The following is a 230,686-nucleotide window of genomic DNA, read 5'->3' on the forward strand; positions in this document are numbered from 1 at the left end:
ATCCCCCGCGACACCCTCGTCACCCGGCCGTCCTGCCCGCTGGAGTCGGGCGGTTCGACGGCGGTGGCGTACAACGTGATGTTCAACAGCGCGTACGCGGTCGGCGGCCCGGTCTGCGCGGTCAAGACCGTCGAGTCGATGACGGACGTCCGCATGGACCACTACATCGAGATCGACTTCTCCGGCTTCGCCAAGCTCGTCGACGCGCTCGGCGGCGTCACGGTCACCACGGACGAGGACATCGACGACGAGGACAGCCATCTGAGCCTGCGGGCCGGCACCCACCACCTGGACGGCGAGCAGGCTCTCGCCCTCGCCCGCACCCGGCACGGCATCGGCGACGGCAGCGACCTCGGCCGCATCGGCCTCCAGCAGAAACTGGTCAAGGCCCTCCTGGACCAGATCTCCTCGACCGACCTGCTGACCAACCCCGCCCGGCTCTACCGTGCCGCCGACGCGATCACCGGAAGCCTGACGACGGACACCGGCCTGGACTCCCTCACCGAACTGACCGGCCTGGGCGAGAGCGTGCGGGGCCTGTCCTCCGCCGCCACGCGGACCGTGATGATGCCGGTGGTCACGGCCCCGTACGACAGGAACCGGGTGGTGGCCGACGAGCCGGAGGCGAGCCGACTGTGGGAGTCGCTGAGGTAGGGGCGAAAAAATTCTCCGGGAAATCCGTCGGCCGTGTCGATCCGGGGTGCGGTCGTTCGACGCATGGGTGAGAGTCGGGGACAGGCCCCGACCGCCGATGCCGTAGGAGTCACCATGCCGCGCTATCTGTCGCTCGTCCAGATCGACGAGAAGACCGCTCCCGCCGAGGGCCCCAGCCCCGAGCTGATGCAGCGGATGGGGGAGCTGCTGGAGGAGATCACCAAGGCGGGGGTGATGCTCGACACCGCCGGACTGACGCCGACCGCGCAGGGGACGCGGGTGCGCTGGGAGGGCGGGAAGATCTCCGTGACGGACGGGCCGTTCACCGAGTCCAAGGAGGTCGTCGGCGGCTACGCGCTGATGCAGTGCAAGGACATGGCCGAGGCGATCGAGTGGACCAAGCGGTTCCTGAAGGTGCACGAGGAGCACTGGACCGTCACGTGCGAGGTGCGGGAGATCATGGAGGGCTGAGCCCGCCGGGCGAGGCCGTCTGGCGAGGCCGCTTTCCGGGCGTCGGAGCCGTCGTGTCTGATGGTGGGCTGTGACCTCACAACCCACCACAGACCCGGACACGGCCGTCGAGACCGTCTTCCGGATCGAGTCGCCCAGAGTGATCGCCGGTGTCGCACGGATCGTGCGGGACGTCGGGATCGCGGAGGAACTGGCGCAGGACGCGCTGGTCGCCGCGCTGGAGCAGTGGCCGAGGGACGGGGTGCCGGACAACCCGGGGGCCTGGCTCATGACGACCGCCAGGCACCGGGCGATCGACCTCGTGCGCCGCCGGGAGCGGTACGCGCGCAAGCTCGCCGAGGTGGGGCGGGACCTGGAGGCGGCGGGACCGTACCTCGACCAGCCGTCCGACCCGGACGACATCGACGACGACCTGCTCCGCCTGGTCTTCACCGCCTGCCACCCGGTGCTGTCCGCCGAGGCCCGCATCGCCCTCACCCTGCGCCTGCTCGGCGGCCTGACCACCATCGAGATCGCCCGCGCCTTCCTGACCCCCGAGCCGACGATCGCCCAGCGCATCGTCCGCGCCAAGCGCACGCTGGCCACGAAGAACGTCGCCTTCGAGGTGCCCTACGGCCCCGACCGCGAGGCCCGCCTCGACTCCGTCCTCGAAGTCATCTACCTGATCTTCAACGAGGGGTACGCGGCCACCGCCGGCGACGACCTGCTGCGCCCCGCGCTCTGCGAGGACGCCCTGCGACTGGCCCGCGTCCTGGCCCAGTTGATGCCCGAGGAGCCCGAGGTGCACGGCCTGATGGCCCTGCTGGAGCTACAGGAGTCGCGGTCGGCCTGCCGTACGGGGCCCGCCGGGGAGCCGGTCCTGTTGCGGGACCAGGACCGCCGCCGCTGGAACCGTCTGCTCATCGCCCGGGGCTTCACCGCCCTCGGCCGTGCCACGGCCGCCGCGCACGGCGCCCCGGGCCCGTACGCCCTCCAGGCGGCCATCGCCGCGTGCCACGCCCAGGCGTACACCTACGAGGAGACGGACTGGCCGAGGATCGCCACCCTGTACGGCCTGTTGGCGGCCCGCGCCCCGTCCCCCGTGGTCGAGCTGAACCGCGCGGTCGCCGTCTCCATGGCCGAGGGCCCCGCCCCCGCCCTGGAGATCGTCGACGCCCTCGCCACCGAACCGGCCCTGCGCGACTACCACTTGCTCCCGAGCGTGCGCGGCGACCTCCTCCACCGCCTGGGCCGCACGGAGGAGGCCCGCACGGAGTTCCTACGAGCGGCCGACCTGACCCGCAACGAGCGCGAGCGGGCGCTGATGCTGGCGCGGGCGCGAGAGGAGTGAACGGGCGGACGAAAGGCGGTTGAGGGGCGGGTGGGAGGCGGCGGGACGTGGAGCGGGGGTGGGTGGCGGCGGGGCGCGGAGCGGGGGTGGGTGGCGCGCTGAGGGCCGCGCGCGGGGTATCCACGCCCGGCTGCTCCGTCTGCGGCGCGCGAGTCCCGCGTGGCGGGGCGAGGTGAGCGCGGCGATGCCGTGAGGCGCTGTCCGGGAGCCGCACGACGGGCTGCTATGGACAGCGACGGTGGCCACGGCTACGGGGCCGGCCACGGTTACGGGGCCGGCTGCGCGTGGCCGGTAACGGCGAGGGCGCGGACGGGCGCCGGTGCCTCCTGCGCCCGCGGCCCGCCTGGCCTGTCCGGCGCCTCCTGCGCCTCCGGTACTCCCGCTACCCCCGGCGCCTCCGGCACTCCCGGCACCTCCGGCGGAGCCGGGCCCCCTACGCCGGGTGGCCGATCAGCATCGTCGGGGCTCCGGCGACGCGGGTCAGGAAGACCGTCGCCGAGTTGCGGCCCTGCGGTTTGACCTTCCTGCGCAGTTCCTCCGGCTCCACGGCCGACCCCCGCTTCTTCACGGTCAGGATGCCGACCTCACGCTCCCGCAGCAGGGCCTTCAGCTTCTTCACGTTGAAGGGCAGCTGGTCGGTGATCTCGTACGCCGCCGCGTACGGGGTGACGTGGTGCTCGTCGGCGGTGACGTAGGCGATCGTCGCGTCGATCAGCCCGCCGTCCAGTTCCTCGGCGACCTCGGCGACCAGATGCGCGCGGATCACGGCGCCGTCCGGCTCGTACAGGTACCGGCCCACGGGACGGACCGGGGGATCGGGCAACATCGTCTCCGGCGTGGCGCGGATGCCGGCCTCGGCGGGCAGCAGCATGGCCCGCCGCGCCCCCGGCGTCCCGTTCGCGCGGAACCAGAGCACGGCCTCCTTCACGTCCCCGCCGTCCGAGATCCACTCGGCCTCGGCCTCCGGCGGGATCGCCTCGTGCGGGATGCCGGGCGCGATCTTCAACGCCCCCAGCGGGGCCTTCAGCGCGGCCGACACGGCCCAGGACAGGGGCGGGGAGTAGGCCTCCGGGTCGAAGATCCGGCCGCGCTTGGAGGAGCGCCGGGCCGGGTCGACGAACACGGCGTCGTACCCGGCCGTCTCCACCTCCGTCACATCCGCCTCGCGCACCTCGATCAGTTTTGCGAGCCCGAGCGCGTCGGCGTTGGCGCGGGCCACCGCCGCGGTCAGCGGGTCGTGGTCCACGGCCAGCACCCGGATCCCGGCCCGCGCGAACGCGATCGCGTCCCCGCCGATCCCGCAGCACAGATCGGCGACCGACCCCACCCCCAGCGCCCGGAAACACTCGGCCCGGTACGTCGCCACGCTCGTCCTGGTCGACTGCTCGACCCCGTTCGGCGTGAAGAACATCCGCCCCGCGTCCGCCGCGCCGAACTTCGCCACAGCCCGCTGCCGCAGCCGGGCCTGCGCCAGCGCCGCCGTGACCAGTTTCGCCGGGTGGTCGCGGCGCAGCCGGGTCGCCACGGCCAGCTCCCGCGCCGGCTCGGTGTCGCGCACCTCGTCGAGGAGGGCGCGGCCCTCGGGGGTGAGGAGGGGGGTGAGGAAGGTGGCAGGGTCCAGGTCGTTCACCGGGCCATTGTCGGTCAGGGGGACGGGGCTGAGGCCAGAGGGAGGGGGCTGAGGCCAGGGGGCGGAGACCGGGGGAGGGGGCTGAGACCAGGGGGCGGAGACCGGGGGAGGGTGTGGGCCAGTCGGTGGATGGTCGGGGTACGGCGGCGGTGTCGGGGTGGTGGAGGCGGGCCGCCCTGCGAGGATGCGGCGCCATGCGATTCGTACGACAAAATGATCTAAACCGTGTCACATGGGTGGCCCTCCGGAGCCGCAGGGGGAGTCGCCAGGGGCGTCGCGGGAGTCGCGGGGGGAGCGGTGCCGTACGGGGTGTCGTCGCCGTGCTCGCCGCGGCGGCCGTCGCGTCCGGGTGTGCCGGGGGCGGTGTCGAGGAGGCCGCGGAGCGGGGCTCAGCCGGGCAGCGAGGCGCCGCCGAGACCGGGGCGGCCGCCGGGACCGCCGAACCCGCCCACGGCCAGCAGCGCGGGCAGCACGGGCGGCACGAGCGGCGTGGCGCGCCGGAGCACGGCGGCCGACGGCAGCTCGACGCGCCCGCCGCCCGCGCCCTCGACGCATACGCCGGGAAAGTGCGCCGGGCGCACGCCGCGCGGGTCGCCGCCGCGAAGCGCTGGGGGCTGGCGAAGGTGCCACTGAGCGCGCCCGCGCCGCCGGCGCGGAAACCGGAGCTCACCACCCGCAAGGGATTCGAGGTCGACGGCCATGCCGAGGACGGCCTCCCCCCGGTCTTCACCACCGTCCCCACCCGTCACAAGGTCGTCTTCCTCACCATCGACGACGGCGCCGAGAAGGACCCCGCGTTCCTGCGGATGATGACCGACCTGCGGATCCCGTACACCGCCTTCCTCAGCGACTACCTGATCAAGGGGGACTACGGCTACTTCGAGCGGATGCGGGACCGTGGCGCCGCCCTCCACAACCACACCCTCCACCACCGCCATCTGCCCCCGCTCTCCTACGCCGCCCAGAAGCGCGAGATCTGCGGGATGCAGGACGTGATCGAGAAGCGGTACGGGACCCGGCCGACCCTCTTCCGGCCGCCGTACGGCAGCTACGACCGGGACACCCTCCGGGCCGCCGGGAGCTGCGGCGTCGAGGCCGTCCCCCTCTGGAACGAGGAGGTCTTCGCCGACCGCTGGGACTACCGGGAGTCGGACCGCGAACTCCGGCCCGGCGACATCGTTCTCAGCCACTTCCGGGGCACGTCCGAGTGGAAGGGCACCATGCCGGACATGATCCGCCGCTTCCTGAACCTGGTCACCGCCGAGGGGTACGCGGTGGCGAGGCTGGAGGACTACCTGTGAGGGCCGAGGGGGAGGCCGGGCGAGGGGCACACCGAAGGACGCACCGGGGAGCCCGCCTCCCACCGGCCCACCCGCCGGCAACTCGTACGCCAGTGCCCTCCATGCCGGCGGCACGTACGCCAGTGGCCCGCCCGCCTGCGGCCCGTAGGTCGGCGGCCCGCACCCTGGCCGCCCTCACGGCCCTCGCCGCACTGCTCCTCACCGGCTGCGCGACCACCACGAGGCCAACCGCCCGCACCACCCCCCTCGCCCCCACAACCCCCCACCCCGGCGCACACGCCCCCTCGCGCCCCCACCCGCACGCCTCCGTGCCCCCGCACCGCCGCTGGGGTCTCCACGCCCCCCTCGCCCCCGCGCCCGAGCACCCCGATCGCCGCCCCCTGCCCCGCGCGGCCGGGGCGGGGCCCCTGCCCGTGGTCGATCGTGTCCCCACGCGGGACAAGGTCGTCTTCCTCACCTACGACGACGGGGCCGAGCGGGACCCCCGGTTCGTCGACATGGTGCGGGAGCTGCGGCTGCCGGTGAGCATGTTCCTGACGGACAGCGTCGTGGGCCCGGGGTACGGCCACTTCGCGCGGCTGCGGGCCGTCGGCGCGACCGTGCAGAACCACACGCTCGACCACACCGCCCTGCGCGGCCTGCCGCACGCCGGACAGCGCGCCGAGATCTGCGGCCAGCAGAACAAGCTCAAGCAGCGCTTCGGTGTCCGGCCGACCCTCTTCCGCCCGCCCTACGGCGTCTACGACACCACCACGCTCCGCGCCGCCGCCGACTGCGGCCTCTCCGCGCTCGTGCTGTGGCGCGCGTCCATGCAGATCCACGACCTGCGCTACGCCGTCGGCGACCGCCTCCGCCCGGGCGACATCGTCCTCGCCGGATTCCGGGGCCCGGACCAGCTGAAAGGCACCACCCTCACGGAGATGACGACCCGGCTGCTGCGCCGTGTCCAGGAGCAGGGACTGACCGTCGGCCGCCTGGAGGACTACCTCTGACGCCCCGCCGCAACCCGCTCGATTAGCAGTCCGCTTGACCGAGTGCTAATCGCGGTCATAGTCTCAGGTCTGGCACTCCCCCCTGGAGAGTGCCAACAACGCGACGGGCAGGTCCGGCACCCGCGACGACGGATCCACCTGGTCGCCACCTCAGACAGTTAACCCCGTGAGATCTCCGAAGGGGGAGGTCGGATCGTGACGACCACCAGCTCCAAGGTTGCCATCAAGCCGCTCGAGGACCGCATTGTGGTCCAGCCGCTCGACGCCGAGCAGACCACCGCCTCTGGCCTGGTCATCCCGGACACCGCGAAGGAGAAGCCCCAGGAGGGCGTCGTCCTCGCCGTGGGTCCGGGCCGCTTCGAGGACGGCCAGCGGCTGCCGCTCGACGTCTCCGTCGGCGACATCGTGCTGTACAGCAAGTACGGCGGCACCGAGGTGAAGTACAACGGCGAGGAGTACCTCGTCCTCTCGGCTCGCGACGTGCTCGCGATCGTCGAGAAGTAGTTCACCCGCTTCCTCGCGAAGCACCTTGCTTTTGAGCTGCGCCCTTGGCCCCCGCGACCACTACAGCCGGGCGTCGGGGGCGCAGTTCGTTTCACCCACGTTTTCCGAGAGGGCTGAACCGCTCCCATGGCGAAGATCCTGAAGTTCGACGAGGACGCCCGTCGCGCCCTCGAGCGCGGCGTCAACAAGCTTGCCGACACGGTCAAGGTGACGATCGGCCCCAAGGGCCGCAACGTCGTCATCGACAAGAAGTTCGGCGCCCCCACCATCACCAACGACGGCGTGACCATCGCCCGTGAGGTCGAGGTCGAGGACCCGTACGAGAACCTCGGCGTCCAGCTGGTGAAGGAGGTGGCGACCAAGACCAACGACGTAGCGGGTGACGGTACGACCACCGCCACCGTGCTGGCGCAGGCGCTCGTCCGCGAGGGCCTGCGCAACGTCGCCGCGGGTGCTTCCCCGGCCGCCCTGAAGAAGGGCATCGACGCCGCGGTCAAGGCCGTGTCCGAGGAGCTCCTCGCGACCGCCCGCCCGATCGACGAGAAGTCCGACATCGCCGCCGTCGCCGGTCTGTCCGCCCAGGACGCCCAGGTCGGCGAGCTCATCGCCGAGGCGATGGACAAGGTCGGCAAGGACGGTGTCATCACCGTCGAGGAGTCCAACACCTTCGGTCTGGAGCTGGACTTCACCGAGGGCATGGCCTTCGACAAGGGCTACCTGTCGCCGTACTTCGTCACGGACCAGGAGCGTATGGAGGCCGTCCTCGACGACCCGTACATCCTCATCCACCAGGGCAAGATCGGCGCCATCGCCGACCTGCTGCCCCTGCTGGAGAAGGTCATCCAGTCCAACGCCTCGCGCCCGCTGCTGATCATCGCCGAGGACGTCGAGGGCGAGGCCCTGTCGACCCTCGTCGTCAACAAGATCCGCGGCACCTTCAACGCGGTCGCCGTCAAGGCCCCCGGCTTCGGCGACCGCCGCAAGGCGATGCTGCAGGACATGGCGACGCTGACCGGCGCCGAGGTCATCTCCGAGGAGGTCGGCCTCAAGCTCGACCAGGTCGGTCTCGACGTGCTCGGCTCCGCCCGCCGCGTCACCGTCACCAAGGACGACACCACGATCGTCGACGGCGCCGGTGACTCCGGTGCCGTGCAGGGCCGCGTCGCCCAGATCAAGGCCGAGATCGAGAACACGGACTCCGACTGGGACCGCGAGAAGCTCCAGGAGCGCCTCGCGAAGCTGGCCGGCGGCGTGTGCGTCATCAAGGTCGGCGCCGCCACCGAGGTGGAGCTGAAGGAGAAGAAGCACCGTCTGGAGGACGCCATCTCCGCGACCCGCGCCGCGGTCGAGGAGGGCATCGTCTCCGGTGGTGGCTCCGCGCTCGTCCACGCCGTCAAGGTGCTGGAGGGCAACCTCGGCAAGACCGGCGACGAGGCCACGGGTGTCGCGGTCGTCCGCAAGGCCGCCGTCGAGCCGCTGCGCTGGATCGCCGAGAACGCCGGCCTGGAGGGCTACGTCATCACCTCCAAGGTCGCCGAGCTCGACAAGGGCCAGGGCTTCAACGCCGCCACCGGCGAGTACGGCGACCTGGTCAAGTCCGGCGTCATCGACCCGGTCAAGGTCACCCGCTCCGCCCTGGAGAACGCCGCCTCCATCGCCTCCCTCCTGCTCACGACCGAGACCCTGGTCGTCGAGAAGAAGGAAGAGGAGCCGGCCGACGCGGGCCACGGCGGTCACGGCCACGCCCACTGACGTACGACGTCGGTAAGCCGTAGGCGAAGGCCCGGCACCCCTGCGAAGGGTGCCGGGCCTTCCCGCGTCACCACCCCCGCTGCTCCCGGTCGCCCGGTCACTTCTCCAGGTCGTCGAGCGCGCCCAACTGCTGCATCAGCCCGAGCCGGTCGTACTCCCACCAGCCCTCGATGATCTTCCCGTCGGGAGCGCACCGGTGAATGACCGTGCCCGTCATCCGGACCGACCGCCCCGTGGCCGCGATCCCGAGGAAGTCCCCCTTGTGGGACGCCTCCCAGGTCCACCGAGTGCACACCCGGTCACCCTGCGCGATCTGGTCCTCCACGGTGAACGCGAAGTCGAAGCCGCGCCGCCACTCCTCACAGGTCCGCCGGAACGCGTCCATCCCGATGGCGTCCGGCTCCCCGGACGGCACGTGGTCGTGGTAGTCCTCCACGAGCAGATCGTCCAGCGGCGGCAGTTCGCCCTCCGTGGCGATGGTCGTGAGGAACCGCCGGGCGGTGGCCGCGTACAACTGCTCGTCGCGCACCACGTCCAGATCCGTGAACGTGGGCATCTCCTCGCACAGCGCCACCATCTCCTGGAAGATCCGCTCCGTCTCCGGCAGCCCGGAGTTGCGCATCGCCTCCTCGTACGACGGGAACTCCACGATCTCCACGAAGTGCGACCCGTCCGAGCGGTCCTTCCCGATCACGCTGTGCGTCGCGGTCCGCTTCCCTCTGGTCTGCTCCACCCAGGTGTCCATCAGCTGGTTCATCTCGTCGAACCGGCTGGTCCTGCAGTCGATGAGCTGCACGAATGTCATGACACACCGCCTCCGACCCCCCTGGGTCCGGATGAACAGCTCCATTGTCCCGCCGGGCCGCCGCGCTCACCCGCTGGACCGTTCCGCGCCCGCTACCGCGGCCCGTACTTCCGTCCCGTCTTCGAGCTGATCCCGCCCAGCAGCCCGCGCGGCACCACCTTCACCACACCCATCAGGGCCTTGTACCGGGGGTCCGGGATCGAGACGGTCCGGCCCCGGGAGAGGTCGGCGAGGGCGGCGGTGACGAGCTTGTCCGCGTCGAGCCACATCCAGGAGGGGATGTTGTCGGTGCCCATGCCGGCCCGCTCGTGGAACTCGGTCCGGACGAAGCCGGGGCACAGGGCCATCAGCCGCACCCCGGTGCCGGCCAGATCGCGCGCGGCCCCCTGGGTGAACTGCACGACCCACGCCTTCGACGCCCCGTACGTGCCGCGCGGCACGAAGGCCGCGACCGAGGCCACGTTCACCACACCGCCCCGGCCACGCTCGCGCATGCCCTCGGTGGCCGCCGAGGTGAGGCGCAGGACCGCCTCGCAGTGCACCTTGAGCATCCGCAGCTCGTCGGCCATGGAGACGTCGAGGTAACGGCCCTTGTTGCCGAAGCCGGCGTTGTTGACCAGCAGGTCGACCGGGTTCTTGCGGTCCGCCAGCCGCCGGGCCACCGACTCGATGCCGTCGTCCGTCGCGAGGTCCGCCGTCAGCACCTCCGCCTCGATGCCGTGCCGGTCGTGCAACTCGGTCGCCTGCTCCCGCAGCCGCTTGGTGTCACGCGCCACCAGCACCAGGTTGTGCCCGTCCGCCGCCAGCCGCCGCGCGAAGGCGGCACCGATCCCCGCGGTCGATCCCGTAATCAGAGCCGTTGTCATGGCGCAAGCGTAGTGACCGGGACTGTGCGGGTCCGCTTGCTCCACCGCACGTTCACCAGCGACTTCGCCGACATTTCGGTGAACATCCGCACCGGGGTGGTGGCTTCACGCTCCCCCTGCCCCGGACCGGCTCGTCACCCGTGCCGCGCCACGTACTTCCGTGCCCACTCCAGCAGCTCCGGATGCAGCGTCTCCTCCGCCGCCAACAGCCGTGGCAGCAGCTCGTGTTCGTTCATCGTGGCGCGGAAGGCGAGGGCCACGGTGACGTCGTGGCCGGGACGGTGGACGATCTCGATCGGATCGCCCGCACTGATCTCGCCCGGCCGGATCACCCGCAGATACGCGCCGGGCGCGCCCTGGCGCGTGAAGCGCTTGACCCAGCCCCGCTCGCCGAGATGGCGCTGGAAGTTGAGGCAGGGGACACGGCCCGAGGTGACCTCCAGGACCACCTCCGAGCCGATCCGCCAGCGTTCGCCGATGAGGGCGCCGGAGACGTCGAGGCCCTCGGTGGTGAGGTTCTCGCCGAAGACCCCGCTCGGCAGGGTGCGGCCCAGTTCGCGCTCCCAGCCGTCCAGGTCCTCGCGGGCGAAGGCGTAGACCGCCTGGTCGTCGCCGCCGTGGTGCTCGGTGTTGCACACCGCGTCCCCGGCCACCCCGCTGGCACCGACCCCCTTGGGCCCCGGAGCCGCCACCCACACCGGCCCGTCCACCGGCCGCTTGTCGATGCCGGTGACCTTCTTCGACTCCTCCACGACGTCGACGGCCTTGGCACGCCCCACATTGAGCGACAGAAGCTTCATACGGGCACGGTAGGCAGCGGACGGTCAAAGCGTCGACGGGATATTCAGCGCGCGCTCCAAGCCCCGCTTATGCTCGACCGCGTGATCGAGGCCCGCCATCTCCGTGTCCTGCGTGCCGTCGCCGCCACCGGTTCCTTCTCGGCGGCCGGACGGGAACTCGGCTGCACCCAGCCCGCCGTCAGCCAGCAGATGAAGGCGCTCGAATCCTCCGTCGGCACCCCGCTGCTGGTCCGCACCGGCCGTGAGATGCGGCTGACCCAGGCGGGCGAGGCGCTGGTGCGGCACGCGGCCGGCATCCTCGCCGGGCTCACCGCGGCCGAGGAGGAGGTCGCCGCCATCGCCGGGCTGCGCGCCGGACGGGTCCGCCTGGTCTCCTTCCCCAGCGGCAGCTCCACCCTCGTGCCCACCGCGCTGGCGGCCCTGCGCGCCGCGCACCCGGGCACCCGCGTCTCACTGGAGGAGGCCGAACCGCCGCGCTCGGTCGAGATGCTCCGCGACGGCGACTGCGACATCGCGCTCGCCTTCCGCTACGAGGGCGCGGCCGGAGCCGAGAAGGGGGAGTGGGACGACCTGGTCGTGCGCCCCCTGCTCACGGACCGGCTCGTCGGGCTCGTCCCGCAGGGGCACCGGCTGGCCCGCGCGGGCTCCATCGGTATCGGGGAACTCGCCGACGAGTCCTGGATCGCCGGCTGCCCGCGCTGCCGGGGGCAGCTGGTGCGGGTCTGCGAGAGCGCGGGTTTCACGCCCCGGATCGACTTCGCGACCGACGACTACCCGGCAGTGGTCGGTCTGGTGGGCGCGGGGCTGGGGGTCGCCGTGCTGCCGGAGCTGGCCGTGGAGTCCGTACGACCGAAGGGGGTGCGGACGGTGTCGGTCGAGCCGGTGGCGCACCGGGAGATCGTGGCGCTCACCCTGCCGGACCTGGCCCTGGTGCCCACGGTCGCGGCGACGCTGGACCGGCTGGCCGGAGCGGCCGCACGCTAGCGCCTGGGGGCACGGCACCTGGTGCCCAGCGCTGAAGAAACGTTCTTTCAGGTGTCCGAACCGGTTTCGCTCCCGGACGCGGACGCCGTCACCAGCCGGTGGCGCGCCCTGCCCATGAGCTCCTCGCGCTCGTCCTCGGTCAGCCCGCCCCACACGCCGTACGGCTCGCGCACCGCCAGGGCGTGGGCCGCGCACTGCGCGCGTACCGGGCATCGCATGCAGACCTCTTTGGCCGAGTTCTCACGAGCACTCCGTGCCGCACCGCGTTCTCCCTCGGGATGGAAGAAGAGCGAGCTGTCGACGCCGCGGCAGGCTGCGAGGAGCTGCCAGTCCCACAGATCAGCGTTCGGTCCGGGAAGGCGGGAGAAATCTGCCATTGCGTGTCCCCTTGTTGCCGTTCTGGGAGGAGATGTTGCCCATGACCGTACATCGACTATCTAAGGAGATGAAAATATGACTCATTGCGAATCTAGCCTCAGACACCAATAAATGGGAACAAAAACGTCTGAATGGGGCATAGGTTGTGATGAAACGTTGAGGGTCCCTTGCGCATGTCTGCACCGTGTCCGGCCCCTCACGTAGAGTGCCGAAGGTGACCAGCCATCCCGTAACTCTTTCGAGTGACCGTCGTTGAGACGGGCGGAGGCGGTTGAAAGAACAAGCGCTCGGGCAGGCGTTCGTGTCCGCTCGTGAGTGTCGACCGCACAGGTGACGATTTCGTACCAGCCTGGAGGCTCAAGGTGACGCGCATCAGCTGCGGAGGGCGGCCATGACATCCGTCCTCGTCTGCGACGACTCCCCGCTCGCCCGAGAGGCGCTGCGCCGCGCGGTGGCCACCGTGCCCGGCGTCGAGCGCGTGACCACGGCGGCCAACGGCGAGGAAGTCCTCCGCCGCTGGGGGGCCGACCGCTCGGATCTGATTCTGATGGACGTACGCATGCCCGGTCTGGGCGGCGTCGAGACCGTACGGCGGTTGCTGTCCGCCGACCCCGGGGCGCGCATCATCATGCTCACCGTCGCCGAGGACCTGGACGGCGTGGCCCTCGCGGTCGCCGCCGGAGCACGGGGCTATCTGCACAAGGACGCCTCCCGCGCGGAGCTGCGTGCCACGGTCACCCAGGCCCTCGCCGACCCGACCTGGCGGCTCGCCCCACGTCGGCTGCGCTCCGCCGAGATGGGCGCCGCGCCGACGCTCACCGCCCGCGAGATCCAGGTCCTGGAGGGCATGAGTCACGGCCGCTCCAACGCCGAGATCGGCCGCGAGCTGTTCCTCTCCGAGGACACGGTCAAGACCCACGCCCGGCGCCTGTTCAAGAAGCTCGGCGCCTCGGACCGCGCGCACGCGGTGGCGCTCGGCTTCCGCTGGGGTCTGGTCCGCTGAGTGGACCGTGCCGGGGGTGGCCCCCCACGAGGGAGGAGCCCCGCCTGCCGCACGGCGGGCGGGGGCGACGAGACGATCCGCCGGGTGCCCGCTGCTCGTTTCGCCGCGGATGCCGCATCCTTGAGGTGTGGAGTTCCTAGGGGAGCAGTCGAACGAGCGGGAGGGGAGGGCGCAGGAGATGAGTTCCGGCGCGCCTGCTCATAACGCTTCGGTGCACAACCATGGACGTGGCGCCACGGACCGGACGGCCGCAAGGCACCATGGACCGATGCGCGACGACGAGACGACAGCGATCGGTGCGCTCGTGCATCGCGCGGTCGACGGGGACGAGCAGGCCACGCACGATCTGCTCGCCCATGTCCACCCCTTGGCGCTGCGCTACTGCCGCACCCGGCTGTCCCGGCTGCCCGGTGACGCGCGGCACTTCGTGGAGGACCTGGCGCAGGAGGTCTGCGTCGCCGTCCTCCTCGCGCTGCCGCGCTACAAGGACACCGGCAGACCGTTCGAGGCGTTCGTGTTCGCCATCGCCGGCCACAAGGTCGCCGACCTGCAGCGGGCCGCGATGCGCCACCCCGGGTCGACGGCCGTCCCCTCGGACGAGATGCCGGAGCGCCCCGACGACTCCCTCGGCCCCGAGGAGCGCGCCCTGCTCAGCAGCGACGCCGAGTGGGCCAAGAAACTCCTGGCCAACCTCCCGGAGAACCAGCGGGAGCTGCTGCTGCTGAGGATCGCGGTCGGGCTCACGGCCGAGGAGACCGGACAGATGCTGGGGATGTCACCGGGCGCGGTCCGGGTGGCCCAGCACCGGGCGCTCAGCAGACTCCGGGCGCTGGCGGAGCAGTAGCCGCACGGGCCCCACGGCTTCTCGGGGCGCCCCGCGTGAACACGCGGGGCGCTTTTTCCGTACGAACATACGAAGCCCGGCAGGACTTCGTACCGTGGAATGTGTGCTCCGCGCTTCCCGTTAGCATGGACATCCGCACCGATCAAGGCCATTTGGGGAAGGTGTCATGACTGCCAACGTCGACGGAGTGCCCGATAAATTCGCGACGCTCGGGCTGACCTACGACGACGTGCTGCTGCTGCCGGGCTCGTCGGACATGGCACCCGACGAGATCGACACCGCCTCGTACGTCTCCAAGAACGTGCGGGTGAACATCCCGCTGCTCTCGGCCGCGATGGACAAGGTCACCGAGTCCCGCATGGCCATCGCCATGGCCCGCCAGGGCGGCGTCGGCGTGCTGCATCGCAACCTCTCCATCGAGGACCAGGCCAACCAGGTCGACCTGGTGAAGCGCTCCGAGTCCGGCATGGTGGCCGACCCGATCACCGTGCACCCGGACGCCACGCTCGCCGAGGCCGACGCGCTCTGCGCCAAGTTCCGCATCAGCGGTGTCCCGGTGACCGACGGCAACAAGAAGCTGCTCGGCATCGTCACCAACCGCGACATGGCCTTCGAGACGGACCGCACGCAGCGGGTCCGCGAGGTCATGACGCCGATGCCGCTGGTCACCGGCAAGGTCGGCATCTCCGGCGTCGAGGCCATGGAGTTGCTGCGCAGGCACAAGATCGAGAAGCTTCCGTTGGTCGACGACGCGGGCATCCTCAAGGGCCTCATCACGGTCAAGGACTTCGTCAAGGCCGAGAAGTACCCGCACGCGGCGAAGGACGGCGAGGGCCGCCTCCTCGTCGGCGCCGCCGTCGGTGTCGCCGGCGACGCCTTCGAGCGCGCCCAGGCCCTCATCGAGAACGGCGTCGACTTCATCGTCGTCGACACCGCCCACGGCCACTCCCGCCTGGTCGGGGACATGGTCGCCAAGATCAAGTCCAACTCCTCCGGCGTCGACGTCATCGGCGGCAACATCGCCACGCGGGACGGCGCCCAGGCCCTCATCGACGCCGGCGTGGACGGCATCAAGGTCGGCGTCGGCCCCGGCTCCATCTGTACGACCCGTGTCGTCGCCGGCATCGGCGTCCCGCAGGTCACCGCCATCTACGAGGCCTCCCTCGCCGCCAAGGAGGCCGGTATCCCGGTCATCGGCGACGGTGGCCTGCAGTACTCCGGCGACATCGCCAAGGCCCTGGTCGCGGGCGCCGACACCGTGATGCTCGGCTCGCTGCTCGCGGGCTGCGCCGAGTCGCCGGGCGAGCTGCTGTTCATCAACGGCAAGCAGTTCAAGTCGTACCGGGGCATGGGTTCGCTGGGCGCCATGCAGTCGCGCGGCGACCGCAAGTCGTTCTCCAAGGACCGCTACTTCCAGGAGGGCGTCGCCTCCGACGAGCAGCTCGTCCCCGAAGGCATCGAGGGCCAGGTGCCCTACCGCGGCCCGCTCTCCTCGGTCGTCCACCAGCTGGTCGGCGGCCTGCGCCAGTCGATGTTCTACGTCGGCGGCCGCACCGTCCCGGACCTCCAGGCCAACGGCCGGTTCGTCCGGATCACCTCCGCGGGCCTCAAGGAGAGCCACCCGCACGACATCCAGATGACCGTCGAGGCGCCGAACTACAGCCGTAAGTAGACAGCGGACCTGGTGAGGGCGGCCTCGGTGCATCCGGGGCCGCCCTCGTCGTGCCCGTCGGCGATACTGGTAGACGCTGAACGCATCAGGGAAAGGCCACAGACGTGACTGAGATCGAGATCGGGCGCGGCAAGCGCGGCCGCCGGGCGTACGCCTTCGACGACATCGCCGTCGTCCCCAGCCGCCGTACGCGGGACCCGAAGGAGGTCTCGATCGCCTGGCAGATCGACGCCTACCGCTTCGAGCTGCCGTTCCTGGCCGCCCCCATGGACTCGGTCGTCTCCCCGGCCACCGCGATCCGCATCGGCGAGCTGGGCGGCCTCGGCGTCCTGAACCTCGAAGGTCTCTGGACCCGGTACGAGGACCCGCAGCCGCTGCTCGACGAGATCACCGGCCTGCCCGACGATGCCGCGACCCGGCGCCTCCAGGAGATCTACGCCGCCCCCATCAAGGAGGAGCTGATCGGGCAGCGCATCAAGGAGGTGCGCGACTCCGGCGTCGTGACCGCTGCCGCGCTCTCGCCGCAGCGCACCGCCCAGTTCTCCAAGGCCGTCGTGGACGCGGGCGTCGACATCTTCGTCATCCGCGGTACGACCGTGTCGGCGGAGCACGTGTCCGGCTCGCACGAGCCTCTGAACCTGAAGCAGTTCATCTACGAGCTGGACGTCCCCGTGATCGTCGGCGGCTGCGCCACCTACACGGCCGCCCTGCATCTGATGCGCACCGGCGCGGCCGGTGTCCTCGTCGGCTTCGGCGGCGGCGCCGCGCACACCACGCGCAACGTGCTCGGCATCCGGGTCCCGATGGCCACGGCGGTCGCCGACGTCGCCGCCGCCCGCCGGGACTACATGGACGAGTCCGGCGGCCGGTACGTGCACGTCATCGCGGACGGCGGGGTCGGCTGGTCCGGCGACATCCCGAAGGCGATCGCCTGTGGCGCGGACGCCGTGATGATGGGCTCGCCGCTGGCCCGCGCGACGGACGCGCCCGGCAAGGGCAACCACTGGGGCATGGAGGCGGTGAACGAGGAGCTGCCGCGCGGCAAGAAGGTCGACCTCGGGACCGTGGGCACGATCGAGGAGGTCCTCACCGGCCCCTCGCACACGCCCGACGGCTCCATGAACCTCTTCGGTGCGCTGCGGAGGGCGATGGCCACCACCGGGTACAGCGAGCTGAAGGAGTTCCAGCGCGTCGAGGTGACGGTGGCGGACTCGACGCACATGCGGTGACGCTGCGCTCGGCTTGAGCGGGGCTTGAGGGCTCGGTTGCCTTGGGGTGACCGGGCCCTTTTGTGTGCCCAAGTGGGGTGGTGGGGGCGTGAGTTGTGGGGGTGGGGGCGTGCGGTTGCGTTCGGGGCGAATGTGGGCCGAACGGGCGTAGCCGGGCGATAGCGTTCGTGTCCGGCGCCCCAGCTTGGCTGGGAGCCCCCTTCCAAGGACACGATCCGGACCTCGCCCTCGGGGCCCGGCCCGATTCCGACGGACCGTCCACCGGGCACTGGGCGGTGTCGTGGAAGGGGGCGCCCATGGGCCGTCACCGCAAGCCCACTCGCTGGGACCGGATCCGTCTGCGGATGGTGAAGTGCCGGAGGAGGTGGATCTTGCGGATTTACGGATGGTGAGCGGCCGCCCCCAAGACAAGTAGGGGCGGACACTCCGTGAACCATCCAGGAGCTCGTCGCAGTGCCCTCTGCGGCGGGCTCCGCCTGTTTCCGTACGGTACCGGTGGAGGCGGGCGGCTGCCAGCGGCCCCGGAGGCCAGGGGTGTGCCGTGCGCCCCCTCTCACAACCTGTGCGCCGCCCCCGTGGGCGTGGCCCCCCGCGTGTCCAGCAGGAGTTGCGCCTTCACCGACAGGCCTTGGAGGTCGTACGTGCGGTGCTGCTGGAGGAGGATCGTCAGGTCGGCCTCGGCGGTGGCCTCGTAGAGGGAGTCGGCGCGGGGGATGGGGCGGTCGAGGACGCTCCAGGTGGGGACGTGCGGGTCGTGGTAGCTGACGTGGGCGCCGAGTTCGATGAGGCGGCGGGCGATCTCGTCGGCGGGGGTGCCCTGTTGGTCGGGGACATCGGGCTTGTAGGTGACGCCGAGCAGGAGGACGCGGGCGCCCCGGGCCGACTTGCCGTGCTCGTTGAGGAGGGTGGCGGCGCGCTGGACGACGTACTGGGGCATGCGGTGGTTGACGCGCTGCGCCAGTTCGACCATGCGGAGGGAGCGGGGGGCGTGGCCCGCGAGGTCCTGGGGGAGCGCGTGGCCGCCGACGCCGGGGCCGGGGCGGAAGGCCTGGAAGCCGAAGGGCTTGGTCTCGGCGCAGCGGATGACGTCCCAGAGGTCGACGTTCAGGTCGTTGCAGAGGGCGGCCATCTCGTTGACCAGGGCGATGTTGACGTGGCGGTAGTTCGTCTCCAGGAGGTGGACCGTCTCCGCCTCGCGCAGGCCACGCGCGCGTACCACCTTGTCGGTGAGGCGGCCGTAGAAGGCGGCCGCCGATTCCGTGCAGGCGGGGGTGAGGCCGCCGATCACCTTGGGGATGTTGGCGGGGCCGTAGGCGCGGTTGCCCGGGTCCACGCGCGCGGGGGAGTAGGCGAGGTGGAAGTCGCGGCCGGCGCGTAGGCCGGAGCCCTCTTCGAGGAGGGGGCGCAGCAGGTCCCCGGTGGTGCCCGGGGGGACCGGGGACTCCAGGATGACCGTGGTGTGCGGGCGCAGCCGGGCGGCCAGGGTGCGGGCGGCCTCCTCGACCTGGGTGAGGTCGAGCGAGCCGTCGGCGCCGAGGGGCGTGGGCGCGCAGATGACCGCCGTACGGACGCGGCCGAGTTCGGCGGGGCTGGTGGTGGGCTTGAAGCCGCGGGCCAGCATGCGGCGCAGTTCGCCGGGGGTGAGCGAACCGGAGTCGGGGCCGGTGCGGTAACCGAGCGTGGCGATGCCGGCGGCGACGGCGGCCTGGGCCAGCGGCAGCCCCAACTGGCCGAGTCCGATCACGGCGAGATCTGCGGGCATGGCGGGGCCGTCCTTCCCAGTAACCGAAGCGGGACAGACGCGCAAGCCCGGTGGTCTGGATGAGCGAGCGCAATGTCACATTAGGCGGAAATATGACCGATATGCGGGATTGGGGGAGTGTTTTTCTGTGCGCGTCCTGCGGAGTTATCCACAGGCTGAGGGCCGGTGGTGGCCGAACTCGGGCAACGCGGTCAGAATTTTGGGCAGGGGATGCGAGAGGGACGAAAGAGCCGGGTCTCGCCTGACGGGCATGGACGGATGAGGCCGACGCGACGGACAGCGGGAGGCAGCGGTGAGGACAGCGGCACTGGGACCGGCGCAGCGCGTCGAGTCACTGGCGGGTATGGCCGAGCGCGAGCTGGACGTGCTGGTCGTGGGTGGTGGGGTGGTCGGTGCGGGCACGGCCCTGGACGCCGTGACCCGCGGTCTGTCCACGGGCCTGGTCGAGGCGCGTGACTGGGCGTCGGGTACCTCCAGTCGGTCCAGCAAGCTGATCCACGGCGGGCTGCGCTATCTGGAGATGCTCGACTTCGCCCTCGTCCGCGAGGCCCTGAAGGAGCGTGGGCTGCTGCTGGAGCGGCTCGCCCCCCATCTGGTGAAGCCGGTCCCCTTCCTCTATCCCTTGCAGCACAAGGGGTGGGAGCGGTGGTACGCCGGCTCGGGCGTCGCGCTGTACGACGGGATGTCCATGGCGCGCGGGCACGGGCGCGGGCTCCCGATCCACCGTCACCTGACCCGTCACCACGCCCTGCGCGTCGCGCCCTGCTTGAAGAAGGACGCGCTCGTCGGGGCCCTGCAGTACTACGACGCCCAGATGGACGACGCGCGGTACGTGGCCACCATGGTGCGCACGGCCGCGTCGTACGGGGCGAAGGTCGCCAACCGCGCGCGGGTGACCGGGTTCCTGCGGGAGGGCGAGCGGGTCGTCGGGGCCAGGGTGCAGGACGTCGAGGGCGGCGGGGAGTACGAGATCCGCGCCCGGCAGGTCGTCAACGCGACCGGGGTGTGGACCGACGACACCCAGGCGATGGTGGGCGAGCGCGGGCAGTTCCACGTCCGGGCCTCCAAGGGCATCCATCTGGTCGTACCGAAGGACCGGATCCACTCCACGACCGGGCTGATCCTGCGGACCGAGAAGTCCGTGCTGTTCGTCATCCCCTGGGGGCGGCACTGGATCGTGGGCACCACGGACACCGACTGGGACCTCGACAAGGCCCATCCGGCGGCGTCCAGCGCGGACATCGACTATCTGCTGGAGCATGTGAACTCGGTTTTGGCGGTCCCGCTGACGCGGGACGACGTGCAGGGGGTGTACGCCGGGCTGCGGCCGCTGCTCGCGGGGGAGTCCGACGCCACCAGCAAGCTCTCGCGGGAGCACATCGTGGCGCATCCGGTGCCGGGGCTGGTGGTCGTGGCCGGGGGCAAGTACACGACGTACCGGGTGATGGCCAAGGACGCGGTGGACGCCGCCGTGCACGGGCTCGACCAGCGGGTCGCGGAGTGCGTCACCGAGGACGTGCCGCTGCTGGGGGCCGAGGGGTACCGGGCCCTGTGGAACGCGCGGGCGCGGATCGCGGCGGACACCGGGCTGCATGTGGTGCGGGTGGAGCATCTGCTGAACCGGTACGGGTCGGCGACCGAGGAGGTGCTCGAACTGATCGCCGCCGATCCGTCGTTGGGGGAGCCGTTGCACGCGGCCGACGACTATCTGCGGGCCGAGGTGGTCTACGCGGCTTCGCACGAGGGGGCGCGGCATCTGGACGACGTGCTGACACGGCGGACGCGGATCTCGATCGAGACGTTCGACCGGGGGACGCGAAGCGCCCGGGAGGCGGCGGAGTTGATGGCTCCCGTGCTCGGCTGGGACAAGGACCAGATCGAGCGGGAGGTGCAGCACTACGAGAAGAGGGTGGAGGCGGAGCGGGAGTCGCAGCGGCAGCCGGACGACCTGACGGCGGACGCGGCACGGCTGGGGGCGCCGGACATAGTGCCGCTGTAGTCGGCTCGCCCCGCAGTCGTTCGGGCTCGCCTCCGCAGTCGTTCGGGCTCGCCCCGCAGACGTTCGGGCTCGCCCCCGTAGACCCTTCGGGCTCGTCCTCGAACGCCGGGCGGGCTCGGAGGGGTGGGCCGGGGGCCCCGGGAATCGGGGCCCCGTTGTGAAGTGTGGGTGGGCGCGGTGAGGGGCCTGGAGGCGGGGTGGCCGGTTGAGGGGGGCCCTGGGCGTGGGGCGGTTGGCGGGTGGGTGACAATGGAGGCTCTGTCAGGGCGGGTTGTATGAGGGGACGCATGTCGGAGGCGGAGCGGGCTGGGGAATCCCGTCAGGACAAGGACGCACGTCTCCTCGCCGGGCGGTACCGGCTGGGAGGGGTGCTCGGTCGCGGCGGCATGGGCACGGTGTGGCGTGCCATGGACGAGACGTTGGGCCGTACGGTCGCCGTCAAGGAGCTGAGGTTCCCGTCGAGCATCGACGAGGACGAGAAACGGCGGCTCATCACGCGCACGCTGCGCGAGGCCAAGGCGATCGCGCGGATCCGCAACAACGCCGCGGTCACGGTGTTCGACGTCGTCCACGAGGACGACCGGCCGTGGATCGTGATGGAGCTCGTCGAGGGCAAGTCGCTCGCCGAGGTCATCCGGGAGGACGGCGTCCTCGAACCGAGGCGGGCCGCCGAGGTGGGGCTCGCCATCCTCGACGTGCTGCGCGCCGCGCACCGCGAGGGCATCCTGCACCGGGACGTGAAACCGTCGAACGTCCTCATCGACAAGCACGACGGCCGGGTCGTCCTCACCGACTTCGGTATCGCACAGGTCGAGGGCGACCCCTCCATCACCTCGACCGGCATGCTCGTCGGCGCCCCCTCCTACATCTCGCCGGAGCGGGCGCGCGGCCACAAGCCCGGGCCCGCCGCCGACCTCTGGTCGCTCGGCGGTCTGCTCTACGCGGCCGTCGAGGGGGTGCCGCCCTATGACAAGGGTTCGGCCATAGCGACGCTGACCGCGGTGATGACCGAGCCGGTGCCGCAGCCCAAGCGCGCCGGGGCGCTGAAGGACGTCATCTTCGGCCTGCTCACCAAGGACCCCGAGCGACGCCTCGACGACGCCGGCGCGCGGGCCATGCTCAACCGCGTGATCCACGCGCCCGATCCGAAGGACGTCGAGTCGGCGGACGCCACGCGGGTCGTGCCGTTGCCGCCGGTGCCGGAGGAGCGCGCGAAGAAGGGCGGTTCCGGGGGCAGGGACGGCGGCGGCGAGCGGACTCGCGCGCCCCGGTGGTCCATGCGGAAGGGCTCGGCCGCCGCTGCGGCCGGGACGGCGGCCGTCGGTGCCGGTGCCGGTGCCGGGAGCGGCGCCGGCGGTGGCAGTGGTGCCGGCGGTAGCAGTGGTGCGGAGGCCGCGCGCGGTGCTTCCGGTGGGGCTTCGGGGGGTGTCTCCGGTGGGGTTTCCGGGGGGTCCCGCGGAGGTTCCGGTGGCTCAGGCGGGGTCTCTGGTGGGGCCGGTGCGAAGTCCTCGGGCTCCAGCCCTGCGGCTGTGACGACGCGGTCCGCCTCCGTCGGGGTCTCGTCCCGTGCCGAGGGCGCGAAGACCGGCGGCGCGGTGCAGCCGGCGGGCAAGCCGGCCGCGTCCGGGGTGCCCGGACCGCGGGCCGGCGGTGCCGGCCAGGGCGCGGGCGCGGGGAACTCCGTGTCGGCGGGGCGGACTTCGGGGTGGCCCGAGATGCCGCCGCCGGATCTGCCGCCGCGGCCGGTGCCCAGGGCGCCGATCACGGACGTGGTGTCGCGTCGGACCCTGGCGGTCATCGCGGTGGCCGTGGCCCTGGCCGTCCTCGGCACGGTGCTGGCGCTCACCCTCGGTGGTGACGACGGCAGTTCGACGGGCAGTAAGGGGGCCGACACCAAGGCCGCGTCCAGCGGGGCGGCGTCGGGGAGCGACGCCGACAGCGAGGACGCGGACAAGGGCACGGCCGACGACGCCGACAAGGCCGCGGGGTCCGACCCCAGCCCGGACGGGGAGACCACGGAGGAAGCCGGTGGTTCGGGCGGGTCCGGGGGCAGTTCGCCGAGTCCCTCGGGCGGGTCCGACGGCTCGGTGGGCGAGGACGGTTCCGGATCCGGCTCGGGGGACATCGCGACCGAGACGTACAAGAGCGCTCAGGGGTTCTCGATCGGGCTGCCCGACGGGTGGAAGTACCAGTCCACGGACGCCGCGGGAGCCCGGTTCTCCGGGCCCGACGGCCAGCGGCTGCTCGTCGGGTGGACGTCCACGCCGAAGAGCGACCCGGTCGCGGACTGGAAGAACCAGGAACAGTTCATGACGCGTTCGCAGTACAAGCGGATCCGAATAGAGGCGGTGAACTACCGGGGCTGGAACGCGGCCGACTGGGAGTTCACCTATGTGGAGAGCGGCACGAAGAACCGGTCGATCGACCGGGGGTTCGTCGTCGACTCGCGGCAGGGGTACGCGCTGATGTACACCGCCAAGGCCGCGAAGTGGAGCGGTGAGCTGCGCAAGGACACCTGGCGGACCTTCACGAAGACGTTCAAGCCGAAGGCATGAGGTGTCGGGCGCCCCGCTCGCGGTTTCGTCCGTGACGGTGAGTGCGGGGGCGCGTGCGGGTGGATGGTGTGCGCCGGGGCGTTGAGGGCCGTGGCTGTGTGCGGGCCCGTGCTTCGGTTCGGGGTGCCGTGCGGGGGCGTGCGGGTGCGCGGGCCGGGGCGAGGCGCCTCCATATGAGCTCGGCTTCGGCAGTTGTGCCCGCCCGGTGAGTTCGGGGGCGGGCCTTCCGGGGAAGATCGGATGCGTTCGAGCGCATTCGAGACGAACGAGATATCGCATCGAGTCAATGTGAGTTGCCTCCGGCACGTATCGTGAAGGGCTGCGGACCGTACGCAATCCAGAACGGAACGGGTCGCTGGGCGAGCGGAATTGACCAACCTGGCGGCCGGGGGAGGGCATCGTGGACGAATACGCGGGGCGAGTACTCGCCGACCGCTATCGCCTGCCGCTGCCGCCCTCCGACGAGTACGAACTCGCCGCCGAGATACGGGCCTTCGACACCTACAGCGGACAGGAAGTCCTGGTACGGCAGGTGCCGTTGCCCGAGGTGGTCGAGGCGGAGGTGCTCGACTCGGACGGTCTGCCCGAGGGGTACGTCGCGCGGGACACCGGGGCACGCCGGGGAACGGCTCGGGCCACGCGCGGGTCCACCGACCCCGCCGTACGGCGGGCCATCGAGGCCGCGCAGGCCGCCGCTCAGATCCCCGACCACCCCCGGCTCGACCAGGTCTTCGACGTGTTCGCCGAGGGCGGCTCGCTCTGGATAGTGAGCGAACTGGTGTCCGCCCGGACGCTGGAGGCGCTGCTCGCCGAGCAGCCGCTGACGCCGTACCGCGCGGCGGAGGTCGCCTCCGACGTGCTCACCGCGCTGCGGGCACTGCACGCGCACGGCTGGGTGCACCGGAACATCACCGCCCGCACGGTACTGGTCTGCGACGACGGCCGGGTGATGCTGACCGGGCTTGCGGCCGGGGCGGCGGAAGAGGCGCTGTGCGGGTACGACCCCGTGCCCGCGCGGGAGTTCGAGGACCGGCCGCCCGCGGCACCCGGCGGTGGCGCGGGAGCGCCGGCCGAGGGGTCCGGCGCGGGGTCCGGTCCGGGGCAGGGGGCGCGGCACGCTCCGGTGCCGCCCGGCGGGGTGCGGGACGCTCGGCGTGACCCGGTCCCGCCCGGCGGCGTTCCCGGTGCTCGCGGCGGTGCGCTGCCCGGCGGCGGCGGTACGTTCGGTGGCGCGGTCGAGGATCCCGAGGCTGCCCGGCGCGCCGCGATAGAGGCTCGGGCCGGGAGCGCGGGGCCGGGGGCGGATCCCTCCGGCGGACAGCGCGCGCTGGAGGCCGGCGGGGACGCGCGGGCGGCGCGGGCGGGTGCCATCGCGGCATACCGGGCGGGCGCGCGGGCCGCGGCCCGTGTGCAGGACGACCATCTCGGCGGGCCGGGCACGGGATTGCCCGCGCAGCGGCCGGCGCCGCAGGACGGGACGCCGGGGGCGGGGCGCGACGGCGGCGCGACGTCGGGTGGCGCGACCCGCCCGGTGCCGCTCCACCAGATCGCCGACCCCTACGGCGTCCTCGCGAACGGCGGCGCCACGAGCGCCTGGCACGGCGCCCTGCCGCGCGGCGGAACGGCTTCGCCCGGCACGGGTGACGACGGTTCGACCGGCGGTGGTACGACCGGCGGTGGTACGACCGGCGGCGGTGCGGCCGGCGGCACGTATGCCGACGCTGTGCCCGGCGGTGTCCCGGTGTCCTCGAGGGTGACGGACGCCGTTTCCTGGGACGGTGCCGGTGGCGGGACCGCTCCTCGGCGGGGGCCCGCGACCGCGCTCGCGGCCGAGCGTGCACGGCAGGCCCGGATGGCCCTGGTGGGGCCGGTCACCGAGCGATGGGCGCCGGAGCAGGCCGGACCGGTGCATGAGAACTGGCAGTTGGCCGCGCCGATCGGACCGGCCACGGATCTGTGGGCGCTCGGCGCGCTGCTGTTCCGGGCCGTGCAGGGACACGCGCCGTACCCGGAGGAGAACACCGCCGAGCTGGTGCAGATGGTGTGCGCCGAGCCGCCCGCGTTCGCCGAGGAGTGCGGACCGCTGCGGCCGGTCGTGGAGTCGCTGCTGCGCCAGGACCCCACCGAGCGACTGGACTTCGAGGAACTGCGCGGCTGGCTGCGCTCCCTGGTGCGGTCGGCGCCCGAACCGGAGGCCGGTACGCACGTCGTGCCCGCGCCGCCCGTCGACGCGAGCCGGCTGCCGATCGTACGGCGGCGGGGCGAACTCGTCCGCAGACGACGGGCCGGGCTGCCCGCGACCAGCGCGCACGCCCGCCACAAGCGCACGCGGCAGGAGAGGTCGCCCCAGCCCCGCAAGCTGGGCCGCACTCTGCTCCTGCTGATACTGCTCGCGCTGGCCGCCGCCATCACGTACGCCATGGTGTTCATGCCGAAGGCGACGCCGAGCAGTGGGGGCGCCGACATCGGCAGCCGCACGGACAGTGTGGGGCAGCCGAGTTCGGCGCCCGAGGCGAGCGGCGACACCCGGCCCGGTCAGAACTCCAGCTCGCCCGACGGGGGCGAGGAGGGCCAGAGCGGCACGAGCCCCTCGCCGTCGGAGTCGTCCGGATCCACCCAGACACAGACCGGCGATCCCGAGGTCGCCCAGGGGTTCACCCTGCGCAAGGACTCCGAGGGCTTCCAGGTCGCCGTCGCCACCGGCTGGGACCGCGGCGGCAGGAACGGGCGCGGTCAGATCGTCTACTCCCAGGGCGGCTTCGAGCTGATTGTCGTCCCCGGGCGGGACACCACGGCGACGTACGGCAGCGATCCGCTGAAGTACCAGCGGGAGGACGAGCGCGAGTTGCAGCCCTTCCGTGACTCGACCTGGGCCACCTCCACCGGTATGCGGCTGGTCGAGGTGGGCGGGGTGACCTCGGCCGAGGGGCAGTTCACCTGGCAGGACTCCGAGGGGCGCGGCGTCTACGTACGCAACCTCGCGATCCTGCTCGACGGGCGATACCACGTGGTGCAGGTGCGCGGGCCGGAGGCGGAGCGGGACGAGGTCACCCGGCTGTACGAGCAGGCGGCGGCCACGTACAAGTCGACCGGCTGAGCCGTCGTCCGGTCGGCGGCGGAAGGTTGCGCTCCGTTCGCAGAAGCGAGAACCGTCACAGTGCGGTCTCTGTGCGGCCAGCCCGGTTCCCCGGGCTGTGGGCCGCTCCCTACTCTGACCCTGTCAAGAACATTGCGGGGCAACGTGAATCAGATGCAGGGCCAGCTCCTCGCGGAGCGCTACCGGCTCGTCGACACGATCGGCAGCGGTGGCATGGGACGGGTCTGGCGTGCGCACGATGAGGTGCTGCACCGGGCGGTCGCGGTCAAGGAGTTGACCGCCGCGCTCTACGTCTCGGAGAGCGAGCAGGCCATCCTGCTGCGGCGGACCCGGGCCGAGGCCCGTGCGGCCGCGCGGATCAACCACTCGGCCGTCGTCACCGTGCACGACGTGCTGGAGCACGACAACCGGCCGTGGATCGTCATGGAGTTGGTCGAGGGTGTCTCGCTGGCCGACGCCGTGCGGGACCGGGGGCGGCTGGAGGCGCGCGAGGCGGCGCGCATCGGGGTGTGGGTGCTGCGCGCGCTGCGGGCCGCCCACCGGGCCGGTGTGTTGCACCGCGACGTGAAGCCGGGGAACGTCCTGCTCGCCGAGGACGGCCGGGTCATGCTGACCGACTTCGGTATCGCGCAGGTCGAGGGCGACACCACCATCACCCGGACCGGCGAGATCGTCGGTTCCGTCGACTACATCGCCCCCGAGCGGGTGCGCGGGAACGAGCCAGGTCCCGCCTCCGACCTGTGGTCCCTGGGCGCCACGCTCTACACGGCGGTGGAGGGCAAGTCGCCGTTCCGGCGCACCACTCCGCTCACCACCATGCAGGCCGTGGTGAGCGAGGAGGTCGCGGAACCGGCGGAGGCCGGGGCGTTGGGTCCGGTCATCAGCGCGCTGCTGTGCAAGGACCCGGCCGTACGGCCCGGTCCCGACGAGGCGGAGCAGTTGCTCGCCGAGGCGGCGGAGGGGCGGCGGCCCCGGGAGGCGCAGGCCTATCTGGCGACTCGGGAGCAGACGGGGGCGGACCGTACGGCCGCGGTCGAGCCTTCGGGCGGGACGGATGGTACGGGCGGTGCCGGCGCGCATGGTGTGCAGGGCATGCAGGGCGCGCTTGGTGTGCCGGGCGTGCACGGTGGCGAGGGAGTTCGGCCGGCTCAGGCTGGAAGCGCGGGCGTCGGTGGGACGGGGGTGCGTGGTTACGGCGCGGAGGGCGCCTCGGGTGCGCTTGGTGCTCCGGGTGCTCCGGGTGCTTCGGTCGCTGGTGCGTCTGGTGCGTCTGGTGCGTCTGGTGCGTCTGGTGCGTCTGGTGCGCCGGTCGCTCCTGGTGCGTACGGCACCGGTGCGCACGGGGCCGAGTACTCCACCGGTGCCGTTGTCGGCTGGGGTGGCGGGTCCGGTGGTTTCGGTGGTCCCGGGATGCCGGGAGCGCCGGGGCCCGGGGGCCATCAGCCAGGCTCCGCCGTGCCCGCCGCCGCGACCCCCAAGCGGCGTCGCCGGGGCCGTACGGTCGCCCTCGTGCTGGTGCTGGCCGCGCTGGTCGGAGGTGGTGGCGCCGTCGCGATGCACTACGCGGACGGCTGGTCCGCCGGCAGCTCCAGCACGGACGGATCGGGCGGGGACCAGTCGGCCGACGGGGTGCCCGAGGGGTGGGAGCGGGTCGAGGACCCGCAGGGTTTCAGCCTCGCGCTGCCCGAGGGGTGGACGCGGCGGGTGGAGGGCTCGCAGATCGACTACACGCCCGACGGCGGCGAGCACTTCCTCCGGATCGCCGTGGACGACTCGCCGGACTTCGACAGCCCGTACCACCACCAGCTCGACCTGGAGGAGCAGGTGCGGACGCGGTCCCGGTACCAGCGGGTGAGCCTGGAGGAGAACATCTTCCGCGACCGGCCGGGCGCGCTGTGGGACTTCACCTGGACCGCGCTGGAGAAGGACACGGAGTTCCCCGGGCCGCGCCGGGCGATCGAGCAGATGTACCTCTCGCGGGACGGCGTCGAGTACACGATCTACATGTCCGCGCCGGCGGCGGACTGGAAGACGGCCGAGGAGCAGTTCTACGCGGTGCTGCGCAGCTGGCGGCCGGCGGAGCGGTGAGCCCCGGCACGGGCCTCCCGACTCCGGGGCGCCGCGCGGCGCTCGCAAGGCGCCTGCAAGGCGCTCGTGAGACGTGTGTGCGGCGCTTGTCGGCCAGCCCGTCGCGCGGCACCGGAGGGTTCGGGTCCGGTGCGGCATGATGGGGCGCATGGGGACCGAGGGGGAGAGCGTCCGTGTCATAGCCGGGCGTTACCGGCTGGAGGCCAGGATCGGCCGCGGCGGTATGGGGATCGTGTGGCGCGCCACCGACCAGCTCCTCGGCCGGCAGGTGGCGGTCAAGGAACTCGCCCTGGACGACTCGCTCCCCGAGCAGCGCTCCCGGGAGCGGCGCGAGCGCACCCTGCGGGAGGCGCGGGCGGTCGCCGGGCTCGGCCACCCGCACATCATCGTCGTGCACGACGTCGTCGAGCAGGACGAACGCCCGTACATCGTCATGGAGTTGATCGACGGCGGCTCGCTCGCGGAGCGGATCGAGGAGCATGGGCCCGTCGACGCGCGGGAGGCCGCGCGGATCGGGATCGCTCTGCTGGGCGCGCTGCGGCGTGCGCACGACGCCGGTGTCCTGCACCGCGACCTCAAGCCCGCCAACGTCCTGCTGGAGAACGGCACCGACCGGGTCGTCCTCACCGACTTCGGGATCGCCCAGGTCGCCGGCGCGACCACGCTCACCGAGAGCGGGTCCTTCGTGGGCTCGCCCGAGTACACCGCCCCGGAGCGGATGTCCGGGCTCCGCACGGGGCCGGAGTCCGACCTGTGGTCGCTGGGCGCGCTGCTGTGCGCCGTGCTCAGCGGTGAATCGCCGTTCCGACGCGACTCGTTGGGCGGGATCCTGCACGCGGTGGTCGTCGACGAGATCCGGCCGCCCGCGCAGGCCGCGCCGCTGCTGCCCGTCGTACGGGGGCTGCTGGAGCGTGATCCGGACCGGCGGCTCGAGGCGGTGGAGGCCGAGCGGCTGCTGCGGGCGTTCCGGGATACCGGCCGCACGCCGCGGACGACGAGGAACCCGCGGACCTCGCCCGGTTACACCCCGACCCGCCGGGACGTGCCGCGCCCCGGCCGGGACGCGTGGCGGGCGGCCGCCGCCGGGGCCGGTGGTGCGGCCGGGGCTTCCGCTGCCGCCGCCCAGGACGCGCCGGCGGCCGGGGGCGGACAGTCGCCGTCGGACGCGGGCGGGGCCGGAGCGGCGGCACCGCGGGAGGAGTCCGGCGAGCGGCGTCCCCCGCACTCCACCCGAAGCGTGCTGGTCGCGGCCGCGCTGGTGGCGGCGATGGCCGGGGCGGGTGTCTCGGCGGCGGCGCTGCTGATGCGGGAGGGCGGCGGCGGGGCCGGCACCCCGGGCAGTACGGCATCGCGGACGCCGGGCGGGTCGAGCACGGCGGGCGAGTCGGGGCCGTCGGGGCAGTCGGGATCGCCGGGCGAGTCGGGACGGTCCGGCACGCCGAGCACCCCGGGCGCGCCGGGCGCGTCGAGCGGCGCGGGCGGGTCCGGAGAGTCCGGCGGTACGTCCGGTGCGTCCGGCACATCCGGTACGTCGGGGGGTGCCACCCCCACCGTGACGCGCTCGCGGGCGGCCACCGCGCCGACCGTGCCCTCGGGATACCGGCTGGCCGCGGACGAGCGGGGGTTCAGCCTCGCGGTGCCGGACGACTTCACCCGGGATCCGCAGGGGGAGCGGGTCTTCTACATGTCGCCGGGGCAGGTGATCCGGATCGGCGTCAAGCTCGACGACCCGGAGGAGGGCGGCCCGGTGGGGGTGATGCGGCGCGCCCATGCGAAGGGGCCCTCCACGAACCCCGGTTACCGCGACGGCCGGGTCACCGAGACCACGCACGACGGGCGGCCGGCCGCGCTCTGGGAGTTCACCTGGGACGGTTTCAGCGCGGCCGAGGGGCCCCGGCACACGTACGACCTGTGCTGGGAGCGGGACGGGCGGCTGTACGACGTGTGGGTGTCGGCCCCGGTCGGGAGGGTGAGCGAGGCGAAGGAGTACTTCGACGTGGCGGTCGGCACCTTCGTTCGTGACTAAAGCGGAGATAAGTGGTGTTCCGCGTCACGGGTCTGTGACCGGAAAGCGACGGGGGTGGATGCCGAAGCGCTTGCCGCGATACAGATGAGCGTATGAGCAGCAACGGGGGCGCCCCTTACGGCACAGGGCCTGGGCCCGGTTACGGAGCCGACGAGCCGACGAGTTTTGGACTGCAACCGCCGCAGCCGAGTGCGCCGTACCCGGGGAACCCGTACGCGCAGCCGGTCGCGGACCAGCCGCCCGCGCCCGCGCCGGCCCCGGCCCCGCAGTCCCAACCGCAGTCGCAGCCCCAACCTCAACCCCAGCCGCAGCCGCAGTCCGTGCCGGCGGCGGGGCCCGCCCCGCTCCCGCAGACGGCACCGCACGCGCAGACGACGCCGCCCGCGCAGTCCTCGCAGGATCCCGGCACCGGGCGGTTGATCGCCGGTCGTTACCGGTTGCTCGCCAAGCTCGGGCACGGCGGGATGGGCACGGTGTGGCGCGCGCAGGACGAGACGGTGGACCGGGAGGTCGCCGTCAAGGAGCCCCGCGTCCCCGACCACCTTCCCGAGCGTGAACGGGCCAACGCCTACGAGCGGATGCGCCGCGAGGCCCGTGCGGCGGCCCGGCTCGATCACCCGTCGGTCGTGAACGTGCACGATGTGGCGGTCGTGGACGGCCGGCCGTGGATCGTCATGGAGTTGGTGCGCGGGCGTTCGCTGGGCGACGCGCTCCAGGAGGGCACCCTCGGCGCCCGCGAGGCGGCGAGAATCGGCCTCGACGTGCTCGGCGCGCTGGAGGCCGCGCACGCGGCGGGCATCCTGCACCGGGACGTCAAGCCGGACAACGTCCTCCTCGGCCGCCACGACCGGGTCGTCCTCACCGACTTCGGCATAGCCCAGATCGAGGGCGAGACGAATCTGACGGACACCGGCGGCTTCGTCGGCTCGCCCGAGTACATCGCCCCCGAGCGGGTGCTCGGCCAGCGCCCAGGACCCGCGTCGGACCTCTGGTCGCTCGGTGTCGTCCTCTACGCCGCGACCGAGGGCGTGTCGCCCTTCCGGCGCAGCAACACGCCCGCGACCCTCCAGTCCGTGCTCAACGCCACGCCCGCGCCGCCCGCTTCGGCCACCGGCCCGCTCGCCGAGGCCATCAACGGCCTGCTGCAGAAGGACCCGGCACGCCGTCCGAGTGCCGCCCGGGTCCGTGAACTGCTGGAGACGACCGCGAACCCGCCCGCGCCCGTCCAGGTGGTCCGGACGATCGCCGGGCCCCGCCCGGAGGACACCAAGGGCATCAGGATCGGCGCCAGGACCCTCGCCGGCGTCGGCGCGGCGGTCTTCGCGGCGGCGGTCGCCGGGCTCGGCGTGCTGGGCGTGGCGGCGGCGGTGACGGCCTACGTGGTGATCGCCGACCCCTTCGCGGGGCCGCTGCCGGACGGCTGGAAACAGCGGGACCTCGGTACGAAGGTCGCCGCGAGCGTGGGCGTGCCCGGGGACTTCGTGAAGGACAAGTTCGAAGCGGACGAGACCGACGGCACGTTCGCGCAGTACAGCGACCCGAGCGGGCTGATCCGGATCAACGTCGACCGGGACATCGAGAGGGACGACAAGGAGAACGAGATCCCGGGGGTCGCGCTGGACCGGGCGTACGCCGACTGGGAGTTGGTCAAGGACGGGGAGTACTCGCTGGACGTCGCCGACACCCCCGCGCCGAAGGGGCGGCCGAAGGAGGCGAAGTTCCAGGACCACGAGGCCGCCCAGAACACGATCAGGTACACGACCACCGACAGCCAGGCCCCGCGCCTGCGTGAGGCGCGGGTCCTGTACTACCGGGCGGGCAACGGTGACATGTACCGGCTCTGGATCGACTATCCGGGCAAGGGGCACTTCACCGAGCAGGGCCGCGAGATCGCCCGCACGGTCATCGCGAACCTGAAGATCGACAAGATGTAGACGCCGCCCGGGAGCGCGCGTTTCATGAGAGCGCCACCGCCAGGTCGTTGGTGACGGTGAAGAAGAAGCGGGCCTGTGGCGAGGCGCCGCCCGGGGTGGCCATGGTGACCGCCGGGTACTTGTCGGTGTCCTTGCGGTCCACGATGTCGTCGAACAACCGGCCGAGCCGGAGGGGTTCGGCGTCGGGCGCGGGGCGCAGGAACAGGTCCCAGATCACCTTGTCCGGGCCGACCGGGTCCGGCAGGGACGTCAGGCGCGCGCGGAACGCGGGTAGCCCGGTCGCGCCTCGCTCCACGGCGCGTGTCGCCGGTGCCTCGAAGTCCGGCACCTCCTCGCCCCGGGCGACCCCCACCAGAGTCGCGCCCTCGCCGAGCACGGCGCCGTGCAGGACGCCCTCGACGGCGATCGAGCCGTCGCCGACGGGCAGCGCGGTGACCTCGGCGTGCGCGGTGCGGTGGAAGGTACGCAGCGCCAGGTAGCCGTCCTTGGTGGGGTACGGGATCCACCACGCGACCGGCGACCGGTCCGGGGGCTCGGCGGTCAACAGGCCCCGCTGCTCGACCGGTCCGGCCCGCAGCCGGCGGCGTGCCCCGTCCTCGCCCCGCTCGACATGCAGGTCCCAACGGCCCTCCGCGAGACTCGTCGCGTCGCGGTCCAGCGTGGCGGTCCAGGGGCTCCTGGCGTCGCCCGGCGTGTCCTGCCGCAGGGGGACGCGGACCTCGTCGCCGGCGTGACGGCGGCGCAGCACGAGCGTCAGGTCCGCCCCCGACACGCCGGACGCCGCGACGGAGACCCGCACCTCGCCGCGCCCGCCGACGCGGCAGCCGGCCTTCGGACGTAAGGGCTTCGGCGCGGCGCTCGCGGCGGAGGGTCTCGCCGCCCAGGGCCCGGCGGCCTCGGTCTCGGCGGGCCTGGCCTCGGTCTCGGCGGGCCTGGACGCGGGCTCGGACGCCCTGCCCTCGGCGGCCCCGGACCTCGGCTCCGGCGCCCCCGGCTTCCCGTCCTTCGTGGACGGGGTCCGGCCCAGTACCCGGCGTAAGCGTCGTCCCAGCTTCACCGTCGCCGGGGTGCGGGCCTCCTGGAGGTCGGCGATCAGGCGTTCGTACTCCGCGGCGATCACGCGGGGCGCGTACCGCTGGACGGTCGTGCGCCCGGCGGTGCCGACGCGCCGGCGCAGTTCCGGGTCGTCGATGAGCCGGAGCAGGCTCGTGGCCAGGGCGTTCGGGTCGTTCGGTGTGACGAGGAGGCCGTCGGTGCCGTCGGTGACGATCTCACCGGGGCCGTGCGGGCAGTCGGTGGCGACCACGGGGACGCCGGCGTGCATGGCCTCCAGGATGGTCATGCCGAAGGACTCCCACTCGGAGCTGACCGCGGCGACGGAGGCCTTGGCCCACTCGGTCTCCAGGGTGGCGCTGGGGCCCATGAGGAACACGTGGTCGTTCAGGCCGAGCGTGTCGATGGCGGCGCGCAGGTTCGCGCGCTCGGGGCCCTTGCCGTAGATCCGCAGCCGCCACTCGGGGCGTTCGGCGACGACCTTGGCGAAGGCCTCGACGAGCAGGTCGTACCGCTTGACCGGGAACAGACGTCCGGCGGCGACCACCAACGGGGCGCGCAGGTCGGAGGGTTCGGCCTTCGGACGGGGCGCGGCATTTCCGATGTCCGTGATGCGGGTGCGCAGCCCGGGCAGGTGCCGGCGGTGGTCGGCGGCGTCCCGCGCGGAGACGGTGACGAAGGCGTCCAGCCGCCCGATCGCCGCGTTCTGCGCCTCGCGCACGCCGGGCACGTGGTTGTCGTACGAGAGATGCTCCTGCCCGATGAGCAGCGGGCCCCGGCGGGTCGTGCCGGACGCGCGCGACGCGCCGGGCGGGCGGCGCGAGCCGACGGAGCCGTGCCCGGCCAGGGCGACCACGAGCGCCGGGCGGGTCGCGACGACCACGTCGGCGTCGGTGGTGTCGAGGAAGGCGCGCAGCCGTTCGTCGGTCAGCGCGGTGTAGCGGTGGGCCAGCACCTCCGTGGGCGGGACCACGGTGGACGGCCGCGACATCAGCTCGTGGCCGCCGTCGTAGGAGGCGGCGTCGGGGCGTTCGTCGACGAGCGGGACCAGACGGACCTTGCCGCTCATGCCGAGCAGAGGGCGTTCCTCGGTGCGTAACACCGAGACCACCTCGACGTCATGACGGGTCGCCAGGGCTCCGGCGAGGTTCAGTGTCGAGCGGACGGTGCCGCCGATGGCGTACGCGTTGTGGAGCAGAAAGGTGATTTTCACGGCGCTCAGTGCGTCCTCTCGGCGATCCAGCCCATGACCCGGTCGGCCACTCCCGGTTCCTTCAACAGTGCTCCGCCGTGCGCGGAACCGGCCACCGTCTCCACCGTGACCCCATTGGGGGGCATGTTGTGGTCGTTCTCCTCGGCGGCCTCGAGGTCGAGCGAGTGCCGGACGGGGACGAAGTCGTCCTCGGAGTGGAGCAGGAACATCGGGGCGTCGTCACCGCCGGAGGCGCGGTGCCTGACGACCATGTCCCGCCAGGTGTCCCGGCAACCCGGGTGCGCGGAGGCCGAGTCGTCCACCGGCTCGGGGTGACAGCGCGCCAGGAGGGTGGCGTTGTCCCGCAGTCGGCGCTGCCTGGCGCTCGCGTCGCCGGCGTTGCCGTCGCGCCAGGCGCGGTACGGGTCGTTCACGGGGGAGAGGGCCACCACGCCGTCGACGCGGGAGCCGCCGGAGCCGTAGGTGGCGACGGCGGTGGCGATCTGTCCGCCGGAGGAGGAGCCCAGCAGGACCAGCCGGTCGGCGTCGACGTCGAAGTCGGCGGCGTGGGCGCGGATCCAGTCGAGCGCGGACAGCGCGTCGGTCCGCTGGGCCGGCCAGGGAGCGTCGAAATTCAGCCGGTGGTCGACGGTGAAGACGGCGTACCCGGCGTCCGCGAAGGTGCGCGACCAGGTGGCCCAGCCGGTGTCCTCGTACCAGTGGCCACCGTGCAGGATCACCAGGCCCGGTTGCTTCCCGCCCCACTCCTCACCAGCGGCGTTCCAGTAGGCGTCGAGGGTCTGGCGGGGGTGCGGACCGTAGGCGTGGGAGCTCTCGTCGCGGCCGGCCGCGGCGCTGTCACGGGCGTCGTGGACGACCAGTCCAGCAACGACAGCAACGCAAAGAATGAGACAACCCCAGAGCCGACGCACGGCTACCCGCCCTTCGAGTGACCTGACGGCAGGCGACGTCGTCCCCGGGCACGGGATCCGACCGAAACATCCACGGCATGGCGGCACCCGCACGGCCTGCTTGCGTGAGCAACCGGACTATAGGCCGCGTGCGCGAACAACCGTCAATCGGGGTAGGTGAGTTGGCCGGACATTTCTGGTCTGAACAACTTGGCGGGGATCGTGGATGACATATGCAAACATCTCCATTCCTGTGGATGGCCCATGGAAGAAGGGGGGTTGACACGCAGATGACGTGGACATTTAGCTTCCCTTTACGTGGCCAGGGGGGTGGATCAGGCCACTCAACGGGGATATAGGGGTGAGTTGTGCGAATACGCACGCGCACAGCGGGGTTGGCCCTGCTGGCTTCCGTCGTCATGTCATCGGGGCTGTTGCCCTCCAGCGTCGCCGGGGTGGCAGCGGCGGCCACCTGCACGGCGGGGACGTCCACCGACTTCAACGGCGACGGCGTCGTCGACACGGTCGTCGCGGACCCGAACGCCGCGGTGGGCGGCGTCAAGGGCGCCGGCCTGGTGCGGGTGATCCTGGGCGGCGGCAAGGGGGTCTTCGAGATCTCGCAGGCCACTCCCGGCATGAACGCGGCGCCCGAGCCCGGTGACGGCTTCGGCACCTCCCGCACGACCTACGACGCCGACGGGGACGGCTGCACCGACCTCGTCGTCGGGGTGCCGTACGAGGACATCACCAAGGACGGGGCGAGGCTCGTCGACGCCGGGGCGATCTACATCGTCCACGGCACGCCCACCGGTATCGGCGAGGGCTCCGTGATCGAGGGCTACAGCCAGTCGGGGCTGGACGCCGACACCACCACCGAGGCGTACGACTGGTTCGGACAGTCCGTCAAGGGCGGCGAGACCGCGAGCGGTGTGCCCTACCTGGTCGTCGGAGTGCCCGGCGAGAACGTCGTCACCGGCGGCACCGACTACGCGGACGCCGGCTGCGTGCACTACATCCAGGGCAGCACCAGGACGACCGTCAACCAGAGCGACCCGGGGGTGCCCGGAACCGTCGAGGCCCACGACCGCTTCGGCTACTCCGTGGCCGGTACCAACCGCTACTTCGGCGTCGGCATCCCGGGCGAGGCCATCGAGGGCGAGACCTTCGCCGGAGGTGTCGCGGTCTTCAACCACACCCTCGCAGGCGGCGTCCCCACCGCCCTGGCCGGATTCGACCAGGACGCCCCTGGGGTGACCGGCACGGCCGAGACCGACGACGGCTTCGGCACCTCGATCGCCATGACCGGCTACCGGCCGAGCGACCAGACGTACAACTCCGACGTCCTGCTCGCCGTCGGCACGCCCGGCGAGGACATCGGCACGGTCGCCGAGGCGGGCGGCGCGGCGGTCTTCCGGATCCAGCCCTCCGGCGCGTACACCGAGACGGCGGCCGTCGACGCCGCGGTGGCGGACGTCGAGGGCGACCCCGTGGCGGGCGACTTCCTGGGCCAGCGCGTGGCCATCTCCAACACCAACACGAATGTGGTGACCACCGCCGACACCGTACGGCTGGCCGTCGGCATCCCCGGCAAGGACGTCGGCGCCGCCACCGACGCGGGAGCCGTCCAGGTCTTCCGGCCGCTGGGCACGATCGGCGCGGCCGACCGGCTGGTCACCCGCGGCTCGGGCCTGCCGGGTAGCGCCACCAGGCGGGACCACCTGGGCATGTCGCTGACCGGTGGCGCGAACAACCTCTACGTCGGGGTGCCCTTCAGCAAGGCCTCCGGCACCACCAAGGGGGTCCTCCACGTCGTGACGTGGGCCGACCTCGACGGCACCACCAGCACGGGTGCCACCACGTACCAGCCGGGATCGGGCGGACTGCCCGACAGCGGCGTCTCGTTCGGCGTGGTCGGGTGACGGACGGCATGGAGACAAGGAAGTACACCGCGATGACGTTCCGTTCGAACAGAGGTGCGGAAGAAGGGGTGGGCGGCAGACGGCCGGTCCGCTCGCTCACCGTCGCCACCGCGCTGACGGCCCTGCTGGTCATGACGCTCGGCAACGCCCCCGCCCCCGAGCCCACGGCCGCGGCCGTCGCCACGGACAAGGCCGCCGAGAAGGCGGGCAAGGGTTCCGCCACGGCCCTCACCGAGGACGCCGCCCAGGACCGTGCCGCGAAGACCGGGAAGAAGGTCGAGATCACCGGCCTTCGCGACGAGCGCAGCACGACGGTCGCCAACCCGGACGGCACCTTCACCGTCACCGAGTACGTGCAGCCGGTCCGCACCCGCAAGAACGGCGCGTGGACCGACATCGACACCACGCTGGTCAAGCGGGACAACGGAACCTACGCGCCCAGGGCCGCCGTCACCGCGATGGCCTTCTCCGGCGGCGGCGACCGCACCTTCGCCGAGATCGAGAAGGACGGGCGCGCCCTCTCCCTCGACTGGCCCGGCACCCTGCCCGAGCCCAGGATCGACGGTTCCACCGCGACCTACCGCGACGTCCTGCCCGGCGTCGACCTCAAGGTCACCGCGAACGCCGAGGGCTTCTCCCACGTCCTCGTGGTCAAGAACGCCGAGGCCGCCGCCCACCCCGACCTCGCCACCCTCGAACTCCCCGTCGACACCACCTCGGTGGAGCTGACGGAGAGCGCCGGCGGCGGTCTGACCGCCACCGACAGCGGTTCCGGCGGCGCGGTCTTCGAGGCGCCGAAGCCGTTGATGTGGGACTCCAGCGAGGGCACCGGCGAACCGGCCGACACCCCCGCGGCCCCCGGCGAGGACATCACGCCGCCCGACGGCGCCACCGTCGAGGACGTGGAGGTGGCCGTCGACTCCGACAGCGTCACCCTCACCCCCGACGCGGACCTGCTCACCGGCGACGACACGGTGTACCCGGTCTACATCGACCCCGTGTTCCGCACCGCCAACCGCACCGGCTGGACCATGGTGTCCTCCGACTCCCCGTCCGACTCCTTCTGGAAGTTCGACGACGACGAGGGCGTGGGCCTCTGCCCCTCCAACGTCTCCTTCCGCTGCTCCAGCGGCAGCGACAGGAAGCGGCAGTTCTTCGCCATCCCGACCGGGGCCTTCGAGGGCAAGGACATCGTCGAGGCGCAGTTCGCCGTGACGCTGGTCCACTCCTACAGCGACTCCGCGCGCGAGGTGCAGCTGGCCCGCGTCAACAGCACCGGCGCGAGCGCGATCAGTTCGAGGACGAACTGGTCCAACCAGCCCCCCTCGAAGGACACGATCACCGCCAAGTCGCCCACAGACACCGCCGGTTCGTGCACCTCGACCAACCAGAACGTGCGCTTCGGCGTGACGGGCACCATCCGGACCGCGGCCGACAAGGGCTGGGACACCACCACGTTCCGCCTCAAGGCCACCAACGAGTCGGACGTCTCGTACTGGAAGCGTTTCTGCGGCAACGCCCACCTCGAAGTGACCTACAACCGGCCGCCGTTGCAGCCGGACCAGGACGCCCTGCAGATGAAGCCGGGCGGGTCCTGCGAGTTCGGCGCGGCCACCGAGCACTACGTCACCGAGGCGCCCCGCGTCAGTGTCGTGCTCAAGGACCACGACCACAACGACACCGGCTCCAACTCCGAGAAGCTCCAAGCCCAGTTCAAGGTCTTCTGGGAGAAGGACGGCCAGACGGTCACGCACTACGCCACGACGGGTCAGCGCGCCACCACCAACGTCAGCAAGAAGATCACCCAGACCGGTCAGGCGACGTTCTTCTACACCATCGGCAGCGACGTCAAGGACGACGGCGAGGCCGGCTTCACCCTCCCGAAGAACACCGTCATCGGCTGGGCCGTGCGCGGCTACGACCAGGAGGCCTACGGCGCCTGGTCCTCCGACGGCACACAGACCCGCTGCGAGTTCATCTACGACCCCACGCAGCCCAAGTCGGCGACCGTCACCTCCGCCGCCTACCCGGACGACGAGGCCTGGCACGTCGGCACCGGCGACTACGGCAGCTTCACCATGGACTCCCCCTCCGCCGACGTCACCAAGTACACGTACCGCTTCACCGGCCCGCACGCGGTGAACACCCCGAAGACGGTGGCCGCCGAGTCCACCGGCGGCCCGGCGACCGTCCGCTGGATGCCGCCGAGCGAGGGCACGTACGCGCTGCACGTCACGGCCGTCGACGGCGCGGGCAACGCGCAGAAGACCCCGACGGTGCACGTCTTCCTCGTCAGCGACGGCCGGGCACCGGTCGCGGCCTGGACCCTCGGCGACGCCAGGGGCTCCACGAAGGCCGCAGGCAGCGGGGACGCGCCCGACGCCACCGCCGGCTCCGGTGTGACCTTCGGCGCCGGGGGACCGCTCGGCTCCGCCGACACCGCCGTCTCCTTCGACGGCACCGAGAACGCCTGGCTCGACGCGGGCGAGCCCGCCGTCGACACCGGCCGCACCTTCTCCGTCGGCGCCTGGGTGATGCTGCCCTCGCTGCCGAAGGAGAACATGACCGTCGTCAGCCAGGACGGCACCGCCCAGCCCGGTTTCGAGCTCGGCTACGACGTGGACTCCGCGTCGTGGACCTTCCGCATCCCCTACGGGGACATCGAGTCGCTCGGCACCTGGAAGGTCTCGGGCGCCGCCGCCGTCCCCGGCAGTTGGACGCATCTCATCGGGGTCTACGACGCCGAGCAGCGCATGATGATGCTGTACGTCAACGGCGTCCTGGTCGCCGACGACGTCCAGGCCCGCCGCACCACCTGGAACGCGGGCGGCGCCGTACAGATCGGCCGCAAGCTGGCCCTCGACGGCTACCTCGGACACCTCAAGGGCACGGTCGCCGACGTCAAGATCCACGACCGGGTGATCCCGCCCGCCGAGGGGCAGGAGCTGGGCGGTATCCGGCCCCACCAGCTCGCCTACTGGCCGCTCGACGCGTCCGCGTCCGGCCTCTCCCCGGAGGTCGACGGCGGCACCGGTCTCACCCTGGGCGGCGGCGCCTCCGTCTACCTGCCCGACGACTCCTGTGACCCCGAGGCCGACCCGGAGTGCGTACCCCCGGCCGAGCCGCTGTGGGGCGACGGGCACCTGGCGCTGAACGGCACGAACGCCTACGCGACCCGCGCCGCCGGCGTGCTCTCCGCGGAGGACAGCTTCACCCTCACCGCCCGCGCCCGGCTCGCCGCGCCCGGCTCCACCGCGGACCAGACGGTGCTCTCGTTGTCCGGCGCCAAGGGCAGCGCGATCACGGTCAAGTACCTGGCCGCGAGCAACCGCTGGCAGCTGAGGGTGACCGACGCGGACGCGGCGGCCCCGGCGGTCACCACGGTTCTCGACAACGGCGACCTGCCGAGCGCGGAGGGCGACGGCGACCATCTGGCGCTCGTCCACAACGCGGTCTTCGGTGACGTGCTGCTCTACGTCAACGGCGTCGCGGTGGCGGAGGCCCCCTGGGACAACACGTGGGACTTCACGACCACGCGCCTCCAGGTCGGCCGCACCCTCACCGGTACGGCCGGGAGCGAGTACTTCTCCGGGGCGGTCGACGAAGTCCGCATGTACCAGGGGCCGTTGGACGCGTCCCTGGTGACGTTGGTGGCGGTCATGCCGTCGGGCTCCAGCATCAGCGAAGGATGACCAGGCCGTTCTTCGTCCGCTGACCGTCCGTGGCTGATCGCGCGGTTCCCCGCGCCCCTCAGGGGCGCGGGGAACCGCGCGAGCGCCCCCACCGGCCGGTGGCCGCGCAACCGACCGACCGCGCCCGCCCGTAGCGCCCCGGCCCCACCCACTCCACCCCTCCCCCTCCACCCCCTCTCTTCCCGATCCCCTCCTGACGGGAGACGTCATGTCCTCGCCCCCCTGGTACCGGTCCCCGAGACCGGCCTGGCGCACCGGCCGACGCCGCGCCGCGCTCGTGCTCGGCCTCGCGCTGTCGATCGGCCTGCTGCCCCAGTACTCCCCCCAGGCCCTCGCCGCGAACGACGGCCTCACCAAGCCCAAGACCCAGACCGAACTCGACGACCCGGTCCGCGGCAAGAACGCCGAGCCCGACAGGTTCAAGCAGGGCGACGACGCCGCGAAGGCCGCCGTCAAGGACGCGGAGAAGACCGCCTGGCCCAAGGCGGCCACCGCCGAAGTCGCCCTCAGCAGCGACAAGGCCACCCGGGCCAAGGGCCTCCCCCTGACCGCCAGGGCCACCGGCGGCAGAGACGCCGCCGACTCCCTCCGCGTCGAGGTCCTCGGCCGCAAGGCCACCACCGCGGCCGGTGTCGACGGCGTCCTGTTCACGGTCGCCCGCGCCGACGGCGAGGACAGCAGGGGCACCGCCCAGGTCGCCCTGGACTACTCGGCCTTCGCGGACGCGTTCGGCGGCGGCTACGGCTCCCGGCTGCGCCTCGCGCAGTACCCGGACTGTGTGCTGACCACGCCGGAGAAGAAGAGCTGCTCGACGCCGACGTTCCTGAGGAGCACCAACAACGCGGCGCAGCAGACCCTCACCGCCAAGGTCACGGCGGCCGGCGACACGGCCGGCACCGGGACCCAGCTGGTGCGGGCCGCGACCGCGAGCACATCCTCGGCGACCGTGCTGGCGGCGACCGCCGGCGCGGAGGGCGACGGCGGCGACTACAAGGCGACGAGCCTGAAGGCGTCCTCCGAGTGGGGAGTCGACACCTCGTCCGGCGCTTTCACCTGGTCGTACCCGCTCACCACCCCGCCCGTCCCCGGGGGCTCGCAACCCAACGTCGGCCTCTCCTACAACTCCCAGTCGGTGGACGGCCAGACCGCGGCCACCAACAACCAGGGTTCGTGGATCGGCCAGGGCTTCACCTACGAGCCCGGCTTCATCGAGCGCAACTACAAGGCCTGCGCCGACGACGGTCACGAGGACACGTACGGCGACCAGTGCTGGGCGTACGACAACGCCACGCTGTCCCTCGCGGGCGGCACCTCCGGCGAGATCGTCAAGGACGACACCACCGGGGAGTGGCGGGTCAGCGGTGACGACAACTCCAAGGTCGAAAAGCTGACCGACGCCACCAACGGCGACAACAACGGTGAGCACTGGAAGGTCACCACGACCGACGGCACCCAGTACTTCTTCGGCCTGGGCCGCCTCCCCGGTTACAGCAGTGGCAAGGAGGAGACCGCCTCCACCTGGACCGTCCCCGTGTACGGCGACGACTCCGGCGAGCCCTGCCACGCCGCGGCCTTCGCCGACTCCCACTGCGTCCAGGCCTGGCGCTGGAACCTCGACCACGTCATCGACCCGCACGGCAATGTCATGTCGTACTACTACGGCAAGGAGACGAACCACTACACGCAGGGTCTGAAGACCGGCGAGAACGGCAAGGCGTACGTCCGCGGCGGGTACCTCAAGCGGATCGACTACGGTCAGCGCGCCGGCAAGGTCTACTCGACCGAGCCGTCCGCCCGTGTCGTCTTCACCACCGCCGAGCGCTGCGTCGGCGACCTCACCGACTGCGAGGCCTCCGACCTCACGGACGCCACGGCCGCCGACTGGCCGGACGTGCCCTGGGACCAGAACTGCAAGGCCGACACCAAGTGCGCCGGGCAGAACTCGCCGACCTTCTGGACCCGCAAGAAGCTCACGAAGATCACCACGCAGATCCGCACCGGTGACTCCACGTACTCGGCGGTCGACGAGTGGGCCCTCTCCCACGACTTCACCGACAACGGTGACGGCTCCAAGTCGCTGTGGCTGAAAGCCATCGACCACACCGGCAAGGTGGGCACCGACGTCCCGATGCCGTCCGTGGAGCTCTACGGCCAGCAGCTCGCCAGCCGGGTCGACGTGGCCGGCGACAACATCCAGCCCTTCCACCGCTTCCGTCTGTCGGCAGTGAAGAACGAGACCGGCGGGGTCCTCAGCGTCAACTACGCGGACACCCAGTGCACGTCGAGCACCCTGCCAGCGGAGGACTCCTCCACCAAGCGCTGCTTCCCGGTCAAGTGGAGTCCGCCGGGTGCCGAGGAGCCGATCGTCGACTGGTTCCACAAGTACGTCGTCGCCTCCGTCGTGGAGCAGGACCTCATCGGCGGCAACGCCGAGAAGATCACCTCGTACACCTACCTCGGCGACGCCGGCTGGCGGAAGGTCAGGCCCGACGGCATCACCACCGCCGAGTTCCGCACCTGGGGCGACTGGCGTGGCTACGGCCGGGTCCGTGTCGAGACCTCCGGCGGCACCAACTCGGCCGCGAACACCAGGGCCGAGCACATCTTCTTCCGAGGGCTCGACGGTGACGTCGACGCCGACGGGGACTCCCGCTCGGCCACGGTCAAGGACTCCGCCGGCACCTCCTACGAGGACTCCGACTGGAAGGCCGGCCAGGAGCTGGAGACGATCACCTACAACGGCTCCGACATCACCCAGCGGGCGGTCACGCTGCCCTGGACCCACGTCACGGCCACCCGCGTGGAGGACTGGGGCACCCGCCGGGCGCGCTACCTCCGCCCCGGCTCCGTCGACACCTACGTCTCCCTCGGCTCCGGCAACTGGCGCCACCTCAAGTCGACCACCGCCTACGACGACGAGGCCGGCCGCGCCATCCGCGTGGACGACGACGGCGAGGTCGGCGTCGCCGACAACGAGTGCACCCGCACCGAGTACGCCGACAACGCGAGCCTCCACCTCTACTCGTACGTCTCCCGCGTGGAGAAGGTCGGCGTCGACTGCTCGACGACGCCGAACCGCAGGACGGACGTCATCTCCGACGAGCTGACCCACTACGACGGTTCGACCACCCTGGGCGCGGCCCCCACCAAGGGCGACGCGACCATGACCAAGAAGCTGTCGGCGCACGACGGCACGACGGCCACGTACCGGACGACCGCGGCGACGACGTACGACGACCACGGGCGCCCACTGGTGGTGAAGGACGCGCAGACGACGTCGTCTGCGACGGCGTACACCTCCTCCACCACCTACACGGACACATACGGTCTGGCGACGAAGTCGACGACCACGAACAGGCTGGGCTGGACGACCTCCACCGAGTACGCCCCCCAGAGGGGTCTGCCCAGCGCGAAGGTCGACCAGAACGGCAAGCGCACCGAGCTGGCCTACGACGGCGCAGGCCGTCTCACCTCCGTCTGGCTGCCGGACCGCATCGGGCTGAGCGCCTCGATCAAGTACCAGTACCTGGTCCGCGGCGACGACGCTCCGACGGCCGTCCACACCCAGCGGATCGAGAACGACGGCACGTCGTACGGCAGTGAGTGGTCTCTGTACGACGGCCTTCTGAGGCCCCGCCAGGTACAGACCGAGGGCGCCGACGGCGGCCGTATGGTCGCGGACACTCTGTACGACGGCTCCGGCCGTGTGATGAAGGTCAACGACACCTACTCCACCGCGGGTGCCCCGTCTGCCACGCTCTTCGAGCCGGTGGACGCCGACCTCGACGCGCAGACGGTGACGGAGTATGACGGGGTCGGCCGTGTCACGGCGACCATCTTCAAGGTCCAGGGCGTCGAGAAGTACCGTACGACGTACGCGTACGGCGGCGACCGGGTCACGACGACCCCGCCCACGGGTGGCACGAAGTCGACCGTCGTGACGGACGCGCGGGATCGGACCACGGCCCGCATCCAGTACCCGGCGTCCGGTGACGCGGTCACCACCACGTACGACTACACAGACGCGGGCCTGCTGTCGCATGTGACGGACAACCAGGGCAACGCGTGGTCCTACACCTACGACCAGCTGGGCCGCAAGAAGTCGGCGGCGGACCCGGACGCGGGTGACACCACGTTCACGTACGACGAACTGGACCGGCAGACCTCGTACACGGTCAACGGCAACAGGACCTCGACCGTGTACGACGAACTGGGCCGCGCTGTCTCGACCTGGGACGGCGATGCCACCACCGGCACCAGGCTCTCGGTCACCAGATACGACACGGTCGCCAAGGGCGAGCTGTACGGCGTCTACACCTACAGGGACGGCGCGGTCTACTCGTCGGTGACCTATCCGACGCTCGACCCGGAGAACGACTACAAGCCGGTCTCGACCAAGTACTTCCTGTCGAAGACGGCCGAGCCGCAGCTCGGTGGCACGTACGAATTCACCACCCAGTACAACGACGACGGCACGGTGCAGGGCCAGGGCCTGCCGGCGGCGGGCGGTCTGACGGGCGAGGCGCTGTCGTACAGGTACGACGAGCTGCAGCGTCCTGTCGCGCTCAACACCTCCCTGGGCGGCGGCAACGGCAGTTATGTGTCGGACGTCACCTACTCCCCGACCTCGAACCTGGAACAACTGGAGCTGTCCACGGGGGACTCGTCGGCCCCCAAGACGTGGATCACCAACACCTTCGAGCAGGGCACGGACCGTCTGACCCGCTCGCGGATGGACGTGCAGGGTGCGCCGAGCGTCGCGTACGACGCGAGATACACGTATACCGCCGTGGGCGACGTCCTCTCCGTCGCTGACACCCCGTCCGGCGGCACGAGCGACGTGCAGTGCTTCGCGTACGACGGTATGCGCCGGCTGACGGACATGTGGACGTCGTCGGTGACTCCCGGCCGCGCGTCGGGCACGGGAGCATCGGAGAGCGCGTGCTCCTCGGGCGCGTCGTCCTCCACGGTCGGGGGAGCGGCCCCGTACTGGACGGAGTACGGCTACGACTCGATCGGAAACCGCACGAGCGACGTGCGGCACGGGCTGAACGGCGGGCCGACGTCGACCCGTTCGTACCGGTACGGAGAGAAGGGCTCAGGCCCGGACGGAGGGACCTCCGGCGCCCACACGGTGTCGTCGATCACCGAGACGACGACGGCGACCGGTACCACTCCGCAGATCACCTCCGAGGACACCTACACCTACGACGCGTCCGGCAACACCAGGACGCGCGTGCTGGACGGGGACACCCAGGCATTGGACTGGGACAGGCAGGGCGAGCTGACGAAGGTCACGAACGCCGATGGGTCGGTGACCTCATACAAGTACGACGCGCTGGGGCAGCGGATCCTGCGGGACACACCCGCCGAGAAGACGTTCTACCTGCCGGGCATGGAGCTCCACCTGGCGAAATCCACCTCCACGGTGACGGCGACGCGCTACTACACCTTCGCCTCGATCACCGTCGCGATGCGGGAGGCGGACGGCGTCCGCTTCCTGGCGGCCGACCACCAGGGCACAGCCCAGCTGGCGGTCGACGCGGGCACGGGCGAGACGACCCGTCGCCGTTCGGACCCGTTCGGCAACGCACGCGACGAGTCCACGTCGTCCTCCACCGGATGGGTCAACGACAAGGGCTTCGTAGGCGGCACGATCCAGGGGTCCACCGGTCTGACGACACTGGGGGCACGCGAGTACGACACGGACACCGGCCGCTTCATCTCGGCGGACCCGATCGTCGACTACACCGACCCACAGCAGATCAACGGCTACGCCTACTCCAACAACAACCCAGTCACCTTCAGCGACGCCTCCGGACTGCGGCTCGCGGAGTGCGTGGGCGGCTGGCAGGAGTGCGGCCCTTGGCCGACCGGCCACAAGCGCGGCGCGGTGTCCGCCAACCCCGACGGCACGGGCGGCCCCGCCCCGGCCGGCAACACCTACACGGCCGCGCAGGCGAAGGCGGACCACGCCCGGGCGGAGGAGGAGGCGGCCAAGCAGCGCGCCATCGCCATCGCCAAAGAACTCGGCAAGATCATCGCCGACGAGCTGGGCATCACGGACGCGTTGGACTGCTTCACCACAGGCAGCCTCGGCTCCTGCGGGGCGACCGCGGTGAACATCGTCACTTCGCTGATCGGCGGCGGTCCCGTCGGCAAGCTCGTCTCGAAGTACTGGTACCGGCTCGACAAGGCCTACGCCCTGGGCAAGCGCGTCGTCGGGCTCGGCAAGAAGCTTTGGAGCGGCTTCAAGGACTGGCGCAAGAGCAAGAAGACGGCCGACGCGGCCGAGTCGGCGGCCTCGTCGTGCAACAGCTTCACGCCCGGCACCCGCGTGCTGATGGCCGACGGCTCGACGAAGAGGATCGAGGACGTCGACATCGGCGACGAGGTCCTCGCCACCGACCCGGAGACCGGGAAGACCCGGGCCGAGAAGGTCACTGCCGAGATCAAGGGCACCGGCTTCAAGAACCTCGTCGAGGTCACCATCGACACCGACGGCGAGAAGGGCACCGGGACCGCCTCGGTCACCGCCACCGACGGCCACCCCTTCTGGGTGCCGGAACTCGGTGAGTGGCTGCGGGCCGAGGATCTCCGGTCGGGCGCGTGGCTGAGCACGAGTGCGGGGACACGGGTCCGGATCACGGCCGTCGAACGCTGGAGCGAGCTGACGGCCACGGTCCACAACCTCACCGTCAGCGAGCTGCATACGTACTACGTGCTTGCCGGCGACGAGGCCCTCCTCGTCCACAACAGGGGCGGTCGCAGCGACCCGGAGCAGGTCTGCCCCATCGGCAACTACGCGGGCGGGTCCATTCCCGCGCGGAGCAAGTCGCAGAGGTTCACGGATGAGGAGCACGACCAGATCGACGAACTGGGCTTCCGGTTCGGATGCCATACTTGCGGCACACTCGACCCGAGCGGTAACGGCAGGTTCGTTCCCGACCACCAGCCGATCAGCTCCTGGGTTCCGGATGGCACGCCCCAGCGGCTCTACCCGCAGTGCCGCCCCTGCAGCAGTCGACAGGGAGGCTGGGCAGGCCGGTTGAAATCGGTGATGAAAGGGCTCTATGAGGCAAAGGGCTATTGAGGGCCGTGAGTGGCTGGAGACGGACGGCGGTCCCTTCCTCCTGGCTCCGGTATCGCTGCTTCCCTCGTGGACGGGATACGAGGGTGACTACGATCTTGTCATCGAGGGGACGGACGCCGGACGGTCGGAGTGCTACCTGCTGCCGGGCCGGAACGTGGTGGTCCTCGGGGACGAACCCCTGGCGACCACGGTCATGGAGGCGCGTTCGCTGATCGTCCAATGGATCCACTCGGACTCCGAGGACGACCTCCGGGTGCATGCCTCCGAGGTCGATCTCGATTCCATTGCCTGGCGGGAGGGCCCGTTGCTGGAGAGTGACGGGTGCCTGGCGCTCATGGACGCTGCGCTCCCGGGGGCCGAGGCGACCGAGGACAGCGTGTTCGTCCTCGAACACGACGCGGGCACATTCCGTGTCGACAGCGCCGAGGTCCCCCTGGCTCCGCACTGCGCCGCGAAGCTCCACCGGCTCGTGCCGGTGAAGGCGAGTTAGCCGGACAACGGGTCCGGTGGGCCACCGCTCGGGTGGCCCACCGGACATCCGCCCGTTCTCCCCGAGGACATCGCTTTGCACCACCCGCTGCCCCTAACATGCCGTGTCAAGTGCATGATCGGCGGCGCGAAGGGCGAGCGAGCGTGGGCATCGAACACCTGGACGTACGGGCGCACGCGAGACAGCGCTGGGCGGCCAGGGCCGCACTGGGCTGCGCGGTCCTCGCCGTGCTGCTGCCCCTCGGCTACGCGCGCGGGGCGAGCCTCCTCCTCGTCGCCGGGGTCGTGCTGGGCGCCGGTCTCACCGCGGCCTCGCTCTGGTGGGTACTGACCCGGCGCGGCCCCGCCCGTGTCGCGGCCGGAGCGTTGGCCGTGGCCGCGCCGGTCGGCGTCGTCTGGTGGTTCGCCGTCGTCAACCTGCTCTGGGTCGTGATCGTCTCCGCCGCCCTGTGGGGCGTCGCCGTCTGGTCCGGCAAGTTCGCCCTCAGCAGCACCAAGTCCCACCTGGTGCACGTCCCCGAGCACCGCGTCCCCGCCCCCACCCGCCCCTTCCTCATCATGAATCCCAGGTCCGGCGGCGGAAAGGTCGAACGCTTCCGGCTGAAGGAGCGCGCCGAACGGCTCGGTGCCACGGTCCACCTGCTCGACCCCGCGCGCCACGAGGACGTCGCCGTCCTGGCCCGGGACGCCGTCAGGAACGGCGCCGACCTCCTCGGCGTCGCGGGCGGCGACGGCACCCAGGCCCAGGTCGCCGCCATCGCCGCCGCCTACGACGTCCCCCTGCTCGTCATCTCCGCCGGCACCCGCAACCACTTCGCCATGGACCTCGGCCTCGACCGCGACAACCCCGCCGCCTGCCTCGACGCCCTCACCGACAAGGGCGTCGAACTCCATGTCGACCTCGGCTACGCCAGCGGCCACCCCTTCGTCAACAACGCCTCGTTCGGCGCGTACGCCGCCGTCGTGCAGAGCCCCGCCTACCGCGACGACAAGGTCCGCACCACCCTGGAACTGCTGCCCGAACTGCTCACGCACCAGCGGGGCCCACGGCTCACCGCCCGCATCGGGGACGCCGTCATCGACGCGCCCCAGGCCGTCCTCGTCAGCAACAACGTCTACCGCAGCGACGACCTCGTGGGTCTCGGCCGCCGCGAACGGCTCGACGCCGGGGTGCTCGGCGTCGTCGGCGTCCGCGTCGACAGTGCCGCCGAGGCCGCGGGAATGGTGCTCGGCCCGAACGCCCCCGGTCTGAGTCTCCTCGTGGCTGACGAGATCGTCGTGGAGGCCGACCGTCCGGAGATCGAGGTCGGCGTCGACGGCGAGGCCCTCGTGCTGCCGACCCCCGTCCACTGCCGGGTCTCGCCGAAGGCCCTTCGTGTCCGGGTGCCCCGCGACCGCCCCGGTGTCCCCGAGCCCAAACCGCCGCTGGACTGGCGCCGGTTGCGCAAACTCGCCGCCGCGGTCGGCCGCACCGCCCTGCCCAAGCACCGCGAACGGTACGGCTGGGCGCAGGAGTTGTGGAACCGCCGTCGCTAGTGCCTGACGCGGCACTAGGACCGCCGGTCCACCGGATCCGCGTCGACAAGCTCCGCCCCCGCACGGTACTGATGGGGCATGAGCGACGACGGCGAACATCCGCACGGCGAACTCCCCTCCGGAGGCAGGGCGTCCCGGGCCACCGGCACCGGTCGTCTGGTCGGCGGCCGTTACCGTCTCGCGGAACGAGTCGGATCGGGCGGCATGGGCACCGTGTGGAGGGCGGTCGACGAACTCGTCGACCGTGAGGTCGCCGTCAAACAGCCCAGACTTCCCGGTGACACGCACGGCTCGGACAGCCCGCACGGCCCAGGCAGCCCGGGCAGTCCCGACGGTCCGGGCGGCCCCGAGCACGACGCCCGGCGGCGGGCCGCCAACCGGCTCTACCGTGAGGCCCGTGCCGCCGCCCGCGTCGACCATCCGTCCGCCGTCACCATCCACGACGTCGTGGTCGAGGGCGGGGCCCCGTGGATCGTCATGGAACTCGTCCGCGGGGAGTCGCTCCACGAGGTGCTCAAGCGCGGCGCCCTCAGCCCCGTCGAGTCCGCCCGTATCGGTCTCGCCGTCGTCGGCGCGCTGCACGCCGCGCACGCGGTCGGCATCGTGCACCGGGACGTCAAGCCCGCCAACGTCCTCCTCGGGCCGCACGGCCAGGTCGTCCTCACCGACTTCGGCATCGCCCATGTCCAGGGCGAGGAATCGCTCACCGTGACAGGGGAGTTCGTCGGGTCGCTCGAATTCGTCGCGCCCGAACGGATGGCCGGCCCCGGCGCCGCCGGCCCGCCCTCCGACCTCTGGTCGCTCGGCGTCCTCCTCTACGCCGCCGTCGAGGGCTGGTCCCCCTTCCGCCGCACCAGCCTGGAGTCCACACTCGCCGCGATCCTCTCCGCCGAGCCTCCGGTGCCGGAACGGGCGGGCCCTCTCGGTCCCCTCCTCGTACGCCTGCTGACCAAGGACCCGGCGCTGCGCCCCGACGCCGAGGAGACCGCCGGGTATCTGCGGGACGTGGCGGAGGAGCGCGTACCCGACGCCCAGACCCCTTTCGGCCTCAGCGAGTTGGGCGAGGACTCGGGGACGTTGCGGCTCGGGGTACGGGGTGCGGATCACGAAGACGCCCGCGACGTACGCGATGCACACGACGTACCCGATGCAAGCGACGTGCGCGACGTGCACGACGTGCACAAGGAAGACGCTCCGGTGGATGCGCCGGAGCGCGCGCCTGAGACGGCGGTTGTGCGCCCCGAGGCCGCAGGTGAAACGGAGGTTGTGCGCCCCGAGCCCCCGAGTGAAACCGAGGTCGTGCGCCCCGAACCCGCGCACCCCCGGCGCAGAGCCCCTGTCGGCCGCCTCGTCGCCGTGACCGCCGCCGGGCTCCTGCTGGCCGGTGGGGGAGCCTGGGCCGGGGTCGCGTTGGACGAGGACAGTGGTGTCACCGAGGTCGCCGAGCCCCAGGTCGGCTGGGCGGACGCCCGCGTCGCGTCCCCCAGCCCCAGCCCCACCCCCGGCACCACGGCGGGCACACGCTGGGTGGCCCACCGCGAGGCGGCCATGGACGCCGTCCTCTCCCTCCCCGGCCCCTACGAACGGATCCGCGCGGAGGGCGGCGGCGACGAACAGCCCCGAGTGGTCACCTACGAGGGCGAGAAGGTCGTCCGGGTGCGGCTGACGCAGTGGGACGAGGCGCCCGCCTCACCCATGGAACAGGCCAAGGACGCGACGGACATCGTGACGGGCGACGTGAAGTCGACCGCCCAATACACCACCACCAGCTTCCATGACCAGGAGGCCGTCCTCGCGGACACCACCCACCACCTGGACGGCACCCCCACCCGGGTCCTGGAACTGATCGTCCGCACCGACGACGACCGGATGTACGAGCTGCGCGTGGACATGCCGAAGGGCACGGCGGACGAGAAGAAGGGCACGGCCGTCTTCAAGGGAGCACGCCAGCGACTGGAGATCGGACCGTAGGCCGGGTCGGCCGCCGTCGGACCCGGAAGTGATCGACGCCGCATTCGCGGCCGCACGGCACCGCACGCCGCCCTGATCAGCGACTTCGTTGCCAGCGATCACTGGCGCGGTGTGCGCGCCATGCGAAACCCTGTTACCGCCGGGTACCCAAAGTCGTCCGGTCCGGAATACCCTGCGCGTCATGACGGACTCGCAGGCCCCCGAAAAGACCGGTACGACCACCACGGGAACGACCGGCACGGCAGAGACGACCGGCACCAACCCCCTCGCGGCGGCCCCGCAGGGCGCCCGTACCGCGGCCGACGTGGTCACCCCCGAACTGGTCGCCCAGCTCACCAAGGGCGTGGTCGGCTCCGGCCGCACCGCCAACCACACGCCCTTCACCGGCGAGAAGCTCGCCGACCTGCCGGAGTCCACCCCCGAGGACGTGGAGCGGGCCTACGAGCGGGCCCGCGCGGCCCAGGCCGTCTGGGCCCAGCGGTCCGTGCGGGAGCGCGCCGCCGTCCTGCTCCGCTTCCACGACCTGGTCCTCGAACGCCAGGCCGAGGTGCTCGACCTCATCCAGCTGGAGACCGGCAAGGCCCGCCTCCACGCCCACGAGGAGGTCCAGGCCGTCGCGGTCGCCGCCCGCCACTACGGGCGCAAGGCCCCCTTCTACCTCAAGCCGAAGCGGCACACGGGCGCCGTGCCGACCCTCACCAAGGTCACCGAACTCCGCCACCCGCGCGGCGTGATCGGCCAGATCGCCCCCTGGAACTACCCGCTCGAACTCTCCGTCGGCGACGCCATCCCCGCCTTCGTCGCGGGCAACGCCGTCGTGATGAAGCCCGACACGGAGACCTGCCTGACCGCCCTGTGGGCGCGCGACCTCCTCATCGAGGCCGGCCTGCCCGCCGACGTCTTCCAGGTCGTCCTCGGCGAGGGTCCCGTCATCGGCCCCGAGGTCGTCAAGCACGCCGACTACGTCTCCTTCACCGGCTCCACCCGCACCGGCCGCGAGGTCGCGCAGGGTGCCGCCGCCCGGCTCGTCGGCGTCTCCCTCGAACTCGGCGGCAAGAACGCGATGCTCGTCCTGGAGGACGCCGACATAGAGAAGGCGGCGGCGGGCGCCGTCCGCGCCTGCTTCTCCTCCGCCGGCCAACTCTGCATCTCCATCGAGCGGTTGTACGTCCACGAGGCCATCGCCGACGCCTTCCTGGAGCGCTTCGCCGCCCGCACCAGGGCCATGCGCCTCGGCAAGTCCCTCGCGTACGGCGCCGAGATGGGCTCCCTCGTCGGCGAACGCCAGCTGGAGACCGTCACCCGCCACGTCGAGGAGGCCGTGGAGAAGGGCGCCAAGGTCGTCGCGGGCGGCGTGGCCCGCCCCGACATCGGCCCCTACTTCTACGAGCCGACCATCCTCGACGGCGTCACGGAACCCATGTCCGTCTGCACCGAGGAGACCTTCGGCCCGGTCGTCTCCATCTACCGCTTCACGGACGAGGACGAGGCCGTCGCGGAGGCCAACTCCACCGCGTACGGCCTCAACGCCTCCGTCTGGACCAAGGACGGCCGCCGCGGCCGCGAGGTCGCCTCCCGCGTCCGCGCCGGCACGGTCAACGTCAACGAGGGCTACGCCTCCGCCTACGGCTCCGTCCAGTCCCCGATGGGCGGCATGAAGGACTCCGGCCTCGGCCGCCGCCACGGCTCCGAGGGCATCCTCAAGTACACGGAGGCCCAGACGGTCGCCCAGCAGCGCCTGCTGCCCATGGCCCCCTCGCTGGGCATGGACGACGAGAAGTACGCCCAGTTCATGAGCCGCAGCCTGAGGGTGATGAAGGCGCTGCGGCTCCGCTAGGTCTTCGGGCCCGCCCACCGTTCTCAACGAGGAGAGCACGTGTCGTACGACTACGACGTCATCGTCGTCGGATCCGGATTCGGCGGTTCGGTCACCGCCCTGCGCCTGACCGAGAAGGGCTACAAGGTAGGCGTCCTCGAAGCGGGCCGTCGGTTCACGCGCGAGTCGCTCCCCAAGAACTCCTGGGACCTCAAGAACTACCTCTGGGCCCCCGCCCTCGGCATGTACGGCATCCAGCGCATCCATCTCCTGGGCAACGTCATGGTGCTGGCCGGGGCCGGCGTGGGCGGCGGCTCCCTCAACTACGCCAACACCCTCTACGTACCGCCGAAGCCGTTCTTCGAGGACCCGCAGTGGAAGGACATCACCGACTGGCAGGAGGAGCTGAAGCCGTACTACGACCAGGCCCGCCGCATGCTCGGTGTACGGCTCAACCCGACGATGACCCCGTCCGACGTGCACCTCAAGGCCGCGGCCGAGCGGATGGGCGTCGCCGACAGCTTCCACCTCGCCCCGGTCGGCGTCTTCTTCGGTGACGGCGAGGACGCCGACGGCAAGGCGAAGGCGGCCCCCGGCGACCAGGTCGAGGACCCCTACTTCGGCGGCGCCGGCCCCGCCCGCAAGGCCTGCACCGAGTGCGGCGAGTGCATGACCGGCTGCCGCCACGGCGCGAAGAACACCCTGAACGAGAACTACCTCCACCTCGCCGAGAAGGCGGGCGCGGTGGTCCACCCGATGACGACGGTAGTGGCCGTGACGGAGGACTCGCAGGGCGGCTACGCCGTGACGACCCTCCCGACCGACAACCGCAGGAAGGGCGCGGGCCGGGTGTTCAGGGCCCACCGCGTCGTCCTCGCGGCCGGCACCTACGGCACCCAGACCCTGCTGCACCGGATGAAGGCGGGCGGCCAACTCCCGCACCTCTCCGACCGCCTGGGCATGCTGACCCGCACCAACTCCGAAGCGCTGGTCGGCGCCCAGACCGACAACCGCCGCTACCGCAAGGCGCACGGCGCGTCCGAGGTCGACTTCACCCGGGGCGTGGCGATCACCTCCTCCATCCACCCCGACGAGAACACGCACATCGAGCCCGTCCGCTACGGCAAGGGCTCCAACGCGATGGGCGGCCTGTCGATCCTCCAGGTCCCGTACGCCGGCGCCACCGCGTCGGGCGCCGGCCGTGTCCTCGGCTGGCTGGGGTACGCGGCCAAGCACCCCCTGCTGGTGGCCCGTTCGCTCTCGAACCGCCGCTGGTCGGAGCGGACCATCATCGGCCTGGTGATGCAGTCCCTGGACAACTCCCTCTCGACGCATCTGAAGTCGAAGGGGCTGGGCAAGGGTCTGTTGACGGCACGTCAGGGCCACGGCGCGCCCAACCCCAAGCAGATCGAGGCCGCTTCGATGGCCGCCTCCACCATCGCCGCCGAGATCAACGGCTTCGCGGGCAGCAACGTGGGCGAGCTGATGGGCACCCCGCTCACCGCGCACTTCCTCGGCGGCTGCCCCATCGGCGCCGACGCCGAGGACGGCGTGATCGACCCGTACCACCGTCTCTACGGCCACCCCGGCATCTCCGTCGTCGACGGCGCCGCCGTCTCCGCGAACCTCGGCGTCAACCCGTCCTTGACGATCACGGCACAGGCCGAGCGGGCGATGTCGTACTGGCCCAACAAGGGGGAGGCGGACCGGCGCCCGGCTTCCGGCGAGGCCTACGAGCGCCTCGCCCCCGTGGAGCCCCTGCACCCGGTGGTCCCGCCGGACGCCTTCGGCGCGCTGCGGCTGCCGCTGATGCCGGTACCGACGGTGCCGCCGAAGAAGTAGCCGTCCCGGCGGAAGAAGAGTTACGGAGAAGGACCCGCACCCCCCTCCGAGCGCGGGTTCTTCTCTCGTGTGCCAGATGTGACTGGTGAGTGGTGCGAAGGGTTGCCCTGGCGATGACAGTTTTTTCGTGTGATGCGAGTCACATCTGAAGAGGGCGGGAGCGGCACAACCGATGGGCGCCCCGCGCCGTCACATACATGTTCGATGGGGCCTGTGGGGCCCCTGTGAGGCATGAAACGAAAACCATGAAGGTGGGGGACATGAAGTCGACGATGTCGCGGGTGGCGGTGGCCGTCTCGGTCGTGGCCACGCTGGGATTCACCGCGGCGTGTGGTGGGGGCGGCGACGAGGACAAGGCGGAGACGAAGCCGTCGGTCGCGGGAAGCGCCTCGGCCGACGACGCGAAGAACGGGGACGACGGCGCCGGGAAGGCCCCGCTGACCGAGGCCCAGCTGAAGGAGGCGGCCCTCGCCAAGGGGGACGTGAAGGGCTACAAGATCTCGGACATGCCGGCGGACGACATGCCCGCCGAGACCGTTCCCGCGAACCCGGCCGCCTGCCAGCCCCTCGCGAACATGTTCTTCTTCACCTCCGACCCGCAGGCGGAGGCCCGCACCGGCCGCCGGGTCACCTCGGTGGACCAGCTCTCCGCCAGCGTCATCGCCCTTGCCCTCGCCGCGCACGAGCAGAGCGACGCCGAGAAGGTCATGGCCGACCTCCGCGAGGCGACGGAGAGCTGCGACAAGTATGAGCAGGTCGGCAACAAGTACTCCGGCATCGAGACCCTCCCCGCCCCCGAGCAGGGGGACGAGGCGGTCGCGTACAAGCTGAAGGGCGACATCGAGGGCACGAAGATCCCGATGTCCTTCACGGTGGTGCGCAGCGGCTCGACGCTCATCGCGTTCTCCTCGATGAACATGCTCGACGCCGACAAGGCCGAGGTGCCCGCCGAAGTCCTGGACGCGCAGGTCAAGAAGCTGGAGAAGGTCGCCGCCGGCTGACACCGGTCACGGCCGACAGCAGTCACGGCCGACGCCGGTCGCGGGTGACGCCGGTGACGGCTGACGAGGGGATCTGCTCCGTGTCGTGAAGGAGGGGAGGACGGGCTCCGTGTCCGTCACGCCCACCTCGGAGCAGTTCCGCCGGTCGGCCCCGGGCGTCCCCGGAGCCGGCCGTTCTCTTCGGTGACCGGGCTGCTGTCCCCTGCCGTCCGGTCACCACCCTGGAGCGAGGTCCCACGGCGCCCGGCACGATCCGGACGCCTCATCGCTCCAGCGGAGCCACGCGTGGTTCTTTCGGGCCCGTACCTGGCTGGCGCGGACACCGACACCAACGAAGCGTGTCGTACGGCAGTCACGCGCCGTACGGGTGAGAGAGCAGGCGTACGTACGTGCGCCGCCGGTGCGCGCCGGTCAGAGGCGGCCCCGGCACAGCTCCAGCAGGGTCATGGCGAGCGCGGTGCCCGGCTTGCCGAGGGCGTCGCTGTAGTGGGCCAGGATCTCCATCTCCCGCGACAGGTTCACGCGCCTGCCGCCGGACTCGATCCGCGCCTCCTGGATCACGGCGGAGACCGCCACGCGTTCCTGGATCAGGCCGATGATCCGGTCGTCCAGGGCGTCGATCCGCTCGCGGGCACCGGTGATCACACCGGCCGCCTCGGAGGTATGGGCGCCGGTCTTCTCGGTGGAGGTGATGGTCATCTCTGGGCTCCTGGTCGGAAGTCGAGGAACTCCCCGGAGCGGCAAGACCCGGAAAACGCCAGACGCCCCGGACCTTGTCGGCCCGGGGCGCCTGGGGAAGTCGCTTGTCAGTTGCTCAAGCAGCACGACCATGGCAGCCGGTGGGCCCGGTGCCATAGCTAAAGAGGAAGGTCGAGTGCGCAAGCATGCGGCCAGTATGCCACGCCCCACCACCGTGCCCGCCCGCCCACGGCTTCTTCGACGCCGCCGCCCCGCCCGCCTGCGGCCCCTTCCGCGCCGCCGCCCCGCCCGCCTGCGGCTCCTTCCGCGCCGCCGCTCACCGTCGCCTCGTGCCCGCCGGCCGCGAGGCATTCGTGCCGCCCAACCTCGCCTCCAGCCTCCCGCCTCACCTCCAGCCTCTCCCCTCTCCCGGCTCGGCCTCCCGCCTTGCTGCCCCGGCTTTTCCGTGTCGTTCCGCCACGCCTTCTGGCGCCCGGTCTCGCCGCCAGCCTCCCTGCTGCGGCTCCTGCCTCCTGCCCCGCCTTTTCCGCGTCGTCCCGCCGCGCCTCCCCCCGACCCCGCCCCTGCCTTCCGCCCCGCCCCGGCCTTCGGCCTTGCCCCGGCCGCTCACCGTCGCCTCGCCCCGCCGGCCGCGAGGCTTGGGCGTCGCCCCTGCCATCGCGAGGCCGCACCCTGCCGTTCTCACGCCCTCTGGGACTCGCTCGCCTCGTAGGGGCCCGGGGCGGAGCCTTCGGTGGGCCCACGTCATGTGCGGGAGCCCCGCTAGACTCGGACCACACAGACCCCCGCCCACCCGCCGGAAGGCACCCCGTGTCATCAGCGAACCCCGCTGCCGCCGCCCCCGACACCGTCCTGGTCGTCGACTTCGGCGCCCAGTACGCCCAGCTCATCGCCCGACGGGTCCGCGAGGCCCGGGTCTACAGCGAGATCGTGCCGAGCACCATGCCGGTCGCGGAGATGCTCGCCAAGAACCCGGCGGCGATCATCCTCTCCGGCGGCCCCTCCTCGGTCTACGCCGAGGGCGCCCCCCGCCTCGACCGCGCACTCTTCGAGGCCGGCGTCCCCGTCTTCGGCATGTGCTACGGCTTCCAGCTGATGGCCACCACCCTCGGCGGCACCGTCGACAACACGGGCGCGCGCGAGTACGGCCGCACCCCCCTGCACGTCTCCAAGTCCGGCAGCACCCTCTTCGAGGGCACCCCCGACGAGCAGTCCGTCTGGATGTCCCACGGCGACGCCTGTTCCGCCGCCCCCGAGGGCTTCACCGTCACGGCCTCCACCGACGTCGTCCCGGTCGCCGCCTTCGAGAACGACGAGAAGAAGCTGTACGGCGTCCAGTACCACCCGGAGGTCATGCACTCCACGCACGGCCAGCAGGTCCTGGAGCACTTCCTCTACCGGGGCGCGGGCATCACCCCCAGCTGGACCACCGGCAACGTCATCGAGGAGCAGGTCGAGGCCATCCGCGAGCTGGTCGGCGACAAGCGCGCGATCTGCGGTCTCTCCGGCGGCGTGGACTCCGCGGTCGCCGCGGCCCTCGTCCAGAAGGCCATCGGCTCCCAGCTGACCTGCGTCTACGTCGACCACGGCCTCATGCGCAAGAACGAGACCGAGCAGGTCGAGAAGGACTTCGTCGCCGCGACCGGCGTACAGCTGAAGGTCGTCGACGCCGAGGAGCGCTTCCTGAAGGCGCTGGCCGGGGTCTCCGACCCCGAGCAGAAGCGGAAGATCATCGGCCGCGAGTTCATCCGCGTCTTCGAGCAGGCCCAGGCGGAGATCATCGCCGACGAGGGCCCCGAGGTCGCCTTCCTGGTCCAGGGCACCCTCTACCCGGACGTCGTCGAGTCCGGCGGCGGCACCGGCACGGCCAACATCAAGTCCCACCACAACGTGGGCGGCCTGCCGGAAGACCTCGAATTCAAGCTGATCGAGCCGCTGCGCAAGCTGTTCAAGGACGAGGTCCGGATGGTCGGCCAGGAGCTGGGCCTCCCGGAGGAGATCGTCCAGCGCCAGCCGTTCCCCGGCCCCGGCCTCGGTATCCGTATCGTCGGCGAGGTCACCAAGGACCGCCTCGACCTGCTCCGCGAGGCCGACGCCATCGCCCGCGAGGAGCTGACGGCTGCCGGTCTCGACCGGGACATCTGGCAGTGCCCGGTGGTGCTGCTGGCGGACGTCCGGTCCGTCGGCGTCCAGGGCGACGGCCGCACCTACGGCCACCCGATCGTCCTGCGCCCGGTCTCCTCCGAGGACGCCATGACCGCCGACTGGTCCCGGCTGCCGTACGACGTCCTCGCGAAGATCTCCACCCGCATCACCAACGAGGTCGCCGACGTCAACCGCGTCGTCCTCGACGTGACGAGCAAGCCCCCGGGCACCATCGAGTGGGAGTAGCCCCGTGGGGATCCCCGGTGATCCTCAGGTCCGCTTGAGGGTCCGCACCGGCCCTCCGGGCTTCCAGACCTGGACGACCAGGTACTTCTCGTCCTCGACGTAGGTCCGCACGACCTCCGTCAGCTCGGTGCGGAAGAGGTGGAACGGCTCCGGCGGTTCCACCTCTTCGCCGTACGCGGCCTTCACGGCGGGATCGTCGACCTCGACCGCCCGGCCGCTCACCCGGACGTCCCCGCCTCCCATCTCCGTGCCCGGCCCGGGGTTGGCCTGCAACGCGAAGCGGGAATCGCGGCGCAGATCGAGCGCCTTGAGCGAGTCGGGCATCATGCCCAGCCACAACTCCCCCTGTGTGAACCGGACCTCCAGCCCGGTCGTACGCGGCGAGCCGTCCTTGCGGAGGGTGGCGAGGACGTGGTGGGTGAAGGCGCCGAACCGCGCCTCGACCGTCTGTGCGAGTTCGGGTTCGGCGGCGACGAAGGCGCCCCAGTTCGAAAGATTCTCCGGCATACGTCGAGTCTCGCGCGGATACCCGACAACCACTGTCCGGTTACCCGGAGCAACGACAAGGAACAGCTCGACCCCGAGCAGAGTGTGCACGGCTGGCATGCTTCTGTGACTTGCGTAACGGTTGCGCACTCTCTTCACGGAACGGGCCTGTTCCGTATGGGGGACCGACGGTAACTTCCGATTCGTAAAGGAAGTCACTCTGGAGGACACATGCACGGGCCCACACCGCCCCTGCCCCTACCCACCGACCAGCTCCGGTTCGCCATGCCGCCGATGCACGAGACGGTGGAGGACGAACGACGGCACCGCAAGGAACGGCTGGCCGGGGCCCTGCGGATCTTCGGGCGCATGGGGTTCGAGGAGGGGGTCTCGGGACACATCACCGCGCGCGACCCGGAGTTCAGCGACTGCTTCTGGGTCAATCCGTTCGGGATGCCCTTCAAGCACGTCACGGTGAGTGACCTGGTCCTCGCCAACCAGGACGGCCAGGTGATCGAGGGCCGCTACCACGTGAACCAGGCCGCGTTCACCGTCCACGCCCAGGTGCACGCCGCACGCCCCGACGTCGTCGCCGTCGCCCACTGTCACTCCGTGCACGGCCGCGCCCTGTCCGCCCTCGGCGAGCTGCTCGACCCGATCAGCCAGGAGTCCTGCGCCTTCTACGAGGACCAGGCGCTCTACGACCACTACACGGGTGTCGCCGTGGACGCGGACGAGGGCCGCCGTATCGCCGACGTCCTCGGCAGCCGCAAGGCCCTGGTCCTGCGCAACCACGGGCTGCTGACGGTCGGGGACTCGGTCGACGCGGCGGCCTGGTGGTTCCTGTCCATGGAACGCTCGGCCCAGGTCCAGCTCACCGCGAAGGCGGCGGGCCGCCCCCTGCTCATCGAACATCGGCTCGCCGCCGCCACCCGGGAACAGGCCGGCGGCGACCTGGTGGCCTGGATCAACTACCAGCCCCTGTGGCAGGACATCAGCCGCAGCGAGCCGGACCTCCTGAGTTGACCGGACCTGCCGAGACCGGACCTGCTGGGCTGACCGGGCCTGCTGAGCCGAGGAGGGCATGGCCGGACGGGCCCGGGGGCCTGCCGTTCCGCGCGCCGTCAGAAGTCGCGCAGCACCGCCGCCTTCGTGGCGGCGAACTCCTCGTCCGTGAGAACGCCGTCGCGGTGCAGCTCACCGAGTTCACGGAGCCGACGGAGGAGGGTGTCATGGTGGTCGGAGGCCGGAGGCTCCGCCGTGACGCCCACGGCCTCCGGCCCCGACCGGTCCGCGTGGCCGTTCACCCGTGTCGACGGATGCGGGAGCCGCGCCGTGACCGCCGTCGCCACGAGAGCCGTGAGCAGGTCGCGACGTGTACTGCCCCACAGGTCGAGGGCGAACGGGTCCCGCTCCGGCGGCAGCTTCGAGAACATGGTCTCGCGCGTCACGAACCGCAGGAAGCCGTCCTCATAACCGGAGTTCGGCAACCACTCGACCTGCACCAGCTCACCGACGTCGATGATCCGCGGGCCGGTCGCGCGCTTGACCCGGTCGGAGGTGTCGTTCCAGTCGATCCGCACCCGCGCCCCGTCGAACGACACCGTCCCGTCACTGGACCGCACCGACACCGGCACGGGCGGACCCGGCAGCAGATAGACCCTGGCAGGCTCCTTCGGCGTCTGGTCCAGCAGCATCGACTGCCGTATCTCCTCGGCCACGTACTCGGCGATCCCCGACCGGTCGACATCGACCGTCAGCCGATACGGGTCGGCCGCGTCCGGCAGCCGCCCACCCGTGGCCTGCAACAGCGGATCACTGCCTTCGCGCAGCCGCAACCGCAACCGCCCGCGCTTGCGTTCGGGTTCATAGACGACACCGGCCACCGCCTCCAGCGGCACCGCGATCTCCCCGTACGTCTGCCGGAACAGGGCCACGGAACGGTGCAGGCCCGGCGTGATCCGGACCGTGCTGCCGTCGAAGGCCCAGACGCCGTCACGCTGGATGATCTCGGCCATACGAGGATTCTCCCAGCCGGGTCAACACGGACACCGGAACTTCACCCCGCGCCTCCCAAGCACGGAGTGGCCCTGCCGAATGCGGGCCGTGTTCCATACGGCACAATTCGCTGTCATCGCAGGGCAGTTGTACGGCTGCACGGCTGTGGTAGTGAGCGGACGTACGTACGACACCGCTCGAGGGCGGTATCGACACAGCAGTAGCAGAGGTAGCAGCAGTAACAGCAGTGATAGCGGCAGCAACAGCAGAACGAGGGCGGCTGTCAGCGCTCTCGCGGCTGGAGCGGTGACAGCAGTGCTGGCAGATGGCAATGACGGTGGCGGCGAATGCCGAAGTATGCGGACCGGGGCGCGGGAGCGCCCATGGACGCGGTGTGGGAAGGCGGGCTCGGGCGTGGCGGTGCAGGAGGCGAGAGGGGGCATGGGCGCGGGCGCCCATGAAGGCGGGTGCACGTGCGGGGACTGCCCGCATGGGGCGCGCGCGGGACACCGGCGCGCGGTCGCCGAGTTCCTGCTGAAGCGGGAGGAGTTCGCGTCGGGGCAGGGACTGCCGGCGGCCGTCGCGCACTCCGCCTCCGCCTCCCGCCAGTGGGTCTCCGACGAACTCACCCAGTCCGCCGCCCTCGTCGCCGAACGCGGCCGGGTCGAGGGCGAGGCCTGGCTGGCCCGCCTGTGGCTGCGCACGGCCGTCGTCGTCTGGGCCGCCGTCATCACCCTCCTCCTCGTCCAGTCCCTCACCGCGATCGGCGCGGGCTGGACGACGGCCCGCACTGCCGGCCTATTCGCCGCCCTGCTGGTCGCCGCGGCGCTGACGGGCGCCGGCTATCTGCACCGGGCGCGCGGCGGTGCCCTCGCCCCCGTCATCGGCGAGGACAACCGTCTCTCCACCTCCCGCGCCATCGCCGCCGGCTGGGTGCTCTTCGTCGTCTTCGTGGTCCTCGTCCTCGTCGGCCGCCTCGCCGCGGCCTCCGACCACCGCGAACGCGACACCCTCATCGCCGGCCTCGACCTTGCCCGCGGCGCCGGCATCGTGACCGTCCTCGCCGTCGTCTGCGGCATCGCCGTCCTGGTCCGCCGAGTGGTCGGCCTCCGCGTCCTCGCCCAACGCCTCCAGAAGGTCCGCGCCCACCGCCCCCGCGCCGCCGACCTCCTCACCGACGACTCCGGCCGCGGCAGCTTCAGCGACATCCAGTACGTGATCATCTGCACCGTCGCGCTCACCTTCGCGGCGGTCCGCCTCGCCCGCCGCCCCGACCAACTCCCCGACCTCCCCTGGGGCCTGGCCCTCCTCGTCCTGGTCTCTGCGGCCACCTACGTCGCCGGCAAGTACGCCGAGGGCGGCCGCCCCGTCATCCTCTCCGTCGTCCGTGCCCGCGAGGCCGGCGACCTCGACGCCCCCATCCGCAACGGCGACGACATCGAGATCCGCGGCTCCGGCTTCGTCCCACCCGGCGCCCAGACCGCCGACCACCTTTCCCGCATGGTCGTCCGCATCGGCCCCGTCCATGTCCACGTCCCCCTCGTCCCCGTCACCGGCGGCTTCAGCAACCCCACCGACGCGGTCCTCACCGCCCCCGTCCCCGCCGACGTCGAACCCGGCAAGGTCGAAGTCCAGGTCGTCACAGCAGCGGGCGTCGAAACCAACCGCTACACGATCGAGGTCTCGGCGGACTGATCGCTGATCGCTGATCGCCGATGGTTGGTGGTTGGTGGCTGGTGGTTGGGGGCCGGTGGGGGCGCGGGTGGGAGGCGGCGAGCGGAAGTCGGCCGACTGTCGGTTGGTGAGAAGGGCATTGGTTCGGCGGTCGGTTGGAAGGGCTCGGGGAGCGGGAGTCGGTCCTGGGCTGGTGGGCTTCGGGGGTGGGGGATCGGGTCGGCTGGCGGGCCTATGGGCTCGTGGGACCGGGGTGAGCGCGGCCGGTGGGGGCGGGAAACCGGGTCGGCTATCGGCTGGTCGGCGTAAGGGAACCGGGTTCGGTAACTGAGGTTCGGGGCTGGGGCGACGGTAGTCGTCGGCTGGTCCGGCATGGGAGACGGGACGACCGCGACTGGTGCGGCGCGGCATGACGGGCGGCCGGGGCCAGAAGCCGGCGGTGGTTCAGGGGGCCGGGAGCCCCGGGTGACTACTATCCGACCCGCCCCGTCAGGATGCGGCCGACGCGCGCCCGCTGGAGCGGCTGCCAAGGCGTCGGGGCGGGACGAAGCCGTGGGCGTGCCGCCCGCCCGGGCCCGGTAGCGCACGCGCGGGCGGGTCGAATGGGGCGCAGCCCCTTGGGATGGGACGGGTAGGGGCGGCGGGGGCGAGACGGTCCCCGGGACCCCAGGCCTGCGCCACCCCAGACAAGGCACTCCGACCCGGAAAAACACGCCCGAACCATTGAGCACCCCCACCCCTCTGAACGTATCGTCTGTTGAGGGGTCAACGGCACGGCGGACAAGAGGCGGCGCAGACCATGACTCACGACATTCGCTCGGACTCCCACACCCCCTATTACGACGGCGGCCCCGACTGGCGTGACACCGCCACCCGCTACGCCCTCCTCCCCCTACGCGTCTTCCTCGCCGTCACCTTCATCTACGCCGGCCTGGACAAACTCACCGACAGCGCGTTCATGGCGGCCTCCGGTTCCGGCTCCATCGGCGACATGATGAGCGCCGCCCGAGACTCCTCCGCCATCCCAGCCATGATCGACATGGCCTTGAACAACCCCGTCGGCTTCGGCTACGCCATCGCCATCGGCGAACTCGCCGTCGGCATCGGCACCCTCCTCGGCTTCCTCACCCGCCTCGCCGCCTTCGGCGGAGCCCTGATCTCCCTGAGCCTCTGGCTCACGGTCAGCTGGTCGGCATCCCCCTACTACTACGGCAACGACCTCCCCTATCTCATGGCCTGGATCCCCCTGATCCTCGCCGGGGCCCCGGTCCTCTCCGTGGACGCCGCCATCCGCTCCCGCCGCCGAGGCGGCACCAGCAGGCACCGCGCGGACACCTACCACTGAGCCCCACAACGCCCCGCCCCGCCATAACCGCCCAGCGCATCCGCCGCTCACTCACTGCAGCCAACCGGCACCGCAGCCAGCACCGCAGCCCAAGCGGCGCACGGCCCAGCTGGCCCACGGGCTCCCCACCATCACAGCGCGGCCAGTGCGGCCCGCGACGGGCACAGCGACCGAGCCACCCCCAACCGTTTCAGGCCGCACTCGCCGGTCCTCCTCCGGTACTCACCCGCACCCCCATGCCGCCGCCGGTCCTCGACCTCGTCGGCTCCCACCCGCCGGGTTTCAACCTCGCCGACTCCCACTCGCCGATGCTCAGCCGCGCCCCTCCCTCCCCACCGACCCACCCACTCCCGCCGCTCCCGGCGGCTCCGCCGATCCTCCCGGGCCCGTCGCTCCCGTGGCCCCCCTCGCTCCTGTCCACCCCGCGCCCCGCGGTCCCCGTATCGCATGGTCCAGGGAAGCCACCGCCCCCGCGAGGCACAGCCCTCCGACCACGAGCGGTATCACCACGAACCAGGGGGTGTCCCACGCGCCCGCCGCATCGCCCAGGTACACGACACCGGCGCCCGTGAGGAAGAGGCCGGCGACGAGATTCCCCGGCCGGAACTCATGCCGCAGCACGGGCCACCTCCGCCTGTCCCAGACCGACTTCGAGGTCGATGGTGAGCGTCCCGCCGCTGCCCGAGCCCTTCTCGGGGGCCAGCGTCAGCCGATCCCTCTTGTCCGGTGCCACGTCCACGTCCTCCTTGTCGTCACCCGGCAACTGGATGTCACCCAGGCCCACTTCGATGTCGAGCCGCACGGTCACGTCCGGTGGAACCACCACCTTCACCTTGCCCGCGCCCACCTCCACGCTCGTGGTCAGCGACTTTCCCTTCGGTATGTCCACCCCGGACAGGTCCAGCGTGCCCACGCCGGTCCCCAGCTCGTACCGGGCCGCCACGCTCTCCGCGTTCCGCGGGGTCCATTTCGTACGGGCCCAGTCGGTGGTGATGTTCGACGGAAGGGCCGCCGTGCACGCGAGGAGGCCTGCCGTTGCTACCGCCAGGAAGATCGAGCCCGCTCCCGTACGGCCGAGGAAGGCGCTGAAAGCTATGCCCAGACCGAGCACGGTCAGCGCGCAGGCCAGACCGGTCTGCAGGCTGGCGGCCAGGGTGCGGTCGTCCCAGGTGGCACTGGTACCGATGCCGCCGGCGACCAGCGCCAGAAGGAAGATCCAGCCGCCGATCCAGCGCGGCCCCCGCGGCTTCGGCGGACGCGCTATACGTATGTCCTGGCGGGTGGGCCGCACGCCCCGGGCGATGTTGACGGCCGCTGCCATGTCCCGATCGCGGGCCTCCCACGGGCCCCACAGATAGCCCGTGCCGCCCACATGGGTGCCGTCCTTCACTATGGGGTCCCGCCACCACGATGGGTAGGCGGAGGCCACGGGGGGTGCCTGGGCCTCCGGCGGGGCATCGGCCACCGCCTGCGCGGCCAGCGGATCGGGGTCGGGGGTGCCGCGGTGCTGCGACCAGTACCCCGCGCCGGCCAGGAGCAGGGAGACGACCACCGAGAAGGTAAGGACGGTGGTGTTGCTCAGCATGGTGAGGAAGACGCCGCAGCCGACCAGCGCGAAGAGCACGGCCGTGAGGCCCTGGCCGTCGACCCGGCCGGTCAGCAGCTTGCGTACCTCGTTCTCCTCCTCGTCGTCGTACGCCACGAACAACCAGGCGAAGCCGTAGAAGAAGAGGCCGAGGCCACCGGTGAGGGAAAGCACCGCCAGCACCACGCGGAAGATCACCGGATCCATGTCGCACTGCCGTCCGAGCCCGGCACAGACACCGCCCAGCATCTTGTACCGCCGATCGCGGCGGAACCGGTGTGGGGCGCCGGGGCCACCGCCAGGATCATCGGGGCCGACGGCATCCGATCGACCCGCATTCGATCGCCCCGCATCCGATCGGCCGGCGTCGGATCGATCCGTATCTGGCCGTCCCGCGTCCGATCGATCCGCGTGGGCGCCCGCGTCCGCCTGCGGGCCCGCGCCTACGCTTGTGCCTGCGCGCGCACCCGCGCCCCCGTGCGCGCGCGGCTCCTGCGAGCCCGTGCTCGGTGGGGGCGCGGCGTCCTGCGGCTCGGAGGTGGGCCGCAGACCGTCCGGACCCGAGCTGGGGCCCGGCTCCGCTGCCGCGTCGTGGTGATCCGTCATGCGTCCATCGTGACCGCCGAGCCGGTCCGATGGCAGTCGGGATGACCCTGGTCGAACCCTGATATCCGCTTGGGGGAAGCGTTCGATCACGCCTGTCTCGAAGATCAGGGGCCTCTCGGGGGTCGACCCTGATGCCTGGCTCCGCCATGCGTGTGAATATCGATGGCATGCCGGAAGCCGCAGCACAGCCAGTCGACACTCCGCGGCCCCCGCGCAAGCTCTACCGCAGCAGCGACGGACGCTGGCTCGGAGGCGTGGCGCGAGGGCTAGCCGGACATCTCGGCCTGCCTGTGACCTGGGTGCGGCTCGTGTTCGCAGGCCTCTTCCTGGCCGACGGCCTGGGCGCCCTCGTCTACGCGGCGTTCTGGTTCGTCGTCCCGCTCGGCGTGGGAGGCGTCGACAACCAGCGGCCTCCGGCCATCGCCACCGACACCTCACCCGACGGCCGCCGCCGGCTCGTGGCCCGCAAGCCCGACCGCGGCCAGATGGTCGCCCTTCTCCTCATGGTCGTCGTGGCCATGGTCTTCGTCGGCAATGTGAACCTCGGGGAAGGAGCCAGGGCCTATCTCTGGCCGACCGTGCTCGTCGCCGCCGGCGTCGCCCTGGTCTGGCGCCAGGCGGACAACGCGCGGCGGGCCCGCTGGGCCGAGGTCGGCCGTCGTCGGCGCACGATCACACTGTTGCGCTCCGTGGCCGGTGTCCTGCTGGTCACCGCGGGGGTCTCGGGGATATTCGTCCTCCAGGGCTCGGCCGCGCACCTCGGCTCGGTCCTGCAAGCAGCGCTCGCGGTCCTCGTGGGCATATCGCTGCTGGCCGGACCGTACCTCGTCCGTATGACCCAGGACCTCTCCGAGGAGCGCCTGATGCGCATCCGCGCCCAGGAGCGCGCGGAGGTCGCGGCCCATGTCCACGACTCGGTGCTGCACACACTGACGCTGATACAGCGGAACGCGGACAACCCGAACGAGGTCCGCCGCCTCGCCCGCGCCCAGGAACGCGACCTGAGGAACTGGCTGTACAAGCCCGAGGGCACCGGAAAGGACGAGGACGACGAGCCCGACACCCTCGCCGAGGCCGTACGGCGGAACGCGGCGGAGGTCGAGGACAAGCACGGCGTCCCCATAGAGGTGGTGGTCGTCGGTGACTGCCCGCTCGACGAGGGACTGACCGCGCAGATGCAGGCCGCACGCGAGGCGATGGTGAACGCCGCCAAGTACGGTGGCGAGGGCGGCGCCGTGCAGGTCTTCGCCGAGGTCGAGGGAAGGACGGTTTTCGTGTCCGTTCGCGACCGCGGCCCAGGCTTCGACCTCGACGCGATACCCGCCGACCGCATGGGCGTCAGAGAATCGATCATCGGCCGCATGGAGCGCAACGGCGGTACGGCACGGCTCCGAGCCGTGCCGGACGGCGGCACGGAGGTCGAGCTTGAGATGGAGAGGGCGGAGACGACGTCATGAGTGACGCGAACGGGGCGAACGACCTTGCCGCACAGGGCGGTTCGGGCACAGCGCCGAACGAGGGCCAGGGCGGTTCGGCCACGCGGGGCACGGGTTCGCCCGAGGGCCTGACCGGCGGGCCCGACCGGCAGGCCGCCGCGCCCGACCAACCCACCACGCCCGACGGCACCACCACGTCTGTCGCACCCGGCGCACCCGGCGTATCCGCGGCATCCGGCGCGGCTGCCGCACCCGTGCCGACCGGGCCCGGGCGGCATGTCCGGGTCGTGCTGGTGGATGACCACCGCATGTTCCGTACGGGGGTGCAGGCCGAGATCGGGCAGACGGACCGTACGGGGGTGGAGGTGGTCGGCGAGGCCCCCGATGTCGATCAGGCGGTCTCGGTGATCACGAGCACGCGGCCCGAGGTGGTGCTTCTCGATGTGCACCTGCCCGGCGGCGGTGGTGTCGAAGTCCTGCGCCGCTGTTCGGCGTTGATGGCGGATGCCGAGCAGCCCGTCCGCTTCCTCGCCCTGTCCGTGTCGGACGCGGCGGAGGATGTGATCGGGGTGATCCGGGGCGGTGCGCGCGGTTATGTCACCAAGACGATCACCGGCTCCGACCTGGTCGACTCCATCTTCCGGGTCCAGGAGGGCGACGCGGTTTTCTCTCCCCGTCTGGCCGGCTTCGTCCTGGACGCCTTCGCCTCCACCGACGCCCCGCCCGTGGACGAGGATCTCGACCGTCTCACCCAGCGTGAGCGCGAGGTGCTGCGGCTCATCGCCCGTGGCTATGCGTACAAGGAGATCGCCAAGCAGCTCTACATCTCGGTGAAGACGGTGGAGTCCCATGTCTCCGCCGTCCTGCGGAAGCTACAGCTCTCCAACCGCCACGAGTTGACGAGATGGGCGACGGCACGCCGCCTGGTGTGAGGCCGGGGGCCCCCGGCGCCGAGGTGCCGGTCACGCCGGTGCCGGGGAGGCGGCGTCGTAGGCGCCGGCGGTTGCCGGGGCGGTGCGGTCCGGGTGGCCCCGTCGGCGATGGGCAGCCCCACGACCAGCACAGGGACGCCTGCCGACGGTCCTCACTCGGGTCACCTGGCCAAGGCCACCGCCCCCCACCAAAGCCACCGCCCGCCAACACGACCGCCCGCCAACGCCACCGGTGACCGGCCACCCGGCACATGACCCCCTCAAGCCACCCGTGTAGCCCCCGCGTACGGCATCTCGTCCAGTGGTGCCACGCGTACCGGGGCCGAGGGGTTGGGGGCGTGGATCATCTGGCCGTTGCCGATGTAGATGCCCACGTGGCTGATGCCGGAGTAGAAGAAGACGAGGTCGCCGGGGCGGAGTTCGGAGCGGGCGATGCGGGGGCCGGCGTTGATCTGGGAGTAGGTGGTGCGGGGGAGGGAGACGCCGGCGGCGCGGTACGCGGCGAGGGTGAGGCCGGAGCAGTCGAAGGCGTTGGGGCCGGTGGCGCCCCAGACGTACGGGCTGCCGATCTTGGAGTAGGCGTAGGAGACGGCGGCGGCGGCGCGGGAGTTGGGGGCGTCGGCCGTGGCGGAGGTGGGGGAGACGGGGCCGGAGAGGCTGCGCTGGGCCGTGGTGGAGGAGCGGGAGGCGTGTCCCGTGGTGCCGTCACGGGAGTCGAGGCGGGTGCGGTCCTCGGTGGTGAGGCGGCCGAGCAGTTGACGGGCGTCGGTCAGTTTGGAGGTGACGGTTTTCTTGTGGCGTTTCAGTTCTGTCTGACGGGTCTTGAGCGTGCCCAGTTCGACGCGGGCGGCCCCGCGCAGCCGTTCGATCTCCAGCAGCTGTTTCCGTACGCTCGCCACATCCGCGGAGTGGCGGCTGCCGACGCGCTCGGCGAGGGCGGCGCCGTCCAGGTACTGGTCGGGATCGGCGGAGAGGGCGAGCTGCCAGGAGGGGTCGATGCCGCCGCCCCGGTACTGCGCCGCGGCCACCGAACCGAGTTCGTCGCGGGCGGTGTTGAGCCGTTCGGTGCGGCGGGCGGCCTGGTCGCGCAGTTCCTCGAGGTTCTCCTGCGCCTTGTCGGCCTTCTCCTTCGCGCCGTTGTACTTCTCGGTCGCGACCTCGGCCTGCTGGTACAGCTTGGCCACCTTCGCCCTGACCTGCTCCGGTGTGAGCTGGGGGTCGGCGTGCCCGGTGCCGTCGAAACCGGTCGCGGTCGCCGCGCCCGCGAGGGCGATCGTTGCGGCTGTGCGAGCCGTATGGCCGCCGAGCGAGCGCTGTCTGGGCTTGCGGTGCGCTGCCACGTGGAGTCCACGTCCTCTCCGTACGACCGCCGTCCGCAGTACGAACATCGTCTGTCCGTACGGACCGCCTGGGGGGAGCGGTTACGCGTCCGGCGGCGGCCCGCACAGGGGGAGCGGGACGCCGCCGGACCTTTCTCGGCGGTGGTGGCCGACTGCCGCCCCTGGCCCGGGCGGCGGTGGGGAGCCGGTCACCTGAGGGAGGACGCTAAACCTGGCTGTGAGGGCTCGGTAACGCGTTGTACGGAAGTGGCGCGCACCGGCAATGAGGTGACCGTATGTGATCGGAATCCTGGCCTGGCGCCGCCGACTTCACGCTGTGCGATGACCGATGCGGCGATTTCGGACCGCGCGAAGGAAGGGCGGTGCTATGGAGCGCATATATGCAAGATCATTCGGGGGTGCCGTTCGCGGTGATCCGGGAGTGCCCGCCCCGGTGCCCGAGGGGTCCCGGACCCCTCATTAGGCTCCGCGCATGGACGTACTCATCCACATCCTCGCGGCCCTCCACATCATCGGCATCGCCTCCCTCCTGGGTGGGTTCCTCACCCAGATGAAGGCCATGGGGCAGGGCACCGCCCGCTTCGTCCCCGCCATGCTGCACGGCGCCCTCACCATGCTCGTGACGGGTGTCCTCCTCGTCGGCCTCAACCAGGCCGACGACCAGCCCGTCAACAACATCAAGATCGGCATCAAGCTCGCCCTGCTGATCGTGATCCTCGGCCTGGTCTATGTGAAGCGCGACGAGGAGACGGTGGAGAAGCCGCTCTTCGCCCTGGTGGGCGCCCTGACCACGGCGAACGTCTTCATCGCGGTGCTCTGGACCTGAGGGGTCCCTCGGCCGAGCCCGTGGGACGGGCCCGGCCGAGGTCACGCCGGCCGCACCACGCTGTGGATCGAGGACTCGCCGTCGTAGAAGATCGACTCCTCGCGGACGTACGTGCCCGGCTTGGGGGCGTGGATCATCATGCCGTTGCCGATGTAGAGGCCGACGTGGCCGATGTTGTCGTAGAAGAAGACGAGGTCGCCCGGCTTGGCGTCGGCGAGGGGGACGGTGGTGCCCGCCTCGACCTGGTCGTAGGTGGTGCGCGGGAGGTCCACGCCGGCGGCCTTCCAGGCGGCCTGGGTGAGGCCGGAGCAGTCGTAGGAGCCGGGGCCGGTGGCGCCCCAGACGTACGGCTTGCCGATCTGGGCGCGGGCGAAGGCGAGCGCCTTGGTGGCCTTCGAGGCGTATGTGGAGTCCTCGACCGGAGCGGTGGTCCCGGTGGTGTCAGGCGACGTCTCCGTGCCGGTGGCGGTCCCGCCCTGGGGCTCCGGGGTCTCCTGGGAGTTCTGGGTCTCCTGGCTCGCCTGCGCCGCCTGCTGTCGCGCCACCTCCTCCGCCTTGCGGTCGGCCTCCTCCCGCTCGCGCTGTTCGATCGCGGCGAGCCGGGCCTTCTCCTGGGCGGTGAGGGTGGAGAGCAGTTCGCGGGCCTCGGCGAGCTTCGCCTGGACCTTGGCCTTGCTGGTCTTGAGGGCGTTCTGCGACTCGGTGAGCTTCTCGAGGCTGTCGCTCGCCGTCCGGCGCTGCTCCGCCGCGTCGGCCTGCTCGGTGACGTACGCGTCGACCGCTTGCTGCTGACGGTCCGTCAAGCGGTCCATCAGCTGGTTCTGGTCGAAGTAGTCCTGCGGGTTGTCCGCCAGGAGCAGTGAGGCCTGGTCGGGGGTGGCCGCGCCGGTGCGGTACTGGGCCGCCGCGAACGAACCCAGTTCCTCCCGCGCCTCGTTCAGCTTCTCCGTGCGCTCGGCGACGCCGTCGAGGAGGGTGTCGACCTTCTTCTTCTGCTTGGTCGTCCTCTCCTTGGCCGCGTTGTAGTTCTCGGTAGCCGACCCCGCCTGGCGGTAGAGGTCGTCGACCTTCTTCTCGACCTCCTCCAGGCTCGGCCTGTCGTCGGTGGAGGGTGCGGCGGTGGCCGTCTGGGAGAGCAGAGCCACGGAGGTCAGGGCGGCCGTGGCGAGAGCGGGGGTGCGTATGCCCGCGCGCGTCCGGCCGGCCGGACGCGGCTTGCGGTGCGGCGCCATGGTGCGGCGTCTCCTTCCGTTGTCCGCCTACCGAGTTAGCTGTCGGGTTCGGGCGCAAGCTTCGGAAGGTTTGCCCTACGGCCCTCGCCGCGTGCGGCGGTCGGGCCGATTCACCCCAGAGGTCGGTGGGTCCCCGGCTCCGGCGCCGGGAGAGGCGTACCGGACTCGGCGGAGGCCGTGCGGCCCGGCGACGTTCGCCGGTTGTGTCGTACGGCCCAAGGGAAGACGCTAGCCAACTCGTGTGGCCCGTGTGAAGGTTGATGTTCGATATGCCCGATACGTTTTCGTGACCTTAGCCTCTTCCGCGCGACAGGCGGTACGCTCGATCGCTCACCGTCGTGAGGTGGGCGCGGTGAGTGGTGGGTGTGCACTTCCCGGGGCGGCCTCTCGCTGTCAGTGGGGGCGCCTAGACTCGGAGAGCGATGAGCAGCCTCTTTGACGACAGCTTCCTGGCGGACCTCCAGGCCCCCCGCGGCCACGCGGAGGAGCCCCCGCCGCCGCCCGAGGACGATCATGTACCGGAGCCGCTTCCGGACGATCTGTTCGGCGGGAAGTTCGACGTGCCACCGGACCGCGACGAGTACTACCGGGACGGCGCCCCGCGCCCCGCCCTCGACGCGGCGGCCCTCCTGGACGGGCTGAACGAGAACCAGCGCGCGGCCGTGGTGCACGCCGGATCCCCCCTGCTCATCGTCGCCGGCGCGGGCTCCGGCAAGACCCGGGTGCTCACCCATCGCATCGCCCACCTGCTCGGCGAGCGGCAGGTCCACCCGGGGCAGATCCTCGCGATCACCTTCACCAACAAGGCCGCCGGCGAGATGAAGGAGCGCGTCGAGCAGCTCGTCGGCCCGCGCGCGCACGCGATGTGGGTCATGACCTTCCACAGCGCGTGCGTCCGGATCCTGCGGCGTGAGTCGAAGAAGCTCGGCTTCACGTCCTCCTTCTCGATCTACGACGCCGCCGACAGCAAGCGACTGATGGCGCTCGTCTGCCGTGATCTGGATCTCGACCCCAAGCGCTTCCCGCCCAAGTCCTTCAGCGCCAAGATCTCGAACCTGAAGAACGAGCTGATCGACGAGGAGGACTTCGCCGCCCAGGCCACCGACGGCTTCGAGAAGACCCTCGCCCAGGCCTACGCGCTCTACCAGTCCCGCCTCCGCGAGGCGAACGCGCTGGACTTCGACGACCTGATCATGACGACGGTCAATCTGCTGCGCGCCTTCCCGGACGTCGCCGAGCACTACCGCCGGCGCTTCCGTCATGTCCTCGTCGATGAGTACCAGGACACCAACCACGCCCAGTACGCCCTGGTCAGAGAGCTGGTCGGCACCTCCGAGCACCCGGTCGACGTACCGCCCAACGAGTGGGACGTGCCTCCGGCCGAGCTGTGCGTCGTGGGTGACGCGGACCAGTCGATCTACGCCTTCCGCGGCGCGACCATCCGCAACATCCTCCAGTTCGAGGAGGACTACCCGAACGCGACCACGATCCTGCTGGAGCAGAACTACCGCTCCACGCAGACCATCCTGAGCGCGGCCAACGCGGTCATCGAGCGCAACGAGTCCCGCCGCCCGAAGAACCTGTGGACCAACGCGGGCGCGGGCGCGCAGATCACCGGCTATGTCGCCGACACCGAGCACGACGAGGCCCAGTTCGTCGCCGACGAGATAGACCGCCTCACGGACGCGGGCGACGCGAAGGCCGGCGACGTCGCAGTCTTCTACCGGACGAACGCCCAGTCCCGTGTCTTCGAAGAGGTGTTCATCCGCGTCGGCCTGCCCTACAAGGTCGTAGGCGGCGTCCGCTTCTACGAGCGCAAGGAGGTCCGGGACGTCCTCGCGTATCTGCGGGTCCTGGCCAACCCGGAGGACTCCGTCCCGCTGCGCCGCATCCTCAACGTGCCCAAGCGCGGCATCGGCGACCGTGCCGAGGCGATGATCGACGCCCTCTCCCAGCGCGAGAAGATCAGCTTCCCGCAGGCGCTGAAGCGGGTGGACGAGGCGTACGGCATGGCGGCCCGGTCGACCAATGCGGTCAAGCGGTTCAACACGTTGATGGAGGACCTGCGGACCGTCGTCGAGTCCGGCGCCGGACCGGCCACCGTCCTGGAAGCCGTCCTCGAACGCACTGGCTATCTGGCCGAGTTGCAGGCCTCCACCGACCCGCAGGACGAGACGCGCATCGAGAACCTCCAGGAACTCGCCGCCGTCGCCCTGGAGTTCGAGCAGGAGGCTGGTGCCGGAGAGAGCGAGGCCGATGTCGAGGCGGCGGGTACGACAACCGTCGGGCTCTCCGACTTCCTGGAGCGGGTGGCGCTGGTCGCCGACTCCGACCAGATCCCCGACGAGGAGGAGGACGGCTCGGGCGTGATCACGCTCATGACCCTCCACACCGCCAAGGGCCTGGAGTTTCCGGTGGTCTTCCTCACCGGCATGGAGGACGGCGTCTTCCCGCACATGCGCGCCCTCGGCCAGACCAAGGAGCTGGAGGAGGAGCGCCGCCTCGCGTACGTGGGCATCACCCGCGCACGGGAACGGCTCTATCTCACCCGGTCGACGCTGCGCAGCGCCTGGGGTCAGCCCTCGTACAACCCGCCGTCCCGGTTCCTGGAAGAGATCCCGGCCACTCACCTGGAGTGGAAGCGCACGGGCGCCTCCGCACCGGTGTCCTCGGGTCCGGCGGCCGGCATCGCGGCCTCGCTGTCGTCCTCCCGCTCCCGTTCCTCGGCCCGCGGCGCGTCCGGCTTCGCGACCCGCCGCGGCGACGAGAAGCCGGTGGTCTCCCTCGCCGTGGGCGACCGCGTCACCCACGACCAGTTCGGCCTCGGCACGGTCGTCGGCGTCGGGGGCTCGGGAGCGAACGCGGAGGCGACGATCGACTTCGGCGACACCAAGCCCAAGCGCCTGCTGCTGCGGTACGCACCGGTGGAGAAGCTGTAGCGGAGGGGCCGCGCCGCGCGACGACGCGGCGCGTGACGACGCGGCGCGTGACGACGCGGCGCGTGACGACGGCGGGCCCCTGCTCGGCAGGGGCCCGGTCTTCGTGTCTGTGCGCTGCGCCCGCGTGAGGCGTGACGGTTACGTCGGGTCCAGCCCGTGGCTGCGCAGCCACGGGAGCGGGTCTATGGCGGAGCCGCCCGCCGGGTGGACCTCGAAGTGCAGGTGGGGACCGGTCGAGTTGCCCGAGTTGCCCGAGTAGGCGATGGTGTCGCCGGCCTTGACGGTCGTACCGGAGGCGACCTTGTACGTCGAGAGGTGGCAGTACCAGGTCTCGGTGCCGTCCTTGGCGGTCACGATGACCATGTTGCCGTAGGCGCTGTTCCACTGGGTGCGCACGGTGCCGTCGGTCGCGGCCATCACCGGGGTGCCGTACGAGACGGGGAAGTCGATACCGGTGTGCAGGGACATCCAGTTGACGCCGGACTGTCCGTAGTACGCGCTGAGCCCGTGCTTGGCGACCGGCAGCGCGAACTTCGGCCGCAGTCGCTCCTTGCGGGCGGCCTCGGCGGCGGCCTTCTTCTGCTCCAGCTCCTGCTGGGCCTTGAGGTCGATGCGCTCCTGCGTCCGGCTGGCCCGGTCGGCGAAGTCGTCGGCCTCGGCGGAGAGGCTCTCCAGCTGGGTGTCGAGCTGGTTGTTGGCGGTGGACGGCTTCACGGCGGTGGCGTCCGACTTGACCGACGCCGTCGTCTCCGTGTCGTCCGACGTGGCACCGACCGAGGCGGCCGCGATCCCCGCGACCCCCATGACACAGGCCGACGGAACGGCCACGGTCAGCAGGGCGGAACGTTTGGCCGGAGGCTTCCGGCGCGACCGCGATGCCGCGCGGGTGGCGGCCCGGCCGGGGCCGGCGCTCCTGGTGGCCGCCGCGGTGACCTCTTCCTCGCCGTCGAGGAGGGCCGAGCGGTCCGCGCCGTCGGTCTCAAACTCGCCGTCCGCCGACCGGTGTTCGTCGTGGTCGTACGGGGCGATCTGCTCGAAGGTGGCGGTCGCCTGCTGGTGGAAGTCCGCGGCCTCGGCCGAGAGGTCCACCACGACGGTCTGCGGGTGCTCGTGGGCGTCGTACGGCTCGGGGGCGCCGCCACCGTGCTCGTCGCCGACGGGGGTGCCGTCGCTGTTCCACTGGGTGGCGTCGAAGGCGCCCGTGTCGAAGTGCTGGGTGCCGATCCACTGCTGGGTCTGGCCGGTCTGTCCCAACTGGTCCGCGTCGTCGGACTGTTCGGGCTGGAGCCAGCCGCTCGCGTCCCACTGGCCGCTCGCGTCGGGGCCGGTCGGCTGCGTCGGGACCTGGGAGAGGTGCTCGTAACCGGACGACCAGGACGTCGAGTCGTAACTGCCCGTGTCGTACGCGGCCTGGTGCTGTGCGGCGTACGGGTCGTAGTTCAGCGTCTGGTGGCTGCCCGTCGACCACTGGGTGGCGTCGTAGGAGCCGGTGCCGCCCTCGTTGCCCGGCATGTCGCCGAAGAGGGGGTCGACCGCGAAGGTGCCCGTAGCGTTCCCGGGGGTGCCGGTTTCAAAACCGGTGGCGGGGTAATCGCCGTACGTGGTGAAGTCGCCGTAGCCGGCTTCCTGGTGGCCGTACGACGCGTAGTGCGCCGGGTCGGCTTCAGAAGCCGGAGTCGGGGGTGTTGCGGTCCCCGACGGGTGACGATCGTTCACCAACTTCTCTTTCGCCTCGACGACAGGGGCTGGCAGAGCAGTGCGGTGACTGTACCCGGCGGTATGCGGGCGCGACAATCTTCAACGGGTTTCACGCGCGCAGGAAACGGGCATTCGAGCGTCTTTCGGCGGTCTGTGGGCACGACTTTGGCCTGGCGTTCGAAGGTTGTTCGATAGTCGACCACTGTGTGCGGCATGTGGGACGCCCGTGGGGACGGGGGCGAGACGTTTCTCCGGGTGATCGCGGGTCGAGTGTGGGGCGCGTGGTTGCCGTAGGGAGGGGTGTCGCGAGTCGGACGCGTGGCGGGGGCGCGTGGAGGTGCGCCGCGTTTACCGCCTTACGTCCGTGTTCTGCCGCCCTGTGGCGAGCGTCACTGTCGCGCTTCGGTTCATGCCACCGTCAGGCCGCCCGGGCGGGCGGTGGTGCGGGCGCCCGTCCGTGAGGTGTCGAGGGCCTCCCGGATTCCGGTGGCCACGGCGGGGTGCACGGGCAGCGCGAGGTGGCCGATCCCGGTGACCCTGATGTTCTGCGCCATCAGATCCGGATGGTCGACGCAGGCGCTCTCCGGCGGAGTCATCACATGGTCGAAATCGCTCCAGAACGCCACGAAATGGGTACGGCAGCCCGGCGCCGGCTCCCGTAGTTCCTCCATGACCTCCGAATCGGGCCGCATCTGCCGGACGATCGGATGGGCGTCCGCAAGCGGCACGGCCCGGGTGCCACCGTGCGGGGTGCCGAGCGTGACGAGCGTACGGACGCGGTGGTCGCCGCCGAGCCGCTGCACGTAGTACCGGGCTATCAGTCCGCCCAGGCTGTGGCCGACGACGTCCACCTGCTCCTGGCCCGTGCGCTCGCAGATGTCCTCGATGTGCCGGCCGAGCAGGTCGGCGGCCGCGCGGATGTCGCAGGTGAGGGGCGAGTAGTTGAGCGACTCGAGGTGACGGCCGCCGTGCTGCGCGAGGGAGCGGCGCAGCAGGACGAAGACCGAGCGGTTGTCGATGAAGCCGTGCAGCAGGACGACCGGGGGCTTCTCCTCGGTCGGGAGCCGGGGTGCGTCGGACGGGGGGAGCTGAGGGGTGATCCTCCGCTCCTGCGTCATTCCCGACGGATAGAGCAGCAGATGCCCCGCGAGGATCGCCAACTCCAGTGCGGTCGCCTTGAGAAGGGCCACGGACAGGCCTGTCAGCCGGGTCGGCAGGATCCGCTCGCAGAGCGGAACCAGGGGCGCTATCGCGCTGGTGACCTTCATGCCCGACCTCCCGTCGGCAGACGGGAGGACGCCTCTGTCCCCCGTGTGCCCTAGTGGAGATGCCGGCGGTGCGGGCGGCGGACGGCGGGAGCGATGCGACGTGACGCGGTGCGTGTGGCATGCGTGACGTGCGGTGCGTGTGCGGCGTGTGAGGCGCCGATCACGCGACGCGGGGTCCAGCCCTTCTGACTCCCCGCTGCCCTGCCCTCTGCCGTCTGCCGGGTGCCGATCCGTCCCGCCACCGTGGCCTACCGCGGACGGTGGGTCGGTGCGGCCCCTTCCGACGACTCTCCTTGCGCATGCCTCCCCGTGGCGCGCACGCCACGGGAGCCTCCGGCCGGCGGCCCCCGGAAGCGATCCGGCTGCCGCGATCACCTCCGTGATCACCTAGGTCCCCGCGACGCGTGAGCCGCGGAATCCGGGAGCGGTGCGCGGCGAACGTGTCCCACCGTGTGATTTCCCCCTCGCTCCCCAGTGCGAAACAGCCGGTTGCGGGATCCTGGAGATAACGTTCGTTCACTTCCCTGGTGTGCGGTGTGGGTAGGTGTTCCATGGACCCGAGCCGTGATGTGTGCGGTTCGCCTGGTTCGTGCGGCAGATTCCGCCGCGTTCGTCATGGGTCGGTGCAGTCGTTTCATGGAGGCAGTGATGGGTGTGGCAGCCGGTCCGATCCGCGTGGTGGTGGCCAAGCCGGGACTCGACGGCCACGATCGCGGGGCCAAGGTGATCGCGCGGGCGCTGCGCGACGCCGGTATGGAGGTCATCTACACCGGCCTCCACCAGACTCCCGAACAGATCGTCGGCACGGCGATCCAGGAGGACGCCGACGCGATCGGCCTCTCCATCCTCTCCGGCGCCCACAACACGCTCTTCGCGGCCGTCATCGAACTCCTCAAGGAGCGCGACGCCGAGGACATCCTCGTCTTCGGGGGCGGCATCATCCCCGAGGCGGACATCGCTCCGCTGAAGGACAAGGGAGTGGCCGAGATCTTCACGCCGGGGGCGACGACGGCGTCGATCGTGGAGTGGGTACGGGCGAACGTGAGGCAGCCGACCGGGGCGTGAGGGGGCGGCGTGCGTGGTCGGGTGCGGGTCCGGTGGGGCTTCTCGCGCAGTTCCCCGCGCCCCTGAAATGCCGAGCAGGGGCTACGCCCCGCTCGGCATTTCAGGCCCGCGGCACCGTGATTCTTCGGCCCGCCCCCGTCCTAGTCGGCGCCCCCCTCCACCCGTGCCAGTTCCGTTCTCATCGTCGCCCGTAGGCGCAGTGTCGTCGCCAGCCGCTGGAACGCCTCGGCCCAGTACCCCCCGGCCCCCGGAGCCGCATCCTCCCCGTCCTCCGGCGTGGCCGTCAGCGGTTCGAGACGGACGGTCTCCGCAGGGTCGAGGCACCGCTCGGCCAGCCCCATCACCCCGCTGAAGCTCCAGGGATAACTCCCGGCGTCCCGCGCGATGTTGAGCGCGTCCACCACAGCCCGCCCCAGCGGCGGAGCCCACGGCACCGCGCACACCCCGAGCAGCTGGAACGCCTCGGACAAGCCGTGCGTGGCGATGAACCCCGCCACCCACTCGGCCCGCTCCCCGCTCTCCAAGGTCGCCAGCAGCTTCGCCCGTTCGGCCAGCGACACCGCCCCCGGCCCGCCGGCCTCCGGCGTGGACGGCGCCCCCAGCAACGCCCGCGACCACCCGGGATCCCGCTGCCGCACCGCCGCCCGGCACCACGCGCCGTGCAGCTCGCCCTGCCAGTCGTCCGCGACCGGCAACGCCACGATCTCCTCCGGCGTACGCCCCCCGAACCGCGGCGACCAGGCCCCGAGCGGCGCCGCCTCCACCAGCTGGCCCAGCCACCACGACCGTTCTCCCCGGCCGGCCGGGGCCTTGGGCAGCACCCCGTCGCGCTCCATGCCGGGGTCGCACTCGTGCGGGGCCTTGACCACGATTGTGGGCGCCCCGGGGGCCGTGGACGCGCCGCCGGTGCGGTCGACGGCCACGCACGCGGTCGCCCGCTTCGCCATCCGCCGGGCGAGCGCCGAGTCCGGCAGGGCGGAGAGCAACTCCGCCGCCGTGGCACGCACGTTCCGGCTGCGGTCGGCCAACGCCGCCTCCAGGAACGGCTCGTCCGCCGCCTCCAGCCCCGTACGGAGCGTGTCGAGGAACATGAGCCGGTCCTCGGCCCGCTCCGTCGACCACGTGGACGACAGCAACGAACGTGCCGAGGCGGCGTCCCGCGCCCGTACCGCCGTGAGCAGGGCGACGCGCTCCGCGAACAGGCCCTCCTGCCACAGCTGCCCGACCCGTTCGGGCTCGCCCGGGCCGGGGAGCGCCGCGCCGCCGCCGGGCGCCGCGCGCAGGGCGAAGCGCCAGTCGGGGTTCAGCCGGGCCAGCCACAGGGCCCGCGCGCCCGCGAAGGCCAGCACGGCGGGACGCAGATCCGTACGGCCGCGGGCCGCGTCCAGCAGGGCGGGCAGGATCTCCGGAGGCGCCGCGTACCCGTAGGCGTTGGCCAATGCCAGCCATTGGGGGAGGAGTTCCATCAGATCGGGTGCCGCGCCCCGGCGTCCGCCACCGGTGCCGGGCCGGTCGGTCAGCAGCGTCGTCAGGCGGCGCGTCGCGGCCGGCGGCAGGGGCGGACGCGGGTCCGGAGCCGCCGGTACGGGCCGCGCCGCCGCCCGCACCGGCCGTATCCCCGCCCTGCGCCGTACGGTCGCCACGGCCGCCGCGTCCAACAGGGCGACCGGCGCCTCCCGGCCCGACACGGCCCCCGGGGGCGTACGCCGGTCCGTCCCGAGCAACGCGGTGGTGACCAGATCCTCCCAGGCTTGCGCGGGCGCGGCCGCCGTGGGGGAGGGAGAGCCTGTGGTCTCGGTCATGTGCGGTCCTTCCGTACGGCGACGGTGCGGTGCGGCCGAAGGGGAGCGGCGGGGCCGAGGAAGAGGACGGGCTGCCGGCCGGGCAGGCGGGGAGCGGCCGTGACGGCTGTCCCTGACGGGCCGGCAACCTCCCTGCCACAACTGCCGTGTGCCGTAGGGGTCTCGTTCCGCCGTCCGCCGTCTCGTCTCAACACAGCGCCACCGCCTGACCTGTGGGCTTCCGCGCGCCCTCTCGCTCGGCGGGCCATGCCGTCAGGGGCGTGAAGCCGTGGTGGCCGCACTCGCCGAAGACCGTGAGCGGTGCCCCGCCGGAGAGCGCGACGAGGCGCCAGAGGCCGGGGCGGGAGCGGGCGGAAGAGGTGAGAGGAAGGGCGAGATCGCTGTCGGAGTCGATCAGTTGCCAGGAGTCGCCGTCCGGGGCGGGTATCACGCGGGTGAGCGTGACCGGGTACGAGTCGAGCCACGGGTCGTCCTGGAGGGCCGTGCCGTACCGGGCCGCCGCCTCGGCCGGAGTGATGCCCGGCGGCCGTACGGAGGAGGGCCCGGGCGCGGTGAAACGCTCGCCCAGGGCCGCCCGCAACTGTCCCCCGCCGGGGTACGCCGCGACCTCCGCCTCGAAGGCCAGGCCGACCGGGAGCGACAGCTCGGGGGCGCGGCCGGCGGCTCCGTAGGAGAGGAGCAGTGCCGTACGGCCCGACCCGGTGCCGTACAGCCAGATGCGGCGGGTGGTGAGGCGGGAGTCGGAGGTGTCGTACTGGGCGAGGGTGAGCCAGTGGTCGCGGACCGGTGGGCCGTCCGGGGAGCCGGACAGGCCGATCCTGGAGCGGACCGTGGCCGCGAGGCCCTCCGGGAGGTCTTCGCGGCGCAGCCAGCCCTGGTCCAGCAGATGGAGGAGCGCGCACTCCTCCAGGAGGCGGACCGGCCAGCCCGGGCCCGAGCCCGGTATGGCGCCCAACTCCCGCACTCGAGAAGCCAGTCCGGGCGCCTGGGCGTCGACCATGCGGGCCGCCGTCTCCTCCCAGAGCGCGTATCCCGCCTGTTCCGCGGCGGCCAGACCGCCGCGGAACAGGTCGGCCAGGCGCTGTTCCAGCTCTGTCGCGCCCGCGGTGATCCGGTCGGCGCGCCGCTCGGCCCGGCGACGCGCCGCCTCGGGGTCAGCGGACGTGGCCCCAGATGCCGCGTCCGTCCTCGTCGTCCTCTCCGCTGCGCGCGTGCGGCGGCCTGCAAGCCACTGCTCCGCCCAGTCCGGCGCCTGCCCAGGAGGCACCGCGGTGTCGTCGCCCGCCCAGAGCAGGAGCAGCCCCAGCGCATGCTTGCACGGGAACTTCCTGCTCGGACAACTGCACTTGTAGGCGGGCCCGGTGGAGTCCGCGACGTCGATCACTGTCTGATACGGCTTGCTGCCACTGCCTTTGCATAGTCCCCACACCGTCCCCTCGTCCGAAGTACCCGCCGCCGACCAGGGTCCGGCCACGGCGAGTTTGCTTCCGGCTTTGCGCGACGCTGCGTCAGGTGCCAATGCCAGCACCTGCTCAGCCGTCCAGCGCACCCCCTGCTGAGTCATGTTCTGAAGGTAGATCCCACCACTGACAATTGGCTTGCGCGATCCAATTTCCCCAGGTCAGACTGGATTGTCAGTGGCGTGGTGCAGTGTGGTCAGCAGATCCGAACCGGCCGAGCTGGAGGGGGACTCAGCCATGCCTGCGTCTGCTGGAACGACCACTGTCGACCCGAGCCACAACCAGTCCGCGCCCGCGAACACACACCCGAGCGCGCACCCGGACACGCGTGAGGACGCGCGCCCGGGCACACCTCAGGACGGTGAGGTGCTGCGGGCACACGCCGAGCACGCCTACGCCCGTGAACTGACCGCGCTGGCCGCCCAGGACGACCGGCCGCGGCCGGCCCGCTGGAACCTCTCGCCGTGGGCCGTCGCCACCTATCTGCTCGGCGGGACGCTGCCGGACGGCACGGTGATCACACCGAAGTACGTCGGACCGCGCCGCATCGTCGAGGTGGCCGTCACCACGCTCGCCACCGACCGCGCGCTGCTCCTGCTGGGCGTGCCCGGCACCGCCAAGACCTGGGTCTCCGAACACCTGGCGGCGGCCGTCAGCGGCGACTCCACACTGCTGGTGCAGGGCACGGCGGGCACACCGGAGGAGGCGATCCGGTACGGCTGGAACTACGCGCAGCTGCTGGCCCACGGCCCGAGCCGTGACGCCCTCGTGCCGAGCCCTGTCATGCGGGCCATGGCGGAGGGCATGACGGCGCGGGTCGAGGAGCTGACCCGGATCCCGGCCGACGTCCAGGACACGCTGATCACGATCCTGTCCGAGAAGACGCTGCCGATACCGGAGCTGGGGCAGGAGGTGCAGGCCGTCCGCGGCTTCAACCTCATCGCCACGGCCAACGACCGCGACCGAGGGGTGAACGACCTGTCGAGCGCCCTGCGCCGCCGGTTCAACACCGTGGTGCTGCCGCTGCCGGAGAGTGCCGACGCCGAGGTCGACATCGTCTCGCGCCGCGTCGACCAGATCGGCCGGTCCCTCGACCTGCCGGCCGTGCCCGACGGCGTCGACGAGATCCGCCGCGTCGTCACGGTCTTCCGCGAGCTGCGCGACGGGGTCACCACGGACGGCCGGACGAAGCTGAAGTCGCCCAGCGGCACGCTCTCCACCGCCGAGGCGATCTCCGTCGTGACCGGCGGACTCGCCCTCGCCGCGCACTTCGGCGACGGCGTCCTGCGGCCCTCCGACGTCGCCGCCGGCATCCTCGGCGCCGTCGTCCGCGACCCCGCAGCCGACCGCGTCATCTGGCAGGAGTACCTGGAGGCGGTCGTCCGCGAGCGCGACGGCTGGACCGACTTCTACCGCGCCTGCCGGGAGGTGAGCGTGTGAGCGAGCGGGGGCAGACAGCGGCTGTGGGCGGCGGTGGCGGTCCGTTGCTGCTGGGCGTGCGGCATCACGGGCCGGGGTCGGCCCGGGCGGTGCGGGCCGCGCTGGACGCGGCGCGGCCCGGGGTGGTGCTGATCGAAGGGCCACCGGAGGCGGACGGGCTGATCCCGCTCGCGGCCGACGAGGACATGCGGCCGCCGGTCGCGCTCCTCGCCCACGCGGTCGACGAGCCCGGCCGGTCCTCCTTCTGGCCGTTCGCCGAGTTCTCCCCGGAGTGGGTGGCCATGCGCTGGGCCCTGGCCCACGGCGTACCGGCCCGCTTCATCGACCTGCCGGCCGCGCACTCGCTGGCCCGCTCGCGCGAGGAGGACGCCGACGCCGAGCCGGGGGAGTCGGCCGCGCCGCCCGGGGAGGAACCGCTCCGGGGCGACCCGCTCGCCGCGCTCGCCGAGGCCGCCGGGTACGACGACGCCGAGCGGTGGTGGGAGGACGCGGTCGAGCACCGGGGGACGGGCGGGGACGCCTTCGCGCCGTTCGCCGTGCTGGAGGAGGCCATGGGGGCGCTCCGGGAGGCGTACGGCACCGGGGGACGCGAGCGGGACCTGGTGCGCGAGGCGTACATGCGCTTGCAGGTCCGGGCCGCGCAGAAGGAGTTCGGGGACGACGAAGTGGCCGTCGTGTGCGGGGCCTGGCATGTGCCCGCGCTGCGGCAGAGGCCGACCGTGGCCGCCGACCGGGCGTTGCTGAAGGGGCTGCCCAAGGTCAGGACCGACATGACCTGGGTGCCGTGGACCAACCGGCGACTGGCCCGGGCCGGCGGATACGGCGCCGGCATCGACTCGCCGGGCTGGTACGGACACCTGTTCGGCGCGCCCGACCGCCCCGTGGAGCGGTGGCTCACCAAGGTGGCCGGACTGCTGCGCGAGGAGGACCGGATCGTCTCCTCCGCGCACGTCATCGAGGCGGTACGGCTGGCCGAGACGCTCGCCGCGATGCGCGGCCGCCCGCTGCCCGGCCTGACCGAGACCACCGACGCCGTACGCGCGGTGATGTGCGACGGCTCGGACGTACCGCTGTCGCTGGTGCGGGACCGGCTGATCGTCGGGGACGTGCTGGGGGAGGTGCCGGAGTCCGCGCCGGCGGTGCCGTTGCAGCGGGACCTCACCCGGCTCCAGCGGCGGCTGCGGCTCAAGCCGGAGGCGCTGGAGCGGGAGTTGGAGCTCGACCTGCGGAAGGAGAACGACGCCGAGCGCAGCCGGTTGCTGCACCGACTGCGGCTGCTCGGCGTGGCCTGGGGCGAGCCGGCCACCTCGCGCGGCAGCACGGGCACGTTCCGGGAGACCTGGCGGCTGCGCTGGGAGCCCGAACTGTCCGTGCGCGTCGCCGAGGCCGGGGTCTGGGGCACCACCGTGCTCGCCGCGACCACCGCGAAGGCCGAGGCGGACGCCGTCACGGCCCGCTCCCTCGCCGATATCACCGGCCTCGCCGAGCACTGCCTCCTCGCGGAACTCCCGGACGCCCTGCCCGTGGTGATGCGCGTCCTCGCCGACCGCGCCGCCCTCGACACCGACGTCGGCCACCTGGCCCAGGCGCTCCCGGCCCTCGTCCGCTCCCTCCGCTACGGCGATGTCCGCGCCACCGACACCCGCGCGCTGGCCGAGGTCGCCGCCGGGCTCGCGGAGCGCGTCTTCGTCGGGCTGCCGCCCGCGTGCGCCGCGCTCGACGCGGAGGCCGCGCAGGAGATGCGCCGCCATGTCGACGCCGTGCACGGTGCGGTGGGGCTCCTGGGGGACGCCGTGCAGGGCGAACCGGCGGCACGGGGTGGCCTGCGGTCCCGCTGGCACTCGGTGCTCCATGTCCTGTCGGTCCGGGACACGGTGCCCGGTGTCGTCCGAGGGCGGGCCGTACGACTCCTGCTGGACGACGGGGCGTTGGCGCAGGACGAGGCGGCCCGGCTCATGGGGCTCGTGCTCTCGCCGGGTACGGCACCGGGCGACGCGGCGGCCTGGATCGAGGGCTTCGTCGGCGGCGGCTCCGGCGGCGGAATGCTGCTCGTCCACGACGAACGGCTCCTGGGCCTGGTGGACGCCTGGCTGACCGGCGTGCCGGGGGACGCGTTCACGGACGTACTGCCATTGCTGCGCCGGACGTTCTCGGCGTACGAGCCGGGGGTGCGCCGCACGCTCGGCGAGCTGGTCCGCCGCGGGCCCGGCCGGCGGGTGAGTGGGGCGGCCGGCGGTGACGGCACGGCGGGTTTCGCGGACGAACTCGACAGTGACCGTGCGGATGGGGTGCTGCCGGTGGTGCGGCTGCTGCTGGGCCTGGACGACGCACCCGAGGGCACCAGGGGAGATCACGGCGACCGGGAGGACGCCGAGCGGGAGAAGACCGGCGACGACGACCTTGTGGGGGTGGCGGGATGACGAATGACGGACTGCGCGAGCCGGTGAGGGTCGTGGCGGCGATGGACGGCAGGGACGGGCACGGCCATCTGCGGGGGCACGGGCCGCGCTCGGGCGACGGGCCGACGACCGTCACGGTGATGCCTCTCTGGGTCCGGTTCCGTACGGGGGCGCGACGATGACGACAACGCGACCCGAGGTGGATGTGGCCGCCGAGCGGCTGCGGCGTTGGCGGCTCGTGCTGGGCGGGGAGTCGGCGGACGGCACCGGGTGCGCGCTCGGGGGGCGGGACGCGGCGATGGACCAGGCGTTGACCGCCCTGTACGGGAAGGGCGACAAGTCGGGGGCGGGGCAGAGCCGTTCGGCGGGGCTCGGGGCGTCGGCGCCGTCCGTGGCGCGGTGGCTGGGGGACATCCGGACGTACTTCCCCTCCTCCGTCGTCCAGGTGATGCAGCGCGACGCCATCGACCGGCTCGGACTCTCCGCGCTGCTGCTGGAGCCGGAGATGCTGGAGGCGGTCGAGGCCGACGTCCACCTCGTCGGCACGCTGCTCTCGCTGAACAAGGCCATGCCGGAGACGACGAAGGAGACCGCGCGGGCCGTCGTGCGGAAGGTCGTCGATGACCTGGAGAAACGGCTCGCGACCCGTACCCGGGCCACCCTCACCGGCGCCCTCGACCGCAGCGCCCGCGTCAACCGGCCGCGCCACCACGACATCGACTGGAACCGCACGATCGCGGCCAACCTCAAGAACTACCTGCCGGAGTACCGGACCGTCGTACCCGAGCGGCTCATCGGGTACGGCCGGGCCTCGCAGTCGGTGAAGAAGGAGGTCGTCCTCTGCATCGACCAGTCGGGATCCATGGCGGCGTCCGTCGTCTACGCCTCGGTGTTCGGGGCGGTGCTGGCGTCCATGCGGTCCATCAGCACCCGGCTCGTCGTCTTCGACACGGCCGTCGTCGACCTCACCGACCAGCTCGACGACCCGGTCGACGTCCTCTTCGGCACCCAACTCGGCGGCGGCACCGACATCAACAGGGCCCTGGCGTACTGCCAGTCGCAGATCACCCGGCCCGCGGACACCGTCGTCGTGCTGATCAGCGACCTCTACGAGGGCGGCATACGCGACGAGATGCTGAAGCGGGTGGCGGCGATGAAGGCGTCGGGGGTGCAGTTCGTGACGCTGCTCGCCCTCTCCGACGAGGGCGCGCCGGCCTACGACCGCGAGCACGCGGCGGCCCTCGCGGCGCTCGGCGCACCCGCGTTCGCCTGCACGCCCGACCTCTTCCCGGAGGTGATGGCGGCGGCGATCGAGAAGCGGCCGCTGCCGATACCGGACCGTGCGTGAACGGGGGCGCGGGTGGTGACGGCGACCGCGACCGTCGCGGCAGGCGGTAACCGGACAAGGGAGGTTGAAAAGCGGACATGAGAACGCGGCGGTGACAGGGGGGTTGCGCGACGTACGGCGTCCCGTGCGAGGATCAGCGACACTTCACAGCCTTCACACGGTTGTTCGCATCTCGTGCATGTTCACCCCGTACTCCGCCGTTCCACCGCACCGGAGGATCTTCCCGTCGTGACCTCAGCGACCCCGCTTCCCGGCGCTGGTGCCGGTGCGGCCCTGCGCGGGGCCGCCGGGTGCCGTCTGGTGCGGGTGGCGCTGTTGTTGGGTGGACTGTTCGTGCTGGGCGTTCTGTGCGGGGAGCGGGCGAACGCCGCTGACGGGGCACCGACTTCGCCGCCACCGCTCACCGCCGTCACCAGCCACGTCCTGCGGCCGGCCACCGGGTTCGAGGACCGACCGGTCGCCGAGCACGCCGCACGGCCGGTCACCGAAACCCCGGTACAGCCGGCGCCTGAGCAAGCTGTACGGCGGTCCGTGACCGAGGGAGCCGTGGAGCCGGTCGTGCAGGTGACCGAAGGTGTCGCCGTGCCCGTCACCGAGGGCGTCGTCGTGCCGGTGGGGGACCTCGTCGAGTCGGTGACCGAAGGGCTGGGCGGAGTGACGTCGCAGCTGCCGTCGGTGAGTCTGCCGTCGCTCCCCGGAGTGGTGCCGGGGCTTCCTGAGGTGCCGCGGTCGCCGGAGCTTCCGAATCTTCCGGGTCTTCCGGGGGTGCCCGGGTGGAGCACCTTGCCGGTGGAGTCGCTGCCCGTCGGCGAGGTGCCGCAGGAGTCGGGGCCGACGGAGGCCGAGAAGCCGGACCAGGTCCCGGACGCTGACGGCGGGCGTGACGACGCACGGGTCTCCGGCCCGGTCGCCGGTCCGGTACCCGTCGCGTACGGGCCGACCGTCGGGGTCGGCGGTGCGGTGGCTGTGCCGGCACCCCATCGGACCGCCACCGACGCAGGCGCCGGCGCCGGCGATCAGCCCGGCGTGCGTGCGCCCGTGCGGCAGAGCCAGGACGGGCTTCCGACGGGCGCCCTCGGCCGGCACTCCGCCGTCGACAACGGTGGGCCGCGGCACGCCGAGCCGCACGCCCTCGCCGCCCTCCCGCACACACCACTGAGCCTCGTGCCCGGCGCTCCCGTGGCCGACGCCGCGGGCGGGACCCGGGAGCGGCACCGGGACGTCCCCGTCTTCCCCGGCTAGGGGACGGGCTCCACTCCGCCGGGCCCGGGGCTCCGCGCGGGCCGATCACGTCCGCCGCCCGGACCACCAAGAGGCGGAAACGACGTCACCGGCCGCGCCCGCGCCCGCACAGGTCACCCCGATCCCCTTTCGCGCACCGCGCGCCCCTATGCCGTAGCGGCCCTACGCCTCAGCGCCCCTACGCCGTAGAGACCTCCAGGTCCGTAGGGGACGCGGTCACAGTCGACCGACCCTCGGGCGGATACCCGGACGGCCGAAAGCCGTCGGCCCGGTCCGGGCGGATGCCGGGGGCGGTGACGGTCGGTCCCCCTTGGGGAGGAGATCGTCCGTCGGGGCCCTTCGACGTAGATGAAGGGCCCTCAGGGACCTCACCGGACGTACCCCCGTTCGGTGAGGTCCCGCACGCGCGGCACGCCGTGCCAGTGAGCGCGGCATCATGTGACAGGTATCACCGCTCAGGTGTGACCCGCGATTTAGGGGGCTCCCGGAAGCAGCGATAACCTGCGAGACGGACATGCCGCGCGCTCGGACACCGTGTGCGCCTCCCTTGTGACTCTCGGCGGATGTCACGTTGCCCTTCGCGGCACGCCCACGCATAAGACGAACCGCGATCACTGATAGGGACGGAAGCGCGTGGACCTGTTCGAGTACCAGGCGAGGGACCTCTTCGCCAAGCACGGTGTACCGGTGCTGGCCGGTGAAGTCATCGACACGCCTGAGGCGGCGCGCGAGATCACCGAGCGACTGGGCGGCAAGTCTGTCGTCAAGGCTCAGGTGAAGGTCGGTGGTCGAGGCAAGGCCGGCGGCGTCAAGCTCGCCGCCACCCCGGACGAGGCTGTCGCCCGTTCGACGGACATTCTCGGGATGGACATCAAGGGCCACACGGTCCACAAGGTGATGATCGCCGAGACCGCTCCGGAGATCGTCGAGGAGTACTACGTCTCCTACCTCCTCGACCGCACCAACCGCACCTTCCTCTCCATCGCCTCCGTCGAGGGCGGCATGGAGATCGAGGAGGTGGCGGTCGAGCGCCCCGAGGCCGTCGCCAAGACGCCCATCGACGCCAACGTCGGTGTGACCCCCGAGGTCGCCCGTGGCATCGTCGAGGCCGCCAACTTCCCGGCCGAGGTCGCCGACAAGGTCGCCGACATCCTCGTCACCCTGTGGAAGACCTTCATCGAGGAGGACGCCCTCCTCGTCGAGGTCAACCCGCTGGCGAAGGTCGCCTCCGGCGATGTCATCGCCCTCGACGGCAAGGTCTCCCTGGACGAGAACGCGGACTTCCGCCACCCCGACCACGAGGAGCTCGTCGACCACGCGGCCGCGAACCCCCTCGAGGCCGCGGCCAAGGAGAAGAACCTCAACTACGTCAAGCTCGACGGTGAGGTCGGCATCATCGGCAACGGCGCGGGTCTCGTCATGAGCACCCTGGACGTCGTCGCCTACGCCGGTGAGAACCACGGCGGCGTCAAGCCCGCCAACTTCCTCGACATCGGCGGTGGCGCCTCCGCCGCCGTCATGGCGAACGGCCTGGAGATCATCCTCGGCGACCCGGACGTCAAGTCCGTCTTCGTCAACGTCTTCGGTGGCATCACCGCGTGTGACGAGGTCGCCAACGGCATCGTGCAGGCGCTGCAGCTCCTGAAGGACAAGGGCGAGGAAGTCACCAAGCCCCTCGTCGTCCGCCTGGACGGCAACAACGCCGAGCTGGGTCGCAAGATCCTCTCCGACGCCAACCACCCGCTGGTGCAGCGCGTGGACACCATGGACGGCGCGGCCGACAAGGCCGCCGAGCTCGCGGCTGCGAAGTAAGGGAAGAGGGACAGAACAGCCATGGCTATCTTCCTGAACAAGGACAGCAAGGTCATCGTCCAGGGCATGACCGGTGCCACGGGCATGAAGCACACCAAGCTCATGCTGGCCGACGGCACGAACATCGTCGGTGGCGTGAACCCCCGCAAGGCGGGCACGAGCGTCGATGTCGACGGCAACGAGATCCCGGTCTTCGGCACCGTCGCCGAGGCGATCGAGAAGACGGGCGCGAACGTATCCGTCCTCTTCGTGCCGCCGGCCTTCGCCAAGGCCGCCGTCGTCGAGGCCATCGACGCCGAGATCCCGCTCGCGGTCGTCATCACCGAGGGCATCGCGGTCCACGACTCGGCCGCGTTCTACGCGTACGCCGTGTCGCAGGGCAACAAGACCCGGATCATCGGCCCGAACTGCCCGGGTCTGATCACCCCCGGTCAGTCGAACGCCGGCATCATCCCCGGTGACATCACCAAGCCGGGCCGCATCGGTCTGGTCTCGAAGTCCGGCACGCTGACGTACCAGATGATGTACGAGCTGCGGGACATCGGCTTCTCGTCGGCCGTCGGCATCGGTGGCGACCCGGTCATCGGTACGACGCACATCGACGCGCTCGCCGCGTTCGAGGCCGACCCCGACACCGACCTGATCGTGATGATCGGTGAGATCGGTGGCGACGCCGAGGAGCGTGCCGCCGACTTCATCAAGGCCAACGTGAAGAAGCCGGTCGTCGGTTACGTCGCCGGGTTCACCGCGCCCGAGGGCAAGACCATGGGCCACGCCGGCGCCATCGTGTCCGGGTCCTCCGGTACGGCCGCCGCCAAGAAGGAGGCCCTGGAGGCCGCCGGCGTCAAGGTCGGCAAGACGCCGACCGAGACGGCGAAGCTCGCGCGCGAGATCCTCAACGGCTGATCCTCGGCTCGGCCGAGCCTGCTGTGGGCCCGCACCCCTGTCCGGGGTGCGGGCCCACTGGCGTGTCCGGGCGCTGTTCGGCCGCGCGCAGCCGCGCCGCTCAGTCGGCCTCCGGTCAGCGGGCCTCCGCTCAGAGGGCCTGCGGGCGGTGGACTTCCGGTCAGTGCGCTTCGGGGTGCAGGCGTTCCGGGCCGGCCGTCGCCTCCGATCTGAGCTTGGCGCGGAGCTTCTGCTCGGTCTTGGAGAGGGGGCCCGGGGCCGCTCTCGGGGGGATGCCCTGGACCGGGGCGCCCGGGGGGACCGGGGGCTCGTAGTGGTCGGGGGCGGTGTGGAGGGTGAGGGCGGTGGTGGTGAGCAGCAGGGTGGTGAAGGCGATCGCGGCGTGGATCCAGCGCCGGGCCCGCAGATCGGCCCGGGCGCGGAGGGCGAGCGGCTTGGTCGGGCCGGGGCGGACGTCGGCGGGGAGCGCGGCGAGGAGGCGGTTGAGGTCGTCGGGGGCGACCGGCTGGGGGAGGCGTGCGGTGACGGCCGCTCGGGCGTAGAGGAGGCGGCCGGCCGCGGCGGGTGTGCTGGCCTCCGTCTCGGCGGCCGTGTCGGGCAGGTCCAGGCCCACGCCGTCGTAGAGGAGCAGGGTCCGGCGGTACGGGGGCGGCAGTTCCAGGAGGGCGGTCAGCAGGGCGCGGCCGGTGGGGTCGGCCGGCGGTGGTTCGCGGCGCGGGAACGGGCGGGGGTGCACACGGCGCCAGGGGGAGAGGGCGTAGTCGTGGGCCGCGGCCCGCACCCAGCCCGCCGGGTCGCGGTCGACCGCCACCTCCGGCCAGCGGTGCCAGGCGAGCTGGAAGGCACGCTCCACGGCCTCCCGGGCGAGCCGACGCTGCCCGGTGAGCAGATAGGTCTGCTGTACGAGGGCGGGGGCGCAGTACGCGTAGAGCGCGTCGAAGGCCTGGGCGGGCGTCAGGCGGGGCCGGGCCGGGGTCGCGGCCGGATCGACGGTGTCGGGGCCGGTGCCCAGAGGCTGCTGGTACCACTCGGTCCCGCGCTGGGCGAACGGCTCATCGGTTCCGGTTCCGGGACCGGCCCCGGGCGCGGTCACCGGATCGCCTCCCGCCGTAGCGGCCTCCGTCGGACCCATCCGCGTACGAAAAAACACATAAGCACATATTGGGCGACACGTGCAGGAAACGTCCGTTACGCCGGTAAAGCGCGTGTCGTTGGGAGCATGGCCGACGTGACGCACGCGACCGACCCGAACGACCCGACCGCGGGGCCGGGCCACCCCTCCGACCACGGCTGGCACGCCTCCTCCACGGCACCCGGGGTGCCCCTGAGGCAGGGGGCGCCGACGGCGTCCCTGTACTCGTCGTCGCCGCGCTCGCCGCTGTCGCCGTTGCTGCGGCGGGCCCGTCGCCGGTCGTCCAAGCTGGTCTCAGGGGTGCTGGGCGGGGCCCTCGCGGCGGGCCTCGGATGTGCGGTGTTCACCGCGCTCGTGACCGTGCTGTGGATCAGTTCGCCGTACCCGGACAGCGGGCCCGGCGGGGCGCTGCACGTGGCGGCGGCCCTGTGGCTGCTCTCCCACGGGGTGGAACTCGTCCGCACCGACACGCTCTCCGGCGCCCCCGCCCCGGTCGGGCTCGTCCCCCTCCTCCTGCTCACGCTGCCGGTGGTCCTGCTGCACCGTTCGGCCCGCGACCACGCGGGGGACGGCTCCGGGGTGAGCGCACGGGCGACCTGGGCCGGACTCGTCATCGGGTACGCCGCCGTCGGTGCGGTGGTCACGCTGTACGCCTCCGGAGGCGTGCTGCGCCCTTCGTGGCTGTGGGCCGCGCTCTGCGTGCCCCTGCTGGCGGCGCTCGCGGCGGGCACGGGGGTGTGGGCCGCACGCGGGCGCTCTCGGCTGCCCCTGCCCGCGCTCCTCGGAGGCGCCCCGGGGACCGAAGGCCGGCGGCAGCTGGCGGCCGGCGCCTGGCGGGCCGCCGGGGCGGGGGTGCTCGTGCTGACCGGCGGGGGTGCCCTGCTGGTGGCGGTGTCCCTGGTCTGGCACGGAGCGGCGACCCGTGACTCCTTCCTTCAGCTCACCGAGGGGCTGTCCGGGCGGTTCGCCGTCCTGCTGCTCTGCGTCGCCCTCGTCCCGAACGCGGCGCTGTGGGCGGCGGCGTACGCGCTCGGCCCCGGGTTCGTGCTGAGCGCCGGGCACACCGTCGCGCCGCTGAGCGCGGCCGCTCCCGCCGCGTTCCTGCCGTCCTTCCCGTTGCTCGCCGCCGTTCCGGCGGGCGGGGGTGCGCCGGTGTACTGGGTGGTGGGGGCGGTGCCGTTCGCCGCGGGGGTGACGGTCGGGTGGTTCATCGCGGCGCGGGCCGCCGCCGACCGGTCGGCGCGGTGGTCCGCGCGGCGTACGGCCGCCGCGGCTCTCCTCGCCGCGCTGCTGTGCGCCGCCGCGGTCGCCCTCCTCACCCACCTGGCGGGTGGCCCCCTCGGTGTCGCCGCGCTCACCGACTTCGGCCCCGTGGGGTGGCGAGCGGGCGGCGCGGCCGGCGCGTGGGTGGGCGCGGTGGGGATCCCGGTCGCACTCACGGCCCGCTGGGCACGGACACGCGCCCCCAAGCCCACGGCTACCGCGTCTACGACGGGGCGGCGTACGGGTGCGGGGGTGCCGGGGGCCAGGGGGGTTGGTGGGGCGAGTGCGGCGAGTGTGACGGCGGGGGACGGGGCTGGGCGGGAGAAGGCGGGGGCGCCGGGGGCCGAGTGTGGTCGGCCGAGTGCGGTGGAGAAGAAGAGGGTTGAGGCCGGGAGGGAGAGGGGGCCCGAGGTCAAGGCCGGGCGGGAGTCGGTGTCGGGCGTGCCAGGGGGCGAGACGGGTCGGGAGTCGGTTCTGGGGGCGCCGGGGGTCGAGACGGGGCGGGATGGGACCGTGGGGATGCCTGCGGTTGAGCCGCGGACCACGACCGCTTCCACGCCCGCCGCCGTCTCCGAGGCCTCCGCTGACTCAAGCCCCGATGATGGTTCCGGCGGGGGTCCGCGGCCCCGCGGAGGCCTTGACGCCGGGCCACAGGCCGGCCCCTCCGACGCCGTCGCGCCGTACGACGCCCTCGACCCGTACGCCCACAGGTCCGCGACCCCCTCCACCCCGCCCGTCTGGGACCCGGCTTCCCGCGAGGCGCGCTGGGCGGCGTTGCGCGAGGCGTTGACGGCCCGGATCGAAGGCGAACGGGGTCCCGAGCCGGCCCTGCTCCCAGAGCGTGCCTCGGGCCCGAGCCCCACCCCCGCATCAGGGCCCACCCCCGCATCAGGCCCCGACCCCGGCCCGGGCCCCGTACCCGACCCCGGCCCCGTACCCGCCACCGGCTCGTCGTCCGGCGGCTCGGCGGGGGCCGACACCGGTGCCCAGGACCCTTCCGAGGGCGCCGTCTGACAAGGCGAAGGCGCCGCCCGGGTGTATCGGCGGCGCCTTCGTGGGCGTATCGGCTGGTGTTCCGGGCGGCTACTGCGCGCCCAGTACCTCCCGCAGCGGGCCCTCCGGGAGGAGGTCCTTGCAGGACTTGGCGGAGACCGTGGTGAGGGAGTCGTCGACGCAGGTGTAGTAGTCGCTGTAGACGAACTGGGCCGTGAAGGTGACGGCGACGATCGCGAGGGCCAGCGTGGAGGTCACCAGGCCGCTGATGGCCGCCGTCCGCTGGGGGCGACCGCTCGGCTCGGGCGCCGCCGGGCGTGACGGATCCGGCGTGGACGGCTTGGCGCGCAGCGCGCTCACCGCCCAGTACACGGCCAGCGAACCGAGCAGCAGGGCCACGTACGGCCAGGCGAAGAGCGCGAAGAAGAAGGCCCACATGCCGCAGAGCAACGAGTACCGTGCGCGGCGCTGGGTCGGGTCCGTCGGGTCCCAGCGGAGCCCGCTGCCGGGTCCGCCCTCCGGGCCCTGGCCGGAACCGCCGGGCCCACCCGGTCCGCCCTGGCCACCGGGGCGCTCACCGAAGTGTCCGCCGGACGAGCGGCCGGGCTGCCGGTCGCTCCACTGACTGCCCCACGGCGAGTGACCACCGCCGCGCCCCGCTCCGTCGTCGGAACCCCGGCCGTCGGGTCGGCGCGGCCGCCACGGCCGGTCGGGCGCGCCCTCGGGCGGCGGCGCGAACGGATTGTCGTCCGAAGAGCCTGAACCCTGGCCCCGCCCGGGCTGCCCGGACTCGGGGGTGTCCTCGCTCTCGCGCGGAGGCGTGGGCGAGGAACTCCGCTCGCGCAGCAGGAGCGAAGGAAGGCGGAGGCTGCGGTCCGGCATCAGGAGTGAGTCTTCCCCTTGGTGAGTACGGCGATGAGTCAGCGGTGCGTCAGCGGTGCGTCAGCGGTGCGTCAGCGGTGCGTCAGCGGTGAAGTCTGGTGCGAGAGGCTGGTGGGAGCGGCTGGTGGTGAAATCTATTGGTAGGGCATGAGCTGTCACTCCGTGAACGCCCCGCACACCGACCGCGTTCCCGAGCCCACTCCCGGCAGACGCTACCTCCCGGCCACGCCCCCGTCCCACGGGGGCCGTCCGATGTGCCGGTATCGTTGCTGCCGGTCGGCCGCTTCGTAGGGTTCCCCGTATCGGGGGACGCGAAGCATTCGTATGAATGCACAAGCGCGCAGTACCCGTATCACCCGAAGAACCCGTAGAAAGGGCCCCACCGTGGCCGCCAAGCCCGTGGCCAAGCGCCTCGTCGTGCTGGTCTCCGGATCCGGCACCAACCTCCAGGCGCTGCTGGACGCCATCGCGACGACCGGCGCCGAGGCCTACGGCGCCGAGATCGTGGCCGTCGGAGCCGACCGCGGCGGCGTCGAGGGGCTCGCCCGCGCCGAGCGCGCCGGACTGCCGACCTTCGTCTGCCGGGTCAAGGATCACGAGACGCGCGAGCAGTGGGACGCGGCCCTCGCCGAGGCCGTCGCCGCGTACGAGCCCGATCTCGTCGTCTCCGCCGGGTTCATGAAGATCGTGGGGAAGGAGTTCCTGGCGCGGTTCGGCGGTCGGTTCGTCAACACCCACCCGGCTCTCCTCCCCAGTTTCCCCGGGGCCCACGGCGTGCGGGACGCGCTCGCCTACGGCGCCCGGGTCACCGGCTGCACCGTCCACTTCGTCGACGACGGCGTCGACACCGGACCGATCATCGCGCAGGGCGTGGTGGAGATCCGGGACGAGGACGACGAGAGCGCTCTGCACGAGCGCATCAAGGAAGTCGAGCGAAGGCTGCTCGTCGATGTCGTGGGGCGGCTCGCCCGCAACGGCTATCGCATTGAGGGACGAAAGGTAGTTATCCAGTGACCGCCGAGAGCAACGCCAAGCGGGCCATTCGCCGCGCGCTTGTCAGCGTCTACGACAAGACCGGCCTCGAGGACCTCGCGCGCGGGCTGCACGAGGCCGGTGTCGAGCTCGTCTCCACCGGCTCCACGGCCGCGAAGATCGCCGCCGCCGGCGTCCCCGTCACCAAGGTCGAGGAGCTCACCGGCTTCCCCGAGTGCCTGGACGGCCGGGTCAAGACCCTGCACCCCAGGGTCCACGCGGGCATCCTCGCCGACCTCCGGCTGGAGGACCACCAGCGCCAGCTCGCCGAGCTGGGCGTCGAGCCGTTCGACCTCGTCGTCGTGAACCTCTACCCGTTCCGGGAGACCGTCGCCTCCGGGGCCACCCCCGACGAGTGCGTCGAGCAGATCGACATCGGCGGCCCCTCGATGGTCCGCGCCGCCGCCAAGAACCACCCCTCCGTCGCGGTCGTCACCAGCCCCGCCCGGTACGCGGACGTCCTCGGCGCGGTCAAGGACGGCGGCTTCGACCTCTCCACCCGCAAGCGGCTGGCGGCCGAGGCCTTCCAGCACACGGCCGCGTACGACGTCGCCGTGGCCTCCTGGTTCGCGTCGTCCTACGCGCCCGCCGACGACTCGCAGTTCCCCGACTTCCTCGGGGCCACCTGGGAGCGCGCGCACACCCTGCGCTACGGCGAGAACCCGCACCAGCCGGCCGCGCTGTACGTCTCCGGCACCGGCGGTCTCGCCGAGGCCGAGCAGCTGCACGGCAAGGAGATGTCGTACAACAACTACACGGACACGGACGCCGCGCGCCGTGCCGCGTACGACCACGACGAGCCCGCCGTCGCGATCATCAAGCACGCCAACCCCTGCGGTATCGCGGTCGGCGCGGATGTCGCCGAGGCGCACCGCAAGGCCCATGCCTGCGACCCGCTCTCCGCGTTCGGCGGTGTGATCGCCGTCAACCGGCCGGTGAGCAAGGAGATGGCGGAGCAGGTCGCGGAGATCTTCACCGAGGTCATCGTCGCGCCCGACTACGAGGAGGGGGCCCTGGAGGCCCTCGCCAAGAAGAAGAACATCCGCGTGCTGAAGGCGCCGGGCGCCCCTGCGGCCCCGGTGGAGCTGAAGCCCGTCGACGGCGGTGCGCTGCTCCAGGTGACCGACCGGCTCCAGGCCGACGGGGACGACCCGGCGAACTGGACCCTCGCCACCGGTGACGCCCTCTCCGCCGACGAGCTGGCCGAGCTGGCGTTCGCCTGGAAGGCCTGCCGCGCGGTGAAGTCCAACGCGATCCTGCTCGCCAAGGACGGCGCGTCGGTCGGTGTCGGCATGGGTCAGGTCAACCGCGTCGACTCCTGCAAGCTGGCGGTGGAGCGGGCCGGCGCCGAGCGCGCGCGGGGCTCGTACGTCGCCTCGGACGCCTTCTTCCCGTTCCCCGACAACATCGACGTCCTGGGCGCGGCCGGCGTCAAGGCCATCGTCCAGCCGGGCGGTTCGGTCCGTGACGAGCTGGTCGTCGAGGCCGCGCAGAAGGCCGGCATCACGATGTACTTCACGGGGACGCGGCACTTCTTCCACTGAGGTTTTCCCCTGGGGTGCGTCCCGGAAGTGCTTCGCTGAGAGCACGCTGCGCGGGGCCCGTCGGACGACGTTCCGACGGGCCCCGCGTCGTACGCGTCCACGGTGGCCGCGGCGCTACGTCGTGCCGCGCAGCGCCGCCCAGGTGTCGGGCCCCACCTGGCCGTCGACCTCCAGCCTCTTCGCGGCCTGGAACTGCTCGACCGCCGACTCCGTGTCCTTGCCGAACTTGCCGTCCACGCCCGAGCCGCCGACGCTGTAGCCGCGCTTCTGGAGCATGCACTGCACCTGTACGACGCGTTGCCCCTCGTCGCCCCGGTCGGTGAGTTCGGTACCGGAGTAGTACGTGCACTGGGAGATCCAGGCGGGGGTGGCGGGTTTCGTCGCGGTCTTGGTGGCGGTGGGGGCAGGGGTGGGTGCTGCCGCGTCGCCGTCACCGCCCGAGGAACCTTCGGCGCCGGGGGTGGGGCCGGCCGTGTCGCCTGGGGTGGCGTCCGCTGTCTCCCGTGAGGGCCCCGGGGTCGGGCTCGCCCCGTCCTTCTTCTCCTTGTCCTTCTCGGCGGAGGGCGACGGCGAGTCGGACGACCCCGGCAGGGGGGCCGCGGCCTTCCCGTCGGGCGCCGTGGTCGTACCGGCGGTCGGCGCGGCGGACGAGGCGTCCTCGACGGGCGCCCGCGTGACGAAGTACGCCCCCACGGCCACCGCGCACATCGCCAACGCGGCCACGACGGCGAAGTACGCCCCCTTGCGCCGCCGGGGTGCCACCGACGTGACGGTGGGCCCCTGGCCTCCGCCCCAGGTCGGCGGCGCTCCGTACTGGCCGGGCGCCGGCGCGTGCGGCCCGTACTCCCCGCCTCCGCCTTCGCCGGACGGCGGGGCTCCGTACGCCGAGGCCGACGTCGGCGGCCCATACGTCCCGGCCGACGCCGGGACTCCGTACGCAACGGGAGGCGTCGAGGCTCCGTACGCCCCGGCCGGGGTGGGGGTTCCGTACGCCGTGGCCGGCGGCGTCGGGGGCCCGTACGTCCCGGCCGGTGTCGGCCCTCCGTACGTCCCGGCCGGTGTCATTCCTCCGTACTGACCGCCCGGCGTTCCGGAGTGACCACCCGGGAGGCGGGGCGCGGGCGCTTCGACAGCCCCCGGCGCATCGGCTGCCCCCTCCGCCGGCGGGGGAGTCGAGGGCTTGTCGCGGCGGGTCGGGACGCGGAAATGGGCCGTCTCCCGGGCGGTGGCGTGGGCCAGGGACGCGCAGGACCGGCGGCGGGCGAGGAGGCGGGAGTTCAGGGGGTCGGGCCAGGGGCGGCCGGTGTCGGCGGCGGCCTCGGTGAGGTGGGCCGGGGTGGGGCGGTCGGCCGGGTTCTTGGCGAGGCAGGCGGTGAGCAGGGCGGCCAGCGCGGGGTCGGCCGAGGCCAGTTCGGACATCAGCGCCGGCTTGGGTTCCTCGAAGGCGACCCGGTGCATGACGTCGACGCCGGTGCCGTCGCCGAACGGGGCGTGGCCGGTGGCGGCGTACACGAGCGTCCCGGCGAGGGAGAAGACGTCGGAGGCGGCGTCGCAGCGGCCGTCCCTGAGGTACTCGGGCGACATGTACGCGGGCGTGCCCACCCGGCTCCCGGTGATGGTGATCGCACTGCTGTCCACCGCCTGCGAGATGCCGAAGTCGATGACGTGGACACCGTCGGCGGAGAGCAGGACGTTGGAGGGCTTGAGGTCGCGGTGGACCACCCCGGCCGCCGCCAGCGCCGACAGGGCACGGCCGAGTTCGCCCACCAGACGCCAGACCGCGGCGGGCGGCAGGGTGCCGCAGTCGCGGACCGCGTCCGTGAGGTTGAGGCCGGGCAGATACTCCGTGGCCATCCAGAGAAGTTCGCGCCCGTGCTCGTCCTCGGGCTCGAAGCCGGTGCCGAGCAGCCGGGGCGCGTACGGCGTACGGATCCGGTCGTGCACGCCCGCCTCGCGCTGGAACCGGCGCCGGAACTCCGTGTCCTCGGCGTACTCCGGCCGGATCACCTTCACCGCGGCGAGCCCGGGGGCGTCGTCGGCCGGCCGGGCCAGATACACCCGGCCCATTCCGCCGCTGCCGAGCAGCCCGAGCGGTACGTACGGCCCGAGGCGCGCGGGGTCCGACGGCCGCAGCGGGGTCGCGCCGGTCGGCTCCAGCGCGAGGTCACCCGACGCCGGGGCGTGCGGCGGCGGTCCGGGCCGCTGGTCTGACATGGGTCCCCCGGGTGGTGTTCTCTCTGGTCGTGCGCTGCCTCAACGGTCCCATGGACAACAGGAGTTGACGAGAGACTACCGCGCGGGCCCAGCCGTGTACGGCCCGCCGGAGCATGTCCGGCGGGCCGTACCGAGGGGTGGCTCGGATCAGCAGTTCTTGCTGACGACGTCCTTCCACGTCTTGCTCTTGCCCGTGTAGGACTTGCCGTTGAAGTGCACCGGCTTGCGGTGCTTCTCGGTCGGGATCCCGTTGGTCCGGTACCGCTGCTCGTAGTGCAGGTGGGCGTGGTTGCCGCTGTTCTTGCCGGTGGCGCCGACACGGCCGATCTGCTTCTTCGCGCCCACGGTCTGGCCCACCTTGACGTACTTGGTGGCGCTGTCCTTCAAGTGGTAGTACGCGGTGTACCAGCCGCCGCCGTGATTGATGATGATCATGTTGCCGGCGCCGGAGTCCTTGTAGGCCTTGACGACCTTGCCCTTGTAGCCGGGGTAGACGGGCTTCCCGGAGGAGCCGGTGTTCCCCTTCACCACCATGTCGATGGCCGGGTTGTGGCCCCAGGTGTCGATCCGCCAGTGCGTGTTGCACTTGAACGGCATCTGGAACCTCGGCTTGGCCGCCGCCGCCACGTCACCCGCGGCGGACGCGGACGTGGACGCCGGTGCGGCCGTGGCCGAACCCCCGGCCGTCAGGCCGAAGGAGAGCGCCACGGCGGTCGCGGCGAGCGCGACGGCCGTCCTGCGCCGTGCGGGCGTGCCGGTGGCCGTCGCGGTTGTCGTTGTCGTCGTCATCTTTTCCCCGTTTCCCCGTGTTCCCCGTGGTGTTCTCGTGGTTCTCGTGGTGCGCGTGATTCGTGTTGCTGTCGTGCTGTCGTGCTGTTCGCTGCGAACGCCTCAAGCATCCGGGGCCGGCCCGCGTCCCGGTACCTCGAAGGTCATAGGGTCGGCCGGTCTGTGGTCCGTCGTTCAGCACGACTCCACCCACTCGTGGGAGCGGAGCACCAGGCCGGCCGGGTAGTCGACCTTGGCGTTCTCCTGGACGCAGCCGAACGGTTCCTCGCGGTTCGGCTCGCGGAACAGTTCGACGTCGGCGTGCGGGTCGCCGGAGTAGCCGTTGTTGAAGACCGACCTGGGCCGGGTGTCCTTCGCCCAGTCGCAGGTGATGATCCCGCCCAGCCAGTCGTCGTCGTACTCGTACCAGGCGCACATCTCGCCCTGTCCGTCCGCCTCGGTGAAGAAGCAGACATCACCCCGGTCGCAGCGCTCGTAGCCCTGCGGGGCCGGTTCGCGCAGGGCCAGCAGGCCGGCCGTGGCGAGGGACACGACCGTGAGCGCGGCCAGGCCGCCGAGGAGGGCCGGATGGGGGCCGCGCCTCGGCCGCAGGCGGGGGAGGCGCGGGGAGCGTGCCGCCCCGGCCGCCGTCTCGACGCGGCGGAGCAGGGACGACGCGGTGTGCGGGGCACGGGCGGCGTGGGTCGGGGCCAGACAGTCGGTGACGATCTGCCGCCAGGGGCCGGGCAGTTCGGGGGAGAGCCGTAGCTCCTCGCGGCCGCTCGCGTAGCGCAGGACGGCGTCCCGCCGGGCGGGCGGGGCGGCTCCGGGGAAGGGCGGACCGCCGGTCAGGACGAGGTGGGCTAGGACGCCGAACGCCCAGATGTCGGCGGTCGGACGGGTCCGGTGCCCGTGCTCGCCGACCTCGGCCCAGAGCAGCTCGGGCGGGCTGTAGTCGGGAGTGCTGAACGCCGGGGAGTAGGCGTGGGTCCCCTCCAGTTCGGCGGCCAGGTTGAAGTCGGCGAGCCGTACCGAACCGTCCGCCATCAGCAGCACGTTGGCGGGCTTGAGGTCGCCGTGCACCCAGCCCGCGTGGTGGAGGTGGGCGAGGCCCTCGCAGATCTGGGCGAGGAGCGAGGGCCCGCCCGGCAGGGCGACGGCCCGCTGTCCCCGCGCCCGTGCGGCCAGTTGGTCGATGAACTGGTCGAGGGAGCCCTCGGCGCGTTCCAGCACGAGGACGGAGGCGCCGTCGAGCAGGGGTTCCGACGGGTCGTCCACGGTGAGCGTCTCGTACATGCGGATGAGGCGCGGACGGCGCAGCCGGAGCAGCAACTCCTTCTCCCGTTCGGCGAGTTCCTGGAGGTGGCGCAGCTGGCGCGGGGTGCGGGTGCCGGTGGGGTGGAACTTCAGGGCGGCCTCGGCGGGCAGCCCCTCGGCCGGTTCGGTGCGCCGCGCGGCGTACACCGTCCCGAAGGCCCCGGAGGCCAGCGGCTCACGGATCTCCCAGACGCCGACGCGGTACCCCTTCGGCACCGGCACGGCGTACGGCTCCCGCGCGCTCATCGGTCCGCACCGCCCTTCAGCACCGTCAGGTCGGACTCGCGGACGAGGTCGAAGCGCAGGGCCAGGGAGACCAGGCGGTCCTTCTTTCCGTTGAGGCGGGCACCGCCGGGCGGCGCGGACTCCGGGGCCGGCTTCAGCCGCAGCTTGACGGCCAGGTAGTCGATGTTCCACTGCACGGCGGTGCGGGACACCGAGGGCCAGCTGGGGCGCAGCAGTTCGACCAGTTCGTCGGCGGTGGCGAGCGCGGCGTGCGGCTCGCCGCGCAGCCGTGGGGCGCACAGGGCGGCCAGCACCTGGAAGTACCGTTTGCCCCGGTCGAGGGGGAACGCGGACGCGGTGGGCGAGCCGTCAAGGGGACCGGCCTGGTCGAGGAAGTCGTGGCGCGGGGCCCAGACGTCGAAGCTGAGCAGTTCGCTGCCCGCGGGCAGCACCACTCGCGAGAACTCGAACGGCACCGGCGCGTCCAGCCGCCCCGGCGCGACCTTGATGTGCTCGCCTGCGCCCTCCGGGTTCTCCACCACGTACGTCTGCGCGCGGCTCAGATTGCTGAGCGTCCAGTAGGCGCCCGTGGCCGTGATCTCCCCGGCCTCCCGGGACACGCCCTCGTGCGCGATGGTCAGATGCGGGGCGCCCGGCCGCCGCGTACGGCCGAAGGGCAGGGACTCGCCGGGTGCGAGCCGGACCTGTTCGCCCGGACGTCCTCCGTCGACGGGCATGGGCGCGGGCACGACGATGATGCTGTGCATGACTGGTTCCTCCCCCGAGGCAGACATGGACGCGTCAGAGTACGGGCCGGGGAGGTAAACACCACAGGTCCGGCGTATGCGGCGTTTCCATGACGTCTGCGACGGCGGCGCCTGTCCGGTGTGAACGCGCCGAAGGGCCGTGCCCCCGGTGTGCGGGGGTACGGCCCTTCGATGTGCTCGGCGGTTCAGTAGCGCGGGCGGTTGAACCACGCCTTGCCGGCCGCGTTGCCGACGAAGACGGCGATCAGGATGCCCAGCACCAGGTGGACCAGGCCGATCAGGAAGAACGGGAAGACGCCCAGGACGGCCGTGATGATGCCGAAGACCAGCGCGGCGACGCGTACGCCGTTGCCGCCGGACTTGAACTTCACGGCCAGCATGATCGCGTAGACGAGCCAGGCCACCGCGAAGACGGCGATCGCCACCATCTGGCCGGTGGGGATGTTGCCCAGCGCCTCCGCGAGGGCCGGGTCCTCGGTGCTGTCGCTGGCCGCCGCCACACCGATCGCGCCGATGCCGTACAGGAGCACGCCGACGACCTGGAGGCCGACGATGACCCAGAGCATGATGCGGGCCGCGTTCACCGTGCTGGGCATGGTCTCGGGAGCGTTCGGGTAGCCGCCGTAGCCCTGGGAGACCGGCGGGGCGGTCGGGTAGCCGTACCCCGGCTGCTGGGGCTGGTTCTGCTGCGGGTAGCCGTAGCCCTGGGCGGGCGGCTGCTGCTGGGGCTGGCCGTACGGGTTGTTCGGGTCGCCGAAGCTCATGGCGGGGTTTCCTCCGTTGCCTGGTGCGGGGACGCGCGGCACGGTTCGGAGGAATGCCCTGTTCTGGTAGTGGTCACGCCCCCCGGCAGTGCCCGCGGCACTGTGCCCCAATCGTTTTATATGCCCGCTCGGATGTCCAGGGCGATTCGCCGGGTGTTGTGCAAGTGCAACACATCCGATCTTGTCCGGGACGGATCGCGATCCGGCTCGGTAGGGGTCGGAGGGCGTCCGCCTGGTGACCGGATTGGAACCCGGCGCCGGTCATCCGCGAAGATTGGGGCCATGAGCGCCCAGATTCTCGATGGCAAGGCCACCGCAGCCGCGATCAAGTCCGATCTGACCGCCCGCGTGGCGGTGCTGAAGGAGAAGGGCGTCACGCCCGGACTCGGCACGATCCTCGTCGGGGAGGACCCCGGCAGCCAGAAGTACGTGGCGGGCAAGCACCGCGACTGCGCGCAGGTAGGCATCGCCTCCATCCAGCGCGAACTGCCCGCGACCGCCACGCAGGAGGAGATCGAGGCGGCGGTGCGGGAACTGAACGAGGACCCCGCGTGCACCGGGTACATCGTGCAGCTGCCGCTGCCCAAGGGCATCGACGAGAACCGCATCCTCGAACTGATGGACCCCGACAAGGACGCGGACGGACTGCACCCGATGAACCTCGGGCGCCTCGTCCTCAACGAGCCCGCGCCGCTGCCCTGCACCCCGAACGGCGTCCTCACCCTGCTCCGGCAGTACGGCGTCGAGATCAAGGGTGCCGAGGTCGTGGTCGTCGGGCGCGGTGTCACCATCGGCCGCCCGATGCCGCTGCTGCTGACCCGGCGCAGCGAGAACGCGACGGTGACCCAGTGCCACACCGGCACGCGTGACCTGGCCGCGCACCTCAAGCGCGCCGACATCATCGTCGCCGCGGCCGGCTCGGCCCACCTGATCCGGCCCGAGGACGTGAAGCCGGGCGCCGCCGTCCTCGATGTCGGTGTCTCCCGCTCCGCCGATGGCAAGATCGTCGGCGACGTGCACCCCGGTGTCGCCGAGGTCGCCGGCTGGATCTCCCCCAACCCCGGGGGTGTCGGGCCGATGACCCGCGCGCAGCTCCTCGTCAATGTGGTCGAGGCGGCGGAGCGCAGTGTCGGCTGACGGCAGGGCGAAGGGGACACCGGGACCACCGGGGGCCCCGCACCGAGCCGGACGACCCGGGGCGTCGGCCGCCGACGCCCCCGGAAAGACAGCGGCCGAGCCCGCCGAGCCGCACCGCGAGAACGGCGCGCGCGACGGGGCGGCGCCGTCGGAGAGGGCACAGATGTCGAGGACGACGGAAACGACCGGCTCCGCCGCCGTGACCGGGCCGACCGGGGCGACCGAGACGGCCGCGGTGACCGGTCCTGCCGGGGCGACCGAGCCGGCGGGGCCGGCGGACGCGGCTGGAACCACCGGTTCCGCCGAGGCGACCGGATCGGCTGCGCAGGCGGGGGCGGCCGGCGCGGAGGCGACCGAGCCGGCCGAAGCCGGCGGTGCCGCAGAGGCGGCTGGGGTGGCCAAGACCGGCGGTGCCGCAGAGGCGGCTGGGGTGGCCAAGACCGCCAAGGCGGCTGAGACGACCGGTGCGGCCGAGACGACTGACACTGCCCGGTCCACCCCGTCCTCCGGGGAATCCGGGCCGAACAGGGCTGCCAGGGCAACCCAGGCCTCCGGCGACGCCGAGTCGGGCGGTTCGTCCCGGGCCTCCGAGGCGGGCGAGGCCGGCGGTGGTCCGGAGTCCGGGGAGAGCGCTGATGAGATCGATGTGTCGGATCACATCAGCGTCCCCGGGGCCGATGGGAAGCCCGTGCGTGGCACTCGGCGGTTTCCCCTGTTCACCAGGGACACCGCGCGGCCCGAGGGCGGTGGCCGGGCCGCGCCGCGTGAGGCGCCGGCCCCTGTCCGGCAGTGGCCCATCCTCGCCGTGCTGAGCACCGTGGCCCTCGGGCTGCTGCTCACCGCGCTGGACGCGTTCCGGGTCGGCACCATCCTGATCGGCGTCGCGCTGCTCGCCGGCGCGGCGCTGCGCTGGGCCGTCCGGGACGTCGGCATGCTCGCCGTCCGCTCCCGCTTCACCGACATGGCCACGTACATCGTCCTGGGCACCACCATCGTGCTGCTCGCGCTGATGGCCCAGCCCAGGCCGCTGCTGGAGATCCCGTTCCTCAAGGACACGCTGCACTTCACGGTGGGCGACGAGGAGACCGGCTGAGGCCCTCCCGCCTCGCCCCCGGCACCGGCCCCGGCACCGTGCGACGGCGGTCCGTCCCCTCCCCCGAGTAAGGACGGACCGCCGTCGCACTCCACGTTCCTGCACGGCGAACACCCTGTTCAACACCTGTCAGGCCGCTGTGTCACGGAAGTGACCATTCCGCCAAGGTGTCCGCATCAGGCCACGGCGACGGCACCCGGACGTCATCCGGGCATGGCAGCACAACGCCGGAGCGCGGGCCCTTCCGCGCGCCCCCGTCGCGCTTCTCGCTTCGCCTCACACCTCGGCCCCCGTCACTCCACGCCCCTCCAGGACACCCAGGCGCACGCTCCGAACGCCACAGCTCCGACGCCCGTACTGGTGGGAACCGGCGCACCCACGACCGTCGTCACCTGCTCAGACCCGCCCGCGAGCCGAGGAGGCAGCCCGATGAGCGCCTGGCAGCCGCTGCCGGACGAACTCCCCCCGGAGGTACAGCACTTCGTCGAACAGCTGCGCCTGCTGAAGGACCGCACGGGACTGAGTCTCGTCGCGCTCGGCGCGCGCACCGCGTACAGCAAGTCCTCCTGGCAGCGGTACCTCAACGGCACCCAGCCCCCGCCCCGGCAGGCGGTCGTGGCCCTGTGCCGGGTCGCCGGGGAGGACGCCGAACGGTTCGGCGCGCTCCGGGAACTGGCCCTACGGGCCTGGCCGCGCCCGGCCCCCCAGACGGTGCCGCCGACCCCGCCGTCCGACCCCGGCGCGGCGGGGGAGCGGGCGGAGAACGCGGCGGAGGCCTACGAGGACGACCCCACGCTCCCCTGGTGGGACACCCCCGCCGACGAACCGGCCCCCCGCCCGCCCGGCCGTATCGCCCTGTACGCCGCCCTCGCCGTCCTGCTCCTCATCGCCGCCGCGCTGATAGGGGCCGTCACGCTGTCGTGACGACCCCCGTCGGCGGCCGGGGCGCCGCGGGCACCGTCGGCACACGCCGTCACCGTCGGCACAGGCCGTCACCGGACCGTGCCGGGCCGGCCCCTCAGCCGCGCCAGTCGTACGCGGCGACCTTCCACTTCGAGCCGATCCTGACGTAGTAGTCCCCGTCGAGGCGCTTGAAGTCCACCTCGTGCGCCAGGCCCGCGTACGTCACCCCGCCGTCGCCGGCCGGCCCGTCGAGGAAGCCGTCGGCCTGACCGAAGGTCTCCTTGCCGACGATGCCGTCGACGTCCTCCAGGTCTTCCTGGGCCTGCCAGTACTTGGTCGCCGAGCGGGTCTTCCAGCCGAAGACCCCGTCGATGTCCCACGCGGTGAAGGTGTGCAGAGTGCCGCTGGAGTCCTTCCACTTGGCGCCGTCGGCGTACAGGACGCTCTGCCACAGCCGTGTCGCGTTGCTCTTGGAGTGCGAGTTGACGGACAGCGTGCCCTCGTCGCCCCAGTCGTTGTACGCGGCACCGGAGCCGTCGACGACGTGCGACGCGGACGCCGCGGCGAGCGGAGCGGCGGTGCCGAGCGCGAGCCCGGCCGAGGCCGTCACGGCGACGGCCGCGAGCAGCAGCCTGGCCTTGAGTTGCATGTGATCCCCCTGATCCCCGTTGACCTGTCGACGTTCACTGACGCACACGTTCCTCGACGGTGTGTACGAGGCGCACGAGCCCCTGTTCGACTCGGGTGACCGTGCCTGTGTGGTCGTTGTGTCGATGTGTTGACAAGTTCGAGGATGTGCGGCCGACCCGCTCGACACCAGGGCTAACGTGGGCATTTGGGATGAGCCGGGACGTCCCGTGCCTGGACCTGCGATTCCGCCCGGAAATCCGGGATGCCGGTGGGACACTGGACCACAGACCGTTGGGGGGCGTGCGACGGCGTGTGAGCAGGTCCGAAATGCTCCCGCGCGCCCCTTTTCGGGGAACTGGCATCCCTGCCGGGCGCATCCCAGTGGGTAGGCCAGAACGGGACTTCGGAGAGGGTCCCGGGTCGTACGGAGAGACGTACGGGGGGAAGAGGGGGAAGTAATGCCTCGTTGGAGGGCCTTGCCGGATGAACTCGATCCACAGGTCAGGGAGTTCGCGGGCCAGCTCCGCCGACTCGTCGACCGCGGTGGGCTGAGTGTCGCCGCGGTGGCCGACCGCACGGGCTACAGCAAGACGTCCTGGGAGCGGTATCTCAACGGCAGACTCCTCGCGCCGAAGGGCGCGATCGTCGCGTTGGCCGAGGTGACCGGTACCGATCCGGTCCACCTGACCACCATGTGGGAGCTGGCCGAACGTGCCTGGAGCCGTTCGGAGATGCGCCACGACATGACCATGGAAGCGATCCGCATCTCGCAGGCCCGCGCCGCCCTCGGCGAGACGGGCGGTCAGGCCACCGTCAAGGACGTCGGCGGCCGGAACGCCAGAGCGGGCCGCAGCGCCACCGCGACTCCGGGCGTGGCGGGCCCGGCGGGCGTCTCACCGACCGTCCCGGTGCAGCCGCGCTCCCCGAGCGATCGCATCCCGCGCGCGCCGTACGGGGGTGCGCACGCGCCGTCCACCTCGTCACCGTCCGCTCCCTCCGCCCCGTCCGTGTCCTCCTCCGCGCCGCCGTACGGCGGGGCCGGTGGGGCCGGGGCGGTCGCCGGGGGCGCGTCGCGCATCAGCTGGGGCGCCACGCCGTCGCAGCCGTCACCGTCGTCGGTCTCGTCGGGGGCAGCCCCGGGCTCCGCCTCGGTGTCGTCGGCTTCGTCGGGGGCGTCGTCCCGGGGCCAGGCCGGTGCCTCGGGTTCCGGTGGCGTCCGGGCCGGCGGTGACGCCTCGGCTCCCTCCGGTGTCTTCGGGCCGCCGCCCGGCGGTGGCGCCCGTTCCGACGAGGGTGACTCGCAGCCGAGGCGGCGCGTGACGATGTTCCTCGCCGGAGCCGTCGGCGGGCTCGTCGTGATCGCGGCGGCCTTCTTCCTCACCAACGGTGACGGCAAGGACCAGGCGGAGGGCAAGCCGCCGACCTCCCCGTCGACCTCGATCGGCGCGAACCCCGACCTCCCGGCCGGCGTGAAGTGCAGTGGCAAGGACTGCGCCGGCAAGGACCCCGAGACCATGGGGTGCATCGGCAACCTCGTCCGGACCACCGACGAGGCCACGATCGGCACGACCCGGGTCGAGGTCCGCTACAGCAAGGCCTGCCAGGCCGCCTGGGCGCGCATCACGGGTGCCACCCAGGGCGACGAGGTGCAGGTCACGGTCGGAAAGACCAAGCAGACCGCCGCCATCGAAGCCGCCGGCGACAACATCGCCTACACGCAGATGGTCGCCGTCAAGGACGCGGGCGAGGCCACGGCCTGCGCGACGCTGGCATCGGGACAGAAGGGCTGCACGGGGTAGCGGACCGCGCGGGGGAGTGGGCCGGGTGGGGCGGCGAGCTGTGCGGGGTGGCGGCCGCCGGACGTGCGGAGGGCCGGCGGCGCGGAGCGTTTCCCGGGGCGCGCGCCGCGGGAAGACCTCCCACCCGCGCCCCGGAGGGAAACGCGCCCCCGGAGGGAAACGCGCCCCCGGAGGAAAGCGCGCCCCGGGAAGGGAGCGTGCCGTGCGGGACCGGGGCACCCCGTCACGTTCGGTCATCACCCTTGCCGGAAAAGTAATCACGGCGTAAGTGGAATGCTCGACGAACTCCGGGGCAGGCGGAGAGTACCCCCACGGGAGTCCGGCCCGCCCGGGAGACGCGCACCGTCCTCCCGGCCCGGCACCCCCCCCACAGGCGGCCGCCTGGTCCCACCCCCCCCCGGACCGGCGGCCGCCTCTTTCGTGTCGGCCTCCCCGCGGCGCGATTTGTGGGGTGGGCCACACGAACCCCGGCCGTCCGGGATCCCGGATGCGCGATAGCCTGACCACCGATCTCTCTTGACGCCAAGAGATCGATCATTTGTACGTCCCACGGGGCGGGGACGCCCCACCGCCAGCTGTCATACGGAGAACGCCATGACCCGCACTCCCGTGAACGTCACCGTCACCGGCGCGGCCGGCCAGATCGGTTACGCCCTGCTCTTCCGCATCGCCTCCGGCCAGCTGCTCGGCGCGGACGTGCCGGTCAAGCTCCGCCTCCTGGAGATCACCCCGGCGCTCAAGGCCGCCGAGGGCACCGCCATGGAACTCGACGACTGCGCCTTCCCGCTCCTGGCCGGCATCGACATCACGGACGACCCGAACGTGGCGTTCGACGGCGCCAACGTAGGCCTGCTCGTCGGCGCCCGCCCCCGCACCAAGGGCATGGAGCGCGGCGACCTGCTCGAGGCCAACGGCGGCATCTTCAAGCCGCAGGGCAAGGCCATCAACGACCACGCGGCGGACGACATCAAGGTCCTCGTCGTCGGCAACCCGGCCAACACCAACGCCCTCATCGCCCAGGCCGCCGCGCCGGACGTCCCGGCCGAGCGCTTCACCGCGATGACCCGCCTGGACCACAACCGCGCGCTGACCCAGCTGTCGAAGAAGACGGGCGTCCCGGTCTCCGAGATCAAGAAGCTCACGATCTGGGGCAACCACTCCGCGACCCAGTACCCGGACATCTTCCACGCCACGGTCGCCGGCAAGAACGCCGCCGAGGTCGTGGGCGACGAGAAGTGGCTCGCCGAGGACTTCATCCCGACCGTCGCCAAGCGTGGCGCCGCGATCATCGAGGCCCGTGGCGCCTCGTCGGCCGCCTCCGCCGCCAACGCCGCCATCGACCACGTCTACACCTGGGTCAACGGCACCGCCGAGGGCGACTGGGCCTCCATGGGCATCCCGTCCGACGGTTCCTACGGTGTGGCCGAGGGCCTCATCTCCTCCTTCCCGGTCACCGTGAAGGACGGCAAGTACGAGATCGTCCAGGGCCTGGAGATCAACGAGTTCTCCCGCGCCCGGATCGACGCCTCGGTCCAGGAGCTGGCGGAGGAGCGCGAGGCGGTTCGCGCGCTCGGCCTCATCTGAGCAGCCCTCCCGGGGACGACCTCCCCTTAGCTCGCCCATGCAGGCCCTGTCCCGGTTTCAGCCAGGACGGGGCCTGTTCGGCGTGTTCGCCGCTATCGTCTGGCTACGCACGTCATGAGGAGCCGACGTCGGCAAGGGGGACGGGATGACGCGCTGGGACCCGCACCAGGGGCGCTGGGTGGACGAGCCTTCCGGACGGGGCGGCAGCCCCTGGCCGCGCACGGTGGCCATCGTCGCACTGGCCGCGCTGCTCGGCGGCGGCATCGGATTCGGGGTGTGGTCCCTGTCCTGGGACGACGACCCGGCCCGTACGGCGGCCACGGACACCTCCGCCTCCACGCCTCCGCCCTCCGTCTCGGCGGCGGGCCCCGAGGACGGCGGGACCACCGCCCCGGCCACCCCGAAGCGGTCGGACACCGGGGACGAGGACGACGCGGGGGACGGCGGTACGGTCCAGGGCGCGGACGGGGGTGAGAAGGGGAGCGACGGCGCCCCCGGCTACGTACGCTCCGACGACCCGGCGGGCTTCACCGTCTACGTGCCCTCCGGCTGGGACCGGACCGCGAAGACGCCGGCGGGCAAACCCCCCGTCGTGACGTACGAGTCCCCGGACGGCAGCCGGATCCTCCAGCTCTTCCAGATCAGCGAGGGCAGCCCCGCCGAGTCCATGGACCTGGCCGAGAACGAGAACTACGGCTTCGCCCGCCTCCCCGGCTACCGCGTCATCGACCGCGCCACCGCCGACGACGACAGCTTCGCCGAGGTCGTCTACCGCTTCGACGGTGACGGCGATCTGGGCCCCCGTCAGGTCGTCGACCACCGCTTCCGCACGGCCGACGACCAGATCTACGGCGTCCGCCTCAGCGCCCCCGAGTCGACCCCGCTCGACACACTGCGCAAACCGGTCACCATGGCGGTCGACTCCCTGTGCCCGGCGGGAGCGACCTGCGTACAGGGGTGAGCACAGGGGCGGCCTTCCGGAACCCGAGCCCCCCTTACGAGTCCCCCGTACGCGCCCCCTGTCGTGACCCTCCACCTCCACCTCTCACCTTCACCGCGACCTGCTTCACCTGCTCCAAAGGTCGCGGAAGAACTCCCGGACGTCCACGACGAATGCCTCTGGGGCCTCCAGGGAGAGGAAGTGGCCCCCGCGGTCGAGTTCGGTCCACCGCACGATGTCGTGGTCCCGCTCGGCCCAGAGCCGGACCGCCACATCGTGCGCCGAGACCAGCACGGCGGTGGGTACCTTCGCGCCCCCACCGCCCGTCTCGCCCCAGGAACTCGCGGAGATCTCCTCGTAGTAGATCTGCGCGGCCGACGCGGCCGTGCCGGTGAACCAGTACAGCGAGACGTTGGTCAGCATGCGGTCCCGGTCGACGCTGTCCTCGGGGAGCCCGTCCTCGGGATCCGTGAGCTCCTTGAACTTCTCGACGATCCAGGCCAGTTGCCCCACGGGGGAGTCCGTGAGCCCGTACGCCTCGACGACGGCCGCTGTCTGCTGCACCTGGGCGCCGAGACCCCGCGCGACCTCGCCTGGATGATCACTTCGGTCGACACCGACTTCACCCTGGACGCAGCGGCCTCCCCCGAACTCGCCGACGCCCTGCGCGCCCAGGCCGTCCGCTCGCTGGCGGCGGATCGCCCCCGGTTGGCCCTCCGCGGGAGTCGATCACTAGTCTGAGCGCCGGTAAAGCGCATATAAGCGGGTGGCCGGTTCTCGCGCACGCATCGCGGACCGGCCCCGGTACAACGGGGCTCACGAGTCCTACGGGGGAGCACACATGGGAGAGCAGCGCAGGCGGCTGCGGTCCAGCACGGTCGTACTCGGGGGGATGGGCGTCGTCGCGGCGGCCCTGACCTCCTGCGGTTCCGATCCGGACCGCCGCTGCGTGGACCGCGACAGCTACGACTACGCCAACGGCTACAAGATCATCGCCGACAAGAACTGCAACTCGGGCTCCAGCTCCTCGTCGTACGGCAAGAACCGCAAGAGCAACAGCAGCGGCAACCGCAGCCAGTCCGGCTCGGTCGACGCCGCCTGGTACTACGACGCGGACGTCAGCGGCGGCCGCGCCGACTACGGCACCTTCAGCCGCAGCGAGGCCGTCGACCGGGACGGCTTCGGCTGCTCGGGCGACGGTGACGGCTCCGGCTCCAGCGGCGGCTGAGCCGGCGGACGAGGCAGCACCATGGAACGCCGCACCATCGAACCCCGGCCTGGCTGGCAGGAGACCGTCGAGGAACAGGGGCTCATCTATCCCCTGACCCGCCACCCCGACGGCTCCCTGCGCCCGTACTGGGACGAGAGCGCGTACTACGTCTTCTCGCTCCCCGAGGTCGAGGCGCTGGAGGAGGTCGTCGAGGAGCTGCACGGGATGTGCCTGGCGGCGGCCGAACACATCGTGGCCGAGGACCGCTTCGCCGACCTCGGCATCACCGACCCGCGCCTCGTCGGCCTCGTCGCCGAGGCGTGGCGCCGACGGGACGAACTGCCGTCCCTCTACGGCCGCTTCGACCTCCGCTACGACGGGACCGGCCCCGCCAAGATGCTGGAGTACAACGCCGACACCCCGACCTCGCTCGTCGAGGCGGCCAGCCCCCAGTGGTTCTGGATGGAGCAACGCTTCCCGGGCGCCGACCAGTGGAACTCCCTCCACGAACGCCTCGTCGACGCCTGGGGGAAGCAGGCTCCCCTCCTGCCGCCGGGCAGCCCCCTCTACTTCGCGCACTCCGCCGGCGACGAGCTCGGCGAGGACCTGATGACGGTCGCCTATCTGAAGGAGACCGCCGAACAGGCCGGACTCACCACCGACTGGATCTCCATGGAGGACATCGGCTGGGACCGCCTCTCCGAACGCTTCGTCGACAAGAAGCTCCGCTTCATCCGCAGCATCTTCAAGCTCTACCCCTGGGAGTGGCTCACCACCGACCGCTTCGCCTCCCATGTCCTCGCCACCCTCGACAACGGCGGCGGCACCGGGACCACGATGTGGATCGAACCCGCCTGGAAGATGCTCCTCAGCAACAAGGCCCTCCTCGCCGTCCTCTGGGAGCTGTTCCCCGGCCACCCCAACCTCCTCCCCGCCTATCTCGACGGCCCCCGCGAACTGGCCGCCACCACCGGCTACGTCGCCAAACCCCTCCTCGGCCGCGAGGGCGCCGGTGTCACCCTCCACGCCCCCGACACGGTCGTCGCGCTCCGCGAAGAACCCTGCTGCTACCAGGAGTTGGCCCCCCTCCCGGCCTTCGACGACAACCACGTCGTCCTCGGCGCCTGGGTCGTCGAGAACGAGTCCGCGGGGCTCGGTATCCGAGAGTCCTCGGGCCTGGTCACCGACGAGTACGCCCGCTTCCTCCCGCATGTGATCCTCTGATGATCTTCTGACACGCCTGCCTTCTCCCGTCGTTCGAATGGTGGACGTCCCGGCCCGCCGCTCCGGACCGCCCGATAGGGTGGACGGCGGGTCGTGACTGGCGCGCTGGGATGGGATGGACCATCGGGGAGCGGCCCGGGGAAGATGAGTGCCGTGCGCCTGGGCCGTACCGTGAACGCTGAACGCAACGTCCGGAGGTCCCCATGTCAGCCGAGCCCCTCTCCCACGAGTCCACCGCCTTCCGTGCCGCCCTCGATGTGATCCGCGCCGTCGAGCCGCGGGTGGCCGACGCCATCGGCCAGGAGGTCAGCGACCAGCGCGAGATGCTCAAGTTGATCGCCTCCGAGAACTACGCCTCCCCGGCCACCCTCCTGACCATGGGCAACTGGTTCAGCGACAAGTACGCCGAGGGCACCGTCGGCCGTCGCTTCTACGCCGGCTGCCGCAACGTCGACACCGTCGAGTCCCTCGCCGCCGAGCACGCCAAGGAACTCTTCGGCGCCCGCCACGCCTACGTTCAGCCGCACTCCGGCATCGACGCCAACCTGGTCGCCTTCTGGTCCGTCCTCGCCGACCGCGTCGAGGTCCCCTTCCTGGAGAAGGCCGGCGCCCGCCAGGTCAACGACCTCTCCGACGCCGACTGGGCCGAGCTCCGCCAGGCCTTCGGCAACCAGCGCATGCTCGGCATGTCCCTGGACGCCGGCGGCCACCTCACCCACGGCTTCCGCCCGAACATCTCCGGCAAGATGTTCGATCAGCGCTCCTACGGCACCGACCCCACCACCGGCCTCATCGACTACGAGGCCCTGCGCGCCTCCGCGCGCGACTTCAAGCCGCTGATCATCGTCGCCGGCTACTCCGCCTACCCCCGTCTGGTGAACTTCCGGATCATGCGCGAGATCGCCGACGAGGTCGGCGCCACGCTCATGGTGGACATGGCGCACTTCGCGGGCCTCGTCGCCGGCAAGGTCCTCACCGGCGACTTCGATCCCGTACCGCACGCCCAGATCGTCACCACGACCACCCACAAGTCGCTGCGCGGCCCGCGCGGCGGCATGGTCCTGTGCGACGACTCCCTCAAGGACCAGGTCGACCGAGGCTGCCCGATGGTCCTCGGCGGCCCCCTTCCGCATGTCATGGCCGCCAAGGCCGTCGCCCTCGCGGAGGCCCGTCAGCCCGCCTTCCAGGACTACGCCCAGCGCATCGTCGACAACTCCCGCGCCCTCGCCGAGGGGCTGATGCGCCGTGGTGCCACCCTGGTCACCGGCGGCACCGACAACCATCTCAACCTGATCGACGTCGCCACCTCCTACGGACTCACCGGCCGCCAGGCCGAGGCCGCGCTGCTCGACTCCGGCATCGTCACCAACCGCAACGCCATCCCGGCCGACCCGAACGGCGCCTGGTACACCTCCGGCATCCGCATCGGCACGCCCGCGCTCACGACGCGTGGGCTCGGCACCGGCGAGATGGACGAGGTCGCCGGCCTCATCGACCGCGTCCTCGCCACTGCCGAGCCCGGCACCACCAAGTCCGGCGCCCCCTCCAAGGCCCAGCACGTCCTCGACGCGAAGGTCGCCGACGAGATCTCCCGTCGCGCCACCGACCTCGTCGCCGGCTTCCCGCTGTACCCGGAGATCGACCTCGGCTGACCCGGCCCGCTGACCGCCACCCGGCGGCGGGCGGCCTCACGACCGCCGCCGCTCAGACGTCCAGCAGCTCCTGACGGGGCTCCCGCGGCGGCCCGGACCCGTTCCGGGCCGCCGCGCGGCGCAGCAGGGCCGTGGCACCGCCTGCGCCGAGGAGCAGGCCCAGGGCCAGGGCGGGTATCGCCCAGTGGGCGCCGTCGGCCGGACCGGGCGTGCCGGCCGCGGACCTGACCTCGGCGGCTGCCCCGGCCGTCCCGCTCGCCCCGGCCCTTCCGGCTGAAGCCCCGGCCGTCGTGTCGCCCGCAGGGGGCTCGTCCTGCTCCGGGGCTCCGGGGGCCGGATCACTACGGGTCGGGCCCGTGATCTCCAGGCCGGAGAGAAGTTTCCGCAGCTGGTCCGGCTGCTTCGCCCTGTGCCAGACCCCGGCGCCCGGGGAACTCGAGGGCTCTTCGCCGGTGAGGAGCGTCGTGTGGATCCAGATGCCCTTGGTGTCCGGCGCGGCGGTGTAGACCCGGTCCAGCCGCCACGGCGTCACGTCGTGGAGCATCCACGTCACGCTGACGATGCCGCCGATCCGCTCCCCCCATATCTCCTCCCGGCCCCACTCCGGGGCCTTCTCCCCGCTCCGGTCGAGCTCGCCGCCCGCGCGGGCGAGAAGCCGCTCCAGGTCGTCGTACTCCTCGTGTGTGCCGTACAGCGAAGCCGTCCGCTGGCTGGTCGGAGAGACCAGCAGGACGCTGGTCGGTCCGCCGGCCGCCGACGGCGGAGCCCCCAGCAGCACCAGGGCCAACGCCGTCAGCAACGCGCCCACCGCCGCCGTCAGTTGTCGCAGTCCACGCATCCGACACCCCCATCGATCCCGGTGCGGCCTCTCCGCACTCGCGGTGTCATTCCTGGTACACCGCTCGAACCGCCGGGGTTCCCATCCGGCCGGGACCGATCAGTCCAGCGAGTTCGCGATCTCCCGCGCCCGCGCCTTCGACTCCACGCCCTCCAGCCGCAGCGTGAACGCGTCGTCGTGGACCCACAGCAGGGTGGGCCCCGCCGTCCGCTCGGAGCGGGTGAGGCGGGAGCCGTCCTCCGAGGTCATCCAGAAGCGCAGCAGGTGCGGCTCGGGGAACCACAGCGCGTCGTACGCGACCCCGTCCAGCGCGACCCACTCGACGGCCTGCTCACCGGCCACGGTCTTGCCGTACTCGGGGGCCAGCCGGGCCGCGTACTCGTCGAGCCGGACGGTCCCTCCGCGCTCGTCCCAGCAGAGGGTGATCACGAAGCGGTCCTTCGGCGCGCGGGTGACCGACACCGCGTCCGGACTGCCGAGCGCGCCCGGCACGAGCGGAGCGAACCCGGCCCGCCGCCCGGCCTCGGCGAGCGAGACAGGCTCCGGGCAGCCGGGCACCCTCGCGCCCGGCGAAGGTGTCGCCGACGGGTCGTACCGCACCTCGACCCCGCCGAAGCGGAACCAGTCGGCGACCGCCGCCCGCACCGGAGGGGTGAGGACGAGGGCCGTGAGCAACCCGCACAGCGCGGCGATCAGCGCGCGCCACCGTGTCCGGGCCCACCGGCGCACCGCCCGCAGCCGCTCCCCGGGCCCCGGCGGCTCGGGCACCGGCGTGGGCACCCGCTCGGCGAGTATCTGCTGGAGGACGCGCTCGACCATGGTCTCGTCCCCGTCGCTCCCCGGCCGGTCCAGCGCCCGCCCGAGCGCCCGCAACTCCCCGGGCAACCGGGCGTCACGCACCTCACCCTCCGTGTCCCCCCCGTCCCGCCACCGTCCTCGACCCCGCGCCTCGGCACGACCCGGGTCCTCGCCCGGCCCCCGCTCCTCGCCGGGCCCCCACTCCTCGTCCCCGCCCGGTTCACGCACGCCCCTCACCCCCTCCCCCCTTCCGGCCCAGCGCTTCCCCCGGCTCGCATTCCGGCAGGAGGCGGCTCAGCTTGCGCAGTGCTCGGCTCAGGCGGGATTTCACCGTGCCTCGGGGCCAGCCCAGCGCGGCCGCCGTCTCGGGCTCGTCCATCTCCAGCAGATAGCGGTAGGTGACGACCAGCCGGTGTTCCTCGCTCAGCCTCTCCAGGGCGCCCAGAAGCGCGACACGCCGCTCTATCTCCAGCGCGGCGACCGCCGGGTCGGCCGAGGGCGGTATCAGCGGCTCGGCCTCGACGAAGGCGGCCTCCCGGTCGGCCAGCGACCGCTGGCGCCCCGCTGTCCGCACTGTGTTCCTCGTCTCATTGGCCACGATCGACAGGAGCCACGGCCGGAACGCGGCACCGTCCCGGAAGCGGCCCAGTGTGCAGTAGGCCTTGAAGAAGGCCTGCTGCACCACGTCCTCCGCGTCCGCTCCGGCGCCGAGCGCCCGCGCCGCCCGCAGCGCGATGCCCGTATGGGCGCGCACCAGCTCCGCATAGGCCTCCGGCTCCCCGGCGCGTACGCGTGCGATCACCGCGGCCTCATCGACGATGCGGCCCCCCTCCCGCGTTCTCACATCATGGGTACACCGCCCGGACCGGATCGGTTCCCACCCGTGTCACATCTGTTTCCGGTCGGTTCCGGAACGGCCCCCGATACCTGAGAGAATGGTGAGCATGGCCTCTGATCGACCCCGCGTGCTCTCCGGCATCCAGCCCACCGCCGGCTCGTTCCACCTCGGCAACTACCTCGGCGCCGTCCGCCAGTGGGTGGCCCTGCAGGAGTCCCACGACGCGTTCTACATGGTCGTCGACCTGCACGCGATCACCGTCGCGCAGGACCCCGCGGCCCTGCGCGCCAACACCAGGCTCGCCGCCGCGCAGCTGCTCGCCGCCGGTCTCGACCCGGAGCGCTGCACGCTCTTCGTCCAGAGCCACGTCCCCGAGCACGCGCAGCTCGGCTGGGTCATGAACTGCCTCACCGGCTTCGGCGAGGCCTCCCGTATGACCCAGTTCAAGGACAAGTCCGCCAAGCAGGGCGCCGACCGCGCGAGCGTCGGCCTCTTCACGTACCCGATCCTCCAGGTCGCGGACATCCTGCTCTACCAGGCGAACGAGGTGCCGGTCGGCGAGGACCAGCGCCAGCACATCGAGCTGACCCGTGACCTCGCCGAGCGCTTCAACGGCCGCTTCGGCGAGACCTTCACGATCCCGAAGCCGTACATCCTGAAGGAGACGGCGAAGATCTACGACCTCCAGGACCCCGCGATCAAGATGAGCAAGTCCGCGTCGACCCCGAAGGGGTTGATCAACCTGCTCGACGATCCGAAGGCCACCGCCAAGAAGGTCAAGAGCGCGGTCACCGACACCGACACGGTGGTCCGCTTCGACACCGCGGAGAAGCCGGGTGTCAGCAACCTGCTGAGCATCTACTCGACCCTCACGGGGGCGGGTATCGCGGAACTGGAGCAGAAGTACGTCGGCAAGGGCTACGGTGCGCTCAAGACGGACCTCGCCGAGGTCATGGTCGAGTTCGTGACGCCGTTCCGGGAGCGCACCCAGCAGCATCTGGACGACCCGGAGACGCTCGACTCGATCCTGGCCGAGGGGGCCGAGAAGGCGCGCGCGGTCGCGGCGGAGACGCTCGCCCAGGTGTACGACGCGGTGGGCTTCCTGCCCGCCAAGCACTGAGCCGCACCACCTCTGCCCCCGAGCGCCTGTCGCACCACCGGTCGCACCACCGACAGCGCCGCACATCACTCCCGCTGCGCCTGCCCGGAGGACCGCCGTGGCCGTACAGTCGATAGCCGGTACGACGGACAGCCGGTACGACCGACAGGCCGTACATCGATTGTCCGTGCGACCGACAGGCTGGACGACCGACTGTCCGTACGACCGACGACAGGCACGACGGACCGTGGCTGACAAGGACTACGACAACTCGCATGACTCGACGACAGGAGACGACGTGGGGACCGTAACGATCGGTGTGTCGATCGCGGTCCCGGAGCCCCACGGCAGCCAGCTCCAGGAGCGGCGCGCGGGCTTCGGCGACGCCGCGGCTCACGGCATCCCCACCCATGTCACGTTGCTGCCGCCGACCGAGGTCGAGGACGCCGACATCCCGGCGATCGAGCAGCATCTCCGGGAGGTCGCGGCGGCCGGGCGGCCCTTCCCGATGCGGCTGTCCGGCACGGGCACCTTCCGCCCGCTGTCGCCCGTCGTGTACGTGCGGGTCGTCGAGGGCGCCGAGGCCTGCACCTGGTTGCAGAAGCAGGTCCGGGACGCCTCGGGGCCGGTGGCACGCGAGTTGAACTTCCCGTACCACCCGCATGTCACCGTGGCGCACGGCATCGCCGAGGAGGCGATGGACCGGGCGTTCGAGGAGCTCGCCGGGTACGAGGCCGAGTGGCCCTGCACCGGGTTCGCGCTCTACGAGCAGGGGTCCGACGGCGTCTGGCGCAAGCTGCGGGAGTTCGCGTTCGGGGGGTCCGTGGTGCCGCCGCAGGCGGGGGCGCCGGTCGGGGACACGACGCTTCCCGCGCGCTGAGGTGGGTCGCGGGGCGCTGGGGTTGTTCGCGTAGTTCCCCGCGCCCCTGAGACGAGAGGTGCGCGGCCCTTCTAGAGCGGCAGGCGGCGGAAGAGCGCCCTCGGTACGTGCCTCAGGGCCGCCATCACCAGGCGTAGCGAGCCCGGGACCCAGACCGTCTCCGAGCGGCGGCGCAGGCCCAGTTCGATGGCGGTGGCCACGGCCTCCGGCGTCGTGGCGAAGAGGTTCTCCTGGCGGCCCGCCGTCATGCTCGTGCGGACGAAGCCGGGGCGGACGAGCATGACGTGGGCGCCGGTGCCGTGGAGCGCGTCGCCGAGGCCCTGTGTGAAGGTGTCGAGGCCGGCCTTGCTGGAGCCGTAGATGAAGTTGGAGCGGCGGGCCCGCTCGGCGGCGACGGAGGACAGCACGACCAGGGAGCCGTGGCCCTGCGCCTGGAGCGCCCGCGCGCACACCAGGGCGGACGAGACGGCGCCGGTGTAGTTGGTCTGCGCGACGCGCGCGGCGGAGACCGGGTCGCGCTCGTCGTTCGCCTGGTCGCCGAGGACGCCGAAGGCGAGCAGGACCATGTCGATGTCGCCCTCGGCGAAGACCTTGCCGAGGATCGCCTCGTGGGACTCGGGGTCGAGCGCGTCGAAGGTGATGGTGTGGGTCTCCGCGCCGAGGCCGCGCAGATGGGTGGCCGCGTTCTCCAGGGCCTGCGACGGGCGCCCCGCCAGCCACACCGTGCGGGTGCGGCGGGCGATCAGCCGGCGGGCCGTGGCGAGCGCGATGTCCGACGTACCGCCGAGGATCAGCAGGGACTGGGGGGTGCCGAAGGCGTCCTTCATGACAGCTCCTGGGTGTGGGGGACACAAGGGGTGCACCGCGCTCACGGCACGGCGTTCACAGGCCGAGACGGCGGGCCAGGTCCGAGACGAAGACCCCGCCCGGGTCCAACTCCTCCCGCAGTGCGCGGAATTCGGGGAGCCTCGGATACATCGAGGCCAGCAGTTCGGGCCGGAGACGGGCGTCCTTCGCCAGGTAGACGCGGCCCTCGGCGGCCGCGACCTCCTCGTCGAGCGAGTCCAGGAAGGCGCCGAGACCGGGCAGGCTCGCCGGGATGTCCAGGGCGAGGGTCCAGCCGGGCATCGGGAAGGACAGCCAGCCGGGGTCGCCCTCGCCGAACCGCTTCAGGACGGCGAGGAAGGAGGGGCAGCGGCGCGCCGAGATCCGGTCCACGATCCGGCGCAGGACCTCCTCCCGGCCGTGTCCGACGACGAACTGGTACTGCACGAAGCCGGACCGGCCGTAGATCCGGTTCCAGTGCGGGACCCCGTCGAGGGGGTGGAAGAAGGTGGAGAGCCGCTGGAGTTCGTCGGTGCGGGCCCGGGGCGCCCGGCGGTACCAGAGCTCGTTGAAGAGGCCCACGGCCGTACGGCCGAGGAGGCCGTCCGGGACGAAGGAGGGGGCGGCGGGCAGGCGGGAGGTCCGGAACTCCAGCGGACCGGCGGTCGTGTCCCGCCGGAACCGGAACGCGTCACCGGCCGAGAAGCGGCCCCCACGCGCGCGCGTGGACGTCGCCCCCCTCGGTCGCGACGACGGGGCCCGGCCCGTGGACGGGGGCGTCTCCAGTGCCTCCAGTGCCTCCGGTGGCGCGTGGTCGCCGCGGGTGAGGACCGCCCGGCCTGTCGCGGCGCCCCGGGCGAGCAGGTCGATCCAGGCGACCGAATAGCGGTAGTAGCGGTCGGTGGCGGTCAGACGGGCGAGGAGGTCGTCGAGGTCGCGCGCGCGTTCGGTGTCGACGGACATCCAGGACGTCTCGACGGGCAGGAGGCGGACGGTCGCGGTGAGGACGACGCCGGTGAGGCCCATGCCGCCGGCCGTGGCGTCGAAGAGCGGGGTGCCGGGGACGACCGTGCGGATCTCGCCGTCTGCCGTGAGCAGTTCGAAGGACAGGACATGGCGGGCGAACGACCCGGAGACATGGTGGTTCTTGCCGTGGATGTCGGCCGCGATGGCACCGCCGACGGTCACCTGACGGGTCCCCGGAGTCACCGGCACGAACCAGCCGAGGGGGAGCAGGACCTCCATCAGCCGGTGCAGCGAGACGCCCGCGTCGCACAGCACGGTGCCGCCGTCCGCGTCGATGGCGTGGACGCGGTCGAGGCCGGTCATGTCGAGGACGGCGCCGCCCGCGTTCTGCGCCGCGTCCCCGTACGCCCGCCCCAGCCCCCGGGCGATCCCGCCCCGCGCCCCGTGCGCCCCGCACGCCCGTACGACGGCCGAGGCCTCCTCGTACGTCCGTGGGCGGAGCACCCGGGCGGCGGTCGGGGCGGTGCGGCCCCAGCCGGTGACCGTGACGGGAGCGCCGGGGCCTGGACCGGGGGGCGGGACGGGGCGGTGGGGGCCGGCGGGCGGGGGAGCCGGGGAGGTCGAGGCGGCGTCGGCTGGCATGCTCGCGACCGTATCGCCGCGTACCGGGAGGAGTCGGGCGTATCGGCACGGCCGCTCTGTCGCCTCACCGAAATGGGTGATTAGTGGGATGTCGTTCAAGATTGCCGTAGCTCCGGGCCGGTCGCCTAGAAGAGTGGCGTCGCATGGATGAAGTTGACGTCGTCGAGGGTGTGCGGGGGCTGGACCGGCGGCTGCTCTCCGCGCTGCACGCCCGTGGTGCGGACCCGCGCGTCGCGAGCGCCGCGTGCGGGCTGTCCCGGGTGGGGGAGCACGGTCTGCTGTGGCTCGCGGCCGGACTGGCGGGCGCCGCCGTCGACCGGGAGCGGCGTCGCGTGTGGCTGCGCGGCACGGCACTGACCGCCGGCGCGCATCTGGCCAGCATGGGCGTCAAGCGGGTCGTACGGCGGCCGCGCCCCGCCCATGTCGAGCCCCTCGTCCGCACGGTCGGACGGCACTCCTTCCCCAGCTCGCACGCGAGTTCGGCGGCGGCCGCGGTCGCCGTCGTGGCCCACGGAGCCACGGGCGCCCCCGTGCTGCTGTCCGCCGCCGCGCCGCTCGCCGCCGCGATGTGCCTCTCCCGGCTCGTCGTCGGTGTGCACTACCCGTCGGACGTGGCGGCGGGGGTGGCCCTCGGGGCGCTCACGGCACGACTGGGCGCGCGCTGGGTGGTGAGCGGCGATGGCTGAGCGCACGGTGGCGGGGCGTACGCCGACGGGGGGCTCGACGTTCGGCCACGCCACGACCGGCCACGTGACGACTGGCTACGCAATGACCAGCGACACGACGGTCGGCGACACAACGGCCGCTCACGCAACGGCCGATGGTGCTACGACCAGCCACGCGACGACCGGCCACAGAACAGCCGACGGCACCGCGACCGGCCGCGCCACGACCGACCACGCCACGACCGGCCGCACCCCCACCGGTCGCACCACGCCCGGCGCCACACCGACCAGCGCCGCGCCCACCCTCCGCACCACCAGCCCCATGACGGCCCGGCGCGCTGTCTTTCCCGGGCGCCGGGTGTTTTCCGGACACGCGCCCCCGGCGGCCGGCCTCCTCCGCGGGCTGCTCCGGACCACCCGCCCCCGGCAATGGATCAAGAACACCCTCGTCGTCGCCGCGCCCGCGGCCGCCGGGGAGCTCTTCACCTCCCGCGCGCTCGTCCAACTCCCCCTCGTCTTCGTCCTCTTCACCGCCTGTGCCGCCGCCGTGTACCTCGTCAACGACGCCCGGGACGCCGACGCCGACCGCGCGCACCCCGTCAAGCGCCACCGTCCGGTCGCCTCGGGGCAGGTGCCCGTAACGGTGGCGTACGGGGTCGGGGGCGCCCTGGCCGTGCTCGCGCCGTCGGCCGCCGCCTGGCTCTGCTCGCCGTACACCGCCGCGCTGCTGACGGCGTACCTCGGTCTCCAACTCGCCTACTGCGTCAGCCTCAAGCACGTCCTGGTCGTCGATCTGGCGGTCGTCACCACCGGGTTCCTGATGCGGGCCATGATCGGCGGGATCGCCCTGGGCATCCCCCTCTCGCGCTGGTTCCTGATCACCACCGGTTTCGGCGCGCTGTTCATGGTCGCCGCCAAGCGTTACTCGGAGGCCGTCCAGCTGGCCGACCGGGCGGGCGCGACCCGGGCCCTGCTCGCCGAGTACACGGCCGGATACCTCCGCTTCGTCTGGCAGTTGGCCGCCGGCGTCGCCGTGCTCGGCTACTGCCTCTGGGCCCTGGAGGAGGGCGGCGTCCCCACCACGAGCGTGCTGCCCTGGCGGCAGCTGTCCATGGTCGCCTTCGTCCTCGCCGTCCTCCGCTACGCCGTCTTCGCCGACCGGGGCACCGCGGGCGAACCCGAGGACGTCGTCCTGTGCGACCGTGCCCTCACCGTCATCGGCCTCGTCTGGCTGACGATGTACGGGCTCGCGGTGGCGGACTGGTGAGCCGGCAGCGGTGAGCCTGTGAATCAGTCACGGTGAGCCGTTCACGACGGTGCCGGGAGTGATGTCGTCCGGAGGGGATCCGTGAACCGGTGTGGGGGTACCCGGTATCGGGTGTCGACGACTGGGGCAGAGTTCGGATCATGGACTGGCTGAAAAGGCTTCCCGGGGTGGGTCCGCTGGTGGAGCGTCTGATGACGACGCACGCGTGGCGGTCGTACGAGCGGCTGGAGCGGGTGAAGTGGACCCGGCTGGCCGCGGCGATGACGTTCATCAGCTTTCTCGCGCTGTTCCCGCTGCTGACCGTGGCGGCGGCCATCGTCGCGGCGACCCTCGGCAAGGACCAGCAGCGGGAGTTGGAGGATCGGCTCGCCGAACAGGTGCCCGGTATCTCCGACCAGCTCGACATCGCCGGCCTCGTCGACAACGCCGGCACGGTCGGGATCATCGCGGGCGCGCTGCTGCTGTTCACCGGCATCGGCTGGGTCGGCGAGATGCGCGGCTGTCTGCGCGCGGTCTGGGAGAAGGAGGACCCCGAGGAGAACCCCGTCGTCGCCAAGGGCAAGGACGCCGGCCTCCTGGTCGGTCTCGGCGGGGCGGTCCTCGTCTCCCTGGCCGCTTCCGCCGCCGCCTCCTGGGCCGTCAGCCGGTTCGCCGACCAGCTCGGCATCGACCGCGACGGCTGGGGCGGCTTCCTGCTGCGCCTCGCCGCGTTCGCCGTCGCCGTCCTGGCCGACTTCCTGCTCCTCCTCTACGTCCTCACCGTGCTGCCCGGAGTTCAGCCGCCGCGCCGCCGTCTCGTCGTCGCCGCCCTCATAGGAGCCGTCGGCTTCGAACTCCTCAAGCTCCTGCTCAGCGGCTACATCCAGGGCGTCGCCTCCAAGAGCATGTACGGCGCCTTCGGCGTCCCCATCGCCCTGCTGCTCTGGATCAACTTCACCACCAAGCTCCTGCTCTACTGCGCGGCCTGGACGGCGGAGGGCAGCAAGGAGAGCGCGCCCGCAGAGGACCTGGCGCCCCCGGCCAGGAACAGCGCCCCCTAAGGGGCGCGGGGAACGGCGCGACCAGCCACCACGCACCGGAACCCCGCATCCGACAACAACCAGGCAGACGCTCCCGGACCACCCCTACTTCTTCGCCCGCAGCGGCCACTTCCGGTTCACCAGGAACACCGCACCGGCCACCAGCACCAACACGCCCCCCATGATCCCGAGGGCGACCCCGGCCCCGCCGCCCCCGCCGGAGGCACGCGCGGCGACCGACTTGCCGCCCGCCCCGCCGGAGGCGGACGCCGACGCGGTGGCACCGGGCTGCGCGCTCGGCTCGTCGGCACCCCCGCCGGAGGTGTCGGCGCTCTTGGGCGGCACCAGCTCACCCACCGGCGTCACCTTGCCCGCCGCCTTGAACCCCCAGTCGAGGAGGCTCGCGGTCTCCTTGTAGACCTGGTTGTGCTCCTCCTTCTCCGGATGCATGACGGTGACGAGGAGGACCCGGCCGTCGCGCTCGGCGACCCCGGTGAACGTGGCGCCCGCGTTCGTGGTGTTGCCGTTCTTCACACCCGCGATGCCTTGGTAGGAGTCGAGACCGCTGTCCCCGGTGAGCAGTCGGTTGGTGTTCTGGATCTCGAAGGACGAACGGCTCTTCTTTCCGTTCTTGCCCTTCTTCGTCTCGCCGGGGAACTTCGCCCGGACGGTCGAGCAGTACTCCCGGAAGTCCTTCTTCTGTAGCCCCGACCTGGCGATCAGCGTCAGATCGTAGGCGGACGACACCTGCCCCTTGGCGTCGTACCCGTCCGGGCTGACCGCGTGCGTGTCCAGGGCCTGGAGTTCCTCGGCGTGCGCGTTCATGTCCGCGACGGTCTGCTTCACCCCGCCGTTCATGGCCGACAGGACGTGCACCGCGTCGTTGCCGGAGCGAAGGAAGACACCGAGCCACAGATCGTGCACGGTGTACGTCTCGTCCTCCTTTATGCCGACCATGCTGGAGCCCGAGCCCACGCTCGCCAGATCGGCGGGCACGACCTTGTGCTCGTCGTCCTTGTTGAACTTCGGCAGCAGCGTGTCCGCGAACAGCATCTTCAGGGTGCTCGCGGGAGCCAGCCGCCAGTGCGCGTTGTGCGCCGCCAGCACCTCGCCCGACTCGGCGTCGGCGACGATCCAGGAACGGGCGCTGATGCCCTTGGGCAGCACGGGCGCGTCGCTGCCGAGACTGGCATGGGTGCCGGGCTCGCCCAACAGCTCGCCGCCGACGGTCGACATGGTCGCCGGGGGTGTCGCCGACGGCGAGGCGCTCGGACTCGGTGACGGCTTCGCCGCGAAGGCCGGGCCGGCCGTCAGCATCGGCAGGGAGGCCAGGGAGAAGGACAGCAGGGTGGCTGAGGTGACCAGCAGGGGGCGCCTGGCGGTCTTCTTGGAGGCGGGCACGATCGAGAAAGTACATGGCTCCGACCGGTAAATCCCACTGCAGCGCTCCGTGGCGCTCACACTCCTGCTCACGCCCCCGCACGCACCCCGGCGCGATACCGGGACGGTCGGCGGCGATACTGAACCCATGAAGCTCAGCCGCCCCCTCTCCTGGTTCCTGCTCGCCTTCGGGGTGTGGAGCTGGGTCATCTGGATCACTTTCGTCAAGAACCTCTGGAAGGACGGCAGCGGGCTCGCGTTCGACGACGCGGGTGATCCGACGGCGTACTTCTGGGTGCATCTGACGCTCGCCGTCGTCTCCTTCGTACTGGGGACGGCCATCGGGGTCATCGGGTTGCGCGGACTGCGCGCCCTTCGCCGGGCCGCCGCCGGGAGTGCCACGTGATGATCGCCGTGTTCGTTCTGGTGCTCCTGCTGGTGCTGACCCTGTTCGGGGCGCTCCACTGGTACGCGTGGCGCCGCCTGGTGCGCGACACGACACGCGGACCGGGCCCGGCCAGACGCGTGGGCACGGCGGTGTTCGTCGCGGGACCGGTGCTGATGATCGCCGGCTTCGCGGCCGAGCGCATGCACGCGCCCTTCTGGTTGCAGCAGACGCTGACCTGGCCGGGCTTCATGTGGCTCGCCTTCGCGCTGTACATGCTCCTCGCCCTTCTGGTGGGGGAGCTCGTACGGCCCCTCCTGCGCCGTGCGGTGGAGCGGCGCGCCCCGGAGCCCGCGCCCCGGCCGGAACCCGCAGTGCGCGCGCCGGAGCCCGTCCCGGCGGGCGCGCAGCCCGCACCGTCCGCCGAGTCCGCACCGCCCGCCGACTCACCGGAGGCCGCCGAGCCCGGCCGGCCGGCCCCGCCCCACTCGGCGGAAGGCCCGCCCCACTCGGCGGAACCCCCGGCCCCGAGCACCCCCGCGCCCTCGGCCGACCCCTCCCGCCGCCTCTTCGTCTCCCGTGTGGTGGGCGGGGCCGTCGCCGCCGCGGCCCTGGGCACGGTCGGTTACGGCACCTACGGCGTCGTGCGCGGACCCAAGCTCAAGCGGGTCACCGTGCCGCTGGCGAAGCTGCCGCGCGCCGCGCACGGTTTCCGGATCGCGGTGGTCAGCGACATCCACCTCTCGCCGATGCTGGGCCGCGGCTTCGCACAGAAGGTCGTCGACACGATCAACTCCACGCAGCCCGACCTGATCGCGGTGGTCGGCGACCTGGTCGACGGCGACGTGGCGGACCTCGGCCCGGCGGCGGCACCGCTCGCCGGGCTGAAGGCACGGCACGGCAGCTACTTCGTCACCGGCAACCACGAGTACATCTCCGGCGCCGAGCAGTGGGTCGAGGAGGTGCGCCGGCTGGGCCTGACGCCGCTGGAGAACGCCCGCCGCGAACTGCCGTACCTCGACCTCGCCGGGGTGAACGACATCGCGGGCGAGGACGAGGGCCAGGGCCCCGACTTCGCCAAGGCGCTCGGCGACCGGGACACCTCACGGGCGGTGGTGCTGATGGCCCACCAGCCCGTGCAGATCCACGACGCCGTCGACCACGGCGTCGACCTCCAGCTCTCCGGCCACACCCACGGTGGCCAGATGTGGCCCATGACCTATGTCGCCCAGGCCGCCAACCCCACCCTCGCGGGGCTTGAGCGCTACGGCGACACCCAGCTCTACGTGAGCCGCGGCGCGGGTGCCTGGGGGCCGCCGGTGCGGGTCGGGGCGCCCTCGGACATCACCGTGGTGGAGCTGGCCTCGAAGCAGGCATGACGGTCCGTCAGGAAGGCTCCCGTTCCTGGTACGGGAGCCTTTCGGACACAAAAGGGCGGCAGGCTTACTGAGTTCTTTCTCAACTCAACAAAACCTGTCTTCCGTCAACACAGCCGACTGTGGTTAGGTGATCCGCGCCACCGCGGAACCACTGTGCGTAGTGGGCCGGGTGGGGTCCTTGGAAGGGGCGCCGATGCGGTCGGTTCGCTTGCGGATTCTCGCGTCGCTGCTGGTGGTGGCGACCGCGGCGATCGGCGCCTGGCAGTTGCTGCCGGCCCAGCGGGACGGGAACAGGACGATCGTCGTCGGCACCACCGACAAGGTCACCTCGCTCGACCCGGCCGGAGCCTACGACGCCGGGTCCTGGGCCCTGTTCAACAACGTGTTCCAGTCACTGCTGACCTTCGAACCGGGCGGCGCGGCGCCCGTGCCGGACGCCGCGCGCGGCTGCGAGTTCCTCGGCGACGCGCTCACCGTCTACCGCTGCACCCTGCGGCCGGGCCTGAGGTTCCCCAGCGGACGCGAGGTCACCGGGAAGGACGTCAAGTACTCCTTCGACCGGGTCAAGCGCATCAACTCCGACGTCGGGCCGGCCGCGTTGCTCGCCACCCTCCGGTCGGTCAGCGCGGACGGGCTGTCCGTCACCTTCCGCCTCTCCTCGCCGGACGCCACCTTCCCGTTCAAGGTGGCCACCGGCGCCGGGGCGATCGTCGACCGGACCAGATACCCCGTCAACGGGCTGCGCACGGACGGCGGCGCCGACGGCACCGGCCCCTACACCCTGACGTCGTACCAGGACGGGGAGGCCCGCCTCACCCCCGACGAGAACTACCGGGGCGCCGCCGAGGGCGCCCGCAGCCCGGTCCTCATGCGGTACTACGAGAACTCGGCGGCGCTGCAGAAGGCGTGGAAGGCGCGCAGGGTCGACGTCGCCACGCGCACACTGCCCCCCGCGACGCTCGCCGCCCTCTCGCCCAGCGACCCCGGCCAGCGGGTCGTGGAGGCCGACAGCACCGAGACCCGCAACCTGGTCCTCAACGTGCGGGTGGGCTCGCCGTTCCAGGACCGCCGGGTGCGGCAGGCGCTGGCCGGGCTGATCAACCGCGAGAAGCTGGTCGCCGAGGTCTACCGGGGCACCACCGAGCCCCTGTACTCGCTCATCCCGGCCGGCATCACGGGCCACACGACCTCGTTCTTCGACGCAGGCCCCCGCCCCGACCCGCAGCGGGCCCGCAAGCTGCTCGACGAGGCAGGCGTCGGCATGCCGGTGCGCTTCACCTTCGGCTACGCCGAGGGCAGTGGCTCGGCCGCCGCCGAGGCCGCCGAGCTGAAGGAGCAGCTGGAGGCGAGCGGGCTGTTCTACGTGACGACCAAGGCGTACGAGTGGACGGCCTTCCAGAGGCGGTACGCCGAGGGGAAGCTGGACGCGTACGGGGTGGGCTGGGTCGCCGACTACCCCGACCCCGACACCTTCAGCGGGCCCCTCGTCGGTACCGGCAACTCCCTGAACAACGGCTACGGCAGCGCGCGGGCGGACCGGCTGATCAAGGACAGCCAACGCTACGAGGACCGCAGCCGGGCCGCGACGGACTTCAAGGAGCTGCAGCAGGTCGTGGCCGAGGACGTGCCGTTGATCCCGCTCTGGCAGCGCAAGGAGTACGTGCTCAGCAGCGAGGACGTCGGCGGGGCGCAGTACCTCTCCGACGACACCGGCGTCTTCCGGCTGTGGCGGCTGGACTGGATATGACAGACGCCGCGTGACAGCTGACGCGAAGTCGCGGGCCGGACGTTCGCGGGAGTGACACGGCGTGCCCGCCCCACGCATCGTTCTGTGTCGGGGGCGTGTCCGGGGTGAGGAGCGCATGTGCTGAGACGCAACTCCTTCCGGCTGCCCCGCCATCCGGCGTCCGTGGGGCTCGTCCGACGGCGCGTACGGGAACATCTGGTCGACTGGGGGTACAAGGAGGGCTCCGCGGCCCTGGAGGACGTCGTCCTCGTCGTCTCCGAACTCGCGACCAACGTCGTCCGCCACGGCCCCTTGCTGGAGCGGGAGTTCGAGGTCGCCGTGACCGCGCTGGCGGACGGGACCTGCCTGGTCGAGGTCTCCGACGAGGACATGACCGTGCCCCGGATCAGGGAGGTGGGGGACTGGGAGGAGACGGGGCGGGGACTGCGGCTCGTGGAGCACCTCGCCGCGGCCTGGGGGGTGTGGAGCCGGGGACGGCACGGGAAGACGGTCTGGGCGCTGGTGGGAGGGTGACCGTCACTTTCAGGCCATCACCCGGGGCCGTACTCACCGAGACCTCGCCCTCGTGCGCCTCCACCACCCCCTGCACGATGGCCATGCCCAGGCCGCTGCCGGCACCCCCTCCCGCCCGGAAGAAGCGGTCGAAGATCCGGGTCGCGTCCTCCTGCGACAGACCGGGCCCCTCGTCCGCCACGTACAGGCGTACGGCCTCGGCCGTGCCCTCCGCCCCGAGCCGCACCGGCACGTCCGCCGGCGTGTGGGTGCGCACGTTGCTCACCAGGTTGCCCAGCAGCTGGCGCAGGCCCGACTCGTCGGCCCGGACGAGGAGGGTGCCGTCCGCCCGCACGGTGACCGGGCGGTCGGGCTGCTGGGCGCGCAGATCGGCGGCGGCGTCACGGACCAGGCGGGAGAGGTCCACGTTCCGCAGGCGCAGTTCGGGGCGCTGGTCGAGGCGGGCGAGGGTGAGCAGCTCGTCGACGAGGCGGCCCATCCGGTCGACCTCGTTGTGCATCCGGTCCCAGGCACGCCGGCGCTCGCCGGGGTCGGTGAGCATGCCCTTGTCGTGGAGCTGGAGGTAGCCGCGGATCGCGGCCAGGGGCGTACGCAGCTCGTGGGAGGCGTCGCCGACGAAGCGGCGCAGCTGGGCCGCGCTGCGTTCGCGGGTGTGGTGGGCCGTCTCGACCTGCTGGAGCATGGAGTTGAGGGCGAGCCGCAGCTGCTCGACCTCCAGGGTTGCCTCGCTGCTGGAGGGGACACGGCGGGTGAGGTCGCCCTCGGCGATCGCCGACGACGTCTCGACCATGTCCTCCAGCGGCCGCATCCGGCGCCGCACACCGAACAGGGTCAGACAGGCGAGCGTGGCGAGCAGCAGACCGCCGACGGCGAAGTCCAGCTTGAGGGCCCGCGCGATGACGTCGTGCAGCGAGGCGGTGGAGGTGGCGAGGAGGACGGTCGTGCCGTCGTCCATCCGGGCCGCCGTCACGCGGTGCGGGGCGCCCGCCACGTCGACGTCGTACGGTTCGTCGTCCGCGACGAGGGCGGCCGGGTCGCCCACCGCGCCGGCGAGGGCGCGCTGTTCCCCGGTGGGCGGGAAACCGGCGATGGTCAGCGGCTCGCCCCCGTCGTCCAGCGCGGTGAAGACGGCGCCCTGGACGAGGGAGTCGGCGCCGTCGGCCGCGGACCCACCGGACGTCCGGCTGCTGACGGCGACCAGGGCGCTGAGCGCGTCGACCTGCTCCATGCCGATCCGGGCGGCCCCGATCGAGTCGCGGGTCTGCATCAGCTCCCGGTCGACACTGTCGAGCAGGTACATCCGCATGCCCATCGCGCTGACCGCGGTGGCCGTGACGACACCCACCGCGAGCAGGACGACGTTCGCGAGCGTGAGCTTGGCCCGCAGCGAGTAGAGGCCGTGCCGCCGGCACGGCCTGCGCGGCCTCCCAAGGCGGCTCACGCCAGCCCGTATCCGACGCCCCGCCGTGTGGTGATCACCGGTGGGCCGAGCGCGTCGAGCTTGCGCCGCAGATAGCTGATGTAGGTCTCGACGACGGTCGACTCGGCCGGCGCGTGCTCGTACTGCCAGACGTGGCGAAGGAGTTGGTCCTTGGGCACGACCCGCCCGCCGTTGCGCACCAGGAACCGCAGCAGGGCGTACTCGGTGGGCGTCAGCTCCACCGTGCGGTCCGCCCGGCGCACCGAGTACGTCGTCTCGTCCAGCTCCAGGTCGCCGTAGCGCAGCGGCGGGCGCTGGGGGAGGACGTCGGCGCGCCGGGTGCGACGCAGGACGGCGGTGAGGCGGGCGACGACCACCTCGATGTCGAACGGCTTGGTGATGTAGTCGTCGCCGAAGCCGAGGGCGCCCACGATCTCGGCGGGCGCGTCCCGGGCGGTCAGGAAGACGAGCGCCGACTCCGGTCGCCTGGCGCGCAGTTCGCGGCCGAGGGCGCGGCCGTCCCCGTCCGGGAGCATCACGTCCAGCAGGGCCACGTCGGGCCGGGTGCGCTCCGCGAGCGCGAGCGCGTCACGGACCGTGCCGGCCGTCATCACCTCGAAGCGGTGGTAGCGCAGGGCGATCGTGAGGACGTCCGCGATGCTCGGCTCGTCCTCGACGACGAGCACGGTCGCCCCCTCGTGGCCGGTGCTCGCCGCGCCCTCCTGGCCGGAGGTCGTTCGCTCGGGGCCGGTGCTCGCTCGCTCGGATCCGGTCATGTCCTCAGTATCCGCACCGGAGTTCGCGGAGGCAGCCGCTCCGCCTTGGAGTTCCTTGAGAGTCCAGGCCCGGCCATGTCGCACCGCCCTCGCCGCCGTCGAGGGTGGGGCCAGGACCCGGGGGACCGATCGATGACCAATCGACCGTCGGACAAGGAGAGTTGAATCGTGGCGACCTTGGCACGGTGGTGCTTTCGGCACCGGCTGGTGGTCCTGTTGCTGTGGGTGGGGACCGTGTTCGGCGTCGGCTTCGCCGGCGGAAGCGCGGGCACGGACTACGCGAATGTCTTCTCCCTCCCGGACACGGACTCCAAGCACGCGTACGACCTGATGGACAAGGCCTTCCCCGACCGCGCGGGCGACACCGACACGGTGGTGTGGAAGGTGGACCGGGGGACGGTGGACGACGACTCCGTACGCTCCCGGATCGCGCCCGCGCTGGCGGAGATCGGCCGGATGCCGGGCGTCGGGGACGTCACCAGCCCGTACGACGCGGGGGACCGGGCCGGCGGCGGCGCGGGCGTCAGCCGGGACGGAACCATCGCCTACGCGCAGGTGACCTTCACCGAGCAGGCGAACTCCGTCCCCAAGGACCTGCTCGACGACGTCATCGGGACCGCCAAGGGCGTCGAACGGGACGGTCTCCAGGTGGAGTTGGGCGGCCAGGCCATCGCACGGGACCAGGAGGCCTCCCAGGGCACGTCCGAGGCGGTCGGCATCCTGGCGGCGGCGGTCGTCCTCTTCCTCGCCTTCGGCTCGCTCTTCGCGATGCTGCTGCCGATCGTCGTCGCCGTCGCCGCGGTCGGCACCGGCCTGATGGCCACGGCCCTGCTCAGCCACACCACGAACATCCCGGATGTGGCCCCGCTGCTCGGCTCGCTCATCGGCCTCGGCGTCGGCATCGACTACGCCCTGTTCATCGTCACCCGGCACCGGCGCGGCATCCTGCGCGGCATGAAGCCGGAGGAGGCCGCGGTCGCCGCGCTCGACACCTCCGGCCGCGCGGTGCTGTTCGCGGGCGGCACGGTCTGCATCGCGCTCGCCGGGATGCTGGTGATGAACCTCCGCTTCCTCGACGGCGTCGTCATCGCGACCTCGCTGACGGTGGTGCTGAGCGTGCTGGCCGCCGTCACGCTGCTGCCTGCGCTGCTCGGTGTCCTCGGCCCGCGTGTCCTCAGCCGGCGTGAGCGCCGGCGCCTCGCGGCCACCGGCCCCGTGTCCGAGCCGGCGAGCGGCCTCGCGGCCCGCTGGTCGGCGTACGTGCAGCGGCGTCCGCGCTCCACCGCAGTGCTCGCCCTCGTCGTCATGCTGGTCCTCGCGATCCCCGTCCTGTCGATCCGCCTCGGCACCTCCGACCAGGGCAACCACCGTGACACCACGACCACCCGCCAGGCCTACGACCTGCTGGCGGAGGGCTTCGGCCCCGGCTTCAACGGCCCCCTCCAGGTGGTCGTCGACGGCACCGACGCCGAGGGACTGGTCTCACGCATCGAGGCCACCGAGGGGGTGGCCCAGGTGGCCGCCGTCCCGCCCACGAACGGTGTGACGGTGATCCAGGTCGTCCCGACGACGTCCCCGCAGGCAGAGGAGACGGACCGGCTCATCGACCGGCTGCGCGAGGACGTCATCCCGGCGTCCGGGGCCGAGGCCCACGTGGGCGGGGTGACGGCGGTGTCGAAGGACTTCGCGTCGGTGACGGCCGAGCGCCTTCCCTACTTCATAGCGACGATCATCGCGCTGGGCTTCCTGCTGCTCCTGGTGGCTTTCCGCTCCCTCCTGGTCCCCCTGACGGCCGCGCTGATGAACCTCGTCGCGGCCGCCGCGTCCTTCGGTGTGCTGGTGGCGGTCTTCCAGTGGGGCTGGGGGACGGAACTGCTCGGCATCGGCAAGGAGGGCCCGATCGCCGCGTTCCTCCCGGTCATCATGCTCTCGCTCCTCTTCGGGCTCTCCATGGACTACCAGGTCTTCCTGGTCAGCCGGATGCACGAGGAATGGGTCCACACCAAGGACAACGCCCGCGCCGTCCGCGTCGGCCTCGCCGAGACCAGCCGGGTCATCAACTGCGCGGCCCTGATCATGATGTGCGTCTTCAGCGCGTTCGTGCTGAGCGGCGAGCTGGAGGCCGCGATGGCCGGCATCGGCCTGGCCGCCGCGGTCGCCCTGGACGCCTTCATCCTCCGTACGGCGCTGGTGCCGGCCGCGATGCATCTGCTGGGGAAGGCGAACTGGTGGTTGCCGGCGGGGCTGGAGCGGCGGCTGCCGCATCTGGCGGTGGAGCCGAGGGAGGAGGAGCCGACGCCGGTGCCGCATCCCGCCGGTCCCGCCTCCGTGGTCCACGGGTTCGTCCGCACGCCGGACGGTGAGCCGCTGGCGGACGTGGAGGTGACGCTGCTGTCGCGCGGCGGGCGGGAGCTGGACCGGGTGATGTCCCTCGCGGACGGTTCGTACATCGTCGCCGTACCGGGCCCGGGGCCGTATCTGCTGGCGACGACCACCGCACCGCCGCACGTCTCGCGAGCGCGTCAGGTGGTCGTGGGGGAGGGGCCGCTGGTGTGCGACGTGGAGCTGGCGGGGGTGGCTGAGGGGGAGGTGGACGTGGTCAATTAGCTCACGACAGACCGGCTTTGAGCAGGCGCTCGACGTCGAGTACGACCTTGCCGCCCACGGACTCGGGGAGCGTGACGAGCTCCCCGGGGATGTGGATGCCATGCTTCGCGTAGCTTCCGCGTGCCGGCTCGGTGAGCACATGGAGACGCTGGTGCTTGCGGTCGATGATCACGTAGACGGGGACGCGGGCCTTGGCGTAGTACGTGACCTTGGTCTGCAGGTCTGTCTTCCAGTTGCTGGAGGTGACCTCCATGACCAGCCGGAAGCACATCGGGTCGTAGCAGCTGTTCTCCACCAGGTGATCACGGTAGTCGTCGTCGACCACCGACAGATCGGGGATGGCGTAGTCCTCCGGGCCGCTGGGCAGCCAGAGGCCGATGCCGGGGAGCGCGCGCACGAGGCCCAGACTCATGAAGGGGGCTGCGAACAGCATCAGCGCCTCGGAGTGAGGGCCGTCCGGTGCTGGACTCACGAGGATCTGGTCTCCGATGATCTCGACGCGGAGGCCCGGAACGCTCTCCATGATGTGGTTCGCTTCGGCGATCAGCGCCCGCCCCTCGTGCGACCGCTCGACAGCTGCTGCGGACATCAGGTGCCTCCCATGGGCTGGTGTCGAGACCATCATGGTAAGCAGGCGCGCGGAGGGATGTCCCGTTCGATCCCGTTCACCCGAAAGCGATCACTCCGCCGCCCGCGCCTCGCCGCCCGCCCCCGGCGCCCCCTTCGTCATCCCCGGCAGGAAGTCCGTGAACAGCTCGTGCACCTCGCGGACCAGCGGCCGTAGTGCCCGGAAGCGGGCCAGCGAGACGCCCCGGGTGGTCAGCCGTGCCCCCCGCTCGGCCAGCCGGTAGCTGCGGGCGCGCCCCTCGCTCCGGTCGAAGACCCAGTACAGGACGAGACCCATCAGGGAGAGCCACATCAACTCGGGGAGGATGTCCCGGAGTTCGTCCGGGACCTTGGCCTTGGACCCGGCGAGCACCTCGCGGTGGATGGCGATGGACTCCTCGCGCGGCCCCTGCGACTCGGGGGAGAAGGGGCTCAGCGGGCTCTGCGGATCGGCCGCGTTCTTGAAGAACTGCGCCGCGAACTCGTGGTACGGCTCCGCCACGTCCAGCCACGCCTTGAGCACCCCGGCGATCCGCGCCTCCAGATCCTTCTCCCGCTCCAGCACGGGCCGCACGGCCACCAGGTGCTCCGCGCCGATCCGGTCGTAGAACCCCTGGATCAGGTGCTCCTTGCCGGCGAAGTAGTAGTACGCGTTGCCGACGGAGACCCCGGCCTCCTTCGCGATGGCCCGCATCGTCGTCTTGTCGTACCCGCGCTCCTGGAAGAGCCGCAGCGCGGTCTCGAGAATCAGCGCGCGGGTCTGCTCGGACTTGGCGGTGCCCCGGGGGCCGGGTTGCTCCGTGCCGCCCCCGGGGCCGCCGGCCTCCGCGTCGAGCTGGTCGGCAGAGGGCTCTGGGATGGGGCTTTCGTTCGCTGCGGGCACGGGCAGAGCCTAACGAGTCGGGCAGGTACCGGAGTCGCAGTCCCCCGGAGGCCGGTACACCCACCCGTACCGCCGGTCGTACGCCCAGCCTGTCAGCTCGGCGCCTCCGCTCCCGCAGCCAGAGCCGGGCTGCCGGTGGGCGCCCCGCCACTTCGCGGCGGTGAGTACGGCGGTGCGCGCGAGCCTGGCCCCCGCCGGGGTGCTCAGCCGGTGCGCGAGCGGGCGGTGCTCGCGCAGCGCCCACAGGCACACGATCCAGGCGGCGGCCCCCCGGTACACCTGCCCGCCGTCCCCCACCAGCGTGATCTCCTCCAGCGTCGCCCCGTGATCGAGCGACGGGAACAGCCGCCGCGCCTCCTGCGAACCCGCTGCCACGAAGGTCAGCGGAACCAGCTGCCACTGCTTTCCCAGCCACTCCCGCAGGAAGGCGCACAGCCCGCACCCGGCGTCGTACAGCACGGTGAGCCCGAGGACCGGGACGCGCTCGGCGCCCCGGTCCACGGCGGCCGGCCCGGCCCCGGCGCTCATACGCGCCCGGTCGGCGCGGCCCAGCCCTGCGGCGCGACCGGCGGCAGCTGCTCCCGTTCCATGACGCCCCGCCGCCGGAACTTGTTCAGCACGAACACGTTCCCCAGGTGCAGCGCCCCGAGCACGAGCAGCACCACGCCGAGCTTCGCCGACACCGCCTCGAACACCTCGCGTGGGCTGGTGATGGCGCTGTCGGCGTTCAGATACAGCGCCACGAAGCCCAGGTTCACGAGGTAGAACCCGACCACGAGCAGGTGGTTCACGGCGTCCGCGAGGCTCTCGTTCCCCCGCAGCACGTCCGAGAGGAAGATCCGCCCGTTCCTGCTCAACGTGCGTGCCACCCACACCGTCAGCCCCACGCTGACCAGCGAATAGACGACATACGCGACGACCGTGAGATCCATGTCCCCACCCCTCAGTGACATTCTTGAACGCGTTCAAAGCGTCCTGGGGGAGACTGTAGCGCTGTTTTTGAACACGTTCAACCGATCGGCCGGAGACCCGATCATCTGGTGCGGGCCAGCTCCGGCCGCTTGCCGTAGTCCGTGAGCCCGATGACGTTCCCCCAGGGGTCCGCGAACTCGACGGTCCACCCGGTGGCGACGGAGAACGGGGCGTCGAGCGGCGGCACTCCCGCCGCCGCGAGGGCCCGCGCGGCGGCCCGCGCGTCGGGCACCTCCAGCCACACCCGCGCGGCCGCCCACACGGGCGGCCGCTGACGCAGCTCCTCCTCCACCCGCAGCAGCAGCCCCGGCGTCTCCTTGCCGACCTTCAGCCCGGCGATCCCGGCCTCGTCCAGCCGGAACGCCACGCGGAATCCGGCCCGCTCGTAGAAGGAGACGGCTTCGCCGAGGTCGCCGACGGGGAACAGGACGTTGTCGAAGCCGAGCAGGTCGTACGACTCATTGTCTGACATGTCGTCAGATTAGATCGCCGGGGACCGTATCGGTGGGAGCGACAGCACTGGTGCGACATGGCCGGCCGTGCCCTGACGACACGAGGGGCTCAGCAGGGTCACCCCTTGCTGAGCCCCTCGACGGGCGGCTGAGTCCTTCGATCGGTGGCGCGGTCAGCCGATGGCGATGTGGGTCTTCCAGTAGCTCGCGGGAGCGACGATCTCCGTACCCGATCCGGCCAGGACCGTCTTGCCGCCGGCGTAGAAAAGTACGGCTGGATCACCTCGAAACTGTGAGGCCAGCTGGGTCCGGAGTAGCCCAGCTGGCCAACAGTTCGTGCGTCAGGCCCCGCAGACGCCCACCCGCCGGCTGCTCACCGCGATGTCGTCCAGCCTCATCTCGAACGCCGTCGGTGTCGGGTTCGCTTGGTACAGCTGCCAGCCCAGCTTCAGTTTGTCGAAGGTGGGGAAGACGAAGTCGTCCGTCGTGCCGCCGTGTTGGGTGGTGGAGACAGTCAGGTCGGGCTGGGCCACGCCGTCGAGGTAGACCGTGACGCGGTTGTCCGTGGCGTCCAGGTGGAACTCCGCGCACTGCCACTTCCCCGCTACGGCCGGCGAGGTGGTCTTCCACGCCGTCCAGTCGCCCGTCGGGCCGAGGTCCGAGCCGACGCCCCAGAAGTTGCCCTTGTCGGTGGGGGCGTACTGGCCGCCGAGGGGGCGGACCAGGGTGGGGGAGTCGGGGCCCGAGGCTTCGGCCAGGGTCCAGTGGGCCCAGTCCGGGGCCGTGGGGAACTCGGTCACGCGTAGCCGCATCCGGGCCCAGAAGCTGTTGCCGCGCGGCGCGAGGTCGGACAGGACCATGAAGGCGCGGCCGTTGCCCTCGGTGCGGAGGCGGAGTTCACGGCCGTGGCCGGTGGAGCTGGGCGCGACGGTCAGGGTGCCGTTGGAGGTGTCGGTGGTCCAACCCCGGCCCCGTGTCACCGGGCCGAGGGGCAGGCGGTCGAAGTTCTCCCGGACGAGCGTGCCGCCGCCGTACGAGTGGCCTGACGTGTCGTGAGGGGCGGGTGTCGCCGAGGCTGTGGGGGGTGTCGCGATCAGGATCGCGGCCGCGGCCGTGAAGGCGGCCGCGGCTTTCCTCAGGAGGTTCATGGGGTCAGTGTGTAATCAACTACCCCATCCGTCACGGGAAGTTGGGTGGGATCTGGCCAAACGGCGACGCGTGGCGCCCGCGAGGATGTGCCCGGAAGACCCCGCTCGTGGCCCTGCTGAACCAATGGGTGTAGTGCCTGGTCAGCGGCCTGTGTCGTACAGTACGCGCACATGTCAGGCCCCGGGGGGTTCGGGGCGAGGGCGACGGGTGGTGAGGGAGGGGAGCCGCGCAGGCTGTGATCCGGCCCTTCGGTGAGTGGTGGAGGGGTGGGCGTCGATGGTGGGTGCGCGGAGAAGACGGATGACGGCCGTGGTGGTCGTCGCACTGGGGCTGCTGCTCGGCGGTTGCGGTGAGCGGCCCGCCTGGGCGGAGCGCAGGCCCCCCTACGGCGACCTTCGGGAGCTGCCGGAAAAGCTGGACGCCGACGGCACGACGATCCGCGTCGGTGACCCGCACGCGCCGGTCACCCTCCGCCTCTACGAGGACATGCGCTGCCCCGTCTGCGAGGAGTACGAGCGGACCGGCGCTCCGGCCGCGCTGGAGCGGACGCTGGCGCGCAAGGTGGTGACCGAGTACACCCTCGCCTCCTTCCTGGACGACAAGCTGGGCGGCAGTGGCTCGAAGAAGGCGGCCAACGCGCTGCGGGCCGCGCTGGAGGAGGGCAAGTTCGCCGAGTACCACGCCGTGCTCTACGAGAACCAGCCCGAGGAGATCGTCGACGGCTTCACCGACACGTATCTGCTCGAACTCGCCGCCGAGGTGGAGGGGCTGCGCGGTCCGGCGTTCGACTCCGCCGTCAGGACCATGAAGTACCGCGACTTCGTGGCGAGGTCCCAGAAGGCCTTCGACCGGGCTGCCTCCGGCACGCCCACCGCCGACATCAACGGGAACCGGGTCCGTGAGGCGTACTCCGGGGTCCTCTACGAGGAGGTGGCGTTGGGCCGGCTGCTCGACGCCGTGGAGAAGGACCCGGAGGGGTGGGAGGAGTACACGCCCATGTCGGAGGACCTGGGCTGACTTGTCGGTCCGGGGACGCGGGCCGACGGGCGGCACTTGTCAGTGCCGCCCCTTACTGTCCCCCTCATGGCAACGGTGACGTTCGTCGAAGAGACGGCGAGTGGGGTGCGGGGCGAGGGCCGGTTGGTCGAACTCGCCGGGGAGCGGGTGACGGTGGAGGAGCTGATCCGGCGGCGGGTCTTCCTGACGCCCTCCGAGAGTCCGGCTCGACGCCCGGCGCAAGCCCCCGCCGAATCCCCGGAGGCCCAGGCCGAGGCCGCGCTTCGGGCCTTCGCCGGGAACGGCCTCCTCGTCCTCGTCGGCGACCGGCAGGTCACCGAACTCGACGAGGAGGTCGAGCTGTCCGCCGGTACCGAGGTCACCTTCCTCCGGCTCGTCCCGCTGGTCGGCGGCTGATGCCCGCGCACACGCCCCGCTCCCTCGTGCAGCGGGCACGGAACCGGATCGCGGCCGGGGACATGGAGCGGCTCGCCGACGAGGTGATGAAGGCCGTCTTCGCCACCAGGGGGTACTGGGGCGGTGGGTGGACGCACCTCCTCGACGAGGTGCGGGGACTGTCGCAAAACCACCAGGCCTCGTTCGTGGACGCCTTCGTCCGGCGTTTCCACGGCCTGGAGCAGGGCTCCGACGCGCGGGCGGGAGCCCTCGGGCTGCTCGGCATGATCGGCGCCGATCCTTCGGGGGAACTGCTCGCCGACGAGCGGCGGGCCGAGCTGGACCGGCTCGGCCGGCGGGTCAACTTCTGGCAGTCCGGCACCTTCTACGTCCTCGCCGAGGCCGAGCTGGCCTCCGGCCGCTCCCTGCCCGCCCCCGTCGTCGCCGTCTTCCGCCGCTCCGCCATGGACTCGTACTGCGATCCGGAGCTGGTCGCCCTCACGAAGACGTTCACCGAACCGCTGCTCAACGTCGGCGAGGCGTGGGCGGACAGCGCCATGGCCGTGGCCGACGCCGAACGCGAGACGGCAGCTGCCCAGGCGAACACCGAGCACGCCATAACCGTGTCGAACGCCGAGCAGGCCATAACCGAGCACGCCATATCCGTGTCGAACGCCGAGCAGGCCATAACCGAGCGCGCCCTAACCGTGTCGAGCGCCGAGCACGCCGACCGCGGTCACTTGCACGCCCTCCTCGCCCACGCCCTCACCGCCACCACCTCCAAACCCAGCCCCAAGTGGGACGACGCGGCCCGTGCGCTCGTCGACGCCCTCGGTGCCGAACGCGTCCGCACCACCGTCCTGTCCTGGCTCGCCCTCGTCGGCCGCCCGCGCACCCTCCCGCTGGAGCGGCAGCAGCACGAGCCGGACGTCAACCAGACGTTCGACGCCTTCAACGCGACCGCCCTGCGCGGCCTCGTCTGGCTGGTCTCGCTCCTCCCGCCGCACCCGGAGACCGCCCGCGCCCTCGGCACCCTCGTCGAGACCTCGCTCAGGAAGGTCGCCGGCGTCGGCCCTCGCAGCCCCAAGGTCGCCAACGCCTCCGTCGTCGCCCTGACCCGGATCGACGGCGACGCCGCCCTCGCGGAGCTCGCCCGGCTCGCCACCCGCGTCACCTACAAGCCCACCGCGAAGCTCGTGGACACCGCCCTCACCGAGCGGGCCACCGCGCTCGGGCTCGGCCGGGAGGAGATCGAGGAGCTGGCCGTGCCGACGTACGGTCTCACCGAGGTCGGGCGCGTCGAGCACCGGCTCGGTGATGTCACTGCGGAGATCCTCGTCCATGGCACCCGCGCCGTCCTCACCTGGCGCAACCCGGCGGGCAAGGCCGTCAGGAGCGTGCCGGCCGCCGTCCGGCGGGACCACGCCGAGGAGTTGAAGGAGCTCAAGGCCACCGTCAAGGACATCGACAGGATGCTCACCGCGCAGAGCGAGCGCCTGGACCGGCAGTTCCTCGCGCGGCGGACCTGGACCTACGACACCTGGCGGCAGCGGTACCTCGACCACCCCCTCGTCGGCACCCTCGCCCGCCGCCTCCTCTGGGTCGTCGACGGCACGACCGTCGGATGGGCCGACGGCGCGCCGCGCACCCTCACCGGCGAACCGGTGAACCATGTCGACCCGGTCGACCCGGTCGACCCGGCCGGTGGGGCGGGCGGGGCCGCCCAGGTCGAACTCTGGCACCCCCTGGGCCGCGACCCCGCCGAGGTCGTCGCCTGGCGGGACCGGCTGGAGCGGTACGCGGTCACCCAGCCCTTCAAGCAGGCCCACCGCGAGGTGTATCCGCTCACCGACGCCGAACGCGCCACCGCCACCTACTCCAACCGCTTCGCGGGGCACATCCTGCGGCAGCACCAGTTCCACTCCCTCGCCGCGAGCAGGGGCTGGCGCAACAGGCTCCGGCTGTCCGTCGACGACGTGGCGCCGCCCGCGACACGCGAACTGCCGCAGTGGGGACTGCGGGCGGAGTACTGGATCGAGGGGGAGGGGCACGAGTACGGGGAGGACACCACCGACTCGGGCGCCTATCTGCGGCTGCGGACCGACCAGGTCCGCTTCTATCCGCTCGACGCCCCGCAGAACCAGGCCCCCTGCTGGGGCGGCGCGTACGCGATGTGGCTGCCCGACGGCCGCGATCCGGTCGACCCGGTCCCGCTCACCGGGATACCGCCGCTCGTCCTGTCCGAAGTGCTGCGCGACGTCGACCTGTTCGTGGGCGTCTCCAGCGTGGGCAACGACCCGACCTGGCAGGACGGGGGACCCGAGGGCCGCTTCGTCGAGTACTGGACGTCGTACGGCTTCGGCGAGTTGGACCAGAGCGCCGAGACCCGCCGGGCGCTGCTGGAGCGGCTGGTGCCGAGGCTCGCGATCGCCGACCGGTGCACGCTGGAAGGGCGGTTCCTCCAGGTCGAGGGCGCACTGCACACGTACCGGATCCATCTGGGGTCCGGCAACATCCTGATGTCCCCGAACGACCGCTATCTGTGCATCGTCCCCAAGTCGACCGTCACAGACGGGAACGGAAGGAACGGAACCGCGCAGACCGGCTATCTCCCCTTCGAGGGCGACCGTATGCTCGCAGTCATCCTCAGCAAGGCGATGCTGCTCGCCAAGGACACGGAGATCACGGACCCGACCATCGTCAGCCAGCTGTGAGACGTCTGTGCGGCCGACGGTGACGAGGGGATGTGACTCCGCCCACATGCGGGAGTCGGGGTGGGACCGGCCGAAGTAACAACTTCTCTCCGGGCCCTTCCCTCCTGCAATATGACGGACAGCCCATAGTGAGTTTTTCAGCCGCTCAAGCAAACAACACGCAGGAGTCAGTACCGTGACCGAGCAGCCTCAGCAGCCCGCTCAGCCCCCGCAGCCGCCGCAGCCCGGATACGGGTACCCGAACGCCGCCCCCGGCCAGCCGGCCGCGGGCCCGTACGGGGCTCCGCAGGGCGGCTACCAGCAGCCGGGCGCGGGCCAGCCCGGCTACGGCTACCCCCAGCAGGGCGGCTACCCCCAGGGTGGCTACCAGGTGCCCCCGACCCCGGGTGGCGCGTACACGGGCGACCCCAACGCCCCGTACGGCTACGACCCGTACGGCCGCCCGTACTCCGACAAGTCGAAGATCGTCGCGGGCATCCTCTCGCTGTTCCTGGGCGCCTTCGGTGTCGGCCGCTTCTACATCGGCCACGTCGGCCTCGGCGTCGCGCAGCTCCTCACCTGCGGCGGCCTCGGCATCTGGTCGCTGGTCGACGGCATCATCCTGCTGACCAGCAGCAACACCACGGACTCCAACGGGCGTGTCCTGCGTGGCTGAGCGCGGCCTCAGCACCCTCCGGCATCCGGCGGCGGCCCCCCTCGCGGTGGCCGCCGCCGGGCTGGCGGGCGCCGCGTACCTGTACGGCACCAACCCGCACGAGCCCGGCCATCTGCTGCCCCAGTGCCCGTTCCGCTATGTCACCGGGCTGCTCTGCCCCGCCTGCGGCGGCACCCGCATGGTGTACGACCTGATGCACGGGCAGTTCGCCGCCGCCTGGCACGACAACCGAGTGCTGCTGCTCGCCGCGCCCTTCGCCCTCGTGCTGCTCGGCCGCTGGTCCGTCGAGGGGCTGCGCGGCCGCCGCTGGCGCCCCGAACTCAAGCCCCGCACCCAGGCCCTGATCCTGGGCATCGCGGTGACTTGGACGATCGTCCGCAATCTGCACTGAGCTGGCCCGCGCCGAGCCCGCGCCGAGCCCGTGCGGCACCCGTAAATCCCTTACGCCCGCTTTATGTTGCTCAGTTGTCGCAAGATGGCTGGAATCGGATCACGGAATCGGAACGATCGCCCGGATCCACTCCCCTCCGCCCCTCGCGTCTCATTACGCTGCAACGGCTACAGGGGGGATGACGGGGGATTACGTCGTGCTCGATCGCTGGCCGGTGTTCGCCGTGCCCGATCGCCGAAGGTTGTCCACAACGCCTTCTCTCCTGTGATCGCTCCCGGAGCAATCCGCTCCGGTATCTCAGTCAGTACATCCAGGAGTTACTTCCATGACCGTCCCCACCCCTGACGCTCCCTTCGGCCACGACCCGCAGGGTCGCCCGTACTCCGACAAGTCGAAGATCGTCGCCGGTGTTCTGCAGCTCTTCCTCGGCACGCTCGGCATCGGTCGTTTCTACGTCGGTTCCGTCGGCGTGGGCGTCGCCCAGCTCCTCACCTGCGGTGGTCTGGGCTTCTGGTCCCTGATCGACGGCATCCTGTTCCTCACGAGCAACGACCGCACCGACGCGCAGGGCCGCGTCCTGCGCGGCTGATCGCGCTCGGGATCACCGCCGAGGTGATCGACCGAAGGGCCTCGTCCGCCGTGGAGCCTTCCCCAAGGCTCCGCGCGGGGACGGGGCCCTCGTGCGTGGGCGTGCGCTCGGCCCGCGCGCCGGGAACGCGGAAGGCCCGCAGGTGAACCTGCGGGCCTTCCGTCACAGCCTCCGGCGGCGGAGGCGGTGGGATCAGAAGCGGCGCGTGATGAGCGCCCGCTTCACCTCCTGGATCGCCTTGGTGACCTCGATACCGCGCGGGCAGGCGTCCGTGCAGTTGAACGTCGTACGGCAACGCCACACGCCGTCACGGTCGTTGAGGATCTCCAGCCGCTGCTCACCGGCCTCGTCGCGCGAGTCGAAGATGAAGCGGTGGGCGTTGACGATCGCGGCCGGACCGAAGTACTGGCCGTCGTTCCAGAACACCGGGCACGAGGACGTGCACGCGGCGCAGAGGATGCACTTCGTGGTGTCGTCGAAGCGCTCGCGGTCCTCGGCGGTCTGGAAGCGCTCGCGCGTCGGCTCGTTGGTGTCCTTCGTGATCAGGAAGGGCATCACGTCCCGGTACGCCTGGAAGAACGGCTCCATGTCCACGACCAGGTCCTTGAGGACCGTGAGGCCCTTGATGGGCTCGACCGTGATCGGCTTCTCGGGGTTGATGTCCTTGATCAGCGTCTTGCAGGCCAGACGGTTCTTGCCGTTGATCCGCATGGCGTCCGAACCGCAGATGCCGTGGGCGCAGGAACGGCGGAACGTCAGCGTGCCGTCCACATCCCACTTGATCTTGTGCAGACCGTCGAGGACGCGCTCCTTGGGGTCGATCTCCAGCTGGAAGTCCTGCCAGCTGGCCTCGGCCGAGACCTCGGAGTTGAAGCGACGGACACGGAAGGTGACCGTGATGTACGGGGAGTCGGCGAAACCGGGCTCGGGGCTGCCTGCCGCGTCCGCCTTGTCCAGGGTCGGGGTTGCCATCAGTACTTACGCTCCATCGGCTGGTAGCGGGTCTGGACGACCGGCTTGTAGTCGAGGCGGACGGTCTCGGAGCCGTCGTCGCCGACCTCGCGGTACGCCATGGTGTGACGCATGAAGTTGACGTCGTCCCGGTTGGGGTAGTCCTCGCGGTAGTGACCGCCGCGGGACTCCTTGCGGGCGAGCGCGGAGACGGCCATGACCTCGGCCAGATCGAGCAGGTTGCCCAGCTCGACGGCCTCCAGCAGGTCGGTGTTGAACCGCTTGCCCTTGTCCTGGATCGCCACGTTCTTGTAGCGCTCGCGCAGCTCGGCGATCTTCTCGACGGCCGTCTTGATCGTCTGCTCGGTGCGGAACACCATGACGTTGGCGTCCATGGTCTCCTGCAGCTCGCGCCGCAGCTCCGCCACGCGCTCGTTGCCCGTGGACGAGCGCAGCCGCTCGATCTGCGCGACGACCAGGGACTCCGGGTTCTCCGGCAGCTCGACGAAGTCCGCCTTCTGGGAGTACTCGGCGGCCGCGATGCCCGCCCGGCGCCCGAACACGTTGATGTCGAGCAGCGAGTTGGTGCCCAGACGGTTGGCGCCGTGCACGGAGACACAGGCGACCTCACCGGCGGCGTACAGGCCGGGGACGACGGTGGTGTTGTCGCTGAGGACCTCACCCTCGACGTTCGTCGGGATGCCGCCCATGGCGTAGTGCGCGGTCGGCTGGATCGGGATCGGGTCCGTGTAGGGCTCGATGCCGAGGTACGTCCGCGCGAACTCGGTGATGTCCGGGAGCTTGGCGTCGAGCTGCTCCGGCGGGAGGTGCGTGAGGTCGAGGTAGACGTGGTCGCCCTCGGGGCCGCAGCCGCGGCCCTCACGGATCTCCGTGTAGATGGAGCGGGACACGACGTCACGGGACGCGAGGTCCTTCATGACCGGCGCGTACTTCTCCATGAAGCGCTCGCCGTCCTTGTTGCGGAGGATGCCGCCTTCACCGCGGGCGCCCTCCGTCAGCAGGATGCCCATGCGCCAGATGCCGGTCGGGTGGAACTGGAAGAACTCCATGTCCTCCAGCGGCAGCCCGCGGCGGTACACGGCCGCCTGGCCGTCACCGGTCAGGGTGTGCGCGTTGGACGTCACCTTGAAGAACTTGCCGCAGCCGCCGGACGCGTAGATCACGGCCTTCGCCTGGAAGATGTGGATCTCGCCGGTCGCCAGCTCGTACGCCACGACACCGGCCGACTTCTTGACGCCGTCGACCTCGGTGATCAGCTGGTCGAGCACGTAGAACTCGTTGAAGAACTCCACGCCGTGCTTGACGCAGTTCTGGTAGAGCGTCTGGAGGATCATGTGGCCGGTGCGGTCGGCCGCGTAGCAGGAGCGGCGGACCGGGGCCTCGCCGTGGTTCCGGCTGTGACCGCCGAAGCGGCGCTGGTCGATCGTGCCGTTCGGGGTCCGGTTGAACGGCAGGCCCATCTTCTCCAGGTCGAGGACGGAGTCGATGGCCTCCTTCGCCAGGATCTCGGCGGCGTCCTGGTCGACCAGGTAGTCACCGCCCTTGACCGTGTCGAAGGTGTGCCACTCCCAGTTGTCCTCCTCCACGTTGGCGAGCGCGGCGGCCATGCCGCCCTGCGCGGCGCCCGTGTGGGAGCGGGTGGGGTACAGCTTGGTCAGCACGGCGGTGCGGCTGCGCTGCGTCGACTCGATGGCCGCGCGCATACCGGCGCCGCCGGCGCCGACGATGACGGTGTCGTACTTGTGGATCTTCATGATCGGTTGCCTCAGCCCCGTGCCTAGCGGATGTTCGGGTCGAAGGTGAAGATCACCAGCGTGCCCAGCAGGATGGTGAACACCGTGGCGGTGTAGAGCAGGCCCTTGAGCCACAGCCGGGTGTTCGCGCGCTCCGCGTAGTCGTTGATGACGGTACGCAGGCCGTTCGCGCCGTGCAGCATGGCGAGCCACAGCATCAGCAGGTCCCAGACCTGCCAGAACGGGGAGGCCCAGCGGCCCGCGACGAACGCGAAGCCGATCTTGGAGACGCCGCCGTCGAGGACGAGCTGGATCAGCAGGTGGCCGAGGACCAGGACGACCAGGACGATGCCGGACAGACGCATGAAGAGCCACGCGACCATCTCGAAGTTGCCGCGGGTCGACTTCGGGGTCTTCTTGGTGCGCTTGCGGGGCGGCTCGATGACGGGGGCCGGGTTGTCCGGGCTGTAGCCCGACAGTTCCCCGGTGCCCTCGACGGGGCCGATGCCGGAGGCGGTGGTTTCAGTGGCGGACATCTGCCTCAGCTCCCGAAGACTTCACGGACGGCGTGGCCGAGGACGGGGTACAGGGCCCCGATCATCAGCACGAGCCAGATGCCGACGACGGACCACAGCATCGTCTTCTGGTGACGGGGGCCGTTGGACCAGAAGTCGACGGCGATGACCCGAAGACCGTTGAGCGCGTGGAAGAGGACGGCGGCGACGAGGCCGTACTCCAGCAGCGCGACGATCGGCGTCTTGTACGTGGCCACGACCTTGTCGTAGGCGTCGGGGGAGACACGGACGAGAGCGGTGTCCAGCACGTGTACGAACAGGAAGAAGAAGATGAGGACGCCGGTGACTCGATGAGCCACCCAGGACCACATTCCTTCCCGGCCGCGGTACAGCGTTCCAGCCGGCACGGAAGAACCCTCCGGGAGCGGGGATTGGGGCCGGCCGGCTTGCTTGTCGGTCTGACCCGGCCGGGTACGGTCCACCGGCCCCGGCCATGGTAGCGATGCCGTTGCACTTGGATTGAGCCGGGAGGGTTGGTGTGATCAAACTGGCATACAAAGGTGCACGTAAGGGTGAGTAGCGGGCGGCATCCGGGCCGGTCGCGCGGCTGCTCGTGCCCCTGGAAGGCTGCTAGAAGGCCGCGTGGCTCCCCGCGCTCCTGAGGAGGTGGCCGGTCAGGCGTTCTCTCGCCAGGCGGCGCAGCTCCTCCGCGACCACCACGCGCTCCTCCTCCGGGTCGTTCGAGAGGCGGGAGCGGATGCCCTCCAGGGTGCGGTCGAGGAGTTCGGCGGGGTGGGCGGAGCCCCGGGCGATGACGAAGACGTGGCCGAAGCGGGCCTCGTACGCGGCGTGCGCGGCGTCGAGGGCGGTGTGGGCGACGCCGTAGGTGTCCTCGGGAAGGACGGGGAGGGTCTCGCCCGCCAGCGCCTCGGCCAGGTCCGCCGCCGTGAGGTCGTACGCGGCCTCGTCGGAGGCGGCGAGGAGGGCGTCGAGGTCGGGGTAGGGGCGGTGGTCGGTGAGGCGGTGCGCCCAGCGCAGGCTGCGGAGGCAGCCGAGGAGGTCCTGCCGGGCGGCCTCGGCGGGAGCGTGGTTGAACCGCTCCAGGGCCGACGGGCCGGGAGTGGGGGCCTGCTCCGGAATGGCGACCTGGCCGGTGAGGTGCGGAAGGCGGTGCGGAGGCAGCGTGGGTCCTCGGCGGTGCGTAGGGGTCGGCTGGGCAGGCTGTGCGAAAGGTGCCACCACGTTATCGAGGCGGTTCATGGGCTGTCCGTTCGATGCCCGAATTTCACCCGGACGGGAGAGTTTCGGAACCTGTGGTGGACGGTTCGGGTGGTCGGACGTCGTAGGTTCGAGGAGGGGGCTCGGCGGAGAGTCGGGAGTGGGACCGGGGACAGCGCGTGGCGAGAGGTGTGTGAGATGTCGTGGACGGTGAGCGGGACCAGGACCGGCGCGGGGACCGGGGGCGTGTCGTGAACCGGGGCCGGCGCAGGGCACCCCGCAGGAAGACGGCGATCACGTCGAAAGGGTTGCTCCTGGGCACGGGGGTCGTGCTGGCGGGCGGCGCGGTCGCGGTGGCCGTGACCGTGTGGCCGGGCGACGGGACGTCGACGTCCGGTGGATCGGGTCCGTCGCCGGAGCGGACGTCCGTGGGCGCCCCCCGGACCACCCCCTCCGCGTCCCCGTCGCCGTCGCGCACCTATCCCCTGTCGACGAAGCCGCGGACCGTCCCCGCCGTCCGGCAGCACGAGGCCGCCCGCGGCCCCGGCTGGAAGCCCGCCGACGGGGGCCGGGTCGTCGTACGGAACGCCGCCCTGGCCGACGAGGGACGGCTGACCGCCGGGGAACTGGGACTGGCGTACGCGGGCGAGGCGAGGCCCCGGGACGGTGACGTGGAACTGGCGCTCACCGGGGCGGACGCGCCGCGGTCGGAGGCGTACACGCTGACCGTGAAGGACGGCCGGTTGCGGATCGCCGCGCCCGCCGAGGCGGGCGTCTTCTACGGCACGCGCACCCTGAAGCAGGAGGTGCGCGGCGGCGGTACGGCGCCGGAGGGCGTCGTCCGGGACGAGCCGGCCAAGCCGCAGCGCGGGTTCATGCTCGACATCGCGCGCAAGCACTTCACGGCGGGCTGGATCGAGGACCGGATCCGTGAGCTGGGCGACCTGAAGTACAACCAGCTGGGCCTGCACTTCTCCGACGACCAGGGGTTCCGGATCGAGTCCACGAGCCACCCCGAGGTGGTGTCCCGGCAGCACCTCACCAAGGCGCAGGTGAGGAAGATCCTGGACCTCGCGGAGAGCCGCCACATCGAGGTCGTGCCCGAGATCGACTCGCCGGGGCACCTGGGGGCCGTGATCGCGGGCAACCCCGGGCTCCAGCTGAAGAACGCGCAGGGCGAGGCCGCGAGCGGCGCCGTCGACATCTCCGACCCGCGGTCCGCCGTGGTCGTGGACGAACTGCTCGACGAGTACGCCGACCTGTTCGACGGTGCGAACTGGCACCTCGGCGCCGACGAGTACCGGGCGCTGATGGCCTCGAACCCGGAGGCCTCGTATCCGCAGCTGGCCGCCGCCGCGCGTCAGAAGTACGGCGCCGGCGCGACCGTCGCCGATCTCGCCACCGGCTGGCTGAACGAGCGCGCCGCGGTGATGCGCGGCCACGACCGGACCGTACGGGCCTGGAACGACGGGTTCTTCCGGGGCGGCTCGGTCCAGGCGGACAAGGCGATCCAGGTCGCGTACTGGACGGGCAAGGAGATCGGGGCCCGGCAGCCGGTCGAGTATCTGAGCGCCGGGCGACAGGTGATCAACTACAACGACGAGTACCTGTACTACGTCCTCGGTGAGCCCAACCAGTTCGTCTACCCGACCGGGCAGCGCATCTACGAGTCCTGGACCCCGCGGGTGCTGCGCGGCACCACCGCCGTGCCCGCCCAGTACGACGCCCAGATCCTCGGCGGCTCCTTCGCCGTCTGGTGCGATCTCGCGAACCGGCAGACCGAGGCGCAGGTCGCGGCGGGCGTCCGGATGCCGCTGCGGGCGCTCTCGCAGAAGCTGTGGGACCCGGGGAAGCCGACCCTGACCTGGGCGCAGTTCCGGGAGCTGGCGGGGAAGGTGAGCTGAGGCCCCCTGGCCGAGGTCCGCGGTTCTGTCGCTGCGGGCGGGTCGGCCGCGGGCGGATCGGCCGCGAGGGAATCGGCTGGACGGACGGCGCGGGGGAACCGTATGTTCCGCGTGTTCGATTGCCGAGCGTGAGGGTCTGGGGAGGACCGCGTTCGGCCTGTTCCGATCACACGGGGGCTTCTCGATGAACTGTGCGCGCTGCGCGTCTTATGCCGCGCCACCCGGCGGTGAGCTGTGCCGGAAGTGCGAGGCGGCGGATCTGCACCCGGCGCCCGCGCCGGCCGCCGCCGCGCATCCGGCGGCTCCGGGGCTCTCCGCCCACACGGCCCTGCCCATCCAGTCCCCGCACGGCCCCGCGTGGCTGCGGTCGCCGGTGGGGCTGGGGCAGGCGGTGGCGATCCTGCTCGGGGTGGTCGCCGTGACCGACCTGGTCGCGGTGTGGGCCGATCTCGTGATGCTCGACGTCCTCGGCAGGATGGTCGACGGCGAGTACGGGTGGCCCGTCGAGGAGGACGTCGACCGGGCCGACCGGCTCACCGGCCTGACCGGCAGCGCTCAGGCGCTCGCCTACCTCGCCACCGCCGTCGTCTTCCTGATCTGGTTCCACCGGGTGCGGGTCAACGCCGAGGTGTTCGAACCGTTCGGGCATCAGAAGAAGCGGGGCTGGGCGATCGCGGGCTGGATCGTGCCGGTGGTCAACCTCTGGTTCCCGCGCCGGATCGCCCTCGACAGCTGGGACGCCAGCAGCCCGACGGCGAAGCCGCGCTCGCACGCGCTCGTCAACGCCTGGTGGACGATGTGGCTCATCAGCGGTGTCGCCGACCAGGTGAGCGGCCTTGCCCTGCGCCGGGCGGAGACGGCCGAGGAGATCCAGACGGCCACCGAGCGCGTACTGTTCGCGGACGCCTTCGAGATCCCCACCGCGGTGTTCGCCGTCTTCTTCGTCCTCGCCCTCACCCGGATGCAGGACGACAAGGCGCGGAGCGGGCCGGGTGAGCCGGAGCCCGTGGCCGCCCTCTGAGGGATCCCCTGCTGGGGCAACCGTGCGGATTGCCCGATTCCGGGGGCGAACCGCCGTACCGCTGTGGTCTATTCCCGGTATGGGGTACTGGGGGTACTACGTCGTGGGCCGGAGCGAGCGGCCGCTCAAGGAGCTGGACGCGCTGGCCGGGGCCGAGGCCATGACGTTGTGCGTGACGGCGGACGACGGCTGGCAGATCTGGGCGTACCCGACGGGCGCGCCGGGCGCCGAGGCGGCCGGGGGCTCCGGCGGTACCGCCGATGTCGGCAACATGAACACGCTCGCCCGGGAGACGGGGGCGCCCGCGCTGTTCGGCTATGTCATGGACAGCGACTGCGTGGTCGTCGAGGCCGCCGGGCCGGAGAGCGGGGCCTGGACCACGTGTCTCGCGCGCCGTGCCATGGCCGCGTATCTGGGGGACGGGGACGGGCTCACCGTCGAGGACTACTTCCTCGAACCGCGCGACGCCGCCGAACGCGCCGTCGCCTGGGCCGCGGAGGCGGGGCGGGCCGCCGTCGAGCGGTCGCTGGCCGAGGTGTTGACCTCAGAGCCTGGACCGGCGGACCCCTTGGCTGAAAACATTCTCTTCCGGTTGCTCGACCGGCTCGGGGTCGTCCCTCTGTGACACTCCCGCGTCGTCGCACGCAGTAAGGGGAAGTGCGGGCTCCGTATAACCGGGGCGCGATCGAGCGGGATGGAGGGGAGGCGCGATGAGCCTGGTGGAGCTGATGGCCCAGGCCGACGAACGTGGTCTGGCGGCCGGGGGTCTGGCTTGTTTGGACCGCTGCGTACCGCTCCTCGGGGGCGACGACGAGGTCCTGCGTCCGCTATGGGCGGGACTCGTGGACGAGGGGGAGGGGTGGGGCGAGCGCCTCGCGAAGATACGCGGCGAACTGTCACCACCGGCCTCGCCCGAAGCCGGCTCCGACGTGAGCGACGGTGAGGAGATCGTCGTGCTCGCCCGCGGGATGCTCGACGCGGCTCCCGAGGAGCGGTCCGGCGAGGGACTGCGGCAGTGGGCGGAGGTGTGCTCCGTCTCCGCCCTGCGGATCCATCAGCTGCTCGACCCGCTGGACGCCGGGAGCGCCGACTCCGTGGCGGCGTGCCGCGAGGGCCGCACCGAGGGTGCCTCCCATCTCGTCGCCGCCGAACTGCGCCGTCAGATCGTGGTGTTGGAACTTCTCGCCCAGCACGGCGCGGCGGGCCTGCGGCAGGCGCTCGGGGTGGCCACGGAGGGGCGGCGGGTGCTGCGGGCGGTCGTGTCGCGGCGCGCACGGGGGGCGCGGCGGTAAACCTCGTTTCCTGGCGGGTCCTGTGGGTGTCCTGGGGCCGGGTGTGGCGGTCCTGCGCCGGTGTCGAGGACAGGCCGAAATCGCGAAACGTCTCGTGCCGGGCGGGCGCTTTCCCGAGTGTGAGCGCACAGCAGACATTCAGTTCGGTCGGTACCGCCGGGGCACCGGGGAGCCGTGGGAACCGGCCCGGTAGCGCGGCGAAGCCCCTGCGATGGGCGGCCGACGCGGTGGCGATGATGCGGGAAGGGGCGCGGGTGCGCCTCGACTACTCGACGCAGAGCCTGTGGCGGGTGGACCGGATGATCGAGGAGATCCGCCGGGAGGGAGCGCCGTACGCCGCCGTGGAGGGGGCGTTGAGGGGTTTCGGGGCGTACGGCGGAGAGGTCGTCGTGCGCTGGGCCGGCGGCGAATGGGTCGAGGCGGAGGGCGGCTACTGGGTGCGTACCCGGGACGGCCGCTACTGGGACCCCTTCGACGAGGCCCGCCGCTGCTTCACGGGCGACGGGTCGCTGCGGCTGCTGTGCCACGACGCGATGCCCTCCGGGTGAGGCCGGTTGTTCGTCTGCGGGTGCGTGGGGGCTGATCGCGCAGTTCCCCGCGCCCCTGAAAAGCAGGGGGCTGCGCCCCCTGCTTTTCATCGAAGGGTCCTCACCGGACCCGTACGTGGGATCACGGCGTCAGCAGTTGCCCCAGGCGGCTTCCCGCAGGCGCCCCCAGTTGCGTCACCCCGTAGTACACGGACCGCGAAGCCACCGGCACACCCCCCACCGACGGCACGAACAGGACCGTCCCGTTGCCGGTGTCCTCGCCCTCCACACCGACCAGCACATCGCCGTACCCGTCCCCGGTGACATCCGCCCCCGACACCGCCGACCCGAACCGGTCCCCCGCCTCGGTGGAACCCGCCACGTCCGGCGCGTCCTGCGAGAGCGCCAGCGACCCCGCCCCGCTCACCCCGGCCGCGGCCCCCTTCAACAGCCACACCGACCCCGCGTCGGCCCGGTTCTTCGCGTCCCGCGTGATGTCCTCGCCCGGCGCGCCGGTGAGCACGTCGGCGTACCCGTCGGCGTCGACATCGCCGACGGACACCGAGGCGCCGAAGCCGTCCGAGGTCTCGGAGGCACCCTCCACCCCGGCCGTGGCCTGGTGCACCGTCCGCGTCCCCGTCGCCCCGAGGCCGGTGGACGTGCCGGGGACCACGGTCACCTGACCGCCCGCGTTGCCGCCGGACTCGGCGGCGTACGGCTGCCCGACGACCAGGTCGTCGTACCCGTCGCCGTCGATGTCGCCCGCCCCGACGGCCCGCCCGCCCTTCACGGCCAGCGTCCCGGCCTTCGTCAGCCCCAGCGACCGGGAGCCCTTGAACCAGACGACCCGGCCGATGCCGGACGCGTCACGGTAGTTGAGGGCCACGTCGGCGTAGCCGTCCCGGTTGAAGTCGCCGGTCGCGGCGTCCGCGTACGCCAGGGACCCGGTCGCCGTGGTGAGGTCCCCGGCGACCTCGTGGCCGTCGCCGAAGCGGGCCGCCCAGTTGCCGCCCGTACCGGTCGCGGCGGTGAACACGTCCGCCCTGCCGTCCGCGTTGAAGTCCCCGGCCGCCACCGTCGCGCCGAACCGCGCGCCGGCCGGCTCGTAGTCGTCGCCGAGGGCCATCGTGTCGGCGTCGGCGGTGAACGACGGCCCGTAGAGGATCGTCACCGCGCCCCGGTCCGCGTGCCCGGTGGTGTCGTCCTCGCCGGGCGCGCCGACCACGAGATCCGCGTACCCGTCGCCGTCGACGTCGCCCCACGCGGTCGCCGCACCCCACTGGTCGCCGGACTCGGCGGCGCCCGGCACACCCGCGCTCGCCTGGTTCAGCCGGAGCCTCGCGGTCGCCACGGGGCCGTTCGCACCGCCCGGCACCAGGGTGACCCAGCCGCTGCCGACCCCGGGCGTCGGCGTCACCAGGTCGCTCACGCCGTCCCCCGTGTAGTCGGCGGTCGGGATCGCGGAGGAACGGCCCGCGGAGGCGGCGTAGCGGCGTATCTCGGGGAGTTCGGCGTAGAGACCGGCTCCCGGGGAGGTGAGGGACGCCGCGTCGCTGCCGCCGGATATCACGTCAAGCTCCGCCGACTCGCCGTGCGCGTACACACCGGTGTCCTCGGACGCCGTCAGCGTCACCTTGCCGGTGGGGTCGCCCGCGTACTGGCCCAGCTTCCAGGCCGCCAGCCGTGCCACGGACTCCACGGCCGCCCGGCTCGGCCCGCCGCCGTCGAAGTCGCCGAGGACCGCGACGCCCGTCGACTCCCCGTCGAACCCGGGGGTGTGCGCGCCACGCACCGGCAGGTCCGCGCCGCCCGCCCGGCCCTCGTAGATCCGGCCGCACTTGTCGACGACGAAGTTGTAGCCGAGGTCGCCCCGGCCGGCCGCCTGGATGTCGTCCGCCATGAGCGCGCGGATCAGGGCGGGCGACTCGGCGCAGCTGTAGTCGTCGGTGCCGCCCGTGTCGTGGACGAACACCGCGCCGATCCGGTCGATGTACTCGGCCGTCCCCGTCACGGCCGACTCGTCCGCGCCCCACGCCGCCCGGCTGACGATCGGGGGACGGGTGACGGTCGAGGGGCGGGCGGTGGGTCCGTCGGCGGCGGCCGTACCGGCACCCGGCCCGACCACCGTGTACGACACCAGGCCCGCGCCGCCGGCCACGACGGCCCCCAGCGCCCGCCAGACCCTCCGCTTCGGCCCCACCGGCTCCGACGCATGGCTCCTACGGCGACTCAAATGCCCCACCCCTGTAAGAACGGTACGAAGACACCACCCGGCACACGGGTGACCCTTCTATTCAGCGCACAGAGGTTCGCGCGGATCGACATCGGGGGGTGCGGGTGTGCCCTATGTCACGGAGGAGGCCGGTGTTTCCGCTTCCGGGTGATGTGCGGCCGTCCCGCGGACGGTCTCCGGGGGTGCGCCCGGCCGCAGTGACACTTCCGCGAGCCGTGACGCAGAGGAGCGTGGGGGCTTGGCGGCGGCCGGGACGGCCCCCGGGACGGCGATCCCGGCACTGATGTGGCCTGTCACGGACAGTTCGGGGCCAGGGAGGGGAACCTCGGCGCGTGCAGGCGTACGACGCGGAACTGGGCGCAGCCGTCGCGCGGGCCCAGGCCGGGGACGAGGCCGCGTTCGCGGTGGCCTACCGGCTCGTGCAGCCCGGGCTGCTGGGGTATCTGCGCGGCATCGTCGGGGACGACGCGGAGGACGTCGCCTCGGACGCCTGGCTGGAGATCGCGCGCGACCTCGGACGGTTCAAGGGCGACGGGGCGGGCTTCCGGGGCTGGAGCGCGACCATCGCCCGGCACCGGGCCCTGGACCATCTGCGGCGCCAGCGGGTCAGACCCCGGGCGACCGCGCTGGAGAACGACCTGCTGGAACTGCCGGGCGCGCACAGCACCCAGGACCAGGCGCTGGAGAGCCTCTCCACCGAGCAGGCCCTGGCGCTGGTCGCCCGGCTGCCCCGTGACCAGGCCGAGGCCGTGTTGCTGCGTGTGGTCGTCGGCCTGGACGGCCCCGCCGCCGCCCGCGTCCTCGGCAAACGCCCGGGTGCGGTGCGTACCGCCACCCACCGGGGCCTGAAGCGTCTCGCCACGCTCCTCCGGAGCGAGGGTGTGACGGATGACGGCCCCCGGACGCTGGGGGAGTCGGGATGACCGACAGCGACGCCGGGCCGTACGGCGAGAGGGAAGGGCGCGAGATGCCGTCGGGCAGGACGGAGCCGGACATGAGCGACCGGTCTGACAACGGAGAACGGCACGACACCGCCTCCCCTGCCCCCGTCCCCTCGCCCCCCGCGGCCACGGACACCCCGTCCGCCGCGTTCCGTGAGGGCGCCTCCGTCGATTCGCTCCTCGCCGCCGCCGTGCGCGGGGGCGCGTCGGACGACCGTGCGGGGGAGGCGCGTGCCGTGGCGGCCTTCCGGGCGGCGCGGGAGAGCGGGGGCCGTACGGCCCGTACCCGACGGCGCGACGACTGGCGGCCGAACGCCCGGCGCCGCGTCCAGCTCTCCGTCCGCACCACCCTGGCGGTCCTGCTGGCCAGCCTCACCCTCGGCGGAGCCGCCTTCGCGGCGATCGGCTCGGCCGGCCACGGCGACAAGGGCGCCGAACGGGAGTCCGGGGAGTACCAAAACCGCGAGCGGCCCGCCCGCCCCGGCGGCGACGCCCCGACCCCGCCCGGCCCCGCGGACGTCCCGCGCCCCGGCCCCGCGAGCCCGGACGCCTCCGCCCCGGCCGAGCGGGGCGGCGCGTCCCGGAGCCCGGACGACTCCCGCCGACAGGCCGGCCGACGCGACGACGGCACGCCCTCCGACGACAGCCGACGCCAGTCACCCCGGCCCGCCGAACCGAACCGGCCGAACGAACCGAACGGCCAGAGCGAGGACAACGGCCAGAGCGAGGAGAACGGCCAGAGCGAGGACAACGGCCAGAGCGAGGAGAACGGCCAGAGCGGGTCGGCCGGTTCGAAGGTGCCCGACGAGCCGGGCGGGTCGCAGGTCCCCGGCGGCGATCGACCGGAGCCGGCGGCCGGGGACGAGGCCAAGATCGAGGGCGGCGCTCCGCAGAACGCGCCGCAGAACGCGCCGCAGGACGCCCCGCAGTCCTCGCCGCAGAAAACCCCCGGAACGAAGTGAGGCCGGCGTGCTCGCAAGACCCCCGTACTCGCAAGGCACCCGGCCACTCCGCCGATGGCAACGGTCGGGGCCGCCACCCCCCACAGGAGAGGCCCCGACCGTCGCGCGGCACGGGCCGCGCGGCGACCCGTACTACCTACAGCGCCGCGTCCCCGTTTTCTGTCACACCTCGCCGCATCACGAGTTAGTTGCATGTTCTACGGACATGGACGCCCAGCGGTTTCAGGCCGTAACGTGCCATTCGCGCCGGATCGTGGATGGCGGAAGACGACCACAACCATCGACGGCCCGGCACCGCACGATTCATTGAGGACCACGAGAGCGAGAAACCCGGTCCGCGAGAGCGGCGCCGGTCGAGGCGCAAAGAGGGGCGCGCGCGGGTGCTGGGGGACGACGCGGAGCTGACCGCCGCGGTGCTTGCGGCACAGGACGGGGACGAGACCGCGTTCCGGACTGTGTACCGCTCGGTGCACCCACGGTTGCTCGGGTACGTGCGGACGCTGGTCGGCGATCCGGACGCGGAGGACGTCACCTCCGAGTCCTGGCTCCAGATAGCCCGCGACCTGGAGCGGTTCAGCGGTGACGCCGACCGGTTCCGCGGCTGGGCCGCGCGGATCGCCCGCAACCGGGCCCTCGACCACATACGGATGCGGGGACGCAGGCCCGCGATAGGCGGCGACGAGACCGAGCTGACCGGCAGGGCCGCCGAGTCCGACACGGCCGGCGAGGCGATGGAGGCCCTGGCCACCGGCCACACGCTCTCGCTCATCGCCCAGCTGCCGCAGGACCAGGCGGAGGCGGTGGTCCTGCGGGTCGTGGTCGGCCTCGACGCGAAGACCGCCGCCGAGGCCCTGGGCAAGCGCGCGGGAGCCGTACGGACGGCCGCGCACCGGGGTCTGAAGCGGCTCGCCGAACTGATCGGGGAGAATCCGGAGACGGCCGGCGAGGCCGACCCGGAGACCGGCGATCCGCTGGACGCCGTGCCCCCACCGAGAGAGCCGCGTGCGCGCGCGGCTTCGTCCGCCGGTGTGACGCATATGCGTTCGCGGACGCAGAAGGATGTGTGATGGCCGACGAGCAGTACAGGTGGCTCAACCGCGACGCCGCGGAGCGGCTGCTGCGCGGGGAGCCGCTCGAAGCCGTCGACGCCGACACCCGTGACCGTGCCGCCCGGCTCGCCGAGGCGCTCGGCGCGCTGACCGCCGAGGTCGCCCCGCAGTCCTCGGGGAGCGCCGAACTCCCCGGCGAGGAAGCCGCGTTGGCCGCCTTCCGCAGCGCGCGCACAGCCCGTACGCCCGGCGCGGCCCCCGCGGCCGCCGCCCCCTCCGCGTTCTCGCCCGACGGCGGGCGGGCCGCCGAGACCGGCCGTGGCGGCCGTACGCACACCGCGGCCGCGCCCGCCGCCGACGCGGGACTCGTCCACCTCGGACGGCCCGGGCGGCCGGGCGCCGGGTCGGACGGACGCCGGGCCCGCTGGGGCCGGCCCGTACGGTTCGGGCTGGTCGCGGCGGTGGCCGCCGGGATGCTCGGCGGGGTCACGGTGGCGGTCGGCGGGGGCGCGCTGACCGCGTTCCACGGCGACCGGCCGGAGCCCTCCCCCACCGTCACCACCGGCGGGTCCCCGGACCGGCCGCTGCTGTCGCCGTCACCGGACCCGCAGGACGGCGACGGCCGCAGGCGGGCGTGGGGCGACATGCGACCCGAGGAGACCCCGGACGGCTCCGCCCGGGGCGACGACCCCTCCGGCGAGGGCACCGGCGGCACCGACGAGGACGGGCGGACCGGCGACGGCGGGAAGAACGACGCCTCCGCCCAGGAGTGGTGGAACAAGGTCCTCTCCGCCTGCCGTGACGTACGCGACGGCAAGGAGCTGGGGGCCGACCGTCGGCGCGACCTGGAGGACGCGGCGGGCGGCAAGGGCAAGGGACAGCTGAAGCGGTACTGCGAGGGCGTCCTGGCCGGTGGCTCCGACAACCCCGGCACGAAGAGGCGGCCGGGCGGGGGCACCGGGGCGGGCGGGGGCAGCGGGGCCGGGGCCGGTGCGTCGGACTCCGGTGACGCCGCCGGCTCGGCCGGCGGCGGCGAAGGCAAGCCGCGTTCCGGCAGTGACCCCGACGAGGACGACGACTCCCACCCCGGCAAGGGCCGCAACGGCAACGGCACCGGCGGCGGTGCCGGCGCGGGCAAGAACCGCCCCGGGCACGGCAAGGGTCACGGCACCAAGGGCACCCAGGGCGGCAAGGGGAACAAGGCCGGCAAGGGCAACGGGGGCTACGGCCACCGGAGTCAGCTCGCCGCGGCGCCGCGGATCGACCTCGCCACCCGCGTCATCCCCTCCTGACCTGCGCTTTCTCGGCTGTTACGAATTCTTTCGCGGAACGGGTAACACTTTTGGCCGCCCCGGCGCAGTAATGAGTGAGCCGACTGGTCATCGGCCGTCGCACAGAGCCGGGGTTCCCCCCGTACCTACGGCTCGTGCACCTCGGCGCGGGCGGGACACGTTCCCCCGGTCCCGCCCGCGCCCCATTCCCCCGTGGTCCCCCGTGACCCCGTACTCAGGCTGACGCGGCGGACACCCTCCCGCTATGCCTCATGTGACGCACGTCACGAAATCCTGTGGGGCGCCCCTCGTGCCTCACCAGTACACGACGACCTTGTCGCCGTTCCTGACCTGCTCGAACAGCCGTGCGATCGCCGCCTTGTCCCGGACATTGACGCAGCCGTGCGAGGCCCCGTAGTACCCACGGGCCGCGAAGTCGGCGGAGTAGTGGACCGCCTGGCCGCCGCTGAAGAACATCGCGTACGGCATCGGGGTGTCGTACAGGGTCGACCAGTGGTCGCGGGACTTGAAGTAGACGCTGAAGAGCCCCTCCCGGGTCGGCGTGTACTCCGAGCCGAACCGCACCTCGACCGTCGTCAGCGTCCGGCCGTCCACCATCCAGCGCAGGGTGCGGCTCGTCTTGCTGATGCACAGCACCCGGCCCGTCAGGCAGCGCGGATCGGGTGACGCGGCCGGCTGCCCGCCGTACGCGTACAGGTCCCACTTGCCGGGCTCCCGCGTCATGTTCAGCAGCCGCGCCCAGGTCACGCTGTCCGTCCTGCCGGTCCGGGGCAGCCCCCGCTTGCCCTGGAAACCCTTGACCGCCTGGACCGTCTGGTCGTCGTACGTCCCCGTCGGCCCCGTGAAGAGCCATGCGATCTGCCGCAGCCGCGCCTGCAACTCGCGTACGTCGAGGCCCTCGTCGCCCTGGGACCAGAGCACCCGGGGCGGGGGCGAGGGCCTGGGGGCGGGTGGGGGTGTGGGGGAGGGCGGCGCGGTCGTCGGGGCCCGCTCGGGCGCACCCTTCCCGTCGCCGTCGTTCCCGCCCGCGGCCCGGTCGCCGCCGTCGACGCCGTCGTCCTGCTTCGGGGTGCCGTCCGGCGTGCTGCTCCCGTCGATGCGCACGGGCTGGCGCTGGCCGCCGTGCACCTCGATCCCCTGGGCCGTGCAGGCGCCGGCCATGGCGAGTGCCGCGATCGCGGCCACCGATCTCCGCATGTCCTTGATACGCATCGGGGTCCCCGTCGTCTCATGATCGCCGCGTCCGGTCGCTCTCCCGAACAGGTTGCCCGGACGTGACCCTTCGCGAACAAACGGGCATGGTGGTGAGTCGAGAGCCGAGCAGGACGGAGGCACACCATGGCGCGCGAGTCGGAGTCCGGGCTGCCCATCGAGCCGGTGTACGGGCCGGAGGTGCTGGAGGGCTGGGATCCGGCGGAGCGGCTGGGGGAGCCGGGGGAGTATCCGTTCACGCGCGGTGTGTACCGGTCGATGTACACGGGGCGCCCGTGGACGATGCGGCAGTACGCGGGTTTCGGTACGGCGGTGGAGTCCAACGCCCGCTACCGGCAGCTGATCGCGAACGGCACGACGGGGTTGTCGGTGGCGTTCGACCTTCCCACCCAGATGGGCCATGACTCCGACGCCCCGATCGCGCACGGTGAGGTCGGCAAGGTGGGCGTGGCGATCGACTCGGTCGACGACATGCGGGTGCTGTTCGACGGCATTCCGCTGGACAAGGTCTCCACGTCGATGACGATCAACGCCCCGGCGGCCGTGCTCCTGCTGCTGTACCAGCTGGTGGCCGAGGAGCAGGGAGTCGGCGCGGAGAAGCTGACCGGCACGATCCAGAACGATGTGCTGAAGGAGTACATCGCGCGCGGGACGTACATCTTCCCGCCCAAGCCCTCGCTGCGGCTGATCGCGGACATCTTCCGGTACTGCGGGGCCGAGATCCCGAAGTGGAACACGATCTCGATCTCCGGGTACCACATGGCGGAGGCGGGGGCCTCGCCGGCGCAGGAGATCGCGTTCACGCTGGCCGACGGGATCGAGTACGTGCGCACGGCGGTCGCGGCCGGGATGGACGTGGACGACTTCGCGCCCCGGCTGTCGTTCTTCTTCGTCGCCCGGACGACGGTGCTGGAGGAGGTGGCCAAGTTCCGTGCGGCGCGCCGGATCTGGGCGCGGGTGATGCGCGAGGAGTTCGGGGCGGAGAACCCCAAGTCGCTGATGCTGCGTTTCCACACGCAGACGGCCGGGGTGCAGCTGACGGCGCAGCAGCCCGAGGTGAACCTGGTGCGGGTGGCGGTGCAGGGGCTGGCGGCGGTGCTGGGCGGGACCCAGTCGCTGCACACCAACTCCTTCGACGAGGCGATCGCCCTGCCGACCGACAAGAGCGCCCGCCTCGCCCTGCGGACGCAGCAGGTGCTGGCGTACGAGACGGATGTGACGGCGACGGTCGACCCGTTCGCCGGTTCCTACGTCGTGGAGAAGATGACGGACGACGTGGAGGCGGCCGCGGTCGGGCTGATGCGGAAGGTGGAAGACCTGGGCGGCGCGGTGGCGGCCATCGAACTCGGGTTCCAGAAGGGCGAGATCGAGCGCAGCGCGTATCGCATCGCCCAGGAGACCGACTCCGGTGAACGGGTCGTGGTCGGCGTCAACCGGTTCCAGCTCGACGAGGAGGAGCCCTACGAGCCGCTCCGCGTCGACCCGGCCATCGAGGCCCAGCAGGCACAGCGACTGGCCCGGCTGCGAGCGGAACGCGACCGGGCGGCGGTGGACACCGCCCTCGCCGCCCTGAAGAAGGCCGCCGAGGGCACGGACAACGTTCTGTACCCGATGCGCGAGGCGCTGAAGGCACGGGCCACCGTCGGCGAGGTCTGCAACGCCCTCCGCGAGGTCTGGGGCACCTACGTCCCCAGCGACGCCTTCTGATCGCTCGCGCTCGAACCGCGGTCGACTGTGATCGGCCGCGGGTCGCCCTCCCTCGTCTTTCTGCCGCCTTTTCGTCTGCCTTCCTACGGGCATGTCGGGATGTCGGACCCCCGTGCGACACTCCTTTGCATGTTCGGTGTCATCGACCTCCCCACCTATCTGGCGGGCCTCGTCCTGATCGTGCTCCTGCCCGGGCCCAACTCCCTCTACGTGCTGTCCGTGGCCGCCCGGCGCGGCATACGGACCGGGTACCGGGCCGCCGCCGGCGTGTGGGTCGGGGACACCGTGCTGATGACGTTGTCGGCGGCGGGGGTGGCCTCGCTGTTGCAGGCCAACGCCGTGCTGTTCGGGATCGTGAAGTACGCGGGCGCCGGCTATCTGTCGTGGCTGGCGCTCGGGATGCTGCGGGCCGCGTGGGGGATGTGGCGCAGCCGCCGGGAGCGGGTCGTGGAGGGGCCGGGCGAGGAGATCGCCGAGGGCGAGCGGCCGTTCCGGCGAGCCGTGGTGATCAGTCTGCTGAACCCGAAGGCGATCCTGTTCTTCGTCGCCTTCTTCGTGCAGTTCGTGGACCCGGGGTACGCCTACCCGGCGCTCTCCTTCGTGGTCCTCGGTGCCTTCGCCCAGCTCGCCAGCTTCCTCTACCTGAGCGCGCTGATATTCAGCGGCACCAGGCTGGCCGCCACGTTCCGCCGCCGCAGGCGGCTGTCGGCGGGGGCCACCTCGGCGGCGGGGGCCCTGTTCCTCGGGTTCGCGGTCAAGCTGTCACTGGCGAGCGGCGCGTAGGCGGACTGCCCTCCTGACCGCTCGCGTCACCACCGGGGGCAGCAGGTCCACGGCCAGCCTGCGGGCCGTGCCGCGGGGCGGGCGCCGCCGGGCCGGGGTCGGGGGCGTCGTCGCGGCGGGGGCCGGCGGGGCGGGGGTCGGCGGCTCGGTCCAGTGGCGGGACTTCGGGAAGGCCGGGGCCTTCATGCCCTTGGACTTGAGGCGCAGGATGCGGTGCCCCGCGGCCCGCTGGTCGCTGAGGTGGCAGTCGTCCCGGTCCGCCGCCATGCCGAGCAGCGCCTCCTGGAGCGGCTCGGGGTCGTCCCAGGTGCCGTACAGCTTCTGCGTGCTGAGACAGACGGGGTTGAGGCCCCGGTTGAGGACGGCCTCCCACGCGGCGATGGAGACGCCGGGCGTGTGCTCCGAGCGGAAGTCGTCGAGGACCACCAGCCCGCCGGGGAGGAGTATGTCCCGGGCGGCGGTGATGTCGGCTTCGACGTGCTCGTACAGATGCGAGGCGTCGATGTGCACGAACCGGCACGAGCGCGGCTTCACCTCGCCCGGGACGATCGAGCTGGGGCCCTGGAGGACCCGGGGCAGCTCGTCGTGGAAGGAGAGGTAGTTCGCCTCGAAGGCCCGACGGGTGAGCGTGCTGCGGTACGACTTGGTGGCCTCCGCCGCGTTGGCGTCGTCCGGCGCGTCGCTCTCGAAGAGGTCGCAGACCGTGTAGGCCTCGCCCTCCTGGAGATGCCGGCCGAGGAAGATGGCGCTCTTGCCCATGTAGACGCCGACCTCCAGGAGATCGCCCCTCTCGCCCGCGGCCTCCTGGCGGTCCAGGAACCAGTCGAAGAGGAGTTGGTCGAGCACCGGGAACCAGCCGGGGACGTCGTCGAGTTCCCGGGGGAGTCGGATCGTGCCGTGTTCTGAGGTCATGTCAGAGGTCATGAGGACGGAAGACCTTCTTGCGTCGACGAGGCGAACAGGCGAACGGGCCAGGAACCTATGAGATGCCTTTGGCCCGGTCAAGGATGCTGCGGAGCCTCTCCGCGGAGGGGTTTTCGAATCCTCGGGTCGCATGAACAGTGGGCCAATTCCAGGTTCCGGGACCGTTCAGCGGCGGCGTCCACCGAGTGACGCCCGCAGCAGAGGCTGCAACGGACGTTCGACCCACCGGTGCAGCAGCCAGGCGAGCCCCAGCATCAGCGCCACGGTGAGCGCGACGGTCAGGGCCGACGGCACGCCCAGCCTCTGATGCAGTACCTGGACCACCGGCCACCCCAGGTGCTCGTGCACGAGGTAGAAGGGGTACGTCAGGGCCCCCGCGGTGGTCAGCCAGGGCCAGTTGACGCGGCTGAGCAGGCCCAGGGCCACGGCGCCCACGGCCACGAAGCCGACGGTGACGGCGAGGACGATGCCGAGCTGGGAGCGGTAGGAGAAGAAGTCGGGGTTCGGGGCGTGCCACATCGCCTCGACCGTCTGGTACTGGCTCAGCAGCAGACTGAAGACGACGATCAGCCAGGCGGCGGTGTCCCGGCGGTCCCGGTGCACCAGATACAGGCCCATGCCCCCGATGAACAGGGACGCGTACTCCGGCATCAGGACCATGTCCAGCAGCGGTTCCCCCGAGCCCTGCGCGATGACCGAGGCCAGGGTCCAGCCGCCGCAGAACCAGATCACCCGTCTGCGGGTCACCCCGGGCAGCACCACGCACAGCGCGAACAGGACGTAGAAGCGGACCTCCGCCCACAGCGTCCAGCACACGCCGAGGACACGGTCCGCGCCGAGCGGCATCTGGAGCATCGTGAGGTTCACCAGGAACTCACTGACCGACACCCGCGCGAAGGCGATCCCCGGCAGCGCGAACACCGCCGCCACCAGGATCACCGCCGCCCAGTACGCCGGCAGCAGCCGGGACGCCCGGGAGGCGAAGAACGCCTGCACCGAACGGCCCCAGGCGCTGGCGCAGATCACGAACCCGCTGATCACGAAGAAGGCCTGCACACCGGCCCAGCCGTAGGCGAGCCAGCTGTGGGCGGTGGGGAACTGCACGGAGGGCGACGCCCCCCAGGCCTTCGCGATCTCCCCGTCCCGCCCGCCGTAGTGATAGGCGGCGACAGCGAGAGCGGCTATCAGCCGCAGCCCGTCGAGCGCGTAGAGCCGGGGCGCCGATCGACGGTCGCCCGCTGCAGCGCCCCGAAAGGGGCGCGGGGAACTGCGTGACCAGCCCCCACCGACCTGCTGCCGAGAGACGGCCCGTTCATCGATATTGGTCAAAGAAGGCACCCGGGCTCACCCCAGAGTCGCGCGCTTGAGCGACCGAGCCCGCCGGGCGACCCTGCGCACCGTCGCGTTACGCGGAATGAACGCGAGCTGCACCGGAATCCCACCGGGCAACCCGAGCGAGGTCAGCCGCCGCCGCTTGAAGTACCGCAGGGTGTGCGTGCGCAGATGCCGTGTCAGATACGCCTCTGTCTCCGCCCGCAGCGACGGATAGATCTTCGGCTGCATCGCGAACCCCACCGCCCGGACCAGGCCGACGAGGTCGGACACCTCGATGCCCGGCCGCTGCGAGGCGACCGCCGCCGCGTCCCCCAGCTCCGGCAGCAGCGCGTCCACGATCGTGACGGGCACCCGGTTGCTGTTCTCGTACGGGGCGAGCCGGTCCAGCAGCGTGCCCGTGCCGACGCGGGCGACCGGGAGGCCGTACAGCGCGGAGGCGGTGAGCAGGGCCGTCGAGAAGCAGCCGACGACCAGGGCCGGACGCATCCGCTGGTAGAGCACCTCGGCGAGCACCGGCGTGTCCAGCACGGTCAGGTCGGCGCCGAGCCGCTCCGCCTCCTTCTCCAGACCGCGCGACCAGCGGGCCGGGGCACTGGGGTGCGGCTTGAACACGACCTGGGTGTGTCCGCGCGCCACGGCACCCTTCAGCATCCGTACGTGGAGTGCCTCCTCCTCCTCGGCGGTGAGGATGCCGAGCGCGGAGAGGTACTGGCCGAGCAGCAGCGCCGGCTCCTCGATCGCGGGCAGCTCGTCACCGGTGTCGACGAGTTCGGCCAGCACCTTGACGAAGGCGTCCGTCGGCACGATCTCCGGCTCGACGCCGAACTCGGTGAGCAGCAGCGGCTCGAGACCCGGGACGAGGTCCAGGTGGAGCAGTCGGTCGATGCGGGTGCCGACCAGCGGGTCGATCTTGTTGCGGGTGGGGCCGTAGCTCATCAGCCCGTCGGCGTACACCGTCACGGGCGCGCCGGTGAAGATCTGGGCGAAGCCGAGCGCCGGGTGGACCTGGATGGACTCCACGGCCAGTTCGACGTCGTCGTCGCCGAGGTTCCACAGCAGCCGCAGATGCCGCTCCCACAGCGGGACGTCGTCCATGCGCGGGGACCAACCGCCGGGGTGGAAGGGGGAGATGGTCTCGTTCCAGGAGATCACCTCGTCGAAGCGGGAGCGCAGCCGCTCGAAGCCGGGCATCTCGTCCGGGCCGGGGGCCGTCTCCGGGGTCGCCGCATTGTTGGAGACCAGCAGGATGCGCCGGGAGGCGGGGCGGAAGCACTCGGTGTCCAGGGCGGCGGCCAGCGTGGCCGCGCCGTACAGCGTGGACGCCATGAAGATCTGCGTGGTCATGCGGCGGCCCCCGTCGCGGCGGGACGGCGGCGCAGCCGGCGCAGCCGGGTGGCGCGCTGGACGTCCATGGAGTCGAGGGCGTCGTCGAGCACGTCCTGCGGCATTCCGCGCAGCGCGACCGCGCTCATCGACTTCAGTTTCCGTGCCACCGCCGGCTCGAACCTTTCGATGGATCCCAAATGGTGGGAGATGATCGCGCAGTAGGTGCGCACGGCCTTGGGGAGAAGTCGGTCCGCGTCCCGGTCCTGCGCGGTCTCCGCGATGACCTGGTCGAATGCGCGAATGAAATCGAGCTGTCGTACGTCGCCGATCTGGGTCAGCGAAGAAGCCACACCGCGCCGGTAGAAGACGCCCAGCAGCCCCACCGTGGCGAAGGATTCGGCCTCCCGGTGGAGCTTCCAGATCCACGGCCGGTCCTCGGCCGTGCGCAGCCCGTGGGTGAAGTGCAGCACCCCCTTGTCGACCAGCCGGCGGTGGTAGATGCCCGCCCAGGCGAACGCGTAGTCGACGGAGGTCGAGCGGTCGGCGGGCAGGATCGCGTCGCGCGGGTTCATCACCACGCCTCGCCGCCCGTTGGGCACCCGGTGGATCGAGCGGGCCCGCGCGGTGCACTGGACATGGTCCGTGCGCACGAAGTCGCAGCCCAAGTCCTCGATGGCGCCGAGCAGTCGAGGGTAGTAGCCGGGGGCGAGCCAGTCGTCCCCGTCGAGGAACGTCAGATACTCGCCGCGGGCCTTGTCGATGCCCGTGTTGCGCGCGGTCGCCAGTCCTCCGTTCTTCTCGTGTCTGACGTACACCGCCCCCGGCAGCTCGCGCTCCGCGCGCGCGAGAATGTCCGGTGTCTCGTCGCGAGAACAGTCGTCGACGAGAATGAATTCGAAGTCCTCACGAGCGTTGGCTCCGAGGCTCTTCAGGGTGTCGGGCGCGTATTGCTGCACGTTGTAGAACGGCACGATGACGGAGAGCTTGACCACCCCCGTGACGTTAGGCGGCCCTCCGGCATTCGTCTTGACCAGCTGCTTGATGTCAGGTGAACGACGCGTGGCGGAACCGTGAACCAGATGATTTCCGATGCCATTCGCTTCCCGATTCGCCGTTCGGCGATGTGCTGTTAACCCTTTGTTGCATTCGGGTTGGGCCGTTCAACGGAATCGCTTCCTAGCGTCTTCGATGTGCCAGCAAGTGCCAAGAACGACCTGCGAGTCGCCGTACTCGCGGATTCCGACACCCGGTGGAAATGGGGCGCGCTCACCGCGAACCGTCTCGCTCCGGAGGACGCGGACATCCGCCTGGACGGCTTCCTCCTGCGTGGCCGAGCCACCCCCACCGCCCGCCAGCTCCAGGAGGTCGGCGTCCGCCCCGACTCCCTGCGCGAGGTGACCGGCCTCGAGTTCCTGCGCGCCATGAAGGAGGCCGCGTACGACGTCGTCCTGCTCTCCCTCGTCGGCGGGGGCGTCCAGGCGATGCTGCACGGCCTGCGCCGGGCCTGGGCCGGACGCACCAAGCGGCCCGTGGTCGTCACCGGGTACGTCGGAGTCGTCTACGAGAAGCTCGCCGACGGTCTGCTGCTGCGGCACGGCGCGGACCTCGTCCTCGCCAACTCCCGCCAGGACGCGGACCGGTTCCGCGCCGTGTACGAGGGCGTGGGCGCCGACGCCTCCTCGGTCACCGAGGTCGCCCTGCCGTTCCTGGGCGGCAGCCCGCACACCGGCACCCGGGACCCTTACACCGTCGTCTTCGCCGTACAGCCGTCCGTCCCGGACCACCGCGGGGACCGCACCTACCTGCTGAACCGCCTGGTCCAGCACGCGAGGCTGCACCCGGACCGCCAGGTGCTGCTGAAGCTGCGCTCCCAGCCCGGCGAGCACACCACGCACATCGAGGAGCTGCCCTACCAGAAGCTGGCGGAGAAGCTGCCCGGCGGCCTGCCGGCCAACTTCCGCCTCGCGTACGGGAACATGGGCGAGGTCCTCGACACCACCGACCTGCTGGTCACCGTCAGCTCCACGGCCGCCCTGGAGTCGCTGCACCGCCGGATCCCCACCGTCGTCCTCACCGACCTCGGGATCCGCGAGACCCTCGGCAACCACCACTTCGTGGGCTCCGGCTGCCTCGCCTCCTGGGACCAGCTGGACGCCGGGTACGAGCCGGCGCCGGACCCCGAGTGGGTCGCCCGGCAGGGGGTCGTCGCCGACGGTACGTACGGCACCGCCTTCGACACGGCCCGCGCCCGCATCGCGAAGCTGGTCGCGGCGCCCGAACTGCCGCCCCTCGCGCCGTACTACACGCCCGTCACCGCGCCCGGCTACCTCCCCGGCATCCTCGCCCGCCACCACCTCGGCCCCGACGGCGCACCGCTGCCCGGGGCGCCCGCCGCCGACCGGCAGGCCGGACCCGTACGGCAGATCGTGCGCCGCGCGGCCCGCGGCGCGTACCGCCACGGAGTGCAGCGCGTGGCACCCGTCATCCGCCGGATGGGGGAGCTGTGAGCCGCCCCTCCGCCTCGCAAGAGCCGCAAGGAGTTCCCGACATGTCCCACCCGGAAGCGGGCCAGGCGCCTTCCGCCCGCCGCGTCCTCGCCGTGATCCCCGCGCGCGGCGGCTCCAAGGGCGTCCCCGCGAAGAACCTCGCCCCCGTCGGCGGCGTCCCGCTGGTGGCCCGCGCGGTCCGCGAGTGCCTCGCCGCCCGGCTGGTGACGGACGTCGTCGTCTCCACCGACGACCACGCCATCGCCGCCGCCGCCCGGGAGTCCGGCGCCGAGGTGGTGCTGCGCCCCGCCGCCATCGCCGGCGACACCGCCACCTCCGAGGCCGCCGTCCTGCACGCCCTGGACGCCCACGAGTCGCGGCACGGCGCCACGGTCGACGTCGTCCTCCTCGTCCAGTGCACCAGCCCGTTCATCCTCCGCGAGGACATCGACGGCGTCGCCCGCGCCGTCGTCGAGCACGGCGCCGACACGGCCCTGACCGTCGCCCCGTTCCACGGCTTCATCTGGCGGGACACGGCGGACGAGTTCGCCGGCGGTGATGCGAACGTCGAGACCTACGACGTGAACGGCGAACCGTACGGCGTCCCCGGGGCGGCACCGCTCGGCTCGGCGTCGCCCGGCTCGGCGACCGCACACGGCGAACCCGCGGGGGCCGACGGGCCCGCAGGTCCCGGCGCCTCGCGCCCGGCGGCCGGGCTCACCGGAGCCCCGGGTGCTCTGCCCGGCGACGTCCGCACCTCCCCCGGCCTCACCGCCGGAGGCTACGGCGTCAACCACGACAAGTCCTTCCGCCCCCGCCGCCAGGACCGCCCCCAGGACCTGCTGGAGACCGGCGCCGCCTACGCCATGGACGCGGCCGGCCTGCGCAAGCACCAGCACCGCTTCTTCGGCCGTACGGAACCCGTCCGCACCGACCCCGCCCGGGTCCTGGAGATCGACGACCCGCACGACCTCGCCCGCGCCCAGGCCCTCGCGCCGCTCTTCGACGCGAACCGGCCCGGCGCCCTCCCCGCCCACGACGACATCGACGCCGTGGTCCTCGACTTCGACGGCACCCAGACCGACGACCGGGTGCTGATCGACTCCGGCGGACGGGAGCTCGTCTCCGTGCACCGCGGCGACGGCCTCGGCATCGCGGCCCTCCGCAGGAGCGGCCTGCGGATGCTGATCCTGTCCTCGGAACAGAACCCGGTCGTCGCCGCCCGGGCCCGGAAGCTCAAGCTCCCGGTCCTCCACGGCATCGACCGGAAAGACCTCGCGCTGAAGCAGTGGTGCGAGGAGCAGGGCATCGCGCCGGAGCGCGTGCTCTACGTCGGCAACGACGTCAACGACCTCCCGTGCTTCGCCCTCGTGGGCTGGCCCGTGGCGGTCGGCAGCGCCCACGACGTCGTACGCGGCGCCGCACGCGCGGTCACCACCGTCCCCGGCGGTGAAGGCGCGATCCGGGAGATCGCCGGCTGGATCCTCGGTCCCTCTCTCGACTCTCTCGACCCCCTCGACAAGTAAGGAACTGGTCCCACCATGAGCACCAACTCCCGTCTGCGCACGTTCGGTTCGAAGACCGCCGGCCCGGGTCACCCCGTCTACGTCGTCGGTGAGATCGGCATCAACCACAACGGTGAGCTGGAGAACGCCTTCAAGCTGATCGACGCCGCCGCCGAAGCCGGCTGCGACGCCGTCAAGTTCCAGAAGCGCACCCCCGAGATCTGCACCCCCCGCGACCAGTGGGACATCGAGCGCGACACCCCCTGGGGCCGCATGACCTACATCGACTACCGCCACCGCGTGGAGTTCGGTGAGGACGAGTACCGCCAGATCGACGAGTACTCCAAGGAGAAGGGCATCGACTGGTTCGCCTCCCCGTGGGACACCGAGGCCGTCGCCTTCCTGGAGAAGTTCGACGTCCCCGCCCACAAGGTGGCCTCCGCCTCCCTGACCGACGACGAGCTGCTGCGCGCCCTGCGCGCCACCAACCGCACGGTCATCCTCTCCACCGGCATGTCGACCCCGAAGCAGATCCGCCACGCGGTCGAGGTCCTCGGCTCCGACAACATCCTGCTCTGCCACGCCACCTCGACGTACCCGGCGAAGGCGGAGGAGCTGAACCTCCGCGTCATCAACACCCTCCAGGCCGAGTACCCGAACGTCCCGATCGGCTACTCCGGCCACGAGACGGGCCTGCAGACCACCCTCGCCGCCGTCGCCCTCGGCGCCACCTTCGTCGAGCGCCACATCACCCTCGACCGCGCCATGTGGGGCTCCGACCAGGCCGCCTCCGTCGAGCCCCAGGGCCTGACCCGCCTGGTCCGCGACATCCGCACCATCGAGGCCTCCCTCGGCGACGGCGTCAAGAAGGTCTACGAGTCCGAGCTCGGCCCCATGAAGAAGCTGCGCCGTGTCACCGGCGTCGTCGCCGAGGCGGAGATCGCGGTGGCGGCGGGCGAGCCGGTCGGCGTCTGACCCACGGCCCCGGCCCTCAGCAGACCCGTACTCACGGAAGCGACGGACATACGTCGATGAGCCCCCGCACCGGAACCGCCGGCCCCCGCACTCTCGCCTTCGTCGAGAGCCCGGTACAGCTCCTGAACGTGCTGGAGTGGGCGCACACCCACGCCCTCGGCACCCCCGAGGACCCCGCCGCGGGGCCCTTCGGTTCCGGTGGCGCGGGGCTCACCGTGGTGGTCCTCTCGCCGAACGACCCCATGACCCGTGGCCAGCTGCGCCGGATGGCGGAGCTGGCCCGGGACGAGGGCCACGACGTGCGCTGGGAGGAGGCGCGCGGCGGCACCGCCGCCCCCTTCCGCACGATCGGCGGCCTCGCCCCGCTGCTGCGCGCCGCGAGCCGCATCGTCCTGGGCGACCCCTTCTCCCGGTACGTCCAGCTGCTGCTGACCATCACCCGGGCACCGGACGTGGTCGTCGTCGACGACGGCACCGCGACCATGGAGTTCGTCTCCCAGCTGGCCCGGGGCGAGCGCCTCGTGCGCTGGCACCGCAAGGGCGGCCGCCCCGGCCCCCGCGACCTGATCTTCGCCCCGGTCTCCGCCAAGGCCCGCAGGCGCCTCACCCCGGCCGCCGGCCGGCGCGTCGAGGTCTTCTCCTCCATGCCGATCGACGAGACCCCCGAGGGCGTCTTCGTCACCGCCAACGCCTTCGCCTGGACCCGCTCCCGCTTCGGCCCGCCCCGCATCACCAAGGGCGCCGACCTCGTGGGCACCTCCCTGGTGGAGACCGGAGTGGTGGACGGCGACCGCTATCTCGAAGCCGTCCGTTCCCTCGCGAAGGCCCACGGCGCCACCCGGTACTTCGCCCACCGCCGGGAGAGCGCCGAGAAACTCCACACCCTCGCCGCGGAGACCGGCCTGGAGATCGTCCGCCCCGACCTCCCCCTGGAACTCATCGCCCGCCGCGGCCCCATCGGCCGGACGATCCTGAGCTTCCCCTCGACGGTCGTCCACACCCTGCCCCTGGCCCTGGCCGGGACGGACGTGCGCGTCGCCGTCTGCGACATCGACCCCGGCTGGCTCACCGAGAACGCCTCCCCCCGCGCCCAGGGCTTCCTGTCCGGCGTCACGGGTACGGCCCGGGACGTCCACCGGCTGTCGTCGGTGGCCTCGGCCTGAGGACCGGCACGACCCCGCCGGGGCCGTGATCCCCGTCACCCTCGGCGCGCGTACACCACCCGGTCGATCTTCCGGTCGCGGACACTCCCGCACACCCGCACAACCGCAGGCCACCGCACCCGTTCCACCCGGTCGCAGCAGTGTTGCGGCCGCATGGTCGAACACACGACGTAGCCGACCGGTCGCGCGGTGGTGACGGTTCCGGCATCGTGGGACGACGGATACGTGGTAAGGGTGGAGTGTGGGAATCGTCCGGGCACCCCCGGACGTTTAGACGATGGGATTCGCGGGCAAACCCGGCGCTCCCGTCTCCGAGGGCCACCCGCACCGAAAGACGGACGGGTATACCCATCCCTGCCAATACGTATGCGTTGTGCGGCCGGAAAACTTCCCCTCACAGGCTGATTTTTTGTTGATCGAGGGTTGGAAGGCCGCCCGATCGCCCTACCCTTCAGAGGGTGAACCAACTGATGTCCCGAGAGTCCGAGGCCGATCTGCCAGGGGAAGCCGAAGCGTCGCTCCCCGGCACGTTGCCGGAAGCCCTGCGTGCCGAACTCGTCGCGTTCCGCCGCGACTTGCACATGCACCCGGAGCTCGGCAACCAGGAGTTCCGTACGACCGCCGCGATCAAGGCCCGCCTGGAGAAGGCAGGGCTCAGGCCGCGTGTGCTCGAGACCGGGACCGGACTCATCTGTGACATCGGCGACTGGAACGGCACCGACCACTCCGCGCTCGCCCTGCGCGCCGACATCGACGCCCTCCCCATCCCGGACACCAAGGTGGACTGCGACTACCGCTCCACCGTCCCGGACCGCGCCCACGCCTGCGGCCACGACGTGCACACCACCGTCGTCCTCGGCGCCGGCCTCGTCCTCGCCGACCTGCACCGCAAGGGGGAGCTGCCCCGCCCCGTCCGGCTGATCTTCCAGCCCGCCGAGGAGGTACTGCCCGGCGGCGCCGCGGACGTGATCAGGACCGGCTCCCTCGAAGGCGTCGGCCGCATCATCGCCGTGCACTGCGACCCCCGTGTCGACGCGGGCCGCATCGGCCTGCGCCACGGCCCCATCACCTCGGCCTGCGACCGGCTGGAACTCTCCCTGGACGGCCCGGGCGGCCACACAGCCCGCCCGCACCTCACCACCGACCTCGTCACCGCCGCCGCCCGCGTCGTCACCGACGTGCCGGCGCTGGTCGCCCGCCGCTTCGACGCCCGCGCCGGGCTGGTCGTGACCTGGGGCCGCATCGAGTCGGGCCACGCGCCGAACGTCATCCCGCAGCACGCCGAGCTCTCCGGCACCGTGCGCTGCCTGGACATCAACGCCTGGCGGCAGGCCCCCGACCTGATCCACGAGGCGGTCCAGGAGGTCGCGGTCATGCACCGGGCCAAGCCCGAGATCAACTACATCCGGGGCGTCCCGCCGGTCGTCAACGACGCGGTCGTCACCGAGCTGCTGCACGACTCGATGGTGGCCCGCCGCGGCGTGAAGTCCGTCGAGGACACCGAGCAGAGCCTCGGCGGCGAGGACTTCTCCTGGTACCTGGAGCACGTCCCCGGCGCCATGGCCCGCCTCGGCGTCCGCCGTCCGGGCGACCTCACCGTCCGCGACCTCCACCAGGGCGACTTCGACGCCGACGAGCACGCCATCACCGTGGGCGTCGAGCTCTTCACCGCCGCCGCCCTCCTCGACGCGCGCATGCGCGTCCTCGACGCGGCCGCCCGGTAACCCCTCCGGCCCCCTCGGCTTGCGCCCCGCCGACCCTCGCGGCAGCCTGGTGCGCGTGTCCGTACGAGCCCCGTACGGACCGCGCGCTTTCACGCTGAGATCACCCCAGGTACACGGATCGCGAGGGACGGCGAAGGCGCGGCGCCCGACACATCCCTTTCGATCCCCTGGTTCACGAGGGCGTAACGGCCACCGGCACGAATGGATAACGGCCAGTCGAAACCCCGTTCCCAGGAGTGTCTACGCGCGTTAATGTGCGCCGAACTGAGCACCCGGCTGCGGGGCTTTGGAGAAGATGGGGAACTTCAAGATGCGTCGGATTTCCAAACTGACCCGCGTCGCGGTGGGGGTCGCGTCGCTGGCGCTGGCCGCCACGGCCTGTGGTGGCACGAGCAGCGAGAGCGGCGGCGGCAGCGAGACCAGCAAGGCCGAAAAGGGCCTCGCGATCGCGTACGACATCGGTGGCAAGGGCGACCAGTCCTTCAACGACGCCGCCTTCGCGGGCCTGGAGAAGGCTCAGAAGGAGTTCGGTTACCAGACCGAGGACATCGAGCCGACCGAGGGCGAGACGGACGCCGACAAGCAGCAGCGTCTGGAGTCCCTGGCCAAGCAGGGCTACAACCCGGTCATCGGTGTCGGCTTCGCCTACGGGCCCGCGATGGAGGCCGCGTCCAAGCAGTTCCCGGACACCACCTTCGGCATCGTCGACTCGGTCGTCGAGGGCGACAACGTCGCGTCCCTCGTCTTCGCCGAGCAGGAGGCCTCGTACCTCGCCGGTGTCGCGGCCGCCAAGGCCACCAAGACGAACACCGTGGGCTTCGTGGGTGGCGTCGACATCCCGCTCATCCACAAGTTCGAGGCCGGCTACAAGCAGGGCGTCGAGGACACCAGCGGCGGCAAGGTCAAGGTTCTCTCGCAGTACCTGACCCAGACGGCCGAAGAGGGCGGCTTCTCCAGCCCCGACAAGGGCAAGGCCGCCGCCGAGGGCCAGATCGAGAAGAACGCCGACGTGCTCTACGCGGCCGCCGGCCTCTCCGGCCAGGGTGTCATCGAGGCCGCCGCCCAGGCCAAGGTGTGGGCGATCGGTGTCGACTCCGACCAGTACAAGCAGGGAGCCCTCGCGAAGTACAAGGACTTCATCCTGACCTCCGCCCTCAAGGACGTCGGCGGCGCGGTCTACGCCCTCGCCAAGTCCGTCGAGGACGGCAAGCCCCTCAAGGGTGTCCAGACCTTCGACCTGAAGGTCGACGGCGTGGGCCTCGCCGACTCCAACCCGAAGATGGCCGAGATCGCCGGCCTCACGGACGCGGTCGCCAAGGCCAAGGCGGGCATCATCGACGGCACGATCAAGGTGAAGACCGAGTAACGGTCTCAGTTCTGCAAGTGCTGACGGGCGGGGCGGGTGTACACGTACACCCGCCCCGCTCACTTGTCCCCGCCGGTCCGGACAGCGGGCCTCAGGGGCGCGGGGAACTGCGCGACCAGCCACAACGCACCCGCACCCGACACTCCACCCCCAACACCCCCACACCGCACCCGGACACCCTTGCGACACGGCCCCATAACAACGTGGTCCACCAGGCTTCACCCCAAGGGTCTACGCGCGTTACTCTGCGGCGAAAGCCATGAAGGCGCCGATGCTGTGAAGCACTACTGGTCAGTACTCTGATCCGTACCCTCCGGCGCTGTACGACAGGAGCACCACAACATGCGCCGGGTTTCCCGCCTCGCGGTCGCGGGCGCAGCGACCGCCTCCCTCGCCCTCGCCCTCTCCGCCTGTGGCGGCACCTCGACGGACGCCTCGTCGTCCGCCGACTCCAAGGGCGACCTGGGCCTCGCCATCGCGTACGACGTCGGCGGCAAGGGCGACCAGTCCTTCAACGACGCGGCCTACGCGGGCCTGGAGCAGGCGAAGAAGGAGTTCGGGTACAAGACGCAGGACATCGAGCCCACCGAGGGCGAGACGGACGCCGACAAGGAGCAGCGCCTGGTCTCCCTGGCGAAGCAGGGCTACAACCCGGTCGTCGGCGTCGGTTACGCCTACGCGACGGCCGTGAAGGCCGCCGCCGAGCAGTACCCGGACACCACCTTCGGCATCGTGGACGACTCCACGGTCCAGCTGGACAACGTCGCGGACCTGGTCTTCTCCGAGGAGCAGGCCTCGTACCTCGCGGGCGTCGCCGCCGCCAAGAGCACGAAGACCAATGTCGTCGGCTTCGTCGGCGGCGTCGACATCCCGCTGATCCACAAGTTCCAGGCGGGCTTCGAGCAGGGCGTCAAGGACACCAACGCCAAGGCCAAGGTGCTCACGCAGTACCTCACCCAGACGGCCGAGGAGGGCGGCTTCTCCAGCCCCGACAAGGGCAAGACGGCCGCCGAGGGCCAGATCGAGAAGAAGGCCGACGTCGTGTACGCGGCGGCCGGTCTGTCCGGCCAGGGCGTGATCGAGGCCGCCGCCGCGAACAAGATCTGGGCGATCGGCGTCGACTCCGACCAGTACAGCCAGGAAGCCCTCGCGAAGTACAAGGACTCCATCCTGACCTCGGCGACGAAGGACGTCGCCAAGGCGGTGTACAACCTGGCGAAGTCGGTCGAGGACGGCAAGCCCGCGACCGGTATCGTCAGGGGCGATCTGAAGACCGGCGAGGTCGGCCTCGCCGACTCCAACCCGAAGTTCAAGAGCGACACCGAGCTCCAGGAGGCCATCGCCACGGCCAAGGAGAAGATCATCAGCGGCGAGATCAAGGTCAAGACCAGCTGATCCACGGTCGAGACCGACCCAGCACACCATGAGCAGCCGGACGGCCCAAGGGGGGTCTCGGACGCCACCGAGGCCCTCCCGAAGTCACCGGTAACCGCGGGGTTACGTCCGCTCAACGGGGCACGGGGAGTATCGCTCCCTGTACCCCGTTGTCCCGGTGCGTCGCCGCCCATTTTCGATGCCGTAGGGGCGCTACGCGCGTAGACGACCCCCTTTCCCAGGAGAGTGCGCCATCAACGCGTCCAGCAGCCCTCCGGCCGACGCGGCGGTCAACGACTCGGTGACCGCCGTCGAACTCGCCGGGATCACCAAGCGATTCCCCGGCGTCGTGGCCAACCACGACATCCACCTGACCGTCCGCAAGGGCACCGTCCACGCCCTCGTCGGGGAGAACGGCGCCGGCAAGTCGACCCTGATGAAGATCCTCTACGGCATGCAGAAGCCGGACGAGGGCACCATCGCGGTCGACGGCGAGCAGGTCTCGTTCTCGTCCCCCGCCGACGCCATCGTGCGCGGCATCGGCATGGTGCACCAGCACTTCATGCTCGCCGACAACCTCACGGTCCTGGAGAACGTGGTCCTCGGCAGCGAGAAGCTCCACGGCATCGGCGCCAAGGCCCGCCGCAAGATCAAGGAGATCTCCGAGCGGTACGGCTTCGGGGTCCGCCCCGACGTCCTGGTCGAGGAGCTGGGTGTCGCCGAGCGCCAGCGCGTGGAGATCCTCAAGGTCCTCTACCGGGGCGCCCGCACCCTGATCCTCGACGAGCCGACGGCCGTCCTGGTGCCCCAGGAGGTCGAGTCCCTCTTCGCCAACCTGCGCGAACTGAAGGCACAGGGCCTCGCGGTCATCTTCATCTCGCACAAGCTGGGCGAGGTGCTGTCCGTCGCCGACGAGATCACCGTCATCCGGCGCGGCACGACCGTCGGCACGGCCGTCCCCGCCGAGACCACCCCGCGGCAGCTCGCCGAGCTGATGGTCGGCAGCGAACTGCCCACCCCGGAGACGGCCGAGTCGACGGTCACCGACCGCCCGGTCCTCACCGTCAAGGACCTCCGCCTGGAGGCCGTCGGCGGGAAGGCGCTGCTCGACGACATCACCTTCACCATCCACGCGGGCGAGGTCCTGGGCCTGGCCGGCGTCGAGGGCAACGGCCAGACCGAGTTGGTCGACGCCCTCATCGGCCTCAAGGCCGCCGACTCCGGCACGATCTCGCTCGCCGACGAGGAGATCACCGCCTGGGCCACCCGCAAGCGCCGCGAGCAGGGCGTCGGCTACATCCCCGAGGACCGCCACCGGCACGGTCTGCTCCTGGAGGCCCCCCTCTGGGAGAACCGTATCCTCGGCCATGTGACCGAGCGGCCCAACGCCAAGGGCGTCTGGCTCGACCCGAAGGCCGCACAGGAGGACACCCGCCGGATCGTCGCCGAGTACGACGTCCGCACCCCCGGCATCGACGTCACGGCCGCCTCCCTCTCCGGCGGCAACCAGCAGAAGCTGATCGTCGGCCGCGAGATGAGCCACAAGCCGCGCTTCCTGATCGCCGCCCACCCCACCCGCGGTGTGGACGTCGGCGCGCAGGCCCAGATCTGGGACCAGATCCGCGAGGCCCGCCGCGAGGGCCTGGCCGTGCTGCTGATCTCCGCCGACCTCGACGAGCTGATCGGTCTGTCCGACACCCTCCGGGTGATCTACAACGGCAAGCTGGTCGCCGACGCCGACCCGGCCACCATCACCCCCGAGGAGCTGGGCTCGGCCATGACCGGCGCCGCCACCGGCCACCTCGAACACGAGGAGACCCCCGGATCCCCGCAGCCCCCGGCCGACGGTCCGTCGAAGACCCTGGACGCCCCGGAAGACGAGGCCCGCTGATGAAGAAGTTCGACAAGGAGCGCGTGCTCCTCGCGGTGGCCGGACCGGTCCTCGCGCTCGCCGTGGCCTTCGTGCTGACCGCCATCGTGCTGCTGGCCTCCGGCAAGAACCCGGTCGAGCCGTTCACGATCATGTTCGAGCAGGCCACGTTCTCCGACATCCAGGTCCGGATCATCAACCAGGCCTCGCTGTACTACATCGCCGCCCTCGCGGTCGCCATCGGCTTCCGGATGAACCTGTTCAACATCGGTGTCGACGGCCAGTACCTCCTGGGTGCCATGATCACCGCGATCGTCGGCGCCCACGTCGACCTGCCCGCGTTCCTCCAGATCCCGCTGCTGATGCTCACCGCGATCTGCACCGGCGCGTTCTGGGCCTCCATCGTCGGTGTCCTCAAGGTCACCCGCGGCGTCAGCGAGGTCGTCTCCTCGATCATGCTGAACGCGATCGCGACCTCCGTCATCGGCTACCTCTGGCTGCCGAACGTCTTCGGCGTCAAGGTCGGCAACAACAACACCACCGGCGAGATGGCCGAGTCGGGCTGGGTGCCCGGCATCGACCTGGGCAAGGCCGGCGAGATCTACGGCCTGGTCCTCCTGGCCGTCCTCCTCGGCATCGGCTACTGGATCGTCATCAACCGCACCCGCTTCGGCTTCGACCTGCGGGCCTCCGGCGCCTCGGAGTCGGCCGCCGCGGCCAGCGGTGTCGACCCCAAGCGCATGATCCTCACCGCCATGCTGATCTCCGGCGGTGTCGCGGGCCTCGCGGGCCTGCCGATCCTGCTCGGCGACACCCACACCTACAGCCTCAACTTCCCCACCGGTATCGGCTTCCTCGGTATCGGCATCGCTCTCCTCGGCCGCAACAGCCCCGTCGGCATCGCCTTCGCCGCCCTGCTCTGGGCCTGGCTCGACAAGGCCTCGCCGGAGCTGGACTTCCACGGCTACGACAAGGAGATCGCGGTCATCATGCAGGGCCTGATCGTGCTCTCGGTCGTCGTCTCCTACGAGACCGTCCGCGAGTGGGGCCTGCGCCGCCAGCAGCGCCGCGTCGGCGCCGAGCTCGCCGCCGGGAACGTCCTCGGCGCCGACAACAACACCACGAAGGAGGTGGCTGGCCGATGACCACGAGCACCACCGCGACCGACCTCAACCAGCCCTCGCTGGAGCCGACCGCCCCCACCGGGCGCAAGATGTCGCTGCCCGTGCTGCTGCTGGTCATCGCCGGCGTCCTGGCACTCACCTCGATCGTCCGCATCATCACCGGTGCCGACGGCATCACCAACGTCAGCCAGATGTCCACCGCGCTGGAGCTGGCCGTCCCGATCGGCCTCGCCGGCCTCGGCGGTCTGTGGGCCGAGCGCGCGGGCGTCGTCAACATCGGCCTCGAAGGCATGATGATCCTCGGCACCTGGTTCGGTGCCTGGGCGGGCTTCCAGTACGGCCCGTGGACCGGCGTCCTGGTCGGCATCGCCGGCGGCGCGATCGGCGGTCTGCTGCACGCCTTCGTCACCGTCACCTTCAACGTCAACCACATCGTCTCCGGCGTGGCGATCAACATCCTCGCCCTCGGCGCCACCCGCTACCTCGCCCCCCTCGCCTTCGAGGGCCACCAGGGCGGCTCGGCCAAGCAGTCCCCGCCGGTCGAGTCCATCGGTGACTTCACGGTGCCCGGACTGTCGGACGCGCTCCAGACCCTGAACGAGAAGGGCTGGTTCTTCGTCTCCGACCTCGCCGGTCTGCTCGGCGGTCTGGTCACCAACGTCTCGTGGCTGACCCTCGTCGCCGTCGCCCTGATCCCCGCCACCTGGTGGATCCTGTGGCGCTCGGCCTTCGGTCTGCGGCTGCGCTCCTGCGGTGAGAACCCGGTCGCCGCCGAGTCGCTCGGCGTCAACGTCTACAAGTACAAGTATCTCGCCGTGATCATCTCCGGCGGTCTGGCCGGCCTCGGCGGAGCCTTCCTCTCCATCGTCGCCAACCCCTTCTACCTGGAGGGCCAGACCAGCGGCCGCGGCTTCATCGGTCTCGCCGCGATGATCTTCGGCAACTGGATGCCGGGCGGCCTCGCCCTCGGCGCCGGCCTCTTCGGCTACACCGACAGCCTCAACCTGCGCGGCGGCTCCGAGAACGTCCACGCCCTGCTGCTGCTCGGTGCCCTCCTGCTGGTCATCGGCGCGATCTGGCAGGCCGTGCGCAAGAAGTACGTCGCCGCCGCGATCACCTTCGTCGTCGGCGCCCTGGTCTTCACCTGGTACGCGACCACCAACGAGGTCCCCAACCAGGTCGTCGCCGCCACCCCGTACGTCATCACCCTGATCGTCCTCGCGCTCTCCGCCCAACGCCTGCGGATGCCGAAGGCGGACGGACTGCCGTACCGCAAGGGACAGGGCAAGTGACCGCCGGCGCACCGGCCGAGGCCGACTGGGACGAGCTGCGCGCCCTCGCACGGGACGCCATGTCCCACGCGTACGCCCCGTACTCGGGCTACCCGGTGGGCGTGGCCGCCCGCGTCGACGACGGCCGCACGGTCTCCGGCTGCAACGTCGAGAACGCCTCGTACGGTCTCGGCCTGTGCGCCGAGTGCGGACTGGTCTCGGAGCTGCAGCGCACGGGCGGCGGGCGGCTGACGCACTTCACCTGCGTCGACGGCAAGGGCGAGATCCTCGTGCCCTGCGGCCGCTGCCGACAGCTGCTCCACGAGTTCGGCGGCCCCGGACTCCTGCTGGAGACCCCGGCGGGGATCGTCCCCCTCTCGGAGATGCTGCCCCAGGCCTTCGGCCCGGACCATCTCACCAAGTGACTCCCGTGCGGCCCCTCCTGACGAACGGTCGGAGGGGCCGCGCACTTCCCAGACCCTGGAAGGACAGCCATGACGTCTCTGTCGATGGATGCCATCTCCGTCATCCGCACCAAGCGGGACCGCGGCGAACTCAGCGACGAACAGATCGACTGGGTCATCGACGCGTACACCCGCGGCGAGGTCGCCGACTACCAGATGGCCGCCCTCAACATGGCGATCCTCCTCAACGGCATGGACCGCCGCGAGATCGCCCGCTGGACGGCCGCGATGATCGCCTCCGGCGAGCGCATGGACTTCTCGTCCCTCTCCCGCCCCACCGCCGACAAGCACTCCACGGGCGGCGTCGGCGACAAGATCACGCTGCCCCTGGCGCCCCTGGTGGCGGCCTGCGGCGCGGCCGTCCCCCAGCTCTCCGGCCGGGGCCTCGGCCACACCGGAGGCACCCTGGACAAGCTGGAGTCCATCCCCGGCTGGCGCGCCCTGCTCTCCAACGAGGAGATGCTGAACGTCCTGGACGAGGTCGGCGCGGTCATCTGCGCGGCGGGCGACGGCCTGGCCCCGGCGGACAAGAAGCTCTACGCCCTCCGCGACGTCACGGGCACGGTCGAGGCCATCCCGCTGATCGCTTCCTCCATCATGTCGAAGAAGATCGCGGAGGGCACCGGCTCCCTGGTCCTGGACGTGAAGGTGGGCACCGGGGCCTTCATGAAGACCATCGAGGACGCCCGTGAGCTGGCGTCGACGATGGTGGGCCTCGGCACCGACCACGGTGTGAAGACGGTCGCCCTCCTCACGGACATGTCGACCCCGCTCGGCCTCACCGCCGGCAACGCCCTCGAGGTCCGCGAGTCGGTCGAGGTCCTGGCGGGCGGCGGCCCGGCGGACGTCGTGGAACTCACCGTCGCCCTGGCCCGCGAGATGCTCGACGCGGCCGGAGTGAAGGACGCCGACCCCGCGAAGGCGCTGGCCGACGGCTCGGCGATGGACGCCTGGCGCCGCATGATCGCCGCCCAGGGCGGAGACCCGGACGCCCCGCTCCCCACCTCCCGTGAGCAGCACGTGGTGAAGGCGACCGCCTCCGGCGTCCTGACCCGCCTCGACGCCTACGACATCGGCATCGCCGCCTGGCGTCTCGGCGCCGGACGCGCCCGCAAGGAGGACCCGGTCCAGGCCGCCGCGGGCGTCGAACTGCACGCCAAGCCCGGCGACACGGTGACCGAGGGCCAGCCCCTGCTGACCCTGCACACCGACACGCCCGAGCGCTTCGACTACGCCCTGGAGGCCGTGGAGGGCTCGTACGACATCGGGGCGCCGGGCACGGCGTTCACGGCGTCGCCGGTGGTGCTGGAACGTATCGCCTGACCTGCGCTTCTCCCGATCGGGTGAACGGGATCGGTGGACCGGCGCCGGTCCCGTTCGGCATGCTGTAGTCGGTGACGCACCGATTGGAGAGAACCGCCATGAGCGCACTCACTGTCGACCACGACCCCGAGCAGAGCTGGGACGACCTCGTCCGGTTCTGGGAGGAGATGGAGTGGCCCGAGGGCAGCAAGGTGGAGATCATCGAGGGGATCATCACCGTGTCACCTGCTCCCGCGTACCGCCACAACGTGATCGCGGCACGTATCCAGCGTCGCCTCTACTCCGTGATCCCCGAGGACTGGGAGGTCTTCCAGACGCTGGCCATCGCCGTACCCTCGCGCTTGGGCATGCTCATGCCTGACCTCGTTGTGGCCCCGGTGCGGGAGGACACGGACACCGACACCCATATCCCGGCCGCCCTTGCTGAACTCGTCGTGGAGGTGACGTCAAGGTCCAACGCCCGCCACGACCGGGTCAGCAAGCTCGCCGCCTATGCCACCGCCGGCATCCCGCTGTACCTCCTCGTCGACCGCTGGGGCCCCGACGGTCCCACGGCAACGCTCTACGGCGAACCGAAAGGCAGCGTCTACCGGCCACTGAGCACCGTCAAGTTCGGCGAGGCCATCGAGATCCCGGCCCCCTTTGACGTCACCATCGACACCAGCGTCTTCCCCGACAAGTAGCGGCAGGACAGCTCGTCCGCCCGCGCGGCGGCACGCTCGCCGATGAATTCGGCGGTTCCCCGCGGTCTACCGATCGTGGACGCGACGACACCCGCCGTACTCGTGCTGCCAGGCCCCGTCACCCGGGACGAGGTGCCTCGGCTCTGTGCCGAGGTACGCGCGCGACTGGAGGGGACCGGGGGCGGGATCGTGCTCTGCGACGTCGCCGGTATCGGTCCGCCGGGCCTGGCCGCCGTCGACGTACTGGCCCGGATGCAGCTCACCGCCCGCCGGGCCGGGGGCCGGATCCGGCTGCGGGACCCCGACCCGGCGCTGCGCGCGCTACTGGGCCTGGTCGGGCTTGCCTTCGAGGTGGAGGGGCAGGTCGAAGAGGGGGAACCAGCGGGCGGTGTCGAGGAAGCAGTGGAATCCGGCGATCCGGCCCGCTGAGATCTCCAGCACCTGGACGGCCCACGCGCTGAAGCCGCCCTTCTCCGGATCCGGTTTGTACTGCGCGAAGCCCGGCAGTCCGTTGACCGCGACCGGCACCAGATGGGATCCGGCGCAGGGCGCGCCGAGGGTGGTCATGAACCCGGTGATGTCGCCGGTGCCGGTCAGCCACAGGTCGAACGGCGGCATCGTCATGACCGCGTCCTCGTGCAGCAGGGCCGTCAGCGCCGCCATGTCGTACCCCTCGAAGGCGGCCACATAGCGCTCCAGCAGCTTCTGCTGGTCGTCGTCGAGCGGGTCGGAGACATCGGCCGGCGCGACCTGCCCGTCGCCCTCGGCGAGGGTGGCGCGGGCCCGCTGGAGCGCGCTGTTCACCGAGGCGACGGAGGTGTCGAGCAGCTCGGCGACCTCGCTGGCCTTCCATGCCAGCACCTCACGCAGGATCAGCACCGCCCGCTGCTTGGACGGCAGCTTCTGCAGCGCGGCGACGAACGCCAGCCGCACCGACTCCTTGGCCACGGCGGCCTCCGCCGGGTCGTCGGTGGTCGGCAGCACCCGGGCGTCCGGCACCGGCTCCAGCCAGGTGTTGTCGGGGCGGGGGGAGAGGGCGGCCTGCGCGAGCGGCGTCGAGTCGGTGAGGTCCATGGGCCGTGCCCTCTTGTTCCCCGCGGTCAGCATGTCGAGGCAGACGTTCGTGGCGATGCGGTAGAGCCACGACCGCAGGGAGGACCGCCCCTCGAACTTCTCGTAGCTCCGCCAGGCCCTGATCATCGTGTCCTGCACGGCGTCCTCGGCCTCGAAGGACGACCCCAGCATCCGATAGCAGTACCCGGTCAGCTCGACCCGGTGTTTCTCCAGCCGGACGTCCAGTTCCGCCGTCGCCGTACCGTCGCTCATGGCCAACCCACCCCTGTGGCTCACTCCGTCGCACGCACCCTTGCGCACCACCTCGGAAGCTACCGCAGCCCACTGACAACGGCCTGGCGAAGGGGTGAAGGAGCAGGTCAGGGGTTCGTGGGCCCGGGGCGAAAAGCACGGGGCGCAGCCCCTGCTCTTCAGGGGCGCGGGGAACTGCGCGAGAAGCCCCACCGGACGCGCGCCGACCCACCCACCCCGCGCGGCGCGCGAAGCGCAAACCTCAGTGAACCCGCACCGGCGCCCGCCGAGCCGCACGCGACCCCACCACAGTGATCCCCACAACCCCCACCACAGCCAGCAGTCCCAGCGAAACCGTCCCGCCCCAGCCGCCCGCGTGGAACGCGACCGCACCCAGCGTGCTGCCCGCGCTGGAGCCCACGTAGTACGCCGACTGGTACAGCGCCGACGCCTGCGCCCGCCCCTCCTTCGCCGTGTGGCTCACCGACGACGACGCGGCGGCGTGCCCCGCGAAGAAGCCGGCGGTGATGAGAACGAGGCCGAGCAGGACCAGCGGGAGCGCGTCGGAGAGCGACACCAGCAGTCCGGCGGTCGTCGTGCCGCCCGCCAGGTACAACGCGCCCCTGCGCCCCAGCCGGCCCACCAGCTTCCCGGCGGTGGACGCCGACACCGTACCCACCAGGTACACGAGGAAGATCGACCCGATGACGCCCTGCGGCAGCGAGAAGGGCGCCTCGGTCAGCCGGTAGCCGATCACCGTGTACACGGCGCCGAAGACCGTCATGAACAGCGCGCCGATCGCGTACAGCCGCCGCAGCAGCGGGTTGGCGAGGTGCGCCCGGACCGTGCGGGCCAGGACCCCGGGCCGCAGTGACCCGGCGACGAAGTGCCTCGGCGCGGGGAGCAGCAGCCGGAACGCCACCGCGCACCCGACCGCGATCACCCCGAGCACGCCCAGCGCGACCCGCCAGCCCCATTCCTGGGCGACCCATCCCGTGACGACCCGCCCGCTCATGCCGCCGACGCTGTTGCCGGCGACGAAGAGACCGATCGCGGTGATGAGGGCCTTGGGCCGCACCTCCTCGGCGAGGTAGGCGGTGGCGGAGGCCGGCACCCCGGCCAGCGCGGCACCCTGCACGGCCCGCAGCACCACCAGCGCCCCCAGCGAGGGCGCGAAGGGGATCAGCAGCCCGACCGTCACCGCGACCGCCAGCGAGCCGGTCATCACCGTACGTCGCCCGAACCGCTCCGACAGCGCGCTCATCGGCAGCACGAACAGCGCCAGCGCGCCCGTCGCCGCCGACACCGTCCAGCTGGCCGCGCTCGCCGTCGTCCCGAAGCCGTCCGAGACCAGCGGCAGCAGCGCCTGCGTGGAGTAGAGGAGAGCGAAGGTGGCGACACCGGCGAGGAACAGCGCGAGGCTCATCCGCCGGTAGCCGGGCCCGCCCGGGGCCACACGGGAATCGACGGGGGTGCTGACTGATCCGGCGCCCACCCTGGTGGACGCCTCGGTACTCGCGGAAGGCATGCCTCGAAACTACGTACGCCGTTCCTCATCCGTCCATTGCATGGAACGGTCATAATCGTTCCTGTGACGCATCAGCAGAGGTCAGGGCCGCGGCTGTCACCGTCCGGTGACACAGAAGACATCGAGCGCTCCGAGCACACCGAGGACATCGAGGACATCGTCCTGCGCCTCGCCCCCCGCCTCGCCTACTTCGCCGGGGTCGCCCGCACCGAGCACGTCACCCGTGCCGCGCAGGAGATGCAGGTCCCGCAGTCGACGCTGTCGCGGGCGATGGTCCGCCTGGAACAGGACCTGGGCGTCGACCTGTTCGCCCGCCGGGGGCGCACGGTCTCCCTCACGCACGCCGGCCGCACCTTCCACGCCTCCGTCGAGCGCGCCCTCACCGAGATCGAACGCGCCGCCGACGAGGTCCGCGCCGACGCCGACCCCGCCACCGGCAAGGTCGCCTTCGGCTTCCTGCACACCATGGGCGCCGAGACCGTCCCCGGCCTCCTCCAGGCCTTCCGCGCCGAGCACCCCCGGGTCCGCTTCAGCCTCGTCCAGAACTACGGCGAGGCCATGCTCGAACGCCTGCGCGCGGGCGAACTCGACCTCTGTCTCACCTCACCCGTCCCGGACGCCCCCGACCTGGTGGCCCGCCGGCTCGACGAACAGAAGCTGCGCCTCGTCGTCCCCGCCGACCACCGTCTCGCCGCCCGCAAGCGCGTCCGCCTCGCCGAGGCCGCCGACGAAACCTTCGTCACCCTCGAACCCGGCTACGGCATGCGCCGCATCACCGACGACCTCTGCAAGGAGGCCGGCTTCAAACCCCGCGTCGCCTTCGAGGGGGAGGAGGCGGAGACCCTGCGGGGCCTGGTGGCGGCAGGCCTGGGCGTGGCCCTCCTGCCCCCACCCGCCGTCCCGCGACCGGGCGTCGTCGAGCTGACGGTCACCGCCCCGAGAGCGGCCCGCGAGATCGGGGTGGCCTGGCTGGACGGCCACCCCGACACACCCCCGGTCGCGGCCTTCAAGAAGTTCCTGCTGTCGAGAAGGGGCCGCCTCCTCCACGACTGACGCGAGCCGCGGCCGCGCCCCTCCAGGGGCGCGGGGAACCGCGCGACCAGCCACCCACGGCCCGCAGCCGCGAGACGACATCAACCAGCTCGACGCGAGCGCTGCCGCCCGAAGCCGGAGGCGAGCGGCATCCGCAACCCCAACGGCGGCGGCGCCGCGAGCGCGTCCTCCACAGGCCGGGCGAACGTCCTCCCGAACAGCACCCCCATCACGAAGTCCGCGGCCAGCGCGTGCACCTCGTCCCGGTACTGCGTCAGCCCGTGGCGATCCGCGTGCACCTCGAACCGGCAGATGCCGGGGTTCGTCTTCTTCGCCCGCGCCGCGAACCGGAACGACAACTCGGGATCCACCCGCTCGTCGTTGGTCCCGTGCACGATCAGCACCCGCCGCCCGGCCAGCTGTTTCACCGGTTCGGGCGGCGCCGCGACATCCTCCTCGGGCAACCAGGGAGCGATGGCCAGCACGGAGTTGACGGCCTCGTGCCCGCCCGCGTGCAGCGCGGCCCGCGCCCCCATGTGCAGCCCGGCCAGACACACCGGGACGTCTCCGTAGCGCCGGACGACCTCGTCCACGGCCCACTCGGCGTCCCGCGCCAGCCGCGCCTGGGACCCGTTCCACCCCCGGTAGCGGTAGTGCACGACATGCGTGGCCAGTCCCTCCGTACGGCCCGCGCGGGCCAGCCGGCGGCCGAGGGCGCGCACGGAGGCCGTGGCCATCACGGAGGAGGGTCTGCGGGTGGATGCCTCGTCGCCGGCCGGCAGGAGCAGGACGACCCCGCCGACCGTGCTCGGCTCCGGGCCGATCGTCCGCCCAAGTCGGGGCGTACGTACCGGCATTGCTTGCTGCGCCATGACAGAACAGTGTCAGAAGAGATGGTGTACGCCACCCTTCGTGTGGGTCACCGTTGGGTATCGACGACACCGCCCGACAGGCGCTCTACGCGCGTAGGCTATATCGTGCGAAAATGACGAACCAGACCGACCCGACCGGTAACACCCCGGACTCGGACCAGATCCGCCGGGCGCCCAAGGTTCTGCTGCACGACCACCTCGACGGCGGCCTGCGCCCCGGAACCATCGTCGAACTCGCCCGCGACCGCGGGTACTCCCAGCTCCCCGAGACCGACGCCGACCGCCTCGGCACCTGGTTCAGCGAGGCCGCCGACTCCGGCTCGCTGGAGCGGTACCTGGAGACCTTCTCCCACACCGTCGCCGTCATGCAGACCCGCGACGCCCTCGTCCGCGTCGCCGCCGAGTGCGCCGAGGACCTCGCCGCCGACGGCGTCGTCTACGCCGAGATCCGCTACGCCCCCGAGCAGCACCTCGAAGGCGGGCTGACCCTCGAAGAGGTCGTCGAGGCCGTCAACGAGGGCTTCCGGGAAGGCGAGCGCCGGGCCAGGGCCGACGGCCACCGCATCCGCGTCGGCGCCCTGCTCACCGCCATGCGGCACGCGGCCCGCGCCCTGGAGATCGCCGAACTCGCCAACCGCTACCGCGACCTGGGCGTCGCCGGCTTCGACATCGCGGGCGCCGAGGCCGGTTACCCGCCCACCCGCCACCTCGACGCCTTCGAGTACCTCAAGCGCGAGAACAACCACTTCACCATCCACGCCGGGGAGGCCTTCGGACTCCCCTCCATCTGGCAGGCCCTGCAGTGGTGCGGCGCCGACCGGCTCGGCCACGGCGTCCGCATCATCGACGACATCCAGGTGCACGAGGACGGCTCCGTGAAGCTCGGCCGCCTCGCCTCCTACGTCCGCGACAAGCGCATCCCGTTGGAGCTCTGCCCCAGCTCCAACCTCCAGACCGGTGCCGCCCGTTCGTACGCCGAGCACCCCATCGGACTGCTGCGGCGACTGCATTTCCGGGCCACCGTGAACACCGACAACCGGCTGATGTCCCACACCAGCATGAGCCGCGAATTCGAGCACCTTGTCGACGCTTTCGGTTACACGCTCGACGACATGCAGTGGTTCTCGGTCAATGCTATGAAGTCAGCATTCATTCCTTTCGATGAACGACTGGCCATGATCAATGACGTGATCAAGCCCGGATACGCCGAGCTGAAATCCGAATGGCTGTTCCGTCAGACCGCCTCCACCAGCGGTTCTGTCGACGAACAGGGCTGAACAGCGGCATCGGGAAGCGGTCGCGCCGACGGCGACGCGGCCGCTTTTCGATGTTTGCCTCCGGCGGGACTTTGGTGTTTACGTTTCGGCACCGCTCACCACCCGCCAAACGCATTCCAAGGACGCATTCAACATGAAGCAGTCTGCTGCCAAGACCCTCGGTGTCGCCGTCGTCGGTGCCGCCATCGCCGCCGCGGGCGCGGGCGCCGCGAACGCCGCACCGGGTGCCCCCGACGCCTCCCAGGCCCTCGGCACCGTCACCCAGGCGCTGCCCGTGGAGAACGTCACGAAGGTGCTGCCGGCCGCCTCCGGCGCCCTCGCCCAGGGTCAGAGCGCGCTCGGCGCCGGCCTCGAAGCCGCCCAGCCCGCCGCCACCAACGTCCTCGCCGAGGGCCCCACCGCCCCCGTCGCCGGACTGCTCGGCGGCCTCCCCGTCGGCAAGACCCTCCCCGCCAAGGGCCTCGGCGTCAACGGCCTGCCCCTCGGCGGCGGCGCCGCCTGAGGCGCGTCACCACAGCCGTACGGGGCGCACCCACGAAGGGTGCGCCCCGCCGGTGTGCGTGTCACCAGGCCGCGCGGGCCTTGCCCTCGGCGGGGAACAGGATCCACAGGGCTATGTACAGCAGGAACTGCGGGCCCGGAAGCAGACACGACACCAGGAAGATCACGCGCATCGTGGTCGCGGAGGTGCCGAAGCGCCGTGCCAGCGCGGCGCACACTCCGCCGATCATGCGGCCTTCGGTGGGGCGGGCAAGGCGGCTCATGAGGGCTCCTTCGTCAGCGTAGGACGTCGACCGCGGGCCGACGGTGGGGCGGAGCCTCGAAGCGGCCACCGCTCTCTTTTCCACACCTTCGACGCTACGGTGACGAAGCGGACGAAGCGTCCCTCTACGGGGCCATCCCGACCCTGGGAATCGTCGGGGTCAGACCCTGAGGCAACTCCTCGGGGCGCGACCGGTCCTCCCGCACCCGGGTCGCGGCCCTCCGCCGCAACGCCGACCTGACCGCCGGGACGACCGCGAGATGGGCGAGGCCCACGCCGACCGAGTTCAGCAGGATCGAGTCGATGTCGACGACCTGACCGGGCACCCCGGTCTGCAGCAGCTCGATCGCCAGCGACAGCAGCGCCCCCGCCGCGACCGACCGCGCCAGCGAGGCGAACGGTGACCCGGCGAGCCTGCCGTGCAGCATCGGCAGCAGGACGCCCAGCGGGGCGAGCAGCGCCAGCCCCTCACCGATGCGATGGGCCGCCTCGGGCCAGCCGAGCGCCAGATCCGCTCTGATTCCTGCGAACGGCCGCAGATTCGCGGGACTCATCCAGGTGACGTCCAGCGGACGCAGCGTGATCCAGGCAACGACCGCGAGATGCGCGACGAGGAGGACACCCCCCGCCGCACGGACACGGACCCCGGCGCTACCGCCGTTCGTACCTTGAGGCTGCACGCCCCCCAAGACGCGGCCCCCGGCACGATCGGTTGCAGGGACTTTTTTGAGGCTCGGTTCGCCTCCGGGGCGCTGCTCACTCGCCGACCCTGTTGTAGTTGCCCTGACAGTGGGCCTCTGGGGGTGGGCCGCCCGTGTTCGACCGGCGACCGCGCCTGCGCGGCCGTCAGGAGCCGTTGATCTCCTCGGAAGGGGGGTTGCCCTCGCCCGGGGACGACTCGGTCTCCTGCGTGCACTCGTAGCGGCGTAGCGACTCCGCGCTCGTGCTGCCCAGGACCACCGAGCCGTTGTCGCCGGCGGCCGCCGAGTCGGCGAAGGTGCAGACGATCTGGGCCAGGGCGTATTTGGGGAGGGAGTCGGGGGAGGCGGACAGGCGGAGCGTGTCCTCGGGGTCGCCGGGGGAGGGGCCCGTGACCGTCAGGCCGGGCGGGACGGCCGTGCTGTAACCGGCCTCGTCCTCGACCTCACTGGGGTCGCCGGCGAGGGCGTCCAGCAGGCCCTGGGCGACGACGACACGCCGCCGGGCCTCCTCGGTGCCCTCGGCGACCTGCATCGAGCGGTTGACGCGGACGAGCGCCCCGGAGCAGAGCAGGAACACCTCGACCGGCACACCGGCGGGGGTCGCCTGGGGCGAGAGGTCCGTCGCCGACAGCTCGCACGGCACCATCGAGGGTGCCGGACCGAAGTCCGTCGGCACCTGGGTGGCGCGGATGCCGCAGCCCGCGAGGAGGCCGGCGAGGGCCCCGGTCGCGGCCAGGACCCGTACGCGTCGCCCGCGCGAGCGCCGTGTCCCCGCGTCCGGCACGCGCGTCCCCCGGGGTTCGGCGTCGGCTCGTCCTCGTGCGCTTCGTATCGTCACTTCCCGTCCCCCTCGGTGCCCTGCGTGCCGCCGTCGCTCTCGCCGTCCCGTTCCTTCGCGACCAGGGAGGCCGCGTCGCGGGGCAGGCGGAGGGTGAACACGGCGCCGCCCTTGGGGGAGTTGGCGGCGGTGATCTCGCCGCCGTGGATGTGGGCGTTCTCCAGGGCGATGGACAGGCCGAGGCCGCTGCCCTCGGAGCGGGGGCGGGAGGCGCTCGCCTTGTAGAAGCGGTCGAAGACGTGCGGGAGGACGTCCTCGGGGATGCCGGGCCCGTGGTCCTGCACCTCGATGAACAGGTTCTCGCCCTCCGTGCGCACCGAGACGCGCACCGGGGAGCCGCCGTGCTTGAGCGCGTTGCCGATCAGGTTCGCCAGGATCACGTCCAGGCGGCGCGGGTCCAGGTTGATGATGACGCCGCGCTCGGCGTTCAGCTCCACCGCGTCCAGCCAGGCGCGGGCGTCGATGCACGCGGTGATCTGGTCGGCGATGTCCACGTCGTCGAGGACGAGCCGGGCCGTGCCCGCGTCGAAGCGGGTGACCTCCATCAGGTTCTCGACCAGGTCGTTCAGGCGGCGGGTCTCACTGACGACGAGGCGCACCGCCGGTTCGATCATGGGGTCGAGGCTGCCCGTGTCGGCGTCCAGCTCCTCCTCCAGCACCTCCGTGACGGCGGTGATCGCCGTCAGCGGCGTACGGAGTTCATGGGACATGTCGGCGACGAAGCGGCGGGAGGCCTCCTCGCGGGCGCTCATGTCGTCGACCTTCTTCTCCAGGGACTCCGCCGCGAGGTTGAACGTGCGGGAGAGGTCGGCCAGTTCGTCCGTGCCGGAGACGCGCAGCCGGGTGTCGAGCTTTCCCTCGCCGAGGCGCCGGGCGGCCACTCCGAGGCGCTGCACCGGCTTCAGCACGGTCGTCGCGGCGGCCTGCGCGAGCAGCGCCGAGCCGATCAGCGACAGGCCCGTGGCGATACCGAGGGACCAGGCGAGGGAGTTGAGGTCCTTCGCCTCCTCCGCGAGGGACTTGCGCATGTAGCCGGTCGGCCCGCCGCCGATCATCTTCGCGCCGCCCACCAGATACGGGGTGTCGCCGTCGATGACCCGCTGCCAGTACACGTGGTACGCGTGCTTGTTGCCCGAGGTGAGTTTCTGCCGCTTGTTGACGGCCTTCTGCAGCGACGCGGGCACGTCCTCCAGCGAGAAGCCGGTGAGCGCGTTGTCGGTCGAGGATCCGGAGACCGTCTCGCCGTCCGCGCCCCGGGCGATCAGCAGCACGCTGGAGCGCTCGCCGCCGTCCGCCATCTTCCGCGCCGCGACCCGCAGTTGGTCCTGCGTCGGGTTCGGGCGCAGGGTGCTCACATGGCTCTGCATCTCGCGCTCGAAGTCGTTGAGCGCCGCGTCCTGCGCGCGCGTCTGCACGGCCTCGCGGTTGAGCCAGTAGGCGATAGCGGACGCCGACACGGCGGCGGTGAGTGCCACCAGACCGAAGACGACCACCAGACGCAGCCGCAGACTGGTGAACCGGATCCGGGACTGCACTGTCCTGCGAGCCGCGGCCCAGCCGCGGATCCCCCCTGAAGCCTTCGTCACTGAGGCGTGTCCAACCGGTAGCCCACGCCGCGCACGGTACGGATCAGGGTCGGCGACGACGGCACGTCCTCGACCTTGGCGCGCAGCCGCTGCACACACGCGTCCACCAGACGGGAGTCGCCCAGGTAGTCGTGCTCCCACACCAGACGCAGCAACTGCTGCCGGGACAGGGCCTGTCCCGGGCGACGGCTCAGCTCCAGGAGCAGCCGCAGCTCGGTGGGCGTCAGCTGGAGGTCCTCGCCGTTCTTCGTCACGGTCATCGCCGCGCGGTCGATCACGAGGGAACCGAAGGTCGCCGCGTCGTTGGCCTCGCGCTCACCGCGCCGCAGCACCGCGCGGATGCGGGCGTCCAGCACCCGCCCCTGCACGGGCTTCACCACATAGTCGTCCGCGCCCGACTCCAGTCCCACCACGACGTCGATGTCGTCGCTGCGCGCGGTGAGCAGGATGATCGGCAGCTGGTCGGTGCGCCGGATCCGCCGACACACCTCGAAGCCGTCGATGCCAGGCAGCATCACGTCCAAAACGATCAGATCCGGCCGCTGTTCGCGCAGCAGCTTGAGACCATCCTCGCCGGTGGCGGCGGTGGCGACACGGTGCCCCTGGCGCGTCAGTGAGAGCTCCAGGGCCGTGCGGATGGCGTCGTCGTCCTCGATCAGCAACAGGGAAGGCACGGGCTCATTCTGGCCCATGGCATGGCGCCGAATCGACCGTTGGAGCGCTCCCACCCGACACCCGCACACGATCGTGCCGTTCGAGTAGCCGTACGACTCTTCTCTGTGATCGACCTGTGCCCCGTCTGGGCCGCACCCAGGGGTCCGACCCCTGTGACAGGTCTGTGACAGTCGGCGGACAGAGCCATGAAGGTGAAGCGGCAATCTTTTCGGCACAGGCAAGGAAGCACGCCGAAGACCGGAACTCCACGACGGGGGGCGCGAGATGAACACGCTGCACAGCACCAGCACTAGCGCAGTTGTCACGCGGCTCCACGACGTCGTCGTCCGGAACGCGGAGAAGTCCGGTGCCGTGAGCGGGCGGGGGTGCGCTCGCGGCACCGGGCGTCAGCACACGACGTTCATGTCGGTGGTTGACGCACACGTGGGGGGAAGCACCACGGGGGCGACGGGGGTCGCCCACGGGGGAACGGGGACCGCGTACGGGGAGGGCACGGGGGAACGCCGGTCTGTGTCGGAGGCGGAGTTCACCGCCTACGTCCAGGAGCGTCGTGCCTCCCTGTACGCAACCGCCTACCACCTGACCGGAGACCGCTTCGAGGCCGAGGACCTGCTGCAGAGCGCGCTGTTCTCGACCTACCGGGCCTGGGACCGGATCAGTGACAAGGCCGCGGTCGGGGGCTATCTCCGCCGCACCATGACCAATCTGCACATCAGCGCGTGGCGCCGCCGCAAGCTGAACGAGTACCCGACCGAGGAGCTGCCGGAGACGGCCGGCGACACGGACGCGATGCGCGGCACCGAACTGCGCGCCGTCCTGTGGCAGGCGCTCGCCCGGCTCCCCGAACTCCAGCGGACGATGCTGGTCCTTCGTTACTACGAGGGCCGCACCGACCCGGAGATCGCGGAGATCCTCGACATCAGTGTCGGCACGGTGAAGTCCAGCATCTGGCGGTCCCTCCGCCGGCTGCGTGAGGACGAGGTCCTCAGCTTCGGCCGTGACGAGGAGGAGTCCTTCGGGGAGCTTGTCGCCTGAGGGTCTGTGGGGGGGGAGTAAGTAACGGGGGAAAAGCGGGGGGAGCACGGGGGAGAGCGGGGGGCACGGGGGAACGGGGAACGTCACGGTGGCGCGGGGGAGCGCCGGTGTGACACGTGGGGGGATCACGGGGGAAGCGGGACTGGAGGGCCGGGGGGTCCGTCCAGTCCCGCTTTCATGTGCGCCTCAGGTCCGCCCTCGGGGCGGGCCCGTGTTCAGGCGCCGGCTCAGGCCGGGGCCTTCGCGACGCGGCCCGCCGCGGCCGCCGCCAGACGGCCCAGGGCCTCGTCGCGGTCGCACGGGTGGGCGCCCAGCTCCGTCTGCCGGGCCACGATCGAACGTTCCAGCCGCATGAGCCGCCAGCCGCGCCGCAGCAGGAACGGCACCGATTTGCGGCCCTCCTTGAGGTCGCGCAGGAAGCGGCGGCGGAACGTCTTCACCGGACCGCGGGTCAGACACAGCGCGTCCGCCAGCAGGCCGAGTTCACGGCAGCGGCCGACGATCTCGGCGGCGAAGATGCCCTCGGCGATGAACACCGGTGTCCGCCCGATCCGCAGGGCCTCCGCGCCGGTCCGCGCGCTGAGGGAGATGTCGTACGCCGGGACGGTCGTCCGGCTCGTACGGCACAGCTCCTCGATCGCCGCGACAGCGGTGTCCGCGTCCCACGACAGCGGGTGGTCCCAGTCGATGTCCGTGCTGCCCTCCACCTGCGGCAGCGTCGGGTCGTGGCCCTCCTTGTAGAAGTCGTCGAGCCGCAGCACGGGCAGGCCGGAGCGGGCGGCGAGGAGGGACTTGCCCGAGCCGGACGGACCGGACAGCAGGACGACTCGGGTCGGTATCGGAGGATGCGAACTCACGAGAGTCCAGTGTGAGGCATCGCGCGGCTCCCGCCGAGACGGCGGGTCGCCCTTGGAGCACACATCACACCTCAACTACCTTACGTGTTGCCATGATTACTTTCCGGAGCGGGAAGTGATCGTAGAAAAGAGAAGGTGACAACGCTGATGGCTCGACACTCGGCCCCCCAGAACTCCACCGCCCGGCGCGCGTTGCTGGCCGCCGCCACCGCCGGGGTCGCGCTCGGCGCGGGCGCGGGTACGGCCGCCGCCGCGGACGACGCGGCCCCGGTCGTCGACGTGATGCGGACCCGGCCCACGTCGCTGGGGAAGATCGACCCGCAGGCGGGCCTCCAGGCCCTGACCGGCACGGTCGGCTACGTCACCGGGCCGGTCGCGGGGCTCAAGCCCAACCCGCTCGCGGGCACCGGGGTCGATCCTCTCGACAACGGGGTGGGGACACAGCTCGCCGACTTCCAGCCGCTGACGTCGACGGCGCTGACGGGGCCGGTGGCCCAGGCGCCGTCGGTCGGGAGCATTCCGGTGGTGGGGCCGGTGGTGGGTGGGTTGCGCTGAGCTGTCGGGTGCGCGGTGAACCCGTGAAGAAGTGAGTCGACCCCCTTCGTCCGAAGGGGGTCGACTCACTTTGTTCAGACGGTACGGCCCAAGTGGGTGATCATGATGTGGATCACGTCGTTGTCGATGATGTACAGAACCCGGTAGTCGCCGACGCGCAGGCGACGGATGTCGGGTGACCCGTACGGAGTCGACGCCGCTGGACGGGGGTCGTGGGCCAGTTTGTCGATGGTGTCGAGGACCAGGGCGAGGCCGCTCGGGTCTTCCTTCAGGAACCGGGCTGCCGAGTCAAGGGCGTGCGGCTCGAAGACGATCTCGTACGTCACTGCTGTTCGAGCCCCAGCCGTCGACGAACCTCGGCCATCGGAATGCCGGGCCCGAGAGTTCCCTCCGCCTTGCGCCGCTGGTAGTCCGCCACCGCAAGGGCGTCTTCGAAGTCCTCTATCACCTGGGGTGACACAAGGAGCGCGGCCACGTGACCGTGGTCGGTGAGTGCGATGGTCTCGCGCCCGTGGGCGGCGCGGCGGACCAGGTCGCCGAGCTGGGAACGGGCGGCGCTGATGGCGATCTCAACCATGAGCGCATGGTTGCACAAGATTATTCTTGTATGCAATTGATTCGACTGTGTGTTTCCTGGGGCATGGCTGATCGTGGGGGCCCAGGTGTTCCGTCGAAACGGTAGGAACGCCAGTCGGCTGCCGGGATAGCCTCGTCGGGGCGGCGCTTGAAAGGGTGTGTCGCCGCGCACGCATTCATGAAGTCGAGGGGAACCCGTGGCGTACCCGGTCCAGGTCCGGAACCTGCGCAGGAAGCTGATCGAGCGGTTCCGGCCGCTGGTCGACATGGAGGATGTCGCGGGCAGGGCGGACGAGGAGCAGATGTTCCTCAGTCGTGCGGTGGCCGCACTGGCGGTCAAGATCGAGACGGCATGTTCCGACGAAGAGGCCGGCCGGTCCGTGATCGACAGCTCCACGGACAAGGGTGTCGACGCGGTCTCGGTGCAGCAGCGGGGTGAGCGGCAGCACGTCACCCTCGTGCAGGCGAAGTGGAACGACAAGGGTGAGGCCGGATTCGGCGAGCATGACGCCGCCGCGTTGATACGTGGGCTCGACTACCTGCTGGAACTGGAGTTCCACCGCTTCGGCAGCAAGATCGACCGGCACTCGGCGGCCATTGACGCGGCACTCAACAGCCCCTCGCCCAAGGTGACTCTGGTGCTGGCGCTCGTGACCGGCACCGAACTGCACCAGAACACCAAGGACTTCCTCAACGAGTCGGTCGACAAGCACAACTTGGACGACGACCTCGTGGAACTCAAGGTCATCAACCTGCGCGATCTCCACCGGGAGATCCTGGGCGACCACGCCGAGCGGAAGGTCGACTTGGACGTGCAGGTCGATGGCGTAGGAAAAATCGATTCCCCGTACACCGCCTACTACGGAACGGTCTCCGCCGAGGCGGTTGCCGCGTGGTACGACGATCACGGCCGCCACCTCACGGCGCGCAACATCCGCGACGCTCTCGATGTCAGCGACGTAAATGACAAGATTCGCACCACCCTGGTGAAGGAGCCCGAACACTTCTGGTACTTGAGTAACGGGATCACGCTGCTCTGCGACCGGATTCGCAAGCACGGCAAGGGGGCCCCGGTGGCGGGGGCCGGTGCCGGATTCCGGCTGGAGGGCGCCAGCCTCATCAACGGGGCGCAGACGGTGAGCGCCGTGTACCGCGCGATGCAGCAGAGGCCCGGCAAGGCCGCCCTCGGGCGACTCCTGGTGCGGATCATCTCCTTGGAGGACTGCCCCGAGGACTTCGGTGACCGTGTCACCGTGGCCGCCAACACCCAGAACCCCACCCAGGAGCGGGACTTCCGGTCGCGCAGGCCGGAACAGTTCGATCTCCGGCACGACTTCGCGCTCTCGCTGGGGCTCCAGTACGTGATCAAGCGAGGGGAGCCCGAGCCGGCCTACGACGAGGGCTGCACCATGGAGGAGGCGGCCATCGCCTTGGCCGCCGCCGACTCTCCCGGTCTCGCCGCCCAGGCCAAGCGGGACGCGTCGACCCTGTGGGGGGTACGCACCTATCGGCAGCTTTTCGGGGCGCACCCGACTGCCCACCGGGTGTGGCGCTGCGTTCAGTTGCTGCGTGCGGTGCGGGAGGCGCTCGAACGAGAGAAGGAGAGTGCTGTCGGGCGCCTGGCGGGTGCCGCCGCCTACGGAGATCTGCTGATCACCCATGTGCTCTACCGAGCGATGCACGTCGCGGACTTCGATGAGGAGAAGGCGACGGACGCGGCGTGGGAGGCGTGCCTGGCCGAGGTGCCGGACCGGGTGCGGCGTGCCCTCGCCTGGATGGTGATCGTCATCGACGGCGCGTACGGCCGCAACAGTCAGCTCGGTACGGCGGTCCGGACCGAGGAACGTGCCCAGCTGGTGACAGACGGTCTGTATGCCCGGGTCCTCGGCAACGAAGAACCGCCCAGTGACGAGGAGTCCAGGCTGGACCAGGAGCCCGGAACCGGTACGCGGGTGACCAACGCGGTGTGGGTGATCGTCGACGCGGAGCGCCTCCGGGACGGGACGGTGCTGGAGTTCCGCCCGGTGACCGGTCCGGAGCGCAGGCAGCTGCCCCGGTGGATCGAGGAGGATCCGCGCAGGGCTCGTGCCACCTGGCAGAACAACAAGGTCAAGCCGCTTGTGTGGGCCGTGGACGGCAAGGCGTATGCCCCCTCCACGCTGGTGCGTCTGATGCGGCGGACGGCGATGGGCAACGATCAGCAAGTGCAGGGCACCCGGCACTGGCATGTGCCGGAACTCGGGGCGCTGGTCGACATCGCGAAGGAGCTGAGGGTGAACGGCGACACCGGCGACTGACACGACCGTCAGATGGGCGGGCGCGACGGTAGGTGCCCGGCGCGGAAGGGGGAGGATCCGCTTCCACGCTGGCCTAGTCTTGGGCGGTGCCGCCGTATGGTGACAGGCTATGCGTAGTGCAGCAAGAGGGACAAAGGGGCTCTAATCGCAATGGGTGAGGAACAGTTGGGCTTCGACATGCCGGAGGAGGGCCCGCGCGAGCCGGAGACGTCCGAGGAAGCCGACAAGAAGGACACCGGCGCGGTGAACGGCGAGGCGCCCGCCGGACCGCGCAAGCTCGCGGACGACGAGGTCTTCGACTACATCACCGGCGACAAGGTGGTGAAACTCACCGAGGCCGAGAAGGTGCGGCAGCACATCGCCCGCTCCCTCGTCCATCAGTACGGTATCGACCCGCACGACATGGAGGCCGATTTCTCGATCCCGGTGATCAACGACGCCGGCCGCAAGTCCCGGCGCCGCGCGAGCATCGCGATCTTCGAGCACGGCAAGGATCACGAGCTGAAGTACCTCCGCCGGGTCGTGGTCACCAAGCCCCGTCCCAAGGACAGCCGCACCGTCTCCAAGATCCGTACCTACGCCCATGCCAAGGCGCAGATCGATGAGGTCGGTCAGCTCATGCAGGCGGCACTCGACTGCAAGTACGGGATGTGGACGGACGACAAGGACCTGTACTTCATTCGCAAGGATGATGATTCATCCCCGTTCGAGACGAAGTACCGCCCGCTGCTGAACTGGCCGCGTGGCGACGCGACCAGCTTCGATGCCCAGGGCGACGCCTCCTCGCTCGCGATCATGCGGCGGGCGGACGAGCGGATGCTGCGGTTCGCCTTCCGTCGCTGCCACAACTACATCCACGGAAACGAGGGCCTGCCCAAGGACGCGGCGTTCTGGCAGTTCCTGTACGTACTGTTCGCCAAGCTCCACGACGAGCGGCTGGTACGCGAGGGCGCCGAGCCGCGTTTCCGCGTCGACAGCCACGACCTCGCCGCCGCCGCCGAGGAGGAGGCGGGCAGTGCAGAGGTGGCCCAGCGGATAAGGGAGCTGTTCGACGAGGTCAAGGAGTTCTACGCCGACCAGCAGCTGTTCGACGAGTACGACCGCCTGACCCTGACGGACGGCGCCCTCACCTTCATCACCAAACAGCTCGCCACCTACCGCATGCACGACACGTCCCTGGATGCGCTCGGTACCGCCTATCAGGAACTCGTCGGTGACAACCTGCGCGGCGACCGAGGTCAGTACTTCACCCCGTCCGGCGCGGTCCGCCTCATGGTCGAGATGCTCAATCCGCAGGAGGGTCAGACAGTCCTCGACCCGTGCTGCGGCACCGGCGGCTTCCTCAGGGAGACCCTGCTGCACGTCCTGCACAGGTGGATGCCGGAGGACGAACATGACCTGTCTGTCCAGGAGCGGGCCCGGCAGGAGACCGCGAAGCGGAAGCGGCTCGGCGAATACGCCCAGGCCTGTGTCTTCGGCACCGACTTCGACCCCTTCCTGACCCGGGCTGCCGCGTTCGGCGTCATGATGCTCACCGACATCGCGGGCAACACCTTCCAGCTGGATTCCCTCGGCTTCCCCCGCATGGGCACCCTGCGGGGGGTGCAACGTGCTATGCGGCATCTCGATCGCATTGCGCCCGGCGAGGTCGACATCCTGCTCACCAACCCTCCCTTCGGATCCGACATCCCCGTGACCGGTCCGGTCCTTGAGCTGTTCCGCACGGACGAGAGCGGCTTCGAAAAGGAGCGGAGTATCGCTTACAGCTGGTCCCGTGACGAGGACGGAACGCTGGTGAAGGGCAAGCCGGCCGTCTCCGTCGCGCCCGAGCGGCTCTTCGTCCAGAAGGCCGTCGAGTGGGTCAAGCCGGGCGGCCGTATCGGCATCGTGCTCCCCAACGGCATCCTGTCGAACCCCGGCCCGGACGACGAGGCCGTACGCAAGTACATCCTCGACGAGTGCTGGGTGATGGCCAGCGTCGAACTTCCCGTGGAGATCTTCGTCGTCGGCGCCGGCGTCAACATCCTCACCACCCTGCTCTTCCTCCAGAAGAAGACCGAGCAGGAGAAGGACGAGGAGCGGCTGCACGGACCTCTCGACCATCCGGTCTTCATGGCCGTCGCAGAGAAGGTCGGTCACGACCGGCGCGGCAATGACCTATTCGTCCGGGACGCCCGGGGCGACTACGTCATTGCCGAGTACGAGGAGAAGGACGAGATCGTCGTCAAGAACGTCGCGATCGAGCGTTCCATCAAGCGACGTACCCGCATCCTCGACGACGACCTAATGTCCGAGCGCGACCGGCCCAAGTACCACAACCGGCCGAGCGTCGTCAGGGAGTACCGGAAGTTCATCAAGGAGTACGGCGACAAGCTCCCCTGGAAGCGGCCGGAGGACGACGCGTGAAGATCGCCGAGCGGGGCAACCCGGCCATGCGGAGTTGGCTCGACAGGCAGGGGCTTAGGCTGGATGCCAAGCCGTATCTGTCGGGGGCCTTCGCGACCCGGCGGTTGCTGGAGCGCTTGACTGTGGAGAAGATGCCGCTGAGTGAGGTCACGGCCGGGCATGCCGGTGGGATCTACAACGGGCCGCAATTCCGACGCGTGTATCTCACCGACCCCGAGCACAGCGTGCCGTTCGTCGGCAGCAAGGACATGCTGGTCGCGGACCTCAGTTCGCTGCCACGCCTGCGGAAAACCGATGCCGAGTCGTCGAGCCTGCATTACCTCCGGCTGGAACCCGGCATGACTTTGATCTCCTGTTCGGGGTTCAACGCCGGAAGGCGGTCGTATGTGCGGCCGGATATGGCCGGGTACTGGTCTTCGCAGGATGTACTCAAAGTCGTTCCTGACCCCGGCAAGATCGGTGCTGGGTACCTGTATGCCTTTTTGGCCAGCCGGTTCGGAGAGGCGTTGGTTAAGGGAACGGTGTACGGGTCCGCCGTCAAACACATCGAGCCGCACCACATCGAGGGTATCCCGGTTCCGCGCTTCGACGTTGCCGTGGAGAAGGAGATCCACGAGCTCATGGAGAGCGCGGCTGCGTTGCGTGCCGCGTCCCAGCAAGGACTTAGTGATGCGACGCGAGATTTGTTCGAGACGGCGGGCTTGGGGGATCTGCTCGACCTGCGGTGGCACGAGCAGGGGCGGGACCTTGGCTTTGCGCCCACTGGTCTGAAGGCCAATACATTGCGGGCGCTGAACTTTCAGCCGCGGGCGCGGAAGATACTGCGGCGCTTGGGGGAGGTTGAGAATGTGACGCTGGGAGAGGTCTGCCAAGGCGGTCAACTGAGTCGCGGCCTGCGCTTCCCTCGCGTTGACGGCGAGCCCGGAGACACGTACAGCTACCGACTGGTGGGCCAGCGTCAGGCATTTTGGCTCCGGCCTGAAGGGCGATGGATCAGTAAGGCGCACACCTCGAAGGAGGTGGTGGCGGAGGATGAGACGGTTTTGGTCGCCGCCCGCGGAACGCTCGGAGAGAACGAGGTGTTCGGTCGGTCCATTCTCGTAACGGGTGTGTGGAGCGGCCACGCTTATTCCGAGGACTTCTTGCGGATGCGTTCCGGGCTCTCTGGCTTTTCGGGTGCCTACTTGAGTGCCTTGCTGCGCGCTGAGCCCCTGTTTCGAGTGCTCCGTTCCTGTTCAACAGGAGGAAAGCAACAGGACATCCATCTCGGCTTGTGTGCTGCGATCCCGGTGCCAACCTTGACGGCGAAAGACCGTGAACGCATCGCCAAAACCGTTCGTCAGGCTTACCGTCGGCGCGATGAGGCCGACCGCAACGAGGATCTTGCCCTTGCCGCCCTTGAAAAAGCAGTGGCGCAGAACGCGGGTGTTTCAACCGGCTGAGTTAAAGCTTCCCTGTTCTTGAACGGACCGCGGAACACCTCCACGGCCCGTTCAGGCCATTCAGAACCAGGGCTGATGGTCCTTGAGGTTGTCGATGAACCGATTCCAAGCTTCAGCCGGGATGGTCAGGACTGGGCCATCGGTGCTCTTGCTGTCTCGGACGGGCACGGCGCCGGGGAAGCCATCTGCGACCTCGACGCAGTTACCCCCGTCTGCATTGCTGTAGCTGGACCTGCGCCACCGTATGGCGCTCAGTGCAGGGGCTGCTCGCATTGGGTGTATTCCTCCAAGGCCGCTTGGATCATTGCGGCGGAAGCTTGCGGTGATAGGGCACACGCCCTGAGTAGATCGTACTCGCGCTGGTGCTTCTTCACCGTGGCCCGTTCCTCAATGAGATGCCCAGAGTGACGGCTCTCGAAGTAGGCAACCGATGTGCTACCCGGCAGATGCAGGAGGGTGAAGGGGCAGTCCAGAAGAGGATGTTCCCCGTAGGCGAACGGGATGACCTGAACCGTAACGCGAGATGACTGCGCCGACTCAAAAAGCTTGTTCAGCTGGGCGCGCATTGTTGCGGGGCCGCCGAACGGCCGCCGCAACACCGCCTCCTCCAACACCACCCACAAGTACGGCCCATCCCCCTCCCCCAACCGCCCCTGCCTCCCCACCCGCAGCCCGACCTTCCGCTCGATCTCCTCCCCCGAAGCCTCCGGATCCCCCACCCGCAGCAACGCGCGTGCATACGCAGGCGTCTGGAGCAGCCCTGGCACCAGGTGCCCGGCGTATTCGTGGATGTCGGTGGCCTGGTCGGCGAGTTCCATAAAGCGGCGGTAGCGGTCGGGGTAGCGCTCCCGCTGGATGATGCTCCACAGGCCTTCGAACAACCCGCCTGTGCCGAACGCGGCGTCGAGCTTGGCGGAGAGCGGGGGCAGGGGCAGTCGCTCGGCGGTCTCGACGCCGTGGAGGTGGGTCTTGCTGTAGTTCACGATGTCGGACAGCCGGTCGAGGGACACCCCGGCGAGCTGTCGTTGGCGGCGCAGTTCCGTGCCGTAGAGCTCGCGTGCCGAGCGGGCCGGGTCGAGTTGTTGGGTCTCCGAGGCCATGCGCTTCCCCTGTTGACGTGCTGTTCCGCACCCCCGGGTGGGATGCCGTCACCCTGTTCACGGTAGTAGCGGATGGTGACTCTATGGGTGCGGAAAGTGAAAATCCGGATTTGCTTCAGGCAACTCACGCACTAGGAGGCACATATGACCCCACCGCCCCCACAGGCTCCCCGCAGGCCCGACGGCGCCGCCGTCGCCGCCGCGTCCAGGGCCCATGAGGCCGCCGTACGGGCCGCACGGGAGGAGGGTGCATCGATCAGGCTGCCCGTCGGGCAGCTCGCGTATGACATCCGGCGGGAGCGGCGGGGTGTGGTCATGGACCACCTCGACGGCTTCGTCTGGCTTCGGCCGGAGGGCGGCGGCACGGAGTGGACCGCCCGTCCGGACGAGGTCGAACAGGCTGCCTCGATCCCGGACGGTGAGCTGCCCGAGGGCGTCTTGAGTGCCCGGGTCGCCGTGGCGAACTCCCGCAGCCGACGGGAGCTGCTGTGACTACAAGTGCAGCCCATGAAACGGGTGTTGCGCATGTGTCGCACGGATTGTCAGTGGCTGCGCATAGAGTGGCCGGTGACTCGAAGTGTGCAGGTGCGGACGGGGGGTTGCGGCCGGTGGCGCGGATGATTCCGGTGGGTGAACCGGTCAATGATGCCGAGCGGATGGTGCTGCGGCATCTGCGGGACCACGCCCCCGACGACTGGACGGTGGTGTCCAACTTCGAGCTGTCGTACGGGCGTGGCCGACAGGTCTTCGAAGTGGATCTGGCCATTCTCACCGACCGTGTGTGCCTGCTCGCCGACACCAAGGGGGCGCACGGCCGGATCGAGGTGCGCGGGGCCCGCTGGTATCTGAGGCGCGGGGCGTATTTTCCGAGCCCGGTGCGCAAGTGCCGCGAGCACGCAAGGGTGCTGGGAGGGCTGCTGCGGCGGCGCTCCCGCTCCGCCGCGGGGCTGTCGGTGTGGTGTGATCCGCTGGTCATCCTGCCGTTCGACGACGCAGTTCTGCGTGACCCGGGCGGCCTGGACGAGCCGCACACGGTACGGCTGCGCGACCTCGTTCCGTTTCTCGCGCAATACCGTCCGTCGGCCGCCAACCGGGGGCCGGGCATCGCTGGTCAGCACGACGACATCGTGCAGGCGCTGCTCGCCGAGGCCCGGACTCCTTCCGGGCCCCGGCGGTTCGGCCGGTACGAGGTCGAGGAGACCCTGGCGGAGACCGACCCCTCGGCGGCACCGCAAGACCCGTACGACCCGTACGAGAACGTGTCCGTCTACCGGGTCCGCAGGCAAGGGCAGGCTGCCTCCGGCACCTACCTGCTCCAGGTGCACGGCGTCGATCCGCTGCTGCCGGAGGCCGAGCTGGAAGCGGCGTTCGCCCGGATCAGCACGCCGATGCAGGCGCTCGGCAGACTCAAGGCGAGCGAGCACATCGTGGCGTGCGTGGACGACTTCCCCCTGGACGACCAGGCAGGGTATGCGGTCGTGCTGGAGGACGTGCGGGCAGACGCTCTGCGGGTGCGACTCACGGACGAGTCGTCTCCCTTCGGCGCGGACGCCAAGCGGCGGGTGATGTCCGGTGTGCTCGCCGGGCTCGCGCACGCCCATGCCAAGGGCGTGGTGCACCGGGGGCTCACCCTCGACGCGGTCCTCGTCGACCGCGACGGGGACGCCATGCTGACCGGATTCGACCTGGCTTACCCCGGGCAGCCGCGCAGCTCGCTGCTCACGGTGCGGCAGACGGCGCTTGAGCGGCACGACGCGGCCTATCTGGCGCCGGAGGTCGCGGAGGACGCGGATGCGTTCTCACCCGCCTCGGACATGTACGCGGCGGGGGCCCTCTTCCACGAGCTGTACACGGGGGAGGCGCCCGCCTTGGAGAGGAACACCGGGGCTGCCGCGGCGGCGACGCTCGACGAGGCGCCCGGGCTGGACGCCGGTGTCCGGTCCCTCATCGTGCGGCTGCTCGACTCCGACCCGCAGCGGCGCCCTGAGGCCCGTGACGCACTGGAACTGCTGGAGCGGCACCGGCCGGTGCCGGGCGGGCGGCGTAACGGCCCGGCAGAGCGGGAGGACGACGGTTCCTTCGACTGGAACAATCCACGCAACTACGCCGACCTGCCCCACGGCTTCCGGCTCACCGAGAAGTTCCGCGTGCGGGCCAAACTCGGACAGGGGCAGTTCGGCGTCGTCTACCGGGTCTACAACGTCCTCGACGACGAGGACGAAGTACTGAAGATCCTCACGGGCGGCGGCTTGGAGGTGGAAGAGCGTCTCAAGAAGGAATACCGGGCGCTTCGCCGCCTCCCACCGCACCCCAACCTGGTGCGGCTCATCGACGCGGAGTGGTTGCCCAAGGGAGGATTCCCCTATCTGCGCATGGAGTACGCGGAGGGGCGGGATCTCCAGGCCGTCATCGACCGCGGCGGGGAGCGGCCCCTGGGCCCGGCTGACGTGCTCCGGCTACTGGAGGACTGCCTCACCGGCCTCGGTCATCTGCACGGACACGGCGTCTACCACTGCGACATCAAGCCCAGCAACCTGCTCTGGACCCCCGACGGCACCCGGCTGCTGGACTTCAACGCGGCGGTCTCCACCGGCTCCACCCTCACCCCCACCCTCGGCTCTCCCAAGTTCATCGCCCCCGGAGCCGTCAGCCGGGGACGGCCCAGGGCGGAAGACCTCACCGATCTCGACCTGTACGCAGTCGGTATCTCCGCCTACATGGCGCTCACTGGCTCCTACCCTTGGCGGGGCCGCGAGAGTCCGCCGCGTGACGAGGAGGCCCCCGACCCCCGGGACATCGCCGGCTTCGCCGACCTGGGCCCCGGCTTCGTCACAGTGTTGCGCCGTGCGATCTCGCCTCGCCGGGCGGAACGCTTCCCCGACGCGGAGGCGTTCCGCACCGCGCTGCGTCATGCCGGAGAAGTACGCCTGACACCCCCGCGCCACCCCGCAGAGGACGAAGCACCGGCCGCACAACAAGGGCACGCGGCCGCCTCGGCGGGGCCCGCCGAGCCAGGGCACAACCCCTTCGTGGCCCACCTGCAGACCCTCTACAGCCAGAACTCGCGGACCAACGCCGGCACCCGCGGCCTGGACCCCGCAGGCTTCCCGCTCTACGTCGAGACCGCCCTCGACACCCGGCTGACCCAGGCCGTGCTGCGGGGAGAGCATCGGCTGGTGGTCATCACAGGCAATGCCGGCGACGGCAAGACGGCATTCCTCCAGAATCTCGCCACCATCGCGGCCAAGAAGGGCGCGGCCTTCGTCGAGAACCGCACCAACGGAGACGAATTCACCTACCGGGAACGCCTGTTCCGTACCAACCACGACGGCAGTCAGGACGAGGACGGAACGGACAACGACGTCGTACTGGAGGCGTTTCTCGCCCCCTACCAGGGGGACACCGCCGAGGCTTGGACCGACGACGAGACCCGGCTGCTCGCCATCAACGAAGGACGGCTGGCCGACTTCCTGAGTCGGCACGAGGAGCGCTACCCACTGCTCGCCGACACCCTTCGCGAGGGTCTCGCGAGCGGGCAGGAGGCACACGGCGTCGTCGTCATCAACCTCAACGCGCGTGACGTCTTCGCCGACCCCTACGGCACCGGTTCCATCATGCGGCGCATGGTCGAGACCATGACCGACGCGCGGCACTGGGAGGTCTGCGGTTCCTGCCCCCTCGCCTCCCGCTGTTACGCCCTGCACAATGCCCGGACCTTCGCCCATCCCACGGCCGGACCCCAGGTCCGCGAACGACTCGCCACGCTGCACCGCATGTCCCAGCTTCGTGGCCGGCTCCACGTCACCCTGCGCGACCTGCGCTCAGCCCTCGCCTACACCCTGACCTCGGGACGGGACTGCGGCCAGATCCACGCCCTCTACGCCGACGGCGCCGACACCGCTCAGAAACGGCTCGACAGCTTCTACTTCACCAGCTGGGCCGGAATCCACACCGGCGACGCCGGAGAGCACGACCGGGTCCTCAGCCAGCTGCGAGACCTGGACATGGCAGGAGTCCCCGACCCGCAGCTCGACCGGAGACTCGACTACACCGGGCCCTCCGGCGGCCACAGTCTGATCTCCGTGGACCAGCGCGGCGATCACGACGAGGAACTCCTGCATGCACAGTTCTCCGCCCTTCCTCGCACCGCCGACCCGGGCGGCATCCAACGCGACGCCCACCGTGCCTATCTCGCCGCAGCCCGACGCCGCTTCTACTTCGAGAGCCTGGACGATACCCGCTGGACCACGATGATCAGCTATCGGTCCGGTGACCGCTTCCTCGGCCTCCTCGACGGCAGGCTCCCCTTGGGTGGGGAACTGCTCCGGCTCGTCGAGGCGATCAGCCGCGGTGAAGAGATGCCATACCTCTCCGGCGTGGACGGCGAACCCGACCTCGCCCTCTCGGTCAGGGCGGTGCGCGGTGCCACGGTGCGCAGCCACCGCCTCTTCCCCGCCGGACGGTTCGCGCTCGACGTGCGTACGCCCGCCGCCTCCCCGTATGTGGAGACCAGCCCCCGGGAACTCGTCATGAGCCACCGGCCCGATGGCGGCGGCCCGCAGCACGCCCGGCTCGTCGTCCGCCTCGACCTGTACGAGCTGCTCGACCGGCTCCACCGCGGCCACCAGCCCGGCATCGAAGACCGCCAGGGCCAGAACCTCGCGCTCGCTGTCTTCAAGAACGCCCTGTCTGCGGCTTCCTGCCAGGAGGTACTGCTCAGCGCCCCGGGCAGCCCTCCGTACCGCCTTGCCCGGCAGCCCGATGGCACCCTGCGGCTCGCCCCGGCACGAGGAACGGAGCACTGATGGCACTGCGCCGCCGCGACAGCGAGCTGAAACACCTCGGCGTCTCCCACCTGGAGTACAAACGCGTCGAGATGGACCGGGTCCTCACCGGATTCCTGATGCGGGTCAACCACAACGGCCTGCCCAGCAAAATGGTGCAGCGCAAAGAACTCTCCGTCGACGCCTTCGTCAAGGAGTTCACCAAGGAACAGCACGCCGCGAAATTCCCCGGCTTCGCCGAGCACAGCGACATCACCCGCCGGTGGATCGAGACCCAGCTGCTCGACATGGTCAACCGCGGCCGGTCCAGCCAGGCAGTGGCCGGACTGCGCCCGTTGCACGGACTTACCTACAAATTCCGCAACTACTACCACTCACGTGCCTACGGTGCGGACGCCCAGCTCTACCAGATGCTGCGCCACGCACGTGGTGGCCAGGGCCAGGCAGCCCTCGAACAGCTGCGGCGCTTCTTCTTCACCGGACTCGGCGCCGCACTACGCGGTGGCCCCGACGACGAGTCCGCTGACACCCGCATCGACGTCGAGACCCAGGCCGTACTGCACCTCAACAGCCAGGTCACCCAGGACGCACCGCAACAGGTGCGAGGCTGGTACGACGCCCCACCGTTGTGCGTCGGCCAGGCCGATCTGCTCGCCGACGACGTACTGCGCCTGATGTCCCTCAAGGACCTGTTGCCGCGTGTCACTCTCGTCGAATACCTGAAGATCCTCTTCGCACTGCATCTCGCTCTCGGGCAGCTGAAAGCGATGAAGTTGTTGCCGCAGGCCGTGGCACGCGGCTGCGCTGACCCGGCCTGCGGTCCCGACAACTGCCCCGCCACCGGAACGGCGGCCGATCCGCTGGCGGGCTGCCCCTTCCGCGCCGGGCTCTTCGTCGACGCTGCGGGCATCCCCGGAACCGCAGCGGCTGCCCTGGCCGAACAGAGCGCGGCCGCCTGGCACCGGCGCATCCCGGATTTTGTCCGCGCCGGCTACGTGGTCCGCAGGCTCGACGATTTCGTCGACCACCTTGTCTCACGCGGCGAGGCGACCCGGCCTTCCCAGGGCCGGGCAACTGTCGGTGAACTTCTGCGCTTCGGCTCGGAGGCTTATCAGGAGCGACGCGAGCGCTATTTCGAAGCCCGTCTGGAGAGCATCCTCGTCGAGACACCGCGGGAGGAGCAGCCCGAAGCTGTCCGGCCGTTGCTGGAAGCATCCATGGGGCTGGGTGCCTTCGAGCAGTACATCGAGCTGCTCATGGCCTATCGCGGCCGCTACCACCACAAGTACCTCATCGAGACGATCGATTCCCTGCTGCTGAAGAACAGGCCGGGGGCACTGATCGCACAGCCTCACCGCGGCCGACGGCGGTTCGTCCTCGACGGCGCGCTGCTGGAAGTACTCGTCCAGGTGGCGCTGCTGCGTCCTAATCCACGCGGCACCCGCTCGCGGTTCACCCATCACACCGTCTCCCTCCGGCTTGACGAATTCACCGACCTGCTGCGTACGCGCTACGGCCTGCACATCGACCGGCTTCCGACCGCCGACGGCTTCGCCGTCCCCGGGCCGGAGGAGGAGGCGGCGCTGCGGACGAACACCGAGGCATTCACCACAAAGCTGCGGGAGATCGGCTTTTACGACGACCTGTCCGACGCGTACTTCACCCAGGTGATCACACCCCGCTTCGTGATCGCACAGGACGGCATGGTCACAGCGGGCAGCGGAAAGTAGCGGAGAACGGACCACCATGGCACGCGGACTGACCGAGATCACCGAGAACCAGTGGCGTCAGGCCCTGGAACAGGCGCTGCTGCCTCGCATCGCCTCCGTGCTGCGACGGCGGGAAGCCGGCCACTGCATGCGCGTCGAAGGGCTTCAGGCCGACGTGGCAGTGAGCCTGACCCGCAGGCTGCACACCGCGGTTCCCGAGGCCCAGGTTCACGTCCTCGACGCAGGAACGCTGGGACCCGACGCTGATGATGTGACCATCACAAGCACCCGGCTTGTGGAACTGCGCAACCCCGACGACACCGGGGCGCTACGGTCCCCGCTGCTGGTCTTCGTTCCGCCCGGCACCCGTGCCAGCGCGGAGGACTCCTTCTCCACCGCCACCTTCGAGGAACTGCTGCTGGACGACGTGCACGTGGCTCTGCGGCAGACCCTGCTCGGCCAGGTGCCCGAGGCTTTGCGTTCGTCCGTCACGGAGTTGCTCGGCTCCCCGGCAGCCGGAGGGCCGAAGGGCACCGACGCCCAGGCCGCCGTGCGATATCTGCTCACGCTCCGGGAGAACCACCATCACCCGGAGTCCGCGGGCGCGGCCGTCTACCTGCTCGGCCTCATTCCCGACTTCCGGCTCTTCTCCGATCCTGCGCTGGTCGGGCACAAGAGCAAACGCAACCGCCGTGTCGTGGACGCACTCAGCGACAACGCCGCCACCCCCCGACAGCGGGTCCTCGCCCTGGGTCTGCCCCGGACCAGCTCGGAACAACAGACCTTCGTGAAGCGCCTGGTCGCCTTCGCGGGACGCACCTCGTTCGCCGAGCCCCGGGACTGGTGCCGGGCCATCGCGATCGAACCAGGTAACTGGCCGCTGGCCTTCCACCACTGGCCGGAAGAGCAGGACCGTAGCGACCAGCGGATCACCGTGGAAGTGGCCGAGCTGACAGCCCTGCCGAAGGTCGGCGACAGCGACGAGGACCTCCGTAACCACCCCGTCCTGGAACGGGTCTTCGGAGCCCGCTACCTGCTGCCCGGCGGGCTGTCCGCCCTGCCGGTGTCGTTCACCGTGGACCCCGACGCCCGCACCGTCAACGGGCTCGCGCATTTCAAGGTGGAGATCTACTCGGAATCGGTGGGCGAAGGCGGTGACGAGGACGATGAGAGCTCGGTGGCGGTCAGCCCCACAGGGCTCACCGCGACCTTCTCAGCGAACCGCCGCACCACCAAGAACGTGCACAAGACGCAGGTGAAGCTGAAGCGCGGACGCCGGGCCACCGAATGGGAGGAAGGCTGGCACTTCGTCCGGGTCACGCCGCTGGACGACCGTGGCCAGCCCTTGCCCGTGCCCCGAACCGGCCAGGCACGACGGACGGACGAGAGCGACCGTTTCTACGTGGTGCCGGAAGGCGAATTCGACGAGCCGCCGGCCCCCCGCGTTCAGCACGCTTCCGGCGTCGCCCAGGCCCTCAATCGTCTGCGGTTCACCGCTCGGGCGGAGGGACGCGACCCCGAGCGTGTCACCTGCCGCGATGTCACCTGGGCTACGACGGGAACCAAGACCCGCTCACTGCGTGCCTCCTTCGGCTCAGGAGCACCTTTCCTCTTCGACTTGCCGCTGTGGCTCGCCGAGGCCCAACAGTGGTTGCTGGGCCGTCCGGACTACCTGACCGGCCCCATGGTCGAGATCGATGCGGCGGACGGAGCACACCTTCGCCTCGATGTATCGCCCGCAGCACGCCAGGCCGATGTGACAGCCCCATTTACCACGTTCCTGCACACGCGCGCCGTCCTCTTTTCGGCCATCACCGGGGAGTCGACCGGCGAGGACACCCAGGTGGTGGAGGGCAAGGACCCCCGCGAACTGCGTCCCCTGACCGAGGCCTACGCGGAGGCCTATCTGAACGCGCTGGCGGCCTGCCTGCGCGCCCTCGACGATCCGTACGAACGAGAGACGGACACGCACCGCCGCGAGCTCCATCTGCTGGTGCGTACCGACACGCTCCCCGTGACTCTGGCGACCCCGGACGGCAACCGCTTGGATGCCGTGCTCGTGGCACCCACACACCCCCTACGGATGCTATGGGAAAGCGGCCATGCCGCTCTGGCCGACCACTGGCTCGGTGAAGCGGAACACGAGGACAGGGCGGCCGTCCTGGAACGGCTCGAAGCGCTGGAACGGAGACTTGCCCCGCTCGGCTTCCCGCTCACCGTGCCGCTCGGCACGGGAGAACTCACCTTTGCGGTCGGCCTTCTGACCGACTACTGGCAGGTCTGTCTGCCCAGCGAGACCGAGAACCCACGCGGAACGGTCGCCCGGATCGCCACGGCACTGGGCGCGGACGGCGCGGCCGCCACAAGCGGCGATGTCACCGGCGCGGATCTCGCAGACCGCGTCGAGCGATACATCCGCCTCCACCCCTACGCCGACTGCCTGATCATCAACGCGGTGGGTGCCGGGCGAGGCGAACTGCTCACCGACATGCTCACCGCCCTCCAGGAGCGCCGCCACCTCGCCCACCTGCGGTACACGGTGCGACTGTTCACCCCGACTCCCGACGATCCCTGGGCAGGGGCCGCCCTCACCGACCTCTTCGCCCCCGGGGACGGGGCACGCACCGCGGCGGCCGAGGCCTTCTCCACGCCGGGTGATCCACTGCGCCCGAAGCTGTCGGTGGTCGTCCGGGATCTCGCCGACCTGACTTCGGCCGCCGAGGGCTTTCCCGCGCACCTCACTCTCCTGTTCGCTCCGTTCGGCGGAGAGCGCCACGACATCGCTCCCGGCCGGCCTGGTTCCGGCCGGGCCGCCGTTCACGGACTCGTCCAGGAGATGACCAGCCACTACAGCGAGGACGGCGGATCGGCGGTCTGGAGCCGCCGTCCCCGACACGGTGCGACTGACCCCCTGCCCGGGGCGGAGATCACCGGAGACCTACTGGCCGCACTGCCCGCCACCCTGTCGGCCGCCGCGGTCGCGGCCACAGCGGGGGAGCCCCGCCCCGGCATGCTGCCCCAGATAAGCCTCAGCCTTGGCACGGACGACCGCTCACTGCTGCACGATGTGCACCGTATGAGCGACTGGGTGATCACCGTGGACCGTACGCTCGGCGCCGAGTACTTCGACCACGGGCGCCGGAACCGAGCTGAGTACGTCATCGACTACAAGGCATCCTCGGTGGCAGGCATGAGCAGCCATGTCGTGGTCTCCTCACGCTCTATCGACGAGCTGAGGGCGCTGCTGGAGCCCGTCCTCGCGGACCGTCGGCTCAGCATCGAGCAGCGCCATGTCCGCACCTTTTTCGACCAGTTGCGCGAACTGTCGGGCAACCTGGCCTTCAAGCTGGCCGCCCTGACTGAAAGCGGGCGCACCGAGGTGGTGGGGCTGGCGCTGGCGCGCCTGTATCTGGAGAACTGCAGCGCGCTGAGACACCAGATCCTGCTGCCGCTCGACTCGCATCCCGAGCTCTACGCCGAGGAGCAGCGGCGCTCGGCCGCAGGCGACACCGCGGTCAGACTGCACCGTACCGATCTGGCCTTGTTCGACCTGGATGCCGAACGCGCGACCATCACCTGCCGACTGGTGGAGGTCAAGTGCTTCACGGGTTCGGGCGGCTTGGCAGCCCTCGAGTCGACACGGCAGCGGATCCGCACACAGTTGGACAACACCCGGCGCGTCCTCACCAGCTTGTTCGATCCGTCCGTCTCCCGCAGCGACCGTCCACTGCAGAACGTCGCACTGCGCACGCTGCTGGGGCACTACCTCGCGCGCGCGGATCGGTACGGCTTCTTTTCTGGGAAGTCCCGGGACGAGGCACGCTGGCTTCTCGATCACCTGGACCATCACTTCACCTGGGAGTTCACCGCTACAGGACTGGTCTTCGACCTGTCAGCCAACGGACTGGACGTCGATGCCGAGAGCGGCATCACTTACCACCGGGTCGGCCGGGACCACGCGCTGCGGTTGCTTGATGAGATTCGGACGGAGTACCTGCGAGGACCGGCCGAGGCGGCGGAGAAGTCCGGGACAGCAGGGGAGGACGAAACAGACACGGACTGTGCCGACCTGTTGTCGGGCACTGCCGGGCCGACGACCCTCATGGATGCGAATGCTGCGGCGCTTGCCACGCTCAGGCCGCGCGAACGCGAGCGGATCGTGCCGGACGAACCCGGGCCTCTTCCTTTGGATGCCGACGGTGAGGAGCCGGGGAACGGAGACGAGCTCCGCACAGCGAATACAGAGGAGCTCTTCGCCGAGACAGCGCCCGAGGAGGCCGATGATCTGTCACCTGAGCCGCAGCAGAGCGAAGGTGCCGCACACAGGGAGAGGGAAGCGTCACCATCAGCTCCGACAGATGCGACAGAGGACAAGAGGGATGACAGCGCTGCCGATGCACACGAAATCACAGCCGATGTGGTACTCGGAGTTGCTCAGCCCTCACCACAGTTCGGACTGCTCGGCAATGCCGCAGGCCGTCAGGTCGCTCTGGACCTCTACGAGACCCACACGATGAGTCTGTTCGGGGTGCAGGGCGGCGGCAAGAGCTACACGCTGGGCGCCATCCTGGAGATGGCCAGTCGGCCCGTCCCGGGGATCAATCGGCTTGCCAAGCCGCTGGCAAGCATGGTGTTCCACTACAGCGAGACGTCCGACTACGCCCCCGAATTCACCAGCATGATCCGTCCCAACGACGACAAGGCGCAGCGGGCCGTTCTGCGGCTGCGTTACGGTGCTGAGCCGGTTGGGTTGGAGGACGTGATGATGCTCGTCCCCACGGAGAACCTAGAAGACCGGAGGGAAGAATTTCCGGACCTGGAGATCCGGCCGCTGACCTTCGCCTCTTCCGAGCTGAAGATGAGCCACTGGCGATTTCTCATGGGGGCCGTGGGTAATCAGGCCACCTACATTCGGCAGGTCAACCGGATCATCAAAGAGAACCGCAAGGACCTCACTCTCGAAGCTATCCGCAATGGTATCGAGGATTCCGAGCTTGCCGATCACCTCAAGAAGCAGGCCAAGGCAAGACTGGAACTGGCGGGGAGCTTCGTCGACGACACCGCCAGGCTGTGTGATCTGGTGCGGCCCGGACGGCTGATCATCGTCGATGTGCGCTCCGACGACATCGAGAAAAGTGATGCACTCGGCTTGTTCGTCGTGCTGATGCAGTTGTTTGCAGAGGCGCGTCAGGGACAAGAGAAATTCAACAAGCTGGTCGTCTTCGACGAGGCGCACAAGTATGCGGACAGTGGGGACTTGGTGGCAGGGCTCGTCTCGAGTGTTCGCGAAATGCGGCACAAGGGTATGTCCGTCATCGTCGCGAGCCAGGACCCGCCGTCCGTTCCGACCGCATTGATTGAGCTGTCCAGTGAAATCGTGTTGCACAAGTTCACCTCACCGGCGTGGCTCAAGTACCTACAGAAGGTGAACACCGCGCTGGGTGGCCTCACGCCGCAGAAGATGGCGGCTCTGCAGCCGGGGGAGGCCTATCTCTGGTCGAGCAAGGCGACTGACGAGGCCTTCACTCAGGGAACCGTAAAGGTCCTGTGCCGCCCGCGGGTCACTGAGCACGGAGGCGGGACCAGAACGGCCTTCGACTGACAGATAGTGGAAAGCAGGTGGCCCCGGAGTATGCCGGGGCCACCTGAATCGGGCTTCTGCGGAGCCACTCGATCAGTAGCTGGACCCCGACGCGCCCAGCGACCCCGTCGGGTGCCAGACCGTCTTCGTCTCCAGGAACGCCGTCATGCGGTCGGTGCCGGGCGTGGTCGACCAGTCGTCCACAGGCTGTGGACGCAGGACGCGCTTGAGGTTGTCGGCCGCGGCGATCTCCAGCTCCTTCGCCAGGACCTCGTCCGCGCCGGCCAGGTCGATCGCGTTGACGTCCTGGTGGGCCGCGAGGGGCGTCGCGATCTCCGACGTACGGCCCGAGAGGACGTTGACCACGCCGCCGGGGACGTCGGAGGTGGCCAGGACCTCGCCGAGGGAGAGGGCCGGCAGCGGGGACCTCTCGCTCGCGACCACGACCGCGGTGTTGCCGGTCGCGATCACGGGGGCCAGCACCGAGACCAGGCCCAGGAACGACGACTCCTGGGGGGCCAGGACGGCGACGACGCCGGTCGGTTCGGGGGAGGAGAGGTTGAAGTACGGGCCCGCGACCGGGTTCGCGCCGCCGACCACCTGGGCGATCTTGTCGGTCCAGCCCGCGTACCAGACCCAGCGGTCGATCGTGGCCTCCACCTGGGCCGCGGCCTTCGACTTCGACAGGCCCTCCGCGTCGGCGACCTCCGAGACGAACTGCGCCCTGCGGCCCTCCAGCATCTCGGCGACGCGGTAGAGGACCTGGCCCCGGTTGTACGCCGTCGCGCCGGACCAGCCGCCGAACGCCTTGCGCGCGGCCACGACCGCGTCACGGGCGTCCTTGCGGGAGGAGAGCGGCGCGTTCGCCAGCCAGTTGTCCTTCGCGTCGGTCACTTCGTACACCCGGCCGCTCTCGGAACGCGGGAACTTCCCGCCGACGTACAGCTTGTAGGTCTTGAAAACAGACAGGCGGTCAGACATCGAGGTACGCCTCCAGGCCGTGGCGGCCGCCCTCGCGGCCGAAGCCCGACTCCTTGTAGCCGCCGAACGGCGACGTCGGGTCGAACTTGTTGAACGTGTTGGACCAGACGACGCCCGCGCGCAGCTTGTTCGCCACGGCCAGGATCCGGGAGCCCTTCTCGGTCCAGATGCCCGCCGAGAGGCCGTACTGGGTGTTGTTGGCCTTGGCGACCGCCTCGTCCGGGGTGCGGAAGGTGAGGACGGAGAGGACCGGACCGAAGATCTCGTCGCGGGCGATGGTGTGCGCCTGCGTGACGTTCGTGAAGAGCGTCGGGGCGAACCAGTAGCCGGAGGTGGGCAGTTCGCAGGCCGGGGACCAGCGCTCGGCGCCCTCCGACTCGCCGCGCTCGACGAGCGAGGTGATCCGGGTCAGCTGCTCCTCGGAGTTGATCGCGCCGATGTCCGTGTTCTTGTCCAGCGGGTCGCCGAGGCGGAGGGTGGAGAGCCTCCGCTTCAGGGAGTCGAGGAGTTCCTCCTGGATCGACTCCTGGACGAGGAGGCGGCTGCCCGCGCAGCAGACCTGGCCCTGGTTGAAGAAGATGCCGTTGACGATGCCCTCGACGGCCTGGTCGATGGGGGCGTCGTCGAAGACGATGTTCGCGCCCTTGCCGCCCAGTTCGAGGGTGAGCTTCTTGCGGGTGCCCGCGACCGTCTTCGCGATCTGCTTGCCGACCGCCGTGGAGCCCGTGAAGGCGACCTTGTTCACGTCCGGGTGCGCGACCAGCGCCGCGCCCGTGTCGCCGTATCCGGGGAGGATGTTGACGACGCCCTTCGGGAGGCCCGCCTGGCGGCAGACGTCGGCGAAGAAGAGGGCCGACAGGGGGGTCGTCTCGGCGGGCTTCAGGACCACCGTGTTGCCGGTCGCCAGGGCCGGGGCGATCTTCCACGCCAGCATCAGGAGCGGGAAGTTCCAGGGGATGACCTGGCCCGCCACGCCGAGGGGGCGGGGGTTCGCGCCGAAGCCGGCGTGGTCGAGCTTGTCGGCCCAGCCCGCGTAGTAGAAGAAGTGCGCGGCGACCAGGGGGAGGTCGGCGTCGCGGGTCTCCTTGATCGGCTTGCCGTTGTCGAGGGTTTCGAGGACGGCCAGCTCGCGGGAGCGCTCCTGGATGATGCGGGCGATGCGGAAGAGGTACTTCGCGCGCTCCGCGCCCGGGAGGGCCGACCACTTCTCGAACGCCCTGCGGGCCGCCTGCACGGCGCGGTCCACGTCGGCCTCGCCCGCCTGGGCGATCTCGGAGAGGACCTCCTCGGAGGCGGGGCTGACCGTCTTGAAGACCTTGCCGTCGGCGGCCTCGGTGAACTCGCCGTCGATGAACAGGCCGTAGGAGGGGGCGATGTCGACGATCGCCCGGGACTCGGGGGCCGGTGCGTATTCGAATGCGGAAGCCATGGGGATCAGTCCACCGTCACGTAGTCGGGGCCGGAGTAGCGGCCGGTGGCCAGCTTCTGGCGCTGCATCAGCAGGTCGTTGAGGAGCGAGGACGCGCCGAAGCGGAACCAGTGGTTGTCCAGCCAGTCCTCGCCGGCGGTCTCGTTGACCAGGACGAGGAACTTGATCGCGTCCTTGGTGGTGCGGATGCCGCCGGCGGGCTTCACACCGACCTGGACGCCGGTCTGGGCGCGGAAGTCGCGGACGGCCTCCAGCATGAGGAGGGTGTTGGCGGGGGTGGCGTTCACCGCGACCTTGCCGGTGGAGGTCTTGATGAAGTCGGCGCCCGCGAGCATGCCGAGCCAGCTGGCGCGGCGGATGTTGTCGTAGGTCGAGAGTTCGCCCGTCTCGAAGATGACCTTCAGGCGGGCCGAGGCGCCGCAGGCCTCCTTCACCGCGGTGATCTCCTCGTGGACCTTGAGGTAGTTCCCCGCGAGGAACGCGCCGCGGTCGATGACCATGTCGATCTCGTCGGCGCCGGCGGAGACGGCCTCGCGGACGTCCGCCAGCTTCACCGCGAGGGAGGCGCGGCCGGCCGGGAAGGCGGTGGCGACGGAGGCGACCTTGACCGTGGAGCCGGCGACGGCGGCCTTCGCGGCGGGCACCATGTCGGGGTACACGCAGACCGCGGCCGTGGCGGGCGTGGTGCGGTCGGTGGGGTCGGGGAGGACCGCCTTGGCGCCGAGGGACCGGACCTTGCCGGGGGTGTCCGCGCCTTCCAGGGTCGTCAGGTCGACCATGGAGATGGCCAGGTCGATGGCGTACGCCTTGGCGGTCGTCTTGATGGAACGGGTGCCGAGGGAGGCGGCGCGCGCCTCCAGGCCGACCGGGTCGACGCCGGGCAGCCCGTGGAGGAAGCGGCGCAGCGTGCTGTCGGACGCGGTGACGTCGGCGAGAGCGTGGGGTGCAGCTGTGGACATGGTCACCAGACGAGCATATCTACGCGCGTAGCAGGTGTACAGCCCCCGGATTGTTCGAACGGGCGCGTGAGGTGGTGGGGGTGCTTGTCGTGTGGCGGGTGCGGGTGGTGTGGGGCTGGTCGCGCAGTTCCCCGCGCCCCTTACGGGCGCGACCTCGGCTGCGGACAGATGTGCGGCGTCGGGCAGAATCGGACGTATGAGCACCTCGGATCAGGCCTCCGCGTCGACGCCCGGCAAACCCGGTACGCCCGGCAAGCCCGTGTACAAGGACCGGGTGTACCGGTCGCCCGCCGGGCTGGCCGGCGGGGTGTTGCTGCTCGGGCTGTTCGCCTGGCTCGGTGGGGACGCGGTGGTGTCCGGCGAGGGGCGTACGCCCTGGCTGGCGCTGGCGTCGATGCTGGTGGCCGTGCCGGTGGTGGTCGCGTTCTCGGTCCGGCCGGCCGTGTTCGCCAACGAGGACCGGCTGAGGGTGCGCAATCCGTTCCGGGTGATCGAGTTGCCCTGGGCGAGCGTGGTGTCGCTGCGGTCCGGTTACACCAACGAGGTGATCGACGAGAGCGGCACCAAGTACCAGCTCTGGGCGATCCCCGTCTCGCTGCGGGGGCGCAAGAAGGCCGCCCGGCAGCAGATGCGGGAGGACCGTCGGGCCGCCAAGGGGGAGGGCGGCGGCCGGACCGCGCCCGCGCGGGCGGAGGCGGACCAGGTCATGGCCGATCTGCGGGACCTGTGCGAGGCGCGGGCGAAGGCGGCCGGGTCGCAGGGGGAGCCAAGTGTGCGCTGGGCCTGGGAGATCGTGGCGCCCGCCGCGGCCGGGGCCGTGCTGCTGGCGGTGCTGATCGCCGTGGGGTGACCCCCGGTGCGGTGGCGGGGTGTGTTACGTAGGGCTCCGGGAGTCCGTTCGGCCCAGGAACTCCGGACGTCTGTTCTATGGTGGCGCTGCTCGTGTGTCCCGCCTTCACAGCCCGGTTCGCTTGGATCGTGTCGGACCCGCGTGCGGCGCATTGACGACGGCGGCCGGAGTGTCCAGAGAACGATGAGTACCGAGCTTGAGTTCCAGGTCCCGCCCGGGGTCTCCCCACCGCCGCGTCCGCTCCCCGCGTACGCCGTGCCTGAGGGGTGCGTCGCCTGGAGCGGGGAGAAGGTGGAGGCCTGGGCCCGGACCCGGCCGCCCCTGTGGGTGCCCGCGCGGACGCGGCCCCTGCATCTGCTCGCCGTCGTCCCGGGCGGCCTGATCGTCGGCTTCTGGCTGGCGAACTTCGTGGAACTGCCCGCCGCCCTCGCCGCGCTGGTCCCGCTCCAGCTGGTGTGGACCCTGGTCAGGCCCGAGGTCGTACGGTTCTCGGCGCCCGCCCTGCTGTTCCTGCTGGCCTGGTTCGGCGGCCCGCACGACGTGCCGGCCCTGGTGGGGATCGTCGCCGCGACCTTGACCTGGGCCATGGCCGAGATCCGGCTGAGCAAGCGCCGGCTCCAGCGGCAGTGGGCTCTGGCCGCCACCGAGGGGGTCACCGCCACGGTGCCCGACGAGGTCGGGCCGGTGCGGCGCGGACGGTTCCTCATGGGGTTCGGATGCCTGCTGACCGTGGTCGGGGCGGGGGTGCTCTCCACCGTCTCCGGCTGGGACGTCGCCACCGACCGGCACGAGGTCACGCTCGTCCTGTGGTTCGTGGTCGGCTGGGGGCTCACCTCGCTGCTCTCCGGATGGCTGGGACGCAGGCGGGCCGCCTCGCTGCGGGGGGCGCCGGTGCCGGTGCTGCGGGTGCTCGTCCGTGACGGCGCCGACGGCGACGCCGAGGTCTTCGCCGCCGACGACGTGGACGCGCTGCGGCCGTTGTTCACCGTCGCCACCGAGGAGTGGTACGACGACGACGCCGACGAGGACGAGGACGCCGACGAGGGGGAAGCGGGCGAGGAACGTGAGGGTGGGGAGGCGCGGGACGCGCTTCTCGACGCCGTCGACGATGACGACGATCAGCCCGGGCCGCTGCGGGAGGCCGTGCTGTACGGGCTGCCCCACGACGGCGCCGAGATCGTGATCGTCAGTGCCGCCGAGACTCCGCAGGAGCCGGTCGACGCGGAGGCCGCCCAGGGTGACGCGCCCGTGGAACTGGTCGTGGAGTCGTCCGGCGGGCCGGTGCGGCCCTTGTCCGACCGGACCGTACGGCACCGGGCCGCCGCACAGCGGGCGAGGGCGAAGCGGCACACCGTCCACGAGGAGCTGCGGGCCACGGCCGTCACGGAGAGCCGCGCGCGGCTGGGGGACGAGCCGGTGTCCCTGCGGCGCTGGCGCGCGGGCTGGGCCGACTGGGCCGCCGCCCTGTTCATGACCGTCGCGATGGCCGCAGTGGGGCTGTACCCGGACGGACTGAAGCAGTACGTCATCGGCGGTGTCATCGGTCTCCTGGGCATCCTGACCCTGCCCCAGATGCTCACCTGGCGCATCACGGCCGACCGGTCGGGGCTGTGGCTGAGCGGCTGGGGCGGGCCCCGGCACGTCGAGTGGGACGACCTCGCGACCGTGCGGTGCGCCGGTGCCGTGCTGACGGTGGACAGCCGCCGGGCGTCGTTCCCGGCCTGGAGCGTCCGGGCGGAGCGCTGGCGCTGGCTGGAGCGGAAGCTGCGGCTCGTGCACCCCTACGAGAGGACCGCCGCCGAGATCACCGCCATGTGGCGGGAGCCCGCGCTGCGGCCCGAGGGGGAGTACACGGGCCGGAGGATGCCCTTGTGGCCGCTGAGCGCGGTGCTCGCCGTGGTGTGGGCGGTGGTGTTGGTGCTGGTGCCGTAGGGCGCTGCCCCGGCCGGTGTCGGCCCTGGACATGGCGAAGGCCCCGGCCCGTGATCCGGCCGGGGCCTTTCGTGTGCGCGGGGCGGGTCAGATGCCCGCTGCCGCCGAGAGGTCCCGCTTGATGCCGGCCAGCAGGTCCGTCGCCTTCGCGCGGGCCGCCGGGAGGGCGGCGAGGTCGGCGACGGGCACCACGACCTCCAGGTAGCACTTGAGCTTGGGCTCGGTGCCGCTCGGGCGGACGATGACACGCGCCCCGTCGAGCGTGTAGCGCAGCCCGTCCGTGGGCGGGAGCCGGTCCGTGCCCCGGGTCAGGTCCTCGGCCTCGGTGACGGGCAGGCCGGCCAGGGCGGTCGGCGGCTGCTCGCGGAGCCGTTCCATCGCGCGGGCGATGAGCGAGAGGTCCTGGACGCGGACCGAGAGCTGGTCGGTGGCGTGCAGGCCGTGCTCGACGGCGATGTCGTCCAGCAGGTCGAGGAGTGTGCGGCCCTCCTCCTTCAGCCGCGAGGCGAGCTCCGTGATCAACAGCGCCGCCGTGATGCCGTCCTTGTCGCGGACGCCCTCGGGGTCGACGCAGTAGCCGAGGGCCTCCTCGTAGCCGTAGCGCAGGCCCTCGACACGGGCGATCCACTTGAAGCCGGTGAGGGTCTCCTCGTAGGGGAGGCCCGCCTTCTCGGCGATCCGGCCGAGGAGGGAGGAGGAGACGATCGACTCGGCCAAGGTGCCCTGGACACCGCGTCCGACCAGATGGGTGGCGAGGAGCGCGCCGACCTCGTCGCCGCGCAGCATGCGCCAGTCGGTGCCGTCCTTCACGGCGACGGCACAGCGGTCGGCGTCCGGGTCGTTCGCCACGATCAGGTCGGGGTCCGTGTCGCGGGCCTTCGCGAAGGCCAGGTCCATCGCGCCGGGCTCCTCCGGGTTGGGGAACGCGACCGTCGGGAACTCCGGGTCCGGCTCCGCCTGCTCGGCGACGAGGACGGGCTCCGGGAAGCCGGCCCGGGCGAAGGCCGCGAGCAGGGTGTCCTTGCCGACGCCGTGCATGGCCGTGTAGACCGTGCGGGCGCTCCGGGGGGAGCCGGGTGCGAGGACCGCGTCCGTACGGGCCAGATAGGCGTCCAGGACGCTGTCGTCGAGGGTGTCCCAGCCGGACTCCGGGCGGGGGACGTCGTCGAGGGAGCGGACGGCGTCGATCTCGGCCGCGATGCCGGCGTCGGCCGGGGGCACGATCTGGGAGCCGTCGCCCAGGTAGACCTTGTAGCCGTTGTCGCGCGGCGGGTTGTGGCTGGCCGTGACCTCCACGCCGGCCACCGCGCCCAGGTGCCTTATGGCGAAGGCCAGGACGGGCGTGGGCAGGGGTCGGGGGAGGACGGCCGCGCGCAGGCCCGCGCCGGTCATCACGGCGGCCGTGTCGCGGGCGAAGTCGGCGGACTTGTGGCGGGCGTCGTAGCCGATGACGACGAGGCCGCCGGTGGAGCCCTGCTTGTTCAGGTACGCGGCGAGACCGGCGGCCGCGCGGATGACGACCGAGCGGTTCATGCGCATGGGGCCGGCGCCGAGTTCGCCCCGGAGGCCGGCCGTGCCGAACTGGAGGGTGCCGGAGAAGCGGGTGGTCAGTTCCGCCGTGTCCGCCGCGTCGATCAGCCTGCCGAGTTCGTCCCGGGTCTCCGGGTCGGGGTCCTCGGCCAGCCACGCCTTGGCGCGGGCGATCAGGTCGTCGTGCACGGGGGTCAACCTCTCGTCTCGTTCTTTGTTTGTGGGGGGCGCTCGATTGTCCCGGGGAGGGGGCGCGTTGTCGGGTGCGGGTCCGGTGGGGCTTCTCGCGCCGTTCCCCGCGCCCCTTAAGGGCCTACGGCCCTTTCGGGCCGAAAAAGCACGGGGCGCAGCCCCTGCTTTTTCAGGGGCGCGGGGAACTGCGCGACCAGCCCCCACTCACCCGCACCCGACGACGAGACCCGCGCCCCGCGTCCTACAGCCGGTTCAGGACCTGCGTCAGCAGCGCGCCCATGCGCGCCGCCGAGTCACGGCCCGCCTGGAGGACCTCCTCGTGGTTGAGGGGCTCACCCGTCATACCGGCCGCCAGGTTGGTCACCAGGGAGATGCCCAGGATCTCGGCACCCGCCTCGCGCGCGGCGATGGCCTCCAGGACCGTGGACATGCCGACGAGGTCCGCGCCGATGACGCGGGCCATGCGGATCTCCGCCGGGGTCTCGTAGTGCGGGCCCGTGAACTGCGCGTAGACGCCCTCCTCCAGGGAGGGGTCGATCTCCTTGCACAGGGCGCGCAGGCGGGGGGAGTAGAGGTCCGTGAGGTCGACGAAGTTCGCGCCGACGATCGGGGACGTCGCCGTCAGGTTCAGATGGTCGCTGATCAGCACCGGCTGGCCCGGACGCATGCCCTCGCGAAGACCGCCGCAGCCGTTGGTGAGGACGATCGTCTTCACCCCGGCGGCGACGGCCGTACGGACGCCGTGCGCGACGGCGGCGACACCGCGGCCCTCGTAGTAGTGGGTGCGGCCCAGGAAGACGAGCGCGCGCTTGTCACCGATCCGGTACGAGCGGACCTTGCCGCCGTGCCCCTCGACCGCCGGCGGCGGGAAGCCCGGCAGCTCGGTGACCTGGAACTCCGCCTCGGGAGCGCCGAGGGCGTCCACGGCGGGGGCCCAGCCGGAGCCCATCACGAGGGCGACGTCGTGGGTCTCGGCGCCCGTCAGCTCGCGCAGGCGCGCGGCGGCGGCGTCGGCGGCGGCGTACGGGTCGCCCTGGATGTCGTCCGGAAGAAGAGATGCGTTCACGCGACGAGGGTATCCGGTCAGAGCCTACGCGCGTAGATGACGAGGCTCCCGGGATCGGGATCGTTGCCTTGTCGTTTCCAACGCGGGGCGCGCGCGGAGTGCGCGCGGGGGGGCGTGCCCACGCCTCGCGGGGCGGTCCCTCAGCAGGGGCGTTTGCGCAGTTCCATCACATAGTCGTGGGGCGCGCCCGCCGACTCCGCCGCGTCCGCCACCTCGCCCAGGTAGCGGGCGGAGGGCAGGCCGCCCTCGTAGCCGTTGAGGACGTAGACCCAGGCCGGTTCCTCGCCGTCCAGCGTGTGTACGCGGACCCGCATCCGGCGGTATATGTCCAGGCCCACGCCGACCCAGCGGTCCATCGCGTCCTCGTCCATGGGGGCGATGTCGTACAGGGCCACGAAGACCTGGGAGCGGGGGGCCTCGACGACCGTGGCCAGGGCGCCCTCCCAGCCCATGTGCTCGCCGCCGAAGGTCAGCCGCCAGTCGTTCAGCCAGCCGGTTGCGCGCAGCGGGGAGT

Annotated in this window: 181 protein-coding genes, 1 pseudogene and 2 riboswitches (2 of these 184 running past the window's edge); of the genes and pseudogenes, 111 read left to right on the plus strand and 71 right to left on the minus strand. The window is 71.4% G+C overall.

Annotated elements, in window-relative coordinates; genetic code table 11:
- The 3 genes from HW837_RS21320 to HW837_RS21330 form a co-directional block, all read left to right on the plus strand.
- Nucleotides 1–654 carry the 3' portion of an LCP family protein gene (locus HW837_RS21320; protein WP_390623571.1) on the plus strand. The gene continues 456 nt to the left of window position 1, outside the view, so only the last 654 of its 1,110 coding nucleotides appear in the window; the start codon falls outside the window, past its left edge; it ends in the stop codon at nucleotides 652–654.
- 114 nt (nucleotides 655–768) lie between these two features.
- Nucleotides 769–1,125, plus strand: coding sequence for a YciI family protein (locus tag HW837_RS21325; RefSeq protein WP_045559489.1), 357 nt, complete (start codon nucleotides 769–771; stop codon nucleotides 1,123–1,125).
- Between the two features lie 70 nt (nucleotides 1,126–1,195).
- Nucleotides 1,196–2,455 carry an RNA polymerase sigma factor gene (locus HW837_RS21330; protein ID WP_045559490.1) on the plus strand — a complete coding sequence of 420 codons (1,260 nt, stop codon included), beginning with the start codon at nucleotides 1,196–1,198 and terminating at the stop codon, nucleotides 2,453–2,455.
- A 433-nt stretch (nucleotides 2,456–2,888) separates the two neighbouring features.
- Here HW837_RS21330 and HW837_RS21335 read toward each other — a convergent pair whose 3' ends face one another.
- Entirely contained in the window at nucleotides 2,889–4,085 is a 1,197-nt protein-coding gene (locus tag HW837_RS21335) for a class I SAM-dependent methyltransferase (RefSeq protein WP_193380552.1), read from the minus strand.
- Nucleotides 4,086–4,279: 194 nt separating this feature from the next.
- Between HW837_RS21335 and HW837_RS21340 the strand changes: the two genes are divergently transcribed.
- The 4 genes from HW837_RS21340 (at nucleotide 4,280) to groL (ending at nucleotide 8,634) form a co-directional block, all read left to right on the plus strand.
- Nucleotides 4,280–5,386, plus strand: coding sequence for a polysaccharide deacetylase family protein (locus HW837_RS21340; protein ID WP_177261801.1), 1,107 nt, complete (start codon nucleotides 4,280–4,282; stop codon nucleotides 5,384–5,386).
- Nucleotides 5,387–5,487: 101 nt separating this feature from the next.
- Complete coding sequence (locus HW837_RS21345) at nucleotides 5,488–6,378, plus strand: polysaccharide deacetylase family protein (protein WP_045559612.1); 891 nt, start codon at nucleotides 5,488–5,490, stop codon at nucleotides 6,376–6,378.
- Between the two features lie 195 nt (nucleotides 6,379–6,573).
- Entirely contained in the window at nucleotides 6,574–6,882 is a 309-nt protein-coding gene (gene groES / locus HW837_RS21350) for a co-chaperone GroES (protein ID WP_033527131.1), read from the plus strand.
- Between the two features lie 126 nt (nucleotides 6,883–7,008).
- Complete coding sequence (groL, locus tag HW837_RS21355) at nucleotides 7,009–8,634, plus strand: chaperonin GroEL (RefSeq protein ID WP_045559493.1); 1,626 nt, start codon at nucleotides 7,009–7,011, stop codon at nucleotides 8,632–8,634.
- Nucleotides 8,635–8,731: 97 nt separating this feature from the next.
- Here the strand turns inward: groL and HW837_RS21360 are convergent, their stop codons facing one another.
- From HW837_RS21360 to HW837_RS21370, 3 genes are all read right to left on the minus strand, one after another.
- Nucleotides 8,732–9,439 carry an ester cyclase gene (locus tag HW837_RS21360; protein WP_045559613.1) on the minus strand — a complete coding sequence of 236 codons (708 nt, stop codon included), beginning with the start codon at nucleotides 9,437–9,439 and terminating at the stop codon, nucleotides 8,732–8,734.
- 92 nt (nucleotides 9,440–9,531) lie between these two features.
- Nucleotides 9,532–10,305: an SDR family NAD(P)-dependent oxidoreductase gene (locus HW837_RS21365; RefSeq protein ID WP_045559494.1), complete on the minus strand. Its 774-nt coding sequence runs from the start codon at nucleotides 10,303–10,305 to the stop codon at nucleotides 9,532–9,534.
- 134 nt (nucleotides 10,306–10,439) lie between these two features.
- Nucleotides 10,440–11,105 carry an MOSC domain-containing protein gene (locus HW837_RS21370; protein ID WP_177261800.1) on the minus strand — a complete coding sequence of 222 codons (666 nt, stop codon included), beginning with the start codon at nucleotides 11,103–11,105 and terminating at the stop codon, nucleotides 10,440–10,442.
- Nucleotides 11,106–11,186: 81 nt separating this feature from the next.
- Here HW837_RS21370 and HW837_RS21375 point away from each other — a divergent pair, with 81 nt between their 5' ends.
- Nucleotides 11,187–12,089, plus strand: coding sequence for a LysR family transcriptional regulator (locus tag HW837_RS21375; protein ID WP_193380553.1), 903 nt, complete (start codon nucleotides 11,187–11,189; stop codon nucleotides 12,087–12,089).
- A gap of 47 nt (nucleotides 12,090–12,136) precedes the next feature.
- On the opposite strand, the gene HW837_RS21380 is transcribed toward HW837_RS21375, so the two are convergent.
- Nucleotides 12,137–12,466, minus strand: coding sequence for a WhiB family transcriptional regulator (locus tag HW837_RS21380; RefSeq protein ID WP_045559496.1), 330 nt, complete (start codon nucleotides 12,464–12,466; stop codon nucleotides 12,137–12,139).
- A gap of 392 nt (nucleotides 12,467–12,858) precedes the next feature.
- Between HW837_RS21380 and HW837_RS21385 the strand changes: the two genes are divergently transcribed.
- The 4 genes from HW837_RS21385 (at nucleotide 12,859) to HW837_RS21400 (ending at nucleotide 17,215) form a co-directional block, all read left to right on the plus strand.
- Nucleotides 12,859–13,470 (plus strand): response regulator transcription factor, encoded by a 612-nt coding sequence (locus HW837_RS21385; protein WP_003948568.1) that lies wholly within the window; start codon nucleotides 12,859–12,861, stop codon nucleotides 13,468–13,470.
- 268 nt (nucleotides 13,471–13,738) lie between these two features.
- Nucleotides 13,739–14,314 (plus strand): sigma-70 family RNA polymerase sigma factor, encoded by a 576-nt coding sequence (locus HW837_RS21390; protein WP_013001361.1) that lies wholly within the window; start codon nucleotides 13,739–13,741, stop codon nucleotides 14,312–14,314.
- 166 nt (nucleotides 14,315–14,480) lie between these two features.
- On the plus strand, nucleotides 14,481–15,986 hold the full coding sequence (gene guaB, locus HW837_RS21395; protein WP_093789452.1) for an IMP dehydrogenase: 1,506 nt from the start codon (nucleotides 14,481–14,483) through the stop codon (nucleotides 15,984–15,986).
- A gap of 104 nt (nucleotides 15,987–16,090) precedes the next feature.
- Nucleotides 16,091–17,215 (plus strand): GuaB3 family IMP dehydrogenase-related protein, encoded by a 1,125-nt coding sequence (locus tag HW837_RS21400; protein ID WP_193380554.1) that lies wholly within the window; start codon nucleotides 16,091–16,093, stop codon nucleotides 17,213–17,215.
- Between the two features lie 553 nt (nucleotides 17,216–17,768).
- On the opposite strand, the gene HW837_RS21405 is transcribed toward HW837_RS21400, so the two are convergent.
- Nucleotides 17,769–18,977 (minus strand): nucleotide sugar dehydrogenase, encoded by a 1,209-nt coding sequence (locus HW837_RS21405; protein WP_045559500.1) that lies wholly within the window; start codon nucleotides 18,975–18,977, stop codon nucleotides 17,769–17,771.
- A gap of 292 nt (nucleotides 18,978–19,269) precedes the next feature.
- Here HW837_RS21405 and HW837_RS21410 point away from each other — a divergent pair, with 292 nt between their 5' ends.
- The 6 genes from HW837_RS21410 to HW837_RS21435 all read left to right on the plus strand — a co-directional run bounded on the left by HW837_RS21410 (nucleotide 19,270) and on the right by HW837_RS21435 (nucleotide 32,676).
- Complete coding sequence (locus HW837_RS21410) at nucleotides 19,270–20,976, plus strand: glycerol-3-phosphate dehydrogenase/oxidase (RefSeq protein ID WP_078853637.1); 1,707 nt, start codon at nucleotides 19,270–19,272, stop codon at nucleotides 20,974–20,976.
- Between the two features lie 287 nt (nucleotides 20,977–21,263).
- A complete protein-coding gene (locus HW837_RS21415) occupies nucleotides 21,264–23,531 on the plus strand; it encodes a serine/threonine-protein kinase (RefSeq protein ID WP_193380555.1) in 2,268 nt (755 codons plus the stop codon).
- A gap of 400 nt (nucleotides 23,532–23,931) precedes the next feature.
- On the plus strand, nucleotides 23,932–26,628 hold the full coding sequence (locus tag HW837_RS21420) for a protein kinase domain-containing protein (RefSeq protein ID WP_193380556.1): 2,697 nt from the start codon (nucleotides 23,932–23,934) through the stop codon (nucleotides 26,626–26,628).
- Between the two features lie 153 nt (nucleotides 26,629–26,781).
- On the plus strand, nucleotides 26,782–28,716 hold the full coding sequence (locus HW837_RS21425) for a serine/threonine-protein kinase (RefSeq protein ID WP_193382500.1): 1,935 nt from the start codon (nucleotides 26,782–26,784) through the stop codon (nucleotides 28,714–28,716).
- 148 nt (nucleotides 28,717–28,864) lie between these two features.
- Nucleotides 28,865–30,742, plus strand: a complete 1,878-nt coding sequence (locus tag HW837_RS21430; RefSeq protein WP_193380557.1) for a serine/threonine-protein kinase — start codon at nucleotides 28,865–28,867, stop codon at nucleotides 30,740–30,742.
- A gap of 92 nt (nucleotides 30,743–30,834) precedes the next feature.
- On the plus strand, nucleotides 30,835–32,676 hold the full coding sequence (locus HW837_RS21435) for a serine/threonine-protein kinase (protein WP_193380558.1): 1,842 nt from the start codon (nucleotides 30,835–30,837) through the stop codon (nucleotides 32,674–32,676).
- 22 nt (nucleotides 32,677–32,698) lie between these two features.
- Here HW837_RS21435 and HW837_RS21440 read toward each other — a convergent pair whose 3' ends face one another.
- A complete protein-coding gene (locus HW837_RS21440; protein ID WP_193380559.1) occupies nucleotides 32,699–34,942 on the minus strand; it encodes a glycosyltransferase in 2,244 nt (747 codons plus the stop codon).
- Between the two features lie 5 nt (nucleotides 34,943–34,947).
- Nucleotides 34,948–35,853: an alpha/beta hydrolase gene (locus tag HW837_RS21445; protein WP_093789445.1), complete on the minus strand. Its 906-nt coding sequence runs from the start codon at nucleotides 35,851–35,853 to the stop codon at nucleotides 34,948–34,950.
- A 413-nt stretch (nucleotides 35,854–36,266) separates the two neighbouring features.
- Between HW837_RS21445 and HW837_RS21450 the strand changes: the two genes are divergently transcribed.
- The 9 genes from HW837_RS21450 to HW837_RS21490 all read left to right on the plus strand — a co-directional run bounded on the left by HW837_RS21450 (nucleotide 36,267) and on the right by HW837_RS21490 (nucleotide 57,191).
- Entirely contained in the window at nucleotides 36,267–37,751 is a 1,485-nt protein-coding gene (locus HW837_RS21450) for an FG-GAP repeat domain-containing protein (RefSeq protein ID WP_234442635.1), read from the plus strand.
- Nucleotides 37,752–37,783: 32 nt separating this feature from the next.
- Complete coding sequence (locus HW837_RS21455) at nucleotides 37,784–41,443, plus strand: LamG-like jellyroll fold domain-containing protein (RefSeq protein ID WP_193380560.1); 3,660 nt, start codon at nucleotides 37,784–37,786, stop codon at nucleotides 41,441–41,443.
- A 208-nt stretch (nucleotides 41,444–41,651) separates the two neighbouring features.
- Entirely contained in the window at nucleotides 41,652–48,536 is a 6,885-nt protein-coding gene (locus tag HW837_RS21460; protein WP_093790426.1) for an RHS repeat-associated core domain-containing protein, read from the plus strand.
- Nucleotides 48,517–49,026: an Imm21 family immunity protein gene (locus tag HW837_RS21465; RefSeq protein ID WP_045559510.1), complete on the plus strand. Its 510-nt coding sequence runs from the start codon at nucleotides 48,517–48,519 to the stop codon at nucleotides 49,024–49,026. The genes HW837_RS21460 and HW837_RS21465 overlap by 20 nt, the downstream gene beginning before the upstream one ends.
- A 143-nt stretch (nucleotides 49,027–49,169) precedes the next feature.
- Nucleotides 49,170–50,561, plus strand: a complete 1,392-nt coding sequence (locus HW837_RS21470) for a diacylglycerol/lipid kinase family protein (protein WP_045559511.1) — start codon at nucleotides 49,170–49,172, stop codon at nucleotides 50,559–50,561.
- A gap of 78 nt (nucleotides 50,562–50,639) precedes the next feature.
- The gene (locus HW837_RS21475; protein WP_193380561.1) at nucleotides 50,640–52,532 is read left to right on the plus strand and encodes a serine/threonine-protein kinase; all 1,893 of its coding nucleotides are present in this window, start codon (nucleotides 50,640–50,642) and stop codon (nucleotides 52,530–52,532) included.
- 181 nt (nucleotides 52,533–52,713) lie between these two features.
- On the plus strand, nucleotides 52,714–54,369 hold the full coding sequence (locus tag HW837_RS21480) for a succinic semialdehyde dehydrogenase (protein WP_093790425.1): 1,656 nt from the start codon (nucleotides 52,714–52,716) through the stop codon (nucleotides 54,367–54,369).
- Nucleotides 54,370–54,408: 39 nt separating this feature from the next.
- Nucleotides 54,409–56,190 (plus strand): GMC oxidoreductase, encoded by a 1,782-nt coding sequence (locus HW837_RS21485; RefSeq protein ID WP_045559514.1) that lies wholly within the window; start codon nucleotides 54,409–54,411, stop codon nucleotides 56,188–56,190.
- Between the two features lie 260 nt (nucleotides 56,191–56,450).
- Nucleotides 56,451–57,191 (plus strand): hypothetical protein, encoded by a 741-nt coding sequence (locus tag HW837_RS21490; protein ID WP_234442636.1) that lies wholly within the window; start codon nucleotides 56,451–56,453, stop codon nucleotides 57,189–57,191.
- Between the two features lie 411 nt (nucleotides 57,192–57,602).
- Here the strand turns inward: HW837_RS21490 and HW837_RS21495 are convergent, their stop codons facing one another.
- Nucleotides 57,603–57,890, minus strand: coding sequence for a chorismate mutase (locus HW837_RS21495; RefSeq protein ID WP_193380562.1), 288 nt, complete (start codon nucleotides 57,888–57,890; stop codon nucleotides 57,603–57,605).
- A gap of 810 nt (nucleotides 57,891–58,700) precedes the next feature.
- Between HW837_RS21495 and guaA the strand changes: the two genes are divergently transcribed.
- Nucleotides 58,701–60,281 carry a glutamine-hydrolyzing GMP synthase gene (guaA, locus tag HW837_RS21500; RefSeq protein WP_060887733.1) on the plus strand — a complete coding sequence of 527 codons (1,581 nt, stop codon included), beginning with the start codon at nucleotides 58,701–58,703 and terminating at the stop codon, nucleotides 60,279–60,281.
- Nucleotides 60,282–60,305: 24 nt separating this feature from the next.
- Here guaA and HW837_RS21505 read toward each other — a convergent pair whose 3' ends face one another.
- Nucleotides 60,306–60,788, minus strand: a complete 483-nt coding sequence (locus HW837_RS21505; RefSeq protein ID WP_045559517.1) for a pyridoxamine 5'-phosphate oxidase family protein — start codon at nucleotides 60,786–60,788, stop codon at nucleotides 60,306–60,308.
- Nucleotides 60,789–60,998: 210 nt separating this feature from the next.
- Between HW837_RS21505 and HW837_RS21510 the strand changes: the two genes are divergently transcribed.
- Nucleotides 60,999–61,793: a class II aldolase/adducin family protein gene (locus HW837_RS21510; RefSeq protein ID WP_045559518.1), complete on the plus strand. Its 795-nt coding sequence runs from the start codon at nucleotides 60,999–61,001 to the stop codon at nucleotides 61,791–61,793.
- Nucleotides 61,794–61,891: 98 nt separating this feature from the next.
- Here HW837_RS21510 and HW837_RS21515 read toward each other — a convergent pair whose 3' ends face one another.
- Nucleotides 61,892–62,785 carry a DUF4429 domain-containing protein gene (locus HW837_RS21515; protein ID WP_045559519.1) on the minus strand — a complete coding sequence of 298 codons (894 nt, stop codon included), beginning with the start codon at nucleotides 62,783–62,785 and terminating at the stop codon, nucleotides 61,892–61,894.
- 394 nt (nucleotides 62,786–63,179) lie between these two features.
- Between HW837_RS21515 and HW837_RS21520 the strand changes: the two genes are divergently transcribed.
- The gene (locus HW837_RS21520) at nucleotides 63,180–64,460 is read left to right on the plus strand and encodes a hypothetical protein (protein ID WP_371271451.1); all 1,281 of its coding nucleotides are present in this window, start codon (nucleotides 63,180–63,182) and stop codon (nucleotides 64,458–64,460) included.
- Nucleotides 64,461–65,238: 778 nt separating this feature from the next.
- Nucleotides 65,239–65,784 (plus strand): DoxX family protein, encoded by a 546-nt coding sequence (locus tag HW837_RS21525; protein WP_045559521.1) that lies wholly within the window; start codon nucleotides 65,239–65,241, stop codon nucleotides 65,782–65,784.
- 607 nt (nucleotides 65,785–66,391) lie between these two features.
- Here the strand turns inward: HW837_RS21525 and HW837_RS21530 are convergent.
- Nucleotides 66,392–67,975: a PspC domain-containing protein gene (locus tag HW837_RS21530; protein ID WP_193380563.1), complete on the minus strand. Its 1,584-nt coding sequence runs from the start codon at nucleotides 67,973–67,975 to the stop codon at nucleotides 66,392–66,394.
- A gap of 167 nt (nucleotides 67,976–68,142) precedes the next feature.
- Here HW837_RS21530 and HW837_RS21535 point away from each other — a divergent pair, with 167 nt between their 5' ends.
- Both HW837_RS21535 and HW837_RS21540 read left to right on the plus strand, forming a co-directional pair.
- A complete protein-coding gene (locus HW837_RS21535; RefSeq protein WP_045559523.1) occupies nucleotides 68,143–69,432 on the plus strand; it encodes an ATP-binding protein in 1,290 nt (429 codons plus the stop codon).
- A 233-nt stretch (nucleotides 69,433–69,665) separates the two neighbouring features.
- Nucleotides 69,666–70,343: a LuxR C-terminal-related transcriptional regulator gene (locus HW837_RS21540; protein ID WP_063819850.1), complete on the plus strand. Its 678-nt coding sequence runs from the start codon at nucleotides 69,666–69,668 to the stop codon at nucleotides 70,341–70,343.
- A gap of 260 nt (nucleotides 70,344–70,603) precedes the next feature.
- Here the strand turns inward: HW837_RS21540 and HW837_RS21545 are convergent, their stop codons facing one another.
- Complete coding sequence (locus HW837_RS21545; protein ID WP_060883585.1) at nucleotides 70,604–71,683, minus strand: C40 family peptidase; 1,080 nt, start codon at nucleotides 71,681–71,683, stop codon at nucleotides 70,604–70,606.
- Between the two features lie 472 nt (nucleotides 71,684–72,155).
- On the opposite strand from HW837_RS21545, the gene HW837_RS21550 reads away from it, so the two are divergent.
- Complete coding sequence (locus tag HW837_RS21550) at nucleotides 72,156–72,509, plus strand: hypothetical protein (RefSeq protein WP_193380565.1); 354 nt, start codon at nucleotides 72,156–72,158, stop codon at nucleotides 72,507–72,509.
- A gap of 41 nt (nucleotides 72,510–72,550) precedes the next feature.
- On the opposite strand, the gene HW837_RS21555 is transcribed toward HW837_RS21550, so the two are convergent.
- Nucleotides 72,551–73,741, minus strand: coding sequence for a C40 family peptidase (locus HW837_RS21555; protein ID WP_193380566.1), 1,191 nt, complete (start codon nucleotides 73,739–73,741; stop codon nucleotides 72,551–72,553).
- A gap of 9 nt (nucleotides 73,742–73,750) precedes the next feature.
- Nucleotides 73,751–73,908: riboswitch (cyclic di-AMP (ydaO/yuaA leader) on the minus strand.
- A gap of 255 nt (nucleotides 73,909–74,163) precedes the next feature.
- On the opposite strand from HW837_RS21555, the gene pcrA reads away from it, so the two are divergent.
- Nucleotides 74,164–76,680: a DNA helicase PcrA gene (pcrA, locus tag HW837_RS21560; protein ID WP_193380567.1), complete on the plus strand. Its 2,517-nt coding sequence runs from the start codon at nucleotides 74,164–74,166 to the stop codon at nucleotides 76,678–76,680.
- Nucleotides 76,681–76,818: 138 nt separating this feature from the next.
- Here pcrA and HW837_RS21565 read toward each other — a convergent pair whose 3' ends face one another.
- Nucleotides 76,819–78,396, minus strand: a complete 1,578-nt coding sequence (locus HW837_RS21565) for a M23 family metallopeptidase (protein WP_093790416.1) — start codon at nucleotides 78,394–78,396, stop codon at nucleotides 76,819–76,821.
- 389 nt (nucleotides 78,397–78,785) lie between these two features.
- Nucleotides 78,786–79,646 carry an esterase/lipase family protein gene (locus HW837_RS21570; protein WP_060883581.1) on the minus strand — a complete coding sequence of 287 codons (861 nt, stop codon included), beginning with the start codon at nucleotides 79,644–79,646 and terminating at the stop codon, nucleotides 78,786–78,788.
- 648 nt (nucleotides 79,647–80,294) lie between these two features.
- On the opposite strand from HW837_RS21570, the gene HW837_RS21575 reads away from it, so the two are divergent.
- Entirely contained in the window at nucleotides 80,295–80,711 is a 417-nt protein-coding gene (locus HW837_RS21575) for a coenzyme B12-dependent isobutyryl CoA mutase small subunit (RefSeq protein WP_045559529.1), read from the plus strand.
- A 140-nt stretch (nucleotides 80,712–80,851) separates the two neighbouring features.
- Here the strand turns inward: HW837_RS21575 and HW837_RS21580 are convergent, their stop codons facing one another.
- Both HW837_RS21580 and HW837_RS21585 read right to left on the minus strand, forming a co-directional pair.
- Nucleotides 80,852–82,513: a DUF5691 domain-containing protein gene (locus HW837_RS21580; RefSeq protein ID WP_193380568.1), complete on the minus strand. Its 1,662-nt coding sequence runs from the start codon at nucleotides 82,511–82,513 to the stop codon at nucleotides 80,852–80,854.
- 187 nt (nucleotides 82,514–82,700) lie between these two features.
- Nucleotides 82,701–84,077, minus strand: a complete 1,377-nt coding sequence (locus tag HW837_RS21585; protein ID WP_045559531.1) for an SWIM zinc finger family protein — start codon at nucleotides 84,075–84,077, stop codon at nucleotides 82,701–82,703.
- Between the two features lie 133 nt (nucleotides 84,078–84,210).
- Between HW837_RS21585 and HW837_RS21590 the strand changes: the two genes are divergently transcribed.
- The 7 genes from HW837_RS21590 to sucD all read left to right on the plus strand — a co-directional run bounded on the left by HW837_RS21590 (nucleotide 84,211) and on the right by sucD (nucleotide 93,120).
- The gene (locus HW837_RS21590) at nucleotides 84,211–85,413 is read left to right on the plus strand and encodes an ATP-binding protein (RefSeq protein WP_193380569.1); all 1,203 of its coding nucleotides are present in this window, start codon (nucleotides 84,211–84,213) and stop codon (nucleotides 85,411–85,413) included.
- A complete protein-coding gene (locus HW837_RS21595; protein WP_313895558.1) occupies nucleotides 85,410–87,833 on the plus strand; it encodes a DUF5682 family protein in 2,424 nt (807 codons plus the stop codon). The genes HW837_RS21590 and HW837_RS21595 overlap by 4 nt, the downstream gene beginning before the upstream one ends.
- Nucleotides 87,830–87,994: a hypothetical protein gene (locus HW837_RS21600; RefSeq protein WP_159040924.1), complete on the plus strand. Its 165-nt coding sequence runs from the start codon at nucleotides 87,830–87,832 to the stop codon at nucleotides 87,992–87,994. The genes HW837_RS21595 and HW837_RS21600 overlap by 4 nt, the downstream gene beginning before the upstream one ends.
- A complete protein-coding gene (locus HW837_RS21605) occupies nucleotides 87,991–89,160 on the plus strand; it encodes a VWA domain-containing protein (RefSeq protein ID WP_045559534.1) in 1,170 nt (389 codons plus the stop codon). Before HW837_RS21600 ends, HW837_RS21605 begins: the two co-directional genes overlap by 4 nt.
- Nucleotides 89,161–89,388: 228 nt before the next feature.
- Nucleotides 89,389–90,402, plus strand: a complete 1,014-nt coding sequence (locus tag HW837_RS21610; protein ID WP_193380570.1) for a hypothetical protein — start codon at nucleotides 89,389–89,391, stop codon at nucleotides 90,400–90,402.
- 633 nt (nucleotides 90,403–91,035) lie between these two features.
- Nucleotides 91,036–92,214, plus strand: coding sequence for an ADP-forming succinate--CoA ligase subunit beta (gene sucC / locus HW837_RS21615; RefSeq protein ID WP_045559536.1), 1,179 nt, complete (start codon nucleotides 91,036–91,038; stop codon nucleotides 92,212–92,214).
- 21 nt (nucleotides 92,215–92,235) lie between these two features.
- On the plus strand, nucleotides 92,236–93,120 hold the full coding sequence (sucD, locus tag HW837_RS21620) for a succinate--CoA ligase subunit alpha (RefSeq protein ID WP_045559537.1): 885 nt from the start codon (nucleotides 92,236–92,238) through the stop codon (nucleotides 93,118–93,120).
- Nucleotides 93,121–93,280: 160 nt separating this feature from the next.
- Here sucD and HW837_RS21625 read toward each other — a convergent pair whose 3' ends face one another.
- Nucleotides 93,281–94,252 carry an RNA polymerase sigma factor gene (locus HW837_RS21625; RefSeq protein ID WP_196789449.1) on the minus strand — a complete coding sequence of 324 codons (972 nt, stop codon included), beginning with the start codon at nucleotides 94,250–94,252 and terminating at the stop codon, nucleotides 93,281–93,283.
- 87 nt (nucleotides 94,253–94,339) lie between these two features.
- On the opposite strand from HW837_RS21625, the gene HW837_RS50070 reads away from it, so the two are divergent.
- The gene (locus HW837_RS50070; protein ID WP_196789448.1) at nucleotides 94,340–96,529 is read left to right on the plus strand and encodes a cell division protein PerM; all 2,190 of its coding nucleotides are present in this window, start codon (nucleotides 94,340–94,342) and stop codon (nucleotides 96,527–96,529) included.
- Nucleotides 96,530–96,598: 69 nt separating this feature from the next.
- Here HW837_RS50070 and HW837_RS21635 read toward each other — a convergent pair whose 3' ends face one another.
- Nucleotides 96,599–97,390, minus strand: coding sequence for a hypothetical protein (locus tag HW837_RS21635; RefSeq protein WP_045559539.1), 792 nt, complete (start codon nucleotides 97,388–97,390; stop codon nucleotides 96,599–96,601).
- A 384-nt stretch (nucleotides 97,391–97,774) separates the two neighbouring features.
- Here HW837_RS21635 and purN point away from each other — a divergent pair, with 384 nt between their 5' ends.
- Together purN and purH are read left to right on the plus strand one after the other, a co-directional pair.
- The gene (gene purN, locus HW837_RS21640; protein ID WP_060883574.1) at nucleotides 97,775–98,404 is read left to right on the plus strand and encodes a phosphoribosylglycinamide formyltransferase; all 630 of its coding nucleotides are present in this window, start codon (nucleotides 97,775–97,777) and stop codon (nucleotides 98,402–98,404) included.
- A complete protein-coding gene (gene purH / locus HW837_RS21645; protein ID WP_093790410.1) occupies nucleotides 98,401–99,966 on the plus strand; it encodes a bifunctional phosphoribosylaminoimidazolecarboxamide formyltransferase/IMP cyclohydrolase in 1,566 nt (521 codons plus the stop codon). Before purN ends, purH begins: the two co-directional genes overlap by 4 nt.
- A gap of 114 nt (nucleotides 99,967–100,080) precedes the next feature.
- On the opposite strand, the gene HW837_RS21650 is transcribed toward purH, so the two are convergent.
- The 5 genes from HW837_RS21650 to HW837_RS21670 all read right to left on the minus strand — a co-directional run bounded on the left by HW837_RS21650 (nucleotide 100,081) and on the right by HW837_RS21670 (nucleotide 106,021).
- A complete protein-coding gene (locus HW837_RS21650; protein WP_193380572.1) occupies nucleotides 100,081–102,180 on the minus strand; it encodes a serine/threonine-protein kinase in 2,100 nt (699 codons plus the stop codon).
- A gap of 147 nt (nucleotides 102,181–102,327) precedes the next feature.
- Complete coding sequence (locus tag HW837_RS21655) at nucleotides 102,328–102,969, minus strand: M23 family metallopeptidase (RefSeq protein ID WP_052682953.1); 642 nt, start codon at nucleotides 102,967–102,969, stop codon at nucleotides 102,328–102,330.
- 174 nt (nucleotides 102,970–103,143) lie between these two features.
- The gene (locus HW837_RS21660; RefSeq protein WP_045559543.1) at nucleotides 103,144–104,511 is read right to left on the minus strand and encodes a protein kinase domain-containing protein; all 1,368 of its coding nucleotides are present in this window, start codon (nucleotides 104,509–104,511) and stop codon (nucleotides 103,144–103,146) included.
- Complete coding sequence (locus HW837_RS21665; protein WP_045559544.1) at nucleotides 104,508–105,257, minus strand: hypothetical protein; 750 nt, start codon at nucleotides 105,255–105,257, stop codon at nucleotides 104,508–104,510. The genes HW837_RS21660 and HW837_RS21665 overlap by 4 nt, the downstream gene beginning before the upstream one ends.
- Nucleotides 105,258–105,442: 185 nt before the next feature.
- Entirely contained in the window at nucleotides 105,443–106,021 is a 579-nt protein-coding gene (locus HW837_RS21670) for a hypothetical protein (RefSeq protein WP_045559545.1), read from the minus strand.
- Between the two features lie 282 nt (nucleotides 106,022–106,303).
- On the opposite strand from HW837_RS21670, the gene HW837_RS21675 reads away from it, so the two are divergent.
- The 3 genes from HW837_RS21675 (at nucleotide 106,304) to HW837_RS21685 (ending at nucleotide 109,175) form a co-directional block, all read left to right on the plus strand.
- Entirely contained in the window at nucleotides 106,304–107,158 is an 855-nt protein-coding gene (locus tag HW837_RS21675; protein ID WP_193380573.1) for a bifunctional methylenetetrahydrofolate dehydrogenase/methenyltetrahydrofolate cyclohydrolase, read from the plus strand.
- Nucleotides 107,159–107,588: 430 nt separating this feature from the next.
- Nucleotides 107,589–108,251 (plus strand): DUF3017 domain-containing protein, encoded by a 663-nt coding sequence (locus HW837_RS21680; RefSeq protein ID WP_390623572.1) that lies wholly within the window; start codon nucleotides 107,589–107,591, stop codon nucleotides 108,249–108,251.
- A gap of 429 nt (nucleotides 108,252–108,680) precedes the next feature.
- On the plus strand, nucleotides 108,681–109,175 hold the full coding sequence (locus HW837_RS21685) for a helix-turn-helix domain-containing protein (protein ID WP_045559547.1): 495 nt from the start codon (nucleotides 108,681–108,683) through the stop codon (nucleotides 109,173–109,175).
- A 94-nt stretch (nucleotides 109,176–109,269) separates the two neighbouring features.
- On the opposite strand, the gene HW837_RS21690 is transcribed toward HW837_RS21685, so the two are convergent.
- On the minus strand, nucleotides 109,270–109,803 hold the full coding sequence (locus HW837_RS21690) for a peptidoglycan-binding domain-containing protein (RefSeq protein ID WP_045559548.1): 534 nt from the start codon (nucleotides 109,801–109,803) through the stop codon (nucleotides 109,270–109,272).
- Nucleotides 109,804–110,242: 439 nt separating this feature from the next.
- On the opposite strand from HW837_RS21690, the gene HW837_RS21695 reads away from it, so the two are divergent.
- From HW837_RS21695 to HW837_RS21705, 3 genes are all read left to right on the plus strand, one after another.
- Nucleotides 110,243–111,583, plus strand: coding sequence for a helix-turn-helix domain-containing protein (locus tag HW837_RS21695; protein WP_193380574.1), 1,341 nt, complete (start codon nucleotides 110,243–110,245; stop codon nucleotides 111,581–111,583).
- Nucleotides 111,584–112,177: 594 nt separating this feature from the next.
- The gene (locus HW837_RS21700) at nucleotides 112,178–113,167 is read left to right on the plus strand and encodes a malate dehydrogenase (protein ID WP_045559550.1); all 990 of its coding nucleotides are present in this window, start codon (nucleotides 112,178–112,180) and stop codon (nucleotides 113,165–113,167) included.
- A 145-nt stretch (nucleotides 113,168–113,312) separates the two neighbouring features.
- A complete protein-coding gene (locus HW837_RS21705) occupies nucleotides 113,313–114,128 on the plus strand; it encodes a hypothetical protein (RefSeq protein WP_045559551.1) in 816 nt (271 codons plus the stop codon).
- Between the two features lie 105 nt (nucleotides 114,129–114,233).
- Here the strand turns inward: HW837_RS21705 and HW837_RS21710 are convergent, their stop codons facing one another.
- On the minus strand, nucleotides 114,234–114,620 hold the full coding sequence (locus HW837_RS21710; protein ID WP_196789446.1) for an alpha/beta fold hydrolase: 387 nt from the start codon (nucleotides 114,618–114,620) through the stop codon (nucleotides 114,234–114,236).
- Here HW837_RS21710 and HW837_RS21715 point away from each other — a divergent pair.
- From HW837_RS21715 to HW837_RS21730, 4 genes are all read left to right on the plus strand, one after another.
- Nucleotides 114,612–114,848 (plus strand): hypothetical protein, encoded by a 237-nt coding sequence (locus HW837_RS21715; protein ID WP_177261937.1) that lies wholly within the window; start codon nucleotides 114,612–114,614, stop codon nucleotides 114,846–114,848. The genes HW837_RS21710 and HW837_RS21715 overlap by 9 nt on opposite strands.
- 100 nt (nucleotides 114,849–114,948) lie before the next feature.
- Nucleotides 114,949–115,335: a hypothetical protein gene (locus HW837_RS21720; protein WP_045559552.1), complete on the plus strand. Its 387-nt coding sequence runs from the start codon at nucleotides 114,949–114,951 to the stop codon at nucleotides 115,333–115,335.
- A 21-nt stretch (nucleotides 115,336–115,356) separates the two neighbouring features.
- On the plus strand, nucleotides 115,357–116,541 hold the full coding sequence (locus HW837_RS21725; protein WP_045559553.1) for a glutathionylspermidine synthase family protein: 1,185 nt from the start codon (nucleotides 115,357–115,359) through the stop codon (nucleotides 116,539–116,541).
- Nucleotides 116,542–116,624: 83 nt separating this feature from the next.
- A riboswitch (ZMP/ZTP riboswitch) is annotated at nucleotides 116,625–116,713 on the plus strand.
- Nucleotides 116,714–116,744: 31 nt separating this feature from the next.
- Nucleotides 116,745–118,193: a glycine hydroxymethyltransferase gene (locus tag HW837_RS21730; protein WP_045559554.1), complete on the plus strand. Its 1,449-nt coding sequence runs from the start codon at nucleotides 116,745–116,747 to the stop codon at nucleotides 118,191–118,193.
- A gap of 52 nt (nucleotides 118,194–118,245) precedes the next feature.
- Here HW837_RS21730 and HW837_RS21735 read toward each other — a convergent pair whose 3' ends face one another.
- The 3 genes from HW837_RS21735 to HW837_RS21745 form a co-directional block, all read right to left on the minus strand.
- Entirely contained in the window at nucleotides 118,246–119,031 is a 786-nt protein-coding gene (locus HW837_RS21735; RefSeq protein ID WP_045559555.1) for a hypothetical protein, read from the minus strand.
- Nucleotides 119,032–119,130: 99 nt separating this feature from the next.
- Nucleotides 119,131–119,931, minus strand: a complete 801-nt coding sequence (locus tag HW837_RS21740) for a hypothetical protein (protein ID WP_045559556.1) — start codon at nucleotides 119,929–119,931, stop codon at nucleotides 119,131–119,133.
- Between the two features lie 118 nt (nucleotides 119,932–120,049).
- A complete protein-coding gene (locus HW837_RS21745; RefSeq protein ID WP_078853641.1) occupies nucleotides 120,050–120,673 on the minus strand; it encodes an RNA polymerase sigma factor in 624 nt (207 codons plus the stop codon).
- Nucleotides 120,674–120,773: 100 nt separating this feature from the next.
- On the opposite strand from HW837_RS21745, the gene trpS reads away from it, so the two are divergent.
- Nucleotides 120,774–121,787: a tryptophan--tRNA ligase gene (gene trpS, locus HW837_RS21750; RefSeq protein WP_045559624.1), complete on the plus strand. Its 1,014-nt coding sequence runs from the start codon at nucleotides 120,774–120,776 to the stop codon at nucleotides 121,785–121,787.
- A gap of 277 nt (nucleotides 121,788–122,064) precedes the next feature.
- Nucleotides 122,065–122,646 carry a 2'-5' RNA ligase family protein gene (locus tag HW837_RS21755; protein ID WP_045559558.1) on the plus strand — a complete coding sequence of 194 codons (582 nt, stop codon included), beginning with the start codon at nucleotides 122,065–122,067 and terminating at the stop codon, nucleotides 122,644–122,646.
- Between the two features lie 71 nt (nucleotides 122,647–122,717).
- On the opposite strand, the gene HW837_RS21760 is transcribed toward HW837_RS21755, so the two are convergent.
- Nucleotides 122,718–123,473, minus strand: coding sequence for a decaprenylphospho-beta-D-erythro-pentofuranosid-2-ulose 2-reductase (locus tag HW837_RS21760; protein WP_193380575.1), 756 nt, complete (start codon nucleotides 123,471–123,473; stop codon nucleotides 122,718–122,720).
- 55 nt (nucleotides 123,474–123,528) lie between these two features.
- The gene (locus HW837_RS21765) at nucleotides 123,529–125,079 is read right to left on the minus strand and encodes an FAD-binding oxidoreductase (RefSeq protein WP_193380576.1); all 1,551 of its coding nucleotides are present in this window, start codon (nucleotides 125,077–125,079) and stop codon (nucleotides 123,529–123,531) included.
- Nucleotides 125,080–125,222: 143 nt separating this feature from the next.
- On the opposite strand from HW837_RS21765, the gene HW837_RS21770 reads away from it, so the two are divergent.
- The 3 genes from HW837_RS21770 to HW837_RS21780 all read left to right on the plus strand — a co-directional run bounded on the left by HW837_RS21770 (nucleotide 125,223) and on the right by HW837_RS21780 (nucleotide 128,051).
- Nucleotides 125,223–125,765 carry a phosphatase PAP2 family protein gene (locus HW837_RS21770; protein WP_045559561.1) on the plus strand — a complete coding sequence of 181 codons (543 nt, stop codon included), beginning with the start codon at nucleotides 125,223–125,225 and terminating at the stop codon, nucleotides 125,763–125,765.
- A 301-nt stretch (nucleotides 125,766–126,066) separates the two neighbouring features.
- Entirely contained in the window at nucleotides 126,067–127,011 is a 945-nt protein-coding gene (locus tag HW837_RS21775; RefSeq protein ID WP_193380590.1) for a decaprenyl-phosphate phosphoribosyltransferase, read from the plus strand.
- A 140-nt stretch (nucleotides 127,012–127,151) separates the two neighbouring features.
- Entirely contained in the window at nucleotides 127,152–128,051 is a 900-nt protein-coding gene (locus tag HW837_RS21780; protein ID WP_045559562.1) for a YihY/virulence factor BrkB family protein, read from the plus strand.
- Between the two features lie 84 nt (nucleotides 128,052–128,135).
- Here HW837_RS21780 and HW837_RS21785 read toward each other — a convergent pair whose 3' ends face one another.
- Nucleotides 128,136–129,431: a D-alanyl-D-alanine carboxypeptidase family protein gene (locus HW837_RS21785; RefSeq protein ID WP_045559563.1), complete on the minus strand. Its 1,296-nt coding sequence runs from the start codon at nucleotides 129,429–129,431 to the stop codon at nucleotides 128,136–128,138.
- A 127-nt stretch (nucleotides 129,432–129,558) separates the two neighbouring features.
- On the opposite strand from HW837_RS21785, the gene HW837_RS21790 reads away from it, so the two are divergent.
- The 4 genes from HW837_RS21790 to HW837_RS21805 all read left to right on the plus strand — a co-directional run bounded on the left by HW837_RS21790 (nucleotide 129,559) and on the right by HW837_RS21805 (nucleotide 133,434).
- Complete coding sequence (locus HW837_RS21790) at nucleotides 129,559–129,816, plus strand: SCO4848 family membrane protein (RefSeq protein WP_045559564.1); 258 nt, start codon at nucleotides 129,559–129,561, stop codon at nucleotides 129,814–129,816.
- On the plus strand, nucleotides 129,816–131,174 hold the full coding sequence (locus tag HW837_RS21795; protein WP_045559565.1) for a metallophosphoesterase: 1,359 nt from the start codon (nucleotides 129,816–129,818) through the stop codon (nucleotides 131,172–131,174). Before HW837_RS21790 ends, HW837_RS21795 begins: the two co-directional genes overlap by 1 nt.
- A 193-nt stretch (nucleotides 131,175–131,367) precedes the next feature.
- On the plus strand, nucleotides 131,368–132,921 hold the full coding sequence (locus HW837_RS21800; RefSeq protein WP_045559566.1) for an ABC transporter substrate-binding protein: 1,554 nt from the start codon (nucleotides 131,368–131,370) through the stop codon (nucleotides 132,919–132,921).
- 117 nt (nucleotides 132,922–133,038) lie between these two features.
- Entirely contained in the window at nucleotides 133,039–133,434 is a 396-nt protein-coding gene (locus HW837_RS21805) for an ATP-binding protein (protein ID WP_045559567.1), read from the plus strand.
- Here the strand turns inward: HW837_RS21805 and HW837_RS21810 are convergent.
- A pseudogene (locus HW837_RS21810) lies at nucleotides 133,424–134,875 on the minus strand (sensor histidine kinase); the annotation flags it as partial. The gene HW837_RS21805 and the pseudogene HW837_RS21810 sit on opposite strands and share 11 nt — an antisense overlap.
- Nucleotides 134,872–135,540 (minus strand): response regulator transcription factor, encoded by a 669-nt coding sequence (locus HW837_RS21815; RefSeq protein WP_045559627.1) that lies wholly within the window; start codon nucleotides 135,538–135,540, stop codon nucleotides 134,872–134,874. The pseudogene HW837_RS21810 and the gene HW837_RS21815, both read right to left, overlap by 4 nt.
- Nucleotides 135,541–135,807: 267 nt before the next feature.
- Here HW837_RS21815 and HW837_RS21820 point away from each other — a divergent pair, with 267 nt between their 5' ends.
- Nucleotides 135,808–138,237 (plus strand): MMPL family transporter, encoded by a 2,430-nt coding sequence (locus HW837_RS21820; RefSeq protein ID WP_193380591.1) that lies wholly within the window; start codon nucleotides 135,808–135,810, stop codon nucleotides 138,235–138,237.
- 1 nt (nucleotide 138,238) lies between these two features.
- On the opposite strand, the gene HW837_RS21825 is transcribed toward HW837_RS21820, so the two are convergent.
- The 6 genes from HW837_RS21825 to HW837_RS21850 form a co-directional block, all read right to left on the minus strand.
- A complete protein-coding gene (locus HW837_RS21825; protein ID WP_045559568.1) occupies nucleotides 138,239–138,826 on the minus strand; it encodes a Uma2 family endonuclease in 588 nt (195 codons plus the stop codon).
- Between the two features lie 90 nt (nucleotides 138,827–138,916).
- A complete protein-coding gene (locus HW837_RS21830) occupies nucleotides 138,917–139,726 on the minus strand; it encodes a TetR family transcriptional regulator (RefSeq protein ID WP_193380577.1) in 810 nt (269 codons plus the stop codon).
- A 9-nt stretch (nucleotides 139,727–139,735) separates the two neighbouring features.
- On the minus strand, nucleotides 139,736–140,254 hold the full coding sequence (locus tag HW837_RS21835; protein ID WP_193380578.1) for a thiol-disulfide oxidoreductase DCC family protein: 519 nt from the start codon (nucleotides 140,252–140,254) through the stop codon (nucleotides 139,736–139,738).
- On the minus strand, nucleotides 140,251–140,658 hold the full coding sequence (locus HW837_RS21840; RefSeq protein ID WP_086784329.1) for a hypothetical protein: 408 nt from the start codon (nucleotides 140,656–140,658) through the stop codon (nucleotides 140,251–140,253). Before HW837_RS21840 ends, HW837_RS21835 begins: the two co-directional genes overlap by 4 nt.
- A 101-nt stretch (nucleotides 140,659–140,759) precedes the next feature.
- The gene (locus HW837_RS21845) at nucleotides 140,760–141,170 is read right to left on the minus strand and encodes a VOC family protein (protein ID WP_045559572.1); all 411 of its coding nucleotides are present in this window, start codon (nucleotides 141,168–141,170) and stop codon (nucleotides 140,760–140,762) included.
- Nucleotides 141,171–141,491: 321 nt separating this feature from the next.
- Complete coding sequence (locus HW837_RS21850) at nucleotides 141,492–142,298, minus strand: hypothetical protein (protein WP_193380579.1); 807 nt, start codon at nucleotides 142,296–142,298, stop codon at nucleotides 141,492–141,494.
- 301 nt (nucleotides 142,299–142,599) lie between these two features.
- Here HW837_RS21850 and HW837_RS21855 point away from each other — a divergent pair, with 301 nt between their 5' ends.
- The 6 genes from HW837_RS21855 to HW837_RS21880 all read left to right on the plus strand — a co-directional run bounded on the left by HW837_RS21855 (nucleotide 142,600) and on the right by HW837_RS21880 (nucleotide 148,040).
- Nucleotides 142,600–143,316, plus strand: coding sequence for a DsbA family protein (locus HW837_RS21855; protein WP_177261944.1), 717 nt, complete (start codon nucleotides 142,600–142,602; stop codon nucleotides 143,314–143,316).
- 66 nt (nucleotides 143,317–143,382) lie between these two features.
- Nucleotides 143,383–143,712, plus strand: coding sequence for a hypothetical protein (locus HW837_RS21860; protein ID WP_093790396.1), 330 nt, complete (start codon nucleotides 143,383–143,385; stop codon nucleotides 143,710–143,712).
- Nucleotides 143,712–146,405: a DUF4132 domain-containing protein gene (locus HW837_RS21865; RefSeq protein WP_237270275.1), complete on the plus strand. Its 2,694-nt coding sequence runs from the start codon at nucleotides 143,712–143,714 to the stop codon at nucleotides 146,403–146,405. Before HW837_RS21860 ends, HW837_RS21865 begins: the two co-directional genes overlap by 1 nt.
- Nucleotides 146,406–146,580: 175 nt before the next feature.
- The gene (locus tag HW837_RS21870; protein ID WP_045562917.1) at nucleotides 146,581–147,060 is read left to right on the plus strand and encodes a TM2 domain-containing protein; all 480 of its coding nucleotides are present in this window, start codon (nucleotides 146,581–146,583) and stop codon (nucleotides 147,058–147,060) included.
- Entirely contained in the window at nucleotides 147,053–147,451 is a 399-nt protein-coding gene (locus HW837_RS21875) for a DUF2752 domain-containing protein (RefSeq protein ID WP_045562916.1), read from the plus strand. Before HW837_RS21870 ends, HW837_RS21875 begins: the two co-directional genes overlap by 8 nt.
- A gap of 325 nt (nucleotides 147,452–147,776) precedes the next feature.
- Nucleotides 147,777–148,040, plus strand: a complete 264-nt coding sequence (locus HW837_RS21880) for a TM2 domain-containing protein (RefSeq protein ID WP_013001272.1) — start codon at nucleotides 147,777–147,779, stop codon at nucleotides 148,038–148,040.
- A gap of 192 nt (nucleotides 148,041–148,232) precedes the next feature.
- Here the strand turns inward: HW837_RS21880 and HW837_RS21885 are convergent, their stop codons facing one another.
- The 5 genes from HW837_RS21885 to HW837_RS21905 all read right to left on the minus strand — a co-directional run bounded on the left by HW837_RS21885 (nucleotide 148,233) and on the right by HW837_RS21905 (nucleotide 152,520).
- Entirely contained in the window at nucleotides 148,233–149,012 is a 780-nt protein-coding gene (locus tag HW837_RS21885) for a succinate dehydrogenase iron-sulfur subunit (RefSeq protein WP_045562915.1), read from the minus strand.
- Nucleotides 149,012–150,766 (minus strand): succinate dehydrogenase flavoprotein subunit, encoded by a 1,755-nt coding sequence (sdhA, locus tag HW837_RS21890; protein ID WP_045562914.1) that lies wholly within the window; start codon nucleotides 150,764–150,766, stop codon nucleotides 149,012–149,014. Before sdhA ends, HW837_RS21885 begins: the two co-directional genes overlap by 1 nt.
- 23 nt (nucleotides 150,767–150,789) lie before the next feature.
- On the minus strand, nucleotides 150,790–151,281 hold the full coding sequence (locus tag HW837_RS21895; protein WP_045562913.1) for a succinate dehydrogenase hydrophobic membrane anchor subunit: 492 nt from the start codon (nucleotides 151,279–151,281) through the stop codon (nucleotides 150,790–150,792).
- A gap of 5 nt (nucleotides 151,282–151,286) precedes the next feature.
- The gene (sdhC, locus tag HW837_RS21900) at nucleotides 151,287–151,667 is read right to left on the minus strand and encodes a succinate dehydrogenase, cytochrome b556 subunit (RefSeq protein WP_078853945.1); all 381 of its coding nucleotides are present in this window, start codon (nucleotides 151,665–151,667) and stop codon (nucleotides 151,287–151,289) included.
- Nucleotides 151,668–151,890: 223 nt separating this feature from the next.
- Nucleotides 151,891–152,520: a 2-oxo-4-hydroxy-4-carboxy-5-ureidoimidazoline decarboxylase gene (locus HW837_RS21905; protein WP_078853944.1), complete on the minus strand. Its 630-nt coding sequence runs from the start codon at nucleotides 152,518–152,520 to the stop codon at nucleotides 151,891–151,893.
- Nucleotides 152,521–152,786: 266 nt separating this feature from the next.
- Here HW837_RS21905 and HW837_RS21910 point away from each other — a divergent pair, with 266 nt between their 5' ends.
- The 5 genes from HW837_RS21910 (at nucleotide 152,787) to HW837_RS21930 (ending at nucleotide 157,243) form a co-directional block, all read left to right on the plus strand.
- A complete protein-coding gene (locus HW837_RS21910) occupies nucleotides 152,787–154,382 on the plus strand; it encodes a beta-N-acetylhexosaminidase (RefSeq protein ID WP_193380592.1) in 1,596 nt (531 codons plus the stop codon).
- Nucleotides 154,383–154,566: 184 nt separating this feature from the next.
- The gene (locus tag HW837_RS21915; protein ID WP_193380580.1) at nucleotides 154,567–155,403 is read left to right on the plus strand and encodes a DUF4328 domain-containing protein; all 837 of its coding nucleotides are present in this window, start codon (nucleotides 154,567–154,569) and stop codon (nucleotides 155,401–155,403) included.
- A gap of 79 nt (nucleotides 155,404–155,482) precedes the next feature.
- Nucleotides 155,483–156,028 carry a hypothetical protein gene (locus HW837_RS21920; RefSeq protein WP_045562909.1) on the plus strand — a complete coding sequence of 182 codons (546 nt, stop codon included), beginning with the start codon at nucleotides 155,483–155,485 and terminating at the stop codon, nucleotides 156,026–156,028.
- An 85-nt stretch (nucleotides 156,029–156,113) separates the two neighbouring features.
- Nucleotides 156,114–156,695, plus strand: a complete 582-nt coding sequence (locus HW837_RS21925; protein ID WP_045562908.1) for a hypothetical protein — start codon at nucleotides 156,114–156,116, stop codon at nucleotides 156,693–156,695.
- Between the two features lie 119 nt (nucleotides 156,696–156,814).
- Nucleotides 156,815–157,243 (plus strand): hypothetical protein, encoded by a 429-nt coding sequence (locus HW837_RS21930; protein ID WP_063819955.1) that lies wholly within the window; start codon nucleotides 156,815–156,817, stop codon nucleotides 157,241–157,243.
- 121 nt (nucleotides 157,244–157,364) lie between these two features.
- On the opposite strand, the gene HW837_RS21935 is transcribed toward HW837_RS21930, so the two are convergent.
- Nucleotides 157,365–159,455 carry an FG-GAP-like repeat-containing protein gene (locus HW837_RS21935; RefSeq protein WP_196789445.1) on the minus strand — a complete coding sequence of 697 codons (2,091 nt, stop codon included), beginning with the start codon at nucleotides 159,453–159,455 and terminating at the stop codon, nucleotides 157,365–157,367.
- A 332-nt stretch (nucleotides 159,456–159,787) separates the two neighbouring features.
- Here HW837_RS21935 and HW837_RS21940 point away from each other — a divergent pair, with 332 nt between their 5' ends.
- The 4 genes from HW837_RS21940 to HW837_RS21955 all read left to right on the plus strand — a co-directional run bounded on the left by HW837_RS21940 (nucleotide 159,788) and on the right by HW837_RS21955 (nucleotide 163,699).
- On the plus strand, nucleotides 159,788–160,378 hold the full coding sequence (locus HW837_RS21940; RefSeq protein ID WP_045562907.1) for an RNA polymerase sigma factor: 591 nt from the start codon (nucleotides 159,788–159,790) through the stop codon (nucleotides 160,376–160,378).
- Nucleotides 160,375–161,358, plus strand: a complete 984-nt coding sequence (locus tag HW837_RS21945) for a hypothetical protein (RefSeq protein ID WP_193380581.1) — start codon at nucleotides 160,375–160,377, stop codon at nucleotides 161,356–161,358. The genes HW837_RS21940 and HW837_RS21945 overlap by 4 nt, the downstream gene beginning before the upstream one ends.
- A gap of 380 nt (nucleotides 161,359–161,738) precedes the next feature.
- Nucleotides 161,739–162,425 (plus strand): RNA polymerase sigma factor, encoded by a 687-nt coding sequence (locus HW837_RS21950; RefSeq protein ID WP_045562906.1) that lies wholly within the window; start codon nucleotides 161,739–161,741, stop codon nucleotides 162,423–162,425.
- Complete coding sequence (locus tag HW837_RS21955) at nucleotides 162,425–163,699, plus strand: hypothetical protein (RefSeq protein ID WP_045562905.1); 1,275 nt, start codon at nucleotides 162,425–162,427, stop codon at nucleotides 163,697–163,699. The genes HW837_RS21950 and HW837_RS21955 overlap by 1 nt, the downstream gene beginning before the upstream one ends.
- A gap of 294 nt (nucleotides 163,700–163,993) precedes the next feature.
- On the opposite strand, the gene HW837_RS21960 is transcribed toward HW837_RS21955, so the two are convergent.
- A complete protein-coding gene (locus tag HW837_RS21960) occupies nucleotides 163,994–164,911 on the minus strand; it encodes a L,D-transpeptidase family protein (RefSeq protein WP_193380582.1) in 918 nt (305 codons plus the stop codon).
- 126 nt (nucleotides 164,912–165,037) lie between these two features.
- Here HW837_RS21960 and HW837_RS21965 point away from each other — a divergent pair, with 126 nt between their 5' ends.
- Nucleotides 165,038–166,618: an acyl-CoA mutase large subunit family protein gene (locus HW837_RS21965; protein ID WP_045562904.1), complete on the plus strand. Its 1,581-nt coding sequence runs from the start codon at nucleotides 165,038–165,040 to the stop codon at nucleotides 166,616–166,618.
- Between the two features lie 129 nt (nucleotides 166,619–166,747).
- Nucleotides 166,748–167,401: a leucine efflux protein LeuE gene (leuE, locus tag HW837_RS21970; RefSeq protein ID WP_045562903.1), complete on the plus strand. Its 654-nt coding sequence runs from the start codon at nucleotides 166,748–166,750 to the stop codon at nucleotides 167,399–167,401.
- Here the strand turns inward: leuE and HW837_RS21975 are convergent.
- The 4 genes from HW837_RS21975 to HW837_RS21990 form a co-directional block, all read right to left on the minus strand.
- Nucleotides 167,381–168,313 (minus strand): class I SAM-dependent methyltransferase, encoded by a 933-nt coding sequence (locus HW837_RS21975; RefSeq protein ID WP_193380593.1) that lies wholly within the window; start codon nucleotides 168,311–168,313, stop codon nucleotides 167,381–167,383. The two genes, leuE and HW837_RS21975, sit on opposite strands and share 21 nt — an antisense overlap.
- A gap of 177 nt (nucleotides 168,314–168,490) precedes the next feature.
- A complete protein-coding gene (locus HW837_RS21980) occupies nucleotides 168,491–169,654 on the minus strand; it encodes an acyltransferase family protein (protein ID WP_196789444.1) in 1,164 nt (387 codons plus the stop codon).
- A gap of 15 nt (nucleotides 169,655–169,669) precedes the next feature.
- Nucleotides 169,670–171,004 (minus strand): alpha-2,8-polysialyltransferase family protein, encoded by a 1,335-nt coding sequence (locus tag HW837_RS21985; protein WP_045562901.1) that lies wholly within the window; start codon nucleotides 171,002–171,004, stop codon nucleotides 169,670–169,672.
- Nucleotides 171,001–171,978: a glycosyltransferase family 2 protein gene (locus tag HW837_RS21990; protein ID WP_045562900.1), complete on the minus strand. Its 978-nt coding sequence runs from the start codon at nucleotides 171,976–171,978 to the stop codon at nucleotides 171,001–171,003. Before HW837_RS21990 ends, HW837_RS21985 begins: the two co-directional genes overlap by 4 nt.
- A 198-nt stretch (nucleotides 171,979–172,176) precedes the next feature.
- Here HW837_RS21990 and HW837_RS21995 point away from each other — a divergent pair, with 198 nt between their 5' ends.
- The 14 genes from HW837_RS21995 to HW837_RS22060 all read left to right on the plus strand — a co-directional run bounded on the left by HW837_RS21995 (nucleotide 172,177) and on the right by HW837_RS22060 (nucleotide 188,743).
- Nucleotides 172,177–173,493, plus strand: coding sequence for a DUF6716 putative glycosyltransferase (locus HW837_RS21995; protein WP_193380583.1), 1,317 nt, complete (start codon nucleotides 172,177–172,179; stop codon nucleotides 173,491–173,493).
- 41 nt (nucleotides 173,494–173,534) lie between these two features.
- Complete coding sequence (locus HW837_RS22000; RefSeq protein ID WP_193382493.1) at nucleotides 173,535–174,998, plus strand: N-acylneuraminate cytidylyltransferase; 1,464 nt, start codon at nucleotides 173,535–173,537, stop codon at nucleotides 174,996–174,998.
- Between the two features lie 15 nt (nucleotides 174,999–175,013).
- Entirely contained in the window at nucleotides 175,014–175,952 is a 939-nt protein-coding gene (locus HW837_RS22005; RefSeq protein WP_045562897.1) for an N-acetylneuraminate synthase family protein, read from the plus strand.
- Between the two features lie 56 nt (nucleotides 175,953–176,008).
- On the plus strand, nucleotides 176,009–177,115 hold the full coding sequence (locus HW837_RS22010; protein ID WP_093790389.1) for a hypothetical protein: 1,107 nt from the start codon (nucleotides 176,009–176,011) through the stop codon (nucleotides 177,113–177,115).
- A 470-nt stretch (nucleotides 177,116–177,585) separates the two neighbouring features.
- Nucleotides 177,586–178,839 carry an amidohydrolase gene (locus HW837_RS22015; RefSeq protein ID WP_045562895.1) on the plus strand — a complete coding sequence of 418 codons (1,254 nt, stop codon included), beginning with the start codon at nucleotides 177,586–177,588 and terminating at the stop codon, nucleotides 178,837–178,839.
- Nucleotides 178,840–179,149: 310 nt separating this feature from the next.
- Entirely contained in the window at nucleotides 179,150–180,205 is a 1,056-nt protein-coding gene (locus HW837_RS22020) for a BMP family lipoprotein (protein WP_159040991.1), read from the plus strand.
- 342 nt (nucleotides 180,206–180,547) lie between these two features.
- Nucleotides 180,548–181,600 carry a BMP family lipoprotein gene (locus tag HW837_RS22025; protein WP_045562894.1) on the plus strand — a complete coding sequence of 351 codons (1,053 nt, stop codon included), beginning with the start codon at nucleotides 180,548–180,550 and terminating at the stop codon, nucleotides 181,598–181,600.
- Between the two features lie 280 nt (nucleotides 181,601–181,880).
- Nucleotides 181,881–183,470 carry an ABC transporter ATP-binding protein gene (locus HW837_RS22030; RefSeq protein ID WP_093790388.1) on the plus strand — a complete coding sequence of 530 codons (1,590 nt, stop codon included), beginning with the start codon at nucleotides 181,881–181,883 and terminating at the stop codon, nucleotides 183,468–183,470.
- A complete protein-coding gene (locus HW837_RS22035; protein ID WP_045562892.1) occupies nucleotides 183,470–184,594 on the plus strand; it encodes an ABC transporter permease in 1,125 nt (374 codons plus the stop codon). The genes HW837_RS22030 and HW837_RS22035 overlap by 1 nt, the downstream gene beginning before the upstream one ends.
- A complete protein-coding gene (locus HW837_RS48770) occupies nucleotides 184,591–185,865 on the plus strand; it encodes an ABC transporter permease (RefSeq protein WP_045562891.1) in 1,275 nt (424 codons plus the stop codon). The genes HW837_RS22035 and HW837_RS48770 overlap by 4 nt, the downstream gene beginning before the upstream one ends.
- Nucleotides 185,862–186,269, plus strand: a complete 408-nt coding sequence (locus HW837_RS48775; protein ID WP_045562890.1) for a cytidine deaminase — start codon at nucleotides 185,862–185,864, stop codon at nucleotides 186,267–186,269. Before HW837_RS48770 ends, HW837_RS48775 begins: the two co-directional genes overlap by 4 nt.
- Nucleotides 186,270–186,347: 78 nt before the next feature.
- Nucleotides 186,348–187,631, plus strand: coding sequence for a thymidine phosphorylase (locus tag HW837_RS22050; protein ID WP_093790432.1), 1,284 nt, complete (start codon nucleotides 186,348–186,350; stop codon nucleotides 187,629–187,631).
- 98 nt (nucleotides 187,632–187,729) lie between these two features.
- Nucleotides 187,730–188,314: a Uma2 family endonuclease gene (locus tag HW837_RS22055; protein ID WP_045562889.1), complete on the plus strand. Its 585-nt coding sequence runs from the start codon at nucleotides 187,730–187,732 to the stop codon at nucleotides 188,312–188,314.
- Nucleotides 188,315–188,356: 42 nt separating this feature from the next.
- The gene (locus HW837_RS22060) at nucleotides 188,357–188,743 is read left to right on the plus strand and encodes an STAS domain-containing protein (RefSeq protein ID WP_093790387.1); all 387 of its coding nucleotides are present in this window, start codon (nucleotides 188,357–188,359) and stop codon (nucleotides 188,741–188,743) included.
- Here HW837_RS22060 and HW837_RS22065 read toward each other — a convergent pair.
- Entirely contained in the window at nucleotides 188,636–189,640 is a 1,005-nt protein-coding gene (locus HW837_RS22065; protein WP_093790386.1) for a sigma-70 family RNA polymerase sigma factor, read from the minus strand. The two genes, HW837_RS22060 and HW837_RS22065, sit on opposite strands and share 108 nt — an antisense overlap.
- Nucleotides 189,641–189,881: 241 nt before the next feature.
- Nucleotides 189,882–191,147 (minus strand): MFS transporter, encoded by a 1,266-nt coding sequence (locus tag HW837_RS22070; RefSeq protein WP_045562887.1) that lies wholly within the window; start codon nucleotides 191,145–191,147, stop codon nucleotides 189,882–189,884.
- 63 nt (nucleotides 191,148–191,210) lie between these two features.
- Here HW837_RS22070 and HW837_RS22075 point away from each other — a divergent pair, with 63 nt between their 5' ends.
- Nucleotides 191,211–192,200, plus strand: a complete 990-nt coding sequence (locus HW837_RS22075) for a LysR family transcriptional regulator (RefSeq protein WP_193382492.1) — start codon at nucleotides 191,211–191,213, stop codon at nucleotides 192,198–192,200.
- Between the two features lie 80 nt (nucleotides 192,201–192,280).
- Here the strand turns inward: HW837_RS22075 and HW837_RS22080 are convergent, their stop codons facing one another.
- Nucleotides 192,281–193,051, minus strand: a complete 771-nt coding sequence (locus HW837_RS22080; protein ID WP_045562885.1) for a prolyl oligopeptidase family serine peptidase — start codon at nucleotides 193,049–193,051, stop codon at nucleotides 192,281–192,283.
- Between the two features lie 113 nt (nucleotides 193,052–193,164).
- Between HW837_RS22080 and HW837_RS22085 the strand changes: the two genes are divergently transcribed.
- On the plus strand, nucleotides 193,165–194,328 hold the full coding sequence (locus HW837_RS22085; protein WP_045562884.1) for an adenosine deaminase: 1,164 nt from the start codon (nucleotides 193,165–193,167) through the stop codon (nucleotides 194,326–194,328).
- A 133-nt stretch (nucleotides 194,329–194,461) separates the two neighbouring features.
- Nucleotides 194,462–194,830 carry a hypothetical protein gene (locus tag HW837_RS22090; RefSeq protein WP_045562883.1) on the plus strand — a complete coding sequence of 123 codons (369 nt, stop codon included), beginning with the start codon at nucleotides 194,462–194,464 and terminating at the stop codon, nucleotides 194,828–194,830.
- Between the two features lie 61 nt (nucleotides 194,831–194,891).
- Here the strand turns inward: HW837_RS22090 and HW837_RS22095 are convergent, their stop codons facing one another.
- From HW837_RS22095 to afsQ1, 5 genes are all read right to left on the minus strand, one after another.
- The gene (locus HW837_RS22095; protein ID WP_045562882.1) at nucleotides 194,892–195,092 is read right to left on the minus strand and encodes a PspC domain-containing protein; all 201 of its coding nucleotides are present in this window, start codon (nucleotides 195,090–195,092) and stop codon (nucleotides 194,892–194,894) included.
- Nucleotides 195,093–195,216: 124 nt separating this feature from the next.
- On the minus strand, nucleotides 195,217–195,771 hold the full coding sequence (locus HW837_RS22100; protein WP_045562881.1) for a VanZ family protein: 555 nt from the start codon (nucleotides 195,769–195,771) through the stop codon (nucleotides 195,217–195,219).
- Between the two features lie 166 nt (nucleotides 195,772–195,937).
- Nucleotides 195,938–196,576 (minus strand): hypothetical protein, encoded by a 639-nt coding sequence (locus HW837_RS22105; RefSeq protein ID WP_045562880.1) that lies wholly within the window; start codon nucleotides 196,574–196,576, stop codon nucleotides 195,938–195,940.
- Nucleotides 196,577–196,626: 50 nt separating this feature from the next.
- Nucleotides 196,627–198,165 carry a sensor histidine kinase gene (locus HW837_RS22110; protein WP_272897509.1) on the minus strand — a complete coding sequence of 513 codons (1,539 nt, stop codon included), beginning with the start codon at nucleotides 198,163–198,165 and terminating at the stop codon, nucleotides 196,627–196,629.
- Between the two features lie 47 nt (nucleotides 198,166–198,212).
- Nucleotides 198,213–198,890 (minus strand): two-component system response regulator AfsQ1, encoded by a 678-nt coding sequence (afsQ1, locus tag HW837_RS22115; RefSeq protein WP_013001223.1) that lies wholly within the window; start codon nucleotides 198,888–198,890, stop codon nucleotides 198,213–198,215.
- Between the two features lie 265 nt (nucleotides 198,891–199,155).
- Between afsQ1 and HW837_RS22120 the strand changes: the two genes are divergently transcribed.
- Nucleotides 199,156–199,926, plus strand: coding sequence for a SigE family RNA polymerase sigma factor (locus HW837_RS22120; protein ID WP_078853941.1), 771 nt, complete (start codon nucleotides 199,156–199,158; stop codon nucleotides 199,924–199,926).
- A 227-nt stretch (nucleotides 199,927–200,153) separates the two neighbouring features.
- Here the strand turns inward: HW837_RS22120 and HW837_RS22125 are convergent, their stop codons facing one another.
- On the minus strand, nucleotides 200,154–200,783 hold the full coding sequence (locus HW837_RS22125; protein ID WP_045562878.1) for a uridine kinase family protein: 630 nt from the start codon (nucleotides 200,781–200,783) through the stop codon (nucleotides 200,154–200,156).
- Between the two features lie 147 nt (nucleotides 200,784–200,930).
- Here HW837_RS22125 and HW837_RS22130 point away from each other — a divergent pair, with 147 nt between their 5' ends.
- Nucleotides 200,931–201,338, plus strand: coding sequence for a hypothetical protein (locus HW837_RS22130; RefSeq protein ID WP_193382491.1), 408 nt, complete (start codon nucleotides 200,931–200,933; stop codon nucleotides 201,336–201,338).
- 74 nt (nucleotides 201,339–201,412) lie between these two features.
- Here the strand turns inward: HW837_RS22130 and HW837_RS22135 are convergent, their stop codons facing one another.
- Together HW837_RS22135 and HW837_RS22140 are read right to left on the minus strand one after the other, a co-directional pair.
- On the minus strand, nucleotides 201,413–201,664 hold the full coding sequence (locus HW837_RS22135; protein WP_193382490.1) for a type II toxin-antitoxin system RelE family toxin: 252 nt from the start codon (nucleotides 201,662–201,664) through the stop codon (nucleotides 201,413–201,415).
- Complete coding sequence (locus HW837_RS22140) at nucleotides 201,661–201,915, minus strand: type II toxin-antitoxin system Phd/YefM family antitoxin (protein ID WP_133049980.1); 255 nt, start codon at nucleotides 201,913–201,915, stop codon at nucleotides 201,661–201,663. Before HW837_RS22140 ends, HW837_RS22135 begins: the two co-directional genes overlap by 4 nt.
- A gap of 196 nt (nucleotides 201,916–202,111) precedes the next feature.
- Here HW837_RS22140 and HW837_RS22145 point away from each other — a divergent pair, with 196 nt between their 5' ends.
- The 3 genes from HW837_RS22145 (at nucleotide 202,112) to mads5 (ending at nucleotide 208,059) form a co-directional block, all read left to right on the plus strand.
- Nucleotides 202,112–204,211: an AIPR family protein gene (locus HW837_RS22145; RefSeq protein WP_193382489.1), complete on the plus strand. Its 2,100-nt coding sequence runs from the start codon at nucleotides 202,112–202,114 to the stop codon at nucleotides 204,209–204,211.
- A gap of 150 nt (nucleotides 204,212–204,361) precedes the next feature.
- Nucleotides 204,362–206,617, plus strand: coding sequence for a methylation-associated defense system DNA methyltransferase MAD2 (mads2, locus tag HW837_RS22150; protein ID WP_193382488.1), 2,256 nt, complete (start codon nucleotides 204,362–204,364; stop codon nucleotides 206,615–206,617).
- Nucleotides 206,614–208,059 (plus strand): methylation-associated defense system restriction endonuclease subunit S MAD5, encoded by a 1,446-nt coding sequence (mads5, locus tag HW837_RS22155; RefSeq protein ID WP_193382487.1) that lies wholly within the window; start codon nucleotides 206,614–206,616, stop codon nucleotides 208,057–208,059. Before mads2 ends, mads5 begins: the two co-directional genes overlap by 4 nt.
- A 60-nt stretch (nucleotides 208,060–208,119) precedes the next feature.
- On the opposite strand, the gene HW837_RS22160 is transcribed toward mads5, so the two are convergent.
- Both HW837_RS22160 and HW837_RS22165 read right to left on the minus strand, forming a co-directional pair.
- Nucleotides 208,120–208,332, minus strand: a complete 213-nt coding sequence (locus tag HW837_RS22160) for a DUF397 domain-containing protein (RefSeq protein ID WP_193382486.1) — start codon at nucleotides 208,330–208,332, stop codon at nucleotides 208,120–208,122.
- Nucleotides 208,311–209,159, minus strand: a complete 849-nt coding sequence (locus tag HW837_RS22165) for a DUF5753 domain-containing protein (protein ID WP_196789441.1) — start codon at nucleotides 209,157–209,159, stop codon at nucleotides 208,311–208,313. Before HW837_RS22165 ends, HW837_RS22160 begins: the two co-directional genes overlap by 22 nt.
- A gap of 144 nt (nucleotides 209,160–209,303) precedes the next feature.
- Here HW837_RS22165 and HW837_RS22170 point away from each other — a divergent pair, with 144 nt between their 5' ends.
- The 4 genes from HW837_RS22170 to mads8 all read left to right on the plus strand — a co-directional run bounded on the left by HW837_RS22170 (nucleotide 209,304) and on the right by mads8 (nucleotide 221,254).
- On the plus strand, nucleotides 209,304–209,651 hold the full coding sequence (locus tag HW837_RS22170) for a hypothetical protein (RefSeq protein ID WP_196789440.1): 348 nt from the start codon (nucleotides 209,304–209,306) through the stop codon (nucleotides 209,649–209,651).
- Nucleotides 209,652–209,776: 125 nt separating this feature from the next.
- Entirely contained in the window at nucleotides 209,777–213,964 is a 4,188-nt protein-coding gene (gene mads6 / locus HW837_RS22175; protein WP_408994913.1) for a methylation-associated defense system protein kinase MAD6, read from the plus strand.
- Nucleotides 213,964–215,673 (plus strand): methylation-associated defense system protein MAD7, encoded by a 1,710-nt coding sequence (gene mads7, locus HW837_RS22180; RefSeq protein ID WP_193382484.1) that lies wholly within the window; start codon nucleotides 213,964–213,966, stop codon nucleotides 215,671–215,673. The genes mads6 and mads7 overlap by 1 nt, the downstream gene beginning before the upstream one ends.
- Before the next feature lie 16 nt (nucleotides 215,674–215,689).
- Nucleotides 215,690–221,254 (plus strand): methylation-associated defense system ATP-binding protein MAD8, encoded by a 5,565-nt coding sequence (gene mads8 / locus HW837_RS48780; protein ID WP_193382483.1) that lies wholly within the window; start codon nucleotides 215,690–215,692, stop codon nucleotides 221,252–221,254.
- A gap of 72 nt (nucleotides 221,255–221,326) precedes the next feature.
- Here the strand turns inward: mads8 and HW837_RS22190 are convergent, their stop codons facing one another.
- Genes HW837_RS22190 through deoC form a run of 3 tightly spaced genes read right to left on the minus strand, consistent with a single transcriptional unit; the run spans nucleotide 221,327 to nucleotide 224,602 of the window.
- Nucleotides 221,327–222,214 carry an aldehyde dehydrogenase family protein gene (locus HW837_RS22190; RefSeq protein WP_193382482.1) on the minus strand — a complete coding sequence of 296 codons (888 nt, stop codon included), beginning with the start codon at nucleotides 222,212–222,214 and terminating at the stop codon, nucleotides 221,327–221,329.
- Complete coding sequence (locus tag HW837_RS22195) at nucleotides 222,207–223,643, minus strand: aldehyde dehydrogenase family protein (RefSeq protein WP_045562875.1); 1,437 nt, start codon at nucleotides 223,641–223,643, stop codon at nucleotides 222,207–222,209. The genes HW837_RS22190 and HW837_RS22195 overlap by 8 nt, the downstream gene beginning before the upstream one ends.
- Before the next feature lie 5 nt (nucleotides 223,644–223,648).
- On the minus strand, nucleotides 223,649–224,602 hold the full coding sequence (gene deoC, locus HW837_RS22200; RefSeq protein WP_045562929.1) for a deoxyribose-phosphate aldolase: 954 nt from the start codon (nucleotides 224,600–224,602) through the stop codon (nucleotides 223,649–223,651).
- Nucleotides 224,603–224,798: 196 nt separating this feature from the next.
- Between deoC and HW837_RS22205 the strand changes: the two genes are divergently transcribed.
- Together HW837_RS22205 and HW837_RS22210 are read left to right on the plus strand one after the other, a co-directional pair.
- Nucleotides 224,799–225,452, plus strand: a complete 654-nt coding sequence (locus HW837_RS22205) for a PH domain-containing protein (protein ID WP_093790383.1) — start codon at nucleotides 224,799–224,801, stop codon at nucleotides 225,450–225,452.
- 183 nt (nucleotides 225,453–225,635) lie between these two features.
- On the plus strand, nucleotides 225,636–227,384 hold the full coding sequence (locus HW837_RS22210) for a hypothetical protein (RefSeq protein ID WP_193382481.1): 1,749 nt from the start codon (nucleotides 225,636–225,638) through the stop codon (nucleotides 227,382–227,384).
- A gap of 87 nt (nucleotides 227,385–227,471) precedes the next feature.
- Here the strand turns inward: HW837_RS22210 and HW837_RS22215 are convergent, their stop codons facing one another.
- The 3 genes from HW837_RS22215 to HW837_RS22225 all read right to left on the minus strand — a co-directional run.
- Nucleotides 227,472–229,103 (minus strand): phospho-sugar mutase, encoded by a 1,632-nt coding sequence (locus HW837_RS22215; RefSeq protein WP_045562872.1) that lies wholly within the window; start codon nucleotides 229,101–229,103, stop codon nucleotides 227,472–227,474.
- Nucleotides 229,104–229,347: 244 nt separating this feature from the next.
- Nucleotides 229,348–230,172 (minus strand): purine-nucleoside phosphorylase, encoded by an 825-nt coding sequence (locus HW837_RS22220; protein WP_045562871.1) that lies wholly within the window; start codon nucleotides 230,170–230,172, stop codon nucleotides 229,348–229,350.
- Nucleotides 230,173–230,312: 140 nt separating this feature from the next.
- Nucleotides 230,313–230,686: the 3' portion of a gamma-glutamylcyclotransferase family protein gene (locus tag HW837_RS22225; RefSeq protein ID WP_045562870.1), read on the minus strand. The gene runs 64 nt beyond the window's last position; the window shows 374 of its 438 coding nt (coding positions 65–438); the start codon falls outside the window, past its right edge — the gene reads right to left on this strand; the stop codon is at nucleotides 230,313–230,315.

Origin of the sequence: Streptomyces caniscabiei (assembly GCF_014930365.1) — a bacterium.
In the GTDB taxonomy this organism is placed as follows: domain Bacteria; phylum Actinomycetota; class Actinomycetes; order Streptomycetales; family Streptomycetaceae; genus Streptomyces; species Streptomyces caniscabiei.

Coding starts and splice junctions, on each gene's coding strand:
- HW837_RS21895 (WP_045562913.1), bottom strand. CDS start 151,281: ATGTCCGCCACTGAAACCACCGCCTCCGGCATCGGCCCCGTCGAGGGC.
- HW837_RS21650 (WP_193380572.1), bottom strand. CDS start 102,180: ATGTCAGACCAGCGGCCCGGACCGCCGCCGCACGCCCCGGCGTCGGGT.
- HW837_RS21480 (WP_093790425.1), top strand. CDS start 52,714: ATGACGGACTCGCAGGCCCCCGAAAAGACCGGTACGACCACCACGGGA.
- HW837_RS21915 (WP_193380580.1), top strand. CDS start 154,567: ATGAACTGTGCGCGCTGCGCGTCTTATGCCGCGCCACCCGGCGGTGAG.
- HW837_RS21655 (WP_052682953.1), bottom strand. CDS start 102,969: ATGACGACGACAACGACAACCGCGACGGCCACCGGCACGCCCGCACGG.
- HW837_RS21600 (WP_159040924.1), top strand. CDS start 87,830: ATGACGAATGACGGACTGCGCGAGCCGGTGAGGGTCGTGGCGGCGATG.
- HW837_RS21360 (WP_045559613.1), bottom strand. CDS start 9,439: ATGACATTCGTGCAGCTCATCGACTGCAGGACCAGCCGGTTCGACGAG.
- mads8 (WP_193382483.1), top strand. CDS start 215,690: ATGGCACGCGGACTGACCGAGATCACCGAGAACCAGTGGCGTCAGGCC.
- HW837_RS22015 (WP_045562895.1), top strand. CDS start 177,586: ATGTCCCGAGAGTCCGAGGCCGATCTGCCAGGGGAAGCCGAAGCGTCG.
- HW837_RS21340 (WP_177261801.1), top strand. CDS start 4,280: ATGCGATTCGTACGACAAAATGATCTAAACCGTGTCACATGGGTGGCC.
- HW837_RS21575 (WP_045559529.1), top strand. CDS start 80,295: ATGGGTGTGGCAGCCGGTCCGATCCGCGTGGTGGTGGCCAAGCCGGGA.
- HW837_RS21730 (WP_045559554.1), top strand. CDS start 116,745: ATGTCAGCCGAGCCCCTCTCCCACGAGTCCACCGCCTTCCGTGCCGCC.
- HW837_RS21800 (WP_045559566.1), top strand. CDS start 131,368: ATGCGGTCGGTTCGCTTGCGGATTCTCGCGTCGCTGCTGGTGGTGGCG.
- HW837_RS21925 (WP_045562908.1), top strand. CDS start 156,114: ATGAGCCTGGTGGAGCTGATGGCCCAGGCCGACGAACGTGGTCTGGCG.
- HW837_RS21835 (WP_193380578.1), bottom strand. CDS start 140,254: ATGAGCGCCGGGGCCGGGCCGGCCGCCGTGGACCGGGGCGCCGAGCGC.
- HW837_RS21865 (WP_237270275.1), top strand. CDS start 143,712: ATGCCCGCGCACACGCCCCGCTCCCTCGTGCAGCGGGCACGGAACCGG.
- HW837_RS50070 (WP_196789448.1), top strand. CDS start 94,340: ATGGCCGACGTGACGCACGCGACCGACCCGAACGACCCGACCGCGGGG.
- HW837_RS21945 (WP_193380581.1), top strand. CDS start 160,375: ATGACCGACAGCGACGCCGGGCCGTACGGCGAGAGGGAAGGGCGCGAG.
- HW837_RS21905 (WP_078853944.1), bottom strand. CDS start 152,520: ATGAACCGCCTCGATAACGTGGTGGCACCTTTCGCACAGCCTGCCCAG.
- HW837_RS21390 (WP_013001361.1), top strand. CDS start 13,739: ATGCGCGACGACGAGACGACAGCGATCGGTGCGCTCGTGCATCGCGCG.
- HW837_RS21855 (WP_177261944.1), top strand. CDS start 142,600: ATGACGGCCGTGGTGGTCGTCGCACTGGGGCTGCTGCTCGGCGGTTGC.
- HW837_RS22000 (WP_193382493.1), top strand. CDS start 173,535: ATGTCCCACCCGGAAGCGGGCCAGGCGCCTTCCGCCCGCCGCGTCCTC.
- HW837_RS21780 (WP_045559562.1), top strand. CDS start 127,152: ATGGACTGGCTGAAAAGGCTTCCCGGGGTGGGTCCGCTGGTGGAGCGT.
- HW837_RS21490 (WP_234442636.1), top strand. CDS start 56,451: ATGAAGTCGACGATGTCGCGGGTGGCGGTGGCCGTCTCGGTCGTGGCC.
- HW837_RS21585 (WP_045559531.1), bottom strand. CDS start 84,077: ATGACTCAGCAGGGGGTGCGCTGGACGGCTGAGCAGGTGCTGGCATTG.
- HW837_RS21510 (WP_045559518.1), top strand. CDS start 60,999: ATGCACGGGCCCACACCGCCCCTGCCCCTACCCACCGACCAGCTCCGG.
- trpS (WP_045559624.1), top strand. CDS start 120,774: ATGGCCTCTGATCGACCCCGCGTGCTCTCCGGCATCCAGCCCACCGCC.
- HW837_RS21495 (WP_193380562.1), bottom strand. CDS start 57,890: ATGACCATCACCTCCACCGAGAAGACCGGCGCCCATACCTCCGAGGCG.
- HW837_RS21505 (WP_045559517.1), bottom strand. CDS start 60,788: ATGCCGGAGAATCTTTCGAACTGGGGCGCCTTCGTCGCCGCCGAACCC.
- HW837_RS22065 (WP_093790386.1), bottom strand. CDS start 189,640: ATGAGCGACGGTACGGCGACGGCGGAACTGGACGTCCGGCTGGAGAAA.
- groL (WP_045559493.1), top strand. CDS start 7,009: ATGGCGAAGATCCTGAAGTTCGACGAGGACGCCCGTCGCGCCCTCGAG.
- HW837_RS22060 (WP_093790387.1), top strand. CDS start 188,357: ATGAATTCGGCGGTTCCCCGCGGTCTACCGATCGTGGACGCGACGACA.
- HW837_RS21380 (WP_045559496.1), bottom strand. CDS start 12,466: ATGGCAGATTTCTCCCGCCTTCCCGGACCGAACGCTGATCTGTGGGAC.
- HW837_RS21345 (WP_045559612.1), top strand. CDS start 5,488: ATGCCGGCGGCACGTACGCCAGTGGCCCGCCCGCCTGCGGCCCGTAGG.
- leuE (WP_045562903.1), top strand. CDS start 166,748: ATGTTCGGTGTCATCGACCTCCCCACCTATCTGGCGGGCCTCGTCCTG.
- HW837_RS22120 (WP_078853941.1), top strand. CDS start 199,156: ATGAACACGCTGCACAGCACCAGCACTAGCGCAGTTGTCACGCGGCTC.
- HW837_RS21430 (WP_193380557.1), top strand. CDS start 28,865: ATGGGGACCGAGGGGGAGAGCGTCCGTGTCATAGCCGGGCGTTACCGG.
- sdhA (WP_045562914.1), bottom strand. CDS start 150,766: ATGAAGATCCACAAGTACGACACCGTCATCGTCGGCGCCGGCGGCGCC.
- HW837_RS21535 (WP_045559523.1), top strand. CDS start 68,143: ATGCCGGAAGCCGCAGCACAGCCAGTCGACACTCCGCGGCCCCCGCGC.
- HW837_RS21825 (WP_045559568.1), bottom strand. CDS start 138,826: ATGTCCGCAGCAGCTGTCGAGCGGTCGCACGAGGGGCGGGCGCTGATC.
- HW837_RS21760 (WP_193380575.1), bottom strand. CDS start 123,473: ATGAAGGACGCCTTCGGCACCCCCCAGTCCCTGCTGATCCTCGGCGGT.
- HW837_RS21850 (WP_193380579.1), bottom strand. CDS start 142,298: ATGAACCTCCTGAGGAAAGCCGCGGCCGCCTTCACGGCCGCGGCCGCG.
- HW837_RS22165 (WP_196789441.1), bottom strand. CDS start 209,159: ATGGCCTCGGAGACCCAACAACTCGACCCGGCCCGCTCGGCACGCGAG.
- HW837_RS21975 (WP_193380593.1), bottom strand. CDS start 168,313: ATGACCTCAGAACACGGCACGATCCGACTCCCCCGGGAACTCGACGAC.
- HW837_RS22085 (WP_045562884.1), top strand. CDS start 193,165: ATGACGAACCAGACCGACCCGACCGGTAACACCCCGGACTCGGACCAG.
- HW837_RS22080 (WP_045562885.1), bottom strand. CDS start 193,051: ATGGCGCAGCAAGCAATGCCGGTACGTACGCCCCGACTTGGGCGGACG.
- HW837_RS21435 (WP_193380558.1), top strand. CDS start 30,835: ATGAGCAGCAACGGGGGCGCCCCTTACGGCACAGGGCCTGGGCCCGGT.
- HW837_RS22205 (WP_093790383.1), top strand. CDS start 224,799: ATGAGCACCTCGGATCAGGCCTCCGCGTCGACGCCCGGCAAACCCGGT.
- HW837_RS22070 (WP_045562887.1), bottom strand. CDS start 191,147: ATGCCTTCCGCGAGTACCGAGGCGTCCACCAGGGTGGGCGCCGGATCA.
- HW837_RS21590 (WP_193380569.1), top strand. CDS start 84,211: ATGCCTGCGTCTGCTGGAACGACCACTGTCGACCCGAGCCACAACCAG.
- HW837_RS21555 (WP_193380566.1), bottom strand. CDS start 73,741: ATGGCGCCGCACCGCAAGCCGCGTCCGGCCGGCCGGACGCGCGCGGGC.
- HW837_RS22035 (WP_045562892.1), top strand. CDS start 183,470: ATGAAGAAGTTCGACAAGGAGCGCGTGCTCCTCGCGGTGGCCGGACCG.
- HW837_RS21920 (WP_045562909.1), top strand. CDS start 155,483: ATGGGGTACTGGGGGTACTACGTCGTGGGCCGGAGCGAGCGGCCGCTC.
- HW837_RS21635 (WP_045559539.1), bottom strand. CDS start 97,390: ATGCCGGACCGCAGCCTCCGCCTTCCTTCGCTCCTGCTGCGCGAGCGG.
- HW837_RS22095 (WP_045562882.1), bottom strand. CDS start 195,092: ATGAGCCGCCTTGCCCGCCCCACCGAAGGCCGCATGATCGGCGGAGTG.
- HW837_RS21580 (WP_193380568.1), bottom strand. CDS start 82,513: ATGACCGAGACCACAGGCTCTCCCTCCCCCACGGCGGCCGCGCCCGCG.
- HW837_RS21765 (WP_193380576.1), bottom strand. CDS start 125,079: ATGCCAGCCGACGCCGCCTCGACCTCCCCGGCTCCCCCGCCCGCCGGC.
- HW837_RS21530 (WP_193380563.1), bottom strand. CDS start 67,975: ATGACGGATCACCACGACGCGGCAGCGGAGCCGGGCCCCAGCTCGGGT.
- HW837_RS21795 (WP_045559565.1), top strand. CDS start 129,816: ATGATCGCCGTGTTCGTTCTGGTGCTCCTGCTGGTGCTGACCCTGTTC.
- HW837_RS21840 (WP_086784329.1), bottom strand. CDS start 140,658: ATGGATCTCACGGTCGTCGCGTATGTCGTCTATTCGCTGGTCAGCGTG.
- HW837_RS22025 (WP_045562894.1), top strand. CDS start 180,548: ATGCGCCGGGTTTCCCGCCTCGCGGTCGCGGGCGCAGCGACCGCCTCC.
- HW837_RS21790 (WP_045559564.1), top strand. CDS start 129,559: ATGAAGCTCAGCCGCCCCCTCTCCTGGTTCCTGCTCGCCTTCGGGGTG.
- HW837_RS21475 (WP_193380561.1), top strand. CDS start 50,640: ATGAGCGACGACGGCGAACATCCGCACGGCGAACTCCCCTCCGGAGGC.
- deoC (WP_045562929.1), bottom strand. CDS start 224,602: ATGTCCACAGCTGCACCCCACGCTCTCGCCGACGTCACCGCGTCCGAC.
- HW837_RS21700 (WP_045559550.1), top strand. CDS start 112,178: ATGACCCGCACTCCCGTGAACGTCACCGTCACCGGCGCGGCCGGCCAG.
- HW837_RS21845 (WP_045559572.1), bottom strand. CDS start 141,170: ATGTCAGACAATGAGTCGTACGACCTGCTCGGCTTCGACAACGTCCTG.
- HW837_RS21415 (WP_193380555.1), top strand. CDS start 21,264: ATGTCGGAGGCGGAGCGGGCTGGGGAATCCCGTCAGGACAAGGACGCA.
- HW837_RS22055 (WP_045562889.1), top strand. CDS start 187,730: ATGAGCGCACTCACTGTCGACCACGACCCCGAGCAGAGCTGGGACGAC.
- HW837_RS21695 (WP_193380574.1), top strand. CDS start 110,243: ATGCCTCGTTGGAGGGCCTTGCCGGATGAACTCGATCCACAGGTCAGG.
- guaB (WP_093789452.1), top strand. CDS start 14,481: ATGACTGCCAACGTCGACGGAGTGCCCGATAAATTCGCGACGCTCGGG.
- HW837_RS21425 (WP_193382500.1), top strand. CDS start 26,782: ATGCAGGGCCAGCTCCTCGCGGAGCGCTACCGGCTCGTCGACACGATC.
- HW837_RS22010 (WP_093790389.1), top strand. CDS start 176,009: ATGAGCCCCCGCACCGGAACCGCCGGCCCCCGCACTCTCGCCTTCGTC.
- HW837_RS21705 (WP_045559551.1), top strand. CDS start 113,313: ATGACGCGCTGGGACCCGCACCAGGGGCGCTGGGTGGACGAGCCTTCC.
- HW837_RS21460 (WP_093790426.1), top strand. CDS start 41,652: ATGTCCTCGCCCCCCTGGTACCGGTCCCCGAGACCGGCCTGGCGCACC.
- HW837_RS21965 (WP_045562904.1), top strand. CDS start 165,038: ATGGCGCGCGAGTCGGAGTCCGGGCTGCCCATCGAGCCGGTGTACGGG.
- HW837_RS21525 (WP_045559521.1), top strand. CDS start 65,239: ATGACTCACGACATTCGCTCGGACTCCCACACCCCCTATTACGACGGC.
- HW837_RS21985 (WP_045562901.1), bottom strand. CDS start 171,004: ATGACCACGCAGATCTTCATGGCGTCCACGCTGTACGGCGCGGCCACG.
- HW837_RS21720 (WP_045559552.1), top strand. CDS start 114,949: ATGGGAGAGCAGCGCAGGCGGCTGCGGTCCAGCACGGTCGTACTCGGG.
- mads7 (WP_193382484.1), top strand. CDS start 213,964: ATGGCACTGCGCCGCCGCGACAGCGAGCTGAAACACCTCGGCGTCTCC.
- HW837_RS21860 (WP_093790396.1), top strand. CDS start 143,383: ATGGCAACGGTGACGTTCGTCGAAGAGACGGCGAGTGGGGTGCGGGGC.
- HW837_RS21570 (WP_060883581.1), bottom strand. CDS start 79,646: ATGAAGGTCACCAGCGCGATAGCGCCCCTGGTTCCGCTCTGCGAGCGG.
- HW837_RS21325 (WP_045559489.1), top strand. CDS start 769: ATGCCGCGCTATCTGTCGCTCGTCCAGATCGACGAGAAGACCGCTCCC.
- HW837_RS21960 (WP_193380582.1), bottom strand. CDS start 164,911: ATGCGTATCAAGGACATGCGGAGATCGGTGGCCGCGATCGCGGCACTC.
- HW837_RS21690 (WP_045559548.1), bottom strand. CDS start 109,803: ATGCAACTCAAGGCCAGGCTGCTGCTCGCGGCCGTCGCCGTGACGGCC.
- HW837_RS21605 (WP_045559534.1), top strand. CDS start 87,991: ATGACGACAACGCGACCCGAGGTGGATGTGGCCGCCGAGCGGCTGCGG.
- HW837_RS21465 (WP_045559510.1), top strand. CDS start 48,517: ATGAGGCAAAGGGCTATTGAGGGCCGTGAGTGGCTGGAGACGGACGGC.
- HW837_RS22190 (WP_193382482.1), bottom strand. CDS start 222,214: ATGTCTGACCGCCTGTCTGTTTTCAAGACCTACAAGCTGTACGTCGGC.
- HW837_RS21675 (WP_193380573.1), top strand. CDS start 106,304: ATGAGCGCCCAGATTCTCGATGGCAAGGCCACCGCAGCCGCGATCAAG.
- HW837_RS21670 (WP_045559545.1), bottom strand. CDS start 106,021: ATGAGCTTCGGCGACCCGAACAACCCGTACGGCCAGCCCCAGCAGCAG.
- HW837_RS21725 (WP_045559553.1), top strand. CDS start 115,357: ATGGAACGCCGCACCATCGAACCCCGGCCTGGCTGGCAGGAGACCGTC.
- mads6 (WP_408994913.1), top strand. CDS start 209,777: ATGATTCCGGTGGGTGAACCGGTCAATGATGCCGAGCGGATGGTGCTG.
- HW837_RS22020 (WP_159040991.1), top strand. CDS start 179,150: ATGCGTCGGATTTCCAAACTGACCCGCGTCGCGGTGGGGGTCGCGTCG.
- sucD (WP_045559537.1), top strand. CDS start 92,236: ATGGCTATCTTCCTGAACAAGGACAGCAAGGTCATCGTCCAGGGCATG.
- HW837_RS22005 (WP_045562897.1), top strand. CDS start 175,014: ATGAGCACCAACTCCCGTCTGCGCACGTTCGGTTCGAAGACCGCCGGC.
- HW837_RS21735 (WP_045559555.1), bottom strand. CDS start 119,031: ATGCGTGGACTGCGACAACTGACGGCGGCGGTGGGCGCGTTGCTGACG.
- HW837_RS21405 (WP_045559500.1), bottom strand. CDS start 18,977: ATGCCCGCAGATCTCGCCGTGATCGGACTCGGCCAGTTGGGGCTGCCG.
- HW837_RS21685 (WP_045559547.1), top strand. CDS start 108,681: ATGAGCGCCTGGCAGCCGCTGCCGGACGAACTCCCCCCGGAGGTACAG.
- HW837_RS21385 (WP_003948568.1), top strand. CDS start 12,859: ATGACATCCGTCCTCGTCTGCGACGACTCCCCGCTCGCCCGAGAGGCG.
- HW837_RS21880 (WP_013001272.1), top strand. CDS start 147,777: ATGACCGTCCCCACCCCTGACGCTCCCTTCGGCCACGACCCGCAGGGT.
- HW837_RS22160 (WP_193382486.1), bottom strand. CDS start 208,332: ATGCGAGCAGCCCCTGCACTGAGCGCCATACGGTGGCGCAGGTCCAGC.
- HW837_RS21455 (WP_193380560.1), top strand. CDS start 37,784: ATGACGTTCCGTTCGAACAGAGGTGCGGAAGAAGGGGTGGGCGGCAGA.
- HW837_RS48770 (WP_045562891.1), top strand. CDS start 184,591: ATGACCACGAGCACCACCGCGACCGACCTCAACCAGCCCTCGCTGGAG.
- HW837_RS21625 (WP_196789449.1), bottom strand. CDS start 94,252: ATGGGTCCGACGGAGGCCGCTACGGCGGGAGGCGATCCGGTGACCGCG.
- HW837_RS21885 (WP_045562915.1), bottom strand. CDS start 149,012: ATGGCAACCCCGACCCTGGACAAGGCGGACGCGGCAGGCAGCCCCGAG.
- pcrA (WP_193380567.1), top strand. CDS start 74,164: ATGAGCAGCCTCTTTGACGACAGCTTCCTGGCGGACCTCCAGGCCCCC.
- HW837_RS21550 (WP_193380565.1), top strand. CDS start 72,156: ATGGACGTACTCATCCACATCCTCGCGGCCCTCCACATCATCGGCATC.
- HW837_RS22195 (WP_045562875.1), bottom strand. CDS start 223,643: ATGGCTTCCGCATTCGAATACGCACCGGCCCCCGAGTCCCGGGCGATC.
- HW837_RS22130 (WP_193382491.1), top strand. CDS start 200,931: ATGGCTCGACACTCGGCCCCCCAGAACTCCACCGCCCGGCGCGCGTTG.
- HW837_RS22170 (WP_196789440.1), top strand. CDS start 209,304: ATGACCCCACCGCCCCCACAGGCTCCCCGCAGGCCCGACGGCGCCGCC.
- HW837_RS21770 (WP_045559561.1), top strand. CDS start 125,223: ATGGATGAAGTTGACGTCGTCGAGGGTGTGCGGGGGCTGGACCGGCGG.
- mads2 (WP_193382488.1), top strand. CDS start 204,362: ATGGGTGAGGAACAGTTGGGCTTCGACATGCCGGAGGAGGGCCCGCGC.
- HW837_RS22090 (WP_045562883.1), top strand. CDS start 194,462: ATGAAGCAGTCTGCTGCCAAGACCCTCGGTGTCGCCGTCGTCGGTGCC.
- HW837_RS21665 (WP_045559544.1), bottom strand. CDS start 105,257: ATGCACAGCATCATCGTCGTGCCCGCGCCCATGCCCGTCGACGGAGGA.
- HW837_RS21660 (WP_045559543.1), bottom strand. CDS start 104,511: ATGAGCGCGCGGGAGCCGTACGCCGTGCCGGTGCCGAAGGGGTACCGC.
- HW837_RS21370 (WP_177261800.1), bottom strand. CDS start 11,105: ATGAAGCTTCTGTCGCTCAATGTGGGGCGTGCCAAGGCCGTCGACGTC.
- HW837_RS21365 (WP_045559494.1), bottom strand. CDS start 10,305: ATGACAACGGCTCTGATTACGGGATCGACCGCGGGGATCGGTGCCGCC.
- HW837_RS22210 (WP_193382481.1), top strand. CDS start 225,636: ATGAGTACCGAGCTTGAGTTCCAGGTCCCGCCCGGGGTCTCCCCACCG.
- HW837_RS21515 (WP_045559519.1), bottom strand. CDS start 62,785: ATGGCCGAGATCATCCAGCGTGACGGCGTCTGGGCCTTCGACGGCAGC.
- HW837_RS21775 (WP_193380590.1), top strand. CDS start 126,067: ATGACGGCCCGGCGCGCTGTCTTTCCCGGGCGCCGGGTGTTTTCCGGA.
- HW837_RS21955 (WP_045562905.1), top strand. CDS start 162,425: ATGGCCGACGAGCAGTACAGGTGGCTCAACCGCGACGCCGCGGAGCGG.
- HW837_RS22140 (WP_133049980.1), bottom strand. CDS start 201,915: ATGGTTGAGATCGCCATCAGCGCCGCCCGTTCCCAGCTCGGCGACCTG.